Below are 230,686 nucleotides of genomic sequence, written 5' to 3'. Positions count from 1 at the left end.
GCACAAAAAAAACCGACTCAAGGTCGGCATCGTCGTCATTGTTCTATCTTCAAAGAAGTAGTGAACTCTGTTAGCGTCGGTGCTTGGCCTCTTTACTGAGTTGGATCATTTGTGGCTGATTCATCATTAGTCTCTCGGTGCTGCTTTGACCGTCAGTGATGGTTAGCCAATATATAGACAGCACAATACCGATCATCTGGCACTGTATGGGTGCGGGACGTGTTCGGCATGTTTGTCTGATTTGGTCATTCTACGCAGCTTGGCACTTTCTGTCAAGGATTAGTTGACGCTGAATGATAACTCTGAAACGCACTTTGGCATCTAAGCACTCCCATCCCCACACACCTCCAATAACTTCAATAAGCACAAAACCGGTTTCCGGCGAGGGAGAGCGTCTCCTGCTTAGTCCAAGCATCCATGTAAGCCCGTAAACACTGGGTGGAACGACAGTTTGTGCTCAGAGCATGAAGAATCCAATGCAAGTTATGCTCGGGTTTATCGATAGTTTCTAACGAGTTTTCGGGGCCGCCAATAGCCACCAACAACACAGTCACTGACCACCGCCAACGAACAATTCCCCAAGCATCCTCGCGATGGTCTCAACGGGCACTCCTGAGCCGTAGACATCAAAAGTAATTGTGCCCGATGCATGCCCCATCACAGCCTGTGCGTAAGCCGTAGGAACGCCCTTGGCTTGCATCAAGGACGCCAATGAGTGCCGCAATGAATGGAATACCAAGCCGGGACCGAATGAGTCACCAAGGGCCACAGGGATTGCCTGTTGGTTCGCCCACTCCCCCGCTGTCTTGTAGCCAATCTGGGCTAATGAATCCGATCCACTGAGCTTGCACGCTTCGACGTACCTCAAGAACGCTGCGAGGTCGAACCCATAGGCACCGTCAGTCAACGGCACCATTCGTTCACTACGCTTGTTCTTGATTGACTTGCCTTCGCCTGCTTCGTTTATATGAATGGCTGTGATATCTGACGCAAGGGTCTGTACATCACTTACCGTCAACTGTGAGATTTCATTCAGACGCCCGCCTGTGATGGCCCCTAGGCTCAATAGCCAACGCTTCCATGAGGTCTCTGGCAGCGTATTAGAGTAAGCCACCAGCTTGCCTACCTGATCCTGAGTGAACGCCTTACGGCTCGATTCAGTGCCCTTCGTGAGCTTCAGTTTCTTGTCGTAAGACTTGGATATGTGACCGTTTTCAACTGACCATGCAAGGACAGCCGAGAGCTTCACGATCAGCTTATTGACCGTTGAGGGCATGCGACCATCTGCAAGACGATCACGCAAAGCCACGAGGTCAGCCCGCGAGTGCGTCCGCATGTCCAACTCTCCAAGAGCAGCAGAGATAGTCCCGTGGCAAATCTTGGTTTCCTTAAGGGTCGATGCCTTCTGGTCCTGCCCACGGTCAGCCAAGTAGAGACCCGAGAGAGTCTCAAAGGCCATCGCTGGGGCCAATACAGATAGAGACACCGGGACGTCCGCTACAGACTTCATGAGTCGTGTAGAGCCGCCCACAAAGCCAGAGCGGCTATCATGCAATCCGCCCCACACCTGAGTAATTTCGCCATCACGTCCAGACTCAAACAGCTCAGACGAGACAACACGGAAATGCTCCTTCAGCGTGCTCCAAGGGGCGTCTGGGTTCTCCAAATGAAAGGCCCTAACGAACCCCGTAAGCTGATCTGCGGCATCCATCGCCTCCCTTCTGTTGTTGGTCTTCAGGGAAACCGAAGCGAGCTCAGTGGTGCTACCTGTAGCCCTGAGACGCATGTAGTAAATACCGTTGCGTCGGTAGTGATATGGCTTAGCGAGTCTTGTCGTCGGCCTCACGGGAAACGTAAAACTTGTAACGCTGCTTGATACAGCAGATCGAGCTTCAAGAGTGTTCATGACGGTTAGCCCCTGTATTCATTGGGTTAACCTGATTTCCTTGAAACTCTGGATGTACTGCCGCGAAGACCTGCGCAAGCTCAAGCGGATTACCCTGTTGTGGGATTACATCCGCGAGGTGACCGAGCGCAATCAGGGTCTGCTGATGGGCGAAAGCCGGGAGATGCTGTTTGGCGACTGACGGGCTCGCTGCAAGCGCTGTCAGTCGCGGCCCTCCTTGAGCTCCAGCATCAGCCCGCTCAAGCGTTTGACCCGGCGTTTCACCGCCTCTTCAAACACGCCCGCACGCGATTCGATCAAGGTGAACCAGTCCTTGGCCCGGGTAATTCCGGTGTAGATCAGTTCCTTGGTGAGTACCGGATTCAAGGCGTCAGGCAGAATCAACGCGGTATGCGCGAACTCCGAGCCCTGGGATTTATGCACGGTCATGGCGTATACGGTTTCGACATCATTCAGGCGGCTGGGCAGGACAAAACGCACACCACCCTGGCCATCATTTCGCGGGAACGCCACTCGCAGAACCTGCCTCCCGGTTTCATGGCCCTCCTGCTCCGGGAGCTTGAGGGCGATGCCGATATCGCCATTCATCAAACCCAGCCCGTAATCATTGCGGGTCATCAGTACGGGGCGACCTTCGTACCACTGCTGGTCACTGTCGATCAGGCGTGCCCTGAGCAAGGCGTCCGTCACTCGCTGGTTCAAGCCCTCCACACCCCACGGTCCCTTGCGCACGGCACATAACAACTGGAACGCGTCGAAGGCCTGCAACACTTGTCGCGCCCAATCAATCCAGCGCGCCCCCTGTAGCGGGCTGTCGAGTGGCGGCCGCTGACTGCGCAGCACGCTCAGGTAATGTCGATAACCCTGCGGACCCTCACCATGGCCGTCGAGAAGCAGGCGTTCCAGGGCCCGGTCCTGCTCCCCCTTGAGGAACAGGGAATACACATCGTCATGGCTGCGCGCAGACAACAACCTGCGTGCTTCATCGGGTTGCTGCTGGTTGACCCAACGAGCCAGTTGACCAATACCGCTGCCCTCCCCGAATCGCCGGGAATGGCGCAGCATCACGACCTGTTGGGCCAATGGATGAGCGCCCTGCGTGTCTTCCTGCAATCCGCTGGCCTGCAGACTTTCGCCGCTGACGGCTTCCAGCCACTGGCGCGTCTGCGGGCTGTACCAGCCGGCCTCGGCGTCGCGACACAGATCCCCCAGTACCGCACCGGCTTCGACCGAAGCCAGCTGATCCTTGTCACCCAACAGCACGAGGCGCGCATGGGCAGGCAGTGCGTCAAGCAGATTGGCCATCATTTCCAGGTCGATCATCGAGGCCTCGTCCACCACCAACACATCCAGCGGCAGGCGATTGCCGGCGTGGTGGCGAAAGTGACGAGTCCCCGGCCGGCTGCCGAGCAGACGGTGAACGGTGGTGACGTCGGACGGAATCTTGTCTCGTATGTCTTGCGTGACCTTCAAGGTCCGCACTTGCTGACTGATGGATTCTGTCAGACGCGCCGCGGCCTTACCGGTCGGGGCGGCGAGGCGGATGCGCAGGGGCTTGCCGGCCTCGACCGCTGGCGCCTGGAGCAATGCCAGCAAACGCACGACGGTCGTGGTCTTGCCGGTTCCCGGCCCTCCCGTCACGATGCTGAAGGCGCTGCGGGTCGCCAGTGCGCAGGCAAGCTTCTGCCAGTCGATCACCTCACCGGACCGGGCAGGACCAAATAATCCGGTGAGGCGCTGGAGCAAGTCGCTCGGCGTGGATTCGCGTTCCGCCAGACGCTCGCGCAACGAGAGGTCGATCCGTCGCTCATAGGCCCAATAGCGGCGCAGGTACAAGCGTTTGCCCGATAACACCAAAGGTCGTTCGCGCACGTGGTCACGACTGTCGACAGCCAGTGCAACCAGGTTACTGGCGGCCAGTACCTTGCACCAATGGGCCCCGTCCAGCGAGCCCAGCAATTGCGACGGCAACAGCATTGCACCGCCGTGCACGTCACCTTCGGGTGGCAATGACAGGGCGAAGTCAGGTTCTTTCAGTGTCTCGAACAGGTCAAGGCAGACATGCCCGTGGCCCAATTGGTGGCTGGTCAGCGCGGCGGCCAGCAACACCAGCGGATCATCATCCGGAGCCAGTTCATGCAGAAACGCCACAAAGGCTTTGTCCAGTGCTCGCAACCAGCCACGTTCGACCCAACGCGTGAGCAACAGCAGCAGGTCGTCGGCACGACTCAACGGCGCCAGTTCGGCCAGGCTTTCGGCTGCCAGCGATGTGGGCAACAAATCGGCGAATGTGCGATTCATAACAGTACTCCCTGTTCCCAGGCGGGCTCGGCCTTGGGTTCCGGCTTGCCCTGGAACAGCCTGTCCAGACGCTCGATCAGTTCTCTTGGCGGACGGGCAAAAAACACGCCCTGGCTGGCCGCACGCGTACCGCGCAAAAACAGGTACAACGCACCGCCGACATGCCGGTCGTAGTCGTAATCGACAAGACGCACCTTGAGCTGGCGATGCAGGGCCAACAGGTACAACACGTATTGCAGGTCATAACGGTTGTCGAGAATCGACTGTTCCATGGCCTGCTGGGTGTAGGCCGCATCATCGGCGCCAAGCCAGTTGGATTTGTAGTCGGCAACGTAGTAACGGCCGTTGTGCTCGAACGTCAGGTCGATGAAACCCTTGAACATGCCGTTGAGCAACACCGGTTCGGCCGCCACCCGGGCCACGCCGTTATGGGTGTATTGGCACACCAGCGCGTCGAGCTTGAGCACGTCGACCTTATGACTGGCGAACCAGAATTCCATCTCGACCTGGTACTGCATCAACTGCCCGAATATCACCGGGGCCTGACCGGCGCCCAGTTCCAGCGGTGACTTGAGCAGATGCTGCAGCCAGTCACTGAGCGTGGTGATCCAGCCCTCCCAGCCTCGACGATTGCAGCGACGGGCAATGGCGTCGTTCACTTCTTGTGGCGCCGCAGCAAAAGACTCGCTCCCCGCCCATTCGAGCAAACCATGGAGGAAGGTGCCGGGGTTCTGGCCGCGCGGGAAGCGATGGATATCGGCACCACCGGCCACCACTTCTCTGGGGGCCTGCGGGTCGAGACGTTCGTCATCGAACAGTTTTTGCGCCTGCGGGCTCTCCGGCGCCTCGTCCGTGCCGACGCTCAGGGTGTCGCCAATGCGTAATGCACTGTAGGAAGCGATCCACCAGTTTTCGCTGGCCTTGCGTTTCGGGATCAGCGGCATCAGCAGCGCCGCGTCGTTTTGCGGTGGCTGGTATTGCTCGGCAGTCGCTTCAGGCATCCGGGCATAGGCCAGCGCCGGGCAGTCCTGTTGCAGGTCCCGCAACCAAAGTTGCAACGCCGGGGACTCGGCCAATGGCGCACCGCCACCCAACAGATAGCCCAATGCCGACAGATGCAGCACCGAGCCATTGTTGTTGCCGCGCTTGAGGTCAGCCACCCCCAGCCAGCAGGCGTGTTGCGCCCGGGTCAGGGCGACATAGAGCAAGCGCAGGTCCTCGGCCAGACGCTCATCGTCAGCCAGGGCAATCAACTCTGCCGTCGGCTTCAACGTGACCTGGGCATGGCCTGATTCATCGTGGTAGTGCAGCGGCAGGCGGCTGCCATCCACCGGTTTCGCCGAGCAAATGAACGGCAGGAACACCAACGGGTATTCAAGGCCTTTGGACTTGTGAATGGTCACGACCTTGACCAATTGCTCGTCACTTTCCAGACGCAGGATCTGCTCTTCGCCAGCCTGCCCGGACAACGCCAGATGCTCGGACAAATGCCGGATCAGTGCTTGCTCGCCATCGAGTTCCGCGGCCGCCTGTTGCAGCAGTTCGGACAGGTGCAACAGATTCGTCAACACCCGCTCGCCGTCACTGCGTGCAATCAGCGCCTGGGGCAGACGGAAGTCGTGCAGCAAACGCCGCAGCATCGGCAATACGCCCTGCTTGCGCCAGACTTCGCGATAGCCACGGAACTGCATGACCCGGGATTCCCAGGCCAACTCGTCCTGGTTCAGCCGCTCCAGCTCAGTCAACGAAAGGTTCAACGTGATGCTGGCCAACGCAGCCCGCAGCGGTCGCTCGACATCCGGCTCGGCGCAGGCCTTGAGCCAGGTCAGCACGTCATGGGCTTCTTGAGCGGCGAACACCGAGTCCTTGTCCGACAGGTAAACACTGCGCACGCCCCGGGCGGCCAATTCGGCACGAACCGCTTGGGCTTCCTTGCCATCGCGTACCAGGATGGCGATGTCCGCCGGCAGCAGGCCTCTGAAGGCTTTGCCGTCCTGGGTGAACCCCGTCTGCTCCTGTTGTCCGCCATTGAGTAACGCGGTGATCTCACTGGCGCAGGCAGCCGCCAGATGTTGCCGGTACACCGCACCGGACAACGGTTGTTCGGCCGCCAGGTGCCAGATGTTCAAGGCAGGGACTGCCTGATCGTTTATGCGCAGGACTTCTTTGCGGCCCTGGGAGGCAACCGGCGTGAACGGAACCGGGTTGTCGCCATTCTTCTCCCGGAAGAGGAAAGCCCCGCGCCCTGACTCCCGGGCTTCGGCACGCTCGAACACATGGTTCACCGCGTTGACCATGCCATGGCTGGAGCGAAAATTGGTGCCCAGGGTGTGCAGGCGGCCGGTGGTGGCCTGCCGGGCGCGCAGGTAGGTATGGATGTCGGCGCCGCGAAAAGCGTAGATCGCCTGTTTCGGGTCGCCGATCAGAAACAGACCGCACTCTGGGCTGTTCTCTTCAATCCGGTAGATGCTTTCGAAGATCCGGTATTGCACCGGGTCGGTATCCTGGAACTCATCGATCAGTGCGACCGGAAACTGTTCGCGAATCAGGGTTGCCAGTCGCTCACCGCCATCGGACTGCAAGGCCGCATCGAGGCGCAGCAACATGTCGTCGAAGCCCATTTCCGCACGGCGGCGTTTCTCTTCCTCGAATCGTGCCCCGACCCAGCGGGCGGCGTGCTGCAGTACGGCGGCATCGGGAGTTGGCAGCCCATCGAGCCTGGCCTTGAGGCCGGCCATCGCATCGAGCCCCGGATGTCGAGGGGTTTCGCCCTTCCAGGCTTCGGCCATGCCATCAGGGGTCAGGCGCGTGAAACCGGTGCCGATATCCAGTTGTTCAAGGGATTCGTCTTCGGCCCAGGCCTTGATCTTTTCGAACCAGGGCTCGAAATAGCGGGCCTGCATCTTGCGACCGTCGACAGCCTTGCTGGCAACGCCCTGGTGACAGATGGCAAGCAACTCGTCCGCCCACTGCAGCCAGGGCTGCTTGAGTTCGATCAGGGCAACCCGTCGCTCTTGCAGGCATTGCGAAATCACCTCGGCGGGCTCTTTCCCTTGCAGCGTATCCCGCTCGCTGGCGAACAGCGCACGAATCCGCGGCAGCAACGCCGCCGGCCCGCCCCAATTGCTGCGTACCCAATTCAGCGCGTCACCTTGCATCGGATAACAGAACAGCCGCCAGTAATCACGCAGGACTTCCCCCAGCAAGTCGCTGTGGTCGGTTTCCAGGGTCTGGGTAAACAGACTGCCGCTGTCGAATGCGTGCTCGCGCAACATGCGCTGGCACCAACTGTGGATAGTCGACACCGCCGCCTCGTCCATCCACTGGGCGGCGATATCCAGGCGGTTTGCGCACCCGGGCCATAGTTCGGGCAAGTACTGATCACGCAACTCGGCAATCAGGCTGTCGGGGGCAGGTGTTTCATCGCGGAAAAATCGTGCGGCCTCGGCGAGCCGCGTACGAATGCGTTCGCGCAACTCTTTGGTCGCGGCATCGGTGAAGGTCACGACAAGGATTTGCGGCGGCAGCAACTCTCGCCCGAACCCCGAGCCCTCGTCACCATGGCCAAGGACCAGGCGCAAGTACAGCGCGGAAATGGTGAACGTCTTGCCGGTACCGGCGCTGGCTTCGATCAGTTGGCTGCCACGCAGCGGGAATGCCAGGGCCAGAGGTGTTTTCGTGCTCATCAGCGCGACTCCTCGCTGGACAGTGAACGCCAAGGGGCTTCAAGAAGCGGGCGATAAAGCGCATCACACCATTGGGGGAACGTCTCATCGGCGGTCAAGGCAGCGTAATCGGCGAATTGGCGTGCCAGTGCCGGGCTTTCGCGTCGCTCTCCGTCCGTCGTCTGCCCGTCGCCTTCATAGGCTTTGCGCGCAGCGGCCTCGGCCTTGACCGGGTCGGTTTGCCCCAGCCAGGCGAAGGCGGTCTTGACCGCGATCGGCAGAGGCTGGCGCATACCCGACCGCCAGGCCAACAACAGGTCGCCGAGAGTTTCCTGCGCGGTGGCCCTGTCCAGCGGAGCGAGCAACAGGCTGTCGTCGCTGGCCACCAGTGCAGTGGTCAGCGCCATTCCACTGGCACAAGCGATCAGATGATTGACCCATGGGCGTGTCAGGCGATGCCATTTGCGCGACTTGATCGAGCCGATACTGTTGGGGATCGTAGTGATGGACAGCAAACCACCATCAGCGCGCCGATGCAGGCCGCTGAGCCAACCCTCAATGTGCAGGCCTTGCAGTTCAAGAGTGACGGGCAACGCGCTGCCCAGCGGCGTTGGCCACAAAGCCAGGAGCTGCTGGTGGCGTTGCAGCAAGTCAGGTAATGGCTCGATCAATTCACGTTGCAGGCACTCACCGAATCCGGCCATGGGCAGCAACCCGCTGTTTTGCAGGCGCTTCGCCTGATCTTCCAGTGCCTGCCCGGCATTTCCCGGATCTGCCAGCCCTGCTTCGAGCAAAAGGTCGCTGAGGCTGTAGCGCTGCAATGCGTCCAGGACAAAAGGCTCTTCATCAGCCAACGGCACTTCTGCTGCCTCGAAGAAGACCTTCAGTCGCTGGCTGAAAAAGTGCCGTACCGGATTGCGCAGGAAATCCTGCAGTTGACCGAGACTCAGTGGTTCGTCCTGAACGTGAGCCTCGAGCATTTCGGCGCTTGTCTGTTGCTCTGTCGCCTGATGAAGGACCTGCCATTCGGTGGCGTAGCTGAACGAGTCATCCCCTTCGTGAAAGTAGCGAGCACTGAAGGGTTGCAACGGGTGTTCCCGGGTCATGCCTTCAATCAGGTCCTTGTCGCTTTGCGCCAATCGCCAACCGCTGGCCAAATGGTCACGCAACTGGCCGATCAGTACCGAAGCAGGCCGCTCACTGTTGTCGCGGATGCTTCGGCCCACCCAACTGATGTAGAGCTGGTCCCGTGCCGACAACAAGGCTTCCAGTAGCAGGTAGCGGTCATCTTCGCGCCGGGAGCGATCGCCTGGACGGTAATCACTGCCCATCAGATCGAAATCCAGCGGCGGTTGCGCACGCGGATAATCACCGTCATTCATGCCCAGCAGGCAAACCAGCTTGAAGGGGATAGCGCGCATCGGCATCAAGGTGCAGAAGTTGACCGCACCGGCCAGGAAGCGTTGAGACAAACGGCCCTGGTCCAGACCTGCAAGCCAGGCTTCACGGACGACAGTCAGCGGCAACGTGTCCTGCAACCCGACGGACTCGCAGGTCTCGAGCCAGGTCTCACGCAGCTCTTCGAGCTGAGCCAGCAAGTAGTCATCGTGTTCATTACTGGCCAGGAAGAACAACTGCACCAACGCCTGCAAGCGCAAGCCCCATTGCCGCGGCGGTGCAGGTTGAGAGAGTTCGTGGTGAGCCACTTCCAGCGCGTCCAGCAGCGCAACCAGCGGGCCGATTAGCGCGGCGTCCAGACCACCGATTTCGTCGTAGGGCTCGATACCCTCATAAGCATCGGCGCTGCCAACGGCATAACCGAGCAACATCCGGCGCAAGCCGAAACGCCAGCTGTTTTGCTCCAGCTCACTCGGCAGCCCGAGCCCGGCACGTTGCTCGGCATTCATGCCCCAGCGAATGCCGGCACCTTCGATCCAGCGGTGCAGCGTTGGCAGGTCACGTTCCTCGACACCAAAGCGAGCGCGCAGCGCGGGGACGTCCAGCAGATCGAGAATCTCACTGACGGGGAATCGGCTGTCAGGCAGCTTGAGCAGGTGCTCGACGGCAATCAGCAGCGGGTCGCGACCACGCTGGCCCTGGTCCGCCAGGGTAAACGGAATGAAACGCGGATCCTGGCGGTCAAGCTGACCGAACACGGCACGAATGTGCGGGGCGTAGCTGTCGATGTCCGGGACCATCACGATGATGTCCCGGGGCCGCAATTGCGGGTCGGCGCTGAAGCGCGCGAGCAACTGATCGTGAAGGATCTCGACTTCTCGCTGGGCACTATGGGCTATGTGAAAACGGATCGATTCGTCCTTCTGCAGATCGATCGCCGACCAACGCTCGCGGGTCTCGTTGAGGGGACGCAACTCGAGGATGTCATCCTGCAACTGGTTGAGCACATTCAGCGGCTGACCGTCACTGAACAGGTCGATGCGCCCGTCGCGAAATGCCGAGCGATAGCTGTTGGGATCGTCGTGACTGTCGAGCAGGTTGATATAGTCCCGCCCCTGCTTGCCCCAGGCAGCCAGCAGCGGGTGCGCATGCTGGTGCAGGGTTTGCGGATCGATCACTACCGGCATCCCGCTTTTGCGGGCTTGACGCTTGTATTGATGCCGTAACAGGTCTTTATCGGCGACGATGTCCGCCCAATGGTGACGACAGGGGTTGTGTACGCACAGCAGGACCTGGCTGAAACGTGCCAATCCTGCCAATGCTTCCAGGGCTTGGGCAGGCAGGGAAGAAATCCCGAAAACGATCACTCGCGAGGGTAAACCCTTGGGGGCTGTTTCGAGGTTATTGATGCGCTCGACAAATCGCTGATGGACACCGGCACGGCTTTGCGCCATGCCTTCTTCCCCCACATCCAGCAAGAGTGCGCGCCATAACTCTGCCTGCCAGCAATTGGCCGGAGTCAGGGGTTTGGCTTCGCCCCTGGCGCTTCTTGTTTGGTGGCGGCCTTCTGCCCAGTCTTCGAGCCAGTCAGCCCGATAGACCTGGTACTGGTCGAACAGATCCGCCAGACGCTCGGCCAATTGATAACGTTTGCGCAGATCGTTGTCATGGATCAGGAAACGCTGCAGTGGCTCGAAGTGCGGTTGGTTGATCAGCTGCGGCAGCAGGCGCATCAATCGCCAGGTCAGCGGGGCTTTATCCAGCAGGGACTTAGCCGGAATCTCATCGCGGCCAAGGACCATGCGATAGAGCTGCCACATGAAACTACCGGGCAACTGCACGTCGATGGCGGCGGCGATTCCGCAACCACCCATGTCGTCATCCTCAGAATCTTCCGCCAGTGCCAGCTTCAGCCATTGGGCAATGCCATTGCTTTGCACCAAGGCAATTTCATTCTCCAGGGGAGCCAGCGGGTAGCGCCGCATCCAGCTGACCACCAGGCTGCGCAACTCGTCCAGGCGATTGCCATGAACCACCATAAAACCAGCACTGAGGGACGTCGCGTCCGGCATAAAGGCTTCCTTGGAAAATACAAACGCCAGGGGCGAACCTTAGCATTGTCGGGAGACTGTGACAGTGTGGACCTGTCCGGTATTGCTGTATGAGTTTTTCTGCGGACAAAAACAAAACCCCTACCTGCGTACGCAGATAGGGGTTTCGGAATTTAATCTTGACGATGACCTACTCTCACATGGGGAAACCCCACACTACCATCGGCGATGCATCGTTTCACTGCTGAGTTCGGGATGGGATCAGGTGGTTCCAACGCTCTATGGTCGTCAAGAAATTCGGGTACCGAATCGTCTTTCGACGCTTCAGCAAATTGGGTATGCGATAGATTTGTGTGTTGTGCGAACTTTCGGTTCATTGCGTCTTCACACACCGCAATCTGGCCTCTTTCGTTTCTTCAACTAGGAGCAGCAAATTGCTTGGGTGTTATATGGTCAAGCCTCACGGGCAATTAGTATTGGTTAGCTCAACGCCTCACAGCGCTTACACACCCAACCTATCAACGTCGTAGTCTTCGACGGCCCTTCAGGGGACTCAAGGTCCCAGTGAGATCTCATCTTGAGGCAAGTTTCCCGCTTAGATGCTTTCAGCGGTTATCTTTTCCGAACATAGCTACCCGGCAATGCCACTGGCGTGACAACCGGAACACCAGAGGTTCGTCCACTCCGGTCCTCTCGTACTAGGAGCAGCCCCTCTCAAATCTCAAACGTCCACGGCAGATAGGGACCGAACTGTCTCACGACGTTCTAAACCCAGCTCGCGTACCACTTTAAATGGCGAACAGCCATACCCTTGGGACCGGCTTCAGCCCCAGGATGTGATGAGCCGACATCGAGGTGCCAAACACCGCCGTCGATATGAACTCTTGGGCGGTATCAGCCTGTTATCCCCGGAGTACCTTTTATCCGTTGAGCGATGGCCCTTCCATACAGAACCACCGGATCACTAAGACCTACTTTCGTACCTGCTCGACGTGTCTGTCTCGCAGTCAAGCGCGCTTTTGCCTTTATACTCTACGACCGATTTCCGACCGGTCTGAGCGCACCTTCGTACTCCTCCGTTACTCTTTAGGAGGAGACCGCCCCAGTCAAACTACCCACCATACACTGTCCTCGATCCGGATAACGGACCTGAGTTAGAACCTCAAAGTTGCCAGGGTGGTATTTCAAGGATGGCTCCACGCGAACTGGCGTCCACGCTTCAAAGCCTCCCACCTATCCTACACAAGCAAATTCAAAGTCCAGTGCAAAGCTATAGTAAAGGTTCACGGGGTCTTTCCGTCTAGCCGCGGATACACTGCATCTTCACAGCGATTTCAATTTCACTGAGTCTCGGGTGGAGACAGCGCCGCCATCGTTACGCCATTCGTGCAGGTCGGAACTTACCCGACAAGGAATTTCGCTACCTTAGGACCGTTATAGTTACGGCCGCCGTTTACCGGGGCTTCGATCAAGAGCTTCGCGTTAGCTAACCCCATCAATTAACCTTCCGGCACCGGGCAGGCGTCACACCCTATACGTCCACTTTCGTGTTTGCAGAGTGCTGTGTTTTTAATAAACAGTCGCAGCGGCCTGGTATCTTCGACCGGCGTGGGCTTACGCAGTAAATGCTTCACCCTCACCGGCGCACCTTCTCCCGAAGTTACGGTGCCATTTTGCCTAGTTCCTTCACCCGAGTTCTCTCAAGCGCCTTGGTATTCTCTACCCAACCACCTGTGTCGGTTTGGGGTACGGTTCCTGGTTATCTGAAGCTTAGAAGCTTTTCTTGGAAGCATGGCATCAACCACTTCGTCACCCAAAGGGTAACTCGTCATCAGCTCTCGGCCTTAAGATCCCGGATTTACCTAAGATCTCAGCCTACCACCTTAAACTTGGACAACCAACGCCAAGCTGGCCTAGCCTTCTCCGTCCCTCCATCGCAATAACCAGAAGTACAGGAATATTAACCTGTTTTCCATCGACTACGCTTTTCAGCCTCGCCTTAGGGACCGACTAACCCTGCGTCGATTAACGTTGCGCAGGAAACCTTGGTCTTTCGGCGTGGGTGTTTTTCACACCCATTGTCGTTACTCATGTCAGCATTCGCACTTCTGATACCTCCAGCAAGCTTCTCAACTCACCTTCACAGGCTTACAGAACGCTCCTCTACCGCATCACTTACGTGATACCCGTAGCTTCGGTGTATGGTTTGAGCCCCGTTACATCTTCCGCGCAGGCCGACTCGACTAGTGAGCTATTACGCTTTCTTTAAAGGGTGGCTGCTTCTAAGCCAACCTCCTAGCTGTCTAAGCCTTCCCACATCGTTTCCCACTTAACCATAACTTTGGGACCTTAGCTGACGGTCTGGGTTGTTTCCCTTTTCACGACGGACGTTAGCACCCGCCGTGTGTCTCCCATGCTCGGCACTTGTAGGTATTCGGAGTTTGCATCGGTTTGGTAAGTCGGGATGACCCCCTAGCCGAAACAGTGCTCTACCCCCTACAGTGATACATGAGGCGCTACCTAAATAGCTTTCGAGGAGAACCAGCTATCTCCGAGCTTGATTAGCCTTTCACTCCGATCCACAGGTCATCCGCTAACTTTTCAACGGTAGTCGGTTCGGTCCTCCAGTCAGTGTTACCTAACCTTCAACCTGCCCATGGATAGATCGCCCGGTTTCGGGTCTATTCCCAGCGACTAGACGCCCTATTAAGACTCGCTTTCGCTACGCCTCCCCTATTCGGTTAAGCTCGCCACTGAAAATAAGTCGCTGACCCATTATACAAAAGGTACGCAGTCACCCAACAAAGTGGGCTCCCACTGCTTGTACGCATACGGTTTCAGGATCTATTTCACTCCCCTCTCCGGGGTTCTTTTCGCCTTTCCCTCACGGTACTAGTTCACTATCGGTCAGTCAGTAGTATTTAGCCTTGGAGGATGGTCCCCCCATATTCAGACAAAGTTTCTCGTGCTCCGTCCTACTCGATTTCATGACCAAGAGATTTTCGCGTACAGGGCTATCACCCACTATGGCCGCACTTTCCAGAGCGTTCCGCTAATCTCAAAGCCACTTAAGGGCTAGTCCCCGTTCGCTCGCCACTACTAAGGGAATCTCGGTTGATTTCTTTTCCTCAGGGTACTTAGATGTTTCAGTTCCCCTGGTTCGCCTCTTGCACCTATGTATTCAGTACAAGATAACCATCTTATGATGGCTGGGTTCCCCCATTCAGACATCTCCGGATCAAAGTCTGTTTGCCGACTCCCCGAAGCTTTTCGCAGGCTACCACGTCTTTCATCGCCTCTGACTGCCAAGGCATCCACCGTATGCGCTTCTTCACTTGACCATATAACCCCAAGCAATCTGGTTATACTGTGAAGACGACATTCGCCGAAAATTCGCACTTGCTCTAAGAGCAACTCACAAATTTTACCTTAGCCTGATCCGTTACCAGTGAAAGTAACGTTCAGTCTATCTTTCTATCACATACCCAAATTTTTAAAGAACGAACTAGTCAAAGACTAGAAATCAACATTCACCATCATCGATGGAATGCTCATTTCTAAGCTTTACACAATCAGAAGCAGTAGTGGTGGAGCCAAACGGGATCGAACCGTTGACCTCCTGCGTGCAAGGCAGGCGCTCTCCCAGCTGAGCTATGGCCCCGTATTTCTACAGGCGTTTCCCACACAAAATTGGTGGGTCTGGGCAGATTCGAACTGCCGACCTCACCCTTATCAGGGGTGCGCTCTAACCAACTGAGCTACAGACCCAATTTCGGGCTGCTTCTTATCGTCTTCTTCAATGAATCAAGCAATTCGTGTGGGAACTTATGGAGCAGCTGAGTCGTCGATTAAGGAGGTGATCCAGCCGCAGGTTCCCCTACGGCTACCTTGTTACGACTTCACCCCAGTCATGAATCACACCGTGGTAACCGTCCTCCCGAAGGTTAGACTAGCTACTTCTGGTGCAACCCACTCCCATGGTGTGACGGGCGGTGTGTACAAGGCCCGGGAACGTATTCACCGCGACATTCTGATTCGCGATTACTAGCGATTCCGACTTCACGCAGTCGAGTTGCAGACTGCGATCCGGACTACGATCGGTTTTGTGGGATTAGCTCCACCTCGCGGCTTGGCAACCCTCTGTACCGACCATTGTAGCACGTGTGTAGCCCAGGCCGTAAGGGCCATGATGACTTGACGTCATCCCCACCTTCCTCCGGTTTGTCACCGGCAGTCTCCTTAGAGTGCCCACCATAACGTGCTGGTAACTAAGGACAAGGGTTGCGCTCGTTACGGGACTTAACCCAACATCTCACGACACGAGCTGACGACAGCCATGCAGCACCTGTCTCAATGTTCCCGAAGGCACCAATCCATCTCTGGAAAGTTCATTGGATGTCAAGGCCTGGTAAGGTTCTTCGCGTTGCTTCGAATTAAACCACATGCTCCACCGCTTGTGCGGGCCCCCGTCAATTCATTTGAGTTTTAACCTTGCGGCCGTACTCCCCAGGCGGTCAACTTAATGCGTTAGCTGCGCCACTAAGAGCTCAAGGCTCCCAACGGCTAGTTGACATCGTTTACGGCGTGGACTACCAGGGTATCTAATCCTGTTTGCTCCCCACGCTTTCGCACCTCAGTGTCAGTATCAGTCCAGGTGGTCGCCTTCGCCACTGGTGTTCCTTCCTATATCTACGCATTTCACCGCTACACAGGAAATTCCACCACCCTCTACCATACTCTAGCTTGTCAGTTTTGAATGCAGTTCCCAGGTTGAGCCCGGGGCTTTCACATCCAACTTAACAAACCACCTACGCGCGCTTTACGCCCAGTAATTCCGATTAACGCTTGCACCCTCTGTATTACCGCGGCTGCTGGCACAGAGTTAGCCGGTGCTTATTCTGTCGGTAACGTCAAAATTGCAGAGTATTAATCTACAACCCTTCCTCCCAACTTAAAGTGCTTTACAATCCGAAGACCTTCTTCACACACGCGGCATGGCTGGATCAGGCTTTCGCCCATTGTCCAATATTCCCCACTGCTGCCTCCCGTAGGAGTCTGGACCGTGTCTCAGTTCCAGTGTGACTGATCATCCTCTCAGACCAGTTACGGATCGTCGCCTTGGTGAGCCATTACCTCACCAACTAGCTAATCCGACCTAGGCTCATCTGATAGCGCAAGGCCCGAAGGTCCCCTGCTTTCTCCCGTAGGACGTATGCGGTATTAGCGTCCCTTTCGAGACGTTGTCCCCCACTACCAGGCAGATTCCTAGGCATTACTCACCCGTCCGCCGCTGAATCAGAGAGCAAGCTCTCTTCATCCGCTCGACTTGCATGTGTTAGGCCTGCCGCCAGCGTTCAATCTGAGCCATGATCAAACTCTTCAGTTCAAACATCTTTGGGTTTTGAGAAAACCCTAAACTTGGCTCAGCAATCGTTGGTTACATCTTTGATTTCTCGCGGAGTAACTTGTGATGCTGATAATCTGTTGACTAGCAGTCTGACTCCACAAGCACCCACACGAATTGCTTGATTCAGTTGTTAAAGAGCGGTTGGTTAAGAGCTTTCGTCTCAACCGAGGCGCGCATTCTACAGCAGCCTCATTTGCTGTCAAGTGATTATTTTCAGAAGTTTTCAAGGAATCCTTAACAACTTCAACCACTTGCGCTTTCGATCTCTCGTCAGCGGGAGGCGAATTCTACAGCGTTACACGCTGCTGTCAACACCTCTTTTTCAACTTCCTTTCGACTTCGATGACCTGAAGCAACCTGCTGCCGAAACCTGCGTAACTCTTTGTTTATCAAGGAGTTTTCCGTTTCGACTGCGCCGGAAGTGGGGCGAATTATAGGCCTCCAGAATCTGCCGTCAACATCTATTTTCACAAAACTGTCATATAGGTCAAAAAAGCCCCGAAAACAAAAAGGCCGACCCAATGGGTCGGCCTTCTACGCCCTTCTACTTACAAGCTAGGGAAGGCGAACTGCGAAGCTTCATGGCTCGCACGCTGCGGCCAGCGCTGGGTGATGGCTTTGCGGCGGGTATAGAAACGCACGCCATCCGGGCCATAGGCGTGCAGGTCGCCGAACAGCGAACGCTTCCAGCCACCGAAGCTGTGATAGGCGACCGGCACCGGCAACGGTACGTTGACACCAACCATGCCGACTTCGATCTCGTCGCAGAACAACCGCGCCGCTTCCCCGTCGCGGGTGAAGATGCAGGTGCCGTTGCCATATTCGTGATCGTTGATCAGTTGCATGGCTTCTTCCAGGCTGTTGACCCGAACAACGCAAAGCACCGGCCCGAAGATTTCTTCTTTATAGATACGCATCTCTGGCGTGACGTTGTCGAACAGGCAACCACCCAGGAAGAAACCTTCCTCGTGACCAGCCACGGTCAGGCCACGGCCGTCCACGACCAGCGTCGCGCCGGCGGCCACGCCGTCTTCTACATAGCCGCTGACCTTGTCGCGGGCCTGGCCGGTGACCAGAGGCCCCATGTCCAGACCGCAAGAAGTACCGGCGCCGATTTTCAGCGCCTGGATTTGCGGTACCAGCTTGGCCACCAGCGCGTCCGCCACCTGATCGCCAACGCACACGGCCACCGAGATCGCCATGCAACGCTCACCGCAAGAACCGTAAGCGGCGCCCATCAGTGCGCTGACGGCGTTGTCCAGGTCTGCATCCGGCATCAGCACCGCGTGGTTCTTCGCACCACCCAGAGCCTGAACGCGTTTGCCGCGCTTGGTGCCTTCGGAGTAGATGTACTCGGCAATAGGCGTCGAACCGACAAAGCTCAACGCTTTGACTTCCGGCGCCTCGATCAGCGCATCCACCGCGGTCTTGTCACCGTGCACCACGCTCAGTACGCCTTTAGGCAGGCCAGCCTCCAGCAGCAATTGGGCGATCAGCAGCGTCGAGCTCGGGTCACGCTCGGACGGCTTGAGGATGAAGCAGTTGCCGCAGACGATCGCCAGCGGGTACATCCACAGTGGCACCATGGCCGGGAAGTTGAACGGAGTGATACCGGCCACCACGCCCAGCGGCTGGAAGTCAGACCAGGCATCAATGTTCGGACCGACGTTACGGCTGTATTCACCCTTGAGGATTTCCGGGGCTGCACAAGCGAACTCGACGTTCTCGATGCCGCGCTTCAGTTCACCGGCCGCATCTTCCAGGGTCTTGCCATGCTCTTCGCTGATCAGTTGGGCGATACGCGCTTCGTTCTGCTCCAGCAGTTGCTTGAAGCGGAACATCACCTGGGCACGCTTGGCCGGTGGCGTGTTGCGCCAAGCCGGGAACGCAGCCTTGGCAGCGTCGATGGCGCTCTGGATGGTTTCGCGGGTCGCCAGCGGCAACTTGTGAATGGCCTGGCCGGTGGACGGGTTGAACACATCAACCGCGCGACCGTTCTCGGTCACCAGTTCACCATTGATCAAATGCGGAATAACGCTCATGGAAGCTCCTGAAAAGTTGTCCACAGGCGCCCGTTTCCGGGCGCCCGTTATTTATAGGTATATAGAGGGAAAAATCAGTCGATCTTGCCCAGCACTTCGCCGACCGCGTCGAACAGGCGATCCAGGTCCTGCGGCTTGCTGTTGAAGGTTGGGCCGAACTGCAGGGTGTCGCCGCCGAAGCGCACGTAGAACCCGGCTTTCCACAGCGCCATGCCGGCTTCGAACGGACGCACGATGGCGTCGCCGTCACGTGGCGCGATCTGGATCGCGCCGGCCAGGCCGAAGTTGCGGATGTCGATGATGTTCTTGGTGCCTTTCAGGCCGTGCAGCGCATTTTCGAAATGCGGCGCGACTTCGGCCACGCTCTGCACCAGGTTTTCCTTTTGCAGCAGGTCGAGTGCTGCCAGGCCCGCGGCGCAAGCCACCGGGTGCGCGGAATAGGTGTAGCCATGGGGGAATTCAACCGCGTATTCAGGCGTCGGCTGATTCATGAAGGTCTGGTAGATCTCGGAGCTGGCAATCACCGCGCCCATCGGTATCGCGCCGTTGGTGACTTGCTTGGCGATGCACATCAGGTCCGGGGTCACGCCGAAAGTGGTGGCACCGAACATGGTGCCGGTACGACCGAAACCGGTGATCACTTCGTCGAACACCAGCAGGATGTTGTGCTGATCGCAGATTTCACGCAGACGCTTGAGATAACCCTGTGGTGGAACCAGCACGCCAGCGGAACCGGCCAATGGCTCGACGAATACTGCCGCGATGTTCGACGCATCGTGCAGTTCGATCAGCTTCAGCAGTTCGTCAGCCAGGGCGATACCACCCTGCTCCGGCATGCCACGGGAGTAAGCGTTGCTTGCCAGCAAAGTGTGCGGCAGGTGGTCGACGTCCATCATCGCCTGGCCGAACAGCTTGCGGTTGCCATTCACGCCACCGAGGCTGGTGCCGGCGATGTTCACGCCATGGTAACCACGGGCACGGCCGATCATTTTGGTCTTGGTCGACTGGCCTTTCAGGCGCCAGTAAGCGCGGACCATCTTCACCGCAGTGTCAGCGCACTCGGAGCCCGAGTCGGTGAAGAACACGTGGTTCAGGTTGCCCGGGGTCAGGTCGGTGATTTTCTCGGCCAGCTGGAAAGACAACGGATGGCCATACTGGAAGCCTGGCGAATAATCGAGGGTGCCCAGTTGCTTGGCCACGGCCTCCTGGATTTCCTTGCGGGTGTGCCCGGCGCCACAGGTCCACAGACCCGACAGCGAGTCATACACCTTGCGCCCCTTGTCGTCGATCAGCCAGCTGCCTTCAGCGCCAACGATCAGGCGCGGGTCGCGCTGGAAGTTACGGTTGGCGGTGTAAGGCATCCAGTGAGCATCGAGCTTGAGCTGGCTGGCCAGGGAAGACGGGGCGTTTTCAGGCAAGTTCATGGGCGAAACCTCGCAAGGCAATAAGCGGCGTAAGGATTGAAAACCGTTGTTGCAGCTAAATTGCCACGGGGATAAAGTCGGTGAAATGCAACTTTTCTAATGTTCAGTCAGCCCACTACTAAACTTTCGAGTAACAAGCATGAGCACTCGCCGTCCCGATCCGCTGGCCCAGGTCAGCGACTTTGACATTCGCCTGCTGAGGATCTTTCGCAGCGTGGTGGAATGCGGCGGCTTCTCCGCGGCGGAAACCGTGCTGGGCATCGGTCGCTCGGCGATCAGCCAGCAGATGAGCGATCTGGAGCAACGCCTCGGTCTGCGCCTGTGCCAACGGGGGCGTGCCGGGTTTTCCCTGACCGAAGAAGGCCGCGAGGTCTATCAATCGGCGTTGCAGCTGTTAAGTGCACTGGAAAGCTTCCGCACCGAGGTCAATGGCCTGCACCAGCACTTGCGCGGCGAATTGATCATTGGCCTGACGGACAACCTGGTCACCCTGCCCCACATGCGCATCACCCATGCCCTCGCGCAATTGAAAGAACGCGGCCCGGATGTCCAGATCCAGATCCGCATGATCGCGCCCAATGAAGTCGAGCAAGGCGTACTCGACGGTCGTCTGCACGTCGGCGTGGTGCCGCAGGCGAGCGCATTGTCGGGGCTGGAGTATCAACCGCTGTATAGCGAACGATCGCTGTTGTACTGCGCGGTCGGCCATCCACTGTTTTATGTCGACGACAAACAACTGGACGACGAACGCCTGAACAGCCAGGACGCCATCGCCCCTACCTTCCGTTTGCCAGCGGAGATCCAGGCTCATTACCAGGCGCTCAATTGCACCGCCAGCGCCTCGGACCGCGAAGGCATGGCGTTCCTGATCCTGACCGGACGCTATATCGGTTACCTGCCGGATCACTATGCGAGTCTTTGGGTGCAACAAGGCCGGTTGCGAGCATTGAAAGCAAAAACGCGCTTCTATGACCTCAGCCTGGCGTCGGTCACACGCAAGGGGCGTCGACCTCATCTGGTGCTGGAGAGTTTTCTCGAGAGCCTGGCCGCGACGCGTTAAAAATTGTGGGAGCGGGCTTGCTCGCGAAGGCGGTGTGTCAGCTATGCAGATATCGCCTGACACGCCCTCTTCGCGAGCAAGCCCGCCCACAGTAGATTGCGGAGCAGGGTTTTATCGTGTCAGGACTTGTCTGAAGCCGGTGGGTACGATATCAACGCACTGGCCGTCCCACCCACCCGTTCGGAAGTGCTTATGACCTTTGAAGTCCCAGCCCATGGCGCAAAATCCGTCAGCCGCATTCGTCAGAAAAACGAAGAGACCATCATCAAAGCCGCCGAAGACGAGTTCGCCCGTCACGGGTACAAAGGCACGAGCATGAACACCATTGCCCAGAACGCCGGGCTGCCCAAGGCAAACCTGCATTACTACTTCACCAACAAGCTCGGTTTGTACGTGGCGGTGCTGAGCAACATCCTCGAGCTGTGGGACAGCACCTTCAACACGCTCACCGCCGAGGACGATCCGGCCGAAGCCTTGACCCGCTACATCCGCGCAAAAATGGAGTTCTCCCGACGCCAGCCGCAAGCCTCGCGGATCTTTGCCATGGAAGTTATCAGCGGCGGCGAATGCCTGACCGAGTATTTCAACCAGGATTATCGCGCCTGGTTCCAGGGCCGTGCGGGCGTGTTCCAGGCCTGGATCGACGCCGGTAAAATGGACCCGGTCGATCCGGTGCACCTGATCTTCCTGTTGTGGGGCAGCACCCAGCATTACGCCGACTTCGCCACGCAGATCTGCCGCGTCACCGGGCGCACCCGGTTGACCAGGCAAGACATGGAAGACGCCGGGGACAACCTGATCCGCATCATTCTCAAGGGCTGCGGCCTGAAACCTGCCATTTAAGTAGCCATTCAGGTACGTATGCCCTTTACCCTCAGCGGTTTTTGCGAATACCGCGAAGAGATTCGCAAAAGCCGCTTCATCACCTTCGCCGCGCCAATCTCCAGCCCGGCCGAAGCCCAGGCGTTCATTGAACAGCACAGTGACTTGAATGCCTCGCACAACTGCTGGGCGTGGAAGCTCGGCGATCAATATCGCAGCACCGATGATGGTGAACCCGGCGGTACCGCCGGCCGGCCGATTCTGGCGGCGATAGAGGCACAGGATTGCGATCAGGTCGCGGTGCTGGTGATTCGCTGGTATGGCGGCATCCAACTGGGTACCGGGGGGCTCGCCCGGGCCTATGGCGGTGGTGCGAACAAATGCCTGCAAGCGGCGCCAAAGATTGAGCTGATCTGCCGGGTGCCACTGCGTTGCGCTTGCGGATTTGCCGAGTTGGCCCTGGTCAAGCTGCGGGTGGCGGAGGCAGGTGGATTGGTTGTGGAGGAAACCTTCACCGCCAATGGTGTCGAGCTGCAGTTGGCCGTGGGTGATGCGCAAATCGACACCTTGCAGTCACAACTGGCCGATTTGAGTCGCGGGCGTATTTTGCTGCAGCGCTAAAAGGCTCCGACACAGGCTGCGATCTTTTGGGGCACACCGCTTTTTCACTTATTCCATACTTGCCCACATCTGCTGTGCACCCGGCTGTGGATAACCTGAGCACATACGGCTGTAACCCTTCTGTCACGCGGCTTTGCGGACTTTGCTCAATTTTCGTCCAATCTGCCATCAAGCACAGCAAATTCAAATGAAAACAAACAGTTACATCGGTTTATCGCCTTTAGAAGAAAGCCACTCAGTGCTTATGCCCATGCTTTGAGCTTGCACACAAATACTGTGGAGCAATCTGTGGATAACCCGTTCATGGCCGTCGCCGCGCCGTGTACAACACGGCTTGTGGTGGTTTGCTCATTTTTTGATCAAAGCCGCACGGGCAAAATCAGGGCTTGATTCTCGGCACCGCCCCCATGTGGTGCCCGGCTCCGTGCGACACATTTGATAGCGGCGCACTCAATGCCTCGGCTCACAGGACTTCGAAGTTTTCCGGACCGGGTGGCCAGAAATACGCCGGTGTCGTTGGGGCAGCCGTGGCAGGCGGGGAGTTAGTGGTTGTTTGGGCGGGCCTCTTCGCGAGCAAGCCCGCTCCCACACTGGACGGGTGTAAACCCGGTCAAATGTGGGGGCGAGCCTGCTCGCGATGGCTGCCGAACAGGCAACACCTGAGCCACGCCCCACGCCAATTCAAACACCAGAAAAACCACCAGCAGCGAACTCGCGCCATGGATCAGGGCATAAGCCTGCCATGCCGCAAACAGAAATCTCGCGACCGAGTCATACCGCCCATATGCCTGCTGCGGATCACTAATCCGCAACACCGCCCATACGCAGACAATCGAACCCAGCAGATTCGCCATCAGCATGTGCACCGGTTCGAACGGCGGCAGCTCACCGGGTAAATTCAACGCTTGGCTCATGCCATTCAAAAACCCATGCAACGCCGCAAAACTCCACGGCGTGACAAACGCGACCGTCACGATCAGGTCGTACCAGGCACTGCCTTGCACCAGGCGGCGATATTGCGTTGCAGTCCACATCGACATTGCTCCATCAATTCAGGGAGCAACAAGGCTAAAGCCTGGAGTATGCTCCAGGGTCAAGCCCCTTCGAGACGTCATGATGCGCATCGGTGAATTAGCCCAGGCCAGCGCCGTCAGCCGCGACACGCTGCGTTTCTACGAGCAGCGCGGGTTGATCGCGGCGCAACGCAGCGCCAACGGGTATCGCGACTATCCGCCAGACATGGTGCAACTGGTGCAGTACATCAAGACCGCTCAACGGCTGGGCTTTACCCTCGGCGAGATCGGCAACAGCGTCGCTGCAATCTGGCAGTCGCCCGATCCCGACAGTGCTGTCACGCAACTGCTGCAAGACAAACTCAAACTGATCGAAGCCCGCATGACCGAACTCGGCGCCCTGCGCGATGAGTTGCAACAACGGCTCGGGCAACAGTGTCCATTGAATCCACGACCCTGAACTTTCAAGGAAGCCACTCATGTCCAAGGCAAAAACCGCGCTCATCATCGGCGCCTCCCGGGGGCTTGGCCTCGGGCTGGTGAAAACCCTGTTGGCCGACGGCTGGCAAGTCACCGCCACCGTGCGCGATCCGCAAAAAGCCGAAGCCTTGCAGGCCTTGGGCAAGGTGCGGATCGAAACGCTCGACATGGACGATCAGCAAGCGGTGTCCGCCCTGAGCCAACAACTCAAGGGCGATGTGTTTGACCTGTTGTTCGTCAATGCCGGGGTCAAGGGGCCGGATGTCCAGATACCGAACGGTGGCGCGACGATGGCCGACGTCGGCCAGCTGTTTTTCACCAATGCCGTGGCGCCGATCAACCTGGCCCAGCGTTTTGTCGAGCACATCCGCCCGGACACCGGCGTGCTGGCGTTCATGAGCTCGGTGCTGGGCAGCGTGACCATGCCCGATGCGCCGGAACTGGCACTGTACAAGGCCAGCAAGGCGGCGCTGAACTCAATGACCAACAGCTTCGTCACTCAGTTGGGCGAAACCAGCCTCACCGTGCTGTTGCTGCACCCGGGCTGGGTGAAAACCGACATGGGTGGCGAAGGCGCGGACATCGACGTCGAAACCAGCACCCGTGGCCTGGTTGATCAGGTGAATGCGTATGTCGGCAAGGGTGGGCATCACTTCATCAATTACCGGGGCGAGACCATTCCCTGGTAACACCTCGGATCAACCTGTGGGAGCGGGCTTGCTCGCGAAGGCGTCGTATCAGTCGATAGGTATGTGACTGACACACTGCTTTCGCGAGCAAGCCCGCTCCCACAGGGTTATGGGTTGTCCTGTCGGGCCGGGCTTGCCCCCGACAACGTTTTGTTTGACACTTCGCACCTCGCCTCCCCGGCGACCCTGGATCAGCAGACAGGGCAACACTGAGCTGGCAACCCTGAACCCAACTTTCAGAGGAGCCGGCCAACATGCCTGCGACCCGTACCTGGTTAAAAAATCCCCTCGCCATCTTCACGGCCAACGGTCTCGATGCCCGTGGCGGTCTGGTGCTGCAAGACGGCTTGATCGTCGAAGTACTCGGCACCGGTCAACAACCGTCCACACCGTGCAATGAAGTGTTCGATGCCCGCGAGCATGTGATCCTGCCCGGGCTGATCAACACCCATCACCACTTCTATCAAACCCTGACCCGCGCCTGGGCGCCGGTGGTCAATCAGCCGCTGTTCCCGTGGCTGAAAACCCTGTACCCGGTCTGGGCACGCCTGACCCCGGAAAAACTCGCCCTCGCCACCAAAGTCGCATTGGCTGAATTGCTGCTGTCCGGCTGCACCACCGCGGCCGACCATCACTACCTGTTCCCGGAAGGTCTGGAAAACGCCATCGACGTGCAGGTCGAGAGCGTGCGCGAACTGGGCATGCGCGCCATGCTCACCCGCGGCTCAATGAGCCTTGGCGAAAAGGACGGTGGCCTGCCGCCGCAACAGACCGTGCAGGAAGGCGAAGTGATCCTCGCCGATAGCGAGCGACTGATCGCCGAGTACCACGAACGCGGTGATGGCGCGCAAATCCAGATCGCCCTGGCACCGTGCTCGCCGTTTTCGGTGACGCCGCAAATCATGTCGGCCAGCGCCGAACTGGCGAACAAACTCGACGTGCGCCTGCACACCCACCTGGCGGAAACCCTCGACGAAGAAGACTTCTGCCTGCAACGCTTCGGCCTGCGCACCGTGGACTATCTGGACAGTGTTGGCTGGCTCGGCCCGCGTACCTGGCTGGCCCATGGCATCCATTTCAACCCCGATGAAATCGCCCGTCTCGGTGCCGCCGGCACCGGTATTTGCCATTGCCCGAGCTCGAACATGCGCCTGGCCTCGGGCATCTGCCCGAGCATCGAATTGACCGATGCCGGTGCCTTGCTTGGCTTGGGCGTGGACGGTTCGGCGTCCAACGATGCCTCGAACATGATGCTCGAAGCGCGTCAGGCGTTGTACATCCAGCGTCTGCGTTACGGCGCCGAGAAGATCACCCCGGAACGGGTACTCGGCTGGGCGACCAAAGGTTCGGCCAGTCTGTTGGGACGTACCGATATCGGTGAACTGGCCGTGGGCAAGCAGGCCGACCTGGCCCTGTTCAAGCTGGATGAACTGCGTTTCTCCGGCAGTCATGATCCGGTCTCGGCACTGCTGCTGTGTGGCGCCGATCGCGCAGACCGGGTGATGGTCGGCGGCAAGTGGCGAGTGATTGACGGGCAGGTCGAGGGGCTGGACTTGAAGGGGTTGATCGCTGATCACAGCCAGGCGGCACGGCAGCTGATCGCCGGGACCTGATACAACACCGATTAAAACTGTGGGAGCGAGCCTGCTCGCGATGCCGGTATTTCAGTCACTGACGATGTCGACTGACACTCCGCTTTCGCGAGCAGGCTCGCTCCCACATTGGTTTTGTGGAGGGTCAAGGCCATCTGGATTGGCGCACCAGTGGGTGGCAGCTGTGCAAGGACATGCACTGTTATCGGACTTCAAGTACCTGTCGCGAGCCTGCTCGCGATGGCATCACCGCGACTTCAAGATTTTGTAGTCCTGTTGGTCGGCAGTTTGCATTCCCCTGTGCAAGCCAAAGAGCCCAGCCAACCTCACGACAAAATGGAGTCCGAATTCATGCACAACTGTCCGTTGAAGAAGTTGCTGTGCACCGTTGCGGCGGCCATCGGTCTGAGCACCAGCCTGACTGCCAGTGTCAATGACCCGCTGAAAGTCAGCTTCGTCGCCTCGTTCCCGATCCCGGAAGTGATCCGCGACATCAACGCCATCCAGCTGGCCTTGAACAAACTCAACCCCGCGCCGATCCAGGACTCCGAACGTCGCGGCGTGTATGCCGTGGGCTACGCTTCGGACATGGCGTACTTCGGACCGAAAATGGTCCTGACCTCCATCGTCAACGATTGGGCCACGCGACGGGAATTGGAAGCAGTGTGGTGAACCTCCTGGTCAGGTTTTACCAATTGTTGCGGCAACCCTCTGTAGAATGGCGACCATTGCACCTGATGAGAAAAGAATCATGTATGACTGGCTGAACGCCCTGCCCAAGGCAGAACTGCACCTGCACCTGGAAGGCTCGCTGGAACCCGAGTTGTTGTTCGCCCTGGCTGAGCGCAACAAGATTGCCTTGCCATGGAACGACGTCGAAACCTTGCGCAAGGCGTATGCCTTCAACAACCTGCAAGAGTTCCTCGACCTGTATTACCGGGGTGCCGATGTGCTGCGCACGTCCCAGGATTTCTATGACCTGACCTGGGCGTATCTGCTGCGCTGCAAAGAGCAGAACGTGATTCACACCGAACCGTTCTTCGACCCGCAGACCCACACCGACCGAGGCATCCCGTTCGAAGTCGTACTCAACGGCATCGCCGCCGCACTGAAGGATGGCGAGCAGCAACTGGGTATCACCAGTGGTTTGATCCTGAGCTTCCTGCGCCATCTGAGCGAAGACGAGGCCCAGAAAACCCTCGACCAGGCGCTGCCGTTCCGCGATGCGTTCGTCGCCGTGGGCCTGGACAGCTCCGAAATGGGCCACCCGCCGAGCAAGTTCCAGCGCGTGTTCGACCGTGCCCGTCACGAAGGCTTCCTGACCGTCGCCCACGCCGGTGAAGAAGGCCCGCCCGAGTACATCTGGGAAGCCATCGACCTGCTGAAAATCCAGCGCATCGACCATGGCGTGCGCGCCATCGAAGACGAGCGTCTGATGCAGCGAATCATCGATGAGCAGATCCCGCTGACCGTGTGCCCGTTGTCGAACACCAAGCTGTGCGTATTCGATCACATGTCGCAGCACAACATTCTCGACATGCTGGAACGCGGCGTGAAAGTGACCGTGAATTCCGATGACCCGGCGTACTTCGGTGGTTATGTCACCGAGAACTTCCATGCACTGCACACCCACCTGGGCATGACCCAGGACCAGGCCAAACGCCTGGCGCAGAACAGCCTCGATGCGCGGTTGGTAAAGCCCTGAGGGCAAACGCAAACCTTGTAGGAGCTGACTTGCCAGCGATAAAGCCACCACCTCCAATATTGATGCTGGATGGGAGGTCGCCATCGCCGGCAAGCCGGCTCCTACAACGCCATTTCCAGCTCGGTTTCACCGGCGAAACGATGAATTTCCCGTTGCCCGGAGGCTGTCACCTGCAAGGCTCGGGAATCGTTGGGCAGGCTCAGCCACCCCGACTGCATGAACAGCTGCAACAATGCCGCGCCCAGCGAGCCGCCCATGTGCGGGCGTCTTTCGCTCCAGTCAGGGCACGCGCAAGCAACCCTGCCGTTGTGATGGACCAGCGCCTGGATGAACACTCCCCGTGCCGCCAACTCCGTCGCGCCCTTGAGCGTGACCGTGACCCGCTGATCAAAATGTTCGATCCAGCCTGCCTCCAGAAGTCGCTGATACAGATCGGCAGACAGGGTGCCCCCCAAATGATCGTCGCACAGTCGGGCATTCAACAATGACGAACGCTCCGCCCGGGGTTTGACGAGAGGCACATTGCGCTTGAATACGTCGGGAACATCCTGGGGTGCGCTGGCGAAGGTCGCGCTGGCCAGTGCTTCGATTGCCGCCCCGACCTCGGGAGCGGCCAGGCGGAAAAAGCGTTTGCGGCCGCGGTTTTCAACCCTCAACAGACCGCCAGCGGACAAACGTCCCAGGTGTGCACTGGCCGAAGACGATGTCAGGCCGGCCAGCAATGCCAACTCTTCGGTTGCTCGCGCCGAACCATCCATCAACGCCCACATCATTGCGCTGCGCTTTGGGTCAGCCAGCAATGTGGCGATCTGGCTGATGCAAGGTGCATGTTCCATGTATTCACTCCCTGTTGAATCGTTTCGTCTACTGCCCAGAAACATCTTGACCAGTAATGTGTCGTCGGCCAACTCGTGGAAACTGCCATAAACCCGGCAACGCCTTGCTCACTCATTAGCGTTGCCTGGCGGATGCTGCGAAGGCCAGAAGAATGACCGTGCAGCCGGGCCGACCCGAACGTGGACCCGCCATTGGTGGATCGACGCTACTTATAGGATGAGGGCGCTAGTATATGCGGGTTGATCGTTGGATCCTGTCCTCCGCCCGGCATAGGTGGTGATTGTTCCTGAGAGAAATTTCTCTTTTTTTTGTGCGACTTATGATCGATGTCCTAAAAGCCCGGAAATTGACTACTCAAAAGGGCGCATCGGCTGGCAAGCATTTCCCGCAAAAGGTTCACTGGCTTACTCAGTTGCGCGCGATGGGCGCACAACAGATTCAGCGGTGCACGCTCACAGAGCAACTCCGGCATCAGCACCTTCAAGCGGCCGGCCAGTACATCGGCGGCGACATCGAGCCAGGATTTGTAAGCGATCCCGGCACCTGCCACGGCCCAAAGGCGCACGACATCGGCATCATCACTGAAGCGATCACCGCTGACGGTCAGGCTGACTTCGCGCTTGCCGTCGTGAAAACTCCAGTGATCGTGGACCCGACTGCCGAGCATGTACAACAGGCAATTGTGCTGTGCCAGTTGCTCCAGTTGCCGCGGCTCGCCATGGCGAGCCAGATAGCCGGGAGCGGCACACAACACCCGGCGGTTCTGCGGAGCGATGGGTAACGCCACCAGGCTGGAGTCCTCCGGTTCACCGTAGCGCAGGGCAACGTCTACCGGTTGGCGAAACAGGTCGGCGATACGGTCCCCCAGCAGCAGGCGCACGGTCAGTTTCGGATGCTCGCGTTGAAACTCATCGAGCCAGGGCAATAGCAGATTGCGGCCAAAGTCCGAGGGTGCCGACAGTTGCAGAACTCCGCTGACCTGGTCCTGACCACGGGCCAGCAATCGCCGTCCCTCGTCGAGATTGCTCAGGGCCGCGCGGGCGTATTCGACAAAGCCCTCGCCTTCGGCGGTCAGGCGCAGGCTGCGTGTCGAACGGGCCAATAAACGGGCGCCGAGTTGCTGTTCGATGCGCTTGAGCGCCGCACTGGCTACTGCCGCCGACATGTCCATGCCTCGCGCGGCAGCGGACAGGCTGCCCAGGTCCGCCGCCCGGACAAACAACTGCAAGTCATCGAAACGCAGCATCAAGAGCACCGATTATCAAAAAAATATTGAAAGAGACTGCTCTTTTAGCCGGTTTTATCTTCAGGAGAAATAGCCAATCATCTCCCCTATCGAATCTCTTCTTTATCAGTGTTCAGGAGTCGCCCATGAAAGCCATTGCCTACTACGCCTCGTTGCCGATCGGTGACAACAAGGTTTTACAAGACATCGAACTGCCAGAACCGGTTGCCGGCCCCCGTGACTTGCTGGTGGAAGTCAAAGCCATCTCGGTCAACCCCGTGGACACCAAGGTGCGCCAGAGCGTGCAGCCCGAAGGCGGCGCGGCCAAGGTGCTGGGTTGGGACGTGGCTGGCGTGGTCAAGGCGGTGGGCAGTGAAGTGACGTTGTTCAAGGCCGGCGACAAGGTGTATTACGCCGGCTCCATCGCGCGCGCGGGCGGCAACAGCGAATTGCATGTGGTGGACGAGCGCATCGTCGGCCACATGCCGAATACCCTCGGTTTTGCCGAGGCCGCTGCCCTGCCGCTCACCGCGATCACGGCGTGGGAATTGTTGTTCGAACGCCTGCAAGTGCGCGAAGGCAAGACCGATGAAGGCCAGAGCCTGTTGATCGTCGGCGCGGCGGGTGGCGTGGGCTCGATTCTTACGCAACTGGCGAACCAGTTGACTGCCCTTAAAGTCATCGGCACCGCTTCGCGTCCGCAGACCCAAGGCTGGGTGAAGGAACTGGGCGCCGATCTGGTGATCGACCATAGCCAGCCACTGAGCGAAGCACTCAAGCAGGCCGGCGTGGATCAGGTCACCCACGTCGCCAGTCTGACCCAGACCGACCAGCACCTGGATCAACTGGTCGAGGCATTGGTACCCCAAGGCAAACTGGCGCTGATCGATGACCCCAAGTCGCTGGACGTGACCAAGCTCAAACGCAAGAGTCTGTCACTGCACTGGGAGTTCATGTACACCCGTTCGCTGTTTGAAACCCCGGATATGATCGAGCAGCACAACCTGCTCAATCGCGTCGCCAGGCTGATCGACGCCGGAACCCTGAAAACCACCATGGGCGAACACTTCGGCACGATCAATGCGAGCAATTTGCGCCGTGCCCATGCCCTGCTGGAGAGCGGCAAAGCCAAGGGCAAGATTGTGCTGGAAGGGTTCTGAAGCGCTGAAAAAAAACCATCGCTGATTTCATCAGCCTTCCGCGTTTTTTGTCTGCGACCGGAGCGTCCGGGTCGCAGACAGCCCCTGCGGACGCCACCGAAAAATCGTGTTTTTTTAGTTACAAACCGTCAGTCCGACAGTTGCCCCTTGTCACAATGCTGCTCGTATTCGGGACTACAATCGAATCTCCTGTGAGGCAGTCTTTTGCGTAACGTCTTTTACGAGACATCTTTTACGAGAGGAATTCGGCTATGAAGATCCTGATAAAAGAACTGGCAAAATCCCAGTGGCAAGTCCGCCTTGATCAACATGCCGTGACGTTTCGCAGTGAAGCAGAAGCTCGCGCTTTCACACGTACCCTCGAAGCCCGCATCCAGGCCCCTCACCAGATTCCCGTCCTCCACCCGCAGCGTGCAGCCGGCTGACTCCGGCCTCAGACCTGGGCTTGCGCCAACGTCCGGGCTTTTGCAAACGCCGGGTGAGCATCGCCGCACTCACCACCAGAATTCCACACAGGCTGATGACCATGGCCATCGGCACGGCGCTGCCGTCGTGCAGAACACCCACCAGCGCAGAGGCACCGGCAGCCACGCTGAATTGCAGGCAACCGAGCAGCGCCGACGCACTGCCGGCCCGTCCGCCCTGCCCGCTCATCGCGCAGGCCGCGGCGTTGGGGCTGATGCAACCAAGGCTGGCGATACAGATGAACAATGGAATCAGCAGCGGCCACAGTTGTGCAGGGTGCAGGGAGCTGACCGCGAGCAGCGCCACGCCCGCTGCCAGGTAAACCCACACTGCGCGCGCCAGCAAGTAGGCCGGACCACGCTTGGCCAGCAACCGCGCATTAACCTGTGCCACCAGAATGAAGCCCGCGGCATTGGTGCCGAACAGCCAGCCGAAGTGCTCGGCCGGAACGCCGTAGAGCTTGATAATGATGAAGGGAGAACCGGCAATGTAGGCAAACATTCCGGCGATGGCGATGCCCCCGGTCAAGGCATGGCCAAGAAATATCGGGTCGGCCAGCAGCCGACCGTACTGACGCAACGCACCCGACAGCGGTTGACGCAGTATGTGAGCCGGCAAGCTTTCCGGCAATCCCGTCGCAACCGCCAGCCCCGCCAGTGCACTGAATCCGGTCAAGGCCAGGAAGATCGACTGCCAGCCTGTCGTGTTGACCAACAAGCCACCCAGCAATGGCGCGAGGATGGGGGCAAGCCCCATCACCAGCATCAACTGCGAAAAGACTTTCGCCGAACCCACCGCATCACACTTGTCGCTGACCACCGCCCGGGAAATCACCATCCCGGCGCAGCCGCCCAAGGCCTGGACGAAGCGCGCACCGATCAGCCACTCCAGGTTAGGCGCATAGGCACATGCCAGAGAGGCGGCGGTAAACAGGCCGACACCGGTGAGCAGCGGAATGCGCCGCCCGAAGCGATCCGCCACCGGGCCATAGGCCAGTTGACCGATGGACAGGCCGAGGAAGTATGCCGCCAACGTCATCTGAACGTGATTTTCGTCCGTCCCGAAGGCCAGTGCCATAGCCGGAAAGGCCGGCAGATAGAAATCGATCGCCAGCGGACCGAAAGCGCTCAAGGCGCCGAGAATCAGAATGGTACGGAAGTTCATCAGGCATCCAGTGGGCAGAGTCGGCAGCCCGACAGTCTAGCCGCGCATGGATGCCCTGAACAATCAGATAGCTCGCTAACTATTAAAATCAGGCCAATTTGACGCCGTAACCTTCTTCGCTGATCGCCTCGATCACTTGCTGGGCGGTCAGCGCACTTTCGACACCGACCTCCCTGGCCGCCAGATCGACCCGCACACTGGCCGCCGGGTCTTTGGCCTGGACCGCCTGAGTGATGGCCTTGACGCAGTGACCACAAGACATGCCTTCAACGTTGAACACTTGCATGGGATAACTCCTTTTCCGGGATTGAACCCAGTTTCGGGCTTGCCACCATGGCAAGGTCAAGTTCTGACGTTAGCTGCCGGGCTGGCAATCGGCGTCGGGCTCGGCCAAGCTGCGTCCATCAATGACTCGAACTCAGGAGATTCAGCCATGCGCTGGTCGGTTTTCAGCCTGTTTGGCTTTCTCAGCCTTTTCGCCGCCGTGCCTTCAGTCAATGCTGCCGGTCAGGATTATGGCGTGCTGATCATTTCCCGCGAGCGGCTGGAAGTCGCGACCAGTTGCGAAATCGGTGTGTACATCCAGGACCAACTGGCGGCGCGGCTGTTTCAGGAGCAGAGCACCTCATTCAACTTGCCGCCCGGCAACGTCTCGCTGCGCCTCAAGTTACTCCCGGGTCAGGTGCCGGGTTGCAATCCGGGCATGCTCGCGCCGGGTTCGCAGGATATCCAGCTCAAGGCCGGGGATGTGCTCAAGTACCGGATCGCGATGATGCAGGAAGGGATGTACCTGAAACGCGCCGGCCTCGGCTACTGACACAAATCCCTGTGGGAGCGGGCTTGCTCGCGAAGACGGCGGCACATTCAACATGGGTGTGACTGAAAGACCGCTTTCGCGAGCAAGCCCGCTCCCACAGGGGATCAGCAGCAGCTTCAGATTGGTGCTTGACCTTGCCAGCATGGCAAGGTTGATCCTGTGGTCATCTACTACAGGGAGTGCGACCGATGTCCGAATCCACCACGTTCGACCTGCCGATTGCCGGCATGACCTGCGCCAGTTGCGCCGGGCGTGTCGAACGCGCCTTGAGCAAAGTCATTGGCGCCAGTGCCGTCAGCGTCAACCTCGCCACTGAACAGGCCCGGGTCCAGGCACCCAGCGACAGTTTGCCTGCCTTGATGGATGCCGTAGCCAGGGCCGGCTACAGCGTGCCACAGCAGAGTCTGGAACTGAGCATTGATGGCATGACCTGCGCGTCCTGCGTCGGTCGGGTCGAGCGCGCGCTGGGCAAGGTGGCGGGAGTAAAAAGCGTCGGCGTCAACCTGGCCAACGAACGTGCCCACCTGGAACTGCTCGGCCAGGTCGATCCGCAAACCTTGATTGCAGCGGTGGCCAAGGCTGGCTATGCCGCCAGCGTATGGGAAGTCGAACATCCGCCAACCGACAATCAGCAACAACGCCTGCATCGCGAACGCCGGGCCTTGATCATCGCCCTTACCCTCGCCTTGCCGCTGATATTGCCGATGCTGCTACAGCCGTTCGGCGTGCACTGGATGCTCCCGGCCTGGGCGCAATTCGCCCTGGCCACGCCCGTGCAGTTCATCTTCGGCGCACGGTTTTACGTCGCCGCGTGGAAAGCCGTGCGCGCCGGAGCCGGCAACATGGACCTGCTGGTCGCCCTGGGCACCAGCGCCGGATACGGCTTGAGCCTGTATGAATGGGCCACCGCCGCCGGGCGCATGCCGCATCTGTATTTCGAAGCCTCGGCCGTGGTGATCGCCTTGGTGCTGCAGGGCAAGTACCTGGAAAGTCGCGCCAAGCGCCAGACCGCCAGCGCCATCCGCGCCCTCGAAGCCTTGCGTCCGGAACGGGCGATCCGGGTGATCGATGGCCACGAGCAAGAGGTCGCCATCAGTGCCCTGCACCTAAATGACCTGGTGATGGTCAAACCCGGCGAACGCTTTCCAGTGGACGGCGAAGTGGTGGAAGGCCAGAGCCACGCCGACGAAGCGCTGATCAGCGGCGAGAGCCTGCCGGTGCCCAAGCAGCCTGGCGACAAAGTCACCGGCGGCGCGATCAACGGCGAAGGCCGCTTGCTGGTGCGAACCCAGGCCCTCGGTTCGGAAACCGTGCTGGCGCGGATCATTCGCCTGGTGGAAGACGCCCAGGCCGCAAAAGCGCCGATCCAGAAACTGGTGGATAAAGTCAGCCAGGTGTTCGTACCCACGGTGCTGCTGATTGCCCTGGCCACCCTGATCGGCTGGTGGTTGTATGGCGCGCCGATGGAAACCGCGCTGATCAACGCCGTGGCGGTGCTGGTGATCGCCTGCCCCTGCGCCCTGGGCCTGGCCACACCGACGGCGATCATGGCCGGCACTGGCGTGGCGGCACGCTACGGGATTCTGATCAAGGACGCCGAAGCACTGGAGCGCGCCCATGAAGTCAGCGCGGTAGTGTTCGACAAGACTGGCACCCTCACCTCCGGTGCCCCGCGCATTGCTCATCTGAGTGCCATCGACGGTAATGAGGCGAGTCTTTTGCAATTGGCCGGTGCTCTGCAACGCGGCAGTGAGCACCCGCTGGCCAAGGCTGTTCTGGATGCCTGTGTCGAACGCCACTTGAAGGTGGCCGATGTCAGCGACAGCCAGTCCCTGACCGGCCGCGGCATCGCCGGCAGTTTCGAAGGGCGTCGCCTGGCGCTGGGCAATCGTCGCCTGCTGGAGGACAGTGGCTTGAACGCCGGGCCGTTGGCCGACTCGGCGATCACGTGGGAAAAACAAGGCCGGACCTTGTCCTGGTTGATCGAACAATCCCCTGAGCCACAAGTGCTGGGCCTGTTCGCCTTCGGTGACACCCTCAAGCCCGGGGCGCTGCAAGCGGTGCAACAACTGAGCGCACGGAACATCAGCAGCCACCTGCTGACCGGCGACAATCGCGGCAGCGCCAACGTGGTGGCCGAGGCGCTGGGCATCCAGGATGTGCATGCCGAAGTGCTGCCAGCGGATAAAGCCGCCACGGTCGCCGCCTTGAAAGAAACCGGCGTGGTGGCGATGGTCGGCGACGGTATCAACGACGCCCCGGCACTGGCCGCCGCCGACATCGGCATTGCCATGGGTGGCGGTACTGATGTCGCCATGCACGCGGCCGGCATCACCCTGATGCGCGGCGATCCGCGACTGGTGCCGGCCGCGCTGGAAATCAGTCGCAAGACCTACGCAAAAATCCGCCAGAATCTGTTCTGGGCCTTCGTCTATAACCTGATTGGCATTCCGCTGGCAGTGGCTGGCGTACTCAACCCGGTGCTGGCCGGCGCGGCCATGGCGTTGTCGAGCGTCAGCGTGGTGAGCAATGCGCTACTGTTGAAAACCTGGAAACCCAAGGACCTGGAGGACAACCGATGAACATCGGCCAAGCGGCCCGCCACAGCGGCCTGAGCGCAAAGATGATCCGTTATTACGAATCCATCGGCCTGCTCAAGGCAGCCCATCGCACTGATAGCGGTTATCGGGTGTACGGCGATGACGACCTGCACACGCTGGCGTTCATCAAGCGCTCGCGGGACCTGGGGTTTTCCCTGGAAGAAGTCGCCAAGTTGCTGACCCTCTGGCAAGACCGCCAGCGCGCCAGCGCCGATGTGAAGGCGTTGGCCCGCCAGCACATCGATGAGTTGAACCGGAAGATCCGTGAGCTTGGGCAGTTGCGCGATACCTTGCAAGACCTGGTTGAGCACTGTCACGGCGATCATCGGCCGGATTGCCCGATCTTGAAAAACCTTGAGTCGGGGTGTTGTGCTGAACCGGTTCGCACCTGAAACATTGATGCTGGATGTACTGACGCCTTCGCGGGCAAGCCCGCTCCCACGGGGATTTGTGGATGCGTGCAGAATTTGCGATCGGCCGCAAACACTGTGGGAGCGGGCTTGCTCGCGAAGGCGTCGTATCAGTCGACATCAATGTTGCATGACACACCGCTTTCGCGAGCAAGCCCGCTCCCACATTAGTTCTCCAGTGTTTGGAAGTAGATACCCACAAAAAACCCGGCCGAAGCCGGGTTTTTCTTTAGCCGATCACTGCATCCACGGTGGTGGCGGTTCTTCGGTCTTGCCCGGTGGCGCATCGTCCGCCGCTCGGGCCGCCTGCTTACGCTCTTCATCCAGGCGCGCGGCCTCGATTTCGCGCATGATGCCGCCCACGTCCGCCAGCTCTTCCGTATCGGCGAACTCGCCGGTCAGGACACTGGCCGGGTGCAAGGTGCCGGCCTCGTACAAGGCCCACATTTCCTTGGCGTATCGGGTCTTCTTCAACTCCGGCGCGAACCGTCCGAAGTAGGACGCCATGTTGCCCACGTCACGCTCCAGCATGCTGAATGCGTGGTTGTTGCCCGCGGCATCCACCGCTTGTGGCAGGTCGATGATCACCGGACCGGTCGGCGTCAGCAGCACGTTGAACTCGGACAGGTCGCCGTGCACCAGACCGGTACACAGCATCAGCACGATCTGGAAATCAGATACGCGTGATACTCGCGGGCCTGGTCCGGCTCCAGTACCACATCGTTCAGACGCGGCGCGGCATCGCCGTACTCGTCGGCCACCAGCTCCATGAGCAGTACGCCTTCGAGGAAGTCGAACGGCTTGGGCACCCGCACACCGGCATTGGCCAGACGGAACAGCGCCGCCACTTCGGCGTTCTGCCAGGCGTCTTCGGTTTCCTTGCGGCCAAACTTGGAGCCCTTGGCCATCGCACGGGCCTGACGGCTGTTGCGCACCTTGCGGCCTTCCTGATACTCGGCCGCCTGACGGAAACTGCGTTTATTCGCCTCCTTGTAGACCTTCGCGCAACGCAACTCGTTGCCGCAGCGCACCACATAAACAGCTGCTTCTTTACCACTCATGAGTGGGCGCAGCACCTCGTCGACCAGACCGTCCTCGATCAGGGGTTCAATGCGTTTTGGAGTCTTCATCAGCTTTTATTGTGGGTCCTTTATTACCAAACACGCGAAAGTCATTCGTTATACGGCAATCCACTCACCGGGGGGAGGGGTTGCCGACTGATGAGCATTGCAGAAGCACACAATGTGCCGATTTCATCGGGTAAAACCGACGACCACCATGGGTCGCTCCAGATCATAGCCGAGCCTGCGTCACTTGCTGTGCAAGGGCATTGAGGGCGATAGCGACAGAAGCCGACACCACAGTTCGTGCCTTCCGTAGGATTTTTCCCAACAGGCCTCAATTTCCTCCGACAACAGCCGAAGTCCTTAGTGACAAAGTGATTTGTCCGACAATCGCTGCCGCAACAAATGCGATGCCGCACTCAAGGACCCGGGTTGACCAAGAACGTTTACGGCTGCCAATAAACCGCGAGTCATCTGCACTGCGTGGGCCTACAAGAAAATCTGGAGCGCGGATGAACATCAAACAGAAGTTGACCTGGGCGTTTGCAATCATCGCCTGCCTGCCCGTGGTGCTGGTCGCCACCCTCGTTGTGCTGAACCTGCGCAGTGATGCCAGGGACGAATTCGTCGACGGCAGTGCCCGCGAGATTCGTCAGGTCAGCAACGCCATGCAATTGTTCTTTGACGGCATCAGCCAGAACGTCGATTACCTGGCCAGGCAACCGTTGATCCGAAACTCTGACGACAGCCTCAAGACCTACATGGCAGCCAATGCCGAGAGCATTCCCCAGGGCGAGATGGACAAGAAAGTCTTCACTCTGCTCCAGGACCTGGGCAACAGCCACCCGGCCTACGCCTATGCCATCCTCGGCACGGCGGCGGGCGGCTACGTGTCGTGGCCGGATGATCCGAAGCTGAGCAACTACGATCCGCGCCAGCGCCCCTGGTACAAAGCAGCCCAGGCCAAACCGGGCAAGCCGTTCCGCACCGAGGCCTATTACTGGGCCCAGGACGACGCGACCTACGTCAGCACCGTGCGCACTATCGACAACAAGTTGGGCACCAACGGCGGCGTAGTCAGCATCGACGTGACGCTCAAGCAGCTCACCGAAATCGTCAAACAGATCAAGCTCGGTGAAACCGGTTACCTGATGCTGCTGGAAAACACCGGCACGGTCCTGGTGGACCCGAAACAACCGGAACACAACTTCAAACCGCTGAACAGCCTTGGCGACGGCTACGCGCAACTGGCCAAGGCCGGCAAGGGCCTGGTGGAAGTGGAGTTGAACGGCGAGCGCTACATGGCCAACGTCTGGCCATCGGAACAACTGGGCTGGACCTTCATCGGCCTGATCAAACAGAACGACGTGATGAGCTCCGCCACCCAGTTGACCTGGTTGATCGCCATCATTGCTGCCGTACTGGCCGTTGTCTTCGCCATCGTCGGCGCCAGTTTTGCCAGCCTCATCGTGCGCCCGATCCGCAGCGTGGCCAGTGGCCTGGAAGGCATCGCCCAGGGTGAAGGCGACCTGACCCAGAACCTGCAAATCCGTGGCAACGACGAAACCGCGCAATTGGCCAACTGGTTCAACCAGTTCCTGACGGCGATTCGCAATCTGATCCAGAACATCGGCGGTGCGGCGGGCAAGATCCTCGACACCTCCAAGAGCTCGACCCAGGTCTCCAGCGACATGGCCGAAGCCGCCGGACGCCAGCGTGAAGCAGTGGACATGGTGTCCACGGCGTTCCACGAAATGGTCGCCACCGCCAACGAAGTCGCACGCTCTTGCAGTCAGGCGGCGGAATCCGCCGACAGTGGCCAGCGCCAGGCTCGCGAAGGTCAGCAGCAGATTGATGCGGCGGTGAACAGCGTTGATCGCCTGAGCCAGGAAATCGAACAGTCGGCCCAGTCGATGCAACAACTGGAGCGCGACAGCAACGACATTCAGTCGATCCTGGGGACCATCCGTTCGATCGCCGAGCAGACCAACCTGTTGGCGCTGAACGCCGCGATCGAAGCGGCCCGTGCCGGTGAGCAAGGTCGCGGCTTTGCCGTGGTGGCCGACGAAGTGCGGGCCCTGGCCAAGCGCACGGCCGACTCCACGGCGGAAATTGACGGGCTGCTGGGCAACCTGGCCAAACGCACCAGCCAGGTGACTCAGCAGATGCACGCCAGCCTGGAAGTGTCTCAGCAATCGGTGACGCGCATCGGCGAAGCGCGTAACAGTTTCGGGCAGATTCGCGAGTCGGTGGACGTGATCCGCGACATGAACACCCAGATCGCCACGGCGGCGGAACAACAGCATCAAGTGGCTGAAGACATCAACCGGCACATCAGCCAGATCCATGGCGATGCGCAACTGGTGGCGGAACTGGCCAACTCGGCACGCCTGGACTCCCAGAGCCTGGCCGGGTTGTCGAATGAGCTGGACGGGTTGGTGCGCAGGTTCCGTACCTGATCGCAACCTCACCATTAACCCTGTGGGAGCGAGCTTGCTCCCACAGTTTTTTGTGTTCAGCGCTCGATAATGGCGGTCACGCCCTGCCCGCCCGCCGCGCAAATCGAAATCAGTCCCCGCCCCTTGCCCGCCGCATCCAGCAACTTCGCCAGGTTGGCGACGATGCGCCCGCCCGTGGCGGCAAACGGGTGTCCCGCCGCCAGTGAACTGCCCTTGACGTTGAGCTTGCTGCGGTCGATCGAGCCCAGCGCCGTATCGAGCCCGAGACGGGCTTTGCAATAGGCCGGATCTTCCCAGGCTTTCAATGTGCACAGCACTTGCGCGGCGAAGGCTTCGTGGATTTCGTAGTAGTCGAAGTCCTGCAAGGTCAGGCCATTGCGCGCGAGCAAGCGCGGCACGGCATAAACCGGTGCCATCAACAACCCTTCCGCACCATTGACGAAATCCACCGCCGCCGCCTCGCCGTCACGCCAGTAGGCAAGAATCGGCAACCCACGTGCCTTGGCCCATTCCTCACTGCCCAGCAGCACCAGTGACGCGCCATCGGTCAGCGGTGTGGAGTTGCCTGCGGTCAGGGTGCCCTTGGCACTTTTCTCATACGCCGGTTTGAGGGCGGCGAGCTTTTCCAGCGTAGAGTCCGGGCGCAGGTTGTTGTCGCGGGTGAGCCCCAGGAACGGTGTCATCAAGTCGTTGTGCCAGCCTTCGGCGTAAGACGCGGCCAGTTTCTGGTGGCTCTCGAGCGCCAGTTGATCCTGTGCCTGGCGAGGGATGCTCCAGGTCTGGGCCATCAGCTCGCAATGCTGGCCCATGGACAACCCGGTGCGCGGCTCGCCGTTGCGCGGGAATTCGGGGATCAGGTGTTTGGGGCGCAATTGCAGGAAGGTTTTCAGTTTGTCGCCGGTGGTATTCGCGCGATTGGCTTGCAGGAGGATTTTGCGCAACCCCTCGCTGACACTGATCGGTGCATCCGAGGTGGTGTCCACGCCACCGGCAATGCCGCAGTCGATCTGGCCCAGGGCAATCTTGTTCGCCACCAGCAACGCCGCCTCCAGCCCGGTCCCGCACGCCTGCTGGATGTCATAGGCCGGGGTGGCAGGCGACAGTCGCGAACCCAGTACGCATTCGCGTGTGAGGTTCATGTCCCGCGACAACTTGAGCACGGCCCCGGCAACCACTTCGCCGATGCGCTGGCCGTGCAGATTGTAACGTTCGATCAGGCCTTCGAGGGCAGCGGTGAGCATCACCTGGTTACTGGCCGTGGCGTAGGGGCCGTTGGAGCGGGCAAAGGGAATCCGGTTACCGCCGATGATCGCGACGCGGCGCAGCTGGGTCATGAAAAGCTCCTGCAATAAATTGAAATTAACGCAGTCCCTGTGGGAGCGGGCTTGCCCGCGAAGAGGTCGGCACATCCGACATTGTTGTTGCCTGACACACCGCTATCGCGGGCAAGCCCGCTCCCACAGGGACTGCGTTGCACCCTAAATCCCGCGACAAACTACTCTGCTGTAACCAAGCGTAGGCCTTATCTCGTGGATCGAACGACTGATCGCCATTCATGGTCCACACTTTCAACCCCAGCTGCCGGAGCGCGTTCCATGTCTGACCGCTATATCGACTTTGCCAACTCGTCCATCGGCCATCGCCTGGTGGGCGCCCTGGGGCTGCCGGCGCCGACCAGACTGGAGCGCTGGCAAGCAGGCCGACTGCGACCTGTAGAAGGTGCGCTGCTGATCGGCGGCGGGCCGTTGGCGAAACACGTCAGCGCCTTCGCCAATCGCCTGACCGACGCGATCTACAGCTATGGCACCGAGCCTTCAATGGCCACCGCCTGGATTCCCGGCCATGGACCGAAACTCAAGGCCGTGGTGTTCGACGCCAGTGATCTGCTGCACACCGATCAGCTCAAGCAACTGCGCGAGTTTTTCCAGCCGCTGATGAAAAACCTTGATCACTGCGCGCACCTGGTGATTCTCGGGCGCGATCCGCAATCCCTGAGCGACCCGTTTGCCGCCAGTGCACAGCGTGCCCTGGAAGGTTTCAGCCGTTCGCTGGCCAAGGAATTGCGCAGCGGTGGCACCCTGCAATTGATCCATGTCGGCGAAGGTGCCGAGACACAACTGGAAGGCCCGCTGCGGTTTTTCCTCTCGCCGAAAAGCGCCTTCGTATCCGGGCAGGTCATTCGCTTGAATCCGTGCTCGACACCCGTCAGCGACTGGACACGCCCACTCGCCGGGCGCAAGGCACTGGTCACCGGCGCGGCGCGAGGAATTGGTGCCGCCATCGCGGAAACCCTGGCCCGTGATGGTGCCGACGTCATCCTGCTCGACGTGCCACCGGCCAGGATCGATCTCGACGCCCTCGCCGCGCGCCTCGGCGGGCGCAGCATCACCCTCGACATCTGCGCCGAAGACGCTGCCGCGCAGTTGATCGAACAGTTGCCCGACGGCCTCGACATCGTGGTGCACAACGCCGGCATCACCCGGGATAAAACCCTGGCCAACATGACCCCGGAATACTGGGACGCCGTGCTGGCGGTCAACCTCAATGCGCCGCAAGTACTGACCAAGGCCCTGCTCGACAGCGGCACCCTGCACGACAACGGCCGGGTGGTTCTGCTGGCGTCCATCAGCGGCATCGCCGGCAATCGCGGACAAACCAATTACGCCGCGAGCAAGGCCGGGCTCATCGGCCTGGCGCAGGCCTGGGCGCCGCTGCTCCAGAAGCGCGGCATCAGCATCAACGCCGTGGCGCCGGGCTTCATCGAAACGCAGATGACCGCGCACATCCCCTTCGGTCTGCGCGAAGCCGGACGCCGCATGAGCTCCCTCGGCCAGGGCGGCCTGCCGCAAGACGTCGCCGAGGCCGTGGCCTGGCTCGCGCAACCGGGCACCGGCGCATTCACCGGGCAAGCGTTGCGCGTATGCGGGCAAAACGTTCTGGGGGCTTAAGGATGATCACCGACTGGCACATACTCGACCGCGAACCCAGCCTGCCGGGGTTGTACGCCCGCGCGGCGACACGGCGAAAAATCACCGGCACTACCTTGCCCCCTTCGGGTTTGCTTTGCTGGGTCGATGTCGATCCCAAGCGCCTGGCGGCCTATCGCAAGGTCTGTGGTTTCGCCGACAACGGCCTGCTGCCGCCGACCTACCCGCATATCCTTGGCTTTGCCTTGCAGATGCAATTACTCACCGCCAGGGACTTCCCGTTCCCGCTGCTGGGCCTGATTCACCTGAGCAACCACATTCGTGTGCTGCGCCCCATGGGCGGGGTGAATCGGGGGCGCGTCAGCGTACAGGTGCAGAACCTGCAACCCCACGCCAAAGGCGCGACGTTCGATTTGCTGACCACCCTCGACGATCAGTTGGGGCCGTTGTGGGAAGCGCAAAGCCGAATGCTCTGTCGCAGCGCCAAACTCGAGGGCGAACCGCTCGAAGAGCAACTGGCAAGCCGCCTGGCGCTGACCGAAGTCGAGCACTGGCAAGCACCCTCCGACATCGGCCGGCAATACGCCAAAGTCTCCGGCGACTACAACCCGATCCACCTGAGCGCAGCCAGCGCCCGACTCTTCGGTTTCCCGACCGCCATTGCCCATGGCCTGTGGAACAAGGCGCGCACGCTGGCTGCGCTGGCCGCGCATCTGCCTGCGGCGAATGTCGAGATCGCGGTGCAATTCAAGAAGCCGGTACGGCTGCCCAGTGAGGTGACATTGCTGGCCAGTGCGCCGGGGGCTAGCGGGGACTTTCAACTGACGGGCGTCGGGGACCTGGAGCACATGGTCGGGTATTGGCGGCCGGTGGCCTGACAGGGCTGGTGTCTGTGGCGAGGGAGTTTGTGCACGCAGGTGATGAGTTCGGCCGGATAATCAGGTCGAACGGCAGGCCGCCTTCGCGAGCAAGCCTGCTCCCACAGTTGAGCCGGGGACAGCTGAAAGAAAATGGTCGGCTGCCAGGCCGCCTCGCGAGCAAGCTCGCTCCTACAGGGCCGAGCGTTAGCTCGCCTGCCGCTCTTGATCTTGATCCATCCGCCCCCTCGGGAGGCTGAGCGGAGGTGTTCATCCGGGGAATGTCGCGCAGCGCCGTTCGACGCAGTCGAACTCATTGCATGTAGGTCGAGCGCAGCCGACCGGAGGGCAATGCCCCCGGATGAATGCCGGAGCGAAGGAACCCCGAGCCTTGGCGAGGGGCCGGACGTTCGGGGCGAGCGTTTTTTTGCTTACTTTTTTAGGCGCTTGTAAAAAAAGTGAGTCGCCGTAAGGGCGAAACCATAAGCAGCCGTTACCGCAGAAACGGATATGCACACAAAATCAGGGCGCCGGCACCCAGGGTCAGGCCATGGGCGATGTGCCGTTGCCGCGCATCCTGTGGCGCACAGCTCCAGCAAGATCAGTAGGACAAAGCTCTGCATTCGGTAAAAAACGTCAGCTTTGGCTGAATGATTCTATGCTGACATTACTCAGTGTTGGTCAGGGTAGACACACTCATGAAAGCCAGCCTCCCCCACAAACAAAAAGGCGCCGCCATCCCGCTCCTGAACCTGCCGGGTATCGGTCGGGTGCCGAATCTGCCGGCGACCCTCACGGCCAGTGCGAGCCTGCAATTTTGAGTGCCGGCGACAAACTCTTCGGGCGCCTGCTCAACCGCCATCCGCCCCCACCGCCGGAGCCGCAAGAGACACCGCAGGTGCACAGTTTCGGCTTGCAGATACAGCTTGATGCCGAGGGGCGTGTCGTTCAACTGAACGGTCCATTGCGGCACTTGCTGGCCCAGCAAGGCCCCGGTACGCAGGCACCGCACCTGCTCGACTTCCTGTTGCCCCACAGTAGCCTCATCATCGAAGGTGTACCGGCGGACTGGCAGGTGCAGACCCTGGACCTGGACTTCTACAGCCTCAACGGTCCGCCACTGCATTTGCGCGGCTGGGTGCAACCCTTGGCCGATGCCTGGTTGTTGCAGATGCTCGACATCGGCGACTTGCTGCTTGAGCGCCGGCAATCGCGCAACCGCGAACAGTGCCAGGTGCTGGCGATGCAAATCACCGAGCAGTTGCGCCTGTGCAGCCTGACGCGCCTGCCCGAAATGCTCGGCGAACAACTGCAAAGCCTGGCCCAGCGCTTTCAGATTCCCTGTATTGCCCTGGCCTTGCTCGATGAGCAGGCACAGGGTTGGCAGATTCACCAACACTACGCAGCCCTCGATGCACCGCAACTGTGGCAAAACGGCCAACGCCTGGGCACGGGGCTGGACAGTTTGAGCGGTTCGACGCCGCAGCACCTGACCCTGCGCGAACACCCGCGCCTGCAAGAGACCTTCGGCAATACCGATGGCTTCGCCGTGCCCTATCACGATGCGCAAGGGGTGGTTGCCTGGTTGCTGTGCGGTTTCTATACGGCGCACCAACGCGCCCCCGATGTCACTGAGCGCGACTGGCTGCAAATCACCGCTGCGCTCGCCAGCCCCTTGCTCGAACGCCTGCGCGAGCACCGGCATCACCTGCAACTGGAACGCCTGGAATCGCTGCAAGCGTTGCTGGGCACAGGCTGGTGGGAAGTTTTCAGCGACAGCGACGAGCTGCAATTGGCACCTTCGCTGGCAAAGCCCCTGAACCTGGGAGCGATACGTTTATCCGTGCAGGACTTGCTCGACAAGGTGTATCCCGCCGACCGCGAAGAGCTGCGCATCCGCCTGCAAGACTTGCAGGCGTCGGGCATGCCGCTGCAGTTGTGCGTGCGCCTGTATCGCCCCGACGGCGCGCCCGAACCGATCTGGTATCGCCTGCAAGGCCAGGCCCTGGGCGTGGGGAAAAAACGTCGGCTGATGGGTTTCATGCTCGACATCAGCGACATCAAGGCCCAGGAACAGAGCGTCGCCGCTGCCCATGCACGCCTGGACAATCTGATCGCCAACTCTCCCGCGGTGATTTACGTACAGCGCTATGTCGAAGGTGCGTTGCAACCGGTGTTCTTCAGCGACAGCCTGTTGCCGTTGCTTGGCTGGACCCTCGCCGACTGCGCGCCCGGGACACTGGTGGAGCGGGTGCATCCCGACGACCGCTTGCCGTATTTCGAGCGCACGCGGCATTTACTGCGTGAAGGCTCGGTGCGCGCCCGCTATCGGATGCGCGACAGTCATGGCGACTATCACTGGCTGCTGGATGAAGCGAAGTTGTTGCGCGACGACCTCGGTTTGCCGGTAGAAGCCGTGGGCCTGTGGCTGGACGTCACCGAAGCGACCCTGGCCACCGAACAGGTCAGGCAGAGTGAGGAACGCTACCGGATTCTGGTGGAGGACTCGCCGGCGATGATCTGCCGCTACCAGCCGGACCTGACCCTGACCTTCGGCAACCGTCCGTTGGCCACTTATCTGGAACTGGCGCCCGAGCAACTGGCGGGGGTGAACCTGGGCAGCTGGATGTCCGAGGAACAACGCGATGCGTTCACCCAACGGCTGAACCAACTGAGCCCCGAGTTTCCGGTCAGCACCGCCGAGATCAACCTGCAGCTGCCCGGCCGCGAACATGCCTGGTGGGTCTGGTCCGATCGCGGGGTATTCGATGAGCAGGGCCGGTTGCTCGAAGTTCAGGCCGTGGGACGCGACAACACCGAGGTGCGGCGCTCGCAGCAGCAGCTCACGCAAAGCGCGAAAATGGCCACCCTCGGTGAAATGGCCACCGGCCTGGCCCATGAGATCAACCAGCCGTTGAACGTGATGCGCATGGCCATCGCCAATGTGCTCAAGCGCCTCGCCAACGGCGACGCACAGATCGATTACCTGATCGACAAACTCACCCGCATCGACACCCAGGTGCAGCGCGCCGCGCGGGTGGTGGATCACATGCGGGTGTTTGGCCGTCGCTCGGAAATCGAGCAGCAACCGTTCAACCCGGCCCAGGCCATCGAAGGCACGCTGTCGCTGTTGTCCGAGGGCATGCGCGGCAAAGGCATCGACCTGCACATCAGCGAGCCCGGTTTTGAAGTGCAGGTGCGCGGCTATGTCGATCAGCTTGAACAGGTGCTGATCAACCTGATGGTCAACGCCCGGGATGCCTTGCTCGACAAGCGCGAAAAACATCCCGGGTTCAAGCCGTGGATTTCGCTGTACGCCGAACGGGATACGCACTGGGTACGCCTGTGGGTCGAGGACAACGGCGGCGGTATCGACCCGCCTTTGCTGGAGCGGATTTTCGAGCCGTTCTTCACCACCAAACCGGTGGGCGTCGGTACCGGTCTGGGGCTCTCGGTGAGCTACGGCATCGTCGAAAGCATGGGCGGTAAACTGCGTGCCAGTAACGCCACCGAGGGTGCGCGTTTCTGCATCGAACTGCCGATTGTACTGCCGGATCAGATCACCAGTGACGGGCGTCCCGAGTGACAACTGAGGTTGGCACCCACCTCGACTTTGTTCAGGTCGGTCCCCAGGCTCGCCAGTGTCGAGCATAAAAAACCCCTGTGGGTGCACAGGGGTCGAGGGGGCTGGCTGATTTCAGGAGGCGTGCGGTGGATAGTTGGCCAATATCCGCGTGACCGTTTCCCAGATGGCATCGCGACGATCCGTCGGGTTCGGCGTGCGGCTGAGTATCTGTTCGTCACTGCCGCGCCACACCAGTTTGCCGTCCTTGCCATCGAGCATGTCGATCTGGATGGTTGCTACCTTGTAGCTGACATTGCGGGTTTCGTTATACATGGGGGCGCCGTAATAGCCATACCACGGGTTGCCCCAGCCGCCGCCGTAATTGGTGGTCACCTGTTGCTGCCGCTCTTCGACAATCAGGTAGGTCTGCACATTCAAATCGCCCTTGGCGCCTGCGGCGGCCGGACGCAAACCGCGCTGATCCAGTTGATCGGCAACCGCCTGACGGATGCGCTGCTCGGTCAGGTCGCTCTTGATTCGTGGATCATCGGGACGGTATTGCAGGGCGGGTTCTTTCCAGGTCCAGCTGCGATAGGCAGCAAAATCGCGGCTGGCGTCGAAGTCATGATTGACCTGGTTGGCAGCGCAGGCACTGAGCAGCGCGGCCACTGCCAGTAAAACAAAACGGCGGAACATGGTGATTCTCCGGTTGAAGGCATGATCCTGTTGAATGCTTCTTATCTACAAGAAGCTAACTAGGAGGATACGCCGACATTGCCTTATCCACAGCCTCCCGTATCGCGTCGACCCGCTCGCTTTCGCTGCCCCGGGTGCCGGTTTCAGCACTCGAGCTCCATACCGGCTGGCCGCTCCTGGCGTCAAACATATCCACCTGAACGACCACGACCTGTTCCGAATAGGTGCGCACAATCGGCACGCTACCGTACATGCCGTATCCCGGCCCATAGCCGCCGTAACCGCCGTAGTAACCATAATCGTCCTGAACCTGGCGCAAGCGGGTTTCCAGGCGCAGGTCGGCGCTGACAAACAGGTCGGCCGGGCGATTGTCGTGCAACGGGCGCAAACCGCGTTGATCCAGCGCATTGCTGACCGCTTCGGCGACCTGCGCCGAGTCGGCCCAGGCGGTGCCCGGCGGCAGGTGCCCGTCGAGCCAGGCCCAACTGCGGTAGCGTCCATAGTCACGCGGTGCCGCCGGGTAAGCGCTGCGGTCAAAGGTGTTGGCCGCCTCGGGCGGTGCCGGTGGCAAAGGGTTGGACGTGGCGACATAGGGGTTGCTGCCCTGACAGGCGGCCAGTCCCAGGCAGAACATCAGCACACCTGAATGACTTTTCATTTCGTGCTCCGATCAGACAGGCCGACAGATCCAGTGCAAGTAACGCCCAAGCCCGGCAAAGCTTGGATGACGGCGGTGGGCCAGTTCCATTTCCAGCAAGTCCACCAGCTCGGCGCGGGCCTGGAACTCCACCGGCATGTAATCGTGAAAAACCCGCACTCCACTCTGGGATTCGACCCGCCACAGACCGTCAAGTTGCGCCGCCAGCTCGCGTGGATCAAGGGGTTGCTGCGGAGTCAGGCTCTGCTTTTCGCCGGCCATGTCGTTCTTGCGCATCTTGCGGAAATGGCCCTTGAGCAAGTTGCGATAAATCAGTGCATCGCGGTTGTAAAACGCCAGGGACAGCCAGCCGTCCGCCTTGGTCAGCTGATGCAGCACCGGCAGGATGGCGTGGGGTTCGGCCAGCCATTCCAGCACGGCGTGACACAGCACCAGGTCGTAGGGTTCGGTGAGCTGCCCGAGCAGCTCCTGCCAGGGTGCCTGAATGAACGTCGCGCTCTGCCCGGCTTCGGCAAAACGCTGGCGGGCCCCTTCGAGCATCGGTTCGGCAGGCTCGGCGAGGGTCACCTGATGGCCACGCTGGGCCAGCCACAACGACATGTGGCCAAGGCCGGCGCCGATGTCCAGAACGCGCAGCGGTCGGTCGGGCAGGATTTCGGCCAGATCGGCCTGCAACACCGCCAGACGGATCGCGCCTTTGGCACCGCCGTAGATTTTTTCGGCGAAACGGGTCGCCAGTTGATCGAAATGACGGTCGCTCATCAGCTGAACCTCCGTTCGCTGTCCGCCAGTTTGCTGCGCACCACGGCCTCCATGTCCAGGCCCAGCTCGCTGCACAACAGCAACAGATAAAGCACAATGTCACCGACTTCCTGCCCGGCGTGGGCGAGTTTGTCCGCCGACAACTGGCGTGACTGGTCTTCGGTCAGCCACTGGAAAATTTCCACCAGCTCGGACATTTCCACACTCGCAGCCATGGCGAGGTTTTTCGGGCTGTGAAATTGCCGCCAGTCATTGCGGTCACGGATGGCGTGCAGGCGTTCGGTCAGTTCAACAAGGTTCATCGGGCTCTCCTGAAGACGTATAGCTTCGGGGGGATGACCGAGGATGGCAAGTGACAACGTTTTTCGGGTGGAAGCGAGCCTGCTCCCACAGGTCCTGTGCAACGCTCTATGCTTGTGGGAACTCGGCAGCATGATCGACAGCCCAAGACTCAATTCTCTTTAATCAGGACTCCCATTCCATGCAGGTAGAAGGTTTTTTCGAATGGCTGGGCCAGGTACTCGGCTCGATCATCCGCTTCATCGTTGATGGCCTCAGTGGGCTGTTCAATCTGTTGAGCAACGCCAGCAGCAATTTTGTCGAAGGCTTGTCCCAGGCGCTGGGCATGGATACCTCGATCGTCAGCATCGTGACCTTGATCCTCGGGCTGATACTGCTGTGGTCGGCGATCCGCGCATTTCTCAATGCGTCGTTCATCATGGGGATCATCTGGTTGGTGCTGGGGCTCTGGTTACTCAGCTGGATCATTCACTGACCCCACCGAACACTGTGGGAGCGAGCTTGCTCGCGAAGGCGGCATCCCATCCGTTATTGATGTGTCAGACAGAATGCTTTCGCGCGCAGGCTCGCTCCCCCCAATGGATCACGGAAGATTTCAAATGTACCGCTACAATGCCCACTCCTCCAAGGAGCCTGCATGTCCAACCTGACCGCCGACTGGCGCGACCGCCCTACCCATCGCCGGGTCTGGGCGCTCGCCGCGCCGATGATTCTTTCGAACATTTCCGTACCGCTGGTGGCACTGGTCGACAGCACCGTCATCGGTCACCTGCCCCACGCCCATCAACTCGGCGCCGTCGCGGTCGGGGCCAGCCTGTATACCTTCCTTGCCTGGGCCATGGGGTTTCTGCGCATGGGCTCCACCGGGTTCGCCGCCCAGGCGGCCGGGCGCGGGGATGGTGCGGCCTTGCGGCAGATTCTGTTGCAAGGCCTGTTGCTCGCCATCGGCCTGGCCGTGGTGTTGGGTACAGTGGGCGTGCCGTTGAGCGGGGTCGCGTTGCACTTCATGCAACCCTCGGCGGAACTCGATCAACTGACCCGCGAATTCTTTCACACCCGCCTGTTTGGCCTGCCGGCAGCGCTCGCCAGTTATGCATTGGTCGGCTGGTTTCTCGGCACCCAGAATGCCCGCGCGCCGCTGGCGATTTTGCTGAGCACCAACCTGGTCAACATTGCCCTGAACCTGTGGTTCGTCCTCGGCCTGGAATGGGGCGTGGTGGGTGCTGCCCGGGCCTCGGTGATTGCCGAATGGACCGGTGCACTGATCGGTTTGCTGATGACCCGCAAAGCCCTGCGCGCCTACCCCGGGCATATCGCCTGGGCGGCATTGGCGCTGTGGCAGAGTTGGCGGCCATTGCTGGCGGTCAACCGCGACATCTTCATCCGCAGCCTGGCGCTGCAATCGGTGTTTTTCCTGATCACGGTGCAAGGCACCCGGCTGGGCGACGCCACGGTCGCGGCCAACGCCTTGCTGCTCAACGGCTTGCTGCTCACCGCCCACGCCCTCGATGGCCTGGCCCACGCCGTCGAAGCCCTTTGCGGACATGCTCTAGGTGCCCGCGACCGCGATGCCCTGCGCCGTTCATTGGTGGTGGCTGGCGGCTGGTCTTTGCTGGCGAGCCTGGGCTTTGCGGCGCTATTCCTGTTCGCCGGGCATTTGTTCATCGAGATGCAGACGGACATACAGAGTGTGCGCGACACCGCGTTCATCTACCTGCCCTACCTTGCCGTATTGCCGCTGATTGCCGTCTGGAGTTACCTGCTCGACGGCCTGTTCATCGGCGCCACCCGCGCCAGGGAAATGCGCAACGGCATGCTGCTGACCGTGGCGCTGGTGCTGCCTTTCGGCTGGGCGCTGCAAGGCGGGGGCAATCATGGCCTGTGGATAACCTTTCTATTGTTCATGCTGCTGCGCAGTCTGACCCTCGGCGTGATCGCCTGGCGCCTGCGCCGTCACGATGGCTGGTTCGCCGGCAGCACTCAATGAACGGGCGTGGCCCCGACAAACGCCGTGACTTCATCCAGCACTGGCGCCAGTCCGCGCAACGGACGGGATAACGTGGCCACCAGCGTGGTGTGACTGGTGCGGGAAAAATACAGGTCCTGCACCGGCACCCCCACCTCCCGCAACTTGTTCGCCAACCCACCGGTATTACGTGTCGGGTTGACCACGTCGTCGTCACTCGAAGCCATCAGCAATGCCGGGGGCGCACCTCGGCTGACATGGTTGATCGGTTGTGAGCGAGGCGGTGAGTCCGGCCAGAAAAAAACCGGACGTACCTGCGGATTCTGGATCGGCAAAAAGTCATAAGGTCCGGCCAGGCCGATCCAGCCGCGCAAATCATGGGGCGACATGCCCACTGCCGCCAGCAGGCCGGGGTCCAGTGCCAGCATTGCGGCGTTATAGGCTCCGGAACTGTGGCCCATCAGGTACAGCTGTTGCGGGTCACCGGAATACTGGCGAATGTGTTCATGAGTCCAGGCCACCGCTTTGGCGCAGTCTTCGAGAAACAACGGATAGCGTACTTGTGGATACAAGCGATAGTCCGCCAGCACCGCGACGATGCCCCGCGAAGCCAGTGCCTCGCCGACAAAGCTGTAGTCGCGGCGTGAACCGCTGTTCCAGCTGCCGCCGTAGAAAAACACCACCACCGGGGTCTTCGACCCGGGGTTGCGTGGCACATACACATCCAGCTTTTGCCGTGGATCGTTGCCATAGGCAATGCCCTCGGTCTCGTCAAAGGAGCCGTCGGGGGTCAAGGAGTTGAGTATTTCCAGAGGAGAACAAGCGTTTATCGTGGCCAACATCAGGCCAGCGAATGCCAGGCATAACAGCCGCCGAACAGACCGCATCATCAATTTCGACCTCATGACCGGGGTGGGTCGTTCTGCCACAGGTGACGCAGGCCATCGAGGCGTTCCTGTTGAGTCCTGCCCGGCAATGGCTGCACGGGCACGGCGTCGGGATACTGCAAGCGTAGCCATATCCAGCCATCAAGCACCGGGCGCTCGCTGAAACCCAGCGCCACCCCCTCCTGCACATGGGCCGACAGACGGGAGAAATCGACACCGGTGGATTGGCTCCAGCGCCAGGCATGTTGCTCGAGCAGGCAGGTTTGCAGTGTTCCCTGTTGCCCGGCGCTGAGGCTCTCCTCGACTGCCAACGGGCTGACCGCCAGCCCCGGGTTGGACAAGCGCTGCCAGCCCTCACACCCCATCGCGCGGTCCGCCCAAGTGCCGCCGAACCAGCGCAACTGGTTGATGGGCCCTAGCCAGCGACTCAGTTCAGCCGCATCGCAGGCATCAAAAAAATAGCTGGCCGTGATCGGGTTGTAGTAGCTCAAAGAGCCCGATACTGGCCAAGCGTGACCGTGAGCATGCGCCGCAAATGCGCCAGCAACGACGAAGCGCTGGCCTCGCTGACCATCAGCAACCCGGGCCAGCGCCGCCCGTCGACGATGCATAAATCGGCCAGTGCCGGGCAGGTGCGCAGATCGACCAGGACCGGTCCCTGTTCATGCAGCGCATGCCACTGCGTACCTTCGAACAGCCCGGACCACCAGGCGTGCGCAAACATCTGCCGAAGTGTGACACCCGCCTGCGGCATGCCCGGCACATCCAGCAACAGCCACTGCGGTGGTGCCTCGGGCGTTCGTGTCACGATCATGCTCCAGAGCTCTGGCCAAGCTGTGTCGCCAGACGACAGGTGCACAACGCCTGTGCACAGTGATTGAAGCTGCCACCGCCGGGCAGCAGGCACAACACCAGCAATGGCTCTCCCGACCGCAACCATTGCTCCAGGCCTTCGTCATGGGTGCAGATGGCCTGGGGGGCGTCGGTGTCCGTCACCTCGGTCGTTGCCGGCACATGCAGTAACCCGCTTATCTGCGGTTGATCGGGATCGCCCTCGACAAAACTCACGACCAGCTCAGTCCCTTCCTGCAATGGCGAGAACGTTTCGGCCTGCAACGACCTGGCCAGGGGTAACCAGCAATGACTGGGCGCTGCCCCTTCGCCCTGATAAAGCCAGTCGAATTGAACCGGTACCGCTCTTGCCGGGTCGGGGCTTGGTTCATCGACCTCGACGACCCACGCCCGTTGCAAACTATGCATCTGTGGTTTGACTGCCGCACAGGGCGGCTCGAAGGGTGCAGGCCAGTGCAGGGCACGGACCTGATTGTGGTAGGGCGTCGCCGTATCCTGGCTGCCCCAATGTTCAACGTGGGTCAGCAGCCAGAGTCGATTGCAATCGGCAACCGGATGACCGGACAGCGGTATCAGCCAACCGCTGCGCAAGGTCGCCAGGTCTGTCCGGCATTCGGCACATTGGGCTGCCGTTCCATCGCAGCGCTGACGTTCGAACTGCCGCACCGCCGGCCAATCGCCCTCGCTCCGGAACACCGCCGGTTCGCCGGTTGGAAAACGCCGCTGATCATCCCCAAACACCACACAGTGTCCGCAGGCCCGGTGTTCGAAGTAGTAGTGAAGCCGTTCCTGGGCGCACAGTCGCTGGACAAACTGCAGGTCTGATTCTCGATATTGCGTGCAAAAATCCCTGGGCAGGTATTCGCCGCTCAGCTCCAGGCGTCGATCTTTGCCAGTAATGCCATGCTCCTTGAGCACCTGGTCGAGGATTTGCGGCACTGAACGGCCGCTGAAGATTCGTTGGCTGAAGCGCTGGGCCAGGCAAGCCAGTTTTGGCCCCAGACGCACCTGGCAGAGTCGGGGCCCGAGGCATGATCGCGCTGGACGAGCTCATGCAATTGTCCATGCACATGACTTCCGGCTGGCCCGAAATGCAAGGAGGCCGGGCGGTACAGCAAACTGGCAAGGTCAAGCACCGGGTCATCGATCAGCAGCTTCAGGTCGAACACGAACGGCTCGCTGATGGCTTCTCTGCCGGTAAAGGCCAGGACCTCGAAGGAGTCGGGTAGACCTGCTACATCCAGACGAAATGACGGTTCGCTGGCTGGCTTGAACATCGGCGTTTCTCTACAGGAGGGGCGGCCGGGGATTCTCGCTGAGAGACATGGCCGAGTAGAGTGCCGAAGTACAACTTAGGAAATGACCTACGCGAAAAGAAGACCAAATGTGTTGGGTTGTCGAAGATGCTGGAAATTTCGCCTGGAACAGAAGAGTTGCCGCATCAGGTCATCTGAAATTTCCGCAGCAAACGGAAAAATTTCAGACAACCTGATCAGCGTGGCGCTTACCTCAGGAAGACAGGTAAGACGAACGGGTCAGCCCCAGACGCAAGGCATCGAGGAACTGCGTGCGCTCGGTTGCGCTGATGCGGGCACTGGCGCACTTGTCGCGGTAGTGAGTCATCAGTTCCTCCGGCGACAAGTGCACGTAACGCAGCATGTCTTCGATGGTGTCGTGGGTTTCGATACCGGCGTGGTACACGCTGCCGTCGGCGTTCTGGTAGATGTTCACCGAGTCGGTGTCACCGAACAGGTTGTGCATGTCGCCAAGGATTTCCTGATAGGCGCCGACCAGGAACACACCCAACAAATAGTCTTCACCTTCGTTCAGCGCGTGCACCGGCAGGCTGGTTTCGATGCTCTGCTCGTCGACGTACTGGTTGATCTTGCCGTCGGAGTCGCAAGTCAGGTCCTGCAGCACCGCACGGCGCAGCGGCTCTTCGTCGAGGCGATGCAACGGGATGATCGGCAGGACCTGGTCGATGGCCCAGGTGTCCGGCAGGCTCTGGAACACCGAGAAGTTGCAGATGTATTTGTCCGCCAGCTTGTCGTTGAGCTCGTCCAGCACCTGACGGTGGGAACGCTGGCGCGCCTTCAGCGAGTTGTGCAGGCGACGACACACCGCGAAGTAGCATTGCTCGGCCAGGGCTTTCTCGGCCAGGGTCAGCTTGCCGTCGGCATACTGGGCAGCGACATCGCTCATGTAGTGCGTGGCGCGCCAGTAGGTTTCGGTGACCATCTCGATGTCGGTCGGACCCAGCAGGTCCACCAGCCACTGCACGGTTTCCGGCAATGCTTCCTTGTTCTCGATCTGTGGAACGTCGTCGTTGTGTTTCTCGACGTCGGTCACTTGCACCACCAGCATGGCGTGGTGGGCAGTCAGGGAGCGGCCGCTTTCGGAGAAGATGTTCGGGTGCGGCAGGCTCTGCGCATCGCAGAATTCCTTGAGCATCCCGACCACGACGCCAGCGTAATCGTCCATGTCGTAGTTGATCGAACTGGCGTTACGCGAGTGCGTACCGTCGTAATCCACGCCCAGGCCACCGCCGACATCGATGTGGTCCACCGGCAGGCCGAGGTTGCGCAACTCGCCGTAGTAACGGATCGCTTCCTTGAAGCCGTGCTGGTAGTCGGCGAGGTTGGCGATCTGCGAGCCCATGTGGAAGTGCAGCAGGCGAATGCCCTGGTCCAGGCTGGCCGCACGGAAACGCTCGACCACCGACAGCAGTTGCGCCGCCGACAGACCGAACTTGGATTTCTCGCCGCCGGTATCCGCCCACTTGCTCGACGCCAGGGACGACAGGCGCACGCGCAGGCCGACCTGAGGCTTGACCTTGAGCGAGGCCGCTTCTTCGATCACCAGACCGACTTCGGATTCTTTCTCGATCACGATGAACACGTTGTGGCCGAGCTTCTGGCCCATCAGCGCCAGACGGATGAATTCGCGGTCCTTGTAGCCATTGCAGACGATGGTGCCGCCCTTCGGCGCCAGTGCCAGCACTGCCAGCAGTTCGGGTTTGGACCCGGCTTCCAGGCCGATGGAAACGTTCTGGGTGGCGATGATGTTCTCGATCACCGCTTCCTGCTGGTTCACCTTGATCGGGTACAACGCGGTGTACTTGCTCTGATATTCCAGACGCTCGATGTTGGCGTCGAACGCGCCGGTCAGCTGACGCACGCGGTCCTGCAGAATGTCCGGGAAGCGGACCAGCAACGGCAAGGACAGGCCGCTTTTGCGCAGCTGGTCGACTTGCTCGAACAGGTCGATAGGCGAGCTGCTCGGACCGTTCGGACGAACTTCGACGCGACCGGCGTCATTGATCGCGAAATACCCGGCCCCCCAATGGCGAATCCCGTAAACACTGCGGCTGTCCGCAACTGTCCATTGGCTGCCATCGTCTTTGCGTGTGCGTCGTACGGACATCGAAGTCCCCTATAAAGAAGTCATAGTGCGTCGCCTGGGTTCAGGCCGGCGCAGTCTAAAGAATGAAAATGACGGTTCGTCAACGAGGCAATAGACCCCGCCGACCGCAGTGAGTTTAGAAACCGGTCATGAACAGGCTCTGTGAAAACCATGTGGCTGGTGCCAGGCCTGAATGCCATCAGGACCGGATCAAGCCGAGGGTGGTTTTCACAGAGGCTGCTAGCCGCCGGATTTCTTCGCTTTGAAACCGAGCTTGATCAGTTCTGCCAAGAGTAGCTCGACATGATCGCCCTGGATTTCGATGACACCGTCTTTCAACGCCCCACCGGTACCGCAACGTTTCTTCAACGTCGTGCCCAGTTCCTTGAGCGCATCTTCAGCCAATGGCACGCCGGTGATAGTGGTCACCGTCTTGCCGCCACGGCCCTTGCTTTCGCGACGCACGCGCGCAATGCCGTCGCCGGCCGGGATAACGGTCTGTTTGCAGATGCAGGCGTCCACCGGTTTACTGCATTCCGGGCAATGACGACCTGCGTCGGTGGAAAATACCAGGCCACCAAGGGCGGCGAAGGATGCGGCTTTTTTGGCCACCGGCAATCCTCTTTGGAGGACAAAGACTGGTCGCAGCACCTGGGAAGTGCCATCGACCGCGAAGCCCCACTCAGGCAGGGGCAGCGCTACAGAAACGGTACGACATTCATTTCATTGTAGGAGCGAGCTTGCTCGCGATGGTCGTTAACGACAACGCGTGCATTCAGAATACACGCGTCGTCCATGCGTTCATCGCGAGCAGGCTCGCTCCTAAAAGAAAAGCCATACCGGTTCAGTTTAAAAAGGTCGCGCAGTGTAACGGCAAAAACGCCGATTGCTAAGAGCCAATCGGCGCCAATTTATAGCCTTTTTGCGACGTCTTGCCCGCGAGATCTCAAATAGCGCCTCAATGCTGCCAAAGAGTCCGGGCAGTAAGGCTTTTCCTCGATTTCCCGCAGCACGTCCTCAATCGGCAAAAAGCGTGCTTCGAGCACCTCTTCCGGTTGCAGGGTCAACGGGCCGTCCCACACCGCCGAGAACGCCGAACACCACAGGCGATTGCCGGTGTCCTCGAAGAAAAAATGATCATGGGCAGTCAGCTCCACGCCACTCACTCCCAGTTCTTCCTCCAGTTCCCGGGCCGCCGACTCGGCGTAGGTTTCACTGGCGAGCACCATGCCACCCGCCGCCACGTCCCAGTAACCGGGATAGATCGCCTTGCTCAGCGTGCGGCGATGCACGCACAGCTCGCCAGCGGAGTTGAACAACATGATGTAGGTGCCGCGCCCGATCAGCCCGCGCTCGCGCAGGTCGGAACGGACTAGCGCGCCGAGCAGGTTGTCCTGCTCGTCGACCCAGGCGATCTGTTCGGCATCGGATGCCGCGCGGTGCGCGGCTTCCCTGGCGTTATCGACCATGACTCAGCCCTGATTGAGCAATTGACGCAAATCGATCACCGCGGCGTTGGCCCGGGAAATGTAGTTGGCCATGACCAGCGAGTGGTTGGCCAGTACGCCAAAGCCACTGCCGTTGAGGATCATCGGGCTCCACACCGGCTCCTGCGACGCCTCCAGCTCACGAATGATCTGGCGCACGCTGACCGTGGCGTTCTTCTTGGCCAGCACATCGGCGAAGTCGACTTCGATGGCCCGCAACAGGTGCGACAGAGCCCAGGCCTGGCCGCGGGCTTCGTAGAACACATTGTCGATCTGCAACCACGGAGTCTCGACGATTTCCTCATCGACCTGCGGCGCCACACCGGGTGCAACGACTTCGGTTTTCAACGCTGTGTTGAGCTTGACCCGGCCAACGCTGGCCGATAGTCGTTGCGACAGCGACCCCAGACGCGTCCCGACATCACCCAGCCAGTTGTTCAGGTTGTCGGCGCGGGCATAGAACAATGCGCTCTTCTGGTTCGGATCGGACAGGCGCGCCTGATAGCGGCTCAGGGAATTGATGCCTTCCTGGTACTCGGACTCACTGGACGGCAGCACCCAGCTCTTGTTGTCGAAGTTGAAACGCGGCTCGGCCTTGGCCAGGTCGGCGTCTTCAGCGGACTGCGACTGCGAGCGGGCAAAGTCTTTACGCAATGCACGGCTCAGGTCGCGGACCTGCACCAACACGCCGTATTCCCAGCTCGGCATGTTGTCCATCCACAGGCCTGGCGGGAATCGGTCGTTGGAAATATAGCCGCCCGGCTTGGTCAGCAAGGTGCCGGCGACGGTCTTGAGGGTTTCCACCGTGGTGTAGCCAACCACCATCTGCTTGCCTTCTTTCTCGGCCGCCAGTTGAGCGGTTTGCTGGACCGGGAACAACGCCGGCTCCTGGCTCCAGTACCAGCCCAGGACACTCGCCACCAACAGGTAGATGCCCAGCAGAGTGGCCAGCGCCCGGCTGAACAACAGACCACCCAGATAACTGCGGGCCTCCGACTTCGGTTCAGCGGCACGTTCAGGCGCACTGCCTGTGCGGTTCTTCCAGTCCAGCATGGCGATATCCTTTCAATCTCTTGAGTTCGACGGTTCGACCACAACCATACAACAACGTGCCTTGGCCCGGCACCCGCCATTGCATCGAAGGGGAAAATTACCGGGTTTGGGATGAAAAGTGTTCCTGCCCACCCGACGACGCTATGGCCCTCGAAATCCACCTAATGGTTCGGATTGCACTCGTAAGGGAATCCCTTACCCCCTGAAACCCAAAAAAACGAGCCGATCAACACTCGCAAAAAAATCATCAATGGTCGAATGCCAGTCACTCACCAATGGCCCCCCACACCCGTCAAGTGCCCTGATTTATGCACTTCGCCCTCCGCACGCCACGACTTCCAAGGCCAGAATCAGACCGACCGGTCACAAACTGAATGGGGTCACATTGCAGATTATTGACGTACAGCACTCATGTAATGGAAAAGTGGTGCTAGCATAGAGCCACCAGTTGACCTCAGTGTGCACCCTAACTAGTAGTCAGGATATGACCGAGCCAGAAGACCCCAGCCGCGAGCGCCTCAAGCATCACTTTGCCCAGCGGGTAATTCATCAGGCTCGTCAGATTCTTGAGATATGGCAGCGCCTGCAACGCAGTGAGTGGTCCACCGCCGACCTTTCGGAACTGAGCGAGGCCAATCTGCGTCTGCTGCGTTTCGCCGAGCGTTTCGAGCAACCGGAACACACGCAACTGGCACACCATATCGGTCAGTCCCTGGAGGCGGTCGATGCCAACCGCGGACGCCTGAGCAGCGGCCTGATCACCGACCTCAATCGCTTGATGCAGCGCCTGTCACGCACCGGCCTGCGCCATGGCGACCAACTCGATCAAACCTTCCTGCCACCACTGCGCAAGCCCATCTATGTGATGTTGCAGGATCACGACCGTGCCGAGCGCCTGGCCAAGCAACTTGAATTCTTCGGGCTTAGCGCCCAGTCCCTGGACAGCGTAGACGCATTTCGCTCGTCGATGGTTGAGCGCTCGCCGGCGGCAATTGTCATGGACGTGGATTTCAGTGGCCCCGGCGTGGGCCTGAAACTGGCCACCGAAGCCCAGGAAGGCCTCGACCAGCGTTTGCCGCTGTTGTTCTTCAGCCTGCACGAAACCGACACCCCGACCCGCCTGGCCGCCGTGCGTGCCGGTGGCCAGGAGTTCCTCACCGGTACCCTCGAAGCGTCGAGCCTGCTGGAAAAAATCGAAGTCCTGACCTGCGTTGCCCAGTACGAACCTTATAAAGTGCTGATCATCGACGACTCCCGCGCCCAGGCCCTGCACACCGAGCGCCTGCTCAACAGCGCCGGGATCGTTACCCGGACGTTGATCGAGCCGATCCAGGCCATGGCCGAACTGGCGGATTTCCAGCCGGACCTGATCATCCTCGACATGTACATGCCGGCCTGCACCGGTACGGAACTGGCCAAGGTGATCCGCCATAACGACCGTTACGTCAGCGTGCCGATCATTTACCTGTCGGCCGAAGACGACCTGGACAAACAACTCGACGCCATGAGCGAGGGCGGCGATGACTTCCTGACCAAACCGATCAAGCCCCGACACCTGATCACCACCGTGCGCAACCGCGCGGCGCGAGCCCGCAACCTCAAGGCACGAATGGTCCGTGACAGCCTCACCGGCCTGTACAACCACACGCACATCCTGCAATTGCTCGAAGACTGCTCGTTCCGCGCCCGTCGCGAGAACAAGCCGCTGAGCTTTGCCATGCTCGACATCGACCACTTCAAACGGGTCAACGACGGCCACGGCCACCCCATGGGCGATCGGGTGATCAAGAGCCTGGCGCTGTTTCTCAAACAACGCCTGCGCAAAACCGACTTCATCGGCCGCTACGGTGGCGAAGAGTTCGCCATCGTCATGCCGGACACCGATATCGAAGCGGCCTACAACGTGCTCGATGAAATCCGTCAGCGTTTTGCCGAGATTCACTACCCCGCTCAACCCCAGGATCTGTGGTGCACCTTCAGTGCCGGGGTGGTGGAGTTATGCGAAAGCTCCGACAGCCTGATGATGGCCAGCCAGGCCGACGAGGCGCTGTATCGCGCCAAAGACGGTGGACGCAATCGCGTACAGGCCGCACGCACATCAAAGCAAAGTGCCACTTTTTTATCGGAATCGACCGATACGGTCATAACCCTGTAACAGAAACGCAATAACTTCAGGCACTTACCATTTCTGTCGTTGGTAGTCCGTAATGCGCCTGAAGCTGCTGACCAATCTCAATACCCTCCTTCTGGTGGCCGTGTGCGTGGCCCTCGGCGCTACGCTGTGGTGGACGCAGAAAGCCCTTGAGCGTCCGTATCTATTAATGGAGCGCTACCTGGGCCTGTCGCAGCAGTTTCAGAATGAAGTCGCCCGCAGCGTCGACGATTACCTTGGCAGCGGCGATGCACTGCGCCTGAGCAGTGCCGCCCAGGGCATCGACAGCCTGCAAAAACAACTCGGCGAATTGCCACAGGCCCTGGCCGAGACCTTGCGCCCCAGTCTGTCGACCCTGGAAGAGTTCAGCAAAACCGACCTGTTGGCCGCCGGCAAACTGGCCGGCGATCCGCAGGCGCTGCTGCTGCAGGCCGAGCGGGAACTGGGCGCCAGTCTCGATCAGCTCAGCCAGTACGCCAGCGGCAACGCGGCGTACCTGACACCACTGCTCGCCGCATCGCAGCACCTGGGTAAGTTGTCCCTGGCGCGGGACAAACTGGTCAGCAGCGGCCGCAGTGAGCTGGCCGCCGATGTCGAACGCGAAGTGGCCAACATCCGCACCCAGGCGGAGAAGCTCGACGCCCTGCCGCTGCTGGGCGTGACCACCAGCAGCGAGTCGAACACCGATGATTTCGCCTCGATGATGGGCCTTGAAAACAAGGAAAAAACCGTCGCCGAAGATGCCGGCGTTGGCCTCAAGCGCGAGCTCAACAGCCTGCTCACCCGCTACCCGGCCGAGCTCTCGCGCACTCGCGATCAAATCAGCAAGCGCGCCGACCTCAGCACCGCGACTCACTTGAAAATCGCCGACGTGCAACAGGCCATTGCCGGGCTGGAACCGGTGGTACGCGCCCAGCACGGGCAGATCCAGGGTGAAGTGCGGTTGATGCAAGGCGTAATGATCGGTTTGATTCTGTTGATCGCGCTGCTGATCGACACCCTGCAGCGCAAACTGGCCCGGACCCTGACCAACCTCGCCCCGGCCCTGTCGACCTGGGCCGAAGGCGACTTCAGCCGCGACATTCAACTGGGCAACACCAACCGGGAATTGCATGACATTGAAGCGTCGCTCAACCGCTTGCGTGCATATCTGGTGGACCTGGTGGGGACCATTCGCCGCAACGCCGAACAGGTGGCTGGCAGCAGCCGCACCCTGGCCGAGCTGAGCAACGACTTGCACAGCGGTGCCGAGCACCAGGCCGGCGACACAGCGCTGATCCGCGACTCCCTCAGCGAACTGGAAGCGACCATTCAACAAGTCGCCGGCGATGCCAGCCAGGCCGCCGACGCCAGCCGCCACGCTGGCCTGGCCGTGGAGCATGGACAGAAAGTCATCGGCCTGAGCCTGACCGGCCTGCATGCACTGGTGGATGAAGTGCAAGGCAATGCGCAAATGATCGAACACTTGGCCGAAGAGTCGGCCACCATCGGTGGTGTGTTGACGGTGATCCGCTCGATTGCCGACCAGACCAACCTGCTGGCCTTGAACGCGGCCATCGAGGCAGCCCGGGCCGGGGAAATGGGCCGAGGTTTTGCCGTGGTGGCCGAAGAGGTGCGTTCACTGGCGCAACGTACCGCCGGAGCCACGGCAGAAATCCAGACGCTGATCGCAGGGCTGCAAACCGCCGCACGGCAATCGGTGGAAGGCATGCGCGCCCAGGTCGAACACGCCGAAGCCACGGCCAACCAGGCCCAGGCCGCCGATGGCGCACTGGATAAGATCGTCGGGGCAATCCAGACCATTTCCGACACGGCGGTACGCATTGCCGATGTCACTGCTCAGCAAAGCGGTGCGGTCAGCGAGATCCGCGACCACAGTGAGCGGATTCACCAGTTGGGAGGGGATAACCTGCTGCGTATCGGCGAAGGGCGTGAGCAAGGGGAGAACCTGCTGGTGCTGGGTGGAAGACTACATACAGCCGTTCAGGCTTTCCGCGTCTGACAGATTGCCATCGCGAGCAGGCTCGCTCCCACAAGGGTGGGCGCTGTCCCTGTGGGAGCGAGCCTGCTCGCGAAGGCATCAGAACAATCACCACAACACTCGCACCCTGCACACCCAACGACTGTCCGCTATCATCCCCCCAATTCCGATACGCGAGATCGTCATGCGTCGTTTGCTCTACCTGCTGTTTTTAGTGTTTGCCCTGCCGGCCAGCGCCACTGGCTTGCTGGAGAATCGCCCCAGCTCGACCCTGGGCTCGATCAACAACAGCGCCGACTTTCTGCCGGTGCGTGAAGCCTTCCATCTGAGCCTGGTAGAAAGCACGCCGCAATCGATCAAGCTGCGCTTCGTCGCCACCGAAGGTTATTACCTCTACCGCCACCGTTTTCAGTTTCGCGCCGATCCCGCCGATGTCGTTCTCGGCACCGCGAAACTGCCAGATGGCCAGAAAAAGCACGATGAATACTTCGGCGATGTCGAGGTCTACCACGGCATTCTCGACGTCGAGGTGCCCCGCACCGACCAACGCGCCTTCACCCTGGCCGTGACCTATCAGGGGTGCGCCGACAAAGGCCTGTGCTATCCGCCGGAAACCGAGCGTTTGAGCATCGACGGCAGCGGCGCTCCGGCGACGGCCTATCAATGGAACTGGCGCGAACTGGCATTGTTCTTCCTCGCGGGCCTTGGCCTGACGTTCACGCCCTGCGTGCTGCCCATGCTGCCGATCCTGTCCGGCGTGGTGCTACGCGGCCAGGTCGGCGGCTGGCGCGGTTTCAACCTGTCGCTGGCCTATGTACTGCCGATGGCCGCCTGCTTTGCCCTGCTCGGTGCGCTGATGGGCCTGTTCGGTGCCCAGCTCAATCTGCAGGCGCGGCTACAATCGGCCTGGGTGCTGGTGCCTTTCGCGATGTTTTTTGCGCTGTTTGCGCTGGCTATGTTCGGCGTCTTCGAACTGAAACTGCCGCACGCCATCAGCAGTCGCCTGGACCGCATCGCCGGCCGCACCAAAGGCGGGTCACTGTGGGGCGCTGCAGTGTTGGGCGTGGTTTCCAGCCTGCTGGTTTCACCCTGTGTTTCGGCGCCGTTGGCCGGCGCGCTGCTGTACATCAGCGCCAGTGGCGACGCACTGGGCGGCGGCTTGAAACTGTTCATGCTCGGCCTCGGCATGGGCGCACCGCTGTTGCTGGTGGCCACCGGTGGCGCAGCCTGGTTGCCGAAAAGCGGCCCGTGGCTGGTCTACGTGAAAAACGCAATTGGAGTGTTGTTGCTCGGGCTGGCCATCGGCCTGCTCAGCCGCGTCCTGCCGGGCCAGGTCACCTTGCTGCTGATCGGTTTGCTGGCGGGCGGCGTCGGCCTGTTCATGGGGGCACTGGAGTTCGTCTATAAACCACCGCGCAAACGCCTGGGCCAATTGCTCGGCATGTTCCTGCTGTTTTACGCATTGGCCTGCTGGTATGGCGCCTTCAGCGGCCAGACCGACCCGCTCAACCCGATTGGCCAGCCCCGTATCGCTGACAACAGCGAACCTGTGCAAAACACCAGCAGCTGGCAAATCGTCAGCACACCGGCCGATCTGGATCGCGCACTCACCGACGCACGGTCATCCGGCACACCGCTGCTGCTCGACTGGTACGCCGACTGGTGCATCAGCTGCAAAGTCATCGAACATGAGGTGCTGAACGACCCGATTGTCGTCGAACGCCTCAAGGGTTACCGGCTGATCCGCTTCGACATCACCGCCAGCAACGCCGAACAACGCGCCCTGCTCGACCGTTACCGGTTGTTCGGCCCACCGGCCCTGATGTTTTTCGGCAAGGACGGCGTCGAACGCGCCGATGTGCGGGTGATCGGCGAGATCAACGCCAAAGACTTCGCCGAGCGTGTTACCAGGGCCAATGACCAAATTTAATCAAGCAGTCATATATTTCGCGCAAACATCGGTCATCGTGCTGGCTATTGCAGAGAACTGGACAGTCACAAAGGCTTTGCGGCATAGTCGCCGGGTTCTGACAATTGCTCACGGATAACAAAGGAACCGCCGATGGCGACACTACTCGTATTGCACGGACCCAACCTGAACCTGCTCGGCACTCGCGAACCGGGTACCTACGGCGCCACGACGCTGGCGCAGATCAACCAGGACCTGGAACGCCGTGCCCGCGAAGCCGGTCACCATTTGCTGCACCTGCAAAGCAATGCCGAGTACGAACTGATCGACCGTATTCACGCTGCCCGCAGCGAAGGCGTGGACTTCATTTTGATCAATCCGGCAGCTTTTACACATACAAGTGTCGCATTACGTGACGCGCTGCTGGCAGTGAGCATCCCATTCATCGAAGTGCATTTGTCTAACGTGCACAAACGCGAACCTTTCCGCCATCACTCTTACTTCTCCGACGTAGCGGTGGGAGTGATCTGCGGCCTTGGCGCCAGCGGTTATCGACTGGCCCTGGAGGCTGCCCTGGAACAGCTTGAACAACAAGCTATACGCCCCTGACCGACCCTTGGGAGTTGATGATTCATGGATATCCGTAAAGTTAAGAAACTGATCGAACTGCTGGAAGAGTCCGGCATCGACGAGCTCGAGATCAAGGAAGGCGAAGAGTCCGTACGCATCAGCCGTCATAGCAAGACCCCGGCTCAGCAGTACTACGCGCCGGCTCCAATGCCTGCTCCGGTTGCCGCGCCTGCCGCTGCCGCCGCTCCGGCTGCCGCTGCTGCACCTGCTGCCGCCGCTCCGGCACTGAACGGTGCCGTTGCCCGTTCGCCGATGGTCGGTACTTTCTATCGCAAGTCTTCGCCAACCTCGCCGTCCTTCGTGGAAGTCGGCCAGACCGTGAAGAAAGGCGATACCCTGTGCATCGTTGAAGCCATGAAGATGATGAACCACATCGAAGCTGAAACCAGCGGTGTGATCGAATCCATCCTCGTCGAAGACGGCCAGCCGGTTGAGTACGACCAACCGCTGTTCACCATCGTTTGAACCGCGGAGAGCCTTTGATGACTGCGAAGTTGGAAAAAGTTCTGATCGCCAACCGCGGTGAGATCGCCCTGCGGATCCTGCGCGCCTGCAAAGAGATGGGCATCAAGACCGTCGCCGTTTACTCCAAGGCTGACAAGGAACTGATGCACCTGGGCCTGGCAGACGAATCGGTCTGCATCGGTCCGGCATCGGCCGCCCACTCCTACCTGCACATTCCGGCAATCATTGCCGCAGCCGAAGTGACTGGCGCCACCGCCATTCACCCGGGCTACGGCTTCCTTGCGGAAAACGCCGACTTCGCCGAGCAGGTCGAGAAATCCGGCTTCGCGTTCATTGGCCCGAAAGCCGAAACCATTCGCCTGATGGGCGACAAGGTATCGGCCAAGCACGCCATGATCGCCGCTGGCGTACCGACCGTTCCGGGCTCTGACGGCCCACTGCCGGAAGACGAAGAAACCGCTCTGCGCATCGGTCGCGAAGTCGGTTACCCGGTGATCATCAAGGCCGCTGGCGGCGGCGGTGGTCGCGGCATGCGCGTTGTGCATAAAGAAGAAGACCTGATTGCCTCGGCCAAACTGACCCGCTCCGAAGCAGGCGCGGCGTTCGGCAACCCGATGGTCTATCTGGAAAAATTCCTGACCAACCCACGTCACGTGGAAGTCCAGGTCCTTTCCGATGGCCAGGGTCATGCCATCCACCTGGGCGACCGCGACTGCTCGTTGCAACGTCGTCACCAGAAAGTTCTCGAAGAAGCGCCGGCACCGGGTATTGACGAGAACGCGCGCGAGGAAGTCCTCGCCCGCTGCGTCAGGGCGTGCATCGACATCGGTTACCGTGGCGCAGGTACTTTCGAGTTCCTGTACGAGAACGGTCGCTTCTACTTCATCGAGATGAACACTCGTGTCCAGGTAGAGCACCCGGTATCGGAAATGGTCACCGGCATCGACATCGTCAAGGAGATGCTCAGCATCGCCGCCGGCAACAAGCTGTCGTTCACCCAGGATGACGTCGTCATCCGCGGTCACGCACTGGAATGCCGGATCAACGCCGAAGACCCGAAAACCTTCATGCCGAGCCCGGGCACGGTCAAGCATTTCCACGCTCCAGGCGGCAACGGCGTTCGCGTCGACTCGCACCTGTACAGTGGCTATGCCGTTCCGCCGAACTACGATTCGTTGATCGGCAAGCTGATCACCTACGGCGCAACCCGTGACGAAGCCATGGCGCGCATGCGCAATGCGCTGGACGAAATCGTGGTCGATGGGATCAAGACAAACATCCCGCTGCACCGCGACCTGACCCGCGATGAAGGCTTCTGCAAAGGGGGCGTGAACATTCACTACCTCGAGCACAAGCTGGCTGGCGAGAAGCACTAAGCTTCCAGCCGATCAACAAAGCCGCCTTTGGGCGGCTTTGTTGTATCTGGACGCTCCATCAGATAGGCGACTTTGCACATTCCCTGTGGGAGCGGCGGTGCGACGATTCGACTTGCCCGCAAAGGCGTCTGCACACCCAACATCAATGTGGCAGGCAGTCCGATTTCGCGAGCAAGCCCGCTCCCACAGGTACAGTGGACTCCCACAAACCCTCCGCGCTCGCGTAAACTTGCGCGCTTCTCGCAGCCCGCTAGGCTGCAATCAACATTTTTCAAAGGTGCCCGCCATGCCTTGGCTGCAAGTACGTCTCGCCATCAGCCCAGAACAAGCCGAAACCTATGAAGACGCTTTCCTTGAAGTGGGCGCCGTGTCGGTGACTTTCATGGACGCCGAAGATCAGCCGATCTTCGAGCCGGAACTCAACACCACGCCGCTGTGGTCGCACACGCACCTGCTGGCCCTGTTCGAAGGCGGTACCGAGCCCGGCCCGGTACTGGCCCATCTGGAGCTGTTGACTGGCAGCCCGCTGCCTGAACACCACAGCGAAGTGATCGAAGACCAGGACTGGGAACGCAGCTGGATGGACAACTTCCAGCCAATGCGCTTCGGCCAGCGCCTGTGGATCGTGCCGAGCTGGCACGCCGCGCCGGAACCTGATGCAGTGAATTTGCTGCTGGACCCGGGCCTGGCATTCGGCACCGGCACCCACCCGACCACCGCACTGTGCCTGGAATGGCTCGACGGTCAGGACCTGAAGGACTGCAACGTGCTGGACTTCGGTTGCGGCTCGGGGATCCTGGCGATTGCCGCCCTGTTGCTGGGCGCCAAACAGGCCGTCGGCACCGATATCGACGTGCAGGCACTGGAAGCCTCTCGCGACAATGCCGGACGCAACAACATTGCCGAAGATCTGTTCCCGCTGTACCTGCCGCAAGACCTGCCGCAGGTTCAAGCCGACGTGCTGGTCGCCAACATTCTCGCCGGCCCGCTGGTTTCCCTGGCGCCGCAGCTGTCCGGCCTGGTCAAGTCGGGTGGTCGCCTGGCGCTGTCGGGCATCCTCGCCGAACAGGGCGACGAAGTCGCGGCCGCCTATGCCAAGGACTTCGATCTGGACCCGATCGCCAATCGCGATGGCTGGGTGCGCATTACTGGCCGTCGGCGCTAGAATGACCGCCTGCATAATCCGGATCGCCGCATGACCGATAGCTTCGTCACCCAGTGCCCGCATTGCCAAACCAGCTTCCGCGTCAGCCATGCCCAGTTGAGCGTGGCGCGTGGCGTGGTTCGTTGCGGCTCCTGCCTGCAGGTGTTCAATGCCGCCAGGCAGTTGCTTGAACAGGCCGGCAAGGAACCACCGGTAGCGACGCCGATCCCGCCTGTGCAGCCTGCCGAGCCCCTCGAACCATCGCCGCCGCGCGCCATCAGCCAAAAGCAATGGAGCGCGACCGAACTGGACCTGGACAGTCTCGACCTCGACGAAGAACTTGCCCGGCTCGAACAGCGGGAGATCCAGCCGGCCACCGAACTCGGTCGCCACCGCGACGATTCGCTGAGCGCCCGGCGCGACAACACCGGGCAGGATGACGAAGAGCCGTGGTCCGACAGCCTGTTCAGTGAATCGGCCGCCGATCGCGCGCAAGCCGACAAACCGCTCGACAGCCTTGAAACGCCAGAGCCCACGGTCGAACCGGGCAAGGCCTCACGTACCGAACCTTCGCTATCTCTGGAACCGGTTGATCTGGACGACGAGCTGCAGCCACCCCAGTTGCGATTGCACGACCCTCTCGATGCGCCGCTGAACCACGAACGCCTGTCGGCCACCGACGAAAAAGAAATCGACGACAACCTGCCCTCGATCGAACCGCTGCGCAAACGACGAGAACGCAGTGAGCCGGGCGTGCGTGCCGAAGTGCTGCAAGACCTGACCGACGATCCACTGCAACTGGATTGGCAAAAACGCCGCTCGCCCTGGGGCCGACGGCTGCTGTGGGCGCTGCTGGTGTTGATTGCCGCTGGCGCCCTCGCCGGCCAGTACATCGCCTACCATTTCGAGGAACTGGCGCGACAGGATCAATATCGTCCGTGGTTCCAGCAACTTTGCCCGCAAATCGGCTGCACCGTGCCCTCCAAAGTCGACATCGCGAAAATCAAAAGCAGCAACCTGGTGGTGCGCAGCCATCCCGAGTTCAATGGCGCTCTGGTGGTCGATGCGATCATCTATAACCGCGCGCCCTTCTCCCAGCCCTTCCCGCTGCTGGAACTGCGCTTCGCCGACCTTAATGGCCATCTGATCGCCAGCCGCCGCTTCAAACCCGGTGAGTACCTCAATGGCGATCTCGAAGGCATGGCGGAAATGCCACCGCAAACGCCGATCCACATCGCCCTGGACATTCTCGACCCCGGCGCCAAAGCCGTGAACTACAGTTTGAGCTTTCACTCTCCGGAGTGAAACGCCTCGTCGAGCCCGGATTGATCTCGGCTTTCTGACTCCACCCGGCAAACCAAACCACGGGTAATAACAGAATAACTGTTCAGATTTTGTTCAATTCAGCCTTTATCCAGTCATCGAGAGCGGGTATCATGCCAACCCTTTTTCGAACTCTCATGATCCGGCCCCACAACAGGGAAGTCCTATGTCGGCGGTACGCATCGGCCCATACACATTACATAACAGCTTGATTCTCGCCCCCATGGCGGGCGTCACCGACCAGCCCTTTCGTCAGCTGTGCAAGCGCTTGGGCGCGGGACTGGTTGTCTCGGAAATGGTCACCAGCGACATGAGCTTGTGGAACACCCGCAAGTCGCGCATGCGCATGATCCACGAAGGTGATCCCGAGCCACGCTCGGTACAGATCGCCGGTGGGGACGCGCAGATGCTGGCGGATGCGGCTCGGGCCAACGTCGAACTGGGCGCACAGATTATTGACATCAACATGGGCTGTCCGGCGAAGAAGGTCTGCAACAAGGCTGCCGGTTCCGCGCTGTTGAAGGATGAACCCCTGGTAACCGAGATCCTGCAGGCTGTCGTGGCCGCGGTCGATGTGCCGGTTACCCTGAAGATCCGGACCGGTTGGGACCGGGACAACAAGAACGGCCTGACGGTGGCGAAAATCGCCGAACAGGCAGGCATTACGGCGCTGGCAGTGCATGGCCGCACCCGTGCCGATCTGTACACCGGTGAAGCCGAGTACGACACCATTGCCGCGATCAAGCAGGCGGTGTCGATCCCGGTCTTCGCCAACGGCGATATCGACTCGCCGGAAAAAGCCCGGTACGTGCTCGACGCGACCGGTGCCGATGGCCTGCTGATTGGCCGGGCCGCCCAGGGGCGGCCGTGGATTTTTCGCGAGATCGACCATTTCCTGCGTACCGGCGAGAAGCTCCCGGCGCTGGAACTGATCGAGGTGGAACGCATTCTGCTAGAGCATCTGGCCGCCCTGCACGCCTTCTATGGCGATGTCATGGGTGTGCGCATTGCTCGAAAGCATGTGGGCTGGTATCTCGCAACCCTGCCGGGCGCCAGGGAGTTTCGCGCCCACTTCAATCGTTTGGATGGTACGGATGCACAATGCGCCAACGTTCAGGCGTTTTTCGCCGAACGTTACAAGAGCCTGACAGGGGACGGAGAGTGGGTGGCCGCATGACGATGATGACCGAGACTTTAGTGAGTGGAACAACACCCGTGAGCGACAACGTGAATTTGAAACAGCACCTCAATACACCGAGCGAAGAGGGCCAGACCCTTCGCGGGAGTGTCGAGAAGGCGCTGCACAATTATTTCGCCCACCTTGAGGGCGCCGCCGTCACGGATGTGTACAACCTGGTGCTCTCCGAAGTCGAGGCTCCCCTGCTCGAGTGCGTGATGAACTACGTCAAGGGCAACCAGACCAAGGCCAGCGAGCTGCTCGGGCTGAACCGGGGCACGCTGCGCAAGAAACTCAAGCAGTACGATTTGCTGTAAGCATTCAATCAAACCAGAAAGGCGCCCGCGTAAAACCGGTCGCCTTTTTGCTGACTTCCTTTGCTTTTGATGGAAATTGAGATGACCGACCAGACCACCCGCCTGCCGATCCGCCGCGCCCTGATCAGCGTTTCCGACAAGACCGGGATCCTCGAATTCGCCAAGGAGCTTGAAGCCCTGGGCGTCGAGATCCTCTCCACCGGCGGAACGTTCAAGCTGCTGCAGGACAACGGCGTTGCCGCAGTGGAAGTCGCGGATTACACAGGTTTCGCGGAAATGATGGACGGCCGGGTGAAGACCCTGCACCCGAAAATCCACGGCGGGATCCTCGGTCGTCGCGGTATCGACGACGCCATCATGAACGAGCACGGCATCAAGCCGATCGATCTGGTAGCGGTCAACCTGTACCCGTTCGAAGCCACCATCAGCAAACCAGGCTGCGACCTGCCGACCGCCATCGAGAACATCGACATCGGTGGCCCGACCATGGTCCGTTCCGCCGCCAAGAACCACAAGGACGTGGCCATCGTGGTCAACGCCAGCGATTACGCCAGCGTCCTGGAAAACCTCAAGGCCGGTGGCCTGACCTACGCCCAGCGTTTCGACCTGATGCTCAAGGCCTTCGAGCACACCGCCGCCTACGACGGCATGATCGCCAACTACATGGGCACCGTGAACCAGGCTGCCGATACCCTGAGCACCGAAGGTCGCAGCGAGTTCCCGCGCACCTTCAACAGCCAGTTCATCAAGGCCCAGGAAATGCGCTACGGCGAGAACCCGCACCAGAGCGCGGCGTTCTATGTTGAAGCCAAGCCTGCCGAAGTCGGCATCGCTACCGCGACCCAACTGCAAGGCAAGGAACTGTCCTACAACAACGTGGCCGACACCGACGCTGCGCTGGAATGCGTGAAGAGCTTCGTCAAGCCGGCTTGCGTGATCGTCAAGCACGCCAACCCGTGCGGCGTGGCTGTGAGCCCTGATGCCGAAGGCGGCATCCGCAAGGCCTACGACCTGGCCTACGCCACCGACACCGAATCCGCCTTCGGTGGCATCATCGCCTTCAACCGCGAACTGGACGCCGAGACCGCCAAGGCCATCGTCGAACGTCAGTTCGTCGAAGTGATCATCGCTCCGTCGGTCAGCGAAGAGGCCCGCGCCATCGTCGCGGCCAAAGCCAACGTACGCCTGCTGGCCTGCGGCGAGTGGTCGGCTGACCGCGCTGCTGCCTGGGACTACAAGCGCGTCAACGGCGGCCTGCTGGTACAGAGCCGCGACATCGGCATGATCGGCGCCGATGACCTCAAAGTCGTGACCAAACGCGCACCGACCGAACAGGAAATCCACGACCTGATCTTCGCCTGGAAAGTCGCCAAGTACGTGAAATCCAACGCCATCGTCTACGCCAAGAATCGCCAGACCATCGGTGTCGGCGCCGGCCAGATGAGCCGCGTGAACTCCGCGCGTATTGCTGCGATCAAGGCAGAACACGCCGGTCTGCAAGTGCAGGGCGCGGTCATGGCCTCTGATGCGTTCTTCCCATTCCGCGATGGTATCGACAACGCGGCCAAGGTCGGTATCACTGCAGTGATCCAGCCGGGCGGCTCGATGCGTGATGCTGAAGTGATTGCTGCTGCCGACGAAGCCGGTATTGCAATGGTATTTACCGGCATGCGCCACTTCCGTCACTAAGTACGACGATCAACTGTGGGAGCGGGCTTGCTCGCGAATGCTATCTGTCAGCGACATTGATGTTGACTGACACACCGTTTTCGCGAGCAAGCCCGCTCCCACAGAAAAGCGGCTCCAGTGCCGCCTCCAGAATTAGCGTCATCCGAGGTTTTTGAAATGAATGTTTTGATCATTGGCAGCGGTGGCCGTGAACACGCCCTGGCCTGGAAAGTGGCTCAGGATCCGCGCGTGCAGAAGGTGTTCGTGGCGCCGGGCAACGCCGGTACCGCCATCGAAGCCAAATGCGAGAACGTCGCCATCGACGTATTGGCGCTTGAGCAACTGGCAGACTTTGCCGAGAAAAACGTTTCCCTGACCATCGTCGGCCCTGAAGTGCCGCTGGTTGCCGGTGTTGTGGATCTGTTCCGCAGCCGCGGACTCGACTGCTTCGGCCCGACCGCTGGCGCTGCACAACTGGAAGGCTCGAAAGCCTTCACCAAGGATTTCCTGGCTCGCCACAAGATCCCGACTGCCGACTACCAGAACTTCACCGAAATCGAGCCGGCCCTCGCTTACCTGCGTGAAAAAGGCGCTCCGATCGTGATCAAGGCCGACGGCCTGGCGGCCGGTAAAGGCGTGATCGTCGCCATGACCCTGGCTGAAGCCGAAGACGCCGTGCGCGATATGCTGGCGGGCAATGCCTTTGGCGATGCGGGTTCGCGCGTGGTCATCGAAGAGTTCCTCGACGGCGAAGAAGCCAGCTTCATCGTCATGGTCGACGGCAAGAACGTGCTGCCGATGGCCACCAGCCAGGACCACAAACGCGTCGGCGACGGCGACACCGGTCCAAACACCGGCGGCATGGGTGCTTACTCCCCGGCGCCAGTGGTCACCGCCGACGTGCACAAGCGCGTCATGGATCTGGTGATCTGGCCGACCGTGCGCGGCATGGCCGAGGAAGGCAACGTCTACACTGGCTTCCTGTACGCCGGCCTGATGATCGACAAGGCTGGTAACCCAAAAGTCATCGAATTCAACTGCCGTTTCGGCGACCCTGAGACCCAACCGGTGATGCTGCGTCTGCAGTCGAGCCTGGTACTGCTGGTCGAAGCCGCCCTGGCCCAGGCACTGGATAAAGTTGAAGCGCAATGGGATCCACGCCCGAGCGTCGGCATCGTCCTGGCCGCTGGCGGCTATCCTGCTGACTACGCCAAAGGCGCAGCCATCAAGGGGCTGGATGCAGCCTCTGCACTGGAAGGCAAGGTTTTCCACGCCGGCACTGCGCTCAAGGATGGCCAGGTAGTGACGGCCGGTGGTCGTGTATTGTGCGCCACAGCCATGGGTGCCAGCGTCGACGCCGCACAGCAGCAGGCCTACAAGCTGGCGGCCGCGATTGACTGGGAAGGCTGTTTCTATCGCAAGGACATTGGCTACCGCGCCATTGCCCGCGAGCGTGGCGAGAGCCAGGAATAAGGTAAACACCGCGCCAGGCAATGAACACGGTTTATTGCCTGGCTATTCCGGCGCCGCGCATCGTTATATTCTGGCATCAACCTAACGAAGGGATTTCGCCGTGCGCTGGCTCAGGATTGCCATAAGCTTGACCGTCACTTTGCTGACCTTGCTCTGCATGCTACCGGCCCAGGCCACGCAAGGCAGTGGCTGGGCGGTATTGCTCGACGAACAGGGCGACCTGCAACTGAGCGACATCCGTTCCGCACGCTACACCAATCAATTCAGCCCTATCGAACCCGACCGCATTACCGCGGCCGAACCCGATGGCGCGTTATGGTTGCGATTCAGGCTGGCACCGGGCAAGCACGAACAGTTGCTGCGGGTGTTCGCGCCTGACCTGCACCAGTTCAACATGTACGTACTGGACGGCGACAAGCTGATCGATCAATCCAGCACGGGCAACGAACAGCCCCGATCCGAGCGGCCATTGCCCAGCAGCGACTTCATGCTGTCCCTGCCGCAAAGCGACAACCCCCTCGATGTATACGTGCGACTGGCCTCTGACCACCAGTTACGGCCCTATATCACCCTGCAATCGGCGATCACCGCGGCTGCCAACCAGAACCAGACGCTGATCTATGGCCTGCTGTTCGGTTGCATCGCCATGTTGATCCTGCACAATCTCATCCGCTACGCCTACACCCGCTCGCGCAGTGCCCTCTGGCTGGCGGCGTGCGAAGGACTGTTGATGCTCAGCCTTCTGCTGTTGCTGAACCTCGCCGGCCCCTGGCTACCGGACTGGCACGCACTGCAAACGCCGGGGGCTTACCTGGCACTGCTACTGACTGCGCCCTGCGGCCTGATGCTTGCCCATCGCTTTTTCTCCCCGCTCGGGCCGCACCCGCTGAATCGGTTGCTGCTCGGCGAGGTCCTGCTCATCACCGCCTGCGGCCTGATGCTGCTGTTCGTCAATACCTTGCCGCTGAACTTCATTACCTACGGCCTGGTCGCCCTGGCAGGCCTGAGCATGCTGTTCATCAGCGCCTATCACTGGCAAAAAGGCTATCGCCCGGCTCGCCTCTTCGTAGCGGCCATGGTGGTGTTCAACCTCGGGACACTGGTCATCCTGCCCGCCCTGTTGGGGCTGACCCTGATCGAACCCCACGGCCTGATCACCACATTGCTGGTATTCATCTGTATCAGCGGCCTGCTGATGAGCATCGCGTTGAGCGAGCGCCAGCGCCGCATCACCGAAGACCGCTTCAGCATCAGTCGCGACCTGGCGGCCAGCAACGCCGAGATCAACGCCAAGGCCGAGTTCCTGGCGAAGATCAGCCATGAGATCCGCACCCCGATGAACGGCGTCCTCGGCATGACCGAGCTGCTGCTGGGCACACCGCTTTCGGTCAAGCAGCGCGACTATGTGCAGACCATCCACAGCGCCGGCAACGAACTGCTGACACTGATCAACGAAATTCTCGACATATCCAAACTCGAGTCCGGGCAGATCGAGCTGGACGATGTGCAGTTCGACCTCAACGCACTGATCGAAGACTGCCTGAGCATCTTCCGCGCCAAGGCCGAGCAGCAAAACGTCGAGTTGATCAGCTTCATCCAGCCGCAAGTGCCACGGGTGATCAGCGGTGACCCGACACGTCTGCGCCAGACCCTGTTGAGCCTGCTGGAAAACGCCCTGAAAAAAACCGACGAAGGCGAAATCCTGATCGTCGTGGCGCTCGACGAGCGCAACGCCAAACCGCGCCTGCGTATTGCCGTGCAGGACAGCGGCGAGCCCATGGACGCCGAAGAGCGCGACGCCCTGATGCACGCCGAACTGCACAGCCGGCATTTCCTTTCGGCCACCCACCTGGGTGGCAACCTGGGCCTGGTGATTGCCCGGCAGCTGATTCGCTTGATGCAAGGCGAATTCGGAATCAAGAGTGGCAGCAACCAGGGCAGTACCCTGTGGCTGACCTTGCCGCTGGACCCCGATCGCCTCGAACACCCGACCTCAGACCTCGACGGCCCGCTGCAGGGTGCACGGGTATTGGTGGTGGACGACAACGACACCTGTCGCAAGGTGCTGGTACAACAATGCAGCGCCTGGGGCCTGAACGTCAGCGCCGCACCTTCCGGCAAGGAAGCGCTGGCACTGCTGCGCACCAAGGCTCATTTGCGCGATTACTTCGATGTGGTCCTGCTGGACCAGAACATGCCTGGCATGACCGGCATGCAACTGGCGGCCAAGATCAAGGAAGACCCGAGCCTGAACCATGACATCCTGCTGATCATGCTCACCGGCATCAGCAATGCGCCGAGCAAGATCATTGCGCGCAACTCCGGGATCAAGCGCATCCTCGCCAAACCGGTGGCCGGCTACACCCTCAAGACCACCCTGGCCGACGAACTGTCCCAACGCAACAAAGGCCTGGCTGTCACGCAGCCACTGCCAAACGGCCCTGCCCTGCCGGTCAAGGTCCCCTGCGACTTCCGCATTCTGGTGGCCGAAGACAACAGCATCTCGACCAAGGTGATCCGCGGCATGCTGAACAAGCTCAATCTGCAACCGGACACCGCCTGCAACGGTGAAGAAGCCTTGCAGGCGATGAAAGCCCAGCGTTACGACCTGGTCCTGATGGACTGCGAAATGCCGATCCTCGACGGCTTCTCGGCCACCCAGCAATTGCGTGCCTGGGAAGTCGGCAACCAGCGTGTCCGTACCCCCGTGGTGGCATTGACCGCCCATATCCTGGCCGAACACAAAGAGCGTGCGCGACAGGCTGGCATGGACGGGCACATGGCCAAACCGGTCGAACTGTCGCAGCTGCGCGAATTGATCGAGCACTGGGTCGCCCAGCGTGACCAGCAGAATCGCGCAACGACCCAAACGTCCTGAGCCGACAGACTGCGCAACCCCTGATAGACTCCCCTCGACTTCCCTCGCCAGTGAGCCCGGCACCATGCTCCATGTGTTGTTCAGCGTTTACCTGAAGATGCTGGTGCTCTACAGCCCATTCTTCGTATTGTCCTGCTTCATCAGCCTGACCCGTGGTTATTCGCGCAAGGAACAGCGTCGACTGGCCTGGAAAGTAGCGGTCGCCACACTGGTCTCCAGTGTCCTGCTGTACTTGTTCGGCCGAGTGATTTTCAGTGTCTTCGGCATTACAGTGGACGCCTTCCGCATCGGCGCAGGCAGCGTCCTGTTCATTTCGGCACTCGGAATGGCACAAGGCAAATCGGCGGTACAGACCGACAACGTGCAGCAGGATGTGACCATCGTCCCACTGACCATTCCGCTGACCGTCGGCCCCGGCACCATCGGTGCCTTGCTGGTGATGGGTGTGAGCCAGCCGCACTGGGATGACAAGCTCACCGCCATTGTCAGTATTGCCCTGGCCAGCTTCACCGTGGGGGTGGTGCTTTATCTGTCGAGCCGCATCGAACGCATTCTCGGCGACCAGGGATTGCAGATTGTGAGTCGTTTGATGGGGCTGTTCGTCTGCGCGCTTGCGGCACAGATCATCTTTACCGGCGTGAAAGGTTATCTGGCGCCTTGACACCTGATCGCGGTGGAGCGCGGCTGAAAAGCCCATACTCCACCTGAAAAATCAGGTCAATGGCTTCTCGCCGTACCAGCGTGGTGTGTAGACCCACTCCCCTCCTCCAGCACGTGGAAAAACGCAGGTCATGGATGAACCGATCAACACCATGGTGCGCATGTCGACCTGATCCGGGGTCAATTGGCCAAGGGTGGTGATCCGCAGTGTTTGCCCCGGACGCCCGATGTCCCGGCCCAACACCACTGGAGTGTCAGGCACACGGTGCCGGGCGACGATGTCCAGCGCCTGGCCCAGTTGCCATGGCCGCGAACGGGAAATCGGGTTGTAGAACGCCAGGGCCAGATCGGCTTGAGCGGCCAGGTCCAGCCGTTTCTCGATGATTGCCCATGGCTTGAGGTTATCCGACAGCGACAGCACACAGAAGTCATGGCCCAGTGGTGCACCGGCCTGGGCGGCTGTCGCCAGTGAGGCGGAAACCCCCGGCAGAATCTCGAGATCAACGTTATGCCAATGGGCGTCGGTGGATTCATGCAACGCTTCCAGCACCGCCGCAGCCATGGCAAAAACCCCCGGATCCCCAGAAGAAACCACCACTACCGAGCGCCCTTGGGCGGCCAGTTCGAAAGCATGGCGGGCGCGTTGCATCTCTTCGCGGTTGTCGGTGCAATGCAGCACCTGATCGGCGCGAAACGGCCCGGCCATGCGCACGTAGGTTTCGTAACCCAGCACGTCGGTTGCGCGGGCCAGTTCCGCTTTCACGGCCGGCACCATCAGTTCCGCGGCACCCGGCCCCAAACCGATCACGGCCAGGCGTCCACGAGGTCGGCCAACCTGCAACGGATCCAGCGGTTGACCGGCAACCGCGATGGTCAGCGTATCGTCGCCATGGAGGCTGACGGGCTCGCCGATCGCCAAGCGCAGGCACTCGCCGAGATTCCCCCTGGCGCAGGCGAAACGCAGCGGCACGCCCAATTCAAGCGCCGCTTCGTGCAACCCGGGACTGGCCATTTCGGTGTCGGAGGCCAACAGGCAAGCCAACGACTGCACGGCGATTCTGGCCCGATGCAATGCCTCGCGCACAGCCCCCGCGACGTTCGCCAGGCCAGCATCCACCGCGACCACCACATTGCGCGGATAGATCAACAGTTCATTGGCCGCGGGTGTCCGTTGGGCATGACTGACATGCACCGCCAATCGGGCCTGGGCATCTTCGGGCAACTGCGCCTGCGCCAGCCACGGGGCCTCACCCTCAATGCGCACCGTTTCGCCGGCTAACAAATCGGAAACGAAACGCTTGCCCAGCTCCAGATCGCCAAGGGCATAACCGCTGGGCGGGTTGAGCAGGCACGTGCCGAAACGCAACTCGCCGCTGGTGGTGATCGCCGCAGCGACTTCAAGCCTGGCGGCAATCTCACGTGCCATCACATTCACCCCACCGAGACCACCCAGCAGTGGAACCACGGCGCTGCCGTCTTCGGCCACCGCCAATACCGGTGGCTCGGCGCCCTTTTCCAGCAACAGGGGCGCCAGCGTGCGGATCACGATCCCGGCCGCGCACAGGGCAATGACCGGTGTGCCCTGTCGGTAGAGCTCGCGCAGGGTCGCGCCAAATTCGTGATAGACCCGATCCGCGCCGTCGACCCGTTCGGCCAGGCCGTGGATCAAGGCTTCGGGGTACACCTGCTGAATGCTGCGCGCGGTAGCGAGGCTGCCATTGCCAAGTATGACAATCGCCGGAACTGGACGGGTCATCAGCCTTGCCACCTTTCACCGGGAACGATGATCAACGAGAAATACGGCGAGGACATCGGCTCGACCTGATCCAGCGGCACGATCTTCTGGTTGGCCATGGTCGCGCGTTCGACGTACAGCGCACGCTCGGCCAGGCCGAGCTCTTCCAGTACCTGGCGGACTTTGGGAAAGTTGCGTCCCAGTTTCATGATCACCGCCGCATCGGCATCGGCCAGGCGACGCTTGAGTTCGTCGTGCGGCAACACACCGGACAACACCGACAGACTCTGATTGCGATACACCAGTGGTGCACCGAGCACCGAGGCACCGCCGAGCATCGAGCACACACCGGGCACGACTTCAGCCTGATAACGCTGGGCGAGCCGGTCGTGCAAGTACATGTAGGAGCCGTAGAAGAACGGATCACCCTCGCAGATCACCGCCACGTCACGGCCCGCGTCGAGATGCGTGGCCAGTTCTGCGGCAGCGTCATCGTAGAAGTCACTGATCACTTGCTCGTAGGACAACGGAGCCGGCAAGGCTTCGGTGGTCACCGGGTACACCAGTGGCAACAGGTTCTGTGCATCTTGCAGGTGCGCTTCGATGATGCCGAAGGCATTGCCCTTCTTGCCCTTGGCGACGAAGTACGCCACTACAGGCGACTCGCGCAGCAAACGCAGAGCCTTGACGGTAATCAGTTCCGGATCACCGGGACCGACGCCGAGGCCGATCAAACGTCCAGGTTGCTGCATCATTCGATCTCCGTGGCGAGGGCATTGACGGCGGCGGCGGCCATGGCGCTACCGCCCAGGCGACCCTGCATGATGACAAAAGGCACGCCACGGCTGTCGGCCGCCAGCGCTGCCTTGGATTCGGCCGCGCCGACAAAGCCCACTGGAAAACCGAGGATCAGCGCCGGTTTCGGCGCACCGGCGTCGAGCATTTCCAGCAAGTAAAACAGTGCCGTCGGAGCGTTGCCGATGACCACCACGCTGCCTTCGAGGTGCGGACGCCACAGTTCCAGCGCAGCGGCTGAACGGGTATTGCCCAATTCACGGGCCAGTTCCGGAACGCTCTCATCGCGCAGGGTGCAGATCACCGGATTGTTCGCCGGCAACCGCGCGCGGGTCACGCCCTCGGAGACCATCCGCGCATCGCACAAGATCGGCGCGCCGGCTGCCAGCGCATCACGCCCAGCCTTGCCCGCCCCTTCGGAAAACTGCAAACCGTCGATGGCCTCGACCATGCCGCAGGCGTGAATCACACGGACCGCGAGTTTCTCCAGATCGGTCGGGATTCGGTCGAGGTTGGCCTCGGCGCGAATGATCGCGAAGGAGTTGCGATAGATCTCCTGACCGTCGCGGATGTAATCAAGCATCAAGGGGGCTCCGTGAGCGGGCGTCGAGCAGGGCCGCGACCGCTTCAATAGTAAGGTTGCGTGCGTGCAGAGCGCCGAAACCCGGCTGCGCTGCATCGCGAAAATAGAGATCGTAGTGGCCGGGGGCGACGGCCAGCAAGGTGACGGGCGCCGTATGCGCGGCGGCGCAGGAACGCGCGCACCCGCTCAAATGCACGCTCGGTGTTTGCCCGTGACGCTGCAGCAAACTGGCCAATTGCAGGGCATCGCCCTTGGTCTCGGCCAGGCCTTTACCACAGCCGTTTGAACCGGTGCAGGCGATCAACCGGGACAAGGGCTGATCGGCTTCGCACTGCAAGCCCAGACATTGCAATTGCCGAATGACCTCGGCTGCGTTTTGCGCGCGGACATTGGGCAGCAGCAGGCTTTGCCAGGGTGTGAAGCGCAGACTGGAATCACCGAATTCCCGTGCCAGTCGTGCCACGCCCCGCAGCATCGCCGGATCGAGCCGCCCCAGTGGCGGGACAGCCCCTACATAGACAACACCGGGCTCGGCCTGGGGATGGGCGCCCATGTTCAAATCACTGGCGCCCGAAACCCGCTGCCAGTCGTCAACGGCTTGCATCGGTACTCGCTCAGCCAGCCGAAGCAGCAAGGCCTCGACCGAACACTCGGCCAGCAAATGGCGCATCCGCGTCTGCTCGGGGCGTGCCAGTTCAAGGAACAACTCAAGGACCGCGACCACCAGTGCATGCCCGTCGTCGAGTGCAACGGAACCGGCGGGGCTGTCCGTCGGGCATCCCGCCAGACCGAACGCCAGCCGTTGCTCACCGTCTCGCGCAAACGCCGAGAGCCACAGGTCATGGGGATGTTCGAGCATCGCCAGGTCTTCACCGCCATCAAGCTGCACGGCGAACTTGGCACTGAGGTCGTGAAAAACCTCGTGGCTTTGCAGTGTGGCGAGGATCTGCCCGGCCAGCGGGCGAGTGTCGAACAGCCTATGCCGGTCGATCCCGGCGCCGGGGCTGAGCATCAGGTTGCGCACATCGTCGCCAGCCGCCGTGCGCGGTCCCAGATCGGCGGCCAGCAAGCTGTCAATCAACGCCTTTGGCTCGTTGCCAATTCCGCGTATCTGCAGGTTGGCCCGGTTGGTCGCCTCGATCGCTCCGCTGGCGAAACGCTCGGCCGCAGCCGCCACGGCCTCGGCCTGGAAGCTGCTGATCGAACCGCCGTTCAACTTGATCCGGCAGATGCCGCCATCCAGCGCGGGCACGATACGCAGCAACCCCGGGCAAGCCGAGGGGCGTAAGGCAGCGGACAGCGGACGTTCGTTCAAGGTGGACCCGTTCAGATGGCGAAGCGATTCACGGCAAAAGTGCGCGGTATTATGCCTGCTTTACTTCGCTGCATGAAAAGACTCCGGTCGGGAAGAGAAGGCAGTCAGCTCAAGGAACCCGCGCTATCATGCCGCCCAACAACGTTGAACGCGTGATTGAGGAACAGCATGACCCCCTGGCTGACGGTAGTAGGCATCGGCGAAGACGGTTTCAAGGGCCTGGGCAAGAACGCCCGGCATGCGCTGCTGCGCGCCTCGAAAATCTTCGGCGGCCAGCGGCACCTGGATTTGCTCCCGCCGTGCATACGCGGCGAGCGCCAGCCGTGGCCGAGTCCCTTCTCCCTTGAGTCGTTGCTGGCGCACCGTGGCGAACCCGTTTGCGTCCTGGCCAGTGGCGATCCGATGTTCTTCGGCGTCGGCGCCAGCCTTGCCCGGCAACTCCCCGCAGCCGAGATGCTGACACTTCCCGCGCCCTCCTCCTGCTCACTGGCCGCCGCGCGAATGGGTTGGCCGTTGCAGGAGGTGGTGACACTTTCAGTGGTGGCCCGGCCTGTCGCCGCACTCAACGTCCACCTGTCCAGCGGCGTGCGCTTGCTGGTATTGAGCAACGACGGCCGCAGCCCCGCCGCCATCGCTGCACTGTTGCGCGAACGTGGTTTCGGCCCTAGCCGTCTCACCGTGCTGGAACACCTGGGAGGCGACGCCGAACGACGCATCGACGGTATCGCCAGCGACTGGAACGATTCGCCGATCGCCGACCTGAACCTGATCGCCATCGAGTGCATCGCCGAGCCGAACACGTTGCGGCTGTCGCGACTGGCTGGCCTGCCGGACTCGGCGTTCCAGCACGACGGCCAACTGACCAAACGCGATGTGCGCGCCATCACCCTCGCCCGCCTGGCTCCAACTCCCGGTGAACTGTTGTGGGACGTCGGCGCCGGCAGCGGCTCGATCGGCATCGAATGGATGCGCGCTCACCCCAGCTGCCGCGCGCTGGCCATCGAGGCCGATGCGGGCCGACAAACGTTGATCGAACACAACCGCGATGCCCTTGGCGTTCCCGGCCTGCAGCTGGTTCGCGGCAGCGCGCCCCAGGCCTTGGCCGGGCTGGAGCGGCCGGATGCGATTTTCATCGGCGGCGGTGTCACCCGCGAAGGCGTGCTTGATGCCTGCTGGGCCGAACTCAAACCCGGTGGCCGGCTGATCGCCAACGCCGTCACCCTGCAAAGTGAAATGACCCTGATGGCCTGGCGCGAGCAACGCGGCGGGGAGTTGACCCGCATTCATATCGCACAAGCACAACCGCTGGGCGACTTCGACACCTGGCGCCAGGCCTTGCCGATTACCCTGCTGGACGTGACGAAACCCTTCGATGCGTGATGAAACCGCCGAACAACCCGCCCCCTTGCGCAGCGGCTGACCACCGGCAGCTGCGCCACGGCTACCAGCCTCGCCGCCGCGCGCCTGCTGCTGGATGGCACATCGACCGATGCGGTGGAAATCGTGCTGCCCAAGGGCAAACAGGTGCAGATGCGCTTGGAGTTCTGTCGCCTGATCGAGGACGGCGCCGAAGCGGGAACCCTCAAGGATGCCGGTGACGATCCCGACGTGACCCACGGCGCCCTGCTCTACACCCAGGTGCGCCTGAGCGCCGAACCTGGGACTCGTTTCAAGGCCGGCCGCGGCGTCGGCACCGTGACCCGGCCCGGGCTGGTGCTGGGTGTCGGCGAGCCGGCGATCAATCCGGTGCCACGCAAAATGATCAGTGAGCACTTGGCCCGACTGGCCGACGAACTCGGCTACAGCGGTGGTTTCGACGTTACAGTCAATGTCGAGAACGGCGAGGCACTGGCACTGAAAACCATGAACCCGCGCCTGGGCATTCTTGGCGGCCTGTCGATACTCGGTACCAGCGGCATCGTCCGGCCGTTTTCCTGTGCAGCCTACATTGCCTCGATCCACCAGGGCATCGACGTGGCGAAAACCAACGGTTACCTGCACATCGCCGCCTGCACCGGCAACGCCAGCGAAGACACCATGCGCCGGGTCTACAACCTGCCGGAAATCGCCCTGATCGAAATGGGCGACTTCGTGGGCGCCGTGCTCAAGCACTTGCGCAAAGTGCCTGTGGATAAACTCAGCCTGTGCGGTGGTTTCGGCAAGATCAGCAAACTGGCGGCCGGGCATATGGATCTGCACAGCCGCCATTCGAGCATTGACCTGCCGCAACTGGCGTCATGGGCGGCGCAGGTCGGCGCCGATGCGGCCTTGCAGCAGAGCATCCGCGAGGCCAACACCAGCCAGCAGGCACTGGCCATGGCCGCCGCAGCCGGGGTCGCGCTGGGTGATGCAGTCTGTCAGCACGCCCTGGATTTTGCCCGCAGCGTGGTGCCGGCGCAGGTTCAGGTGGAAGTCTTTGCCATCGATCGCCAGGGCGGGATTGTTGGCCATGCGGGAGCCTTTGAATGAAGCGCATCCTGTTGCTCGGCGGCGTGACCGAAGCCATGACCATTGCCCGCACGCTCGGACCGCAGCATATCTACAGCCTGGCTGGTGTCGGTCGGATACCGACGGATCTGCAATGCCAGGTTCGCGTCGGCGGCTACGGCGGCGCAGAGGGGTTGGCACAATTCATTCGCGATGAGGGTATCGATCTGCTGCTCGATGCCACTCACCCCTACGCCGCCCAAATCAGCCAGAACGCCACGACCGCCGCGCGCTCGAGCGGCATTCCCTGCTGGGCGTTACGGCGTCCGGCCTGGCAAGCCCAGGCCGGTGATGACTGGCGGGAAGTCCGCGATTGGGCCGAACTGATCGAAGCCATCAAGCCCTTCCGTCGACCGCTGTTCACCCTCGGTCGCGAGCCCCTGCAACACCTCGATGAAATTCCTGCGCAACAATTCTGGACCCTGCGCGCCCTGGACCTGTATCCGGGCAACGAGCGCTGTGAAGTGATCGGCGCCCGTGGGCCATTCCTGATCGACGATGAACGTGCGTTGTTCGAACGTCGGCAGATCGACGTGCTGATCAGCAAGAACAGCGGCAGCACGGCGACCGAGCCGAAACTGGAAGTCGCCCGTGAGCGGGGAGTGCCGGTGATCGTCTTGAAGCGGCCGGTGTTGCCGGGGGTTGATCGGGAGTTCCTGACGCCTGAGGAAACACTTGCCGCGTTGTCGGTCTTCGTTCATTAGGTCAGGATCATTGGCTTGCATGATAAGTAACCTATTTGTTACCGTCAGGGCCGCCTGTGATCACACTCGAAGAATACGTACAGGACAACGAAACCAGCCCCTTTGGTCGCTGGTTTTCCAACTTGAATACGCAGGCAGCACTTAAGGTATCCACCGCGCTGCTGCGCCTCGAGTTAGGAAACACATCAAACATCAAGTGGTTCGATGGGCTCGGCGCGTACCGGATAAATTGGGGCCCGGGCTATAGAATCTATCTCGTTCAAGAAGGGAAACACCTGATCATCCTTTTTGGTGGCGGTGACAAGTCCACACAAAAAACTGACATCAAACAAGCGAAAGTACTGATAGCCGAGTTTCGATCCCGAAAAAAGACTGAACGACACCGGAGATAACGTCATGGCGCTCACCCGAAGCTACAAACACACCATTGCCGAGCGTGCCCAACGTGATCCCGAGTTCGCCCAGGCACTGTTGGATGAGGCTGCTACTCTGTTTCTTAACGGCGAACCCGAAATGGCCCGGATCATCCTGCGCGACCTCATCAACGCCACCGTTGGTTTTGAAGAACTGGCAAAGGAAACGGCAAAGCCCAGCAAAAGCCTCCATCGAATGTTGTCCGCCAAAGGCAACCCAAGCATGGACAACCTGGCTGCAATATTCGCCGTAATTCGCGCTACGCTTGGAGTAGAAATTCAAGTACATGCGGTACGTGCGCACTGAGCTAATGTCTTTTTGCTGCGACACCAAACCGCACGCCGCCTTTTTACTTATCGGCCCTGATCAGGCTAAATAGCCCGCGCCTGATCGCCCACCCAAACGGATTTGTCCCATGTCCCGACAACGGCTCGCAATTGCCTGGATAGCCTGCTTCGCAGTGCTGTTCAACCTGCTCGCCATGCCGATGTCCGGAGCGATGGCACAGACGGCGAAAGCACCTGCCGAACAGTTGTTGTGGGGCAGTTTCTGCAGCTCCAGCGGCACCAGGATGATGGCGATTGCCATCGGGGACCTGGAACAGAAAGCCCCGCAAGGCGACGATCATTCCAACATGCAGCATTGCTGGTGCTGCTCGGGTTCTGCGCCGTTGGTGGCGTTGCCGGGGCATACGCCACAGCTGTATTTCGCGCACTTCGAGTCCAACCGAAGCCTGCCTGCGACCTCTCTCGAAAGCCCGTCACCGCGCCAGCAATGGCCGAGTCTCAACCCCCGCGCATCCCCTCTGGTGTGATTTTTTTCGCAATTGACCTGCGTCTCAAATCGTTCCGGAGAACTGCCATGTTGAACAAACTCATCGTTCTGGCCGCGTTGCTGCTGCCTGCCTGCTTTGCCAATGCCCACGAATACAAGGTCGGCGAACTGGAAATCGCTCATCCGTGGTCCCAGGAGTTACCGCCCAATGCGCCCACCGTCGCGGCGTATTTCGTGATCAACAATGAAGGCAAGACCGCCGACCGCCTGCTCAGCGTCGACACGCCCATTGCGGGCGAAGCGCAATTGCATGAGCACCTGATGCAAGGCGACGTGATGAAAATGCAGCACGTGCCGAGCGTGGAAGTGCCCGCCGGCGGCGAGGTCACATTCGCACCGATGGCCTATCACGTGATGTTGCTGGGCCTCAAGGACCGCAGCCTGCTGGTTGACGGCAAGCGCTTCCCCATGACGCTGCACTTCGAGAAGTCCGGTGACGTGACGGTCGAAGTCGCAGTGCAGAAGCAGGCGCCGGACAGCCTGCAAGCGCACGTGCACACGCCGTAATCGCCTGAGCTGAAACGCCCATGCGCTCGCTTAGCGCCAGGTCATCCAGGTCGCGAAATCAGGCATTGAGCCTGACACGCGGCAGCTGGATCAGCCTGTTCGCCATGCTGATGATCTTCATCGGTCCACTGATTTCTCAGTCGATGCCGATGGATTCGCGCGCCATGTCGATGAGCATGCCTGCGGGTATGAGCATGGACATGTCGGCGATGGAGCATGCCGACCATGGCGCGCAAGCCACCGCCGAGCACTGCCCGCCTGCCCCGGGGCACCATGTGCTGTGGGAAAAGTGCGGCTATTGCAGCCTGCTGTTCAATTGCCCGGCGCTGACCGGTGGCGTGTCCTTCGCCAACTTCGTCATCTCACCCGTCAACACCTTCACCACACCCTCTGCGCGCCAGGGCCATGCCCGGCAAACCTACTTTCCCGGCGCCCGCACCCGCGCCCCGCCCGCCATCGTCGCGTAAACACTCACTTCTGATTTCACACGGTCCGCAAGACAGCCAAAGCAACCTGTGGGAGCGAGCCTGCTCGCGAAGAGGGAGTGTCAGTCAACGTGATGTCGTCTGGCACACCGCTTTCGCGAGCAAGCTCGCTCCCACAGGGACTGCCTCAGGCTGCCGGCCGTGTCGTTTACGACTGTTCGATGGAAATTGTCATGTCCAGTTTTGCCGCTGTCCCGTGCTTGAGCCCTGCCCAAGCCTCTTTTGCCCTGAACGAATCCGCCGTTCGTTTCAGGCACGCCACCGCCATCCTGTGCGGTGCCTTGCTGGCGCCTTCTGCGCTGGCCGATGAGCATGCCGGTCACAGTGAAGAACTGAGCCCGACGGTGATTACCGCCGTTGCGCCCAGCTCGCCATTGACCATCGTCACCAACCCCAAGGACCCGCGCCAACCGGTGCCGGCCAGCGACGGCGCCGATTACCTGAAAACCATCCCGGGCTTCGCCCTGGTGCGCAATGGCGGCACCAATGGCGACCCGGTGCTGCGTGGCATGTTCGGTTCGCGGCTGAACATTCTCACCAACGGCAGCATGATGCTCGGTGCCTGCCCGGGCCGGATGGACGCCCCGACCTCCTACATCTCGCCGGAAACCTACGACAAGCTCACCGTAATCAAAGGCCCGCAAACCGTGCTGTGGGGGCCGGGCTCTTCGGCCGGTACCATCCTGTTCGACCGCGAACCGGAGCACTTCGGCGAGCTCGGCACACGGGTCAATGCCAGCGTGCTGGCCGGCTCCTGGGGCCGCTTCGACAAACTGGTGGACGCCGCAGCCGGTGGCCAGTCGGGTTACGTGCGGATCATCGGCAACACCGCGCACTCCGACGACTACCAGGACGGCAACAACGACACCGTGCCGTCGCGCTATGAAAAATGGAACGGTGATGTGGCGCTGGGCTGGACGCCGAACGCCGACACCCTGCTGGAACTGACCGCCGGCCGTGGCGATGGTGAAGCCCGGTACGCCGGGCGCGGCATGGACGGTTCGCAGTTCCTGCGCGAAAGCCTCGGCCTGCGTTTCGAGCAGTCCAACATCGGCGACGTACTGGATAAGGTCGAAGCACAGGTCTACTACAACTACGCCGACCACGTGATGGACAACTACACCCTGCGCACGCCATCCGGCACCGGGATGATGGCCGGCCCCATGGCCTCCAACGTCGACCGTCGCACCCTCGGCGCACGGATCAAGGCCACCTGGCGCTGGGCCGATGTTCAGCTGATCAGCGGCATCGACGCGCAGACCAACGAGCATCGCCAGCGCAGCGCCATGGGTGTCGACACCTACAAGGACCTGCCGTACACCAAGGATGCCGACTTCCACAACTATGGCGTGTTCGGCGAACTGACCTGGTACACCGCCGACCGTGATCGCCTGATCAGCGGCGCACGCCTGGACCGCGCTTCGGCCAAGGACTTTCGGCAGACCACCGGCTCGGGAACGATGACCCGCCCGAATCCGACCGCCGACGACACCCGCGCCGATACCCTGCCGAGCGGTTTCATCCGCTACGAGCACGACCTGGCCGACAGCCCGACCACCCTGTATGCCGGCCTCGGTCACTCCCAGCGGTTCCCGGATTACTGGGAGCTGTTTTCACCCAAGTCCGGCCCCGCCGGTTCGGTGAATGCCTTCGACTCGATCAAACCGGAAAAAACCACCCAGCTCGATTTCGGCCTGCAGTACAAGACCGAAGCACTCGAAGCCTGGGCCTCGGCTTACGTCGGGCAGGTACGCGATTACATCCTGTTCAACTACACCCCGACAATGATGGGTACAACCTCGCAAGCCGAAAACATCGACGCGCGAATCATGGGCGGCGAACTGGGCGCCGCTTACAACTTCACCGACAACTGGAAAGCCGACGCGACCCTGGCCTACGCCTGGGGCAAGAACAGCAGCGATGGCACTGCATTGCCGCAAATGCCGCCGCTGGATGCCCGTTTCGGCCTGACCTACAGCGCAGACAACTGGAGCGCCGGCGCACTGTGGAGAGTGGTTGCCGCGCAGAACCGTATCGACCAGAACAAGGGCAACGTGGTCGGCAAGGACTTCGACAAGACGCCAGGGTTCGGCGTGTTTTCCCTCAACGGTGCCTATCGGATCAACAGCAACTGGAAGGTCAGCAGCGGCGTCGACAACCTGTTCGGCAAGGCTTACGCCGAGCACTTGAACCTGGCCGGCAACGCCGGTTTCGGCTTCCCCGCCAATGACCCGCAAGCCATCAAGGAACCGGGGCGCACGCTCTGGACCAAGGTGGACATGAGCTTTTAAGAGCATCGCGAGCAGGCTCGCTCCTGCAGGGGAGCGAGCCTGCTCGCGACCGGTTGCGCAGCAACCGCCAGACAAACAACTAAAAGATCCAGCCAAGCGGAGCACACGTGATGAAACAGCCCAAAGTGAATTTCTACAACCTGGCCTGGCGCTGGCATTTCTATGCCGGATTGTTCGTGGCGCCCTTCATGGTGATGCTGGCCCTGACCGGCACCCTCTACCTGTTCAAACCGCAACTCGACTCAATGATGTACAGCAGCCTGCTCAACGTCCCTGCCGGCCATCACACCCTGGCGGCCGACGACCTGCTCAACCGGGTGAAAGGCGCTTATCCACAAGGCACGATCAAGCAATACCTGCCACCGATGAACGCCGAACGCAGCGCTCAGTTTGTCGTGCTCGACAGCGGCAAGGAGCTGAATGTATTCGTCGACCCGTACCACGGCGACATCCTTGGTGAGCAAGACGCCAAAAAGAACCTGCAAGCCATCGCGCGGGCGATTCACGGCGAATTGATGATCGGTACTGTTGGCGATCGACTGATCGAACTGGCCGCTGGTTGGGGCGTGGTGCTGGTGGTGTCCGGCATTTTCCTGTGGTGGCCGCGCGGTCAGGCAGCGGGCATTTTGTGGCCGCGTCTGAACAGCCGTGGTCGCGTATTGTGGCGTGACCTGCACGCGGTCACCGGGTTCTGGGGCGCATTCCTGTTGCTGGTGATGCTGCTCAGCGGCATGACCTGGACCGGCTTCTGGGGTAAGCAATACGCCGAAGTGTGGAACGTGTTCCCGGCAGCCATGTGGAACGACGTGCCGAAGTCCGACATCGAGGCACGCAGCCTCAACAGCGCCACACGCCAGACCGTGCCATGGGCCATGGAAAATACGCCGATGCCAATGTCCGGTGACCACGCCGAGCACATGGCCCACGACGGTGCGCATGCTGGTCCGGCGGCGCCGACCATCAGCCTGCAAGACGTACAAGACATCGCCACGCAGAGCAAGGTCGAGCCGGGTTACAGCATCACCCTGCCAACCACCGCGACCGGCGTGTTCACCATCGCCGTGTTCGCCGATGACCCACGCAACGATGCCACCCTGCATATTGATCAGTACAGCGGCAAGGTCCTGGCCGACGTGCGCTACGAGCACTACGGTACCGTCGCCCGCGCCACGGAAATCGGCGTGATGCTGCACGAAGGCAAAATGTTCGGCCTGCTAAATCAGATCATCGTGTTGCTGATCTGCCTGATGATTTTGCTCAGTGCCGTCAGCGGTGTGGTGATCTGGTGGAAGCGCCGCCCGCAAGGAAAACTCGGCGTGCCGCCGCTGCGCCACGACCTGCCGAAATGGAAAACCGCGATGGTGATCATGTTCGCCCTGGCGGTGGCCTTTCCGTTGGTGGGTGCTTCGCTGGTGGCGGTGTGGGTGCTGGATCGCCTGCTGCTGTCGCGTTTTACCCGGCAGACTGAATCGGCCTCATCTTCATCATGAAACAGGCGAGATGCGCGGGGCTCAATGGGCTGTAAACTCCCCCGCGCGTCTCCCTCTCGCATTCAGGGTGTCCTTTCGGGCCCCTTCGCGGGCAAGCCCGCTCCCACAGGATTTGCGCAATTCCTGTGGGAGCGGGCTTGCCCGCGAAGGGGCCATCAGCATCACCTCAAGAGTTACTGCATGACCTCGTTGAACCTCGCAAACATTTCCTGGACACCCCTGGGCCATGGCCATTGCCATCACCAGTTCCAGCTGCGTGATGCTTCTGTGCACGTGGCCGCCGGTGAGCTCGTCGGGCTGATCGGCCCTAACGGCAGCGGCAAGACCAGCCTCTTGCGTTGTGCCTGGCGCTTCAGCAAACCGGAGCACGGCGAGGTCAGGCTCGATCACCAGAACGTCTGGAAGCAATCTTCGCGTTGGTGCGCACAACGCATCGCCGTGGTGTTGCAGGAGTTCCCTGATGCCTTCGGCCTGACCGTCTTTGAGGTGGTCGCCATGGGCCGTACACCGCACAAAGGCTTGTTCGATGGCGACACGTTTGAAGACTCGAACCTCATCAACCAGGCCCTGGCGTCAGTCGGTCTCAAGGGCTTCGAAGACCACGGGTTTGCCACCCTCTCCGGTGGCGAAAAACAGCGAGTCATCCTCGCCCGCGCCCTGGCCCAGCAGCCACAGTTGCTGATCCTCGACGAGCCGACCAACCACCTCGACCCGCGATATCAGCTTGAGCTTTTGAAGTTGGTCAAGCGCTTGAACATCGGCACCCTGGCGAGCATCCACGACCTCAACCTGGCTGCGGCTTTTTGTGATCGGCTGTATGTGATCAACCATGGCCGTATCGTCGCCAGCGGCACACCGAAAGAAGTCCTGACAGCTGCGCTGCTGCGCAATGTGTTTGGCGTCGAAGCGCTGATCGATGAACATCCGCTGCACGGCTACCCACGAATCACCTGGATAACCCAACCATGACTTTGCGTTCCCTGCTGCGCTCCTGTCTCTCTCTCGCGATGCTGCTGGGCAGCGTCCAGGCATTGGCCGAAGCCACCCATTACCCGCTGACGATCAAAAGCTGCAACCGCGAAGTGACCTTCAAGCAGGCGCCGCAACACGCCCTCAGCCACGACATCAACATGACCCAGATGATGCTCGCCCTCGACCTCAAGCCACGGATGGCCGGTTACAGCGGCATCAGTGGCTGGAAGGCCGTGACGCCCCAGATGCAGACCATACTCGAAGGCCTGCCGGAGCTGGCGGCCAAGTACCCGTCGGTGGAAACCCTGCTCAATGCCAACGTCGATTTCCTCTTCGCCGGTTGGGACTATGGCATGCGCGTCGGTGGCGATCTCACGCCGCAAACCCTGCAACCGCTGGGCATCAATGTGTACGAGCTGACCGAGTCCTGCGCCTTCGTGATGAAGCGCCCTGCTGCGACCCTGGAAGACACTTACAACGACCTGCGCAACCTCGGCAAAATCTTCGACGTGCAGGATCGCGCCAACGCGCTCATCGCCGCCATGCAGAATCAGATCGCAGAGATTGGCAAGGACCTGCCAACGGAAAAACCCCGGGTTTTCCTCTACGACAGCGGCGAAGACCGCGCCATGACATCCGGTCGCCTCGGCATGCCGCAAGCACTGATCGACGCCGCTGGCGGGCGCAACATCCTCGATGACGTCGATGCGAGCTGGACCCGGGTCAATTGGGAAACCGTGGTCGAGCGCAATCCACAGATAATCGTGATCGTCGACTACAGCGAAATCACCGCCGAACAGAAGATCCGGTTCCTGCTGAAAAACAAGGCGCTGCAATCGGTGGACGCGATCAGGAACCAGCGCTTCATCGTCATCCCTTACGTGCAGGCCACGCCGGGTATCGACAATGTGCTGGCCGTGGAAACCCTCGCCAAAGGTTTCCACGGCGAATGATCAATCGTCGTTTTGCGCTGCTGCTGATCGCCCTGGGGGCCATGCTGCTGGTGTCGTGCGTGGTATCCCTGGGTTTTGGCCCGGCACGGGTGCCGCTGGACGTGGTGTGGCGGATCCTGCTGCACAAACTGTTCGGCATCGGCGTGCAGGACTGGAGCGCCGGCCAGGAACACATTGTCTGGCTGATCCGCGTGCCGCGCATGTTGCTCGGCGCGCTGGTGGGCGCCGGGCTGGCACTGATCGGCACGGTGCTGCAAGCGGTGACACGCAACCCGTTGGCGGATCCGCACCTGCTCGGCGTTACCTCCGGCGCCACCCTCGGTGCGGTGATTGTGGTGTTGCATGTCGGCGAAATCGTCGGCCTGCTGACGTTGCCGATTGCTGCGTTCATCGGTGCATTGCTGAGCATGCTGGTGGTGCTGATGATCGCCAGTCGCCACGGGCGCCTGGACAGTGACCGGTTGTTGCTGTGCGGCGTGGCGGTCTCGTTCGTGATGATGGCGATCGCCAATCTGCTGCTGTTCATGGGCGACCATCGCGCCAGTTCCGCGGTGATGTTCTGGATGCTCGGCGGGCTCGGGCTGGCGCGCTGGGAGCTGCTCGCGGTGCCGGCACTGAGTGTGTTGCTCGGACTGGTTCTGTTGCTCGGCATGGCACGACCGCTGAACGCATTGATGGCCGGTGAACAGACCGCCGTCACCCTGGGCCTGAATGCCCGTGCGGTGCGACTGCGCGTATTCGTGATTGCATCGCTGATGACCGGCGTGCTGGTGTCGATCAGCGGCTCCATCGGGTTTGTCGGGCTGATGGTGCCGCACATTGCCCGGCGTCTGGTCGGGGCCGAACACCGGCGTCTGCTGCCAGTGTGCGTCCTGCTCGGCAGCGTGTTTCTGGTCTGGGTCGATGTCGCGGCGCGGACGCTGATCGCGCCTGAAGACTTGCCCATCGGCGTGGCCACAGCCGCACTTGGCGGATTGTTCTTCATCGGTCTGATGCGCCGCCACTGATCCCACAGGAACACCACTGCCCCCTGTGGGAGCGGGCTTGCTCGCGAATAGGCAGGCACATCCAGCATCAATGTGCCTGACATACCGCTTTCGCGAGCAAGCCCGCTCCCACATTTGATCTGCGGTGCCGCCCTAATGTGGCGCACCTCCTCGCACCAACGCGCCAGACGCGGTCCTTCATGGTGCGTCACCCCAACCGCGCAACCGCTCTAATACGACATTTCCCTGCCTTGTTCCGACTGGGCACAGCCCTTGCTAAAGACCCTTCAGTCGTCCGCATCTGCCAACCACAAAAACTCAATGTTCATGGAGATCGCACAATGAAGCGTCGCAGTTTGATCAAGGCTTTCACACTCACGGCAAGCATTGCCGCGATGGGCATGACCTGGACTGTCCAGGCCGCCGAGACCATCAAGGTCGGTATTCTGCATTCGTTGTCCGGGACCATGGCGATTTCCGAAACGTCGTTGAAGGACATGGCGTTGATGACCATCGACGAGATCAACGCCAAGGGCGGCGTGAACGGCAAGATGCTCGAGCCGGTGGTGGTCGACCCGGCGTCGAACTGGCCACTGTTCGCCGAGAAGGGGCGTCAGTTGCTGACCCAGGACAAGGTCGCCGTGGTGTTCGGTTGCTGGACCTCGGTGTCGCGCAAATCGGTGCTGCCGGTGTTCGAAGAACTCAACGGCCTGTTGTTCTACCCGGTGCAATACGAAGGCGAAGAGATGTCGCCAAACGTCTTTTACACCGGCGCCGCGCCGAACCAGCAAGCGATCCCCGCCGTTGAATACCTGATGAGCGAAGAAGGCGGCAGCGCCAAGCGCTACTTCCTGCTCGGCACCGACTACGTCTACCCGCGCACCACCAACAAGATCCTGCGTTCGTTCCTGCACGCCAAAGGCGTGGCCGACAAAGACATCGAAGAGGTCTACACCCCGTTCGGTCACAGCGACTACCAGACCATCGTTGCCAACATCAAAAAATTCTCGGCGGGCGGCAAGACGGCCGTTATCTCCACCGTCAACGGCGACTCCAACGTGCCGTTCTACAAAGAACTGGCCAACCAGGGCCTGAAAGCCACCGACGTTCCGGTCGTGGCGTTCTCGGTCGGCGAAGAAGAACTGCGCGGCATCGACACCAAACCGCTGGTGGGCAACCTCGCGGCGTGGAACTACTTCGAATCGGTGGAGAACCCGGTGAACAAGAAGTTCGTCGAAGACTGGAAAGACTACGCGAAGAAACACAACCTGCCGGGCGCCGACAAGGCCGTGACCAACGACCCGATGGAAGCCACTTATGTCGGCATCCACATGTGGGCGCAAGCGGCGGAAAAAGCCAAGTCCACCGACGTCGACAAAGTCCGTGAAGCACTGGCCGGCCAGACCTTTGCCGCGCCGTCCGGGTACACGCTCACCATGGACAAGACCAATCACCACCTGCACAAGCCGGTGATGATCGGCGAGATCCAGTCTGACGGTCAGTTCAACGTGGTGTGGCAGACCGAAGGGCCGATCCGCGCCCAGCCGTGGAGCCCGTTCATCCCGGGCAATGACAAGAAGCCGGAGTATGCGGTGAAGAGCAACTGAGCCACTGGGTGTCGGCTCCAGGCACAGTGCCTGAGGCCGACACAATTCCCTGTGGGAGCGAGCTTGCTCGCGATGAGGGCGGCCCATTCAACATCACTGTGACTGAACCACCGCTATCGCGAGCAAGCTCGCTCCCACATTGATCGCGTAAGGCCAATGACATGCCCACTGCCCTCTACCGCTACATCCTTGCCCTCGCGCTGTTGCTGCCGATGGCCGCTCACGCCGGTGACGCCGAAGACTTCGTCGCCGCCAATCCCGTGCAGCAAGCCAGGCTGCTGGAAACCTGGGCCGCGCAACCCGATCCGGCCCGTATCGAGTTGATCAACGCCTTGCAACAAGGCGAGTTGACCATCGACGGGCAGCCGAAAACCCTGCGCCTGAACAACCGCCTGCGGGGTCTCATCGACACGGCCCTGGCCAGTCATCAGTTGCTCGCCGCCGACACCAGAATCCGTCTGGCCGCCGCACAGCAATTGCAGAAAAGCGCCAAACCCGCGCAGCTTGCATTCCTCGACCGGCAACTGACGGGCGAGAAGGACGAGAGCGTTCATGCCGCCCTCAGCCTGGCCCTGGCCAATCTGCAACTGGTCGACGCCGATCCGGCCGTGCGCCTCGCCGCCGTGCGATTGCTCGGCGAAACCGGCGATCCGCTGGCCCGCACCCGCCTCGAAAGCCTGCTGGAACCGAGCATTGAAACCGACGCGAATGTGCGTACCGCCGCTGAAACCAGTCTCGCCCAGGTCAAACGCAAACTGCTGGTCGGCGAGATGCTCGGCCAGGCATTCAGCGGTATGTCGCTGGGCTCGATACTGCTGCTTGCCGCCCTCGGTCTGGCAATCACCTTCGGCCTGCTCGGCGTGATCAACATGGCCCACGGCGAGATGCTGATGCTCGGCGCCTACTCGACCTACGTGGTGCAACTGATGTTCCAGCGTTTCGCCCCGCAGGCCATCGAGTTCTATCCGCTGATCGCGCTGCCCGTGGCGTTTTTCGTCACCGCGGCCATCGGTATGGCGCTGGAGCGCACGGTGATTCGCCACCTCTACGGCCGTCCTCTGGAAACCCTGCTCGCCACCTGGGGCATCAGCCTCATGCTGATCCAGCTGGTGCGCCTGGTGTTCGGCGCGCAGAACGTCGAAGTCGCCAACCCCGCGTGGCTGTCGGGCGGGATTCAGGTGCTGCCCAATCTCGTGCTGCCGTACAACCGCATCGTCATCATTGCCTTTGCGCTGTTCGTGGTGGTGCTCACGTGGCTGCTGCTGAACAAGACACGCCTGGGCCTCAACGTGCGTGCGGTTACCCAGAACCGCAACATGGCCGCCTGTTGCGGCGTGCCCACCGGGCGCGTGGACATGCTCGCCTTCGGCCTCGGCTCGGGCATCGCCGGCCTCGGCGGTGTAGCCCTGAGCCAGATCGGCAACGTCGGCCCGGACCTCGGCCAGAGCTACATCATCGACTCATTCCTGGTGGTGGTGCTCGGCGGTGTCGGCCAGTTGGCCGGTAGCGTGCTGGCCGCATTCGGCTTAGGGGTTGCCAACAAGATTCTCGAACCACAGATCGGTGCCGTGCTCGGCAAGATCCTCATCCTCGCGCTGATCATTCTGTTCATCCAGAAACGTCCGCAAGGCCTCTTCGCACTCAAAGGACGGGTGATCGACTGATGAACCAGCCCCTGATGCTCAAGGCCACACAAAAGGCCGGCCCGAAAATCACGATTGCCGTCGGCGCGGTGATCCTCGTTCTGCTGTTGGCGTTACCGCTGCTGTCGCTGTTATCGCCGGACAGCACGCTGCACGTTTCCGCTTACACGCTGACGCTGGTGGGCAAGATTCTTTGCTATGCCATCGTCGCGCTGGCGCTCGATCTGGTGTGGGGTTACGCCGGCCTGTTGTCCCTCGGCCACGGCCTGTTCTTCGCTCTCGGCGGCTATGCCATGGGCATGTACCTGATGCGCCAGGCCTCGGGCGACGGTTTGCCGGCGTTCATGACGTTCCTGTCGTGGACCGAAATGCCGTGGTTCTGGACCGGCACCAGCAGCTTCCTCTGGACCTTGTGCCTGGTGGTGCTGGCACCGGGGTTGCTGGCGTTGGTGTTCGGTTACTTTGCCTTCCGTTCGCGGATCAAGGGCGTGTATTTCTCGATCATGACCCAGGCCCTGACCTTCGCCGGCATGTTGTTGTTCTTTCGCAATGAAACCGGTTTTGGCGGCAACAACGGCTTCACCAACTTCCGCACGATTCTTGGCTTTGGCATCACTGAACCGGGCACCCGCGCGGTGCTGTTTTTCGCCACCGTACTGTTGCTGGTGGCGAGCCTGTACATCGGCTGGCGCCTGGCGCAGAGCAAGTTCGGCCGGGTGCTGACTGCGCTGCGCGATGCGGAGAACCGCCTGATGTTCTGCGGCTACGATCCACGCGGGTTCAAGCTGTTCGTCTGGGTGTTGAGCGCGGTGTTGTGTGGCCTGGCCGGGGCGCTGTACGTGCCGCAAGTGGGGATCATCAACCCGAGTGAAATGTCGCCGACCAACTCCATCGAAGCTGCGGTGTGGGTGGCTTTGGGCGGACGCGGCACGTTGATCGGTCCATTGCTTGGTGCTGGTGTGGTCAATGGCATGAAGAGCTGGTTCACCGTGGCATTCCCCGAGTACTGGTTGTTCTTCCTTGGCGCGCTGTTCATCGTCGTGACCCTTTACCTGCCCAAGGGTGTGATCGGTCTGTTGAAGAAAAGAGGTGAATCATGAGAGTCACTGCGACGGCTGAATTCATGCTTGAGCCAGCCTTTTTCCCCGTGGAGCCCAACAAGGATGCCGGCACCAGCCGCGATACGATCGGTCTCGGCCAGCGCGCCGTCAAAGGCCTGAATACGCGCCACGGCACCCTCCTGACCCTGGAAGACATCAGCGTCAGCTTCGATGGCTTCAAGGCGCTGAACAATCTGAACCTGTACATCGGCGTTGGTGAACTGCGCTGCATCATCGGCCCCAACGGCGCGGGCAAGACCACGCTGATGGACGTGATCACCGGCAAGACCCGCCCCAGTCACGGCAAGGCCTGGTTCGGCGAAACCCTGGACCTGACGCAGATGAGCGAAGTGCAGATCGCCCAGGCCGGTATCGGCCGCAAGTTCCAGAAGCCGACGGTGTTCGAAGCCCTGAGCGTGTTTGAAAACCTTGAGCTGGCGCAGAACACCGACAAGTCGGTGTGGGCCAGCCTGCGGGCGCGTTTGAGCGGCGAGCAGAAAGACCGCATCGCCGACGTGCTGGAGACCATTCGCCTGACCAGCTCGGTCAATCGCCCGGCCGGCTTGCTGTCCCACGGCCAGAAGCAGTTCCTGGAGATCGGCATGTTGCTGATGCAGGACCCGCAATTGCTGCTGCTCGACGAACCGGTCGCGGGCATGACCGACGCCGAAACCGAATTCACCGCCGAACTGTTCAAGCGTCTGGCCGGCAAGCACTCGCTGATGGTGGTGGAACACGACATGGGCTTCGTCGGCTCGATTGCCGACCACGTCACGGTGTTGCACCAGGGCAGCGTGCTCGCCGAGGGGTCGCTGGAGCAGGTGCAGGACAACGAGCGGGTGATCGAGGTGTATCTCGGTCGCTGAAGCTGCGAACACCGCCACTGTAGGAGCTGGCTTGCCAGCGATGGCGGTGGGTCAACCAACATCAATACTGGATGTGCCGGCCCTATCGCCGGCAAGCCAGCTCCCACAGGGATTTGTGTGGAACAGAAGGAATTTGAACATGCTGCAAGTCGACAAACTGCACCAGTACTACGGCGGGAGCCACATCCTGCGCGGCCTGACGTTTGACGTAAAAGTCGGCGAGGTCACCTGCCTGCTGGGCCGTAACGGCGTGGGCAAGACCACCCTGCTCAAATGCCTGATAGGCCTGCTGCCGGCCAAAGAAGGCGCAGTGAACTGGGAAGGCAAGCCCATCACCACGTTCAAGCCACACCAGCGGGTGCATGCCGGCATCGCCTACGTGCCGCAGGGCCGGGAGATCTTCGGCCGCCTCACCGTGGAAGAAAACCTGCTGATGGGGCTGTCGCGGTTTCCCGGCAGCGAAGCCAGGGAAGTCCCGGCGTTTATCTACGAGCTATTCCCGGTGTTGCTGCAAATGAAGCAACGGCGCGGCGGCGACCTGTCCGGTGGTCAGCAACAGCAATTGGCCATTGGCCGTGCGCTGGCCAGCCGCCCTCGCCTGCTGATCCTCGACGAGCCCACCGAAGGCATCCAGCCGTCGGTGATCAAGGAGATCGGTGCCGTGATCAAAAAGCTCGCCGCCCGGGGTGACATGGCGATTTTGCTGGTGGAACAGTTCTACGATTTCGCCGCTGAACTGGCCGATCAATACCTGGTGATGTCCCGGGGCGAAATCGTGCAACAGGGGCGCGGTGAAAATATGGAAGCAGAAGGTGTACGCGGGCTCGTTACCATCTGAGCCATCACAGTCCGCACTCACCGAGCCGGAACCTCCCGAAGCAGACCGCTTCGGGAGGCAAGGCACCAATTTGTCGCACCAAACCTACGGCCGCGCACACCATTGGTGCGCCACGACATTCAACAGCCGCCTCCTGCCTGCAATACCTTGCGGCACAGCCTTTGCAAGATCCTGATGACCTCACGATAAGCACTGACCATGACTCTTCCCGCTTCCGGTGCCTTGTTCACCCCCAGTTGGCACGCCGAACTGGAACTGGGCTACGCCCGGTTCGACAACACCACTCGCCCGGTCCAGCGCCGACACAAAGGCCCGTTGCGGGTGCAAAAACACCTGTATGCCGAAGGGCCGGAAGTCTGTCAGCACATCATCGTCCACCCCCCCGGCGGGATTGCCGGCGGTGATCGGCTGGACATCTCGGCCAGTGTCGAGGGCGACGCCTGGGCACAAATCACCAGCCCCGGCGCGGCCAAGTGGTATCGCGCCGCCGGCCCCGCCTATCAGCAGCTGAAATTGCAGGTGGCGGCTGGTGCGACACTGGAATGGTTGCCCCAGGAAACGATCATTTTCAGCGCTGCCCAGGCTGAACTCAGCACCTCCATCGACCTTCAAGGCAATGCACGGCTGTTCTACTGGGACGTCGTGGCCCTGGGCCGCCCGGCCAGTGGCGAACGCTTCGACCTCGGGCACTTCCAGGCACATCTGGACATCCGCCGCGACGGCCAGTTGCTCTGGCATGAACGCCAGCGCATTGTCGGGGCGGACGGTTTGCTGGATTCGCCCATCGGGCTGGATGGGCAGCCGGTGTTTGCGACGTTGCTGGTGACGGGTGAGATCGATAGCGAGCTGCTGGAGCGCTGCCGCTCGCTGGCCAGCGAGGTGCGCGGTGATTTGACCCAATTGCCGGGATTGCTGGTGGCGCGGTGTCTGGCCAGTGAGGCGCTGTTGGCGCGAGGCTGGCTTATCGACTTATGGCGATTGTTGAGACCGGCGTTATTGGGGCGCGAGGCCGTGCCACCACGAATTTGGAACACTTGAAATGCGATTCAATGTGGGAGCGGGCTTGCTCGCGAAAGCGGCGTGTCAGGCGACATACGTGTTGAATGAAAGTCCGCGTTCGCGAGCAAGCCCGCTCCCACAGGGATTGTGCTCTCGGATTGAATGACCTTTTAACTGCCGAATACGGATTGCAACAATGGACCTGACCCCACGCGAAAAAGACAAGCTGCTGATCTTCACCGCCGGTCTGGTGGCCGAGCGGCGTTTGGCTCGCGGTGTAAAGCTCAATTACCCGGAGGCCATGGCCTACATTTCCGCGGCGCTGCTTGAAGGCGCCCGCGACGGCCAGACCGTGGCCGAGCTGATGCACTTGGGCACCACCCTGTTGACCCGCGAACAAGTGATGGAAGGCATCCCGGAAATGATCCCGGAAATCCAGGTCGAGGCCACTTTCCCCGACGGCACCAAACTGGTCACCGTCCACCAACCCATCGCCTGAGGCCGCGTCATGACTTACCACATCCGCGATGCCGTGCATGCCGATCTGCCGGCGATCCGCGACATCTACAACGACGCGGTGCTCAACACCACGGCGATCTGGAACGAGCAGGCAGTCGACCTCGGCAACCGCCAGGCCTGGTTCAGCGCCCGGCAATCCCAGGCTTATCCGGTTCTGGTGATCGTCGATGCCGACAACACGGTGCTCGGGTATGCCTCGTTCGGTGACTGGCGGCCATTCGACGGTTTCCGCCATACCGTCGAACACTCGGTCTACGTGCGCAGCGACCAGCGCGGCAACGGCCTCGGCCCGCAATTGATGGAAGCGCTGATCGAACGCGCCAAAGGCTGCGGCAAGCATGTGATGGTCGCGGCCATCGAAAGCGGTAACGCGGCCTCCATTCGCTTGCATGAGCGCATCGGCTTTGTCACCACCGGGCAAATGCCGCAGGTCGGCACCAAGTTCGGTCGCTGGCTGGACCTGACCTTCATGCAACTGACCCTCGACCCCGGCGCGCAACCGCCGAGCGTCAACCAGGAGTAATGCCCTATGAATGCCGCCCAACTGCGACGCGTCAACGTTGAAAGCTTTGCGCATTATCGCCAGGGCCTGATCGACCTGCTGCTCGATGCCGTCGGCTATGGCGCCAGTGTCGGCTTCATGGCTGACCTCGATGCGACCCAGGCCCATGCGTATTTCGATGAGGTCCAGGACAACCTGAACAAGGGCAGTGTGCTGCTGTGGGTGGTGGTCAAGGACGAGCAGGTGCAGGCCAGCGTACAACTGAGTCTGTGCCAGAAAGCCAACGGTCGGAACCGTGCCGAAGTGCAGAAGTTGCTGGTACGCGAACACGCGCGGCGCCGCGGACTGGGCCAGCAACTGATGAGCGCTCTGGAGGCGGCCGCCCTGCAGCACAAGCGCGGCATGCTTTACCTCGACACCGAGGCCGGTTCGCCCGCCGAAGCCTTCTACCAATCGCTGGGCTATACCCGCGCCGGTGAGATTCCCGATTACGCCTGCGACCCGAGTGGCCGCTACAAGCCGACCGCCCTCTACTACAAGGTTCTCCAAGGAGCCCATTGATGATTCCCGGTGAATACCAGATCCAGCCCGGCGAGATCGAGCTCAACGCCGGCCGGCGCACCCTCAGCCTGAAGGTGGCCAACAGCGGCGACCGGCCGATCCAGGTCGGCTCGCATTACCATTTTTTCGAAACCAACGACGCCCTGACTTTCGACCGCGCCGCCAGTCGCGGCATGCGCCTGAACATCCCGGCCGGCACGGCGGTACGTTTCGAACCGGGGCAGAGTCGCGAGGTGGAGTTGGTGGATCTGGCCGGGCATCGCCGGGTGTTCGGGTTTGCCGGGCGCATCATGGGTGACCTCTAAGTAATCCGATGTCCCCACTGACGCCTTCGCGAGCAAGCCCGCTCCCACAGGGGAACGCGATCGAATGTGGGAGCGGGCTTGCTCGCGAATCTGTGAGCGAAGCGAACAGTCTCAAACTCAATTGAATTCCAAGGCGAACGAATGAAGATTTCCCGTCAAGCCTACGCCGACATGTTCGGTCCCACCGTCGGTGACAAGGTGCGCCTGGCCGATACCGAGTTGTGGATCGAAGTGGAACAGGACTTCACCACCTACGGCGAAGAAGTGAAGTTCGGTGGCGGTAAAGTCATCCGTGACGGCCAGGGTCAGAGCCAGTTGCTGGCCGCCGAGGTGGTCGACACCCTGATCACCAACGCACTGATCATCGATCACTGGGGCATCGTCAAGGCAGACGTCGGTCTCAAGGACGGGCGCATCGCGGCGATCGGCAAGGCCGGCAACCCGGACATCCAGCCCAACGTCAACATCGCCATTGGCGCCAGCACCGAAGTCATCGCCGGCGAAGGCATGATCCTCACCGCCGGCGGCATCGACACCCACATCCACTTCATCTGCCCGCAACAGATCGAAGAGGCATTGATGAGCGGCGTCACCACCATGATCGGTGGCGGCACCGGGCCGGCCACCGGCACCAATGCGACCACCTGCACTTCCGGGCCGTGGCACCTGGCGCGCATGCTCCAGGCCGCCGATGCGTTCCCGATGAACATCGGCCTGACCGGCAAGGGCAATGCCAGCCTGCCGGAACCATTGATCGAACAGGTCAAGGCCGGCGCCATCGGCCTCAAGTTGCATGAGGACTGGGGCACCACGCCAGCGAGTATCGACAACTGCCTGAGCGTGGCCGACCGGTTCGACGTGCAGGTGGCGATCCACACCGACACCCTCAACGAATCCGGTTTCGTCGAGACCACCATTGCCGCCTTCAAGGGCCGCACCATTCACACCTATCACACCGAAGGTGCCGGGGGCGGTCACGCGCCGGACATCATCAAGGCCTGCGGTCTTGCCAATGTGCTGCCGAGCTCCACCAACCCCACCCGGCCGTTCACCCGCAACACCATTGATGAGCATCTCGACATGCTGATGGTCTGCCATCACCTTGACCCGAGCATTGCCGAGGACGTGGCCTTCGCCGAAAGCCGCATTCGCCGCGAGACGATTGCCGCCGAAGATATCCTGCACGACCTCGGCGCCTTCTCGATGATCAGTTCCGACAGCCAGGCCATGGGCCGCGTCGGCGAAGTCATCACCCGCACCTGGCAGACCGCCGACAAGATGAAAAAACAGCGCGGGCCACTACCCGGCGATGGTGAAGGCAACGACAACTTCCGCGCCAAACGCTACATCGCCAAGTACACCATCAACCCGGCGATCACCCACGGCATCAGCCATGAAGTGGGTTCGGTGGAAGTGGGTAAATGGGCGGATCTGGTGCTCTGGCGCCCGGCGTTTTTCGGCGTGAAACCGACGCTGATTCTCAAGGGGGGTGCCATTGCGGCCAGCCTGATGGGCGACGCCAATGCCTCGATCCCGACGCCGCAACCGGTACACTACCGCCCGATGTTCGCCAGCTTCGGCGGTTCGCTGCACGCCACCAGCCTGACCTTCATCAGCCAGGCGGCGCTGGATGCAGGCTTGCCTGAGGCACTGGGTTTGAAGAAGAAAATCGCTGTGGCCAAAGGTTGCCGCGACGTGCAGAAAACCGACCTGATCCACAACGACTACCTGCCGAACATCGACGTTGATCCGCAGACTTATCAGGTCAAGGCCGATGGTGTGTTGCTGTGGTGCGAACCGGCGCAAACCCTGCCGATGGCCCAGCGATATTTCCTGTTCTGAGCCTTCGCCCCACCATGAAACAGGCCTCGATGCCTTGCAGGACGCGAGGGATTTTGGCCTGTTTCCTTACCGCTTACGGACAATGAAACCAGATCATGAGCGGTCGTGTATTTTCCGCCAAAGGGGCTACTATTCGATTCGCTGCCCTCGACTCATGCTCAGGTAATTGCCATGCGCCTTTCCGATTTCATCGTGCAGAACGTCAATCGCATCGTCGATGAGTGGGAACAGTTCGCCAAAACCATCACTCCGGCCGCCGAATCCATGGACTGCATCGCGCTGCGCGATCATGCGAAATCGATTCTGCTGGCCGCTGCCCGGGACATGACCAAACCCCAGAGCCCGCTTGAGCAGGCCGCCAAGGCCCGAGGCGAAGGCCCGGAAAAGACCCCAAGCCTGGATCAGGCCGGCGCCAGCCATGGCGAACTGCGCCATACCGTGGGCTTCGACCTGGTGCAGATGACTAGCGAATTCCGCCACTTGCGCGCCTGTGTCATTCGCCTGTGGGTCGACAGTCTCGAATCCCCCGACATGTCCTACTTCCAGGACATGATCCGTTTCAATGAAGCCATCGACGAAGCCCTGGCCGAATCCACCGCCGCCTATGCCGAACAGGTCAATCGCTCGCGGGACATCTTTCTGGCTATCCTCGGTCATGACCTGCGCGCACCTCTGCAAGCGGTGAGCATGTCCATCGAAATGCTCCTGCGCAAAACCACACTCGAGGGCGATGCCCTGGCCTGTGCGACCCACATCCAGCGTGGCACCCAGCATATGGCGGTGATGGTCAGCGACTTGCTGGAGCTGGTGCGCAGTCGCCTGGGCAAACGCCTGCCGATCGATCCGGCGCCCGTGGACCTGGCCGATGCGGCACACGCAGCCATCGCCGAGGCCTGCGCCGGCAATCCCGCCTGTGATCCGTCCCTGGAAACCGTGGGCGATACCCGCGGCGTCTGGGATGCCGGGCGACTCCAGCAACTACTGCAAAACCTGATCGGTAACGCGCTGCAACATGGGTCGAACAAACACGACGTGACCGTGGCCCTGACAGGCGAGCCGGAAACAGTTCGCCTGACCGTTCACAACTACGGCCCCCCTATTCCCGAAGATGCCATCGGCTCGATTTTCGATCCGCTGGTGCGCAGCGCCGACGAAGAACTGGGCCAGCCTTCTACCAGCCTTGGGCTCGGTCTGTTTATCGTCAAGGAAGTGGTCGATGCCCATTGCGGCACCATTGAAGTCAGCTCCAATGAGACCGACGGGACGACGTTTACCGTGGTGTTGCCCAGGAAGGTGTGAGATTGGGAGACCGCGTTATCGTTCTTCGTCGGAACGCCGCCCGGAGCAAGCCCGCTCCCACATGGACGGTGAACAACCTGTGGGAGCGGGCTTGCTCGCGAAAGCGGCCTGACAGGCCAGGCAAAAACAACAGAACACCTACTCGACCAACAACCGCCCCAACCGCTGCTTGAGCATGCGGTTCTCTGCCCGCAGTTGCCGGACTTCTTCGAGCAGGTCCAACGCCAGAGCGACGCCTTCCCATTCCAGGTCAAGGTCGCGCCGCAGCTTGGCGGCGCGCTTGGCCAGGGTCAGCTCGTAGTCATTGAAACGCCAGTCCTTGGGCTGAGCGCCCTGAGGTTCGAGGATGCCGTGTTCGACGATTTCGATCACGTAGACGTCCGACAGCTCGGTCGCCTCACAGAATTCTGCCATGTCCAGTTGAACGTTCAGGGGACTGCTCATTGTCAGTGACTCCTTGGTTCCAAGGGATCAAAAATGCTCTCGCGGGTCGAACGCGGCTTTTTTCGCCAGCTCCTGCCACAAGGCCTTGATGTCATCATCAGACTTCTTCGGCATCACGGCCTTCAGTTGCACGAACAGGTAACCCCGCTCACCGGCCTTGTTCATCAGGCCATGGCCCTTGGCGCGCATGCGCTGGCCGTTCTGGCTGCCGGCTGGCACCTTGAGGTTGATCTTGCCGGTCAGGGTCGGCACGGCGACTTCGGCGCCCAGCGCCAGCTCCCACGGTGCCAGTGGCAAGGTGATGATCAGGTTCTCGCCTTCGACGTCGAATTTCGGGTGCGGCGCAAAACGGATCGTCAGGTACAGGTCGCCATTGGCCCCGCCACCCACACCCGGCGCGCCCTGCCCCTTGAGGCGAATACGCTCGCCGTCGCTCACGCCGGCAGGGATCTTCACGTTCAGGCTTTTGCTGGTGTTGCTCACATGCTGGCCGGCCGCGTTGTACTGCGGCACCTGGAAGGTGACCTTCTTCGACTCGGTCGACAGCGTTTCTTCGAGAAAAACCCCAAGCTCCATTTCCACATCCTGCCCTCGACGTCCGGTGCTGCGACGCGACTGTCCACCACCACCAAAGCCTGGCCCACGGTTGCCGAATATCGAACTGAAAAAGTCCGAGAAATCGCCCGTGTCCTGGCCGCCACCACCGAAACCGCCACGGCTCTGCCAGCCCGGTGGCCCCTGGAACGGCTGGCCATGCTGGCCATAGCGGCGCAGATCATCGTATTCGGCACGTTTGTCGGCGCTTTTAAGTGCTTCATAGGCTTCCGAGGCGTCCTTGAATTTGGCCTCGGCATCCTTTTCCTTGCTGACGTCGGGGTGGTATTTGCGCGCCAGCTTGCGATAGGCGGCCTTGATCGCCTTATCGTCTGCGGTCGGCTCCACACCGAGAATCTTGTAATAGTCTTTGAAGTCCATCGCGGGAATCACCATCCGTTATCAAATCGCGCCACGGGCCACAGCATGCGCTTGTTTGCAGCCATTGGTCTGACCGATCTCAAGTTTGTGACCGGGCGGCGCAGAAGAAGTTTATCGGCAACAGGCGGGGCTTCTTGCGAGCACTCCCGCGGCTGTCCGGTTGATGCAGGGTAGTTTGGGGGGAATGCCCCATCTTTCAAGGCATTGTTCGCGAAGAATTAGCAGATAACCGGCCTTCGAATCTGGCGCGCTCTGACATACACTGCGCGGCCGTTTTTTAACCGGAACCTGAAAGACATGAACAACGCATCTCCAGCCCGTGCCGTGGGTATCGACTTTGGCACGTCCAACTCCACCGTCGGCTGGCTGCGCCCCGGCATGGAAACGCTGATCGCGCTGGAGGACGACAAGATCACCCTGCCGTCAGTGGTCTTCTTCAATATCGAAGAACGCCGCCCGGTGTACGGCCGGCTGGCGCTGCACGAGTACCTGGAAGGCTACGAAGGCCGCCTGATGCGCTCGCTCAAGAGCCTGCTGGGTTCCAAGCTCATCAAGCACGACACCAGCGTCCTGGGCACGGCGATGCCATTCAAGGACCTGCTTGGGCTGTTCATCGGCCAGCTCAAGAGCCGTGCCGAAGCGGCCGCCGGTCGGGAGTTCGAAGAAGTGGTGCTGGGTCGGCCGGTGTTCTTTGTCGATGACGACCCGATGGCCGACAAGGAAGCCGAAGACACCCTGGTCGATGTGGCGCGCAAGATCGGCTTCAAGGAAGTCTCGTTCCAGTTCGAACCGATTGCCGCGGCATTCGACTACGAGTCGACCATCGAGAAAGAAGAGCTGGTGCTGATCGTCGACATCGGCGGTGGTACGTCCGACTTCTCCCTGGTACGTCTGTCGCCGGAGCGTCGCGCTGTGGATAACCGCCAGGACGACATCCTCGCCACCGGCGGTGTGCACATCGGCGGAACCGACTTCGACAAGCAACTGTCGCTGGCCGGCCTGATGCCCCTGTTCGGCTACGGCAGCCGGATGAAGAGCGGCGCCTACATGCCCACCAGCCACCACATGAACCTGGCGACCTGGCACACGATCAACTCGGTGTACTCGCAGAAATCCCAGCTGGCTCTGGGCAGCATGCGCTATGACATCGAGGACACCGGCGGCATCGATCGCCTGTTCAAGCTGATCGAACAGCGCGCCGGGCACTGGCTGGCGATGGAAGTGGAAGAAACCAAGATCCAGCTGACCCACGCCGACAGCCGCCACGTGCCGCTGGACCGCATTGAAGCGGGCCTGAGCGTGGACTTGAGCCGTGCACTGTTCGAGTCGGCCATCGACAGCCTGCTGGAGCGGGTGCGCAACAGCGTCACCCAACTGCTGGCAAACGCCGACGTACGGGTCGACCAGGTCGATACGGTGTTCTTCACCGGCGGTTCGAGCGGTATCCCGGCGCTGCGCAACAGCGTCTCGGCGATGCTGCCGAAGGCGCGGCATGTGGAAGGGAATATCTTTGGCAGTATCGGTAGCGGTCTGGCGATCGAGGCTGCAAAGCGTTACGGCTCGATGGACTGATCTGAAATCTTTGGTGCGCCCTTCGCGAGCAAGCCCGCTCCCACATTCAACCAGGTTCCTCCAGATGGAATACAGTCAAATGTGGGAGCGGGCTTGCTCGCGAAGGCGCCAGATCAGGCAATAAAGATCCAGCAGATCAAACCATCCCCACCTGCTTCAACTCACTCTTCAGATACGCGTAGTAAATCGGCCCCGCCACCACCCCCGGCAGGCCGAACGCGGCCTCGAACACCAGCATCGCCAGCAGCAACTCCCAGGACTTGGCACTGATCTGCCCGCCGACGATGCGCGCGTTGAGGAAGTATTCGAGCTTGTGGATAAAAATCAGGTAACCCAGCGCCGCCAAGGCAACCCAGATCGACAGCGATAGACCGACGATGGTGATCAGGGTGTTCGACATCAGGTTGCCGATCACCGGCAGCAGGCCGAGCAGGAACGTCAGCACGATCAGGGTTTTGGTCAGCGGCAGCTTGATGCCGAACAGCGGCAGGATCACCGCCAGGAAAATCCCGGTGAAGAAGGTGTTGAGCAGGGAAATCTTGATCTGGGCGAACACGATGTTGCGAAACGCCTGGACCAGCAGGTGCAGGCGATCGAACAGCGCCGCAGCCAGCGGCTTGCGTTTGGTCAGGTCCGGCACACGCTGCAAGGCAATGATCGCACCCAGCACCATGCCGATCAGCAGGGTCACGAACATGTGCGCTGCGTCCTTGCCCACCAGTTGCAAATCGCTGAGGTGCTTGCTGACCCATTCGCCAATCGCCACGCGAAACTCGGCGGCACTGGCCGGCAGATAGGCGTCGATGAACGGCGGCAGTTGCCCGCGCGCGCGGTCGACCACCCCCATGAACTTGTCGAGGGAAGCACCGGGGTTTTCCGCTTCGTGCAGCAGAAAACTGATGGCGCCGGCAAAGATCAACGACAGTACGCTGACAATCAGAGTCCCCAGCAACGCCACTGCCAGCCAACGTGCACGTCGGCCTTCAATCAGTCGTTGCAGTTGCGGGGTGAGCATGTTGACCAGTTCGAACACCAGCAACCCGGCGAGCAGGCTGGGCAGCAACCGCAGCGGCAGGACCAGCAGCAGCCCGCCAAAAATGATGACCCAGCTGATGACCAGCAAAACTTGACGCTGAGAAAACGTTGGCATACAGCCTCAAAAACGAACGGCATAAAAAGGATTGGCAGTCTGCCAGCGATCCGGTGCGAGCACTAGGGATTGTGTGGGGCGACCTTGGTGGGGTGGCAGCTTGAGTTACCGCTGCCCTTGCCGACCTCATCGCGGGCAAGCCCGCTCCCACAGGGATCTTGGATGCCTGCGTAATTTTTGTTCAGCACAGAAACCGTGTGGGAGCGGGCTTGCTCCGGGCGGCGTTCCGACGATGAGGGCGGCACATTCACCACTGGCTTCCAGGTTTATTTTTTCTTCAGGCAATCACTCATGAACGCCTTGCGCTCATCACCCTTGAGGGCCTTGGTGGCGGCGTCGGCATTGCAGGTCTTCATCTTTTCCTGCTGAGGGGTCAAGGCTTTACCGGCATCGTTTGCCGCCGGCGCGGCCTTCAGGCAGGTGCTCATGAAGGCTTTGCGCTCGTCGCCCTTGAGGCTTTTGGCCGTGGCGTCGGCATTGCAGGTGGTCATCTTTTCCTGTTGTGCTGTGGCGGCGAAGCCTTGGGAACAGAGCAGCAAACCGATCATCAACAAAGGGACACGCAACATCTTCATGGAGTTTTCTCCTGGCTGCCACACCGAGGGGCGCGGCCTTGTACTGGAGTGTAGACAACCCCTGTTACACCTTCCTGTTCTCCAGATGGCTGCGTCGATACTGCTCCGGCGTACACCCGGCCTGTCGCTGGAACATCGCGATAAACGCCGAGCCGGTGCTGTAGCCCATGTCGAAGGCGATTTCCTGAATGCTTCGCGGGCTTTCCAGCGTTTCGATCGCCGCCAGAAAGCGCAGGCGCTGGCGCCACTCACCGAAACTCATACCCAGTTCCCGCATGAACTGCCGTGCCAGGGTGCGCTCGCTGACATGGATGCGTGCGGCCCATTCCGACAAAGGCCGGTTATCCCCAGGCTCGGCCTGCAACGCTTCCAGGATCCCCAGCAGTCCAGGGCTGCTGGCGTAGGGCAGATAGCACTCGTGCACCGGGGCCTGTTGTAGCTGGTCCACCAATACCTGGGCCAGACGCTGATCGGCAGCCAGTTCGGGAATTTTCACGTCCCGGGCAGCGAAGTCCTTGAGGATCGCCTTGAGAATGTCGCTGATGGCCAGGGTGCAGGCTCGCGACGGCAGATCGGCGCACACCTTGGGTGCCAGGCACACGGCGCGGTAGTTGACCGGCTGGTGGCTATAGAAGCTGTGCTCGATCTGCGGCGGTACCCACACCGCGTATTGCGGTGGCGACATGAAGCGGCTGCCCTCGACGTCCATGTGCAGCACGCCATGGGCTGCATATTCCAGCGTCCCCCAGGGATGTCGATGGGGTGCAGCGTATTCGTGGGCGTCGAAATCGGCGTAGCGGAAGTACACCGCCGACGGCAGTTCGCTGAAATCCAGCAGGTCGATGTGTTTACTGCTCATGCTGTCCGTCATCAGGGGCGGGTTGTCTGGTTCGAAGTATAGGCTTGCATCCAGACAAGGGGATAATTGCCCCTCATTAACGTTCTGGTTTTTCCCGATGCAATACGCTTATCCCCTGCTGGCCATTTTTATCTGGGCCGGCAACACCGTAATCACCAAAATGTCGGCCGGGGCGATCTTCCCCGCCGAGATCGGTTTCTACCGCTGGCTGCTGGCCGGGTTGCTGTTCACGCCTTTCATGCTTAAACCGGTGCTCGACCATTGGCCGTTGATCCGCCCGAACCTGGGCAAGATCCTTGTCCTCGGTGTTCTCGGCATGGCGGTCTATCAAAGCCTGGCGTACTTCGCCGCGAGCCTGACCTCGGCGACCAACATGGGCATCATCCTGTCGCTGATGCCGCTGATGTCACTCGCCATGGCAATCATCAGCCTCGGCCAGCGCCTGACCATGGGGGCCCTGGCCGGTGCGGCGCTGTCATTCACCGGTGTCCTGGTGGTGGTGTCATCCGGCAGCCTTGGCGCATTGCTGGAGCACGGGGTCAACCTGGGCGACGCGATGATGCTGATCGCCACCCTGGCCTACGCGATCTACAGCACCCTGTTGAAAAATGGCAGCTGAAACTGCCGCCGCTGGTGCTCCTGTATTTGCAGGTGCTGGTGGCGGTGGTGGTGCTGTTTCCGCTGTTCCTCGCCTCACCGAAAATCGGCCCGACCCTGCAGAATATTCCGCTGGTGTTGTACGCCTGTCTGCTGGCTTCGATGGTCGCGCCGCTGGCGTGGATGCAGGCCGTGGTGCGTTTGGGTCCGAGCCGGACCACGCAGTTTTTCAACTTGCTGCCGTTGATTACCGCATTGATCGCGGCGGTGGTGCTGCATGAACAACTGGCGATGTATCACCTGGTGGGCGGGGTGTTGACCTTGGGCGGGGTGATTGTTTCCGAACGCTGGACGACGGTGTTGGGTCGCAAGATCAGTATTGCCTGATCCGCCGCCTTCGCGAGCAAGCCCGCTCCCACATTTGGAATGCATTCCCCTGTGGGAGCGGGCTTGCTCGCGAAGAACGATAACGCGGTCTAGACGCCTGCCGCCGCCAGCCGCGCCGCATGCTCGACAAACAACCGGATCGGCTCGGCCCCCTTGCCCACCAGCCCCAGCGACTGGTTGACGATATCGAAGTGATCCAGCGGATATTCATCGCCAATCACCGTCCCCAGGTGCGAGCTGTAGCGTCCGACCATGCCGTCGCAATGTCCGGCTTCGCGGACGAAGGTTTTGGCGAATAACCGGCAACTGCGGTTGGTGCAGTCCAGCAGATTGCGCCCGCGATCGGTAATACCCGGTTGCAAGGTGCCGGACCAGGAGTAATAACGCACGCCGTTGACCTCTCCCGGCCCGTGACCGCCCCAGATGTCAGGCAGCCCTTGTGGATAATGCTGATTGAACCGCGCGACGCCAGCGGTGGTGAGGGAGTGGTGGGACGCATGGATATCCACCGGCAGCTTCGGCCCGCGGTAACCGGTATCCAGCCACCCCATCAGCGCGCCGATCATCCGCAGCAAAAAGCACAGCAGTCGGCCACGTACACTGTCATGGGGATAATGCTCATGCAGGTAATCGGCGAGTTCCGAACCGTGATTCGGCCCCGCCACCGAGGTCACCGAAGCGATCAGGTCCGGACGTTTGGCCGCCGCATAACGGGCAGTCAGCGAGCCCTGACTATGGCCGATCAGGTTGACCTTGCCAGCACCGGTTTCCCGCAGGATTTCTTCGATACGCGCCAGCAATTGCTCGCCGCGCACCTCGTTCGAATTAAGCGGCGAGACCTGCACCGCGAACACCACCGCACCGCCGCGGCGTAGCGCCTCGACGATCCCGTACCAGTACGGATAAAACACCAACCGGATGAACCCGAGCATTCCGGGTACCAACACCAGCGGGTAGCGCGGGGCAGAACCTTGCGACATGGGTGGACATCCTTGTGGTCGGGGGGGTGACGCGAGGCGGGGTGCAGGACATCCACCAAGCATCACCAGCGAAGATGACAACTCGACGACAAGTCTATGTCATCCACCCTACTTCAACCCCGCCACACCCGCCACGATCAGCCCGACCGAGACCAGTTTGATCACGGTCAGGCTTTCACCCAGCAGCGCGAAACCGAGAAACACCGTGCCCAGCGAACCGATGGCGGTCCAGATCGGGTAGGCAATGCTCACCGGCAATTCGCGCATGGCCAGGGTCAGGAAGTAGATCCCGCCCACAGCGGCCACCACGGTGATCAACGAAGGCCCGAGCCGGGTGAAGCCCTCGGCGTACTTCATGCCCATGGCGAAGGTGACTTCGAACCCGGCGGCGACCAGCAGAAACAGCCAGGCCATCTAGAACTCCCCGGCCAGCGCCAACAAGCGCCGCTCAGCCTCGGCGGCAGAGATTTCAAAGGTGCGCTCGGCGGACTCTTCGCCCTCGGCGGCCACCACGGTGACGTCCGTGATGCCGACGAATCCGAGCACCGTGCGCAGTAGCTTGTCGGCATGGTTCATGGATTCCAGCTCGCCTCCCGGGCCAAAGCCGAAGCCACCACGGCTGGTGATGATCAGGGCTTTTTTGCCCTGCACCAACGGTTGGTACTGGGCCACGCCATTGTCCTGGGTGTGATCGAAGGTCACCCCGACGCGCACGATCTGATCGATCCAGGCCTTGAGGCCGCTGGGCACACTGAAGTTGTGCATCGGCGTGGAAATCAGCAATACATCGTGGCCCAGCAGTTCGCCGACCAGCTCGTCGCTGAACGCCAGGTCGGCCTGCATCGACAGTGGCCGGGTGTCGGGCTCGGGGTAAAACGCAGCGGCCACGAATGCCTCGTTGACCGGCGGTATCAGCGCCCGACCGACTTCGCGCCGGGTCAACTGTGACTGTGGATGACGGGCCTGCCAGGCCGTCAGAAACACTTCGGCCAAACGGCGGGAGTGAGAGCGATCACCACGGGGACTGGCATGAACGGCAAGAATTTTACTCATCTGAATCTCCTCAGGGACTAAACTCAAACGGCTTGTGGCTTGCAGCTTGAGGCTCGTAGCTGCGCCTCTTCAAATGAGCAAAAATCAGTCAGGGTGAATCCATTTCATCCGTGGAGCTTTCAATGTTCGCCTCGTTGCCCTTGACCGCCCTGCGCGCCTTCGAATCCGCCTCACGCTTGTTGAGCTTCAAGGCCGCCGCCGAAGAACTGTCGGTCACCCCGACGGCGGTGTCCCATCAGATCCGCTCACTGGAGAGTTGGCTCGGCGTGCCGTTGTTCGAGCGCCTGCCACGCCAGGTGCGCCTGACCGAGTGCGGCGAACGGCTGTTCCAGAGCCTGCACGGGGCTTTCCTCGAAGTGGCGCAAAGTGTCGACACCCTGCGCCCGCAACGCAGCGGCGCCAACCTGACGGTCTCCACCACCGCGGCCTTCGCCGCGCTGTGGCTGGTGCCACGGCTGGGACGTTTCTACGCCCGGCACCCGAACATCAACGTGCGCCTCGATACCCACTGCGAGGTCATCGATCTGCATCAGGACGCCAGTGTCGATCTGGTGCTGCGCTACAGCCTCGACGATTACCCCAACCTGTACGGCCAGTGCCTGTTCGATGAGTCCTTCGGTGTCTACGGCTCCCCCGAACAAGTGGCCCTGGCGTTGAGTCGTGCCCCGACGCTGATCAGCGTGCGCTGGCACAATTCGAAGCTCTATGCCCACGGCTGGGAGGCCTGGTGCGCTCGCTCCGGCGAAACCTGGTTGAGCGGCCGGCCCGCGGTGCGCGAATACGACGAAGAGCATTACGCCCTGCAAGCGGCGATTGCCGGGCAAGGCCTGGTGTTGGCAAGCAATATCCTGGTGTCGGAAAGCGTGGCCAGTGGTCTGTTGTTGCCGTACCGAGGCGAAATCCAGGTCGACGGTGCTGGCTATAGCGCTCTGTGCGTGCCGGGACGCGAACGTCATCCACCGGTTCGGGCGTTTTTTGCGTGGCTGCGTGAAGAGGCATTGTTGTCCGGTCATGCAGTGCGCGGATCAGCGATCAGTTTTTGACGGTCTTGGGCGCCTTGCCCGCCTTCATCTGCTCCAGTAACGGCGCGCATTGATTCGGCTCGCCCCCACTCGGCGCCACCAGCGCCAGCAATCCCGCCGCCGGTGCGGCGATCACGCCCAGCGCCACCATCCCGGCTCCGCGAAGCATCAACGGCACGGCCTTGACCCCGGCATCGGGCTTGATGAACTTGCCACGCACATACAGCGGCGAACGCAATGAAAGCAGGCGCCAGCCCTTGGATTCCGGGGTGATGGTCAGGTCCAGTTGCTCGGTCGCCATGTTAGCCGTGCCGTCGATGTAGATGATGGCGTTCTCGGTGTCGAACACAAACAAGTGGGTACTCGCCAGGCCGGACTGGATACCGAAGTCGGCGGCCGCGCAGTTGATCTTCACTTCCTTGTCGCCAAAGATCTTGCCAACCACATAGTTGCCGACGTTCAGGCCCGCCAGTTCCATCAATTCGCGACTGATGGCGCCATCATTGATCAGCATTTTCAGATTGCCATTGGCGCTGCCCAGCAGTTTGGCCACCGAATTGCCGCGCCCGCTGATATCGGCATCGCCGTTGAGTTCGCCAAAACTGGTTTTCATCGGCTCAAAGCCGGGGAACAACTGCTTGAGCTTGAAGCCCCGCGCCGTAAGTCTGGCCTGGCCTTCCAGGGGATCGGTGTGGCCGTTCAGGCGAATCTGCGCATCCAGCTTGCCGCCGGCCACGCCGAAGCGTAGCGGTTCAAGGCTGAGCACGCCGTCGGTGAGCACCAGATGGGTATAGAGGTCGTTGAACGGCAGCTTTTCGCTGTGCACGATGCGCTTGCCGGTGAACTCGATATCGGCATCCATATCGCGCCAGCGATCGGTCTTGAACTCTTCTACCGGCAGCACCTTGTCCGCCGGTTGTTTGCTGTCACCGCCACGGGCCTTCTGTTTGGCGTTGGAGTCGGCACCAATAAGCGGCGCCAGATCGGCGAACAGCAATTGATTGGACAACAGCGAGCCGCTGAGTCTTGGCCGTGGCTGGCTGGCCACGTAAGTCAGGTTGCCGTGGATGTCGCTCTCGCCGATCTTGCCGTTGAATTCTTCATAGCGGAACACCGCGCCACCGGCCTCGTGCAACCTGGCAATCAGGTGGCCGTCGGTGGCATAGGGTGGCGTGTCCGGCAGGATTATGCCGGTCAGCGGGTAGAGGTTGCCCAGGCTGGTGCCGGCCAGTTTCAGGCGCAGGTCCAGGGCGCCGAGATTCATCGGATCGGTCAGGGTACCGGCCAGTTCAACGCTGGAATCGGCGATCTTCACCTGTGCCTGAAGCGGAAACGGTCGCGCCACGTCCTGCAGCGCCAACAACCCGCCAATCTGGCCCTGGCCCGCGAGTTTCTGGCCGTGGTACTGGCCGTTGGCCTTGAGGGCGAACGCATAATCCTGAGGGGACGAGCCCTTTTCCTGCGCGGCTTTCGCCGCTTTGTCGCCGACGATATCGCTGAATGGAACCGGTTTGCCCAATGGATCGATCAGCACGTCGAGTTGAGTCTTCAGGCTCTGGTCGTCGAGGATGACGTGGCCCTTGTCGAAGCCGATCGCACCGATATCCACCCCCCAGCTGGAAGGCTCGGCGTTCGGGTCTTTCGGGTCGAATTTAAAGGTCCAGTTGGCGCGCCCGTCAGCCAGGCGTTGCAGGTGGGCATACGGCTCGGTGAGATCGATACGCGGGATCACCACCCGCTGCGCCAGCAATGCCAGGGGTGAAATACGCAGCTCGACGCGCTTGAGGGTGACCATCTGCGGTTGCTTTGACCAGTCCGGATTGCCCAGGCTGAGGTCCTCGGCCACCACGTGGGGCCACGGCACCCAGGCGCGCCATCCGCTTTCATCGGGTTCGGGCCGCCAGACCACCGACAGATTGCCGTTGATGGCAAAAGCGCGGTGCAGTTCTTCGGAAACTTTGGTGTTGAGCGGCGGTTTGATCCGGTTCCAGTCGAAGAACACGATGATCAGCACCAGCACCGCCATCAAGGTAAGGAAAGTGGAAAGGGTCCAGACAAACGTCTTTTGGGTGCGCGTCATTGCACAGGGCTCCTGATACGACCGGGCGCCCCGACTGCGACGCACATGTGAAACGGTGAGCCGCAAGCGGCTCCCCATGAAGCTACGACTGATAAAAATCCGCCAGGTTTAATCGATAGACAGATTTCACCAAGTCAATCTGTGACCAGCCGGTCAATCAGCGTTACCGACTCCGCACTTCTGCATGTCACAGGTGAGTCGTAAATACCCACATTGGCGCAAAATAATTCGCCGGAGACGCTCGGCCTAGAGCCTCCGCAGCAAACAATCAATTCCGTTGATTATTACCATTGCGTTTATGAACTTTTATATCGACTTATCGAGAGTAGCATTGCTCTCGTACCCACTTTTTCGCCCCCCCAAGGAGCACAACAATCATGAAACGCCAACTCCTGCTTAGCCTTTCCCTCTCGATGCTGGCCAGCACCGCCTTTGCCCTGCCAGCCGCTGACCAGGCCACGCCACAAGTGAAACAGAACCACTCGGTGTTCAGCCAAACCGTCGCCGCTGATGGCTCCGAACGCACTCCACAAGGCCAGACTCTTGCCGAAGGCGGTAATGATCGCCTGAAAGAAAAAGGCCTGATCACTCAGGATGGCTCGGACCGTACTCCACAAGGCCAAACCCTGGCTGCCGATGGTTCCGATCGCACCCCACAAGGCCAGACCCTTGCCGCAGACGGTTCGGATCGTACGCCACAAGGCCAAACCCTCGCCGCTGACGGTTCGGATCGCACTCCACAAGGCCAAACCCTGGCTGCCGACGGTTCCGACCGTACGCCACAAGGCCAAACCCTGGCTGCTGATGGTTCCGACCGTACGCCACAAGGTCAAACCCTGGCTGCCGACGGTTCAGATCGCACTCCACAAGGTCAAACCCTCGCTGAAGGCGGTGGTGATCGTGTGATCGAACGCAACAGCGCCCAGGCCTAAGCCCCATGGCCGCCCTGAAAAGAAGCCCAATCCCCGGATTGGGCTTTTGACTTTTCAGCGGTCCGCTTGATAGATGCCGCACGTCCCCCGCTTGATCCCTCACAGTCGTTCGACGCCGGCAAAGCCGATTTGCTAGAGTGCGCCGCGTCCCTGTCCAGAAAACGCCCTTGCGATGCTGCCCCGCGCCGAACAGAAGCAACAGACCCGTAACGCCCTGATGGACGCTGCCCGGCGCTTGATGGACGGCGGCCGAGGATTCGGCAGCCTGAGCCTGCGCGAAGTCGCGAAAACCGCCGGCATCGTACCGACCGGTTTCTACCGCCATTTTGCCGATATGGATGAACTGGGCCTGGTGCTGGTCAGCGAAGTCGGCCAGACATTCCGCGAAACCATTCGCCTGGTACGACACAACGAATTCGTGATGGGCGGCATCATCGATGCCTCGGTGCGGATCTTTCTCGACGTGGTCAGCGCCAACCGTTCGCAGTTCCTGTTTCTCGCCCGCGAGCAATACGGCGGTTCGCTGCCGGTGCGCAAGGCCATCGGCCGTTTGCGTGAAGACATCAGTTCGGACCTGGCGGCAGATTTGTCACTGATGCCGAAACTGCAGCATCTGGACATCGCCGACCTGAGCGTCATGGCGGATCTGATCGTCAAAAGCGTGTTCGCCACCCTGCCGGACATCATCGATCCGCCAACCGAAGCCTTGCCCGAGCACCTGACGCCTCAGGCGAAAATCACCCAGCAACTGCGTTTTATCTTTATTGGCCTCAAGCATTGGCAAGGGCTGGGAAGTACTGAGTAACCCTGTGGGAGCGGGCTTGCTCGCGAAGAACGATAACGCGGTGTGCCTGAAAGACCGTGGCGCCCCATTCGCGAGCAAGCCCGCTCCCACAATGACGTGCATCGCCTCAACTTGGTGCGCACATCAAAAACAACGCACCAACTTCAACCAAAAAACTCACGTCTTCGATACCAGTCCCACGTCTCCTTCAGCCATTTCCTACGCCTCACCTCGATTGGCAAGCCCCTTGCTCTAGCCTGAGCATTGTTCATTGCTGGAAGCCTTCCGATGCTGGTGATTCATCGCAGAATCGACCCTCAACCCGTTTGGGCCGCCGAACTGCACCTGACGTTCGAAGCCCGCAGCAAAAGCCGTTTGCGCTGTTTCAGTGCCGAGGGCGAAGACGTCGGGTTGTTTTTGGAACGCGGCCAGCCGCCATTGCATGACGGCGAATGCCTGCAAGCCGAAGACGGGCGTATCGTGCGTGTCTGCGCCCGCCCCGAACAATTGCTGCACGTCACCTGCGCCAATGCCTTCGAACTGACCCGCGCGGCCTATCACCTGGGCAACCGCCATGTCGCCCTGCAGGTCGGCGACGGCTGGCTGCGCCTGCTCGACGATTACGTGCTCAAGGCCATGCTCGAACAACTCGGCGCCGTTGCCTCGAACATCGAAGCGCCATTCCAGCCGGAACACGGTGCCTATGGCGGTGGCCACCATCATTCGCGCCACGGTGACGAAGACTTCAACTACGCGCCGAAACTGCACCAGTTCGGCGTACGCCCATGAACCCGGCCTGGGCACTGCTGCGCCTGGCCAGTCCGCAATTGCCGATTGGCGGCTATAGCTATTCACAGGGGCTGGAAATGGCGGTGGATAACGGCCGCGTAAACGATTCCGACAGCGCCCGACGCTGGATCAGCGATCAGATGTTATTGAACCTGGCCCGCTTCGAAGCACCGTTGCTGCTCGCCCATTGCATGGCCGCCAGTGAGGACAACTGGGGCCAATTGCTGCAATGCTGCGAGGAACACCGCGCCAGTCGCGAAACCCGCGAGCTGCATCAGGAGAGCCGGCAGATGGGCTACTCGTTGCAGCAATTGCTCAACGGCTTGCCGGAGCTCGACACACCCGCCCGCACCTTCCTCGAACAACGCACCGAGCCACATCTGGCCCTGGGTTGGGCGTTGGCCGCACGCGCCTGGCAGATCAACCCGCAGGACGCCCTGGCCGCGTGGCTGTGGAGCTGGCTGGAAAACCAGTTGGCGGTGCTGATGAAGACCTTGCCATTGGGTCAGCAAGCCGCCCAACGCCTGACCAGCGAACTGTTACCGCTGCTTCAACAGGCTCAACAGAACGCCACTCGAATCGATCCCGATCATTACGGCAGCGCCGCTTTCGGCCTGTCCCTGGCGTGTATGGCCCATGAGCGCCAATACAGCCGCCTGTTCCGTTCCTAGGGCCCCTTATTTTGGAGAACCACATGAACACACAACCCCTGCGTGTCGGCATCGGCGGTCCGGTCGGCTCCGGCAAAACCGCCCTGACCCTGGCCCTGTGCCTGGCCCTGCGCGAGCGCTACAACCTGGCCGTCGTGACCAACGACATCTACACCCGCGAAGACGCCGACTTTCTGGTGCGCAACGAAGCCCTGGCGCCGGAACGCATCATTGGCGTGGAAACCGGTGGCTGCCCGCATACGGCCATCCGCGAAGACGCCTCGATCAACCTCGAAGCCGTGGATCAACTCAATCGCCGTTTTCCGGGGCTGGACCTGATTCTCGTGGAGTCCGGTGGCGACAACCTCTCCGCGACCTTCAGCCCGGAACTGTCCGACCTGACCATCTACGTGATTGACGTATCCGCCGGCGACAAGTTGCCGCGCAAGGGTGGGCCGGGGATCTGCAAATCCGACCTGCTGGTGATCAACAAGATCGACCTGGCGCCGTTGGTCGGTGCCTCGCTGGAGATGATGAACAGCGACACCCAGCGCATGCGCAACGGCAAGCCATTCGTGTTCAGCAATCAGAAAACCGGCCAGGGTCTGGAAGAGATCATCGCCTTCATCGAACGCCAGGGTTTGCTGACCGCGGCCTGAGTACGACTTATCAACAAGGAAGCTTACCCATGACACTGAAACGCATTCTGGCTGCCCTGGCCCTGCTGCTGACCCCGGCCCTCGCCTTCGCCCATCCGGGGCACGGCGGCAACGGCCTGATCGCCGGTATCGGCCATCCGCTTGGCGGTCTCGATCACCTGCTGGCGATGCTTGCGGTGGGGTTGTGGGCAGCGCAGCAGAAAGGCGCTGCGCGCTGGGCGCTGCCGTGCACTTTTGTCGGCACCCTGCTGATCGGCGGACTGTTGGGCTTTGCAGGATTGAACCTGCCGGCACTGGAGAGCGGGATTGCCGCGTCGGTGTTCGCGTTGGGCCTGGCCGTGGCATTGGCGGTGCGTCCACCACTGGGCATGGCGGTGGCTGCGACGGCGTTGTTTGCGCTGTTCCATGGCGTGGCCCATGGCCTGGAGCTGCCGGAGATGTCGAGTCCCTGGACCTACGCCACAGGCTTCGTCGCGGCGACGGCAGTGTTGCACGCGGCAGGTTATGCGCTGGTGCGGGTGTTGCCGCAGGCGGCGGCACCCTTGGTGCGACTGGCGGGTGCGGCTTCGGCGGCGACCGGGGTCTGGTTGTTGGCGGGTTGATTCCTCAGCGTCTGACCTGACATCTTCGCGGGCAAGCCCGCTCCCACAGGTTTTTGTGGTGTGATTACAATCGCATGTACATCGCGAGTCCCTGTGGGAGCGGGCTTGCTCCGGGCGGCGCTCCGACGAAGGCGGCCTGATAGACACAGCCTCTCTCAGGTCAGCCTCTCTGCTAACATGTCGCGCAATCGCCCCTGCCGTGACGACGCCAGCCAATGCCGCCTGTTTCCCGCTCCGCCTCTCAGCCTGAATTGACCGCCCTGTTCGCCTCGGTGCAACAGCACTTCCTGAACGTCATCGTGCCGCTCTGGCAAGGTCCGGGCTGGAATGCCGACATGGCGTTACCCTATGAGGCGCTGGATGCCGAACACCAGCCGCTGCCCCCGCAACGCTACCGGGCCATGGCCTGTGCGCGGCAGTTGTATCTGTTTGCCAGCCTGATCGGTCAGACGCCCGGCGCCGAAGAGCGCGCCGCCGCGTTGTTCCGCTCGTTGCAGCGCCACTTCCACGATGCCGAGCACGGTGGCTGGTTCTACAGCGTCGATGCACAAGGGGCGCCGCTGGACCCACGCAAAGACCTCTACACCCACGCCTTCATCCTGTTCGCCTGCGCCCATTACTGGGACAAGGTCCGCGAGCCATTGGTCGAGTCGGTACTCAACGCCTCGCTGGAAGTGATCGCGCAGTGTTTCGCCACGGACGACGGTCTGTACGAAGCCACGCTCGACCGCGACTGGGCACCGCTGGACAGCGGCCCGTTGCAAAACCCGCTGATGCACCTGGCCGAAGCATTCCTTGCCACCCTCTCGGTGCGTGAAGATCCCGACGTGCAACACGCACTCGTCGAGTTATGCACAGCCATGCACACGCGTTTCATTGATCCGCAACAGGGCGTGTTGATGGAAAAGCCGCTGGGGTCTGTGGATAACTGGTTTGAACCGGGGCATCAGTTCGAATGGTATTTCCTGCTGGAATCCTCGGCGCTGTTACGCCATTCGACGCTGCATGCCGATCTGGAGCGGGCCTTCACCTTTACCGAGCACGTAGGCGTCGATCAGCAGACTGGCGCTGTGCGGGCGATGCTCGACTTCAGAGCGGATGGCGGCGTCCGGGACGCCACGCAGCGTATCTGGGCCCAGGCCGAATACCTGCGCGCGTTGACGCTGCGACCGGACAGCGAAGCGGATGTACTGCGCCAGTTGCAGGCGTTGCAGCAGCGCTCGCTGCATGCCGGCGGCTGGTACGAATGCCGCGATGAACAGGGCGAGGTCAGCCGCCGTGACATGCCGTCGACCACGCCTTATCACCTGGCGACCTGTTATCGCGGGTTGGCAGAGTATCTCGGCTGACTGTGTGGTGAGGGGGCAAGCCTCCCTCGCCACACAGTCGCGTCCAATCACTCAATCCACTTGCGATCCCCGGTAAAGCTGATCGTCAGCCATCGAGCAGCGTCCGGCTCGCCAAGCTTTGTGGAAATTTCCTCGCGCAAGCTGTCCAGTTGCCCCACACCATCGAGCCAGTAATCCTTCGGCAATACGATGTGAATCTCGATGAAACAGGCCCTGCCGTGTTTCTGCACGTAGGAAATGTAGTCGTCGAAACCATGCTCGACCTTCGCCACCTCCATCACCTGACGCACCTTGTCGTCCAGTTGATCCGGGACGATCCCCAGCACATCGCGCAAGGCCGGCCCGAGGATTTTGAACGCCGGAGGAAGCATGCCCAGGGCCAGCAGAATCAGGATCATCGGGTCGACATACACCGCCCATTTATCGTACCCCTGAGTCTTGAGCAGCAGCGCGATAAGAAAACTCACCAACAGGCCCGCCGACAGCATCGCGTCCACCAGCCAACTGATGTTGTCGAACTGAATCAGCGATGAGTTGAGTGTGCGATTGCGATGGCGGACGTAGAAAAAATAAATCAGTTCAACGACGGTAAACACCGCCGCATAGAGGATTACCAGACCGAGTTCGACCTCGCGGCCTCCATTGATGATGCCGAACACACCGTTGAGAAACGCATAAACGGCCACCAGGAATATGAAACAACCTTCGATCACCAGCACCATGGGCTCCAGGTGCCAGGAACCGAATTGGAAGCGCTGATTGCTTTCCTTGGCGATCAGCCGGGCGGTGATCAGCATCAGGACCTTGATGAAGGCCGCGATCAACGAAAAGAAGCCATCGAACAGGATGGATTGGGCGCCTGAAACAAAACCGGTGATGATCCCGGCGAATGTCACGGCGAGCATCAGGAAGGTCGATTGTTTGAGCAGCGACTGCTCGCCTCGATTACTCACTTGATATCCTCAAAGGCCTCTAGACCGCCGGGTGCGGTGGCTTGCTTGAGGAAGGAGTCTAGCTGATGTCCTGTTTAGTCTGTTCCGGCCCCTTCGCGGGCAAGCCCGCTCCCACAGTGGATCGTGGTGAACACAAGTTGTGTGGACGACACAAAAACCTGTGGGAGCGGGCTTGCCCGCGATTGGCCGTTATTCGGTCTTAAGACTTGCGATCAATCGCAAACCCGGCCCAGGTCTGGCTCACCGGCATCAGCTCCAGGCTGTTGATGTTGATGTGCGCCGGGGCGTTGAGCACCCAGAAGATGGTTTCGGCGATGTCTTGCGGCTGAATCGCCTCGGCGCCGGCGTAAGTGGCGTTGTAGCGCTCCTGGTCACCGGCAAAACGCACCAGCGAGAACTCGCTTTCGCACAGGCCTGGCTCGATGTTGCTGACCCGTACGCCCGTGCCTTGCAGGTCGCAGCGCAGGTTCAGGGAGAATTGCTTTACGAACGCCTTGGTCGCGCCATACACGTGGCTGCCCGGGTACGGATAGTTGCCGGCGATGGAACCCAGGTTGACGATGCCGGCACCACGACCGTGGGCAATCAGGCGTGGCAACAGCAAACGGGTGCTGTACATCAGGCCTTTGACGTTGGTATCGACCATGGTGTCCCAATCGTCCAGGTCGCACTTGGGCGCCGGGTCAACCCCCAGGGCCAGCCCGGCGTTGTTGATCAACCCGCGCAGTTTGGCAAAGGATGGCGGCAGATTGGCAATCGCCTCCTCCATGGCCTTGCGATCACGCACATCGAGCACCAGGCCATGGACTTCGGTTTGCTTCGACAGCTCGGCGCACAGTGCATTGAGGCGCTCTTCACGACGACCCGTCAGCACCAGTTTCCAGCCGGCCTCGGCAAAACGACGGGCACAGGCTTCACCAAAACCGGAGGTCGCGCCGGTAATAAACAGGGTGTTGGACATCGTGTTCTCCTTGCTTCGGCTGATCGCCAGCCATTGGAATAGAAAATCAGCAGGCAGCATGCCCGGCCTTGTTCGCAGCGGCAACCACCACTCAAACTGTTCAAAAAACGCTCAACCCCGGCAAGCCCTTGACCAGCGTGGCCTGCAGCCATGTGCACGCACGTTATCCACAGGCCGGTCCACAGTCTTTGGGGGCAAGTGGAAAAGCTGCAAGCCGCTGTCCACAAGGCTTTGCGCGGGGTTTTAAAACTTTTTTGCTTGACCCTCAAGCGCCTGCTGTGTAGCCCTTGGCCATTTTCATGACTGACGAGTCAAACCGGCGATGGCGCCAAGCCAGTAACCACGGCCTTCAGCGGAGTCTTTCCAGAGTTTAATCACAGACTTATCCACAGGCTTGTCCACGCTGATTCCGCACACTTTCATCACGAACAAAAAGGTTGACAAAGCGGCCTTGAAGTTACGCAAAACCACCTGATCAAAAAACAACCACACATCTACAGACCACGGATTAAAAGGCCTCCAGCCAGATACTCCCATGTTATTCACAGCCGGCTCCACAGCAAACGGGGACAAGTCAAAACCGTGACAAAACAGGTATTTGCAGCGGCTTTATGTCGCGTTTCGGGAGCTTGGGAATATTGTTTTCCACAATTTCCTGCAGGCACACCAAAAACCCTGTGGGAGATGTAAAAAAGCCCCGGCGATTGCGCGCCGGGGCTTGTGTATAACCACTGAGACTCAGTGCCCGCCGAGATAGGCGTTACGCACATCCTCGTTGACCAGCAGCTCCTTGCCGGTGCCGGTCATGCGGATTTCACCGTTGACCATCACGTACGCCCGGTCCGACAGACGCAGGGCGTGGTTGGCGTTCTGCTCCACCAGGAAGATGGTCATGCCGGTCTTGGCCAGTTCCCGCAGGGTCGCGAAGATCTGTTTGACCACGATCGGCGCCAGGCCCAGGCTCGGCTCATCCAGCAGCAGCAACTTGGGCCGGCTCATCAGGGCCCGGGCGATGGCGAGCATCTGCTGCTCGCCGCCGGACATGGTCATCGCCCGCTGGGTACGCCGCTCTTCGAGCCGCGGGAACAGCTCGAACATGCGTTGCATGTCTTCCTTGGCGTACTTGTCACCGATAGGGATAGTGCCCATCAGCAGGTTCTCCTCGACTGTCATGTCGGGGAACACCCGCCGCCCTTCCGGCGACTGCGCGATGCCGTTGGAGGCGATGTAGTGGGACGACTTGTGGGTAATGTCCACGCCCTGATAAAGGATCTGCCCGTCAGCTGCCCGCGGCTGGCCGAAGATCGACATCAGCAGGGTCGACTTGCCGGCACCGTTGGAGCCGATCAGGCTGACGGTTTCTCCTTCCTTGATGTGCAGCGAGACTTTCTTCAGGGCCTGGATCGGCCCATAAAACACATCCAGTTCCTTGAGTTCGAGGATGGGTTGGCTCATAGCACCACTTCCTCTTCATCGGCGCCCAGGTAGGCCGCAATCACTTTCGGATCGTTACGAATCGCATCGGGTCCGCCCTCGGCGATGACGATGCCGTGGTCCAGCACCACGATGTGATCGGAAATGCTCATTACCATGCCCATGTCGTGTTCGATCAGCACCACGGTCAGATCGTGCTCGTCGCGCAGCAGTCGGATCATCGCGCTCAGCGCTTCGGTTTCCTGAGGGTTGAGGCCGGCGGCCGGCTCGTCGAGGCAGATGATCTGCGGACGGGTGCACATGGCGCGGGCGATTTCCAGGCGGCGTTGCTGACCGTAGGACAGTTCACCGGCCAGACGGTTGGCGCAGTCCACCAGGTCCACCACTTCCAGCCAGTAGAACGCGTGGTCCAGCGCATCGCTTTCGGCCTTGCGATAGCCCTTGGTGTTGAGGATGCCGGCCAGCATGTTGCGGTTGACCCACATGTGCTGGGCCACCAAGAGGTTTTCCAGCACCGACATTTCCTTGAACAGGCGAATGTTCTGGAAGGTCCGGGCCAGCCCGGCACGGTTCACCAGGTGAGTGCCGCCGAACGCCTTGTAGAACAGCCGGCTGGCGAAGGATTTCGGCGAGACGAAATCGGTCGGCTTGAACGATTCGCCCAGCAATTTGATGACGTTCGTCTGCTGACCACGCACATTGAGTTCGATTTTGCCGCCGGTGGCCTTGTAGAACCCGGTCAGGCAGTTGAACACCGTGGTTTTGCCGGCACCGTTGGGCCCGATCAGGGCGAAGATCGAATTGCGGTGGACCTTCAGGCTGACATCGTTCAACGCCTTGATGCCGCCGAAGTGCATCATCAGTTTTTCGACACTGAGTACGACTTCGCTCATGGCGCTACTCCTTTACGCGGGGTCACACCGGTACGGCTGATCCGAATCAGGCCGCGCGGTCGCCAGATCATCATCAACACCATCAGGATGCCGAACAGCAGCACGCGGTATTCGGCGAAGCCACGCAGCAGTTCCGGGGCGACGGTCAGCACGAAGGCTGCAATCACCACGCCGATGGTCGAACCCATGCCACCCAGTACCACGATGGCGAGGATCAGCGCCGACTCAAAGAAAGTGAACGAGGTCGGGTTGACGAAGCCCTGGTAAGTGGCGAAGAACACCCCGGCCAGCCCGGCAGTCGAAGCACCGATGGTGAACGCCGAGAGCTTGACCAGTACGTGGTTCAGGCCCATGGAGCGGCAGGCGATTTCGTCTTCCCGCAGGGCTTCCCAGGCGCGGCCGACCGGCATGCGGGTCAGGCGATGCTTGATGTGCAGCACGGCCAGGACCACCAAGAACAACACGGCGTAAATGAGGTAGTACTTCACGTCAGGGTTGTAGGCGATGCCGAAGAACTCATGGAACGGCACCCCGCCCTCTTTCGCCCTTTTTCCGAACTCGATGCCGAAGAAGGTTGGCAACGGCGCTGCCATGCCATTCGGACCGCCGGTCAGGGACAACCAGTTATTGAGGATCAAGCGAATGATTTCACCGAAGCCCAGGGTCACGATCGCCAGGTAGTCACCGTGCAGGCGCAACACCGGGAAACCGAGGATGCAACCGGCCAAGCCGGCCGTGATCGCCGCCAGCGGCAACACCGTCCAGAAACCCAGCCCCAGGTACTGATAACCGAGCGCCAGGCCGTAGGCGCCGATGGCATAGAACGCCACGTAACCCAGGTCGAGCAGACCGGCCAGGCCGACCACAATGTTCAGCCCCAGCCCCAGCAGTACGTAGATCAGCCCGAGGATGACCACGCCCAGCAGATAGGAGTTGGAGAAAAACGGGAACACCACGGCGATGACAATCATCAGCGGGATGATCCAGCGCAACCGGGATTTGTAATCAGGCGCCAGTACATGAACCCCGGAGCCAGTACTTTCAAAGCCTTCGAGAATTCTCAGGCCCTTTGGGGTTTGCAGGAACAGGCTCAAGGCAAAACGACCGACCATGACGATAGCGACAATCCAGGCCACCCGGGTCGCTTCCAGGTTGAAGCCATAGCCATCGAGGACGATGCCGACAATCGGACCGAACACAATCAGGGCCACGAGGCCGGCAAGAATCGCGTCAACCAGGCTTTTTTTGAGATCAATGGTTGTTTTAGTGGTTGAAGACATCGCTTACACCTTCGACACAAGAGGACGGCCGAGCAGGCCCTGGGGCCGAAAGACCAGAACGAGAACCAGCAGCGAGAAGCTGAAGACGTCTTTGTAGTCCGAGTTGACCAGACCGGAGAACAGCGACTCGGAGATGCCGAGGATGATCCCGCCGAGCATGGCACCAGGCAGCGAGCCAATCCCGCCGAGCACCGCGGCGGTGAACGCCTTGATGCCGATGACGAAGCCTGCGTAGAAGTCGAACGTGCCGTAGTTCATGGTGATCAGCACGCCGGCCAGGGCCGCCATTGCTGCACCAATGATGAACACGTAGGAAATGATGCGGTCGGTGTTGATCCCCAGGATCGAGGCCATCTTGCGGTCTTGCTGGGTCGCGCGGCACATGCGGCCGAGCTTGGTGTACTTGATGACATAGGTCAGCAAGCCCATCCCGACAAACGCGGCGACCAGAATGAAGATCTTGGTGTAAGTGAGCTGGACGAAGCCGGTCCCGACTTCTACTCGCCATGCACCCGTCAGCAGTGTCGGAACGCCTTGTTGGCGGGCACCCTGGGCGATCTGTGCATAGTTTTGCAGGATCAGCGAGATCCCGATGGCGCTGATCAGCGGTGCCAGTCGGGTGGAGTTACGCAGGGGTTTGTAGGCAACACGCTCGATGACCCAGCCATACACCGCCGTGACGACGATGGTGAAGATCAGTGTGCCGAGCATCAACAGGGGGAAGGATTCAATACCGAAGTACGCCAGCAGAGCCAGACTGATTGCCGCGAGGTAAGCGGAAATCATGTAAACCTCGCCGTGGGCGAAGTTGATCATGCCGATGATGCCATAGACCATTGTGTAGCCGATGGCGATCAGGCCATAGACCGACCCGAGGGTCAGGCCGTTGACCATTTGCTGCAGGAAAATACCATCCATAACGCAATCTCACGCAATGAGAACCTGCACAGGTGGCTGTGCGGTTCTTCTAAGGAAAATACAGATATACGTCGGAGCAATGTCAGCCACGATCAGGCAGGCCACCACCGGTTCCCGTGGGAGCGAGTCTGCTCGCGATAGCGGTTGAACATTCAAACGAGGGTGTCGCCTGTCTGTCCGTCATCGCGAGCAGGCTCGCTCCCACAGGGAGACCTGTGGGGCTCAGCCGATCAAGTCAGCCCTTACTTCTGTTTTTCCAGTTGGTGGTATTTGCCGTCCTTGTCCCACTGGTAAACCACGTAGTCGGAGACTTTCAGGTCGCCCTTGCTGTCCCAGGTCTTCTCGCCCATGACGGTCTTGACCGGGTTGGCTTTCAGCCATTTGGCAGCGTCTTCGCCCTTGTTGGACTTGGCGCCGTTGAAGGCTGCGGCCAGGGTCTGGACCGAAGCGTAGGCGTACAGGGTGTAGCCTTCAGGTTCGGTGCCGGCCTTGCGGAAAGCGTCTACCACGGTCTTGCTGTCTGGCAGCAGGCGTGGGTCGGCACCGAAAGTCATCAGTACGCCATCAACGTTCTGTGGGCCACCGGCGGTGGTCACCAGTTCGTCAGTCACGATACCGTCATCGGACATGAACTTGACGTCTTTGAGGCCCTGTTCACGCAGTTGCCGAACCAGTGGACCGGCTTCCGGGTGCAAGCCGCCGAAGTAGACCACGTCGGCACCGGCCGCACGGATCTTGGTGACGACGGCGCTGAAGTCTTTCTCGCCGCGGGTCAGACCTTCGTACAGCACCGGCTTCACGCCGCGCTTTTCCAGCTGAGCCTTGGTGGCGTCCGCCAGGCCCTGACCGTAGGTGTCCTTGTCGTGCAGTACGGCGACTTTCTTGCCCTTGAGCACGTCGACGACATAGTCGCCAGCCACGATACCTTGCTGGTCGTCACGCCCGCACATGCGGAACATGGCACTCAGGCCGCGCTCGGTCACCTTGGGGTTGGTGGAACCCGGGGTGATCGTGATGATGCCGGCTTCGTCGTAGATCTCGGAGGCAGGGATGGTCGACGAGGAGCAGAAGTGACCTACCACACCAGCGACTTTCTTTTCGGTCAGGTCCTTGGCGACCGTCACAGCCTGTTTCGGTTCGCAGGCGTCATCGCCTTTGACCAGTACGATTTTTTCCCCATTCACGCCGCCCGCTGCGTTCACCGCATCGGCTGCTGCCTGTGCACCCTTCATGTACTGCTCACCAAATGCCGCGTTGGCGCCTGTCATCGGGCCCGCCACACCGATTTTCACGTCAGCTTGTGCAAATGCAGAAACACCCAGCGCAGTTGCCACTGCGAGAGCCAGAAAGCCTTTCTTGTAAAACGTATGGGACATGAGGTGGTGCTCCATGGTTTTTTTTAATTGGCACTGCGACTTCACTGAATGCTCAGAGCAAGGGCCGTGCCATCGGTTTTTTATTCTGAAAAAAGTCGCTGCTTTCTTGTTATTTCGACTGTTTCGAGCCCATTTTCATTGGGCGTGCAACCGTCTAAACCGCGGAAGGTAAAACCATTATTTTTTTGAGGCGCAACCCGCCTGCGCCATCATTGCAACCGCGGCATCAAACGACGTGCAACCAGCCTGTAACAACGTGCGTCACCGAAGTGCACACTGCTGGTGCGGGGACTGCTACAACCCGCACCATTGACAGGCTAGCTGCAGATCGAAAAAGCGCCGCTTCCCGCTGCAAAAATCAACATTCAGATCACGATCCGCAGGCACTGGCCTGCGTGATACAGCGAGAATCCCGCCTCATACAGACAGCTGCGCAACCCCACCCCGGCCAGTGGCTGCATGGGGGCAAAGGGGATCGGTAGCGCTTGAGGATTTCCGTTACACAAGTAGTCGGCAAAGGCCTTGCCGACCACCGTCCCTGTGGTCACGCCCCGCCCGTTGTAACCGGTGACGGCCACCAGACCGGGCGCAGGCTCGAACAGGCGCATCAAATGATCGGGGGTGAAGGCGATGCGACCGGTCCAGGTGCACTCCCACTCCACCGGTTTGAGGTACGGGAAATAGTGTTGCTGTACCCGATCGGCCCAGGCCTTGAGAAACCAGGCCGGTTTCTGATTGCCATTACCGAGGCTACCCAGCAGCAGCCTTCCGTCTTTATCACGACGGATGCTGCTCAGGACCTGGCGGGTGTCCCAGGAACCCTGGCCGCCGGGAAGAATTTGCCGGGCGGCCTCTTCGGTCAGCGGGACCGAGGCCACCTGATAGTAATAACCGGGGAAGAAATTGCGCCGCAGCTCCGTCCAGTCGCCTTCGGTGTAGGCATTGGAGGCAATCACCACTTTCTCGGCCATGACCGAACCCTGGGCGGTTTGCACTGACCAGCGCTGGCCCTGGCGTTCGAGCCGGGTGACCGGGGAATGATCGAATAATTGACCGCCGAGGCCGATGGCTGCCTTGGCCAGCCCCGTGGTATAGGCCATCGGGTTGAGCGTGCCAGCACGGCGATCGAGCAGCGCCGCGGCGATCTTTTTGGTGCCCGTGGCTTGCTCGCAAGCCTGACCGGTCAACAATTCCACCGGCGCCCCCCGGCGTTTCCATTGCTCTTCACGACTGCGCAAGTCGGCCTCGCCACGGGCGTTGTGCGCCATGTGCAGCGTGCCTTCGCGGCGCAGCTGGCAATCGATGTTGTACTTGTCCACAAGGCTGAACACCAGGGATGGCGCCGCGCCCAGCATGCGGTTCAGTTGGCTGCCGACTTCCGTGCCGAACCCGGCTTCGATCTCGTCCGGGGGAATCCACATCCCGGCATTGACCAGCCCGACGTTGCGTCCCGAACCACCATGGCCGGCGCGATGGGCCTCCAGCACACAAACGGTCTTGCCTTGCTCCAGCAGATGCACCGCCGCCGACAAACCGGTAAAACCGGCGCCGATGACACAGACATCCACCGTGACCTCACCCTTGAGGGCCGAATTGTCCGGCCTTTGCGGCGTCAGTTTTTCCCACAGACACTCTTCGCGTAACGGCATTGCCAGACTCCAACAGAAACCTAACAAACACATACTTCAAATGTGGGAGCGAGCCTGCTCGCGAAAAACGTCAGGGCAACACGGTTATGCAGAAAACACGCGTTATCGTTGAAGTCCATCGCGAGCAAGCTCGCTCCTACAGGAAGGCACCTATCAGTCGAAGGTGATGCCCTGCGCCAACGGCAACTCCAGCGAATAGTTCACGGTGTTGGTCTGGCGGCGCATGTAGCCGCGCCATGCATCGGAGCCGGACTCACGACCACCACCCGTTTCTTTCTCACCGCCGAAAGCACCGCCGATTTCCGCGCCGCTTGGACCGATATTGACGTTGGCGATGCCGCAGTCGCTGCCCACCGCCGACATGAACTGCTCGGCCTCACGCACGTCGGTGGTGAAGATGCACGAGGACAGGCCTTGTGGCACCGCGTTGTTCAGGCGCAGGGCCTCCTGGAAATCGCTGTAACCGACCACGTACAGGATCGGGGCGAAGGTTTCGTGGCAGACCACGTCGCTCTGCTCCGGCATTTCGACGATGGCCGGCGACACGTAGTAGGCATTCGGGAATTGGTCTTGCAGTTGGCGCTCACCGCCAAACACCCGACCGCCTTCGCTCAAGGCCTGCTCCAGCGCGTCCTGCATGTTGTCGAAGCTTTGCTTGTCGATCAGCGGGCCGACCAGATTGCCTTCCAGCGGATGGCCGATGCGTACTTTCGAGTACGCGGCTTTCAGGCGGGTGACGATTTCTTCTTTCACCGACTCATGCGCGATCAGGCGACGCAGGGTGGTGCAGCGCTGACCGGCGGTGCCGACGGCGCTGAACAGGATCGCGCGAACGGCCATGTCCAGGTCGGCGCTCGGGCCGAGGATCATCGCGTTGTTACCGCCCAATTCGAGAATGCTGCGGGCAAAACGCGCGGCCACTTTCGGTGCCACTTCGCGGCCCATGCGGGTGCTGCCGGTGGCGCTGATCAGGGCCACGCGCGGGTCATCGACCAGCGCTTCGCCGGCATCGCGACCGCCGATGATGACCTGGCTCAGGTGGGCAGGTGCATCGCTGAAGTTCTTCAGCACGCGGTCGAACAGCGCCTGACAGGCCAGGGCGGTCAGCGGGGTTTTTTCCGACGGTTTCCAAATCACCGGGTTACCGCAGACCAGCGCCAACGTGGCGTTCCAGGCCCAGACCGCGACCGGGAAGTTGAAAGCGCTGATCACCCCGACGACGCCCAACGGATGCCAGGTTTCACGCATGTGATGGCCAGGACGCTCGGAAGCGATGGTCAAACCGTACAACTGGCGGGACAGGCCGACGGCGAAGTCGCAGATGTCGATCATTTCCTGAACTTCACCCAGGCCTTCCTGAGTGATCTTGCCGGCTTCCCAGGACACCAGCTCACCGAGATCGGCCTTGTATTCACGCAGGATGTCGCCCAGTTGACGCACCAATTCGCCACGGCGCGGTGCCGGGACCTTGCGCCACAGTTCGAACGCATGATCTGCGCGACTGATGTGCTGCTCGACTTCAGCCGCGCCTTCCCAGTTCACGGCGGCGATCCTGCTGCCATCGATCGGCGAATGCACCGGCACTTTGCCGTTCTGGTACAGGGCCGGGTTCACACCTAGACGATCAAGCAATGCGGCAACCATGGGTCACTCCTCAAGCAAAAGACAGAACATGTGCAGCCGGAAAATCGCGACTGATCAGACCTGTAGTTTTAGCTGCCCGGAGGTTACTCAACAAACGACCTTTAAGAGAGATATCATTCCGTTTATTCATGCTGTGCATTGCTGGCAATAAGAAACAAGAACCAAGGACCGCCCATGCTGAATAAACGCTACTTGCCATCGATCGCTGCGTTGCAGTGCTTCGAAGCCGTCACCCGGCACTTGAGCTTCACCCGGGCCGCCGAAGAGTTGAACCTGACCCAAAGCGCCGTGAGCAAACAGGTCGCGCAACTCGAAGAGCTGTTGCAACACTTGCTGTTTCGCCGGGTGCGCCGCCGCCTGCAGATGACGCCGGCCGGTGATCTGTATCTGGTTGAGGTGCGAAAAATCCTCACGCAGGTCGAGATGTCGACCCATTATCTGCGTTCCTACGGTGGCGAAACAGAAGTCCTGCGGGTTTCGACGCCCCCCACCTTCGGCGCGCGCTGGCTGGTGCCGCGCCTGAAAGGTTGGCGCCTGCGGCACCCGTCGATCCACCTCGACCTGTGCAGCGAGCAGGAAGCCGACGACCTGCTGCAAGGTCGCAGCGACCTGGCGTTCTACTTCGGCCAGGGCTCGCGGCCCGGCACCGAATGCCTGAAGCTGTTCGGCGAAGAGCTTGTTCCTGTATGTGCCCCCGGCAGCCTGCCGGACATGCCATTTACCGATCCGACGCAACTGACCGACCTGGTCCTGCTGCAAAACGCTTCCCGCCCCCAGGCCTGGCATGACTGGTTCGACCACCAGGGTTACCACACCGAGCACAGCTACCACGGCCCGCGTTTCGAAACCTTTTATATGTGCATCCGCGCCGCCCAGGTTGGCTGCGGCGTGGCGCTGTTACCACGGTTTCTGGTGGAAGAGGAACTGGCCGACGGCAAGCTGGTCATTCCCTGGCAGCATGCAATGCCCAGCAGCGATGCCTATTACCTTGCGTACCCGGAGCACTCGGCGGAAGTGCCCAAGGTGCGGGACTTTGTGAAGTGGATGCTGGAGCAGATCGATAGCCCGGAGATCTCGCAAATCTAGGGTTAACGCTGTACCTGTGGGAGCGGGCTTGCTCGCGAAGACTGAGTGTCAGGCAACATCATTGTTGGATGTGAAACCGCTTTCGCGAGCAAGCCCGCTCCCACAGGGATCTGTTGTGATCCAAGAAATCGCTGGCAATCCTGCCCATTGATATGCGCCACTAGCGCCATTGATCAATACCGCTGCAACGCTGGAGATTCCCGTTATGAGCGAGAGTGTGTTTGCCGATCGCATCGTGCAGAACCTGCTCGACACCGACTTCTACAAACTGACGATGATGCAGGCGGTGCTGCACAACTACCCGAACGTCGAAGTCGAATGGGAGTTTCGTTGCCGTAACAGCGAGGACTTGCGCCCCTACCTGGCGGAAATCCGTTTCCAGATCGAGCGTCTGGCCGAACTGAGCCTGAGCGCCGATCAATTGAGCTTTCTGGAGCGCATCAGCTTCCTGAAGCCGGATTTCCTGCGTTTTCTCGGGTTGTTCCGCTTCAACCTGCGCTACATCCACACCGGTATCGAAAACGGTCAGCTGTTTATCCGCCTGCGGGGCCCCTGGCTGCATGTGATCCTGTTCGAAGTGCCGCTGCTGGCGCTGGTCAGCGAGGTGCGCAACCGCTATCGCTACCGCGAAGTCGTGCTGGAGCGGGCCCGCGAGCAGCTCTACCGCAAGTTCGACTGGCTGAGCGCCAACGCCAGCAGTGATGAATTGTCCGAATTGCAGGTGGCCGATTTCGGCACCCGTCGTCGCTTCTCGTATCGCGTGCAGGAAGAAGTGGTGAATGTGCTCAAGCACGATTTCCCCGGACGCTTCGTCGGCACCAGCAACGTGCATCTGTCCCGTGAGCTGGACATGAAACCGCTGGGCACCATGGCCCACGAATGGATCATGGCGCACCAGCAACTCGGCCCACGGCTGATTGACAGCCAGATCGCCGCACTCGATTGCTGGGTTCGCGAATACCGTGGGCTGCTGGGGATCGCACTGACCGACTGCATCACCATGGATGCCTTCCTCGGCGATTTCGATCTGTTTTTCGCCAAGCTTTTCGACGGATTGCGCCACGACTCGGGCGATCCGGTGGTCTGGGCGGAAAAAGCCATTGCCCACTATCACAAGCTCGGCATCGACCCGATGAGCAAGACGCTGACCTTCTCCGACAGCCTGACCCTGCCCAAGGCCCTGGAGATATTCCGGGTGCTGCGCGGTCGGATCAATGTCAGCTTCGGCATCGGCACCAACCTGACCTGTGATATTCCGGGTGTCGAACCGATGAGCATCGTGCTTAAAATGACCGCCTGCAACGACCAGCCGGTGGCGAAGGTCTCCGACGAGCCTGGCAAGACGCACTGCAAAGACCCGAATTTCGTCGCTTACTTGCGACACGTTTTCCAGGTTCCTGCCGCCCTTTCAAGTACATCAAGCAAGGAGTGAATTCATGCAAGCCGTACAGCGTGAGATTGCTGAACAGCTCAAGGTCCAGCCGCCATTCGCCGACGAGGCCGCCCTCGAGGCTGAAGTCGCCCGGCGGGTGACTTTCATTCAGGACTGCCTGGTCAATTCCGGGCTCAAGACCCTGGTATTGGGCATCAGTGGCGGTGTCGACTCCCTGACCGCTGGCCTGCTGGCCCAACGTGCCGTCCGTGAACTGCGCCAGCGCAGCGGTGATGCCGCCTACAAATTCATCGCCGTGCGCCTGCCCTACGAAACCCAGTTCGATGAGCACGACGCCCAGGCTTCGGTGGACTTCATCAAGCCGGACGAGCGCCACACCGTGAACATCGGCCCGGCGGTCAAATCCCTGGCCAATGAAGTGGCGGCCTTTGAAGGCAAACATGCGGTGTCGGTGGATTTCGTGCTCGGCAACACCAAGGCGCGCATGCGCATGGTCGCCCAGTACACCATCGCCGGCGCGACCCATGGCCTGGTGATCGGCACCGATCACGCGGCGGAAGCGGTGATGGGTTTCTTCACCAAGTTCGGTGACGGCGCCTGCGACCTGGCGCCACTGAGTGGCCTGGTGAAAAACCAGGTCCGCGCCATCGCCCGCAGCTTTGGCGCGCCGGAGTCGCTGGTGGAGAAAGTCCCGACCGCCGACCTTGAAGACCTGTCGCCCGGCAAACCGGACGAAGCCTCCCACGGTGTGACCTACGCGGAGATCGATGCGTTCCTGCACGGCAACCCGGTGCGCGAGGAAGCATTCAGGATCATTTGCGACACCTACAACAAGACCCATCACAAGCGTGTGATGCCGTTTGCGCCTTGAGGCGTGAGTGAATGAAAAAGCCCGCTGAAGTGTTGAGCTTCAGCGGGCTTTTTCTTTGGCCAAAACATGCGTTGATGCTTCTGGCCCCTTCGCGGGCAAGCCCGCTCCCACTGGGACAACTCCGTACCTGTGGGAGCGGGCTTGCCCGCGAAGAACGATAACGCGGTACGTCGGCTTACTTCAGGGTCACGGTACCTTTCATCATCGAGATGTGGCCCGGGAACGAGCAGAAGAAACCGTATTTTTCAGCGGCGTCGAGCTTCGACACGTCGAAGGTCACCGAGTCGGTTTCATTGGCGCCGATGATCTTGGTGTGGGCGATCACGCGGGCGTCGCCTTCCTTCAGGTAGTTCTTGTCGATGCCGGCGCTCAGGCCGTCGGTGGCGATCGGCTGCATGTCGGCTTCTTTACTCAGCACCCAGTTATGGCCCATGACGTTCTTCGGCAAGCTGCCGGAGTGCTTGAGCTCCACGGTAAACGTCTTGCAGCTCTTGTCGATTTCAATGGCCTTTGTGTCGAAAGACATCTGGTCGGTGGAGTCGACGGTGACTTTGCACTCTGCAGCCATCAATTGGCTGCTGGCCAGTGTCAACAGGGATACCGCAACAAGTTTGGCAAACATGGTGAATCTCCAAGGCAGGGTTAGCAGAAATGCGAATGGACAGAAGACTGCCTGAAAACTTCGCAAGTTCATATGACTTGAATCAAAAATTGTATACAACTTTCGGGCTATAGGCACGATGCAAACAATCTACCGGCCAAGCGTCTGGCCCGGCCTTATCATCAGGCCGTCCCCTCCTCTCTCCCCAAAAAAAGCCGGAGCACTGATCATGTCCATCAACAGCCTGTTGTGCAGTTTGCTCGCCGCCTACGCCTGCGGCGCCAGCGGTACGTACGAAACGCCGAAACACGAAGTCTAGTCCTTGGAGTGCCGTGCGCCTGCCTTTACTCTGTGGCCCTGATCGACCAAGGAGCAAGGCATGTCTTTAACATCCGTTTGTGTTTTTTGTGGTGCCAGCACCGGCACCAACCCGGCTTACCGTGAAGCCGCCGTGGCTCTTGGCCGGGCTTTGGCCGAACGCAAGCTGACCCTGGTGTACGGCGGTGGCGCCGTGGGCCTGATGGGAGTTGTCGCCGATGCGGCCCTGGCGGCCGGCGGTGAAGTGATCGGCATCATCCCGCAAAGCCTCAAGGACAAGGAAATCGGCCACAGCGGCCTGACTCGCCTGGAAGTCGTCGATGGCATGCACGCGCGCAAGGCCCGGATGGCCGAGCTCAGCGATGCCTTTATCGCGCTGCCCGGAGGCCTTGGCACCCTCGAGGAACTGTTCGAAGTCTGGACCTGGGGCCAGCTCGGCTACCACGGCAAACCGTTGGGTTTGCTGGAAGTGAACGGTTTCTACAGCAAATTGACGTCTTTTCTCGATCACATCGTCGGCGAAGGCTTCGTTCGCGGGCAGCACCGTGACATGCTGCAAGTGAGCGAATCGCCGCAAACCCTGCTCGATGCCCTGGATGCCTGGCAACCGTCCATAGCGCCAAAATGGGCCGAGCAAAAACCCAGCTAACGGCCCGGCACCGATACAGGGCAGAATATGCGCCGCTCAACCTCACCTTCGACCCCAGAGGATCGCCCATGGCCAAACCTAATTATTCCTTCGCCAAACGTCAGAGAGACTTGGCCAAGGAGCAGAAGAAAGAGGAAAAGCTTCAGCGCAAGAAAGCTTCAGCTGAAGACGCTGCCCTGAACCCTGAGGGTGAAGTGGCTGCAGAAGATGATGTTGATGCACCGAAAGACTCGGCGCCCGACGCCTGAGAACCTCCGGGCCGGTTGATCTGATCCGGTCCACCGGATCTGTGTCCCGTGTAGGAGCGAGCTTGCTCGCGAAGATATCGAAGACAGCGCGTTTTTCCAGACAGGACGCGTCATCGTTGACGTCCATCGCGAGCAAGCTCGCTCCTGCAGGGTGGATCGTTGTTATTCCAGTGGCATCACCGTTACCCGAACTTCCGGGTCGTGGTTTCCTCCTCCCAGTATTACCCCCCGCAACGGCGACACATCGGAAAAATCCCGGCCCCAGGCCAGGGTGATGTGCTCCAGTGCCGGTTGCACATTGTTGGTCGGGTCGAAATCCACCCAACCCAGCACCGGGCAAAACACCGATACCCAGGCGTGGGACGCATCGGCACCGATCAGCCGTGGCTGCCCCGGCGGTGGCTGGGTCAGCAAGTAACCGCTGATGTACCGCGCCGCCAATCCACGGGAGCGCACGCAAGCGAGCATCAGGTGAGCGAAGTCCTGACAGACCCCGCGTCGGCGCTCCAGCACTTCCACCAGCGGCGTGGCCACCTGGGTCGCTTCGGCATCGAAGGTGAACTCGCTGAAGATTTTCTCCATCAGCGCACGCACGCCAAGCAGCAGCGGTCGACCCGGCGGGAAGCAACTTTCGGAAAACTCCACGAAGTTTTTCTTCAAATGCACATACGGTGATTCATAGCGGTATCGGCAGGCCTCCAGCAATTGAGGCGACAGCGGTTGGCTGCTGTAGGTCAGCGCGCTTCGTGTGCTTTCCCATGCCGGAGACCGACTGAAGTCCAGCGCAGGTCGGGGCAACACTTCGATCGTGAGGCTGGCGTTGACCAGCAGTTCATCGTGGGGACGCTCGAATGCCAGCCGGGTCAGCGGGTTGCCGAATACATCCAGTTCATCGCGACGCGAGGTCGGCTGCGGACTGATCTGCAATTGCCGGTCGGTGCAGCGCTGCCAGTCACAAGGCCGCGGCCACAAATGCGCCAGTTGCTGGGCCAGGGACACCGGGCTGTCGTAGTGATAATGGGTGTCGTGGAAAATCTGGTAGTGAGCGCTCATCAGACGGACACCGTGCGCTGGCTGACATCGTCGACATGGGCGAAATGCCGCAGCGCCAGGCGATCGGAAACCTGCCCGCTGGCGTCGGCGATCTCTTGCAGCAGCGCGGCCAGTCCCTCGATGGCGGCGCGAACACTCGCGTCGCCGAACAGCGGGTTTTCCAGGCAGCCCAGATCGAATCGCGCCAGACGCTCGACCAATTGCGGCAGTGCGGCTTCGCGCGGCACCCCAAAGTCATCATTGAGGCGCTTGAGGGTGCGGGTCACCAGTTTCAACTGGAACAACACGGCGTGAGGGTTCTGCTCGTCGAGCAACAACAGGTCGAGCACCGGGATCAATTGCGCTACCGCCAGGTAGCGAGAACGGTAGGTGATACTGCTGTTGCCCAGTTCCAGCAACCACTCCAGCCCGGCCTGATCGAAAGCCCCGGCGCCCCGCAGGAACGCCGCCAGGCTGCCGCTGAGAAATTGCAGTCGCTCGATCCGCCGGCCAATCATCAGGAAGCGCCAGCCTTCGTCCCGGGTCATGTCGTCCAGGGCAAAACCGGACAGCGCCGCCAGGGACATCACCAGACGGTTGAGGAAATCCAGCAACTCGCCGAAATCCGGCTCTTCGGTTTCCAGCTCCATGGCTTCACGCTGCAATTCCACCAGCGCCTGCCAGTTTTCCCGCGAGAGCTTGCCGCGCACCTGCGAAGCCGCCCACTGCAAGCGTTGCAGGTTGGAACGCAGGCTGAACGGCCAGTCATCGCCGAGCAGCGCCGCCAACAGGCGCTCCGGCAATTCGCCCTCATCAGGCAGCAGCATCAGCCGCTCGCCGAGATCCACTGCCGCCTGCAGGGCTTGCGGGTCGTCGCCATCGACGTAGCGCGCCAGCATGATGCGCAGCAAACGGGCACTGTCGTCGCAACGTTCGCAGTAACGACCAAACCAGAACAGGTTTTCCACCACCCGCGATGGCAGGTACGGATCGCGCCGCACCAGGTCATGCACACCGATATTGCGCTGGGCCTTCCATTGTTCGCCGCTGGGCGCACGATCGCCCAGCACCCAGGTGTCTTTACTGGCGCCACCGCGCTGCATCGACACCACTTCGGCATCGGCTTGCGCGGCGACCCGGGTCAAGCCACCGGGCAGCACCCGATATCCCTCGCGGCTGGCGACTGCATACACACGCATGCCGATGGCACGGGGTTGCAACTGACCGTCTTCGGCTTGCCAGACCGGCGCCTGGGACAATTGCGCAAGTTCTTGCGCCACATAAGCGTATGGCCGTGCCTGCATGCGCTCGGCGAGCTCCTGACGCTGTTTTTCACTCAAGTCACGGCCAAATACCGGTACAAAGCTCTGGGACGGAAACGCCGGCTTGATCAGCAGCTCCGGCAGTTTTTCCAGGGCCTGGGCCAATACCGGCGCTTCGCCGCACCACCAGGTGGCGATGGACGGCAGGATCAGTTCTTCGCCGAACAGGAATTGATTGATCTTCGGCAGGAAACCCAACAGACCTGGCGACTCCAGCACTCCGCTGCCCAGAGCGTTGGCCACCAATACCCGCCCCTGCCGCACAGCCTCAAGCAGCCCCGGCACACCCAGGGCCGAGTCGGTACGCAGCTCCAGCGGGTCGCAGAAATCATCGTCAAGTCGGCGCATGATCGCGTGGACCCGACGCAGGCCGCTCAGGGTCTTCAGGTAGACCGTGGCGTCGCGCACCGTCAGGTCGCCGCCCTCCACCAGTGGGTAGCCGAGCTGACGAGCGAGGTACAGATGTTCAAAATAGCTTTCGTTGAAACGCCCCGGCGTCAGCAGCACGACCAACGGCGCGTCACCGTCACTCGGGGCCTGACGAGCCAACGTTTCCTGCAAGGTGCGGAAGAACCCGGCCAGGTGCTGCACTTTCAGATCGCGGTACAACTCGGGAAAGGCCCGGGACACAATCGTGCGGTTTTCCAGCGCATACCCGGCACCCGAAGGCGCCTGGGTACGATCCGCCGTGACCCACCAGCGGCCATCGGGCGTGCGCGCCAGATCCACGGCATACAGATGCAGAAAGGCTCCGTCAGGGGGGCGGATGCCCTGACAGGGCCAAAGGAAATTGTTGTGACCGAACACCAGTTCCGCCGGCAGCAACCCCTCGGCAATCAGGCGCTGCGGGCCGTACAGGTCAGCCAGCACGGCATTGAGCAAACTGGCCCGTTGCGCGATGCCGGCCGCCAGGCGCTCCCACTCATCATTAGCGATGATATGCGGCAGCAGGTCCAGCTCCCATGGCCGGTCAGCGCCCTTGGGATCGGCATAAACGTTATAGGTCACGCCGTTTTCCTGAATCTGCCGGGTCAGCAGGGCCTGACGCTGCACCAATTGCGCCGGCGTGCTGCGTTGCAACTGCTCGAACAGCCGGCGCCAGTGCGGGCGCACGGCACCACTGTCGTCGAGCAGTTCATGATAGGTGCCCGCTGTCAGCGGGTAGCGGTCTAGCAGGTCAGGCATGGAAAACTCGGCAGACAGCAGTGAACGGTCAGACTAACGCAGGCTCGTGACGCCCGGATATACGAAAAATCCGAGCGTCGCGCACGGTTCAGAAACGTCGCAAATCGAGCGTCATCGGTAGCTCGTCGTTAATTTCAAGATTGGGTACAGGCAGTTTTCCCGGCGTGTGTCCGATGCGAAAGAAACGCGCCATGCGCCGGCTCTCGGCCTCGTTGGCATTGACCGGCAAGCTGTCGTAATTGCGCCCGCCCGGATGAGCGACGTGGTACTGGCAGCCGCCCAGCGATCGCTGCATCCAGGTATCGAGCAGGTCAAACACCAGCGGCGCATGGACCGGGATGGTCGGTTGCAGGCAGTTGGCCGGTTGCCAGGCTCGAAAACGCACACCGGCCACGAACTCGCCGACCCGCCCCGTGGGCTGCAATGGCACCGGGATGCCATTACAGGTCAGCAGATAACGCTGGGGCGGCAAGCCGCTGAGCTTGACCTGCAAACGCTCCAGCGACGAATCCACGTAACGCACCGTACCGCCCATGGCGCCCTCCTCCCCCAGTACGTGCCAAGGCTCGAGCGCCTGGCGCAGTTCCAGCGCAATACCACTGACGGCGTAATCGCCAACCTTGGGAAAACGGAACTCCAGATGCGCGGCGAACCATTCGGCCCGCACCGGATAACCGGCGGCGTTGAGGTCGACGATGACATCGGCGAAGTCTTGCTCGATAAAGTGCGGCAACAGGAAGCGATCGTGCAGCTCCGTGCCCCAGCGCGCCAGCTTCTGCGGTGCATAGGGCTCGCGCCAGAACCGCGCCACCAGCGCCCGCAGCAACAATTGTTGCGCCAGGCTCATGCGGGCATGGGGTGGCATCTCGAACGCACGCAGCTCCAGCAATCCGAGGCGTCCGGTGGCACCGTCCGGCGAATAGAGCTTGTCGATGCAGAACTCGGCGCGGTGGGTGTTGCCCGTTACATCGATCAGCAGGTTGCGCAGCAGTCGATCCACCCGCCATGGCGGGCACTCCTCGCCCGCTTCAGGCATTTGTGCGAAGGCAATTTCCAGTTCGTACAAGGCATCGTTGCGTGCTTCATCGACCCGCGGCGCCTGGGACGTCGGCCCGATGAACAATCCGGAAAACAGGTAGGACAGCGACGGATGGTTGTGCCAGTAGCTGATCAGGCTGCGCAGCAGATCCGGGCGACGCAGAAACGGCGAGTCCCCCGGGGTCGCGCCACCCAGCACGAAATGGTTACCACCACCCGTGCCAGTGTGCCGGCCGTCGATCATGAATTTTTCGGTGGTCAGCCGAGTCTGGCGCGCTTCTTCGTAGAGGAATTCGGTGCGTTCGACCAATTCATCCCAGGTCGCGGAGGGCTGCACGTTGACCTCGATCACCCCCGGATCCGGCGTGATACGGAAGTTGCTCAGGCGTGGATCGTTCGGCGGCTCATAGCCCTCCAGCAATACCGGGCACATCAGCTCTTCAGCGGTGGCTTCGATGGCCGCCACCAGTTCGAGGTAATCCTCGACCCGCTCCAGCGGTGGCATGAACAGGTACAAACGGCCTTCCCGCGCCTCGGCGCAGAACGCCGTGCGGGTCAGCCAGTCGGCGGATTCGTCGAGCTTCGGTGCGCGCTCCTGCACCTCGGCAGTCTCGTCCTGGCTTTGCAGTTGCGCGGTGTCGGGCAGCGGCGGGAAATCCTGATTCGGGTCTTGCGGATGAATAAACGGGTACTCCGCCGCTTTTACCCAGGGCTGTGAGCCCAGCGGCAAGCGATACCCCAGCGGCGAATCCCCCGGCACTAGTCGGCAGTGCTCGTCGCGCAGATACCAGCGCCCGCTCTGCCACTGATCGCCCTTGGCGGTGCGTGCCAGCGGCAGGACCTGGCCGATGACCTTGTCCAGGCCTTGACTGAAGACCTTGCGCAGACGCGCACGCTCCAGTGGTTCTTCCAGACGCGAGTCCTCAGCGCTCACGTTCTGCGGCAGCATCCCTTCGCGCCAGAGGTAATAGAAATTGTCTTCGTAGGCCGCAAACACAAAGCGGGTCGGAATCTTCAGGCGTTCGGCGACGCTCGCCAGAAAACGCCCGGCCAGTGCGCCATCGGCACCGTAGTCTTCCTGCTCATCGGCGATCAGCGCGCTGTTGTGCCAGATTGGCACGCCGTCACGGCGCCAATAGCAATTGAGCGACCAGCGCGGCAGTTGCTCGCCGGGGTACCACTTGCCCTGCCCAAAATGCACCAGCCCCTTGGGCGCGTAGTGTTTGCGCAGGCGCTGGAACAGTTCGGCGGACAGCCGCCGTTTATCCGGCCCCAGTGCCGCGGTGTTCCACTCGGCGCCATCCGGGTCATCAATAGACACAAAGGTCGGCTCGCCGCCCATGGTCAGGCGCACATCGCCTTCCAGCAAATCGGCATCGATCTGTCGACCCAGGGCTTGAATCGCCAGCCATTGGTCATCGGTGTAGGGCTTGGTGACCCGTGGTGCTTCCCAAATCCGCTCCACGGACATTTCGTGGCTGAATTCGCACTCGCACGGTTCCACCAGGCCACTGATCGGCGCCGCAGAGGACGGATCGGGACTACAGGCCAACGGAATATGGCCTTCACCGGCAAACAGCCCGGAGGTCGCATCCAGGCCGATCCAGCCGGCACCGGGCAAGTACACCTCGCACCAGGCGTGCAGATCGGTGAAATCCACTTCGGTGCCGGACGGACCGTCGAGACTTTTAACGTCGGCGGTCAGTTGAATCAGATAACCCGACACGAAACGCGCCGCCAGCCCCAGGTTGCGCAACAGTTGCACCAGCAACCAGGCGGAATCGCGGCAGGAACCGGAGGCCTGTTCGAGGGTGTGTTCCGGTGTTTGTACGCCGGGTTCCATGCGGATCAGGTAGTCGATGTCTTCGCTCAGGCGCTGGTTGAGCGCGACGAGAAAATCCACGGCAGGCAACGGCGTGCGCTCGATGCCGTCCAGATAGGCCTTGAACTTCGGCGTCAGAGGCAGGGTTTCCAGGTACGGCGCCAGCTCCTTGCGTTCGTCAGCGGCATAGGTGAAAGGGATTTTCTCCGCGTAGGGCTCAAGGAAGAAATCGAACGGATTGAAGATCGCCATCTCAGCCAGCAGGTCGACTTCGATCCGCAACTCTTCAGTCTTCTCCGGGAACACCAGCCGCGCCAGGTAGTTGCCTTGAGGGTCCTGTTGCCAGTTGATGAAGTGCTGCTCGGGCGAGACTTTCAGCGCATAGGACAGAATCCGCGTGCGGCTGTGAGCGGCGGGACGCAGGCGAACGATCTGCGGGCCGAGCTCGACAGCGCGGTCATAGCGGTAATGCGTGACATGGTGCAATGCGACATGAATCGACACGGCGTGCCTCCTGCGAGCCTTGAGCGTATGGGAAAGCGCGCAAGACTTATGCCATCCAGCAACGCTGGCGCTTTCTTCGGTTGCCTGAGGCAGTACAGCACCAAAATCGGGCGATGCGGGAAAATGGTTTGGCGCAGGTGCACGTAAATGTGGCAACCAGCCAGAAAATGGTTGGCTGTTCCGGCCTCTTCGCGGGCAAGCCCGCTCCCACAGTGATCTCTGTCATTCACAGATTCTGCATTCACAGAAAAACCTGTGGGAGCGGGCTTGGTCCGGGCGGCGATCCGACGAAGAGGCCAGTTGACCCAGCACGACTTCCGAGCGGACACCCTGGTTTTCCGAGGCTCAGAAACGCAAAACGCCAACCCGAAGGTTGGCGTTCTATTCAGCTCAAGCGCGACTTAGCGCGGTACGACCGGCTTGCGAGCCGGCTTCGGCCCCTTGCCCTTGGCCGCTTCCTTGCGCTCCTTGGCCGCCTGCTGGTTGCGGGCGAACGCCGCCGCCTTGGCCTGTTCGCGCTTGTCCCACGGATTGCCGCCATCGCTGGCACGCGGTGGCAGGCCCGTGTGCTGGGTGAGGATCTTGGTGGTCTTTTCCTTGGCCACTTTATGGCTGCCGGCCGGCGTCGAATTCTTGCGACGGGCGCTCTGGTAGCTGTCGGTCGACGGCTGGTGCAAAGGAATCAACTGGTTCTTGCCCGGCCCGATCAGGTCGGCGCGGCCCATGCGGGTCAGTGCCTCACGCAGCATCGGCCAGCCTTTTGGGTCGTGATAACGCAAGAACGCCTTGTGCAGTCGACGCTGCTCTTCGCTCTTGACGATAGTCACCGCGTCACTCTTGTAGGTGACCTTGCGCAGCGGGTTCTTGCCCGAGTGGTACATCGCGGTGGCGGTGGCCATCGGCGACGGGTAGAACGCCTGCACCTGGTCGGCACGGAAGCCGTTGCCCTTGAGCCACAGCGCCAGGTTCATCATGTCTTCGTCGGTGGTGCCCGGGTGGGCGGCGATGAAGTACGGAATCAGATACTGCTCTTTCCCGGCTTCCTTCGAATACTTCTCGAACATGCGCTTGAACTTGTCATAGCTGCCGATGCCCGGTTTCATCATCTGGTTGAGCGGACCTTCCTCGGTGTGTTCCGGGGCGATCTTCAGGTAGCCACCGACGTGGTGGGTCACCAGCTCCTTGACGTACTCCGGCGACTCGACCGCCAGGTCATAACGCAGGCCGGAAGCGATCAGGATCTTCTTCACCCCCGGCAACTCACGGGCACTGCGGTATAGCTGGATCAGCGCCGAGTGGTCGGTGTTCAGGTTCGGGCAGATGCCAGGGAACACGCACGATGGCTTGCGGCACGCGGATTCGATTTCCGGGCTCTTGCACGCGATGCGGTACATGTTCGCGGTCGGGCCGCCGAGGTCGGAGATAACACCGGTAAAACCCGGGACCTTGTCGCGAATCTCTTCGATTTCGCGAATGATCGACTCGTGGGAACGGTTCTGGATGATCCGGCCTTCGTGCTCGGTGATCGAGCAGAAGGTGCAACCACCGAAGCAGCCACGCATGATGTTCACCGAGAAACGGATCATTTCGTAGGCCGGGATCTTTTCCTTGCCGTACGCCGGGTGCGGAATGCGCTGATAAGGCATGCCGAACACGTAGTCCATTTCTTCGGTGGTCATCGGAATCGGTGGAGGGTTGAACCAGACGTCCACTTCGCCGTGCTTCTGGACCAAGGCGCGGGCGTTGCCCGGGTTGGTCTCCAGGTGCAACACGCGGTTGGCGTGGGCGTAGAGCACCGCATCGTTGCGGACCTTTTCCACCGACGGCAAACGGATAACGGTCTTGTCGCGGGTCATGCGCGGGCTGGCCAGGATCTGCACGACCTTGGCTTCCTGCGGATCTTCGACCGGTCCCTTCTCCTGCTCGATGGCGCAGGCAGCGGTGTCCTGGGTGTTGACGTACGGGTTGATGATCTTGTCGATCTTGCCCGGACGGTCGATGCGCGTGGAATCGACTTCGTACCAGCCTTGCGGCGTGTCACGACGGATGAACGCTGTGCCGCGCACGTCGGTGATGTCTTCGATCTTGTGACCGTAGGACAGACGCTGGGCGACCTCGACGATGGCCCGCTCGGCGTTGCCGTACAGCAGGATGTCGGCGCTGGCGTCGATCAGGATCGAGTTGCGCACACGGTCCTGCCAGTAATCGTAATGCGCGATGCGGCGCAGGGACGCTTCGATGCCGCCGAGCACGATCGGCACGTGCTTGTAGGCTTCCTTGCAGCGCTGGCTGTAAACCAGGCTGGCGCGGTCCGGACGCTTGCCGGCCAGGCCACCCGGCGTGTAGGCATCGTCGGAACGGATTTTCTTGTCGGCGGTGTAGCGGTTGATCATCGAGTCCATGTTGCCGGCCGCGACACCGAAGAACAGGTTCGGCTCGCCGAGCTTCATGAAGTCGTCTTTGGACTGCCAGTTCGGCTGGGCAATGATCCCGACGCGGAAGCCCTGGGACTCCAGCAGCCGGCCGATGATCGCCATGCCGAACGACGGGTGGTCGACATAGGCATCACCGGTGACGATGATGATGTCGCAGGAATCCCAGCCGAGCTGATCCATCTCCTCCCTGCTCATGGGCAGGAACGGCGCTGGCCCGAAACATTCGGCCCAGTACTTGGGATAGTCAAATAACGGCTTGGCTGCTTGCATGTCGATAACCGGTGTTGGCTTTCATTGAATTTCGCGGGCGCGGAATATAGCACAAATTTTGACCAATTCCGACGGCCATGGTCGGAAATTGGTGGAAGCTCTGGCACACACAACCTATGTGGCGAGGGAGCTTGCTCCCGTTCGACTGCGAAGCAGTCGCAAAACCAGCAAATGCGGTATGCCGGAATCAATACCGTCGCAGGTATTGGGGCTGCTGCGCAGCCCAGCGGGAGCAAGCTCCCTCGCCACAGGGGCCCTGCATCAACCGTTATTCGTCATCGTCAAAGTTGTAGCTGCCCGGCGCCAGGTTCTCGAATCGAGTGTACTTACCAATGAAGGCCAGGCGGATAAAGCCGATCGGGCCGTTCCGCTGCTTGCCGATGATGATCTCGGCAATGCCCTTGTGCTCGGTTTCCGGGTGATACACCTCGTCGCGATAAACGAACATGATCACGTCGGCGTCCTGCTCGATCGCTCCGGATTCCCGCAAGTCGGAGTTCACCGGGCGCTTGTTCGGCCGCTGCTCCAGGGAACGGTTGAGCTGCGAGAGCGCCACCACAGGGCAGTTGAATTCCTTGGCCAGGGCTTTCAGGGATCGGGAGATCTCGGAAATCTCGTTGGTCCGGTTGTCACCGCTGGAGCCCGGGATCTGCATCAATTGCAGGTAGTCGATCATGATCAGGCCGACATCGCCGTGTTCACGCACCAGGCGGCGGGTCCGGGCGCGCATTTCCGACGGGCTGATGCCGGCGGTATCGTCGATGAACAACTTGCGGTCGTTGAGCAGGTTGACCGCCGAGGTCAGGCGCGGCCAGTCGTCATCTTCCAGCTGGCCGGAACGGACCTTGGTCTGGTCGATGCGCCCCAGGGACGACAACATACGCATGATCAGCGATTCGCCAGGCATCTCGAGGGAGTAAACCAGAACAGCCTTCTCGCTGCGCAACACGGCGTTTTCCACCAGGTTCATCGCAAAGGTGGTTTTACCCATGGACGGACGGCCGGCGACGATGATCAGGTCGGCCGGTTGCAGGCCGCTGGTCTTCTCGTCGAGATCGGTGTAGCCGGTGGACAGGCCGGTGATCGCGTTATCGGTGTTGAACAGGGTGTCGATGCGGTCGATGGCCTTGGTCAGCAGTTCGTTCACACCCACCGGGCCGCCGGTTTTTGGCCGGGCCTCGGCGATCTGGAAGATCTGTCGTTCCGCTTCATCGAGGATTTCTTCAGCCGTGCGACCTTCAGGGTTGAAGGCGCTGTCGGCGATTTCGGTGCTGATGCCGATCAACTGGCGCAAAGTCGCACGCTGGCGGACGATCTGCGCATAAGCCTTGATGTTGGCGACGGACGGCGTGTTTTTCGCCAACTCACCGAGGTAACCGAGACCGCCGACTTGCGAGGTCTGACCTTCCTTGTCCAGTTGTTCGGACAGGGTCACGACGTCGATCGGCATGTTCTGATCGGCCAGCTTGGCAATCGCGCGGAAGATCAGGCGATGGTCATGTCGATAGAAATCGCCGTCGGAGACTTGATCAAGCACGCGTTCCCAGGCGTTGTTGTCCAGCATCAGACCACCGAGCACGGCCTGTTCGGCCTCGATGGAGTGCGGCGGCACCTTCAGGGCGGCGGTTTGCAGATCGTATTGCTCGGGAGCGGAGATATCGTTCATGGCCACTTGTGTTTTGGGTGATGAAAAGCAGGGGGTTCAGAAAGACAAAGGGCACGACCTGTAAACAGGATCGTGCCCGATGTTACCGGCAAGCACACGAGGGTGCCAGCCGACAAGTGCTGCTTAAGCTGCTACCACGACAACGCGTACGGTGGCTTCAACTTCGGCGTGCAGGTGCACGGCTACGTCGAATTCGCCTACGTTGCGGATGGTGCCGTTCGGCAGACGAACTTCGCTCTTCTGCACTTCAACGCCGGAGGCGGTCAGTGCGTCAGCGATGTCGTGAGTACCGATCGAACCGAACAGCTTGCCTTCGTCGCCAGCGGTGGCAGTGATGGTCACTTCCAGCTCGGCCAGTTGGGCAGCGCGGCTTTCAGCCGATGCTTTGCGATCTGCTGCAGCTTTTTCCAGCTCGGCACGACGCTCTTCGAACGCAGCCAGGTTGGCTGGGGTCGCAGCGGTAGCTTTGCCGTAAGGCAGCAGGTAGTTACGACCGTAACCAGCCTTAACGTTCACTTTGTCACCCAGGTTGCCCAGGTTGGTGACTTTTTCCAGAAGGATCAGTTGCATGTGAAAATCCTCTTAACTTTTAACCTTCACCGTTCGCGTTATCGGCATCTTTCGGTGCCGAACGACCGCGAAAATCAATCAGGCTGTCGACGATGGCCAGGACCACCAGCAACGGATAGATCAGCTGCATGAACAGCAACAGCGTCACGTACAACCCCACCAGCCAGAATCTGGCCAGTCGCTTCTGCGCCACCAACCCGTGAATCAGGGCCAGCCCGGCGAACACCAGCGGTACGCTGCACAACGGCGTCAACATGGCCATCTGCGAGCCGATATTCGGCCCCAGAAGCATGCACGCCAGCAGCAACATCGCCGGCAACAGCGGGAAGCGGATGGCGCGAAACTCGCGACCAAAACCGCCCGGGTTGTACAACAACGCCTGCCAGTAGCGCCCGACAAGCAGGCTCAGCAAGCTGACGATTTGCAACAACGCCGCAATCAGGCCGGTCAGGACCGGTGCAATCAGGGACGCGAAACGCGCTTGTTCGTCTACCGACATCTTCTGGTAGACATCACCGAGTAGCGACGGCATGACTTTGATCAAAGCCTGCGCCAGCATCTCGATCTGGGGAGCAAAAGCTGTCCCCAACACCACTGAAAACACCACTCCCATCGCTATGCTGACCAGCAGCACGCGGTTCCAGGACTCGCTTGCGCGCAAAACCAACGCAAGGCTCGCAGACCCCAGCAGCACCAGAAGTGCCCGTGGGTCGTCGGAGTACAGCCACCAGACCAATGCCGGCAGCAGTCCCAGAGCAAGAACGCCGAGGGCGTCCCTCAATCCGCGCCGCAGGAGCACAAGGCATCCGGCGGCAGCACCCAACCAATACAACAACGGCATCGCCGCGCATCCAGCCACTACTAGAGTGGCCTGCATACGGCCGCGCATGATGAACTCAGCTATGGCCCGCATGCATTCAATCCTTTGCTACGAGTCGACTGCCCGGTCTCAGCGGCCGTGGCTGTCGGTGTAGGCCAGCAGGGCCAGGAAGCGGGCGCGCTTGATAGCGGTGGCCAGCTGACGCTGATAACGAGCTTTGGTACCGGTGATGCGGCTTGGAACGATTTTGCCGGTCTCGGATACGTAGGCTTTCAGAGTGTTGAGATCTTTGTAATCGATCTCTTTCACGTCTTCAGCGGTGAAGCGGCAGAATTTACGACGACGGAAGAAACGTGCCATTTGATAGGCTCCTTAAAAGGTCCGTGGATTACTCGTCAGCGTTATCGCTGTTGTCGCTGTCATCACTGTCAACGCTTTCAGCGCCTTCGTGCTCAGGACGGTCGCGACGCTCACGGCGCTCACTGCGGTTTTCTTCAGCCTTGAGCATCTCGGACTGGCCGGTAACGGCTTCGTCGCGACGGATGACCAGGTTACGGATCACTGCATCGTTGTAGCGGAAGTTGTCTTCCAGCTCGGCCAGGGCCTTGCCAGTGCACTCAACGTTCAGCATCACGTAGTGAGCCTTGTGAACATTGTTGATTGCGTAGGCCAGTTGACGACGGCCCCAATCTTCCAGACGGTGGATTTTGCCGCCGTCTTCTTCGATCAGCTTGGTGTAACGCTCAACCATGCCGCCGACTTGCTCGCTTTGATCCGGGTGGACCAAAAAGATGATTTCGTAATGACGCATGAATGCTCCTTACGGGTTGTAGCCTGCCGCTCAAAAGCGGTCAGACAAGGAGTGAATGACACTTATGGACTTGCGTGGGTAAGGCACATGAATGCCTGCCGTCACAGCAAGGGGCGCAATTGTAGAGAAGGGGCGAGGGAGGTGCAAGGTAATTGGTGATTATTTGAACAGCCCTCGACACCAAAAAGCACTGTAGGAGCGAGCTTGCTCGCGAAGGTCGTCAACGATAACGCGGGGAAGCTGATGCCCCGCGGTGATCTTGAGTCCTTCGCGAGCAGGCTCGCTCCTACAGAGGATCGTGCGCTAATCAGGTTTTCTTGGCGGCCGCCGCAGCTTTCGCACCACGCTGACGCTGCGCTTCGAACAGGCACACGCCAGTCGCTACCGACACGTTGAGACTGCTGACGCTGCCGGCCATCGGCAGATGCACCAGGTAGTCACAATGCTCGCGGGTCAGGCGACGCATGCCCTTGCCTTCGGCACCCATGATCAGGATGGTCGGGCCGGTGAGATCCTGGTCATAAAGACTGACCTCGGCCTCCCCTGCCGTACCGACAACCCACAAGCCGCGCTGCTGGAGTTTTTCCAGGGTGCGCGCCAGGTTGGTCACGGCAACCAGCGGAATCACTTCCGCCGCACCGCAGGCAACCTTTCGCACTACCGGTGTCAGGGTCGCTGACTTGTCCTTCGGCACGATCACCGCCAGTGCACCCGCCGCATCGGCAGAACGCAGGCAGGCGCCGAGGTTGTGCGGATCGGTCACGCCATCGAGCACCAGCAACAACGGCGCGCCTTCGGTGCGATCGAGCAGCTCGTCGAGCATCGCCTCGCCCCAGACCTGGCTAGGACTTACGTCCGCCACCACGCCCTGGTGTACGCCTTCAACCCAGGCATCCATTTCACGACGCTCGGCCTGACCGACCTGGACACGGTTTTCGTTGGCCAGTTCGATCAACGCCTGCACCCGCGGATCACCGCGGCCTTCGGCCAGCCAGATCTGCTTTACGCGTTTCGGGTGGTGACGCAACAACGCTTCTACAGCGTGTACGCCGTAGATCTTTTCCAACTGACTCATGGCTTGGCCTTAGGTTTACGCGCCCCGCCAGTCTTGGCTGGAGCCGAGCCCGCTTTTGGCGGACCTTTACGATGTTTGCTCGGTTTGGCTGGTTTGCCGCCGACTGCCTTGTCAGGCGCCGACCGGCTGGTCTTTCCCCCAGACGCCGCTTTACCGCCGCTTTTCGCACCGGCCAGCAACGCCTGCTTCATTTCACGACTCTTGCGCACTTCGGCGTTTTTCGCCGCTGCATCGCTTGGGCGATAGGCCTCGACAGCCTTTTCCTTGGCAGGACGACGACCGGTTTTCGCCGGGGCCGGTTCTGCGACTGTTTTTGTAGAGAGGGCCGCAGGGGCTGCCGCTTCGGTACCACGCTTTTTGCGGCCGATCGGCGCACTGATGGTTTTTTCGGCCATCTCGAAGTCGATCTTGCGTTCGTCGAGGTCGACGCGCATGACCCGCACTTCCACAGTGTCACCCAGGCGGAAACTGCGACCGGTACGCTCACCGGCCAGGCGGTGGTGCACAGGATCGAAGTGGTAGTAATCGCCCGGCAGCGCGGTGACGTGCACCAGGCCTTCGACATAAATGTCTGTAAGCTCGACGAACAGACCAAAACCGGTCACCGCGGTGATCACGCCCGGGAACGATTCGCCCACGCGATCCTTCATGAACTCGCACTTGAGCCAGTTCACCACGTCGCGGGTCGCTTCGTCGGCACGGCGCTCGCTCATCGAGCACTGCTCGCCGAGCTGCTCCAGGGCCGCCTCGTCGTACGGATAGATGCGCGCCTTCGGAATGGTCATCGCACCGGCACGACGAACGTGCGGGGTGTCCTGCTTCGAATGGATCACGCTGCGAATCGCCCGGTGCGTGAGCAAGTCCGGGTAGCGGCGGATCGGCGAAGTGAAGTGCGTGTACGCCTCGTAATTCAGGCCGAAGTGGCCCTGGTTATCGGCGCTGTACACCGCCTGGCTCAACGAACGCAGCATGACGGTCTGGATCAGGTGGAAATCCGGACGATCCTTGATACCGGCCAGCAGTGCCTGGTAATCCTTCGGCGATGGACCATCCTTGCCTTTGTGCAGGGACAAGCCGAGTTCGCCGAGGAAGGCGCGCAGCTTTTCCAGACGCTCCGGTGGCGGACCATCGTGAACGCGATACAGCGCCGGGATTTCGTGCTTTTTCAGGAACTCGGCGGTAGCCACGTTGGCCGCCAGCATGCATTCCTCGATCAGCTTGTGCGCATCGTTGCGCACGGTCGGACGGATTTCGGCGATTTTGCGCTCGGAGCCGAAGATGATCCGGGTTTCCTGGGTTTCGAAATCGATCGCGCCACGCACATGACGAGCGGCCAGCAATACCTTGTACAGCGAGTAGAGCTGCTTGAGGTGCGGCACCACGTCGGTGTATTCACCGCGAAGCTTGCGCGCCTCGGTGGCTTTCGGCGTTTCCAGCATCGCGCTGACCTTGTTGTAGGTCAGGCGGGCATGGGAGTGGATCACCGCTTCGTAGAAGCAGTAGTCGGTCATCTCGCCGGATTTGGAGATGGTCATCTCGCAAACCATGGCCAGGCGATCGACTTGCGGGTTCAGCGAGCACAAACCGTTGGACAGCTGCTCAGGCAGCATCGGAATCACGCGCTCGGGGAAGTACACCGAGTTGCCGCGAACCTGCGCCTCGGCATCCAGCGCCGAACCGAGCTTCACGTAACTGGATACGTCGGCAATCGCCACGTACAGCTTCCAGCCGCCGGAGAACAGGCGCAGCTTGCCCGGACGGGCTTCGCAGTAGACCGCGTCATCGAAGTCGCGGGCATCTTCGCCGTCGATGGTGACGAACGGCAGATGACGCAGGTCGATGCGCTTCTCTTTGTCTTTCTCTTCGACTTCCGGCTTGAGCTTGCCGGCTTCCTTGAGCACGGCCTCAGGCCAGACGTGAGGAATGTCATAGGTACGCAGGGCAACGTCGATCTCCATGCCCGGCGCCATGTAGTTGCCCACGACCTCAACCACGTCGCCTTGCGGCTGGAAGCGTGGCGTCGGCCAGTGAGTGATCTTCACTTCGACGAACTGACCGATCTGCGCGTTGGCGTTACGACCCGGCGTGACCAGCACTTCCTGCTGGATCTTCGGGTTGTCGGCAACGACGAAACCGATACCGCCTTCTTCGAAGTAGCGGCCAACGATGGTTTCGTGAGCGCGGGACACCACTTCGACGATCATGCCTTCGCGGCGACCACGACGATCCAGACCGGATACACGGGCCAGGGCACGGTCACCGTCGAACACCAGACGCATCTGCGCCGGGCTCATGAACAGGTCGTCACTGCCGTCGTCCGGCACCAGGAAGCCGAAGCCGTCGCGGTGACCGCTGATGCGGCCCAGGATCAGGTCGAGCTTGTCCACCGGCGCATAAGTGCCGCGACGGGTATAGATGAGTTGAGCATCGCGCTCCATGGCGCGCAGGCGGCGGCGCAGGGCTTCGATCTGGTCTTCCGTGGTCAGACCAAACTCTTCGACCAGTTGCTCGCGGTTAGCAGGCGAACCTCGATCAGCAAGGTGCTGAAGGATCAGTTCGCGGCTAGGAATGGGGTTTTCATATTTTTCCGCTTCACGAGCGGCCTCGGGATCGAGGGACTGCCAATCGGCCATTAGAGAGTTTTCACCTTGTCTATATGCGGGTTAGTTTGGCATAGGCGTAATGAAACGGGAAATTTCAAGCTAAGACGACCCATCTAAAGCCCTGTATCGACACCTCAAAGCTGAATTGCAGACCGCTGGTGAATTTTTTCAGGTTTTTTTGAGGCCGGGGGTTTACAGTTAAAAAGACGCTCCGTATAGTGCGCGCCATCGACGACGCAGACGTTGCCGATAATGCCCAGATGGTGAAATTGGTAGACACGCCAGCTTCAGGTGCTGGTGACCTTACGGTCGTGGAAGTTCGAGTCTTCTTCTGGGCACCAATTTCGAGCTTGAGATTAGATCAATTTCAAGGCTCACACAAAAACCCGCGAGAGCGGGTTTTTGCATCTTGGACCCCTGGTTTATTAATTTTAAAAGCAGGGGTTTACAGATCAAAACGCTCTCCGTATAGGGCGCCACATCAACAGCGGCAACGCTGAAGATGAATGCCCAGATGGTGAAATTGGTAGACACGCCAGCTTCAGGTGCTGGTGGCCTTACGGCCGTGGAAGTTCGAGTCTTCTTCTGGGCACCAATTCAAATTCAAGGTTACGACCTTGAATTTCACAGAAACCCGCGAAAGCGGGTTTTTGCGTTTCTGACTTCTGAAAAATAACACACCCCCCTCTGTAGGAGCGAGCTTGCTCGCGATGCACTCGAAGGTGGCACCGGTTAGCAGACAGAACGCGTCATCGTTCACGCCCATCGCGAGCAAGCTCGCTCCTACAGGATTTATCGGCGCATTTGAGAAACAATATCGTTTATCATTGTTGCAAGTTTTTGCAATGCGACCGTGAGGAACCCTGCGAATGATGTTTCGAAATACCCTGCGCCGCGGCCTGACCATTTCCCTGCTCGGCCTGGCACTCGCCACTCCCCTCACCCAAGCCGCCGACCCGGTTGCCCTGACGCTCTACAACGGCCAACACAAAGAAGTCGGCGACGCAGTCGCCAAAGCCTTCGAAACCAAGACCGGCATTCACGTCAATGTGCGCAAAGGCAGCAGCAATCAGCTCGCCAGTCAGATCGTCGAAGAGGGCGATCGCTCCCCCGCCGACGTCATCTACACCGAAGAATCGCCGCCCCTGAACAAACTCGGCGAACAAGGCCTGCTGGCCAGGGCGGATGACGCCACGCTGGCCGTCCTGCCCAAGGAATACGTGGCCGGCAGCGGCACCTGGATTGGCGTGACTGCCCGGGTGCGTGTTGTGGCCTACAACCCCAAACTGGTTGATGAAAAAGACCTGCCAAAGTCGGTGATGGAATTCTCCAACCCCAAATGGCAAGGCAAAGTCGGCTTCGTGCCCAGCAGTGGTGCCTTCCAGGAACAGGCCGTTGCGATCATCAAGGTGCACGGCATGGACGCCGCCGAAGAATGGCTGACCGGCCTGCGCGCATTCGGTAAAACCTACAGCAACAACATGGTCGCGCTCAAAGCCGTGGAAAATGGCGAAGTGGCCACCGTACTGGCCAACAACTACTACTGGTTTGCCTTGCAGCGCGAAAAAGGCCAGCTCGATTCAAAACTGCATTATTTCACCGGCGGCGACGTCGGCGGACTGATCACCGTTTCCAGTGCAGCGGTGCTGAAATCCAGCAAACACCCGAAAGAAGCACAGCAATTGCTCGCCTACATGGCCAGCGAGGAAGGCCAGCGCGTGATCACCCAGACCACCGCCGAATACCCGCTACACAAAGGTATGGAATCTGATCGCGGGCTCAAGCCATTCAGCGAGCTGGAAGCACCGAAAGTCACGCCAGCCGACCTGGGCAATGCCGAAGAAGCCCTGGACCTGGAACGTGACGTTGGCCTGAACTGATGAGCGCATCGCTTTCCGCACATGACGGGTACGTGCCACGGCGCAAGCGGCCGTCGATCTGGCTGGTCCTGCCGGTTTTGCTACTGGTGGTGCTCAGCCTGCTGCCGTTGGCCTATGTCGGGCTCAAGGCCTGGCAAGCAGGCTGGGCCGAGGCGCTGCATTTGCTGTGGCGCCCCTATGTGTTCGGGTTGCTGCGCAACACCCTGGCGCTGATGGTCGGCGTGACGCTGGCCTGCGGCGTGATCGGCCTGTCGCTGGCGTGGTTGCTGGAGCGCAGCAATCTGCCAGGCCGGCGCCTGTGGGGCGTGATTCTGTGCCTGCCGTTCGCGGTACCGGCGTTTGTCAGCAGCTTCACCTGGGTTTCATTGAGCGCGCATTTCGAAGGGCTCGGTGGGGCAATTCTGGTGATGACACTCTCCAAATACCCGCTGATTTTCCTGCCGGTGGCGGCGACCCTGCGTAATCTCGACCCATCACTGGAAGAGTCTGCGCGCACACTGGGACAGAACCGCTGGGGCGTATTCTTCAAGGTCACCCTACCCCTGCTCTGGCCGTCGCTGCTCGCCGGTTCTTTGCTGATTGCCCTGCACATGCTGGTGGAATTCGGCGCGCTGTCGATCATCGGCCTGCAAACCTTCACCACGGCGATCTATCAACAGTTCGAGCTGGAGTTCAGCAATGCCAACGCGGCGATGCTCTCCGCCGTACTGCTGATGCTGTGCCTGGCGCTACTGTGGCTGGAACTGCGCGTGCGCGGCAAGGGTCGACACGTGCGTACCGGCCAGGGTGCGGCTCGACACGCGGAACAGGTTCAACTGGGGCCGTTGGCGATGGCGGGACAGCTTTATTGCCTGCTGCTGGCAATCATTGGCAGCGGGATTCCGCTGGGCATGCTGGCCTACTGGTTGGCGGTGGGATCATCGGCAGCCTTTCCCGTGGCGGCAATCGTCGAAGCATTGCTGTCATCCCTTGCCCTGTCTCTGGGCGGCGCAGCGTTATGCCTGGTGTTGGCAGTGCCCGTCGGATTGTTGGTAGTGCGCTACAAAGGCCAACTGGCGATATGGGCCGAGCGCTTGCCGTATTTGCTGCACGCCCTGCCAGGGCTGGTCATTGCCCTGACCCTGGTGCATTTCGCCCTGCACTACGTGCCGATGCTTTACCAGACTTCGGCATTGCTGCTGATCGCCTACGCCCTGCTATTTCTGCCGCTGGCCCAGGCACCGATCCGCACCGCCCTGAACAAGGCGGCGCCGCAACTTGAGGAGGCAGCTCGCACACTCGGAGCCTCGTCATTCAGTGCTTTCTGCCGAGTGACGCTGCCGATTATCTTTCCGGCACTGGGCGCGGCTTTTGCGCTGGTGTTCCTGGACGCGATGAAGGAACTGACGGCGACACTGCTGCTGAGCCCGACCGGACTCAATACCCTGGCGACGGAGGTGTGGGCGCATACCGCGAATGTGGAGTTTGCGGCGGCGGCGCCTTATGCGGCGTTGTTGATATTGGTGTCGGGGTTGCCGGTCTATCTGCTGACGACGCGGATGTATCTGAGTCGCTGAAACTGCTATCGCGAGCAGGCTCGCTCCCACAGGAGAACGCATTCAAATGTGGGAGCGAGCCTGCTCGCGATGAGGCCGGATGGACAACACCTTACGCTCTGAACTGCCCCAGGCTCGCCTTCAACTGCGCCGCCAGACCATCGAGCACCTTGCCGCTGGCCGTGGTCTCCACGACAGCTTGCGCCGCCTTCTCGGCCTGGGCGTGAATGGTCTGGACCCGCCCTCGCACGGCCTGCGCGCCCTGCGCCTGATGCGCTGCAGCCTGGGTAGCCAAACCGATCGCCGCATGAACCTGCTCGACGGATGCCTGCACCGACTGCTGCAACCGGGCACTGTCGCGCAGCACCAGCAAACCTTCGCTGGCCTGGCGCCCGGCCTGACCAATCGCCGCCACCGCCTCACGCGCACCTTGCTGCAACGCAACGATGTGCGCCTGAATATCGCCGGTGGAGCTCTGCGTCTTGCTCGCCAGCGCCCGCACCTCATCTGCCACCACCGCAAAACCGCGTCCGGTCTCACCGGCACGCGCCGCCTCGATGGCCGCGTTCAATGCCAGTAAGTTGGTTTGTTCGGCGATCCCGTGAATCACCGTCAGCACCACTTCAATCTGTTCACTCTGCTGCGCCAGTCGCTCGATCACCTGCGCACCGGTGTCCACCTGCCCGGCCAATGCCTCGATCAGGCTGCCGACTTTCGCTGAAGTCCGGGTGTTTTCGTCGGTGGCCTGACGAATATCCACCACCTGCTTCAAAGCGGCCTGCATCGCCTGACTCTCGGACTGAGCCTCATCCGCCATTTGCGACAACGCCCGCAAGCTCTCGGCCACTTCATCGCGCTGCATGCCGGCTGCCGCGTCAGCGCCAGCATTGCGCAGGGTCATGGCGCCAATTTCCACACCGGTACGCTGGGCCACATCGCCCGCCTCGCGCACGATCGGCTGCAACTTATCCACAAAGCGATTGACCGCCGAGGCCATGTCGCCGATCTCATCCTTGCTGTTGATCTGCACCCGCTTGGTCAGATCGCCCTCGCCCGCCGCCAGGTCATCCATGGCAACGATCAGCATTTTCAAGCGATTGACCACTCGGCGACCGAGCACCACCGCCAACAACAGCAGGACACCGAAACCCACCACCGCCAGACACACGCCAATACGCCAGCGCAATGTCGCGGCTGCTTCCTGTACGGTGCCGGTGGTATTGGCTTTCATTTCAGCCGCTGTGGACTGTGCCGACTGCAGACGCGAGCGCATGGCCGCTGCGCTATCGGCGGCCGCGCCTTTGAGGCTGTCGCCCACCAGTTGATCGCTGCTGGCGATCAAGGCCGAGAAGCGCTTGTCGAGGGCCGCGAGATCAGTCTCCACCGAAGCAGTCGAGACCCCCATCAGGACCTTGCCGATTTCCACGCCGTTGGGGTTGATCGAAGCCTCGACGTAGAAGACCGAAGGATCGTTTTTCGCCGCATCCAGCACCTTGTCGAGCGCCCGCTCGCCCTGGCCTTTTTCCAGCAGTGCCTTGTTGATCGGGTTTTCCCGGTTGAGGTAGCGCGTCAGGTGCTGGCCGGTGGCGTCGTCATAGACTACGAACAGTACATTGGGATTGCGCTGGGCCCGGCGAGCGAACTCGGACAGCGTCGGAACGTCGTTGTCCCACATGGCGCGGGGCGCGACTGAAGCCAGAAGCTGCGCCATGTCGCTGGCGGAGTCCTTCAGGTCCTTTTCCAGGGTCGAACGCAATTGCGCCTGCTCTTGCTCAAGACGCGAGGACAAACCGGCCGTGAGACGTTGACGCGTACTGGTAGAAAGACTGTCCAGACTGGACGTAACTTCGCGCCCTGCCTGCTCGAGCTCAGCGGAGAGCTTTTGACTGTCCGCACCCAGGCGCATGCCGAGATCGGCCTCCAGCGCGGTCACCGTGCTCCGGGTCAGAGCAACAGCCACCAGCACCTGCACCAAAAGGGCGATACCAAGGGTAACGAACACGGGCCGCAACAAACGGCTTTGTAACAATGAGAGAACGGCCGACATCTGAAATCCCTCTGCTTTGGCGCCATTAAATTGATAGCACGCCGGAAGCAATGCTTTTTTAATGTTCACAGCAAAGGTCATGCCGTTCGACAGGCATAAACGACAAAGGCCCCGATTAAGGGGCCTTTGTGTTTTACATCAACGACTTATCAAGCAAACGGGTGACGCAGAACGATGGTTTCGTTGCGGTCCGGGCCCGTCGAAATAATGTCGATCGGCGCACCGACCAACTCTTCGACGCGCTTGATGTAGTTGCGCGCAGCCTGTGGCAGCTCTTCCAGGGTCTTGGCACCCAGGGTGGACTCTTTCCAGCCCGGCATCTCTTCGTACACTGGCTCCAGGCCGATGTAGCTGTCGGCATCGGTCGGTGCGTCGATCACTGCACCGTCAGCGTTCTTGTAGCCAACGCAGATGTTGATGGCTTCCAGGCCGTCCAGTACGTCGAGCTTGGTCAGGCACAGGCCGGAGATGCTGTTGACGTCGATGGCGCGGCGCAGGATGACGGCATCGAACCAGCCGCAACGACGGGCACGGCCGGTGGTCGCACCGAACTCGTGGCCACGCTTGGCCAAGAATGCACCCACGTCGTCGAACAGCTCAGTCGGGAACGGACCCGAGCCAACACGGGTGGTGTAGGCCTTGGTGATGCCGAGGATGTAATCCAGGAACATCGGGCCAACACCCGAACCGGTAGCGATACCGCCAGCGGTGGTGTTGGAGCTGGTGACGTACGGGTAGGTACCGTGGTCGATGTCCAGCAGGGAGCCCTGGGCGCCTTCGAACATGATGTCTTTGCCGGCGCGACGCAGGTTGTGCAGCTCGGCAGTGACGTCCAGCATCATCGGCTTGAGCAGCTCGGCGTATTCCATGCACTCGTCCAGAGTCTTCTGGAAATCGATGGCTGGCTCTTTGTAGTAATTGACCAGTACGAAGTTGTGGTAATCCAGCAACTCGCCCAGTTTGGCGGCGAAACGCTCGCGGTGGAACAGGTCGCCGATGCGCAGGCCGCGACGTGCAACCTTGTCTTCGTACGCCGGGCCGATGCCGCGACCGGTGGTGCCGATCTTCAGCTCGCCACGGGCCTTTTCACGAGCCTGGTCCAGCGCTACGTGATAGGACAGGATCAGCGGGCAGGAAGGGCTGATACGCAGGCGCTCGCGCACCGGTACGCCTTTCTCTTCCAGCTTGACGATTTCACGCATCAGGGCGTCAGGTGCAACCACCACGCCGTTGCCGATCAGGCACTGCACGCCTTCGCGCAGCACGCCCGACGGAATCAGGTGCAAGACAGTCTTTTCACCGTCGATCACCAAGGTGTGGCCAGCGTTGTGGCCACCTTGGTAGCGCACTACGGCGGCAGCATGTTCGGTCAGCAGATCAACGATCTTGCCTTTGCCCTCATCACCCCATTGGGTGCCCAGGACTACGACATTCTTACCCATAACACTTGTCCTCATTCGCGCAAACTTGGTGCCGGCGGCAGCCGGCGGGAAAACTCAAGAAGCCAGTGGCGATACTTGCCAAAGCCCGTTCTGCTGAATCAATTGCCGGTCGCAGTCCGCTTCACGGGCGGCGGCCAATGGTTGTCCAGGCAAGGCCTGAACGACACGCTGACCCTCACTGCGCAACTGGCAAACCTGCTGCCAGAGTGCTGCATCCGTACTGTCAGGCATCCAGATACCGCCAGACGGTAGCTCGATCTCAGCACGCCCCAGGGTCACCAGGGTTTTCAAATCGGTGGAAAAGCCGGTTGCCGGACGGGCGCGACCGAAGTCGGCGCCGATGTCGTCGTAACGACCGCCCTGGGCAATGGACTGGCCAACACCCGGTACGAACACGGCGAACACCACACCGGTGTGGTAGTGGTAACCGCGCAGCTCACCCAGGTCGAAATACAGTGGCAGCTCAGGGAACCGCACGGACAGCCGCTCGGCGATCGCCAGCAAGTCGTCCAGCGCCGCCATCACCTGAGCCGGTGCCTTGGCCAGACGCTCACGGGCCGCAGCCAGCACTTCACGGCCGCCACACAGGTCGACCAACGCGCGCAACATGCCAGCCAGATCCGCCGGCAAGCCTTCGGTCAAGGTAATGACCTCGTCGATGGCTTTACGTTGCAATGCATCAAACAACTGCTGTTCAACTTCACCGGACAAACCGGCGGCGCGGGCCAGGCCGCGATAGATGCCGACATGGCCGAGGTCCATATGCACATCCGGCACATCGGCCAGCTGCAGCATGGCCAGCATCAGGCTGATGACTTCGACGTCGCTGCTCGGGCTGGCATCGCCGTACAACTCGGCGCCCAACTGAATCGGGCTGCGCGAAGTCGACAAGGCGCGTGGCTGGGCATGCAGCACACTGCCGGCATAGCACAGGCGGTTCGGACCTTCACGGCGCAGGGTGTGCGCATCGATGCGCGCCACTTGCGGCGTGATGTCGGCACGGAAGCCCATTTGCCGGCCCGATTGCGGGTCGATGACCTTGAAGGTCCGCAGATCCAGGTCCTGGCCCGCGCCGGTCAGCAGGGATTCCAGGTACTCGATATGGGGTGTCACGACAAACTCGTAACCCCAGCTCTGGAACAGATCCAACACCTGACGACGCGCGACTTCAATACGCGCCGCTTCCGGTGGCAGTACTTCTTCGATGCCATCTGGCAGAAGCCAGCGGTCTACCGTTGCCATTACGCCTTCCCCTATATCCGGGCGACCAGCCTGTCGGCGAGCCTTGAGTGAAGCAGAAAATGATCAGCTTATGCACAATCCACGCGCATGAGCGACGGAGCGAAAAGCCCTTCTACCGGCTTCGCCAACCACTTTCCTCGAAAAACTGTCGAGCCAGTCGGCCCGGCGTCCGCTTAAAAACAGCAATCAAACATGCAGACGCAAAAAAGCCGGGAATTTCCCGGCTGCCGCATCATACACACGTTTTCCCAAAGGATCACCCCGCCAGAGGTTTTAGCCGCTCGGCGGGAGGATTCAGGTCAACGCCGTATCAAGGCTTGGCTTTTTCCAGGTAGTGGAAGAAGTCACTGCTTGGGTCGAGGACCATGACGTCGGATTTGTTCGCGAAGCTTTCACGGTAGGCGCGCAGGCTACGGTAGAACGCGTAGAACTCCTGATCCTGACCGTAGGCCTTGGAGTAGATCGCAGCAGCCTGGGCATCGCCGTCACCGCGAACCTCTTCGGATTCACGATAGGCTTCGGCCAGCAGCACGCGGCGTTGGCGATCGGCGTCGGCACGGATGCCTTCGGCCAGCTCGTTACCCTTGGCGCGGTGCTCGCGAGCTTCACGCTCACGCTCGGTGCTCATACGCTCGAACACGCTGCGGTTCACTTCTTTCGGCAGGTCGATGGTCTTGACCCGAACATCGACAACTTCGATGCCCAGTTCTTTTTCAGCCATCTTGTTCAGCGAAGCAGTAATGTCCGCCATCAGCGCATCACGCTCACCGGAGACCACTTCGTGCAACGTGCGCTTACCGAACTGGTCACGCAGGCCCGACTCCAGACGACGGGACAGACGCTCGTCGGCGATCTGCTTGAGGCCGGAAGTCGCGGTGTAGTAACGCTCCGCGTCCTTCACGCGCCACTTGGCGTAGGCATCGACCATCACGGCTTTCTTTTCCAGCGTCAGGAAACGTTGTGTCGGTGCATCCAGCGTCATCAGACGTGCGTCGAATTTACGCACCTGGTTAACGTAAGGCACTTTCACATGCAGGCCTGGCTGAACATCGGTCTGGACCACGCGACCGAACTGCAGCAACACCGCACGCTCGGTCTGAGCCACGATGTAGAAGCAGTTCCAGGCAGCGATCGCCACGACGACGCCGACAATAAGGGCGATCAGCGATTTATTGCTCATCAGCGACTCTCCCTGGTACGTGCTTGCTGCTGCGGATCTGCTGCCGCACGCGTATTCGCTTCATTGCTGATGGCTGCCGCACTGCTCATCGGAGTGCTGGTGCTGCGACCACTTTCGACCATCTTGTCCAGCGGCAGATACAACAGGTTGTTCTGGCCATTCTTGTTGCCGGTCACGAGAACCTTGCTGGTGTTGCTGAAGACTTCCTGCATGGTGTCCAGGTACAGACGCTGGCGGGTGACTTCAGGAGCCTTGCGGTACTCGGCGACCAGTTTGGTGAAGCGATCGGCCTCACCCTTGGCGCGCGAGACGGTTTCGTCACGGTAACCGTTGGCATCCTCAAGGATGCGCTGGGCCTGACCACGAGCTTCCGGCACGACGCCGTTGGCATAGGTTTCGGCCTGGTTGCGCGAACGCTGCTCGTCTTCCCGGGCACGGATCACGTCATCGAAGGCTTCCTGGACTTCACGCGGTGCCGCTGCGCTCTGAACGTTGACCTGGGTAACGGTGATACCGGTGCGGTAGGTGTCCATGAAGCGTTGCAGACGCTCCTTGATTTCGCTGGCCATCAATTCACGACCTTCAGTCAGCACCTGGTCCATTGCGGTGGAACCCACCACATGGCGCAAGGCGCTGTCGGTCGCGTGCTGCAGGCTGATTTCCGGCTGATCGACGCTCAGCACGAAGTCCTGCAGGTTGCTGATCCTGTACTGCACGGTCAGTGGCACTTCGACGATGTTCTCGTCTTCGGTCAGCATCTGGCCCTGCTTGGTGTAGGCACGCTCACGCGTGACGTTTTCCATGTACTTCCTGTCGATCGGCGGGAAGTAGATATTCAGGCCCGGCCCCACGGTTTCGTAGTACTTGCCGAAGCGCAGCACCACGGCTTGCTCCTGCTCGTCGACGACATAAACCGCGCTGTACAGCCAAACGGCGGCCAGCACGACCAGACCGATGCCGAGCAGGCCGCCAAAGCCGCCACTCTTGCCCGGACCACCGCCGTCGTCGCCACCACGTTTCTTACCACCACCGAACAAACCGTTCAGGCTTTCCTGCAGCTTTCGGAAGGCCTCGTCGAGATCCGGTGGTCCCTTGCGGTCGCCGTTGTTACGACGCTTGCCACCCCAAGGATCCTGATTATTCGAGTTGCCACCCGGCTCATTCCAAGCCATAGCGCTCTCCATCTGATAAAGCAAAGACGCACCCACGGCGCGCCGACCAATGCTACAGAATGCCTGTCACCACGACACAACCGCTTTCTCAGGCTTTTATTGCAAAGTGTGTTGCTCGATGAATTCCATCGGTTGCAAACCTTCGCGGCTCACCAGCCGATTCAATTCGGCCCGTGGCAAACGAACGGCCAGTAAACTGATGCCTTCGTCATCGTGTTCTTCTTTCTGTACCGCACCGAGTTCGAAAAACTGCGCACGCAGTCGAGCAAACCGGTTCGGCAATCGCAAGGTGCCAACAAACAATTCATCGCCAAGCAACTCGGCCACGGCCTGCTTGAGCAAGTCCAGCCCCGTACCGTCTTTCGCCGAAAGCCAGACCCGCTGCGGCTTGCCATCGGCATCGCGCTGGATCTGCGGCTCCACGCCCTCGAGCAAATCGAGTTTGTTATAGACCTCCAGGATCGGCAAGTCTTGAGCCCCGATCTCTCCGAGCACCACCATGACCTGTTCAATCTGGGCCATGCGCTCGGGTTCATGGGAGTCGATCACATGCAGCAACAGGTCGGAGTTGCTCGACTCTTCGAGCGTAGCCCGAAATGCTTCAACCAGTTTGTGCGGCAAGTGACGAATAAAGCCCACGGTGTCTGCCAGCACGATCGGCCCGAGATCCTCGAGCTCGAGTCGGCGTAGCGTCGGGTCGAGGGTAGCGAAGAGCTGGTCAGCGGCGAAAACGTCGGAATCGGTCACCGAGTTGAACAGCGTCGATTTGCCGGCGTTGGTATAACCCACCAGCGAAACCGTCGGAATGTCAGCCCGTTTGCGGCCGCGGCGCGATTGCTCGCGTTGGCTGCGGACCTTTTCCAGGCGCCCCTTGATCTGCCGCAGGCGAATTCGCAACAGGCGCCGGTCGGTTTCCAGCTGGGTTTCACCGGGACCGCGCAGGCCGATACCGCCTTTCTGCCGTTCAAGGTGAGTCCAGCCGCGAACCAGCCGCGTACTCATGTGCTCAAGCTGGGCCAGCTCGACCTGGAGCTTGCCTTCATGGGTGCGGGCGCGTTGGGCGAAAATATCGAGAATCAGCCCCGTGCGGTCGATCACGCGACACTCGAAAACACGTTCGAGGTTACGTTCCTGACTGGGCGTGAGGATGTGATTGAAAATCACCAGATCTACCTGTTCGGCTTTGACCAGGTCGCGCAACTCCTCGACCTTGCCGCTGCCAATCAGGTATTTGGCGGTTGGCCGATTACGCGGCACGTTGAAAAACGCGACGGTCTCGGCGCCAGCCGAAATTGCCAACTCCTGAAACTCCTGCGGATCTTCGCGCGCCTCAGGGTCCTGACCATCCAAGTGAACGAGAATGGCTCGTTCACCACCACCGTGGCGCTCAAAGAACAAAGGAGACTCCTATCAGGCGTTACCTGGCTCAGTGTCACCTGCATCGGATTCGGTTGCGCTAGGCAGACGAATTGGACGAACCGGCACCACTGTAGAGATCGCGTGTTTGTAGACCATCTGGCTGACGGTGTTTTTCAGCAGGATTACGAACTGGTCGAAGGACTCGATCGTGCCTTGCAGTTTGATACCGTTGACCAGGTAGATGGACACCCCAACTTTCTCTTTACGTAAAGTATTCAAGTAAGGGTCTTGTAGCGAATGCCCTTTTGACATGTGCCGCACTCCTTTAAGGATTCTATATAAAAAAATAGGTAAACAGATGGCTTCGGCCGCCACACCCCCAAGGATAGACGGCAATTGCAAGGACTCAGCTCAATATGGAGATGGTCCCGAGGTATTTCAAGGCGCGCGGCAGATTGTCGCAATCCAGACTGTCCAGCCAATGCAGATCAGTCCAACTGCGCAGCCAGGTGAACTGGCGTTTCGCCAATTGGCGCGTGGCAATGATTCCACGCTCCTGCATCTCGGCTGACGTCAGCTTGCCATCCAGGTAGTCCCAGACTTGGCGGTAGCCTACTGCACGTATAGACGGCAACCCGGCATGCAGGTCACTTCTATTACGCAGGGCTACGACCTCGTCAATGAATCCCTGTTCCAACATTAAAGTGAATCTTTGTTTAATTCGCTCGTGCAGTACCTGGCGATTTGCCGGGGCAATGGCCAAGTTCGCAACAGTATAGGGCAATTGTTGCTGTCCCGAAGCGGCTGCTTCGGTACTTTGCACAGATTGTCGCAAACGCAGGGCGGTCATGCTTTGACCACTGACACGATAAACTTCCAGTGCTCGACTCAACCGCTGGGGATCGTTCGGATGTATTCGCGCCGCAGACTCCGGATCAATCACCGCCAATTGTTCGTGCAAGGCTTGCCAGCCAAGGCGTGCAGCCTCTTCTTCGATTTGCGCACGGACGTCGGGATCGGCGGCCGGCATATCCGCCAGACCTTCAACCAAAGCCTTGTAATAGAGCATTGTGCCGCCCACCAGCAGCGGAATTTTCCCGCGCGCGGTGATATCGGCCATGGCTTGCAGGGCGTCTCGGCGGAAATCCGCAGCCGAATAGCTCTCGGCCGGGTCGAGAATATCGATCAGACGATGCGGATATTGCGCCAGCAGCTCTTTGGAAGGCTTGGCGGTGCCGATGTCCATGCCACGGTAGACCAGCGCCGAATCGACGCTGATCAACTCGCAAGGCAGGACTTTGGTGAGCTCGATGGCCAGGTCGGTCTTGCCGGCAGCGGTCGGCCCCATCAGGAAAATCGCAGGTGGGAACTGGTTCATCAACGACCGCGCAAGAACAGTTTGTCCAGATCGTCCAGGCCCAGTTGGGTCCAGGTCGGTCGGCCATGGTTGCATTGACCGCTGCGCTCGGTGTTTTCCATATCACGCAGCAGACCGTTCATTTCCGGCAGGGCCAAACGCCGATTCGCACGAACCGCACCGTGGCAGGCCATGGTCCCGAGCAATTCATTCAGGTGCGCCTGAATGCGGTCGCTGGTGCCGAACTCCATCAAGTCGGCCAGGACGTCGGCGACCAGCCGGTTGGCTTCGGCCTGCTTGAGCAGTGCCGGAATCTGCCGGATCGCCAGGGTTTCCGGGCCCAGGCGCTGCAATTCAAAGCCCAGCCGCTGGAACCAGGCGACGTGTTCCTCGGCGCAATCGGCTTCACGCTGGCTGACGGCCAGGGACTCCGGCACCAGCAATGGCTGGCCGCTCAGGCCTTCGCTGGCCATCGCCACCTTCAAACGCTCATACATGATCCGCTCGTGGGCGGCGTGCATATCCACCAGCACCAGGCCTTGAGCGTTTTCCGAAAGAATGTAGATACCCTTGAGTTGTGCCAGCGCATAACCCAACGGCGGGATGTCGTCCTGCCCGGCCGGTAGCGCGACGGCATTGGCCTCGGGCAGCGGCGCAAAAAACTCGCGATAGGCGGCCTGCGCCTCGGCGACAGGCACACCGGACTGCGGACGCGACGTGTATTGATACTGATAACCCGCGCCAGAACCCGAACCCGCTGGCGTATTGAATGACGGCTGAGCCTGAGGCTGCTCCAGCAGCGCATTGGCGGCCAGGCGCATTTCGCCCTGGGGCCCGAATTCACCGGCTTCGAGGCCGGTAGGCCGGACGATGGCCGTGGCAACCGGCGCCGCCAGATGATCGTCGGGCCGTACATCGCCCAAGGCGCGGTGCAAGGTGCCATAGAGGAAATCGTGGACCATGCGTCCTTCACGGAAGCGCACTTCGTGCTTGGTCGGGTGCACGTTGACGTCGACACCAGTCGGGTCAACTTCGAAAAACAGTACAAAGGTCGGGTGCCGACCGTTGAACAGCACGTCGCGATAGGCCTGGCGCACGGCGTGGGCCACCAGTTTGTCGCGTACAGCACGGCCATTGACGAAGAAATACTGCAAATCGGCCTGGCTGCGGTTGAAGGTCGGCAAGCCGACCCAGCCCCATAGGTGCAGGCCGTTGCGCTCGATTTCGATCGGCAATGCCTGCTCCAGGAATCCCGGCCCACAGATCGCCGCCACGCGCCGGGCACGGGCCGCATCATCATGGGCCTCGTGCAGGCTGAGGATGGTCTTGCCGTTGTGGCGCAGATGGAAGGCCACATCGAAGCGCGCCAGGGCCAGGCGCCGGATCACTTCCTGCAGGTGATCGAATTCGGTTTTTTCGCTTTTGAGAAACTTGCGCCGCGCTGGCGTATTGAAGAACAGGTCGCGCACTTCAACCGACGTGCCCACCGGGTGGGCCGCGGGTTGTACGCGGGGCGCCATGTCCCGGCCTTCGGTTTCGACCTGCCAGGCCTGGTCGGCATCGCGGGTGCGCGACGTCAGGGTTAATCGCGCAACGGAACTGATCGACGCCAGCGCCTCACCGCGAAAGCCCAGGCTCATGACCTGCTCGAGGTCTTCCAGGTTGCGGATCTTGCTGGTGGCGTGACGGGCCAGCGCCAGCGGCAGGTCATCGGCGGAAATGCCGCTGCCATCGTCGCGCACCCGCAGCAGCTTGACGCCGCCCTGCTCCACATCGACATCGATACGCCTGGCGCCGGAGTCGAGGCTGTTTTCCAACAGCTCCTTGATCACCGAAGCCGGGCGTTCGACCACCTCACCCGCTGCAATCTGGTTCGCCAGTCGCGGGCTGAGCAGCTCGATTCGAGCTCCACCGTTCACGACCTGATTCATTCTTTGGCCGCCAATTCAGTGCCCGGAATAGTCAGGTGCTGACCGATCTTGAGCTCATCGCTCGACAGGTTGTTGGCGCTGCGCAGGGTCGCGGGCGACACCTGATAGCGCACAGCGATCATCGCCAGGGTCTCGCCCGGGTTGACGCGGTGGTCACGTGGACCTTGCACAATCTTGCCGGAGTCGCGCAGCCAGGCAATGTAAGTGCCCGGTGGCGGGTTCTGCTGGAAGAACTGGCGCACGCCGCTGCTGATCGATCGCGCCAGCGCCTGCTGGTGGTTCGATGCGGCAAGCTTCGAGGCTTCGTTGGCGTTGGAGATAAACCCGGTTTCCACCAGGATCGACGGAATATCCGGCGACTTCAGCACCATGAACCCGGCCTGTTCGACCCGTTGCTTGTGCAGAGGCGTCACCCGGCCAATGTTGCTCAGCACCTTCTGGCCAACGTTCAGGCTGGACGTCAGGGATGCCGTCATCGACAGGTCAAGCAGCACGCCGGCGAGCATGCGGTCCTTGTCATCGAGGCTGACGTTGCCGGCACCACCAATCAGGTCGGAACGGTTTTCGCTGTCGGCCAGCCAGCGGGCCGTCTCCGAAGTGGCACCGCGATCAGACAGGGCAAATACCGAGGCGCCGAAAGCGGCGGCAGAAGGCGCGGCGTCGGCGTGGATCGAGACGAACAGGTCCGCGCCTTTCTTGCGGGCAATTTCGGTACGGCCGCGCAACGGGATGAAGTAGTCGCCGGTACGGGTCAGTTCGGCGCGGAAACCTTTCATGCCGTTGATCTGGCGCTGCAATTCGCGGGCGATCTGCAACACCACGTCTTTCTCGCGTTGACCGCGAGAACCCGAAGCACCCGGGTCTTCACCCCCGTGTCCGGCGTCGATCACCACAACGATGTCGCGCTTGCCGGCCGGGGCCGGCGGTAGCTTGATTGCAGGTTCCGCAGGCGTGACCGGCACGGCAGGCACCGTGGCGACCGATGGTGTTGGTGTTGGAGGAGGCGCGGCATCTGCGGCGTTATCGAACAGATCGACCACCAACCGGTTGCCGTACTGGGCGTTCGGCGCCAGGGAGAAGCTTTTCGGTGTCACGGCCTTTTTCAGGTCGATGACCACCCGCAGGTCGGTCGGCGTGCGTTGAGCCGAGCGCATGGCGGTAATCGGGGTGTTCGAGGTGTTGACGTTGAGTGGCGCACCGAGGGTCGCGCCATTGATGTCGATGACCAGGCGATCCGGAGCCGTCAGGGTAAAGACGCTGTGTTGCACCGGGCCGGTCAGGTCAAACACCAGTCGTGTGTTGTCCGGTGCCCGCCACAGACGGACACTGTTGACCTTCGAATCGGCCACAGCGTCGACGGTTACCGCCAAAAACAACACCCCTACGGCAGCCACCAACGCGCGAAAGCGCATACCTAACCCCATCATCTATTTGGATTCCAATGCCAAAGCGGCACACCAGGCCTCGCCACGCGAGCCCTGGGATAAAATTTTCAGCGAACGCCCGCTGTCTTGCGGGCTAATGGTAATGGTCAGGTCAGGCTTTGGCAAAAAGCCTGCACCTTTGTCGGGCCACTCGATCAGACACAGGGCATCGTCTTCGAAGTAGTCGCGGATACCGAGGAACTCCAGTTCTTCCGGATCGACCAGCCGGTACAAATCGAAATGGAAGGCGCGAATGTCGTCGATTTCGTAGGGTTCGACCAGGGTGAAGGTCGGGCTTTTCACAGCCCCGGCATGCCCCAGACCGCGAATGATGCCTCGGGACAACGTGGTTTTGCCCATCCCCAGGTTACCCTCGAGGAAGATCAGGCCATGGCCTTGGGTGATTCGGGCAATGCGTGCGCCAAAGTCGCTCATGGCCTGCTCATCGGCCAGGTACAGGGTTACTTCAGACACGGTGCTTGCTCCTCCAACAACTGACGAATGGCTGGAATCAGATCACTGGCCGCCAGCCCACGGCCGAATTTTCCTTGTTGCTCACCGGCATTGGCGTGCAGCCAGACCGCCAGGCAGGCCGCGTCGTATGGGCCCATGCCCTGGGCCAGCAATGCACCGAGCAAACCGGCCAGTACATCGCCCAAACCGGCAGTGGCCATCGCCGGATGCCCCTGATGACACAGCGCCAGACGTCCGTCGGGATGGGCGATCAGGCTACCGGCACCTTTCAGCACCACCACTGCCGAGTATTTCTTGCTCAACGCCATCGCTGCGGCCAGGCGATCGGCCTGCACTTCGGCAGTGCTGACCCCCAGCAAGCGCGCCGCTTCGCCCGGATGCGGAGTGATCACGCAATCCTTGGGTAAGCGGACGAAACCGCCTGCCAGCAGGTTCAATGCGTCGGCATCCCACACTTGCGGCAATGGCGCATTGGCGGCGGCCGACAACAATGAACGCCCCCAACCGGCCTGCCCTAGGCCTGGACCGACCACCAGCACCGAGACTTTCTCCAACAGCCCCATCAACTGATTGGCCGACGAAGTGCCGAGCGCCATGGCTTCCGGCACTCGGCTCAACGCCGCTGGCACATGCTCGGGGCGGGTTGCCAGCGAAACCATTCCAGCGCCGCTGCGCAATGCGCTTTCGGTGCTGAGCAGGATCGCTCCGCCAAGGCCATGATCGCCACCGATCAACAGCACATGCCCGAAACGCCCCTTGTGGGACGTCGGTGGGCGAGCCGCCGGGCGCGGAAGATTAGCTGCGTTGAGACGTTGGGCGCGAACAGGAATATCACTGTATGTTTCAGCCGTGGCCTGCAGATCGTTGAACACCAGCTCGCCGACGTGATCCGCTGCGTCGCCCGTGAACAGACCCGCTTTCAGCCCGATGAAAGTCACCGTGAGATCGGCACGCACCGCGACACCCAATTCTCGCCCGGTGTCGGCACACAGTCCGGAAGGAATATCGACCGCCGTCACCGGCAGGCCGCTGGCATTGATCGCTTTAATGGCAGCAGAGTAAGGCTCGCGCACTTCGCCGCTCAGGCCGGTGCCGAGCAAGGCATCGAGGACAACACCACGCAACTCGCTCTGGCCGCTCCAGCCCTGCACCGCGACACCTTCAGCCAGCGCCTCGGTATGAGCCAGCGCGGCATCGCCCTGCAAGCGCTGCGGATCACCGACCGCCAACACGCGCACCTGCCACCCGGCACGCCGTGCCAGCACGGCCACCAGATAACCGTCGCCAGCGTTGTTGCCATGCCCGGTGAGCACGGTCAGTTCATTCGCCGACGGCCATTGCCGTACCAGCGCCCGCCACGCTGCGCGGGCTGCGCGCTGCATCAATTCGAAGCCCGGCGTGCCCGCGGCAATCAGCCGCGCATCGAGCGCACGCACCTGTGCGGCACCGTACAGCGCGTCGGGTAATTCATCTTTCGTCTGTGGCATGCGTCTTCGGGCTCCGATGTCTGGCAGAATTATACGCACCTCAGCTCCGGTTTCTCTCGCCTCATGTCCGCCATCACCACAGACCTGCCTGCCCTCGCCCAATCCATCAAGGACTGGGGCCGCGAACTGGGCTTTCAGCAAGTCGGCATCAGCGGCCTCGACCTGGGCGAGCATGAGCAACACCTGGAGCGCTGGCTCGCCGCCGGCTACCACGGCGAAATGGACTACATGGGCGCCCATGGCAGCAAACGCTCGCACCCGGAAGAACTGGTGCCCGGCACTTTGCGTGTGGTTTCGCTGCGCATGGACTATCTGGCGGGCGACACCCACATGGCGAAAATGCTCGCCCAGCCGGAAAAAGCCTACGTCTCGCGCTATGCCCTGGGTCGCGATTACCACAAGTTGATCCGTAAACGCGTGCAACAACTGGCGGAAAAGATTCAGGCGGTCATCGGGCCTTTCGGCTATCGCGCTTTCGTCGACAGTGCCCCGGTGCTGGAAAAAGCCATCGCGGAACAGGCCGGCCTTGGCTGGATCGGCAAAAACACTCTGGTGTTGAATCGCAAGGCAGGCAGCTATTTCTTCCTCGCCGAACTGTTCGTTGACTTGCCGCTGCCGGTAGACCCGCCCCACGCCACCGAACACTGCGGACGGTGCAGCGCCTGCCTCGACATTTGTCCCACCAATGCCTTCGTCGGCCCCTATGTGCTGGACGCCCGACGCTGCATTTCCTACCTGACCATCGAACTCAAAGGCGCGATCCCTGAAGACCTGCGACCGCTGATCGGCAATCGGGTGTTCGGTTGCGACGATTGCCAGATTGTCTGCCCGTGGAACCGCTTTGCCCGTCCGTCCGGTGAAAGCGACTTCAAGCCGCGGCACAACCTGGACAACGCCGACCTGGCCGCGCTGTTCATGTGGGATGAGGCCAGGTTTCTAAGTAGCACCGAAGGTTCGCCGCTAAGGCGGGCAGGTTATGAAAGCTGGTTGCGCAATCTGGCGGTAGGCCTGGGGAATGCGCCTTCGACGATTCCGGTGCTGGAAGCGTTGAAGGCGCGACGGGAACATCCTTCGCAACTGGTACGTGAACATGTCGAGTGGGCTCTGAAACAACACGGCCTTATGTAGGAGCGCGCTTGCTCGCGATGAACCGGAGAACTCCGCGGGCCACCAGGCTTGCCGCGTTATCGTTGACGTCCATCGCGAGCTAGCTCGCTCCCACAGGGGACCGCGTCAGGCTTCGTCGTTATAGACGAACTTGGGCATTTCCCAGTGAAAGCGGATTGCCAGCAAGCGCAGCAGAAAACCGCCGAACAGGGTGATCAGAATCGATTGTTCATCGGGTAATTGCAGATAGATGCAGAGCATGTAGCACCACGCCGCCGCAAACGAGACGCTGGCATAGAGCTCACGCCGGAAGATCAGCGGAATATCGTTGCAGAAAATGTCCCGCAGGATGCCGCCGAAGACGCCGGTGATCACGCCGCTGACCGAAGCCACCAGCATGCCGTGGCCCATTTCCAGCGCGGTCATGCAGCCGATCAGGGTGAACGCCACCAGACCGACGGCGTCGAGCACCAGAAACAGTGAACGCAAATGCCGCATCCAGCGCGCCGTGAACACGGTGATCATCGCGGCGGCCGTGGTCAGCACCAGGTATTCCGGGTGTTTGACCCACGTCAGCGGGTAATGCCCGAGCAGTACATCGCGCACCGACCCGCCACCCAGCGCCGTGACGCAAGCGATCAGCACAACACCGAACCAGTCCATGCCACGACGCCCGGCAGACAGGGCACCGGTCATGGCTTCGGCGGTGATGGCGATCAGGTAGAGCATCAACAGCATAGTGGCGGTCCTTGCAGAAAGGCGCGCAGTCTACTCAGTTCACCCAGGCACCAAAAGAGGGCACCACAGAATCAGCCCAACCATCAATAGTGACGGTACGGACGCCATCGCAAGCAGGCTCGCTCCCACGAGGCCAACCCAGCCCAATGTGGGAGCGAGCCTGCTCGCGATGGGGCCGGAACAGCCCTTCTGTATCAGGCCTTGATGAAGTGCTTGCGGTAGTGCTGCAACTCGGCGATGGATTCGCGGATGTCATCCAGCGCCAGGTGGGTGCTGCCCTTCTTGAAGCTGTCACGCACATCCGGTGCCCAGCGTGCAGCCAGCTCTTTGAGGGTGGACACGTCGAGGTTGCGGTAGTGGAAATAGCTTTCCAGGGATTTCATGTGGGTATAAAGGAAGCGACGATCCTGGCAGATGCTGTTGCCGCAGATCGGCGATTTGCCCTTTGGCACCCACTTCTCCAGGAAGGCGATGGTTTCGGCCTCGGCTTCGGCCATGCTGATGCGGCTGTCGCGAACTCGCTGGGTCAGCCCGGAACCGCCGTGCTGACGGGTGTTCCACTCATCCATGCCGGCGAGGATTTCGTCGCTGTGGTGAATGGCGATCACCGGGCCTTCGGCCAGAGTGTTCAGGTCGCTGTCGGTGACGATGGTGGCCATTTCGATAATGACGTCGGAATCAGGGTTCAGACCGGTCATTTCCAGGTCGATCCAGATCAGGTTCTGCGGGTTTTGCATGTGTCGGCTCCTAGGCAATGCTGCGCAGTTTAGCCTAGGCCGGTGGCCGGGCGTGCTAAACTCGCGGCCGTTTTACCTAATCGCTGCATTCTTGATACGGAACACCCATGGCCAAACGCCAACTCAATCGCCGCCAAAACTGGCGCATCGAAAAGATTCAGGGCGAACGCGCTGCCCGCGCCGCCAAACGCGAGTCCTCGGCTGTCGAGGCACTTGAGGGCGGCGATCTGGGCCCGGAACAGCACGGTCTGGTGATCGCGCACTTCGGTGTGCAGGTCGAGGTCGAGGCCCGCGACGGCGAACTGGCCGGCCAGGTGTTCCGTTGCCACCTGCGCGCCAACCTGCCGGCGCTGGTGACCGGCGATCAGGTGGTGTGGCGTGCCGGCAACCAGGGCATCGGCGTGATCGTGGCGCAACTGCCGCGCAACACCGAGCTGTGTCGCCCGGACAGCCGTGGTCAGCTCAAGCCGGTGGCAGCCAACGTCGACATGATCGTCATCGTGTTTGCACCGCTGCCCGAACCCCACGCCAACCTGATCGACCGCTATCTGGTGGCGGCCGAGCATGCGGGCATCAAGCCGCTGTTGCTGCTGAACAAGTTCGACCTGATCGACGAACACAACGCCCCGGCGCTCAATGCCTTGCTCGCGGTGTACCGCACCCTCGGCTATCCGGTGCTGGAAGTGTCGGCGCACCACGGCAATGGCATGGAGCAATTGCAGGCGCAACTGGACGGGCGCATCAGCGTGTTCGTCGGCCAGTCCGGTGTCGGCAAGTCGTCGTTGGTCAACAGCCTGCTGCCGGATGTCGAAACCCGCGTCGGCCCGCTGTCCGAGCTGTCCGGCCAGGGCACTCACACCACCACTACCGCCCGGTTGTTCCACTTCCCCGGCGGCGGTGAGCTGATCGACTCCCCGGGAATCCGCGAATTCGGCCTGGGCCACGTCAGCCGTGCCGACGTCGAAGCCGGCTTCATCGAATTCAATGACCTGCTCGGTACCTGCCGCTTCCGTGACTGCAAGCATGACCGCGAGCCCGGTTGCGCCCCTGCTCAAGGCCCTTGAAGACGGCCGCGTGCAGCAGCAACGGATGAACAGCTATCGCTCGATCATCGCCAGCCTGCCGGAAAACGGCTACTGAGCCGCTTCCCGCAGACATGAAAAAGCCGCGATCATCGCGGTTTTTTCATGGGTCACTGTTTGGGCGCGCTACCCGGTTTTGGCGCCGGATCGTCAAACAGATTCAGCCGCTCGCGAAGTTCGTGGGCCGGTAGCGGCTCCTTGTCCGCTGGCAACGCGTTTGGGTCAGCCGGCGCGGCAGGCGCTGTGCCGGGAGCGCCTTGCGAGGCATCTGGAGCCGGCTCCGCGCCTTGGGAACCTTCGATGGCGCGCTGGGCTTTTTTGGTCAGCACGATGATGTCGATACGGCGGTTGACCGGATTGAACGGGTGCTCGCGGTCGAACAAGGCCGACGAAGCATAACCGACGACCCGCGCCACCTGACTGTCCGGATAGCTGCCCGCCACCAGCGCGCGACGTGCCGCGTTGGCACGGTTGGCCGAGAGCTCCCAGTTACCGAAGTCACCGGTCCCGGTGTATGGCTTGGCATCGGTGTGACCGCTGATGCTGATCTTGTTCGGCACCGCCTTGATGGTGTCGGCCATGGCCAGCAGGATGTCTTCGAAATACGGCTTCAGACGGGCCGAGCCTGAGTCGAACATCGGCCGGTTCTCGGCATCCACGATCTGGATACGCAGGCCGTCCGGGGTGATCTCGAACATGATCTGGTCTTTGAATTTCTGCAGTTGCGGGTTCTCTTCGACCTTGTTCTGCAACTCTTGCAGCAACAGCTCGAGGCGCTCCTTCTCGACCATCTCGGCCATACCTTCGACCTGCTCGGCATCGACGGTCACCTTGTCCGGCTGTGGCTGGGACTTCACCTCGGGGTTGAGGGTGTTTTCCGGCGCCAGGGTCGGCGTGCCACCCAGATCGATGATGTACGGCGTGCCGCTTTCGGAAAAGCCGATCGGATCCTTGAAGTAACCGGCGATGGCGATCTTCTGTTCCGGTGTTGCGGTGGACAACAGCCACAACACCAGAAAGAACGCCATCATCGCCGTGGCGAAGTCGGCGAAGGCGATTTTCCAGGCGCCCCCGTGATGCCCGCCGGCGTAGCGCTTGACGCGCTTGATGATTATCGGTTGGTTATTTTCCATGGCTTAACGACCGCGAACCGCTTGTTCCAGCTCAGCGAAGCTAGGACGGTGCGCCGGGTACAGAACCTTGCGCCCGAACTCCACGGCCAGCGATGGCGGCATACCGGAAGCCGAAGCCACCAGCGAGGCCTTGATGGCTTCGTAGACGTTCAGCTCTTCCTTGGCATCGTGGGCCAGGGAGTGAGCCAGCGGGCCGAAGAAACCGTAGGCGGCGAGAATACCGAAGAAGGTACCGACCAGTGCCGCACCCACGTGCAGGCCGATGGACTTCTGGTCACCTTCACCCAGCGAAGCCATGGTCACCACGATACCCAGTACCGCCGCGACGATACCGAAACCGGGCATGGCGTCGGCGATGCCGTTGACCGCGTGGGATGGATGCTCCAGGTCTTCCTTGAGGCTGAACAGCTCCATGTCGAACAGGCCTTCCAGCTCGTGCGGAGCCATGTTGCCGGAGGACATGATCCGCAGGTAATCGCAGATGAACGCAGTCATGCGCTCGTCCTTGAGCACCGCCGGGTACTTGGCGAAGATCGGGCTCGCGACGGCATCTTCAATGTCACCTTCGATGGCCATCATGCCTTCACGGCGGCTCTTGTTGAGGATCTCGTAGATCAGGCCCAGCACTTCAAGGTAGAAGCCGTGGTTGAAACGTGAACTGAACATGCCCAAGGACTTCTTGAGCACGTGCATCGTCATATGACCAGGGTTGGCCTGCAGGAATGCGCCGAGGGCCGCACCGCCAATAATCATGACCTCGAAAGGCTGGATCAGGGCGGCAATCTTGCCGTGGGAAAGCACGTATCCGCCGAGCACGCTCGCGAATACGACGATGATGCCGATAATTTTAGCCATAGGTAGGAGAGCACTTACTGAGTCGGGTTCAAGGTCATATTCGGAAGTTAAAAAATCTCTTCTTCTACTTATCGGCAAAACTGCGCCAGACTAAAGCCCGTTCAGGCGAAAAGCCAATTTGACCCACTCCGGGCCCGGGTAATGCTGATGATGATCGCCTCCAACCATGGTTAACGAAACGAACGTTCCAACGCCAAAACCGACGACGATCGAGGGCTGGGTCAAGCTGCTCGATGGCGTACGCCTTCCCGTCCCGCAAGCCAGCCACGACCTTGTCTGCAAGGCCATCCGCGACAATCGCAGCTCGCTGCGTGACATCGCCGACCTCATGCAAGGCAGCCCGGCCCTGGCCTTGAGCGTGATTCGCGAAGCCAACCGGCACTCCCACGGCAGCATGACGGAGCCGGCGGAAAACCTCGAGATCGCGATCAATCGCCTTGGCCTCAAGCGCACCGAAGAGCTGCTCGCACGCTTGCCCGCCGTACCCCAGTCCGACATTCCCAAAGCCTTGCGTCAGCTGCAGATGATCAGCCAGCACGCGACCCAACAGGCCAACGGTTTTTTTGCCAGTCGCCTGGCACGCCTGTGGCAGGACATCCACTGGGGTAGCCTGCTGTTCCTTTCGCCCCTGTGGCCGTTGGCGCTAACCCATCCAGAACTGCTCGAAGACTGGGAACTGCGGGTCATCCATAAAGGCGAATCGGCACGCAAAGTCGAGCGGCAACTGTTTGGTGTACGTCTGCTGGGCATCGGCCAGGCATTGGTGGAGATCTGGCGCTTGCCGATCTGGGTACAACAAGGCTATCGACTGTTGCTCACTGAACAGCGGGAACTGGTGAAAGTCCTGCGCATTGCCCGTGACAGCGAGCACCCATTGCGCCAGCAGAACCGCCTCGATGACAACCCGACCCTGCGCCGCTGGCTCAATCAACCGGCCAATACCGTGTTGCTGGCCAACGGCTTGGCGCTGTCGGCGCAGCACGCCTGGGACAGCCCGCACAGTGAGCGCTGGCAGTACCTGACCAGCCTTTACCTGCAAATGCCGATGGACGAGGTGCAGCAGCAACTGCATCAGCAAGCCGCCAACAGTGCGCGCCAGCATGCCATGCCCGATCTCTGGCACCCCGCCGAATCGCTGATCTGGCCGTGGGGCATGAACCGTATCCACGCCGGACTGCTGCCGGCCGCGGCACCCACCGCCGAAGATCTGGCGAAATGGCGCAAGCAATGCGCCGAACTGCTGGTCGAGCCGAGCCGTTTCACCAACGCCATGCACCTGACCATCGCCGCCCGGGACGCCCTTGCAGCCTGCGGCATGCGTCGGGTGATGATCCTGATGGCCGACCGCACCCACGCCAACCTGCGCGTGCACCAGACGGCCGGCCTGCCGAAAGAGGCGGCCGGGCTGAACTTCGTGGTCAGCCAGAGCAACGTGTTGCAACGCTTGCTCGCGCAACAGGCCCAGGTCCGCCTGACGCCAGCCAACAACGCGCAATTCTCGGCCCTGCTGCCCAACAACCTGCGCTCGCAGTTCAGCGGCGAACACCTGCTGCTGCGTTCGCTGGTCAACAATGGCCGGGTGATCATGATCGTCGTGGCGGATCAGGGCGGTGGGCCGTTTTCGGAAATTTCCGTACAAGCCTTCGGCAAAACCGCACAATGCATCGAAAAAGCCCTGCACAGCTTTAGCAACCGAGGCCAATAAGCTGCGCTACAATCCTCCCTTTTTGTGCTCTGGAGACCTCACATGTCTGACTTCTCTGGCTTGCCGCTGGTGATCGAGCCGAGCGACTTGCTCCCTCGTCTCGACGCCCGCGAACTGATTCTGGTGGACTTGACCAGTGCCGCCCGCTACGCCGAAGGGCACATTCCCGGCGCGCGCTTTGTCGATCCCAAACGCACGCAACTGGGTCAGGCGCCCGCCCCGGGCCTGATGCCCCCGCAGGCAGCACTCGAAACGTTGTTTGGTGAGCTGGGACACAACCCCGACGCGGTCTACGTGGTGTATGACGACGAAGGCGGCGGTTGGGCCGGACGCTTTATCTGGCTGCTGGATGTCATCGGCCACAGCAAGTACCACTATATCAACGGCGGCCTGCCGGCCTGGCTGGCAGAAGGTTCGCCCATGTCGATCCAGATCCCGCCACCGGTGGGTGGCCCGGTTGCATTGACCTTGCACGACGAACCCACTGCCACCCGCGAATACCTGCAAAGCCGTCTCGGCGCCGCCGACCTGGCCATCTGGGATGCACGCGGGCCGCTGGAGTATTCCGGCGAGAAAGTCCTGGCAGCCAAGGGCGGCCACATTCCCGGCGCGGTCAATTTCGAATGGACCGCCGGCATGGATCAGGCGCGCCAGCTGCGCATCCGCACCGACATGCCGCAGATCCTCGAACAACTCGGGATCAGCAAAGACAAAGAAGTGATTACCCACTGCCAGACCCATCATCGGTCCGGCTTCACCTATCTGGTGGCCAAGGCTCTCGGTTATCCGCGGGTCAAAGGCTACGCCGGCTCCTGGGGCGAATGGGGCAACCATCCCGATACGCCCGTAGAGATTTGAGTTTTTCAAGGACAGTTAATGAACAATCGTCTGTTTATCCTCAGCCAGTACCTGCTGCCCCACAACTTGCTCTCGCGACTGGCCGGCTGCATCGCCGAATGCCGCGTGCGCTGGTTCAAGAACGCCTTTACCGCCTGGTTCGCCAAGCGTTACCAGGTGGACATGTCCCAGGCGCTGGTCGAAGACCTGACCGCCTACGAGCACTTCAATGCATTCTTCACCCGCGCACTGAAAGCCGGTGCCCGCCCGCTGGACGAGACCCCGGGCGCGATCCTCAGCCCGGCCGACGGCGCCATCAGCCAGCTCGGCCCGATCGAGCACGGTCGTGTGTTCCAGGCCAAGGGTCACAGCTTCAGCGTGCTCGAACTGCTCGGTGGCGATGCGGCGAATGCGGCACCGTTCATGGGCGGCGACTTCGCGACCATCTACCTGTCGCCGAAGGACTATCACCGCGTGCACATGCCACTGGCCGGCACCCTGCGCGAGATGATCTACATCCCGGGCCGCCTGTTCTCGGTCAACCAGACCACCGCTGAAAACGTTCCGGAACTGTTTGCACGTAACGAACGCGTGGCGTGCATTTTCGACACCGAGCGCGGCCCGATGGCCGTGGTACTGGTGGGCGCGATGATCGTGGCCTCGATCGAAACCGTCTGGGCGGGCCTGGTGACGCCGCCGAAGCGCGAACTGAAAACCTTCCGCTACGACGAAGCCGCGCGCGCGCCGATCCATCTGGAAAAAGGTGCGGAACTGGGTCGCTTCAAACTGGGTTCGACCGCCGTCGTGCTGTTCGGGCCGGAACAGGTGAAGTGGGCTGAAGAAATGACCGCCGGTACAGCGGTGCAGATGGGTCAGGGCATGGGCTCACCAAAAGCCTGATCAACGCACATAACTGTAGGAGCGAGCCTGCTCGCGATGGGCGTTAACGATGACGCGGGCAATCTGAATGCCCGCGTCGCCTCGCCGTTCATCGCGAGCAATCGAGCGTCGACCGGCTGCTCCTATAGTTGTTTTGCGGTGTCAGAGTTGGCCGTCGCGATCGCGGAAGCCCAGCAGATACAGCACACCATCCAGCCCCAGCGTCGAAATCGCCTGCTTGGCCGATTGTTTGACCAGCGGCTTGGCGCGGAAGGCCACGCCCAACCCGGCAATCGCCAGCATCGGCAGATCGTTGGCACCATCGCCGACCGCAATGGTCTGCTCCAGGCGCAAGCCTTCCTTGTGTGCCAATTCCTTCAACAAATCCGCCTTGCGCTGTGCATCGACAATCGGCTCGATCGCCACGCCGGTGACTTTGCCGTCGACCACTTCCAGCTCGTTGGCGAACACGTAGTCGATGCCCAGTTTGGCCTGCAATTGCTTGGCAAAGTAGGTGAAGCCGCCCGACAGAATCGCGGTCTTGTAGCCCAGGCGCTTGAGTTCGGCGAACAGGGTTTCAGCACCTTCGGTCAGGCGCAGCGAGGCGCCGATGGAATCCAGCACATTGACATCCAGCCCTTTGAGCAAGGCCAGACGCTCTTTGAAACTGGCGCGGAAATCCAGCTCACCGGCCATTGCCCGCTCGGTGATTTCCGACACCTTGTCACCCACGCCGGCCGCCTTGGCCAGTTCATCGATCACTTCGGCTTCGATCAGCGTCGAGTCCATGTCGAACACCGCCAGGCGACGGTTGCGACGGAACAGCGAATCTTCCTGGAAGGCGATGTCGACGTTCAGTTCCTGGGCAACGCTGAGGAATTCCGCACGCAGCGCCTGCGGATCAGCCGCCTCGCCACGCACGGAAAACTCGATGCAGCCCTTGCCCTTGTCGGCAGGGGTGTCCAGCGGCATGCGCCCGGAAAGACGGTCGATGTGGTCGATGTTCAAGCCATATTTGGCGGTAATCGAGCTTACGGCCTGCAACTGCCCGGCTGTCACCTTGCGGGTCAACAGGGTCACGATGTGGCGCTTTTTGCCCTGGTTGCCGACCCACTGCTGGTAATCCTGTTCGGATACCGGCGTGAAACGCACCTGTTGATCGAGCTCATAGCCCTTGAACAGGATGTCCTTGAGCACGGACTTGCCTTGCTCGGTGTCAGGAATTTCAACCAGGATGCCGAACGACAAGGTGTCGTGGATCACCGCCTGACCGATGTCGAGAATGTTCACACCACCCTGGACCAGAACGCCGGTAATGGCCGCAGTCAGACCCGGACGGTCGACTCCCGTGATGTTTATCAGGACGATTTCGCGCAAGGCGCACCCCCGCAGGTGGAAAAAAACCGCATTCTACCCACTTTCAGTGACCATCGGGCACCGTGAGCGCTTTGACGGTCTAGGGCCTGTCGCTATACTGCGCGTCAACTTCACGGACAAAAGAGCCGAGCTCAAGTGAACCGGCCCACGCCAGTAAAAACCGACAACTTCTTCCTGCTGATCTTCCGGGCACTGCGCCACCGCCGTGTACCGATTGCATTGCGCATCGCCAGCCATAACGTGATCCTGGTCGCCCTGGCCCTGGTCATCTATGCCGGTGTGATGGGCTTGCAGTTCAAGCAGGCCATGCACGAGCAGGCGGATGCGCTGGGCGAAAGCCTGACCACGCAGACGGCCACCTCGGCCACCGAGCTGTTGGTGTCCAACGACATCCTCAGCCTCAACGTGCTGCTCAACAACCTGACCAAGAACAAGCTGGTGGCCCACGCCGCCATCTACAGTCCGGACAACCGCATCCTTGCCGAGTCCGGCCAGCGCCCCAAGCATGGCCTGCTGGGCGAAGCCGAGGGCATGTACCAGAGCAAGATCACCTTCCAGGACGTGACCGCCGGGCAATTGCGCATCAGCCTGGACATGGACCAGTTCCAGCAGCCGATGACCATCAGCCTGCAAAGCATGGGCATCCTCAGCGCCATCCTGCTGGCGCTGTCTTTGGCCTTGAGTCTGCGCATGGGGCGTTATCTCTCCACGCCGCTGCTGCAATTGCGGGTATGGCTGCGCAATATCGATGAATACACCCCGGCCACCGACCGCCAGGACGAGATCGGTGACCTGGCGCGTCAGCTGCACGCCAACTTCGCCCCGGAGCCCGCCCCTGTGCCGGAACCGGAGCCGGAATTCGACGACGTCGATGACGAAGCCGACCCGGCCTTCGAAGTGCGTAACCTGCGCGATCCGAGTTTCGACGAGAGCCGCCCGGTAGCGGCGCTCAAGCCAGCGCCACGGCAGATCGTCAGCACCGTCGAAGACGACGATGATGAAGACCCGTTCGCCGATCTGCGCGACGAGTCACTGGGCAGCAACCCACAACCGGTCATTCGCCGGGCCACTCCGAGCGTGCCGCAACACAGCGCGGTGCTGGCAGTGCAACTGGGCTCCCAGGAACAACTGCGACGCCTGCCGCGAGCACGTCTGGAAGAACTGCTCGAACGCTATCGCGACTGCCTCGATCAGGCCGCTTCGCTGTATCAGGGCGAAGTGGAGACCTTGAACGATGGCAGCACCCTGATGCTGTTCCACACCGAAGACAGCGGCGACGATTACCTGACCAACGCCATTTGCTGTGGCGAACTGCTGCGGGCCCTGGGCCACCAGTTGCAGATCGAAGTCGCGGACAGCGGCATCACCCTGCAATTGCAGCTGGGCCTGACCCTCGGCGAAGAACTGTTCGGCCTGAGCCAGATCGACCTGCTGCTGACCGACTCCGCACAGGACGCCCTGGCCCTGTCGCAACACAGCCGCAACCTGCTGCTGGTGGAACGCAAGATCAGTGATGACGCGTTGATCCGCCAGCGCGCGCGGATCCGCCCGATTGCCAGCCCTGAAGGTGCGTGCTGCGTGGAACGGTTGATGGAACCGTATCCGTCGATGCTTGAACGGCAACTGGCGCGGATGCACGAACGCCGCGCGTAGGAGCTGCCAAAGGCTGCGATCTTTTAGCCTTTGAACCCGGAAGCCCGCAAACGAGTGATCGTCTGCGGGCTTAATGAGATGGTCAGCCTGACCGAGAAGCCCTGCAGGTTTACGCTTGCAGGGCTTTTCTCGTTTTCGGCGGAGGATCTCTCATGAACACGATGACGCTTCTCGGTATCGACATTGGAAAACACAGTTTCCACCTGCACGGCCAGGACGCCAAAGGTCATCAGGTTTTACGCAAGAAAACCAGCCGCGCTCAGTTGCTCAGCACATTGGCCCAGCTGCCGGCCTGTACGGTGGTGATGGAATCGTGCGGTGGCGCCCATTGGCTGGCTCGACAGATCGGTGCAATGGGCCATGAGGTGAAGCTGATCGCCCCGCAGTACGTAAAACCATTCGTCAAAGGCAACAAAAACGACTTCATTGATGCCGAAGCGATTTGCGAGGCGGCGAGCCGCCCCGCGATGCGCTTCTGCTCGATCAAAACCCAAGAGCAGCAAACGCTTTCAGCGCTGCACCGTGTCCGCGAATCATTGATTGGCCATCGCACTGTCGCGACCAATCAGATTCATGGCTTTCTGCTGGAGTTCGGGATCAGCCTGCCTATTGGCGTTATTGCGTTGCACCGCGTGCCGGCGCTGCTGGACGATCCACAACACCCCGTTCCTGTGCGCTTGAAGGGCGTGGTGATGCGTCTTTATCGTCAAATTCAACAGCTCAATGATGAAATCAAGGACATCGAGTCCGACCTGAAGCAGCAGCTGAAAGAAGACGATGCCGGGCGTCGTTTGCAGAGTATTCCAGGCATCGGCCCGATCACTGCCAGCGCAGTACTGGCGGATGTGGGCGATGCGTCGAACTATCGAAGTGGACGCGACTTTGCCGCTTCATTAGGACTGGTGCCGAGGCAGTATTCAACGGGAGGGAAAACAGTGCTATTGGGGATCAGCAAGCGTGGCGACAAGCACATACGCCAACTGCTGGTGCAGGGCGCGCGAGCCATCATGCGTTATATCGACAAGCGGGAAGATGCCCTGGGGCCTTGGGTTCGAGAACTGCTGACGCGCCGACATTCCAATGTCGTAGCGTGCGCGTTGGCCAACAAACTGGCGCGAATCGTGTGGGCGGTACTGGCCAAAGGCGGCCAGTACGACCCACATCCGAACGCTTGAACGTACAGCTTTATCACCGGCTTTTGCGACGTCACTGACTGATGACAGTAAACGGCAAACGGCCCGACTGAGGACCTGGCACAAAATTCAGCTTTAGAGGCTGAGGGCTTTTTCAGGACAGTCGGGAGCGGCTACTCATCGAGGGCCGAGCGTTGTTACAGCAACGCTCACCATGAGCCCGAATACATTAGCGCAAGCCAGCTTTACCGAAAACAACCAATGAGGTTGCAGGAGATGGGCTGACCATACATTTTTGTTGCCTGTCTTGCCCGCGAAGAGGCCGGAACTGACGCTAAAGATCTCCAACCTGTAGAAACAACAAAGCCCGCATCAATGCGGGCTTTGTTTCAAATCCATCCAGACTCAGAAGCGGAACACTTCCATATCCGTACGAATAGGCGCGGCCATCGGGATCTTCGGCTGCTTTTCCTGTTCTACCGCAGGTGCTGTCGCCTTGGCTGCCGCCGGCTTGCGCGGGACTTCGGCGATCGGCGGCTGATTGGCCAGAGGCTTGATTGCCACCGACAGTTGCTCGGCCAGGCGTTGCAACAACACGCCCTGCGCCTGGACCTGAGCCGCCGTACTACCGGCATGCTGTTCCTGCAAATGGATGATGCGGTTGTCGCGGACCTGCCCGCGACGGTCGATCAGGCGCCATTGCGCGTCGAGGATCGCCGGTTGTTTTTCACCCGAATCCAGGCGCGTGATGGTCAACAGCACCTGAACGTCCGGGGTGAAACCCACTGTCGCCGGGGCCAGCACTACGCGCTGGCTGTCCAGGCGACCCGAGACCTGACGCAGCAGCAACTGATCGATATCCGACGAAAGGCTGCCGGCCCAACGACCGTCGGTCGAGGCTTGCAGGCTGCCATCCGGCTGACGCTGCAACAGGGTTTCGCGTTGCAGGTAGTCGGCCACGGTGACCGGGCCCAACAATACCGCCATGCCTGCGTTCTGTGCAGGCTGAGCCGGATTTCCAGCATCCAGCTGGTACAACGACACCGGTTGGTGAACGCTGCAACCCGCCAGGCCAAGTACGCCGGCGAGCATGAGAATAAAAGGAAGGCGCAGAGCAGTCATCGTCCCATCCAGGTGATCGCCAAAAGGCTGACCACAGTGAAAATACTCAACAAATATTAAAAATGCGCGGCTACGCCGACGCTTGAAAGGCCATATCATCCGTGAATATGCGTTCCGACTCCAGCGCAAAGCGCCGAACTACGGGTTAAATCGTAGTTCGGCGCTTCCAGGGGGCGTTCTCGCCTAGTTTCACCACCGCGTTGTCGCCTTAAAGCGGGCTAGGCAAGGCGGAGGCCGCAGGTAATGGTTGTTCCCTTTCCAAGGCCTCCAACGCAGCCTGGCCCGCTTTAAGGCACAACCCGAAGGGCCGGGCCTGCTGTTGTGCAGGGCTGTGTTGCTCGAAGCTTATTTGGAATGACCAAACCTCGCTTCTCGCGCCTTGCCCTGCTCAACAGCAGACCCGGCGCGGTGGTGAAACTAGTCGAGAACGCCCCCAGGTCGCCTAATTGAGGTTTTCGACAAGCAGCGCATCTACCCGCTGGAAACCACGCGGCAACTTGTTGCCCCGACGACCGCGTTCACCCTTGTAGTGTTCGAGGTCGTCCGCTTTCAGCGACAAGGTACGTTTCCCGGCCTGCAACACCAGTGTTGCACCGTCCGGCAATACGGCGATGTCCGTCACATACTCTTCGCGACTGGCCACTCGTTCACCAGGAATCCCGATGATCTTGTTGCCTTTGCCCTTACCTAATTGTGGCAGGTCGCTGATCTTGAAGATCAGCAGGCGACCTTCGGTCGTCACCGACGCCAGCCAGTTCTGCTCACGATCGGCCACGGGACGCGGCAGCATGACCTTGGCATTGTTCGGCAGGCTCAACAAGGCCTTGCCCGCCTTGTTCTTGGCCTGCAGGTCTTCACCCTTGACCACGAAACCGTAACCGGCGTCGGAGGCGATCACGTACAGCGCATCGTCTTCCGGCATCAGCACACATTCGAAACTCGCCCCTGGCGGCGGCGTCAGGCGACCGGTCAGCGGTTCGCCCTGGCCACGGGCCGACGGCAAGGTGTGGGCGGCCACCGAATAACTGCGGCCGGTGGAGTCGATAAACACGGCAAACTGGTTGGAGCGCCCGGCTGCCAACGCCTTGAAACCGTCCCCGGCCTTGTAGGAAAGCCCGGTGGCATCTATCTCGTGGCCTTTGGCGGAGCGAATCCAGCCTTTTTCCGACAGCACGACCGTCACTTTCTCGTTCGGCAGCAGATCGTGCTCGGTCAGGGCTTTGGCCTCGGCGCGCTCGACAATTGGCGACCGGCGGTCATCACCATAGGTTTCAGCGTCCTTGATCAGCTCGCTGCGCACCAGTTTTTTCAGCTTGGCTTCGCTGCTCAGCAGAGCTTGCAGCTTGGCTTGTTCCTTGAGCAGTTCATCCTGCTCGGCACGCAGCTTCATCTCTTCCAGCCGCGCCAACTGACGCAGACGGGTGTCGAGGATGTAGTCGGCCTGGATTTCGCTCAGGGCGAAGCGTTCGATCAGCCTGGCCCGTGGAAACTCCTCGGTGCGGATGATGTGGATCACTTCATCCAGGTTGAGGTAGGCAATCAACAAGCCGTCCAACAGGTGCAGGCGACGCTCGACCTTGTCGAGGCGGAATTGCAGGCGACGACGCACGGTCTGCACCCGGAACTCCAGCCACTCGACCAGCAACGCGCGCAGGTTTTTCAGCTGCGGCTTGCCATCCAGGCCGATGATGTTGATGTTGACCCGGTAGCTCGACTCCAGCTCGGTGCTGGCGAACAGGTGCTGCATCAGCGCATCGTGGTCGAAGTTTTTCCGGGCACCCGGGATGATCACGATCCGGCACGGGTTTTCGTGGTCGGACTCGTCACGCAGGTCGGCAATTTGCGGCGCCTTGGACGGCTTGGCCTGCATCATCGCGGCGATCTGTTCCAGCACCTTGGCGCCCGAAACCTGATGCGGCAGCGCGGTGACGATGATGTCGCCGTCCTCGATGTGATACACGGCGCGCATGCGCACGGAACCGCGGCCGGTTTCGTAGATTTTCAGCAGGTCGGCGCGCGGAGTGATGATTTCCGCTTCGGTCGGGTAGTCCGGGCCCTGGATGTGTTCACAGAGCTGTTCGACCGTGGCCTTGGACTCGTCGAGCAAGCGCACGCAGGCGGTGGCGACTTCGCGCAGGTTGTGTGGCGGAACGTCGGTGGCCATGCCCACGGCGATACCGGTGGTGCCGTTGAGCAGAATGTTCGGCAGACGGGCAGGCAAGACCAGCGGCTCGTCCAGCGTGCCGTCGAAGTTTGGCCCCCAGTCCGCCGTGCCTTGGCCCAGTTCACTGAGCAGTACTTCGGAATAACGCGACAGCCGCGCTTCGGTGTAACGCATGGCGGCGAAGGACTTGGGATCATCCGGCGCACCCCAGTTGCCCTGACCGTCGACCAGCGTGTAGCGATAGCTGAACGGCTGGGCCATCAGCACCATGGCTTCGTAGCAGGCCGAGTCACCGTGGGGGTGGAACTTACCGAGCACGTCACCGACGGTACGCGCCGACTTCTTGTGCTTGGAATCGGCGTCCAGCCCCAGCTCGCTCATGGCGTAGACGATACGTCGCTGTACCGGTTTCAGGCCGTCGCCGATATGCGGCAAGGCACGGTCCATGATCACGTACATGGAGTAGTTGAGGTAGGCATTTTCGGTGAAGTCAGCCAGTGACCGGCGTTCTACACCGTCCAGGCTGAGATCAAGGGAGTCGCTCATGCGGGCCTCATCGGTTCGTTGTCTGGCGCAGCAGCATGGTGCCACCGCGCTGGGTAAATTCAAGTTTGTTCAGTGCGCTCATGCCGAGCAGCACCTGATCGCCATGCAGCCCCGGGGCCACCAGTGCGCGTACATCCCGCAGCACGATGTCGACCAGTTGCAGGCGTTCGATACGAGTGCGATAGCCCTGGCTCAGGCCATTGGCCGTGCTCAGGGTCACGCCGAATCCTTCTTCGAGCTTCAAGCGCCTGGCCAGGTCCGCCGGGATCGACACGTCGGTCGCCCCGGTGTCGAGCATGAAGTCCACCGGCTGGCCGTTGATCTGGCCGCTGGCGACGAAATGCCCTTGTACATTGCTGACCAGTTTCACCTCAATGAAACCTTCGCCCTGCTCCGAACTGACCACCACGTTCGGATTTTGCTGGCGCGCTTCCCACTGGCCGAAAAACCGCGTGGCCAGAAACAGCGCCGCACACCAGGCCAGCACCATAAACACCCGGCCGATGCGCTGCCCCGGCGATTGTTGCTTCACAACCTGGCACTCCAGCCACCTTCCGGTGCAGCGAAACGCCAGACCACCGGACGCGCTTCACCATCGGCGCGCGGACCGAAGTTATTATCGACACCGATCCAGGCGCCATCGGCATCCACGATCAACGCTTCTTCCAGTCCGTAGTTCTGTGGATAACGACGGTTGTCCTGCAACAACTCGGCGGCGTACGACCAGCAGCGCTCGACCTTGGCCGTCTGCGAATCCCGGCGACAGATCTGGTAGGCATTGCGCTCAAGGGTGAACAGCTTGCCGTCGAACAGCGACAGGTCAGAGAAGTCCCGCGGCACAGCTTTGGCGTGGGGAAACTGCTCGGGCTGCATTTCCATGCCCGCCTCGCTCAGCAGTACGCAGCCACCGTCGCAATCCCACACCGTCTGTTTGCGCTTGATCATCAGCAGTCCACGACCTTGACGTTCGGCGGCGAGCCACATCTGATCGCCCGCCGGATTGATCGCCAGCCCTTCGAACAGTGCGTTGAATTGCAACAACAGACCACTGGCCCGCGCCTCGCGAACCAGCATCGGCGAAATCTTCAGCCAGGAGGCCGGCCCCGTTGGCGGCACTTGCAGGACAGCGGCATGGCCCTCACTGACCACGTAACGATTACCGACGCCGTCGCAGGTGATGCCCTCGAAGTCCAGATCGCCGCCACGCACGAACGAAGCCCCCCAGACACGAGACTTCAGCCCCCAGGGCAAGCCGCTGTCAGGCACCGGGGGTACATCAATGTGCACCGCTTCGGCCTGCCAGGCAGATTCGCGGGTATCCAGGCGATAGATCTGATCATCATCGCGGTCGGAAACCGCCCACAGATCATTGCCGCACTGCGCCAGCCCGGACAGGTTGCCGCCGCGCATGCCGTCCACGACATGCCCGGACAACAGGCGCAACTGTGGCGCCGGCCCGGCGGTGACCGTGAACGATGTCAGCAGCAACCCGCAGGCCAGGGCAAAGCCCAGACGCATCAGCCCAGAACCTCGGCCAGGTTGCCCTTGGACTCCAGCCAGGTCTTGCGGTCACCGGCGCGTTTCTTCGCCAGCAGCATGTCCATGATTTCCGCAGTCGCCTCGAAATCATCCAGAGTAAGCTGCACCAGGCGCCGGGTGTTCGGGTCCATGGTGGTTTCACGCAGCTGCGGCGGGTTCATTTCACCAAGCCCCTTGAATCGCGTGACCTGCGGCTTGCCGCGCTTCTTCTCGGCCACCAGGCGATCAAGAATGCCATCGCGTTCGGCTTCATCCAGGGCGTAGTAGATTTCCTTGCCCAGGTCGATGCGGTACAGCGGCGGCATGGCCACGTAAACGTGACCGGCATCCACCAGCGCGCGGAAATGCTGGACGAACAAGGCGCACAGCAACGTCGCGATGTGCAGACCGTCGGAGTCGGCGTCGGCGAGGATACAGATCTTGCCGTAGCGCAACTGGCTCATGTCGGCCGCGCCCGGATCGACACCGATGGCCACCGCGATGTTGTGCACTTCCTGGCTGGCCAGCACTTCGCTGCCGTCGACTTCCCAGGTGTTCAGGATCTTGCCGCGCAGCGGCAGGATCGCCTGGAACTCTTTGTCCCGCGCCTGCTTGGCCGAGCCGCCGGCGGAGTCACCTTCCACCAGGAACAGTTCGGAACGCATCGGGTCCTGCCCGGCACAGTCGGCCAGTTTGCCCGGCAGCGCCGGGCCTTGGGTAATGCGTTTACGCTCGACCTTCTTGCTCGCCTTGAGGCGACGGCCGGCGTTGTTGATCGCCAGTTCCGCCAGCAACATACCGGTTTCCGGATTGGCGTTGAGCCACAGGCTGAACGCATCCTTGACCACACCGGAGACAAACGCCGCCGCCTCACGGGACGACAGGCGCTCCTTGGTCTGGCCGGAGAATTGCGGTTCCTGCATCTTCATCGACAACACGAAGGCAATGCGCTCCCAGACGTCCTCCGGCGCCAGCTTCACGCCGCGTGGCAACAGGCTACGGAATTCGCAGAACTCGCGCATGGCGTCGAGCAGGCCCTGACGCAAACCGTTGACGTGGGTACCGCCCTGAGCCGTAGGGATCAGGTTGACATAGCTTTCCTGGACCGCGTCGCCACCTTCCGGCAGCCACAGCAGCGCCCAATCCACCGCTTCCTTGTTACCGGCCAGACTGCCGCAGAACGGCTCGTCCGGCAGGCGCTCGAATTCGCTGACCGCATCCACCAGGTAAGAACGCAGGCCGTCTTCGTAATGCCACTCGACTTTCTCGCCGGTGGCCTTGTCTTCAAAGCTGACCAGCAGCCCCGGGCACAACACGGCCTTGGCCTTGAGCACGTGCTTGAGGCGGCTGATGGAGAATTTAGGGGAGTCGAAGTATTTCGGATCCGGCGCGAAGAACACGCTGGTACCGGTGTTGCGCTTGCCGACAGTGCCGACGATTTCCAGCTCGGTGGCCTTGTAGCCATCCTTGAAGGTCATCTGGTATTCGTTGCCGTCACGCTTGACCCGTACCCGCACTTCGGTGGACAAGGCGTTGACCACGGAAATGCCCACCCCGTGCAAACCGCCGGAGAACTGGTAGTTCTTGTTGGAAAACTTGCCACCCGCGTGGAGTTTGGTAAGGATCAACTCGACGCCCGACACGCCCTCTTCCGGGTGGATGTCGACCGGCATGCCACGTCCGTCGTCGCTGACTTCCAGCGAGTGGTCGGCGTGCAGGATGACCTGTACCGATTTGGCGTGGCCGGCCAGGGCTTCGTCGACACTGTTGTCGATGACTTCCTGGGCGAGGTGGTTCGGCCGACTGGTGTCGGTGTACATGCCGGGGCGCTTGCGCACCGGGTCGAGGCCCGAGAGGACTTCGATGGCGTCTGCGTTATAAGAGCTAGCGCTGGGAGTGGCCATGGGGTCTCGTCGTCAGTGTTGCGTGAAAAAAGAAATCCATGAAAACAGGCATCGCATCAAAGCGATGTGAAATCAATTGCCTGATACAAATCAGCGCCAATGCCGGCAAAACTCAGCATGGCCGGCAATCGCGAGGCAAAACCCTGGAAACTGTGGTCACCGCCGGCCTGGATACGCAAGGCACATGCCCGGTAATACTGCTGGGCGAGGCGATAGTCCAGCGTTTCGTCTGCCGTCTGCAACCACACCTGATAGCGCTGCGGATCCCGGGGCGCCGGCACTTCCAGTTCGGCCAGGGCCGCCACGTGGTCGTGGGTCAATTCCCAGGCCTCTTCGGTATACAGGTTTTTCTGTGTCCCCAGATAGCCGTCGAACATCCGGTGCGGGCTGACGGCAGGGTTGATCAACAGGGCTTTCAAGCCAAGGCGCTCGGCCAGGTGAGTGGCATAGTAGCCGCCGAGCGAGCTGCCGACCAGCAGTGGCCGCCCCAGTTCGGCAATCGCCCGCTCCAGTTGCGCAATAGCCTGGCGCGGGTGATGGTGCAGTGCCGGAACGCGCAAATGTTCGCTCAGGCCCAGACGCTCCATCACGTCGATCAACTGGCAGGCCTTCTTCGACAACGGCGAGCTGTTGAAGCCGTGGATATAAAGGATCGAACCGGACATTTGAGCTCCCTGTGCGTCGGCTAAAGAGGCGGAGTTTACAGGGACTCGGGGGAATCGGGGATATCCACAAAATTCAGGCCGCCTGAACGGACGCCATCGCGGGCAAGCCCGCTCCCACAGGGACCTGAGGCGCTCAAATACCCCCGTGGGAGCGAGCTTGCTCGCGATGGTCGCGCCTCGGTTTCTGGAAATGAAAGAGCAATCAGTAACCGTTGGAACCGTAATCCACGGTGAAATCGAACCCCGTGACCCGTTCAACACCCGTTTCCAGCCGTCCATCGGGCAGCAGTCGCAACCAGCGATACCCCGGCGCTTGCTCTCCGACCTTGAAATCCTCGCTGCCCGGCTCGAACTGGATGCAGGTCGAGGGCGAGGCGAGCAGACGCACGCCGTTACGCAATTGGTCGATTTCCTGATGCACATGCCCCCACAACACCGCGCGCACCTGTGGAAAACGGTCCAGCACGGCGAACAGCGCCTCAGGATTGCGCAAGCCGATCGGTTCCATCCAGGCACAACCAATGGACACCGGATGATGGTGGAAGCACACCAGATGATGGCGTTCCGACGCTTCACTCAACGAGCGGGCGAGCAACTGCAACTGTTCGTCCTGCAAATAACCCGGCACAGAGCCTGGCACCGCCGAATCGAGCAACGTGACTCGCCAGTTGCCGATATCCACCACCGGTTCGAGCAGAGCACTCTGCACCGCCGCCTCGGCCATGATCTGCGGCTCATCGTGATTACCGGGAATCCAGCGCGCCGGCGCAGCGAGCTGGCGCGTCAGGTCGCGAAATTGCCGGTAGGACTCCAGCGTCCCGTCCTGGGACAGATCACCCGTGGCCAGGATCAAGTCAATCCGCGGCTGTTGCGCGCGCACCAGGTCGATGACCTTTTGCAGGCTGTCGCGGGTGTTCATGCCCAGCAACGTGCGGTCCGCTTCGGCAAACAGATGGCTGTCGGAGAGTTGCACCAGCAACGCCGGATCGGCGGTGGTCAATGTGGATACGCTCGGCAAGGCGTTCTCCCAGGGCGTGATCACGGAGATGGGTAGATACCGCAATTATGCTGGGGGATGACTAAAAGGGGAAACTGTTGAACCTGACGCAGTTCACAACTGCGTTGCTCAATTACCGGACAACTGCGTACTCATGCCCCAGCGCCAGGCAATGGCTCAGCCATTCACCCAGAAACATGTTCAGTTGAGCCTTTTCGTCCGGTTGGTGCATCGAGGCGTTCGGGTAAGGATAGATGCCGCGAAAGCGTCGCGCATGTTCGGCGCTGACCACTTCGGCCATGCGCGCGTCGTGATAGACCTGCACTTCCAGCTGCGGCACCGGCAGCCACGGCAGGCTGTGTTCCTGACGCACTTGCAGAGTCGTGGTGTAAGGACAGGTCAGCAACACTTCCAGCGCCAGCACACCCAGCATCTGGTCGCCATGGGTCACGGCGATGCGCCGCGCGGCAGGCTCGCTGCGCATGTCCGGCAGCAGTCGCATCAGGCGCGCGTAGTTCGCCTCGCAGGACGCTTGCAGCCCCACCAGGTCCACCCGATAGCGATCGCGCAGCTTGTTTACGACCATAACCCCCTCACTTCAACGCGGTTCAAAGCCAGCCATTGCAAGGCAATGATGCTCGCCGCATTGGCAATACGCCCGTCGCGCACGGCTTGCAGGGCATCATCGAAAGCCCAGACCGTAACGCGGATGTCTTCTGCCTCTTCTTCCAGCCCATGCAGGCCGCCCACCCCGGTAGTGTCACAGCGCCCCAGGTACAAATGCACGAATTCGTTGCTGCCACCCGGTGATGGAAAGTATTTGAGCATCGGCCAGAGCGCCCCGATTACAAGCCCAGCTTCCTCCTGCGCTTCGCGGTGAGCAACTGCTTCCGGTATTTCATCCTTGTCGATCAGACCAGCGACCAGTTCGATCAGCCAGGGATTGTCGGTCTTGCCCATGGCACCGACGCGAAACTGCTCGATCAGCACCACTTCATCGCGCTGCGGGTCGTAAGGCAGCATGCATACCGCGTCATGGCGAACGAACACTTCACGATTGATTTCGCGGCTCATGCCCCCGGCGAACAATTCGTGGCGCAAGTGCACGCGTTCGAGTTTGTAGAAGCCCTCGTAGCACTTTTCGCGCCGCACGATATCAACGGCGGTCGGAATGGCGTTGGCAAAATCCGTCATGACAATCCTCTTTTACTGCAAATCCTGTCCGAGGCTCCTTTTTTCCTGGGCCTCGACTTCGCGCCATCCTAACGCGCCCGTGACATTTGATGCAGCCCCTTTCCCGTCAGCGGGATGGACGGTGAGGGCGAAACCCACTCTAATTAGCTTAGTGGCGAACTGATTGCTTTGTTGAGAGTCGAAGCCGGTATCTTTTTGCCTTCCCCTGTTTCAGAAAGGACGCACATGTCGCTTTTCAAAATCGCCTCCGTGGCCGCTATCGCCCTGACCCTGGGCGCTTGCGCGAGTCTGTTCCAGCCCAACTACCGGACGCCGCTGGAAACCACCCGCGACGCTTCCGAGCAGCTCAAGCCAGGTTGCAGCAACCCGGATTGCCCACTGGTCAACATCGACACCCTGCACTTCCCGGCCGAGCCGCAACTGGACGGCATCATCGAAAAACGCCTGCTGCAGATGGCCCGCACCTCGCCCGACACGCCGGTCGCCCCGACCCTGGCGGCCTATCGCGAAGAGTTTTTGCGCACCGCCGGCCCGCGCAACAGCAGCTATCTGCAAGCGAAGGTACGTGAGCAGCATGACGGCTTGGTGATCGTCGAATTATCCAGCTACCTGGACACCGGCGGTGCCCATGGCACGCCAGGCCGAGGTTTTATCAACTATTCGCGCCAGCAACATAAAGTGCTGACGCTGTCGGACATGCTGGTGCCAGGGCAGGAAGAAGCGTTCTGGAAAGCGGCGCAGGTGGCGCACAACAGCTGGTTGATCAGCACCAAGCTCGATCAGGAACCAGAGTTCGTGAAGAGCTGGCCGTTCCAGAAAACCCGGAACGTGGCGCTGACCTACGGCGGGGTGATCCTCAAGTACGAAACCAGCAGCATTGCGCCTTACGCGCTGGGCCATGTCGAACTGAAGATCCCCTACCCTCGCCTGAACGGCATCATCAAACCCGAGCTGTTTCCCGGCCGTAGCTGAAGGCAGCACCCAGCATAAGCTGCAGCAACCCTGCCAGAACCAGCGCCGGCAGGGTGGCGCCGACATCCGGGTACAGGTTGGCCAGCAAATGGTAGGTGCTGATTCCGCCCAGCCAGGCGAGCAGCGCCGGCCAGCGCAGTGCAGTTGAGGCGACCTGGCCACTGCGCCTGCGCAGGATGAAGTGGTCCACCAGCACCACGCCGAACAACGGCGCAAACACCGAACCGATCAGCAGCAGGAAGTTCTGGTACTGGGCCAATGGCGCCAGCAGAGCAATCAACGTACAGATAACGCCGATAGCCAGGGCCAGATGCTCGACTTTGGCGCGCAACAGAATCCCGCTGGACACCGCCGCCGAGTGAATATCGGCAAAGGCGTTTTCCGATTCATCCAAAAGAATCAGCAACAGCGGAATCCCCAGGCCAGCCCCGGCCAGAGCCAACAGCAAGGCATTGACTTCACCGCTCGGCGCGAACGCCAGGGTGTAGGCCACGCCCAGGCTCATCAGCCAGAAATTGCCGATGAAGAAACCGATGGCGGTGCCACCGAAGACGTTTTTCGCCCGCTTGCCGAAGCGCGAGTAGTCGGCAATCAGCGGCAACCACGACAGCGGCATGGCAATGGCGATGTCGAATCCCACGGCAAACGGCATCGAACCGTCACCGGCCTGGGCCCACAACGCAGCCAGGTCAGCCTTGGCGAACAGGTTCCAGGTCAGCCAGATGCACGCGGCCAGCAGCAGCCAGATGCCCCATTTGCGCAGGATCTGCCGGACGAAAGTCAGCGGACCGCTGACAGCCAGCAAGGTCGCCAGTGCGCCGAAGAACAGGGTCCACAGCATTGGATTCGACAGCAGGCTGCCTTCGCTGAAGGCTTTGGCGCCCAACAGACTGGCGGCATCGCGCATGACGATGATTTCGAACGAACCCCAGCCAATCAGTTGCAGCAGGTTCAGCACCGCCGGCAGGCTCGCGCCCTTGGTACCCAGGCTGAGCTTGAGCGCGGCCATCGACGACAGGCCGGTATCGCTGCCGATCACACCGACCGCCGCCAGCAGCAGAACGCCGACCAGGGTGCCGAGAAAAATCGCCAGCAACGAACCGGACAGGCCCAGGCCTGGCGCGAGCAAGGCACCGGTCTGCAACACCATCAGGCCGATGCCGAGGGAGAACCACAGGGAAAACAGATCGCGACCGCCGAACACACGCTTGTCGGTCGGCACCGCGATATCGGGGGAGTAAGTGCTGGGTTGAATGCTCAAGGTGTTATCTCAGAGGGACATTTGTTGTTGTGTAGATCGCTTTCGCGAGCAGGCTCGCTCCCACATTGAATCTGTGTTGTTCACAAATCCCTGTGGGAGCGAGCCTGCTCGCGAAGAGGCCCTTTCAGGCCTCACCTTTTCAGGTCAGATCAAACTTTCTGGTACAGCTGACTACCTTCCTGCTTGAAGCGCTCGGCCTGTTCCGCCATGCCTTTGGCGACGTCCACGTCGACCGCTTCGATCCGTTGGTTGGCCGCATATTCGCGGACTTCCTGGGTGATTTTCATCGAGCAGAACTTCGGCCCGCACATCGAGCAGAAATGCGCGACCTTGGCCGAATCCTTCGGCAGGGTTTCATCGTGGTACGAGCGGGCGGTGTCCGGATCGAGGCCCAGGTTGAACTGGTCTTCCCAGCGGAACTCGAAACGCGCCTTGCTCAAGGCATTGTCGCGGATCTGCGCACCCGGATGCCCCTTCGCCAGATCGGCGGCATGCGCGGCGATCTTGTAGGTGATGATCCCGGTCTTCACGTCATCCTTGTTCGGCAGGCCCAGGTGCTCCTTCGGCGTCACGTAGCAAAGCATGGCGCAGCCGAACCAGCCGATCATCGCAGCACCGATGCCGGAGGTGATGTGGTCGTAGCCCGGCGCAATGTCGGTAGTCAGTGGGCCGAGGGTGTAGAACGGCGCCTCGTCGCAGCATTCGAGCTGCTTGTCCATGTTCTCTTTGATCAACTGCATCGGCACGTGGCCCGGGCCTTCGATCATGCACTGCACGTCATGCTTCCAGGCAATCTTGGTCAGCTCGCCGAGGGTTTCCAGCTCGCCGAACTGCGCCTCGTCGTTGGCGTCGGCAATCGAGCCCGGACGCAGGCCATCGCCCAGCGAGAAGCTGACGTCGTAGGCCTTCATGATTTCGCAGATGTCTTCGAAATGGGTGTAGAGGAAGTTCTCCTTGTGGTGTGCCAGGCACCACTTGGCCATGATCGAACCACCACGGGAGACGATGCCGGTGACGCGCTTGGCGGTCATCGGTACGTAGCGCAACAGCACGCCGGCGTGGATGGTGAAGTAGTCGACACCCTGCTCGGCCTGTTCGATCAGCGTGTCACGGAACAGCTCCCAGGTCAGGTCTTCGGCCACGCCGCCGACTTTTTCCAGGGCCTGGTAGATCGGCACGGTACCGATCGGCACCGGCGAGTTGCGGATGATCCACTCGCGGGTTTCATGGATGTGCTTGCCGGTGGACAGGTCCATGACCGTGTCCGAACCCCAGCGAATGCCCCAGGTCAGTTTCGCCACTTCTTCTTCGATGGACGAACCCAGGGCGCTGTTGCCGATGTTGCCGTTGATCTTCACCAGGAAGTTACGGCCGATGATCATCGGTTCCAGTTCGGTGTGGTTGATGTTGGCCGGAATGATCGCGCGGCCGCGGGCGATTTCGTCACGGACGAATTCAGGGGTGATGATTTTCGGCACGCTGGCGCCGAAGCTGTGGCCGGCATGTTGCTGGTCCAGCAGGCCGGCGGCGCGGGCCACTTCCAGCTTCATGTTTTCGCGGATGGCGACGTATTCCATCTCGGCGGTGATGATGCCTTTGCGCGCGTAGTGCATCTGGCTGACGTTGGCCCCCGGCTTGGCGCGGCGCGGGTTGTTGACGTGAGCAAAGCGCAGCTTGGTCAGCTCCGGATCGGCAAGGCGCTCCTGGCCGAAATTCGAGCTCAGGCCGCTCAGGCGCTCGGTGTCGCCACGGGCTTCGATCCACGGCGAACGCACATCGGCCAGACCTTTGCGCACATCGATGATGACATTGGGGTCGGTGTACGGGCCCGAGGTGTCGTACACCACCACCGGCGCGTTGACCTCGCCACCGAAGTCGGTCGGCGTCACGTCCAGGCTGATTTCGCGCATCGGCACGAGGATGTCCGGGCGAGTGCCCTGAACATAGATTTTTTGCGAGCGGGTAAAAGGCTGAACCGATTGCTGATCGACCTTGGCCGAGTCACTCAGGTTGGTTTCGATTTTTGCTTTTGTAGTCATCACGGGCTCTCCAGACAGCATCCAGGCAGTGGATTTTTGTCGGAGCGAACCTGTAAACGAATGGACGCACGGGCGCTGGGAAAACCAGCTGTGCTGTGCTCAGTGCTCGAGGGGTGTTCGATTGTCGAACAACATCCCGGACGAAGCACAAGAGGACTCGCCGGGTGACGAGAAATCTTGTTCCCTACGCAGGCGCTAACCTGATCAGGTTCAACGGGATCCGAAATTATTCGATCTCAGCCTCATAGCAAGGCACCCCGACAAGAACCCGGCCAGTCTAGACACAACTGGCAAAGAACGCCAACCCCACTGCAAACACCATGATGAATGGCGTAATAGCACGCAGTATCAGGATTGTTGCCGCCCGAATGCGCAACTACACTCGCTACGCCGAGTCGCGCATTGACGCTGCCAACGCAGCGCCTTAGCCTTGGCGCTCAAATTACCTGTGTAATATCAATTCTAGGGAACGTCTATGCTGCGCAAACTCTCACTGGCCCTTGCCGTGTCTTGTGCGACCAATGGAATGGCCTGGGCAGCAGATGCGCCCTTATCGAACAAGACGGACCTCGTCAGCGTTTATCAGGAAGCGGTCAACAACAACGCCGACCTCGCGGCTGCGATCGCCCAATACGGCGCGCAGAAGGAAATCGTCCCCCAGGCCCGTGCCGGGCTGCTGCCGAACCTCTCGGGCGGTGCGAATATTTCCGAGGTGCGTACGTCGCTCGATCAGCCGTCCGCCACGACCAACCGCGATGCTCATTCGTACCAGGCCACCCTGGCGCAACCCTTGTTCCGCGCCGATCGCTGGTTCCAGTTCCAGGCCGCCAAGGAAGTCAATGAACAGGCCGCCCTGCAACTCTCGGCGACCGAGCAGAACCTGATCCTGCAAACCGCTCAAAGCTATTTCAATGTGCTGCGCAGCCAGGACAACCTGGCCTCGACCAAGGCCGAAGAAGCGGCGTTCAAACGCCAGCTCGATCAATCCAACGAGCGTTTCGATGTCGGCCTCTCGGACAAGACCGACGTATTGAACTCACAAGCCAGCTACGACACCGCACGCGCCAACCGCATCGTTGCACAGCGCCAGGTGGACGACGCCTTTGAAGCATTGATCACCCTGACCAACCGCCAGTACAACTCGATCTGGGGTATCAGCCATAACTTGCCGATCCTGCCGCCGGCACCGAACGACGCCAAGGCCTGGGTCGAAACGGCGGGCAGGCAGAACCTCAATCTGCTGGCCAGCAACTATGCCGTCAGCGCCGCCGAGCAAACCCTCAAGCAGCGCAAGTCCGGGCACTTGCCAACGGTTGACGCGATAGCCAAGTACGAGAAAGGCGACAACGACGCACTGGGCTTCAGCAACCCGAATAACCAGCCAGTACCGTACGGTGGCAACGTCTCGCAAACGACCGTTGGCCTGCAACTGAACATCCCGATCTACAGCGGCGGCTTGATCAGCTCCCAGGTGCGCCAATCGTATTCACAACTGGACCAGACCGAGCAGCAGCGCGAGTCCCTGCGCCGGCAGATCGTGGAAAACACCCGCGACCTGCACCGCGCGGTAAACACCGATGTCGAGCAGGTACAGGCGCGCAAGCAATCGATCATCTCCAACCAGAGCGCGGTGGAAGCGACCGAAATCGGCTATCAGGTGGGTACGCGAAACATCGTCGACGTGCTGGATGCGCAGCGCCAGCTGTACAGCTCGGTACGCGACTACAACAACACCCGCTACGACTACATCCTCGACAACCTGCGCCTGAAGCAACAGGCCGGCACGTTGAATCCGGGGGATCTGCAAACCCTGGCACGCTGGCTCAACCCCAACTACAACCCGGACAAGGACTTCCTGCCACCGGATCTGGCCAAGGCTGCGGCCGAGCAATTGAAAGCGAGACCGGAGCAGTAACAGCAAAAGCTTCGCGAGCAGGCCCGCTCCCACACTCGAAACACGGTGGGAGCGAGCCTGCTCGCGAATGGATACAACGCGGTCTAGCGGTCGATCAACCGCCCCAACCCGTCCAGCAAGCGCTGCAACGCCCCCTGATTGGCACGCATCACCTTCAACCCGGCCTCTGCCATGCACTGCGCATCACGGGGCAGTTCGAACAGCCGCTGCACCGCCACCGCCAGCCCTTCGGCATCCTCCACTTCCTGCAACGCCCCGGCACTGCGCAACTGCGCGGCAATTTCGAGGAAGTTGAAAAGATGCGGCCCGCTCAGCACCGGCTTGGCGAGGGCCGCCGGCTCCAGCAGGTTATGCCCGCCATTGGGCACCAGGCTGCCGCCGACGAAGGCACTGTCCGCCAGGGCGTAGAGAAACAGCAACTCGCCCATGGTGTCGCCAAGCAACACTGAAGTATTCGCACTGACCGCATCGCCGCTGGAACGCCGGACCGTGGCAAAACCTTGTTGCTGGCACAACCCGTACACCGAATTGAAGCGCTCCGGATGACGCGGTACCAGAATCAGCAAGGCATCGGGGTGATTGGCCAACAACTGACGATGGGCTGCCAGCACGACCTCGTCTTCGCCGTCATGGGTACTGGCCGCGATCCACACTGGTCGTTCCAGCGCCTGCCATTGCCCGCGCAATTGGCTGGCGCGCACAAGCAGTTGCGGATCGATGGTCAGGTCGAACTTGATCGAACCGGTCACTTCGACGGTTTCCGCCCGCGCGCCCAGGTCGCGAAAGCGTTGGGCTTCGGCTTCGGTCTGCACCGCGAACAGGCTCATCTCGGCCAGCATCGGCCGGGTCAGCTTGCGGAACCGGCCGTAGCCCCTGGCCGAGCGCTCGGACAGCCGCGCATTGGCCAATGCCACGGGAATCCCGCGTTTGGCACATTGATGGATATGGTTGGGCCACAGTTCGGTTTCCATGATCACCGCCAGTTTCGGCTGGACCCGATCGAGCAAGCGCCGGGCGGCGCAAGGCAGGTCGTAAGGCAGATAACAGTGCTGGATACGCGGCTCATTGGCGAACAGTGCCAGGATCCGTTCCGAACCGGTCGGCGTCATGCAGGTCACAGTGATCGGCAGATTCGGATAACGCGCCAGCAAGGCGCGGATCATCGGTGCGGCAGCAATGCTTTCGCCCACTGACACGGCGTGCACCCAGATGCCACCCGGCTTCATCGCCGGCATCCCATAGGAGAAGCGCTCGCCGATGCGCCTGGCATACGCCGGCGCCTTGCGCGCGCGCAGCCAAAGCCGAATCGCTACCAATGGCAGCCCCAGATAAAACAGCACGGTGTAGAGAGTTCTATTCATGGCGGCGGAGTTTATCGGCTTTTTTCGCCAATCGCCTGCAAGTGCACGGCAAAACGTTCGGCGAGCCAGCGCGCGGCCGGACCGAGTGGTTCATCCCGGCGCCATACCAGTTCCACCACCAGGGCCGGCGGGGTCCATTCGCTGGCCAGTTCGACCATCTGATTCTGATAAGTCGGGTACTGCACCACGTGGCGTGGCAACCAAGCCCAGCCGAGGCCGCGTACCAGCCATTCGGCCATCACATAGAAACTGTCGGCGCGCCAGACTTGCGGGCTGGCGGGATCACTGCCCGGATAAATGCTCGACTCCGTGGACATCAGCAACTGCCGGTGTTGCGCCAGTTGCTGGCCGTCCACTGAGCCTTTGCCCGCCAACGGATGATCCTTGCCGCACACCGTGACCATTTCCACGCTGCCCAGTACCCGCCGCTCAAGCGCCTCGGGAATCTGATCGTGAAAGAACAGCAGCCCCAGATCGGCGCGCCGCTCCACCAGCTTACGCGCGACATCGCCCTGGGCGGCGCTGGTCAGTTGCACTTCAAGGCTGGGGAATTTTTCCGCCAGGGCCTCGAAGCTTTCGATGATTGGCTGATACGGCATCGCCTCGTCCTGCGCCACACGCAGTCGTGCTTCCTGCCCGCGCATCATCGCCAAGGCCCGGCCGTTGAGTCGTTCGCACTGGCGCAATACTTCCCGCGCTTCGTCCAGCAACGCCGTGCCGGCTTCGGTGAGTTTCGGTTGACGGCCGCTGCTGCGATCGAACAGGCCGACGCCAAGGTCCTCTTCCAGTAACGCTATCGAACTGCTGACCGCCGACTGTGCCTTGCGCTGGTCCCGCGCCACCGCAGAAAACGAACGCTGCTCCGCTACGCTGACAAACAACCGCAGCTGCTCCAGATTCCATTGCATACTCATGGCTCAACCCATCTTGAAAACAGATAGGTAATGACTTTACCGCATCTGGCGAATCACTAGAATGCCGACCTCAGAGAGCAACACTTCACACGAGGATTGACCCATGACCGCTTACTACTACCTGGCCATTGCCATCTGCGCCGAAGTGATTGCCACTGTTTCGATGAAAGCCGTCAAAGGCCTTAGCACCCCGCTGCCCTTGGTGCTGGTCATCCTCGGCTACGGGATTGCCTTCTGGATGCTGACCCTGGTGGTGCGCAGCGTTCCGGTGGGCGTGGCGTATGCCGTGTGGGCCGGCATGGGGATCGTGATGGTCAGCGTCGCGGCGCTGTTTATCTATGGGCAGAAGCTGGACGTACCGGCGATGCTGGGGATGGCGTTGATCGTGCTGGGCGTCGTGGTCATCCAGCTCTTCTCCAAAACCGCAGGGCACTAACCTTCGAAACGCAATCCCCTGTGGGAGCTTGCTCGCGATAGCGGTGGGTCAGTCAACATTGATGCTGAATGCCATGCCGCCATCGCGAGCAAGCTCGCTCCCACAGGGTTACTCGTTGGCTCGAGAGTACTGGCGTCAGCCCCTCCAATCCTCGAGTCTGTATACTGCGCCCTCGTCTTGAACACAGAGGTCGCTGCATGCCATCCGTTATTTCCACCGACGTTCTGATTGTCGGCGCTGGTGTCGCCGGCCTCTGGCTGAATGCGCGTCTGCGTCGCCAGGGTTTTTCGACCGTGCTGGTGGAAAGCGCCAGCCTCGGCGGCGGGCAGAGTGTGAAGTCCCAGGGCATCATTCACGGCGGGGCCAAATACGCGCTGCACGGCGCCCTGACCGGTGCCTCGGAAGCCATCGCCGACATGCCGCGCCGCTGGCGTGAAGCCCTGGCGGGCAATGGTGAGCTGGATCTGTCCGGCGTGCGCTTGCTGTCCGAGGCCCATTACCTCTGGTCCCCCGGCACCCTCGCCGGCAACCTCACCAGTTTCTTTGCCAGCAAAGCCGTGCGCGGTCGCGTCGATCAGGTCAAGGGCGAGCAATTGCCGCCAGCCCTGCAAGACAAGCGCTTCAAGGGCAAGGTCTATCGCCTGGCGGAACTGGTGGTCGATGTGCCGAGCCTGATCCGGCGCCTGGCCGATCTGGCGGGCGATGGCCTGCTCGCCGGGCAGAACATCGAGCCGTTGCTGGAGAACGGTGAGCTGGTCGGCTTGAAAGTCGATGAGCGTCAGATCCGCGCCCAGCGCATCGTGCTCAGCGCTGGCGCCGGCACCGCCGACCTGCTCACCGCGCTCGGCCTGAGCCAGCCGGCCATGCAGCGCCGACCGCTGCACATGATCATCGCCAAAGGCCCGGGGCTCAAGCCACTGTACGCCCACTGCCTGGGCGGCGGCACCAAACCGCGCCTGACCGTGACGACCCACCCGGCCGCCGATGGTCAATGGGTCTGGTACCTGGGCGGCGACATCGCCGAAGCCGAAGGCGTGGCCCGCGAGCCCGCCGAGCAAATCGCTACCGCCCGTAAAGAGCTTGGCCAGTTGCTGCCGTGGATCGATCTGAGCACCGCGCAATGGGCGACCCTGCGGGTCGACCGTGCCGAACCGCTGCAATCGGGTCTGACCCGCCCGGACAACGCCTTCCTCGCCGAACAGGATCGCCTGCTGGTGGGCTGGCCGACCAAACTCGCCCTGGCACCGGACTTCGCCGACCGGGTCATCGCCAGCCTGACCCGCGACGGTATCCAGCCAAGCCACCCGGCAGCGCTGCCTGAACTGCCGAAGCCACCGATGGGCGTACCTGCCTGGGAGCAATTGCTGCCATGAGCCAACCGACCCTGCACGACTTGCATCGCCCGTTGGGCAGCACCGGCCTGCTGGTTTCACCCCTGGGCCTGGGCACGGTGAAACTGGGCCGCGACCAAGGCGTGAAGTACCCCAACGGCTTCCGGATTCCCGATGACGATGAAGCGCGCATGCTGCTCAAACTCACCCGCGACCTGGGCATCAACCTGATCGACACCGCCCCGGCCTATGGTCGCAGCGAAGAGCGCCTCGGCCCGTTACTGCGCGGCCAGCGTCAGGATTGGGTGATTGTCAGCAAGGTGGGCGAAGAGTTCGCCGACGGCCAGTCCCGTCACGATTTCAGCGCCGCACACACGCGAATGTCGGTGGAACGCAGCCTGCAACGCCTGGAAACGGACTTCATCGATCTGGTGTTGGTGCACTCCGATGGCAACGACCTGGCGATCCTCAATGACGAGGAAGTCTACGACACCCTCGCCAAGCTCAAGGCCGAAGGCAAGATTCGCGGTTTCGGGTTTTCCGGCAAAACCGTCGACGGCGGCCTGAAGGCGCTGGAGCAAGGCGACTGCGCGATGGTCACCTACAATCTGAACGAGCAGAACGAGAAGGCCGTCATTGACTATGCTGCTGCACACGGCAAAGCCATTCTGGTCAAGAAAGCCCTCGCCAGTGGTCATGTATGCCTGAGTCCGGGCGTGGATCCGGTGCGCGCCAGTTTCGAGCTGTTGTTTGAACATCCGGGTGTTGCCAGTGCGATTGTCGGGACCATCAATCCGCTGCACCTCGCCCACAATGTCGCGACCGTTGCCCAGGTCCTACGTAGCCACTGATGCCGCCCACGCGGCCTTAAGCAGGAGCCGACATGCCGCGCACGCTCATAAGAAAGAACCCGAGCAACTTCAAGACCCTGCCGTTATTCGTCGAAGCGACTTCCGAAGGCCTGGCTTATCAGAGCGTCGGCAGGCCGCTGAATTTCTCCCAGACCCTGCAACGTCGTCGGCCGGTGACGGTCGGCGACAGCGAACGGTTTGCCCTGGAGCTGGCCAATCTCGGGGTTTCGGTGCGCCTGACCCTGCATTGGCAGAATCGTGACTATTGGGTGCTGGTACGCCAGCGTCGGCAGGACCGTGGCGATGTGGTGCTCAAGCTGATCTCCGGATACGTGCCGGCCCATGAACTGAACCTGCCCTTGCACACAGCCATCCAGGAGATTGCCGAGGAATGCCTGCTGGAAACCCCCGAAGGCTGGCTCAGTGGGCGGTTCAATGACACCTGGCTTCCGGCGCCCTACTCGGCCGCCCTGCATTACCGTGAAGCCCTGCCGTTTCGCCTGTCGCCACTGTCCGGCTCGGCGCGGCCGGTACGTTGCGCCAATCTGATGCTGATGGAGCGTCCGCGGGCATACGTGCATTTGCCAACAGCATCACTGCAACTGATTTACGACTTGCGCCTGGACGTTCCCAAGGAAGCCAAATCCCTGAGCCTGTTCCATGTCGATGAACGACTGGAAGGCGATCAACTCGTCGCCCGCCTCGACCGCAAACGACCCGATCTGTACTTGATGCCCTTGCAGGACGGCCACCCGATGGCTGAGCTCTACACCCTGAAAAAGGATCAGCTGTACCCGGCCAGCACACGCGGCCTGTACCTGGCCGAGAGTTTTGCCCGACAGGAAGGCTGGCTGGTGCGTGATGAACGAATTCGCTGGAAGGACTGGGTGAGGCAGCAAGGCCTGACCCCGCCGGGGAAGGATTCGGGGTTGGCGCGGTTGCGCGGGAAGGCCAAATTGCTGCTGAAGAGGATCGTGCCGCGTAAAAAAGTCAGTTCCTGAAAGCAAACTGCTGCAGCTCCGACTGGTGTACGCATAACCTTGTAGGAGCTGGCTTGCCAGCGATGGACTCAAGGACGCCGCATCTGTTCAATAGATTAGCGTCATCGTTAACGACCATCGCTGCGATGCGGCGACCCGACAAGCCAGCTCCTACAAAAGCTGCGTTATTCGGACTTGCGGATCTTCTCGACAATCGCGGTGGTCGAGCTGTTTTCCACCAGCCCCAGCACTTTCACGGTGCCGCCGTAGGCTTTCACGATGTCCGCGCCAACCACCTGGTCGATCCCGTAGTCACCGCCCTTGACCAGCACGTCCGGTTTGACCGCGCTCAGCAGGTTTTCCGGTGTGCCTTCCGGGAAGCTGATCACCCAGTCCACCGCGCCCAGACCGGCCAGCACCGCCATGCGCCGGTCGACGCTGTTGATCGGACGACCCGGCCCTTTCAGGCGGCTGACCGATGCATCGTCGTTGATCGCAACGATCAGGCGATCGCCCTGGGCCCGCGCTTGTTCCAGATAGGTCACGTGGCCGGCGTGCAGGATATCGAAGCAACCGTTGGTGAACACGATCCGCTCGTTGTGCGCGCGGGCATCATCGACCGCCAGCAACAGTTGCTCAAGACCCAGCACACCGCGCTCGGACCCCTCCTCGCGCTGAATCGCACGACGCAGTTCCGGCGCACTGATGGCCGCCGTACCGAGCTTGCCGACCACGATACCGGCCGCCAGGTTGGCCAGGGCCACCGCGTGAGGCAGTTCTTCACCCGCGGCAATCGCAGCCGCCAGGGTGGAAATCACCGTATCGCCGGCACCAGTCACGTCAAACACTTCACGGGCCCGGGCTGGCAAGTGCAGCGCCGGATGATCCGGACGCAGCAAGGTCATGCCGTGCTCGCCACGGGTCACCAGCAAGGCACCGAGGTCCAGGTCGTGCATCAACTGCGCGCCCTTGCTCACCAATTCGTGCTCATCGGCGCAACCACCAACGATGGTTTCGAATTCGTTGAGGTTTGGCGTGATCAGGCTCGCACCACGGTAGATCGAGAAATCCTTGCCCTTGGGATCGGCCAGCACCGGAATGCCCCGGGCACGGGCGGCCTGGATCAGCGCCTGATGGTTTTTCAGCGCGCCTTTGCCGTAGTCGGACAACACCAGCACCTTGATGCCTTCGAGCAACTCATCGACCTGCGCAGCCAACGCCAGCGCGTCGGTGGCGAAGGGTTCTTCGAAGTCGATACGCAGCAACTGCTGGTGACGACTCATGACCCGCAACTTGACGATGGTCGGCTGATGCGCAACGCGCTGGAAGATGGCCCGCACGCCAGCGCCCTTGAGGCTGTTGACCAGGCTGTTGGCGGCTTCATCGTCGCCCGTGACACCGACCAGCGAGGCCGGAGCCCCCAGGGCGGCAATGTTCAAGGCAACGTTGGCAGCGCCGCCCGGACGATCCTCGATGTGATCGACCTTGACCACCGGTACCGGCGCCTCAGGAGAAATCCGTGAGGTACCACCATGCCAGTAACGGTCGAGCATGACATCGCCAACCACCAAGACAGGGGCTTGATCGAATCGCGGCATGGACAACTTCATGGTGCAACCCACATACAGAATGAACAGGGGCGCGATATTAACACAGGGTTGGTGTCGGCTTGTGCGGTGGCTGCAACGGGATGATTCGCAAGCATTTATTGCTCATTTTTTGAGCAACAAACCCGCCAGACGACGGCACGCATCGCCCATTTCCAGCGCTTGCGTATCGATTTCGCACTCCGCATGCAGCGGCGCCTCGTAGGGACTGTCAATGCCTGTGAAATCCCTGATCCGGCCTTCCCGGGCAGCTCGATACAAACCCTTGGGGTCACGTTGTGCGCAAACCGCAAACGGCGTGCTCACAAATACCTCGATGAAGTCTCCGTCGGCAAACAATCGACGCGCCGCCTCACGTTCGGCCCGAAACGGCGAGATCGCCGCGACGATCACAATCAACCCCGCGTCGACCATCAGGCGAGCCACCTCGGCGGTGCGGCGGATATTTTCCCGCCGACATTCAGCCCCCATCCCCAGATCACGGCAAAGACCTGCGCGCAGGTTGTCGCCGTCAAGCACAAACGTGTGCAGCCCCTGTTGATTGAGTTGCAACTCCAGGGCATTGGCCAGGGTCGACTTGCCGGCCCCTGACAGCCCCGTCAGCCAGAGACAGCGTGGCGCCTGCGACTTGAGGGCCGCACGGTCTTCGCTCGACAGCAATAACGGGTAGGGTCTGATTGAGTGGCGGGACAATGACACGACTTCATTCATATCCAAGCATCTCGTAATCACGCTGATAGACCCGCCGCACCAGCCTGCGGGTGCGCACCGTGCAGAACTCTCGCGCAGGCATCGGGCGCCGCTGCTGCGACCTGTTCACATGGGGCAGATCCACCGGACAGCCCAATTGTTCGCAAACCAGCCTGAAATCCCGCTCCAGGTGCTCCTGGTAGCCGACGAAATCCAGCGCCAGATGGCCCATGGAGTCCATCAGGAAATCCGTTTGCGCGGCGAAGTGCAGCTGTCGCTGGATCGTCTCCAGGTGCAGCCAGCGGCCGACGAAGTCATCAAAGTCACGGTAGTGGCTGACCAGTTTCTGCGCCGCGTGATCCCGTTTCCCCAGGGCGTTGCCCCGCAGGAATGCGTAAGCCGAGTAGGCCCTTTCAAGGGGATCGCGAACGAACGCAAACTTGAAGCTGGCGGCAAACTGTTCGGGAAATTGCTGCTCATACCAGTATAACGGCAAGTGACCCGGGCTCCAGTCGTCGAACATGGCCGCACAGACACTACTACCGGCACATTTAGGGACGTGGATGAACAGGCAGGAACGCTGCTCGAAGGGCTTGGGGAAACTGACGTTGGCCGACATCGACTTGTTCACCGCTTGACGGTCCACGACCGACAGGCGCCCCAGCAGAAAAGCCCGTTGCGACTTGGGCAACAGCTTCCAGAGATAACGTTGCAACATCCAGACACCCGCGGGAAAGGGATGGCCCTCTCGATTCAAGTCAAAGTTCGTTCAGGAACCTTAACAAGCATGTTGCCGAGATTTATTCCGGTTTGGTCAAGAAGCGTAAAGGTCTGGATACAAATCACCCGACGCGTTGCACGTCGGGTGTGTGAAAGGGCGAGCCAGGCTCGCCTTTTCCGGGTCAGGCGATGTCTTCGGCCGGGGCGTCGAGGCCCATCGCGTTGAGGCGCGAGTAGTAACCGTTTTGCGCCAGCAGTTGCTCATGGGTGCCGCGCTCGACGATTTTCCCCTGATCCATGACCAGGATCAGGTCAGCCTTCTCGATGGTCGACAAGCGGTGAGCGATCACCAGCGTGGTGCGACCTTTCATGACCTGATCCAGGGCTGCCTGGATATGCCGCTCGGACTCGGTATCGAGTGCCGAAGTCGCCTCATCGAGAATCAGCAGCGGGGCATTTTTCAACAGTGCCCGGGCAATCGCCAGGCGCTGACGCTGGCCACCGGACAGCAACACGCCGTTTTCCCCGACCTGGGTGTCCAGACCTTCAGGCAATTGGGCAATGAAGTCCATCGCATAGGCATCCCTGGCCGCCTTTTCAATGTCTTCACGGGGTGCGCCGGCCAGGTCGCCATAGGCGATGTTGTTGGCCACGGTGTCGCTGAACAGGGTCACGTGCTGGGTCACCTGGGCGATATGCTGACGCAGGTTCAACAGCTTGTACTGCTCCACTTCGACGCCATCGATGAGGATTTCGCCCTTGTCGTGGTGATAGAAACGCGGAATCAGGTTGGCCAGGGTCGACTTGCCGCTACCCGAACGTCCCACCAGCGCCACCATTTGCCCGGGCTCTACCGAGAAACTGATGTCATTGAGCACCTGACGCTCGGTGTCAGGGTAGGTAAAGCTGAGGTTGCGCACTTCCAGGCGGCCACTGACGGCATCACGCTCGACAGTGCCGGTATCGACTTCTGGCTCGACATCCAGTTGCTCGAAGATACTTTCAGCACCGGCCACACCCTTCTGGATGGTCGAGCTGACTTCAGACAGCTGGCGAATCGGCTTGGGCAGCAGGCCGGCCAAGGTGATGTACGCAACCATGTCACCGGCGGACGCATCGCCCCGCAGGAACAGCACCAGGAACATCAGCACGGCCATGGCGGTGTAGATCACCAATTGCAGCAGCGGCGTATAGATGGCACCGGTGCGGGTCATGCGCAATTGTTTCTCGGTATTGCCCTGGCTGGCGTCGAAGAAGCGTTTCTCTTCGTACTTTTCACCGCCGAAGCTGCGCACCACGCGATAGCCCTGGATCGTTTCGGACGCCACATGCGTCACGTCCCCCATCGCCAGCTGGATTTTCTTGCTCTGCTTGCGGAATTTCTTGCTGGCCGTGCGCACCATGATGGCGATCAGCGGCAGGATGGCGACCATGACCAGGGTCAGCCGCCAGTTCATGAACAACAGCGAGGCAAACAGGAAGATCACTGTCATGCCTTCACGAATTACGACCTTGATCGCATCTGTTGCCGCCCCCGTGACCATGGTCACGTTGAACGTGATACGTGAAATCAGGTGCCCCGAGTTATGCTTGTCGAAATACCGGTTTGGCAACACCAGCAGGTTGTTGAACAACTGGACCCGCAAGTCATGGACCAGGCCCAGGGAAACCTTGGCCAGGAAGTAGTTGCCCAGATACGACCCCAATCCCTGCCACGCGGCGATCAGGATGATCAGCAACGGCACCGCCTGCAGCAGTTGCAGGTCCCGAAGGTAGGGCACGGTTGGGAACAGCGCCGCTTCAGGATTGGATAGACCGTCGACGAAGTACTTGAGGATGTAGCCCAGCATTGGCTGCGTCGAAGCGAAAATCAGAAAACCGACGATGCTGATCAGGAACAGGCTGATGTACGGCCGGACATAGCCGAGCAGACGGAAGTAGATTTTCAAGCTCGATGGGCTTGCGGAGAGACTGGAGTCGGTCATATCACGCGAATGTCGATGAAAAGGACGCTGACTTTAGCACAGCTTCCCCGGGGTTCTGGCAATCGCATACAGTCTGTGTATTGTGACGCGTCAAATAGCCACCAGATGTCCCTGCCTTGGTACGGTTGCTCAATTCAGGAATAAGTTACTCAGCATGCAATTAAACGCTTTGAACAGTACGTCCAACAGAATCTTCGATTTCATATGCTTGTGGATTCTTCCGCTTGGTTATTTATTGCTGCTTTGTGCGCTGTTTTTCCTGCCGGGGCGCAGCGAGCATCACAAGCTCTACTATGGCCTGTTCAGCATTCCGGCACTGATTGCACTGTGTCTGCGTCCGCGGCTCATCAAAGAACTGCTGCACGAACCGATTGTCATTGCCGTCCTGCTGTTTGTGGCGTGGGCACTGCTCAGCCTGCGCTGGGGGCCGGGTGACGATATTGACTTCGGACAGTTCAAACCGCCACTGCATACCCTGTTTCTGTTCGTTGGCTGCTACCTGCTGGTGCGCTATCGCAGCGAAATCATTCAGCCCCTGCTGTTCTGTGCCGCGACGGTGGCGCTGATCGCCTCTGTCTACAACCTGTACAGGTTCGGCCAGATCTACCAACCGGAAATGCGCCTGATCGGTGTAGGCGCGTTCGACAATCCACTGCTCAGCTCCCACGTTTTCGGCTTTTTCTGTACCTACTGGCTGAGCCTGAGCATGACCTGCAAGCGACGTCAGGTACTTTGGTTGAGCATACCGGCGATGGCGATCATGTTCGCCACAGTGCTGGCCACCGGCTCCAGGACTCCACTGGTTGCGCTGACGATCGCTGCGCTGTGGCTGTGTTTCATCTGCTGGAATCGACGCTCGGTCTTCATGCTTGGCTCCATGTTCATCGCCGGAGCGGCGACTTTCGCGCTGTTTGCGGACAAGATCCTCGAAAGAGGCAGTTCCTTCCGTATCGAACTCTGGCAATTGGCCCTGGGTAGGATCGCTGAGCGTCCATGGATCGGCCACGGCTACAACGCCGAACTGACCCTGGACCCAGGCGTCGGCTACACCCTCCAGGAGCCCCATAGCTTTGCACTGGGCGTGCTCTACTATGTCGGCATTATCGGTCTGCTGCCATGGCTGTTCTTCATCGCGTGGAGCTTCATTAGTAGCCAGCGCCATCGCGTGCAACCGCTGTTTATCATAGCCTCGGCCTGGCTGGCCTTCGGTATCGGAGCGGGCCTGACTGAGGGTGGCGGGATTATCTCTCGGCCCAAGGAGCACTGGTTCCTGCTGTGGATCCCCCTGGCGCTGATTGCCGCATTGAGCATCAATCAGCGGGCCAGACGCCTGCTGGACAGGCCGGTCAAGACCGCGTCGCCAAGCGCCCTGCAACTGCTGATTGCCGATGCCCGGATCATCGAAGAAGATGGTTTGGGCCCCAAGGTCCTGCGACTGACCGATGGCAGTTTTCTCAAGCTGTTCCGCCGCCGCCGCTGGTACACCTCTGGCAGTTTCATGCCCTATTCCGATCGGTTTGCCATCAACGCAGTGCAACTGCGCAGCATGGGCATCCCGACACCGCACATTCTCGACCTTTACCGATTCGAAGACGGCAGCACCGCTGTGCACTACTCGCCGTTGCCGGGCAATACGCTGCGCCAGATCCTGCAAGGCATCACCGCCCCGGCGGTGCGCCAGGCACTGGTGGAGCGTTTCGGCAAGTTCATGGCTCAATTGCATCAGCAAGGGGTCTACTTCCGCTCCCTGCACCTGGGCAATGTGTTGGTATTGGAGGACGGTGAGTTCGGCCTGATCGACCTGGCCGACCTGCGAATCTACCCTTCCTCCTTGAGCCCTTCCCTGCGTCGACGCAACCTGCGCCATATGCAGCGCTATACAGAAGATCGGCATTGGCTGTTTGAGGACCACTTCGAAGCGCTACTGCAGGGATACGCCGCGACGGCTTCGAAAGCCGACGTGGATAATTTGCACAGGCAAGTGCTGGCCGGCAGCCCTTCGGCCCAGGCTCACTGATGACCGAAACCAATCCGCTGATCGCGATGACGGCCTACCTGCTTGCCATCGCGACCGCTACGCTACTGTTGCGTACCGTGCCGAGATTCACCCGACAGCTGGAGCATGGCGGTGAAAGCCGCTTTGCCGGCATCGACGGCTTACGCGGGTATCTGGCTTTCGGCGTATTCCTCCACCACTCGATCATTACCTGGATCTTCCTGCAAACCGGGGTGATCGACTTTCCGCCGAGCAATTTCTACTCGCAGCTCGGCCAGGGCAGCGTTGCTCTCTTTTTCATGATCACCGGGTTTCTGTTCTGGGACCGTTTGCTCACCCACGGGCGGCAACACGACTGGCTGGCGTTTGCAGTATCGCGGCTGTTTCGCCTCTACCCGCTCTATCTGCCGCTGATGTTGATGGTGTTTGTCAGCGTGTTCTATCTGCGAGACTGGGAACTCAAGGTTTCCGCGACCCAGCTCATTGGCCAGATCCTAGCCTGGCTGACCTTCGACCGGCCGGACGTCAACCAGTACCATCAGACCGGCATGTTGATCTCCAACGTCACCTGGACGCTGGGCTACGAGGTGTTTTTCTACCTGGCCCTGCCACTGGTCGCCATGCTGTTCGTTTATCGCGGTGGCTGGATGTCGACGGTGCTGTGCCTGGTGGGTATCTATGCCCTTTACGAGGTGATCGGCTGGGAACACTCACTCAAGAAGCACTACATGGCCAGCTTCCTCGGCGGCATCGCTGCGGCATACTGGATTCGCCGCCCACACTGGGTCGCCTGGAGCCTGTCCCCCCTGGCGGGCATCATCGCCCTGCTCGCATTGGCGATCGCCTTCACGGTATTCAACCGCGCTTTCAACCTGGGAGCGCTGCTGCTGCTTTCACTGTTTTTCGTGATCGTGGCGTCCGGCAATACCTTGTTCGGCGCGCTGAGGCCGCGCAGCATTCGCTGGCTGGGGGAAATCAGCTACAGCACGTATTTGCTGCACGGTTTCGTGCTCTGGATTCTGGTGCAGCGATTGCCGCTGGTACTGCATCTTGACGCCCGACAAGCCTGGGTCTTCCTGCCGTTGCTGGCCGTGTGCAGTTGCCTGTTGATCATCATCAGCAGCCTGACTTACCAGTACATCGAAAAACCCGGTATCAATGCAGGCAAGAAAACCCTGCACTGGTTACGCCAGAACAGAAAGTTCAGGAACGAACTGGAGAAGACGGCTCAACAACGTTGAGCAATCGCCGGGGGTATGTCACCGCGGACAATGCCGCGTCCTGCGCCCCTTGAATCCAGCCCCTGGCTCAGTCTTTCTCCAACCGCGAGAAATACATCCGGCCCAACCCACGCCAGGTTTTCCTGTTCCAGGCCTTGAGCGGAATCTGTGCCAGCAACTCACGCGCCAGCTTGCGATCGCGGTTGGCGGTCTTGAGGAACATGGAATTGAGAAACTTGTAGCGCACCTCGTCATACAGCGGGTGATCGCTGAAGAGCGCGTAGGTGCGCAGGATGCTGTCGATCATGAAACGGTGGTTCTTGTAGGAGTTGGTGGCGTGCTTGCGATAGCGCGCCATCAACACATTCAGGCCATCGATGAAGTAACCGGCATGGGTCACCTTCAACTCGATCAGCAAGTCCTCCAGGCGAATGGTCGGGTCGAAACCGCCCACCTTCTCCAGCGCTTCGCGACGGATCATCAGGGTGGGGGCCGGTGGATAGGGCTTGCGCTCCAGGAACATGTCATCGAAGTCCAGGCGACGGAACGGGACGTCCCGACGCTGGCGCTTCTCCGGGTAGAGGTTGCCGTCGGCATCGATCAGCTCGATGTTGCCGGCGCAAATGCCGACCTCGGGCTTGCCGTCCATATGAGCGACCTGGGTGGCGATTCGCTCCGGCAACATGATGTCATCCGAACCGAACGGCACGATCAGGCTACCCTTTGCCCGGGCAATCGCACCATTGAGGGTATTGGTCAGCCCCTGGTTTTCCTGAACCCGAAAGTCGAAACCATGGATGGCCTGCAACGCCTTGATCCGCTCGACGCTGTCATCCTTCGAGCCATCATCGACCACCAGCAACTCGATGTTCTGATAGGTCTGGTTAAGGACGCTGAGAATGCTTTCCTCAATGTAAGGGGCGTGGTTGTACGACGCGATAATGACCGTGACGATGGGTTGCGCGTCGTTCATGGCTGTTCCTTGCGGGCCTGTTCCAGGCCGGAGTCGATCAGATTGAGGTATTCGCGACGGAATTCCTCGATGTCATGGTGTTGTTGCAGATAACGGAAGGCCTGCTCGCCCTTGGCCTTGAGCTCGTCATCCGACAACCCGAGATAAGTGTCCAGCGCCGCCTGCAGCGTCGGCACATCCTTCGGCGTAATCGCCAGGCCACCGGCCCCCTCGATGAGCGGCAACATGGCCGGCACGTTCGAGGCAATCACCGGCAAATGCCCGCTCATGCCTTCAAGCAGCGCCAGCCCGAGGCCTTCGGCCAGGGAGGGCATGGTCCAGATGTCGAAAGCGCGAATGTACTGCAGGGCAATTTCCTTGAACCCCAGCAAATGGGCACGACCGCTGAGGCCGAGGCGGTCGATTTCCGCAGCCAGGCGTGTCTCTTCGCGGCCGGCACCAATGATCGCCAGCTGGGTATTGGGGTATTTGTCCTTGAGTGCGGCAAAGGCCTGCAGCAAATAAATATGGCCTTTGACCGGCACCAGTCGCCCCAACGCACCGACCAGCCGCACCGACGGATCGATGCCCAGCATTTCACGGGCCTTTTCACGACTGTGTTGCAGGCCTTCGGCTTGCTCGATGTCGATGGCATTGGTGATGGCGTAGGTATTCTGGTCGGTGAAGCCACAGTCACAGTCCAGCAGATACTGTTTCACCGCTGGCGACACACCAACGAAGCGCCAGTGACGATCGATCAGGCGCTGGGTCTGGCGGCGCCGGTAAAAACGGTCGTACTCGCCAAAACCGTGGGAAATGCCGATGCACAGCGGCACTTTCAACCAGCGATTGAGCGCCAGCATCATGTTCACCGGCTTGAAACGGTTGCAGATCACCACATCGAACTTTTCCCGACGGCAGAACTTGTACAGCTGCCACATCGCCCGCAGGCGCATGCCCTTGAGGGACTTGTCGGAAAATTCGAAGTACACCGAACGGTCGGCTCGGCTCACCGCTTCGCCCGGCCCGGGTTTGCCGCGCAGAAACGCGGCGGTCACTTCATAGCGATCACTGGGCAGGGCCTTGACGATCTGCTCCGCGAGGTCGGCGAAATCATGGGCTTTGACGTTGTAGTCAGGCTGCAGTTGCAGGACCTTTGACCGCTGACTCATAACTCTCCCCGCTGAGTAACATTGCCTGGTGTGTGCTTGATGGACCACAAAAGCTCGTGGCGCCGGACTGCCTTGCGAAAGAATTCGTTCTCGCCATAGGTTGGCGGCAACCGACCGGCCAACAACCGTTGAATCAACCGACGCAAGCGACGCTTGAATGGCATCGCCGGTTGCAGGTCGTGCATCATGCCCAGCGCCATGGCTTTGTCTCGCTGGTGCTCCAGCGGCATCGGCAGGCAATAAGGCTGCATCGGTTGCGCCGAATCGAAGGCCGGCGGCAAGGCGATGCCATCACCGGCATCGCCCATCGGCCAGCGGTCGTTGTCGTGCAAGTGATTGGCGTAGCCCAATAGTGTGGTCGGTTGCCAGTCCAGGCCTTGCAAGGCTTCAAGGACTGCCACCTGGGCGCAGATATGATCGGGATGCGGATCCAGGGTCGGATGCGGCAGGACGATGACCTCGGGCCGGGCGCGCAGCAGCAACTCGCGCAGATCCGCCAGCAGATTGTTCCAGGTCGGCGCACCATCGACATCGCCGGGCAGCGCGAAAGGATTCAACTGACGAAACAGCCGGGTGTCGCACAGGTCCGCTTCCCGCGATCCCGCCGCCACGGCAGGCGCGGCCTGCATGCTCGCCAATTGCAGGCAGAAGTAACCCAGTTGTATGCAGTGAGCCTCGGACACACCGGCCCAACGTGGCACGGCAATGCTGTCCCAGGTGCGCAGACGGCCTTTCAAGCGAGCCGCATCGACCTTGTTCAGACCCATCTGCTGATAGTGTTCGGCTTCGATTTCACCCGCTGTCAGCGTCACGATCCAGGTTTCGTCAGCCTGACTGTACAAACCGTAGGCCGCCAGCTCGGCGTCATCGGCATGAGGCGCGATGACCATCACCCGCTGACGCCGGTAATCCGGATGCTCGAACGCCCACAGCACAGGCTCGCCAGACACGCGACAGAAACGCCCGCGCAAGCGCAGGTCACCACGCGACAGCGCTTGAGCCTGGCCACTGAGATTGAGGTAGCGCAGGCCGTTTACGCCGCGCTCGAAGGTTTGTCGGTCAGGATTTTCGCCACCCGCCAACTCGACCACCGGATCGACAAACCGTCCCAGCCAGGTGCTTTTTACCCGCAGGGCCAGCACCAGCGTCGCGTCGTCGACCAGCATCACTCCTTCGTCCAGGCGCAAGTGTTCACCACTCAGGTGCACCTTGGGCTGTGGCGTGTACGGGGGAAAGCTGTACTGGTAATCGTCTTTCGGTGAGTAGAACAGATGATCGGCAAACCAGGCTTCGTGGGCAATCCAGCCCAGAACAGCCAGCACCAGCGGCAACCACCAGGCCACCAGCACACCGATGACGATCAACGACACCAGCGCAATCAACAGGCCGATACGTTTATTGCGCCGATGACGCTTGAGCAGTTGCTGTTTGCGGCTCATGGCTTGGCTCATACGGTGAAGACCGGCACAGGGTTGCACCAGCGATCCTTGTATTCACGGTCGGCGCGACCGAAGGAAAAGCGCAGCGGTTTGTCCTGCGCCCGGGCATGCTCCCAGGCGCTTTGCGTATTGAGAAAACTCAGCACGCTGCCGGGGCTGAACTCACGGGTTTGCGGATCAACCCCACCGTTGATGTACTCGACGCTGATCCATTGCGGGGTTTCGACGCGGTACACCAATTGAATCGCAATCGGCGCATCGTTGAGGAAAATCACCGAACCGATCAGCAACTCGCGCAGCAACTCGATGACCTCGGCCATGCGTTCGGCACCCGTCGCCGGGAAGCCCCAGCGACGCTGGAACAGGTCACAATAAATAGCCGCCAGATCGAAGCTGGAAAACTCCGATACCGGCCGCACCACGCCACCGGCCTCTTCCAGCAAACGCAATTCGCGGCGCTGGTTATAGCGAAACTTTTTCGACAGCTCTTCGGGTGTGCGGGCCATGGCCAGCTGTTCGGCCTGCAACCTGATGCCAGTGAAACGGCCTTCGTTCAGCGCCGACAGATATCGCGCGCGATGGCGCAAAGGCGCCGTGGCATCGGCAGCGGCCGGCAGGATGATTTCGGCGTTGCCCAGATCGAACAGACCTTTTTTGCCGCGACGCTTGAGCACGTCCTTGGACAAGGCCAGGTCGCGCCCCCAGGTCGGGATCGCCGCCTTGATCTCACCACCCTGCAACCAGGCCAGGTAGCGCACCGGAATGTCGGCCAGTGTCGCCAGCCGCTCGACCACCATGGGATGAGTCGCGACGCTGCCGCCATATCGTTGCCAGGTTTCGGCGTAAGTCGAGGCGTCGACCACCGCCCAGCCACGCTCGCGCCAGCCTTGAAATCGGTTGAGCATCAGCCCCTCTGTGCCAGTTCGGTAACGTGCGGCAAGTGCCAGAAAGCATCGCGCACCGCACGGTCGGAAAAGCGCTCGCGCAAGCGTTCGAGCATCAACTCGGCACACTGTCGGCGTTGCTGATCATCCATGCCGGCCAGATGTTGCAGCCCCTGGGCCAGATGTCCGGCATCGCCCAACGGGAACAGGATGCCCACGCCTTCGACCACTTCCTTCGCTCCGCCGCAGGCCGTGGCCAGCAAGGGTACGCCGGCGGCCATGGCCTCCAGCAGCACCATGCCGAACGGTTCGTGATCGGAACTCAGGGCAAACACATCGAAGGCCCGGAAGTAGTTGCGCGCGTCCGGCACTTGGCCGAGGAACAACACCCGGTTACCAATGCCCAGCTCCCTGGCCTGAGCCTTGAGCTTTTCCTCCAGACGCCCTTTACCGAGAATGACCAGCTGGCTGTTGGCCGGCAACCCCGGCAACGCCTCGGCGAAACCCTGCAGCAACGTGGTCTGGTCCTTGTCCGGATGCAGCCGTCCGACGTTGCCGACGATCCAGGCATCCGCCGCCAGACCGAGGGTTTCCCGGGCCTCGCGAGCCGACACCTGAGTGGCTTGCAAGGCATCCACGTCGATTCGGTTGTACAACGTCTGAATTCGCGAAACCGGCCACTTCGGCAGGCAATTGCGCATGTCGTCGCGCACCGCGTCGGACACGCCGAGCAGACTCAAACGCTTGCGGAATATATGCGCGAACAGTTTACGACTGCCGCGCTTGTAGTCTTCAAACCCGTGGTGCACGCCAATGACCGGCAACGACGTACCGAGCAAGGCGATATAGATGGGTTTGAAGCGGTGAGCGATGCAGAAACTGAAGTTGCGCGACGCGGCGATCTTGCGCAGATCGCCGATGGCGCCCAGCTTCAGGCCACGAATGGCCTTGGAGCTGTACTCCATGAACAGCACTTCATCGGAAGCGCAGCCCGCGGCGACTTCGGCATCGGCAGCCCCGGTGAGAAACACCGTGGTCACACGATAACCGGTCCCCGCGAACAGGCTGGCGTACTGCCGTGCGCAGTCCAGAAACGGCCCGTCATAGCCGTGGCAGAACTGCAGCACATGGCGTTCAGCCGAGCGAGTCATAAGCGTTTGCACCCTCTTTGACCACCAGGATGTCTTCCATGATCAGGTACTGCAGATCGGAGCCGAAGAACATGTTCAATGCGTCGGTCGGCGAGCAGATCATCGGCTCGCCACGACGATTGAGCGAGGTGTTGAGCGACACGCCGTTGCCGGTGAGCACTTCCAGCGCTTTCATCATGTCGTAGTAGCGCGGGTTGTATTCGCGCTTGAGCACCTGGGCACGGGAGGTGCCGTCTTCGTGGACGACTTCCGGCACGCGGGTTTTCCACTCTTCAGCCACTTCGAAGGTGAAGGTCATGAACGGAGCCGGGTGATCGATCTTGATCATCTGCGGCGCCACGGTGTCGAGCATCGACGGGCAGAACGGCCTCCAGCGCTCGCGGAACTTGATCTGGTGGTTGATGCGATCGGCCACGCCGGCCACGCTCGGGCAACCGATGATCGAGCGACCACCCAGCGCACGCGGACCGAACTCCATGCGGCCCTGGAACCAGGCCACCGGGTTGCCATCGACCATGATTTTGGCGATCTGCTCCGGCATGTTGTCGAGCTTGCGCCACGTCGGCTTGTTGGCGTGACGGGCGCAGGCCGCGATCACGTCTTCGTTGCTGTACGACGGGCCGAGGTAGACATGTTCCATCTTCTCGACCGGCACGCCACGGGCGTGAGATACGTAGGCCGCTGCACCCACCGCGGTACCGGCATCGCCGGACGCAGGCTGCACGAACAGCTCTTTGACGTCGTCGCGGGCGATGATTTTCTGGTTCAGCTTGACGTTCAACGCACAGCCACCGGCGTAGGCCAGTTTGCCGGTTTCCTTGAGCACGTCGCCCAGGTAGTAATCGATCATCTGCAGCGCAATTTTTTCGAACAGCGCTTGAATGCTGGCGGCGTAGTGGATGTAAGGCTCGTCGGCGATGTCGCCTTCGCGCTTCGGCCCCAGCCACTCGATCAGCTTCGGCGAGAAGTAGTAACCCTTGCCCTTCTCTTTGTAGCGACGCAGGCCGATGACGTTGGCGTAGTCGGTGTTGATCACCAGCTCGCCATTTTCGAACGAAGCCAGGCGCGAAAAATCGTATTTGCTGGCATCGCCATACGGCGCCATGCCCATGACCTTGAACTCGCCGTCGAGCATGTCGAAACCGAGGAACTCGGTGATCGCGCCGTACAGGCCGCCGAGGGAGTCCGGATCGAAGAATTCCTTGATCTTGTGGATCTTGCCGTTTACGCCATAACCGAAGAAGGTCGTGGCGTACTCGCCCTTGCCGTCGATCCCGAGGATCGCGGTTTTCTCTTTGAAACCGGAGCAGTGATAAGCGCTGGAGGCGTGGGCCAGGTGGTGTTCGACCGGCTCGATCTTGATCTTCTTCGGATCAAAACCCAGTTGTTCCAGGCACCAGACGATCTTGTTGCGATAGCGCTTGTAGCGACGGTTGCCCATCAGGATCGCGTCGAGTGCACGGTCCGGGGCGTACCAGTAACGCTTGGCGTACTGCCAGCGAGCCTTGCCGAACAGGCTGATCGGGGCGAACGGGATCGCCACCACGTCGACATCGGACGGCTTGATGCCAGCCTGTTCCAGGCAGAATTTCGCCGATTCGTAGGGCATGCGGTTCTTTGCATGTTTATCGCGTACGAAGCGTTCCTCTTCAGCCGCCGCGACCAGCTTGCCGTCGATGTACAGGGCTGCGGAAGGATCATGGCTAAGGGCGCCGGACAGGCCAAGAATCGTCAATGCCACAGGGGTCTAGCCTCTTTAGTCTGCATGCAGGCGCAAGCGCCTCAAAAATTAATGTGCCCTCGCAATGGGCGAGAGACAGCTAAAGGGCGGGATTATAGCGTAAAAGCAGCAGCAAGCCTCTAGCCGCAAGTGGCATGCAACGGCGGCGGGGACCTCGCGGCATTTTTATCCGCGCGCAGGCCGCCAATAGATAAGGATATTGCCGTCCGCCGCCTGACGGTAGACCGTATAGGGCAAGGAAACCGTGTCGAAGACACCGGACAGGGCCAAATCCAGCAGAATGAACGGCACCAGGTAACCTGTGGGATCAGGCGGCGCATTCAATGCACAGAAGTCGTACGCCAGGCCGCTGTAAATGCGGGGAATGGACTGACAGTAGGTTTTTTGCTTGCGCAGGCTACGAGCCGCGTCTTCATCATCCTGCAACACCGTGGAAACGGTCCCGCAGCCCGTCAAAGCCAGTGATAAAGCGCCCAACGACAATGCCATTTTTATAGTCAAAACCTGCCCTCCGAGAACGTCAGGCAAGCTAGCATCGGGGCGATTTCAGCCACAGTTCATGACTTCCCAAAATCGCGTAGGACGGTTCACAAGAACTTGTCCCTAATCTTCGCTGACTGTTCGGGCCTCATCGCGGGCAAGCCCGCGATAGACCAAAGGTCCTGATTCAGCCAGCGCTGGAGATATCCTTGGGAAGACGCTGATCGATGACCTGATAAAGGGCGCTGCTTTCCGGCCAGTTGCGCATGAACCGCGCCCGATCCCGGGCATAAGCCGGAGCGAAGCTGCCCACCGAACCATGCTGACGCATCGCATCCAGATCGATCAGCGCCCAGCGATCCTGTTGCCAGAACAGGTTGTGACCCTTGAAGTCCCCGTGGCTGATCCGCTCGCGAACCAGCTCGGCAAACAGGTGATCCAGCGCCAGCAATTCAGCTTCGGGCGCATCGCCGTTTTCAACGTACGGCGCAAAACGCTCGATGATGTCCGGCCCCGGCAGATACTCGGTGATCAGGTAAGCCCGGCTGCGCAACCATAGAAAACGTTTTTCCAGCAACGCCAGCGGCTTGGGCGTGGCAATCCCGATGAACGCCAGGCGGTTGCCTTCGCGCCATGAATGCCAGGCCCGGCTCGGGCGCCAGAAGCGCTTGAGCCAATGGGCAAAACCCTTGATGTTGTAGCGCTTGATCACCAGCGCGCGGCCATCCACCTCGACCTTGCCGACGCTCGCCGCCCCGCCGGTCTTGTACAGATGCCCCTGATCGAGCAAGGCATCGGCCTGTTCCAGCACCGCCACCATCGACGACTCTTCCTCGCGGCGAATCGCCCGCAATCCGAAGGCCCCGCGCTGGACGCTGAACAGCGTGCACTCGCGGCCGACCTTGATCAGGAAGTCCTTGAGGCGCCAGCTGCGGACCTTGTCGATCTGCTTCTGCAACGCTTCCATGGGCAAGGCGTGTTCGCTGTTGCTGAGCAGGTAATACACCAGCAACTCTTCAATGAAGGGCTCGATCGATTTCGGCAGCTGGGCGAAGAACACCCCGAGGTTTTCCAGAACCTTCTGCCGTGACAGCGGCTGACCCGGCGTCTCGCAGCAGATACCCGCGCCATCGATCAGGTACAAGCGACCGCCCTGACGCAGCAAATTGTCCAAGTGCAGGTCTTCCTGCCACAGGCCCTTGCGATGCATCTGGCCGATTGCACCCAACGCCTCGGCCAGCACCGCCCCTTGCCCATCGGACAGTACGGGCTGTTGCTCAACCTGCTTCCAGGTATCGCCCAGACTTTCGGCATGCTCAAGGAAATCAAACAGCAGCCAGCCACCTTCGCCGTCCTTCAGGCCATCGGCCAACAGCTGCGGCGTGGTCAGCCCCTGGGCGGAGAGCAGGCGCACGCCGTCCAGCTCACGCTGAAAATGCCGTGCGGCTTTGCTGCCGACCAGCAATTTGGCCAACACCGGCCGGCCACGCCAGACGCCGGCACCGACATAACGCTGCCCCGGCAAGACCCGCAACAGACTCAGCAGTTGCAGCTCGGCGGGGCCGGCGGCATCGGCCAGCGAAACGCTCAGCGGCAATACGGGATGGCGGCCAGCGGTCTTCAGTTCTGACAAACGCATCAGCGTGGCCTCTTTTGACTGCGCCGCACGGTCAAACGCTGCAGCCAGCTGTCGACCAGCGAACTGTCCTGCGGTTGATCCAGATAGGCGGCCAGTAATTGCCGCAGTTGCGACTCGCCCCACTCGGGCGCGCGACGCGCCAGCGGTTCCAGGTCCTTGATCCGGTCACGCTGCCCGTACAGCAGCGGCCGGGTCTTTTCCAGATCGATCAATTGAGCCTGATAGCCGTTGCCGGTGGCGCGCATGAAAATATGCTTGGGATAGAAGCACCCATGCACCTGGCGCGCAGCGTGCAGTTGCCGGGCCAATTCGCCACTGGCCTTGAGGATTTCCGAGTGCTGCTCAGGGCTCAATTCATCCCAACGCTGCAGCAGCGATTCGAGGTCGTCCCAACCGTCCAAGGCGCGAGTCAGCAGGATCGCGCGCACTTCGCCATTGACCTTGCGCTCCCCGTAGAACACCGCTTCCAGCGCTGGAACCCCCAACTTCCGGTAGCGGGAGATGTTGCGAAACTCGCGAGCGAAACTCGGCTCGCCGAAGGGGGCGCGCAATGTACGGGTCAGGTAGTTGCTTTGACGCTTGAGGTAGAAACCATGACCTTCCAGATCCAGCCG

The 230,686-nt window shown here is 60.8% G+C and carries 183 protein-coding genes, 4 tRNA genes, 3 rRNA genes, 12 pseudogenes and 1 riboswitch (1 of these 203 only partly in view); of the genes and pseudogenes, 94 read left to right on the top strand and 108 right to left on the bottom strand.

Annotation, left to right across the window (positions count from 1 at the left end; genetic code table 11):
• Window positions 1–550 precede the first annotated feature (550 nt).
• Window positions 551–1,906 (bottom strand): tyrosine-type recombinase/integrase, encoded by a 1,356-nt coding sequence (locus tag RS887_RS13080; protein ID WP_322615698.1) that lies wholly within the window; start codon window positions 1,904–1,906, stop codon window positions 551–553.
• A gap of 34 nt (window positions 1,907–1,940) precedes the next feature.
• On the opposite strand from RS887_RS13080, the pseudogene RS887_RS13075 reads away from it, so the two are divergent.
• Window positions 1,941–2,087, top strand: a pseudogene (locus tag RS887_RS13075) (LysR family transcriptional regulator); the annotation flags it as partial.
• Window positions 2,088–2,107: 20 nt separating this feature from the next.
• On the opposite strand, the gene recD reads toward RS887_RS13075, so the two are convergent.
• The 10 genes from recD to RS887_RS13025 form a co-directional block, all read right to left on the bottom strand.
• Window positions 2,108–4,207, bottom strand: a complete 2,100-nt coding sequence (recD, locus tag RS887_RS13070; RefSeq protein WP_322615697.1) for an exodeoxyribonuclease V subunit alpha — start codon at window positions 4,205–4,207, stop codon at window positions 2,108–2,110.
• Window positions 4,204–7,893: an exodeoxyribonuclease V subunit beta gene (gene recB, locus RS887_RS13065; protein WP_322615696.1), complete on the bottom strand. Its 3,690-nt coding sequence runs from the start codon at window positions 7,891–7,893 to the stop codon at window positions 4,204–4,206. The genes recD and recB overlap by 4 nt, the downstream gene beginning before the upstream one ends.
• Window positions 7,893–11,342: an exodeoxyribonuclease V subunit gamma gene (gene recC / locus RS887_RS13060; protein WP_322615695.1), complete on the bottom strand. Its 3,450-nt coding sequence runs from the start codon at window positions 11,340–11,342 to the stop codon at window positions 7,893–7,895. The genes recB and recC overlap by 1 nt, the downstream gene beginning before the upstream one ends.
• Window positions 11,343–11,498: 156 nt before the next feature.
• Window positions 11,499–11,614 (bottom strand): 5S ribosomal RNA (gene rrf, locus RS887_RS13055).
• A gap of 156 nt (window positions 11,615–11,770) precedes the next feature.
• Window positions 11,771–14,662 (bottom strand): 23S ribosomal RNA (locus RS887_RS13050).
• 244 nt (window positions 14,663–14,906) lie between these two features.
• Window positions 14,907–14,982, bottom strand: a tRNA-Ala gene (locus tag RS887_RS13045).
• A gap of 30 nt (window positions 14,983–15,012) precedes the next feature.
• Window positions 15,013–15,089: transfer RNA gene (locus RS887_RS13040), tRNA-Ile, on the bottom strand.
• An 81-nt stretch (window positions 15,090–15,170) separates the two neighbouring features.
• Window positions 15,171–16,707 (bottom strand): 16S ribosomal RNA (locus RS887_RS13035).
• Together the 16S, 23S and 5S rRNA genes with 2 tRNA genes alongside form the textbook arrangement of a ribosomal RNA operon.
• Before the next feature lie 569 nt (window positions 16,708–17,276).
• Window positions 17,277–18,770, bottom strand: a complete 1,494-nt coding sequence (locus RS887_RS13030) for a CoA-acylating methylmalonate-semialdehyde dehydrogenase (protein ID WP_008021905.1) — start codon at window positions 18,768–18,770, stop codon at window positions 17,277–17,279.
• A 74-nt stretch (window positions 18,771–18,844) separates the two neighbouring features.
• On the bottom strand, window positions 18,845–20,194 hold the full coding sequence (locus tag RS887_RS13025; RefSeq protein ID WP_111284462.1) for an aspartate aminotransferase family protein: 1,350 nt from the start codon (window positions 20,192–20,194) through the stop codon (window positions 18,845–18,847).
• 139 nt (window positions 20,195–20,333) lie between these two features.
• On the opposite strand from RS887_RS13025, the gene RS887_RS13020 reads away from it, so the two are divergent.
• From RS887_RS13020 to RS887_RS13010, 3 genes are all read left to right on the top strand, one after another.
• On the top strand, window positions 20,334–21,254 hold the full coding sequence (locus RS887_RS13020) for a LysR family transcriptional regulator (protein ID WP_007971880.1): 921 nt from the start codon (window positions 20,334–20,336) through the stop codon (window positions 21,252–21,254).
• Between the two features lie 192 nt (window positions 21,255–21,446).
• Window positions 21,447–22,097: a TetR/AcrR family transcriptional regulator gene (locus RS887_RS13015; RefSeq protein ID WP_322615694.1), complete on the top strand. Its 651-nt coding sequence runs from the start codon at window positions 21,447–21,449 to the stop codon at window positions 22,095–22,097.
• Between the two features lie 18 nt (window positions 22,098–22,115).
• Window positions 22,116–22,697: a YigZ family protein gene (locus RS887_RS13010; RefSeq protein WP_322615693.1), complete on the top strand. Its 582-nt coding sequence runs from the start codon at window positions 22,116–22,118 to the stop codon at window positions 22,695–22,697.
• A 542-nt stretch (window positions 22,698–23,239) separates the two neighbouring features.
• On the opposite strand, the gene RS887_RS13005 is transcribed toward RS887_RS13010, so the two are convergent.
• Window positions 23,240–23,731 (bottom strand): hypothetical protein, encoded by a 492-nt coding sequence (locus RS887_RS13005; protein WP_322615692.1) that lies wholly within the window; start codon window positions 23,729–23,731, stop codon window positions 23,240–23,242.
• Window positions 23,732–23,813: 82 nt separating this feature from the next.
• Here RS887_RS13005 and RS887_RS13000 point away from each other — a divergent pair, with 82 nt between their 5' ends.
• The 5 genes and pseudogenes from RS887_RS13000 (at window position 23,814) to RS887_RS12980 (ending at window position 28,176) form a co-directional block, all read left to right on the top strand.
• On the top strand, window positions 23,814–24,170 hold the full coding sequence (locus RS887_RS13000) for a MerR family transcriptional regulator (protein ID WP_322615921.1): 357 nt from the start codon (window positions 23,814–23,816) through the stop codon (window positions 24,168–24,170).
• Window positions 24,171–24,189: 19 nt separating this feature from the next.
• A complete protein-coding gene (locus RS887_RS12995; RefSeq protein WP_322615691.1) occupies window positions 24,190–24,879 on the top strand; it encodes an SDR family oxidoreductase in 690 nt (229 codons plus the stop codon).
• 254 nt (window positions 24,880–25,133) lie between these two features.
• Window positions 25,134–26,492: an 8-oxoguanine deaminase gene (locus RS887_RS12990; RefSeq protein ID WP_322615690.1), complete on the top strand. Its 1,359-nt coding sequence runs from the start codon at window positions 25,134–25,136 to the stop codon at window positions 26,490–26,492.
• A gap of 396 nt (window positions 26,493–26,888) precedes the next feature.
• Window positions 26,889–27,113: pseudogene (locus tag RS887_RS12985) on the top strand (BMP family ABC transporter substrate-binding protein); the annotation flags it as partial.
• A 109-nt stretch (window positions 27,114–27,222) separates the two neighbouring features.
• Window positions 27,223–28,176: an adenosine deaminase gene (locus RS887_RS12980; RefSeq protein ID WP_007996475.1), complete on the top strand. Its 954-nt coding sequence runs from the start codon at window positions 27,223–27,225 to the stop codon at window positions 28,174–28,176.
• A 101-nt stretch (window positions 28,177–28,277) separates the two neighbouring features.
• On the opposite strand, the gene RS887_RS12975 is transcribed toward RS887_RS12980, so the two are convergent.
• Together RS887_RS12975 and RS887_RS12970 are read right to left on the bottom strand one after the other, a co-directional pair.
• Window positions 28,278–29,012, bottom strand: coding sequence for a helix-turn-helix transcriptional regulator (locus RS887_RS12975; RefSeq protein ID WP_322615689.1), 735 nt, complete (start codon window positions 29,010–29,012; stop codon window positions 28,278–28,280).
• A gap of 332 nt (window positions 29,013–29,344) precedes the next feature.
• On the bottom strand, window positions 29,345–30,259 hold the full coding sequence (locus RS887_RS12970) for a LysR family transcriptional regulator (protein ID WP_322615688.1): 915 nt from the start codon (window positions 30,257–30,259) through the stop codon (window positions 29,345–29,347).
• Window positions 30,260–30,384: 125 nt separating this feature from the next.
• On the opposite strand from RS887_RS12970, the gene RS887_RS12965 reads away from it, so the two are divergent.
• Entirely contained in the window at window positions 30,385–31,398 is a 1,014-nt protein-coding gene (locus tag RS887_RS12965; protein WP_322615687.1) for a zinc-binding alcohol dehydrogenase family protein, read from the top strand.
• 433 nt (window positions 31,399–31,831) lie between these two features.
• Here RS887_RS12965 and RS887_RS12960 read toward each other — a convergent pair.
• A pseudogene (locus tag RS887_RS12960) lies at window positions 31,832–33,027 on the bottom strand (multidrug effflux MFS transporter).
• Window positions 33,028–33,115: 88 nt separating this feature from the next.
• Window positions 33,116–33,313 (bottom strand): cation transporter, encoded by a 198-nt coding sequence (locus RS887_RS12955; RefSeq protein ID WP_150727782.1) that lies wholly within the window; start codon window positions 33,311–33,313, stop codon window positions 33,116–33,118.
• A gap of 147 nt (window positions 33,314–33,460) precedes the next feature.
• Between RS887_RS12955 and RS887_RS12950 the strand changes: the two genes are divergently transcribed.
• From RS887_RS12950 to cueR, 3 genes are all read left to right on the top strand, one after another.
• A complete protein-coding gene (locus RS887_RS12950; protein WP_322615686.1) occupies window positions 33,461–33,844 on the top strand; it encodes a hypothetical protein in 384 nt (127 codons plus the stop codon).
• 188 nt (window positions 33,845–34,032) lie between these two features.
• A complete protein-coding gene (locus RS887_RS12945; protein WP_322615685.1) occupies window positions 34,033–36,426 on the top strand; it encodes a heavy metal translocating P-type ATPase in 2,394 nt (797 codons plus the stop codon).
• Window positions 36,423–36,836, top strand: a complete 414-nt coding sequence (gene cueR / locus RS887_RS12940; RefSeq protein ID WP_322615684.1) for a Cu(I)-responsive transcriptional regulator — start codon at window positions 36,423–36,425, stop codon at window positions 36,834–36,836. Before RS887_RS12945 ends, cueR begins: the two co-directional genes overlap by 4 nt.
• A gap of 255 nt (window positions 36,837–37,091) precedes the next feature.
• Here the strand turns inward: cueR and RS887_RS12930 are convergent.
• A pseudogene (locus RS887_RS12930) lies at window positions 37,092–37,984 on the bottom strand (PA4780 family RIO1-like protein kinase).
• A 344-nt stretch (window positions 37,985–38,328) separates the two neighbouring features.
• Here RS887_RS12930 and RS887_RS30595 point away from each other — a divergent pair.
• Window positions 38,329–39,519: pseudogene (locus RS887_RS30595) on the top strand (cache domain-containing protein); the annotation flags it as partial.
• A gap of 90 nt (window positions 39,520–39,609) precedes the next feature.
• The gene (locus tag RS887_RS30590) at window positions 39,610–40,377 is read left to right on the top strand and encodes a methyl-accepting chemotaxis protein (RefSeq protein ID WP_371319548.1); all 768 of its coding nucleotides are present in this window, start codon (window positions 39,610–39,612) and stop codon (window positions 40,375–40,377) included.
• Window positions 40,378–40,433: 56 nt separating this feature from the next.
• Here the strand turns inward: RS887_RS30590 and RS887_RS12920 are convergent, their stop codons facing one another.
• A complete protein-coding gene (locus RS887_RS12920) occupies window positions 40,434–41,711 on the bottom strand; it encodes an acetyl-CoA C-acetyltransferase (RefSeq protein ID WP_322615682.1) in 1,278 nt (425 codons plus the stop codon).
• A 261-nt stretch (window positions 41,712–41,972) separates the two neighbouring features.
• Between RS887_RS12920 and RS887_RS12915 the strand changes: the two genes are divergently transcribed.
• Together RS887_RS12915 and RS887_RS12910 are read left to right on the top strand one after the other, a co-directional pair.
• Entirely contained in the window at window positions 41,973–43,325 is a 1,353-nt protein-coding gene (locus tag RS887_RS12915) for a 3-oxoacyl-ACP reductase (RefSeq protein ID WP_322615681.1), read from the top strand.
• A 2-nt stretch (window positions 43,326–43,327) separates the two neighbouring features.
• Window positions 43,328–44,182 carry a MaoC family dehydratase gene (locus RS887_RS12910; RefSeq protein ID WP_322615680.1) on the top strand — a complete coding sequence of 285 codons (855 nt, stop codon included), beginning with the start codon at window positions 43,328–43,330 and terminating at the stop codon, window positions 44,180–44,182.
• 496 nt (window positions 44,183–44,678) lie between these two features.
• Here RS887_RS12910 and RS887_RS12905 read toward each other — a convergent pair.
• A pseudogene (locus RS887_RS12905) lies at window positions 44,679–44,784 on the bottom strand (prepilin peptidase); the annotation flags it as partial.
• A gap of 117 nt (window positions 44,785–44,901) precedes the next feature.
• On the opposite strand from RS887_RS12905, the pseudogene RS887_RS12900 reads away from it, so the two are divergent.
• Both RS887_RS12900 and RS887_RS12895 read left to right on the top strand, forming a co-directional pair.
• Window positions 44,902–44,982 (top strand): annotated as a pseudogene (locus RS887_RS12900) (pilus assembly protein); the annotation flags it as partial.
• Complete coding sequence (locus RS887_RS12895) at window positions 44,979–47,747, top strand: ATP-binding protein (RefSeq protein WP_322615679.1); 2,769 nt, start codon at window positions 44,979–44,981, stop codon at window positions 47,745–47,747. The pseudogene RS887_RS12900 and the gene RS887_RS12895, both read left to right, overlap by 4 nt.
• Window positions 47,748–47,858: 111 nt before the next feature.
• Here RS887_RS12895 and RS887_RS12890 read toward each other — a convergent pair whose 3' ends face one another.
• From RS887_RS12890 to RS887_RS12875, 4 genes are read right to left on the bottom strand one after another with little or no spacing between them, the layout of a single operon-like run.
• Window positions 47,859–48,422, bottom strand: coding sequence for a DUF4136 domain-containing protein (locus RS887_RS12890; RefSeq protein ID WP_111284422.1), 564 nt, complete (start codon window positions 48,420–48,422; stop codon window positions 47,859–47,861).
• A gap of 55 nt (window positions 48,423–48,477) precedes the next feature.
• Window positions 48,478–49,080: a DUF4136 domain-containing protein gene (locus tag RS887_RS12885; RefSeq protein ID WP_322615678.1), complete on the bottom strand. Its 603-nt coding sequence runs from the start codon at window positions 49,078–49,080 to the stop codon at window positions 48,478–48,480.
• A 12-nt stretch (window positions 49,081–49,092) separates the two neighbouring features.
• On the bottom strand, window positions 49,093–49,842 hold the full coding sequence (locus RS887_RS12880; RefSeq protein ID WP_322615677.1) for a methyltransferase domain-containing protein: 750 nt from the start codon (window positions 49,840–49,842) through the stop codon (window positions 49,093–49,095).
• Entirely contained in the window at window positions 49,842–50,144 is a 303-nt protein-coding gene (locus RS887_RS12875) for a MazG-like family protein (RefSeq protein WP_150727795.1), read from the bottom strand. Before RS887_RS12875 ends, RS887_RS12880 begins: the two co-directional genes overlap by 1 nt.
• 179 nt (window positions 50,145–50,323) lie before the next feature.
• Between RS887_RS12875 and RS887_RS12870 the strand changes: the two genes are divergently transcribed.
• Entirely contained in the window at window positions 50,324–50,617 is a 294-nt protein-coding gene (locus tag RS887_RS12870) for a hypothetical protein (protein WP_322615676.1), read from the top strand.
• A gap of 162 nt (window positions 50,618–50,779) precedes the next feature.
• Window positions 50,780–52,129 carry an MATE family efflux transporter gene (locus RS887_RS12865; RefSeq protein WP_322615675.1) on the top strand — a complete coding sequence of 450 codons (1,350 nt, stop codon included), beginning with the start codon at window positions 50,780–50,782 and terminating at the stop codon, window positions 52,127–52,129.
• Here the strand turns inward: RS887_RS12865 and RS887_RS12860 are convergent.
• The 7 genes and pseudogenes from RS887_RS12860 to RS887_RS12830 all read right to left on the bottom strand — a co-directional run bounded on the left by RS887_RS12860 (window position 52,123) and on the right by RS887_RS12830 (window position 59,789).
• Window positions 52,123–52,998: an alpha/beta hydrolase gene (locus tag RS887_RS12860; protein WP_322615674.1), complete on the bottom strand. Its 876-nt coding sequence runs from the start codon at window positions 52,996–52,998 to the stop codon at window positions 52,123–52,125. The genes RS887_RS12865 and RS887_RS12860 overlap by 7 nt on opposite strands.
• A gap of 11 nt (window positions 52,999–53,009) precedes the next feature.
• Window positions 53,010–53,809 (bottom strand): annotated as a pseudogene (locus tag RS887_RS12855) (DUF4123 domain-containing protein).
• A pseudogene (locus RS887_RS12850) lies at window positions 53,806–55,124 on the bottom strand (contractile injection system protein, VgrG/Pvc8 family). Before RS887_RS12850 ends, RS887_RS12855 begins: the two co-directional pseudogenes overlap by 4 nt.
• Before the next feature lie 232 nt (window positions 55,125–55,356).
• Window positions 55,357–57,270, bottom strand: coding sequence for an arginine decarboxylase (gene speA, locus RS887_RS12845; protein WP_008016776.1), 1,914 nt, complete (start codon window positions 57,268–57,270; stop codon window positions 55,357–55,359).
• Between the two features lie 219 nt (window positions 57,271–57,489).
• The gene (locus RS887_RS12840; RefSeq protein WP_008016777.1) at window positions 57,490–57,861 is read right to left on the bottom strand and encodes a translation initiation factor Sui1; all 372 of its coding nucleotides are present in this window, start codon (window positions 57,859–57,861) and stop codon (window positions 57,490–57,492) included.
• 299 nt (window positions 57,862–58,160) lie between these two features.
• A complete protein-coding gene (locus tag RS887_RS12835) occupies window positions 58,161–58,718 on the bottom strand; it encodes an NUDIX hydrolase (RefSeq protein WP_322615673.1) in 558 nt (185 codons plus the stop codon).
• A 3-nt stretch (window positions 58,719–58,721) separates the two neighbouring features.
• Entirely contained in the window at window positions 58,722–59,789 is a 1,068-nt protein-coding gene (locus tag RS887_RS12830; protein ID WP_322615672.1) for a DUF2333 family protein, read from the bottom strand.
• 484 nt (window positions 59,790–60,273) lie between these two features.
• Here RS887_RS12830 and gcbA point away from each other — a divergent pair, with 484 nt between their 5' ends.
• From gcbA to RS887_RS12760, 14 genes are all read left to right on the top strand, one after another.
• Window positions 60,274–61,944: a diguanylate cyclase GcbA gene (gcbA, locus tag RS887_RS12825; protein WP_322615671.1), complete on the top strand. Its 1,671-nt coding sequence runs from the start codon at window positions 60,274–60,276 to the stop codon at window positions 61,942–61,944.
• Window positions 61,945–61,996: 52 nt separating this feature from the next.
• Window positions 61,997–63,943, top strand: a complete 1,947-nt coding sequence (locus RS887_RS12820) for a methyl-accepting chemotaxis protein (protein ID WP_322615670.1) — start codon at window positions 61,997–61,999, stop codon at window positions 63,941–63,943.
• 163 nt (window positions 63,944–64,106) lie between these two features.
• Window positions 64,107–65,852 carry a protein-disulfide reductase DsbD gene (locus RS887_RS12815; protein ID WP_322615669.1) on the top strand — a complete coding sequence of 582 codons (1,746 nt, stop codon included), beginning with the start codon at window positions 64,107–64,109 and terminating at the stop codon, window positions 65,850–65,852.
• Window positions 65,853–65,984: 132 nt separating this feature from the next.
• Entirely contained in the window at window positions 65,985–66,440 is a 456-nt protein-coding gene (aroQ, locus tag RS887_RS12810) for a type II 3-dehydroquinate dehydratase (protein ID WP_056852465.1), read from the top strand.
• Window positions 66,441–66,464: 24 nt separating this feature from the next.
• The gene (gene accB, locus RS887_RS12805; RefSeq protein WP_322615668.1) at window positions 66,465–66,926 is read left to right on the top strand and encodes an acetyl-CoA carboxylase biotin carboxyl carrier protein; all 462 of its coding nucleotides are present in this window, start codon (window positions 66,465–66,467) and stop codon (window positions 66,924–66,926) included.
• A 17-nt stretch (window positions 66,927–66,943) separates the two neighbouring features.
• Window positions 66,944–68,302, top strand: a complete 1,359-nt coding sequence (accC, locus tag RS887_RS12800; RefSeq protein ID WP_007994228.1) for an acetyl-CoA carboxylase biotin carboxylase subunit — start codon at window positions 66,944–66,946, stop codon at window positions 68,300–68,302.
• 286 nt (window positions 68,303–68,588) lie between these two features.
• Window positions 68,589–69,467, top strand: a complete 879-nt coding sequence (gene prmA / locus RS887_RS12795) for a 50S ribosomal protein L11 methyltransferase (RefSeq protein WP_322615667.1) — start codon at window positions 68,589–68,591, stop codon at window positions 69,465–69,467.
• Between the two features lie 30 nt (window positions 69,468–69,497).
• Window positions 69,498–70,751: a DUF3426 domain-containing protein gene (locus RS887_RS12790; protein WP_322615666.1), complete on the top strand. Its 1,254-nt coding sequence runs from the start codon at window positions 69,498–69,500 to the stop codon at window positions 70,749–70,751.
• 184 nt (window positions 70,752–70,935) lie between these two features.
• The gene (gene dusB / locus RS887_RS12785; RefSeq protein WP_111284392.1) at window positions 70,936–71,946 is read left to right on the top strand and encodes a tRNA dihydrouridine synthase DusB; all 1,011 of its coding nucleotides are present in this window, start codon (window positions 70,936–70,938) and stop codon (window positions 71,944–71,946) included.
• Window positions 71,943–72,263, top strand: a complete 321-nt coding sequence (gene fis / locus RS887_RS12780) for a DNA-binding transcriptional regulator Fis (RefSeq protein ID WP_007907419.1) — start codon at window positions 71,943–71,945, stop codon at window positions 72,261–72,263. Before dusB ends, fis begins: the two co-directional genes overlap by 4 nt.
• A gap of 81 nt (window positions 72,264–72,344) precedes the next feature.
• Window positions 72,345–73,952: a bifunctional phosphoribosylaminoimidazolecarboxamide formyltransferase/IMP cyclohydrolase gene (purH, locus tag RS887_RS12775; protein WP_322615665.1), complete on the top strand. Its 1,608-nt coding sequence runs from the start codon at window positions 72,345–72,347 to the stop codon at window positions 73,950–73,952.
• Between the two features lie 156 nt (window positions 73,953–74,108).
• The gene (gene purD, locus RS887_RS12770) at window positions 74,109–75,404 is read left to right on the top strand and encodes a phosphoribosylamine--glycine ligase (RefSeq protein ID WP_322615664.1); all 1,296 of its coding nucleotides are present in this window, start codon (window positions 74,109–74,111) and stop codon (window positions 75,402–75,404) included.
• Between the two features lie 100 nt (window positions 75,405–75,504).
• Window positions 75,505–78,282: a hybrid sensor histidine kinase/response regulator gene (locus RS887_RS12765; RefSeq protein WP_322615663.1), complete on the top strand. Its 2,778-nt coding sequence runs from the start codon at window positions 75,505–75,507 to the stop codon at window positions 78,280–78,282.
• A 64-nt stretch (window positions 78,283–78,346) separates the two neighbouring features.
• Window positions 78,347–78,943 carry a MarC family protein gene (locus tag RS887_RS12760; protein WP_008016797.1) on the top strand — a complete coding sequence of 199 codons (597 nt, stop codon included), beginning with the start codon at window positions 78,347–78,349 and terminating at the stop codon, window positions 78,941–78,943.
• A gap of 51 nt (window positions 78,944–78,994) precedes the next feature.
• On the opposite strand, the gene cobJ is transcribed toward RS887_RS12760, so the two are convergent.
• The 4 genes from cobJ to cobG are packed head-to-tail and all read right to left on the bottom strand — an operon-like array spanning window position 78,995 to window position 83,370.
• Window positions 78,995–80,698 (bottom strand): precorrin-3B C(17)-methyltransferase, encoded by a 1,704-nt coding sequence (cobJ, locus tag RS887_RS12755; protein WP_322615662.1) that lies wholly within the window; start codon window positions 80,696–80,698, stop codon window positions 78,995–78,997.
• Window positions 80,698–81,429 (bottom strand): precorrin-2 C(20)-methyltransferase, encoded by a 732-nt coding sequence (locus tag RS887_RS12750; protein WP_043302239.1) that lies wholly within the window; start codon window positions 81,427–81,429, stop codon window positions 80,698–80,700. The genes cobJ and RS887_RS12750 overlap by 1 nt, the downstream gene beginning before the upstream one ends.
• The gene (locus RS887_RS12745) at window positions 81,429–82,055 is read right to left on the bottom strand and encodes a precorrin-8X methylmutase (RefSeq protein ID WP_085717483.1); all 627 of its coding nucleotides are present in this window, start codon (window positions 82,053–82,055) and stop codon (window positions 81,429–81,431) included. The genes RS887_RS12750 and RS887_RS12745 overlap by 1 nt, the downstream gene beginning before the upstream one ends.
• On the bottom strand, window positions 82,048–83,370 hold the full coding sequence (gene cobG, locus RS887_RS12740; RefSeq protein WP_322615661.1) for a precorrin-3B synthase: 1,323 nt from the start codon (window positions 83,368–83,370) through the stop codon (window positions 82,048–82,050). The genes RS887_RS12745 and cobG overlap by 8 nt, the downstream gene beginning before the upstream one ends.
• A gap of 168 nt (window positions 83,371–83,538) precedes the next feature.
• Between cobG and cbiE the strand changes: the two genes are divergently transcribed.
• The 25 genes and pseudogenes from cbiE (at window position 83,539) to RS887_RS12615 (ending at window position 107,574) form a co-directional block, all read left to right on the top strand.
• Window positions 83,539–84,750, top strand: a complete 1,212-nt coding sequence (gene cbiE / locus RS887_RS12735; RefSeq protein WP_322615660.1) for a precorrin-6y C5,15-methyltransferase (decarboxylating) subunit CbiE — start codon at window positions 83,539–83,541, stop codon at window positions 84,748–84,750.
• Window positions 84,743–85,839, top strand: a pseudogene (locus RS887_RS12730) (cobalt-precorrin-5B (C(1))-methyltransferase). Before cbiE ends, RS887_RS12730 begins: the two are co-directional and overlap by 8 nt.
• A complete protein-coding gene (locus RS887_RS12725; RefSeq protein ID WP_322615659.1) occupies window positions 85,836–86,561 on the top strand; it encodes a cobalt-precorrin-6A reductase in 726 nt (241 codons plus the stop codon). The pseudogene RS887_RS12730 and the gene RS887_RS12725 overlap by 4 nt, the downstream one beginning before the upstream one ends.
• 56 nt (window positions 86,562–86,617) lie before the next feature.
• Window positions 86,618–86,953 (top strand): type II toxin-antitoxin system RelE/ParE family toxin, encoded by a 336-nt coding sequence (locus tag RS887_RS12720; RefSeq protein WP_322615658.1) that lies wholly within the window; start codon window positions 86,618–86,620, stop codon window positions 86,951–86,953.
• A gap of 4 nt (window positions 86,954–86,957) precedes the next feature.
• A complete protein-coding gene (locus RS887_RS12715) occupies window positions 86,958–87,281 on the top strand; it encodes a DNA-binding protein (RefSeq protein ID WP_008016808.1) in 324 nt (107 codons plus the stop codon).
• Between the two features lie 109 nt (window positions 87,282–87,390).
• Window positions 87,391–87,789: a DUF2946 domain-containing protein gene (locus RS887_RS12710; RefSeq protein WP_322615657.1), complete on the top strand. Its 399-nt coding sequence runs from the start codon at window positions 87,391–87,393 to the stop codon at window positions 87,787–87,789.
• A gap of 47 nt (window positions 87,790–87,836) precedes the next feature.
• Entirely contained in the window at window positions 87,837–88,316 is a 480-nt protein-coding gene (locus tag RS887_RS12705) for a copper chaperone PCu(A)C (protein WP_111284370.1), read from the top strand.
• A gap of 20 nt (window positions 88,317–88,336) precedes the next feature.
• The gene (locus RS887_RS12700; RefSeq protein ID WP_322615656.1) at window positions 88,337–88,783 is read left to right on the top strand and encodes a DUF2946 domain-containing protein; all 447 of its coding nucleotides are present in this window, start codon (window positions 88,337–88,339) and stop codon (window positions 88,781–88,783) included.
• 191 nt (window positions 88,784–88,974) lie between these two features.
• Complete coding sequence (locus RS887_RS12695; RefSeq protein WP_322615655.1) at window positions 88,975–91,092, top strand: TonB-dependent copper receptor; 2,118 nt, start codon at window positions 88,975–88,977, stop codon at window positions 91,090–91,092.
• 110 nt (window positions 91,093–91,202) lie between these two features.
• The gene (locus tag RS887_RS12690) at window positions 91,203–92,582 is read left to right on the top strand and encodes a PepSY domain-containing protein (RefSeq protein WP_322615654.1); all 1,380 of its coding nucleotides are present in this window, start codon (window positions 91,203–91,205) and stop codon (window positions 92,580–92,582) included.
• 180 nt (window positions 92,583–92,762) lie between these two features.
• Window positions 92,763–93,551: an ABC transporter ATP-binding protein gene (locus RS887_RS12685; protein ID WP_322615653.1), complete on the top strand. Its 789-nt coding sequence runs from the start codon at window positions 92,763–92,765 to the stop codon at window positions 93,549–93,551.
• Window positions 93,548–94,507 (top strand): ABC transporter substrate-binding protein, encoded by a 960-nt coding sequence (locus RS887_RS12680; RefSeq protein ID WP_322615652.1) that lies wholly within the window; start codon window positions 93,548–93,550, stop codon window positions 94,505–94,507. Before RS887_RS12685 ends, RS887_RS12680 begins: the two co-directional genes overlap by 4 nt.
• The gene (locus RS887_RS12675) at window positions 94,504–95,514 is read left to right on the top strand and encodes an iron ABC transporter permease (RefSeq protein WP_322615651.1); all 1,011 of its coding nucleotides are present in this window, start codon (window positions 94,504–94,506) and stop codon (window positions 95,512–95,514) included. Before RS887_RS12680 ends, RS887_RS12675 begins: the two co-directional genes overlap by 4 nt.
• 320 nt (window positions 95,515–95,834) lie before the next feature.
• The gene (urtA, locus tag RS887_RS12670; RefSeq protein WP_322615650.1) at window positions 95,835–97,100 is read left to right on the top strand and encodes an urea ABC transporter substrate-binding protein; all 1,266 of its coding nucleotides are present in this window, start codon (window positions 95,835–95,837) and stop codon (window positions 97,098–97,100) included.
• A gap of 161 nt (window positions 97,101–97,261) precedes the next feature.
• Window positions 97,262–98,764 carry an urea ABC transporter permease subunit UrtB gene (urtB, locus tag RS887_RS12665; protein WP_322615649.1) on the top strand — a complete coding sequence of 501 codons (1,503 nt, stop codon included), beginning with the start codon at window positions 97,262–97,264 and terminating at the stop codon, window positions 98,762–98,764.
• Window positions 98,764–99,843, top strand: coding sequence for an urea ABC transporter permease subunit UrtC (gene urtC, locus RS887_RS12660; RefSeq protein WP_322615648.1), 1,080 nt, complete (start codon window positions 98,764–98,766; stop codon window positions 99,841–99,843). The genes urtB and urtC overlap by 1 nt, the downstream gene beginning before the upstream one ends.
• The gene (urtD, locus tag RS887_RS12655) at window positions 99,840–100,709 is read left to right on the top strand and encodes an urea ABC transporter ATP-binding protein UrtD (RefSeq protein WP_322615647.1); all 870 of its coding nucleotides are present in this window, start codon (window positions 99,840–99,842) and stop codon (window positions 100,707–100,709) included. Before urtC ends, urtD begins: the two co-directional genes overlap by 4 nt.
• A 139-nt stretch (window positions 100,710–100,848) precedes the next feature.
• Window positions 100,849–101,547, top strand: coding sequence for an urea ABC transporter ATP-binding subunit UrtE (gene urtE, locus RS887_RS12650; protein ID WP_322615646.1), 699 nt, complete (start codon window positions 100,849–100,851; stop codon window positions 101,545–101,547).
• Window positions 101,548–101,745: 198 nt separating this feature from the next.
• A complete protein-coding gene (locus RS887_RS12645) occupies window positions 101,746–102,585 on the top strand; it encodes an urease accessory protein UreD (RefSeq protein WP_322615645.1) in 840 nt (279 codons plus the stop codon).
• Window positions 102,586–102,742: 157 nt separating this feature from the next.
• Window positions 102,743–103,045 carry an urease subunit gamma gene (gene ureA / locus RS887_RS12640; protein WP_085717464.1) on the top strand — a complete coding sequence of 101 codons (303 nt, stop codon included), beginning with the start codon at window positions 102,743–102,745 and terminating at the stop codon, window positions 103,043–103,045.
• Between the two features lie 9 nt (window positions 103,046–103,054).
• Window positions 103,055–103,588 (top strand): N-acetyltransferase family protein, encoded by a 534-nt coding sequence (locus RS887_RS12635; protein WP_322615644.1) that lies wholly within the window; start codon window positions 103,055–103,057, stop codon window positions 103,586–103,588.
• A gap of 6 nt (window positions 103,589–103,594) precedes the next feature.
• Complete coding sequence (locus tag RS887_RS12630) at window positions 103,595–104,128, top strand: GNAT family N-acetyltransferase (RefSeq protein WP_322615643.1); 534 nt, start codon at window positions 103,595–103,597, stop codon at window positions 104,126–104,128.
• Window positions 104,128–104,433 (top strand): urease subunit beta, encoded by a 306-nt coding sequence (locus tag RS887_RS12625; RefSeq protein WP_108218464.1) that lies wholly within the window; start codon window positions 104,128–104,130, stop codon window positions 104,431–104,433. The genes RS887_RS12630 and RS887_RS12625 overlap by 1 nt, the downstream gene beginning before the upstream one ends.
• A gap of 141 nt (window positions 104,434–104,574) precedes the next feature.
• Window positions 104,575–106,275, top strand: a complete 1,701-nt coding sequence (gene ureC / locus RS887_RS12620) for an urease subunit alpha (protein WP_322615642.1) — start codon at window positions 104,575–104,577, stop codon at window positions 106,273–106,275.
• Window positions 106,276–106,446: 171 nt separating this feature from the next.
• A complete protein-coding gene (locus RS887_RS12615; protein WP_322615641.1) occupies window positions 106,447–107,574 on the top strand; it encodes a HAMP domain-containing sensor histidine kinase in 1,128 nt (375 codons plus the stop codon).
• 138 nt (window positions 107,575–107,712) lie between these two features.
• Here the strand turns inward: RS887_RS12615 and RS887_RS12610 are convergent, their stop codons facing one another.
• Both RS887_RS12610 and RS887_RS12605 read right to left on the bottom strand, forming a co-directional pair.
• Entirely contained in the window at window positions 107,713–108,018 is a 306-nt protein-coding gene (locus RS887_RS12610) for a chaperone modulator CbpM (RefSeq protein WP_322615640.1), read from the bottom strand.
• Window positions 108,019–108,045: 27 nt separating this feature from the next.
• On the bottom strand, window positions 108,046–108,993 hold the full coding sequence (locus RS887_RS12605; RefSeq protein ID WP_111284472.1) for a DnaJ C-terminal domain-containing protein: 948 nt from the start codon (window positions 108,991–108,993) through the stop codon (window positions 108,046–108,048).
• 297 nt (window positions 108,994–109,290) lie between these two features.
• Between RS887_RS12605 and RS887_RS12600 the strand changes: the two genes are divergently transcribed.
• A complete protein-coding gene (locus RS887_RS12600; protein ID WP_322615639.1) occupies window positions 109,291–110,565 on the top strand; it encodes an Hsp70 family protein in 1,275 nt (424 codons plus the stop codon).
• A gap of 136 nt (window positions 110,566–110,701) precedes the next feature.
• Here RS887_RS12600 and RS887_RS12595 read toward each other — a convergent pair whose 3' ends face one another.
• The 3 genes from RS887_RS12595 to RS887_RS12585 form a co-directional block, all read right to left on the bottom strand.
• Window positions 110,702–111,715 (bottom strand): hypothetical protein, encoded by a 1,014-nt coding sequence (locus tag RS887_RS12595; protein WP_322615638.1) that lies wholly within the window; start codon window positions 111,713–111,715, stop codon window positions 110,702–110,704.
• A 266-nt stretch (window positions 111,716–111,981) separates the two neighbouring features.
• The gene (locus RS887_RS12590; protein WP_111284342.1) at window positions 111,982–112,290 is read right to left on the bottom strand and encodes a PsiF family protein; all 309 of its coding nucleotides are present in this window, start codon (window positions 112,288–112,290) and stop codon (window positions 111,982–111,984) included.
• A 64-nt stretch (window positions 112,291–112,354) separates the two neighbouring features.
• Entirely contained in the window at window positions 112,355–113,149 is a 795-nt protein-coding gene (locus RS887_RS12585; protein WP_322615637.1) for a helix-turn-helix transcriptional regulator, read from the bottom strand.
• A gap of 97 nt (window positions 113,150–113,246) precedes the next feature.
• On the opposite strand from RS887_RS12585, the pseudogene RS887_RS12580 reads away from it, so the two are divergent.
• A pseudogene (locus RS887_RS12580) lies at window positions 113,247–114,133 on the top strand (DMT family transporter).
• Between the two features lie 89 nt (window positions 114,134–114,222).
• Here RS887_RS12580 and RS887_RS12575 read toward each other — a convergent pair.
• The 3 genes from RS887_RS12575 to RS887_RS12565 form a co-directional block, all read right to left on the bottom strand.
• Window positions 114,223–115,113, bottom strand: a complete 891-nt coding sequence (locus RS887_RS12575; RefSeq protein ID WP_322615636.1) for a triacylglycerol lipase — start codon at window positions 115,111–115,113, stop codon at window positions 114,223–114,225.
• 108 nt (window positions 115,114–115,221) lie between these two features.
• Entirely contained in the window at window positions 115,222–115,527 is a 306-nt protein-coding gene (locus RS887_RS12570; RefSeq protein ID WP_322615635.1) for a multidrug efflux SMR transporter, read from the bottom strand.
• Window positions 115,528–116,166, bottom strand: coding sequence for an FMN-dependent NADH-azoreductase (locus tag RS887_RS12565; protein WP_322615634.1), 639 nt, complete (start codon window positions 116,164–116,166; stop codon window positions 115,528–115,530).
• Between the two features lie 110 nt (window positions 116,167–116,276).
• Between RS887_RS12565 and RS887_RS12560 the strand changes: the two genes are divergently transcribed.
• The gene (locus RS887_RS12560) at window positions 116,277–117,209 is read left to right on the top strand and encodes a LysR substrate-binding domain-containing protein (protein WP_322615633.1); all 933 of its coding nucleotides are present in this window, start codon (window positions 116,277–116,279) and stop codon (window positions 117,207–117,209) included.
• Here the strand turns inward: RS887_RS12560 and RS887_RS12555 are convergent.
• Window positions 117,199–119,268, bottom strand: coding sequence for an AsmA family protein (locus RS887_RS12555; RefSeq protein WP_322615632.1), 2,070 nt, complete (start codon window positions 119,266–119,268; stop codon window positions 117,199–117,201). The two genes, RS887_RS12560 and RS887_RS12555, sit on opposite strands and share 11 nt — an antisense overlap.
• Window positions 119,269–119,645: 377 nt before the next feature.
• Here RS887_RS12555 and RS887_RS12550 point away from each other — a divergent pair, with 377 nt between their 5' ends.
• The 7 genes from RS887_RS12550 to RS887_RS12520 all read left to right on the top strand — a co-directional run bounded on the left by RS887_RS12550 (window position 119,646) and on the right by RS887_RS12520 (window position 125,033).
• Complete coding sequence (locus tag RS887_RS12550) at window positions 119,646–120,200, top strand: hypothetical protein (RefSeq protein ID WP_111284328.1); 555 nt, start codon at window positions 119,646–119,648, stop codon at window positions 120,198–120,200.
• A 172-nt stretch (window positions 120,201–120,372) separates the two neighbouring features.
• Window positions 120,373–121,005 carry a TetR family transcriptional regulator gene (locus RS887_RS12545; protein ID WP_008016847.1) on the top strand — a complete coding sequence of 211 codons (633 nt, stop codon included), beginning with the start codon at window positions 120,373–120,375 and terminating at the stop codon, window positions 121,003–121,005.
• Between the two features lie 267 nt (window positions 121,006–121,272).
• The gene (gene ureE, locus RS887_RS12540) at window positions 121,273–121,773 is read left to right on the top strand and encodes an urease accessory protein UreE (RefSeq protein WP_322615631.1); all 501 of its coding nucleotides are present in this window, start codon (window positions 121,273–121,275) and stop codon (window positions 121,771–121,773) included.
• The gene (locus tag RS887_RS12535) at window positions 121,770–122,444 is read left to right on the top strand and encodes an urease accessory protein UreF (RefSeq protein ID WP_322615630.1); all 675 of its coding nucleotides are present in this window, start codon (window positions 121,770–121,772) and stop codon (window positions 122,442–122,444) included. The genes ureE and RS887_RS12535 overlap by 4 nt, the downstream gene beginning before the upstream one ends.
• Window positions 122,445–122,467: 23 nt before the next feature.
• Window positions 122,468–123,082 (top strand): urease accessory protein UreG, encoded by a 615-nt coding sequence (gene ureG, locus RS887_RS12530; protein WP_008001031.1) that lies wholly within the window; start codon window positions 122,468–122,470, stop codon window positions 123,080–123,082.
• A 29-nt stretch (window positions 123,083–123,111) separates the two neighbouring features.
• Window positions 123,112–123,684 (top strand): HupE/UreJ family protein, encoded by a 573-nt coding sequence (locus tag RS887_RS12525; protein WP_322615629.1) that lies wholly within the window; start codon window positions 123,112–123,114, stop codon window positions 123,682–123,684.
• A gap of 215 nt (window positions 123,685–123,899) precedes the next feature.
• Window positions 123,900–125,033 carry an AGE family epimerase/isomerase gene (locus tag RS887_RS12520; RefSeq protein ID WP_322615628.1) on the top strand — a complete coding sequence of 378 codons (1,134 nt, stop codon included), beginning with the start codon at window positions 123,900–123,902 and terminating at the stop codon, window positions 125,031–125,033.
• A gap of 47 nt (window positions 125,034–125,080) precedes the next feature.
• Here the strand turns inward: RS887_RS12520 and RS887_RS12515 are convergent, their stop codons facing one another.
• From RS887_RS12515 to RS887_RS12470, 10 genes are all read right to left on the bottom strand, one after another.
• Entirely contained in the window at window positions 125,081–125,986 is a 906-nt protein-coding gene (locus tag RS887_RS12515; RefSeq protein ID WP_322615627.1) for a cation diffusion facilitator family transporter, read from the bottom strand.
• A 199-nt stretch (window positions 125,987–126,185) separates the two neighbouring features.
• Window positions 126,186–126,947, bottom strand: coding sequence for an SDR family oxidoreductase (locus RS887_RS12510; protein ID WP_085717444.1), 762 nt, complete (start codon window positions 126,945–126,947; stop codon window positions 126,186–126,188).
• 297 nt (window positions 126,948–127,244) lie between these two features.
• Window positions 127,245–127,484 (bottom strand): hypothetical protein, encoded by a 240-nt coding sequence (locus RS887_RS12505; RefSeq protein WP_322615920.1) that lies wholly within the window; start codon window positions 127,482–127,484, stop codon window positions 127,245–127,247.
• A 201-nt stretch (window positions 127,485–127,685) separates the two neighbouring features.
• Window positions 127,686–128,402, bottom strand: coding sequence for an ABC transporter ATP-binding protein (locus RS887_RS12500; RefSeq protein WP_008016858.1), 717 nt, complete (start codon window positions 128,400–128,402; stop codon window positions 127,686–127,688).
• Window positions 128,399–129,274 (bottom strand): ATP-binding cassette domain-containing protein, encoded by an 876-nt coding sequence (locus RS887_RS12495; protein ID WP_111284314.1) that lies wholly within the window; start codon window positions 129,272–129,274, stop codon window positions 128,399–128,401. The genes RS887_RS12500 and RS887_RS12495 overlap by 4 nt, the downstream gene beginning before the upstream one ends.
• Window positions 129,271–130,554: a high-affinity branched-chain amino acid ABC transporter permease LivM gene (livM, locus tag RS887_RS12490; protein ID WP_322615626.1), complete on the bottom strand. Its 1,284-nt coding sequence runs from the start codon at window positions 130,552–130,554 to the stop codon at window positions 129,271–129,273. The genes RS887_RS12495 and livM overlap by 4 nt, the downstream gene beginning before the upstream one ends.
• A 3-nt stretch (window positions 130,555–130,557) precedes the next feature.
• Complete coding sequence (locus RS887_RS12485) at window positions 130,558–131,472, bottom strand: ABC transporter permease subunit (RefSeq protein ID WP_111284310.1); 915 nt, start codon at window positions 131,470–131,472, stop codon at window positions 130,558–130,560.
• Window positions 131,473–131,714: 242 nt separating this feature from the next.
• Complete coding sequence (locus RS887_RS12480) at window positions 131,715–132,848, bottom strand: ABC transporter substrate-binding protein (RefSeq protein ID WP_111284308.1); 1,134 nt, start codon at window positions 132,846–132,848, stop codon at window positions 131,715–131,717.
• A 365-nt stretch (window positions 132,849–133,213) separates the two neighbouring features.
• Window positions 133,214–134,497: an NAD(P)/FAD-dependent oxidoreductase gene (locus tag RS887_RS12475; RefSeq protein WP_111284306.1), complete on the bottom strand. Its 1,284-nt coding sequence runs from the start codon at window positions 134,495–134,497 to the stop codon at window positions 133,214–133,216.
• A gap of 153 nt (window positions 134,498–134,650) precedes the next feature.
• Complete coding sequence (locus RS887_RS12470) at window positions 134,651–136,141, bottom strand: aldehyde dehydrogenase family protein (RefSeq protein WP_322615625.1); 1,491 nt, start codon at window positions 136,139–136,141, stop codon at window positions 134,651–134,653.
• Between the two features lie 174 nt (window positions 136,142–136,315).
• Here RS887_RS12470 and RS887_RS12465 point away from each other — a divergent pair, with 174 nt between their 5' ends.
• The 3 genes from RS887_RS12465 (at window position 136,316) to nadE (ending at window position 139,491) form a co-directional block, all read left to right on the top strand.
• Window positions 136,316–137,227 (top strand): LysR family transcriptional regulator, encoded by a 912-nt coding sequence (locus tag RS887_RS12465; protein ID WP_322615624.1) that lies wholly within the window; start codon window positions 136,316–136,318, stop codon window positions 137,225–137,227.
• A gap of 205 nt (window positions 137,228–137,432) precedes the next feature.
• Window positions 137,433–138,659 carry a nicotinate phosphoribosyltransferase gene (pncB, locus tag RS887_RS12460; protein ID WP_322615623.1) on the top strand — a complete coding sequence of 409 codons (1,227 nt, stop codon included), beginning with the start codon at window positions 137,433–137,435 and terminating at the stop codon, window positions 138,657–138,659.
• Window positions 138,660–138,663: 4 nt separating this feature from the next.
• Window positions 138,664–139,491, top strand: a complete 828-nt coding sequence (gene nadE, locus RS887_RS12455; protein WP_057397747.1) for an ammonia-dependent NAD(+) synthetase — start codon at window positions 138,664–138,666, stop codon at window positions 139,489–139,491.
• 175 nt (window positions 139,492–139,666) lie between these two features.
• Here the strand turns inward: nadE and azu are convergent, their stop codons facing one another.
• The gene (gene azu, locus RS887_RS12450; protein WP_008016873.1) at window positions 139,667–140,113 is read right to left on the bottom strand and encodes an azurin; all 447 of its coding nucleotides are present in this window, start codon (window positions 140,111–140,113) and stop codon (window positions 139,667–139,669) included.
• A gap of 358 nt (window positions 140,114–140,471) precedes the next feature.
• On the opposite strand from azu, the gene RS887_RS12445 reads away from it, so the two are divergent.
• Both RS887_RS12445 and RS887_RS12440 read left to right on the top strand, forming a co-directional pair.
• The gene (locus RS887_RS12445) at window positions 140,472–141,059 is read left to right on the top strand and encodes a TIGR00730 family Rossman fold protein (protein ID WP_322615622.1); all 588 of its coding nucleotides are present in this window, start codon (window positions 140,472–140,474) and stop codon (window positions 141,057–141,059) included.
• A gap of 68 nt (window positions 141,060–141,127) precedes the next feature.
• Entirely contained in the window at window positions 141,128–141,307 is a 180-nt protein-coding gene (locus RS887_RS12440) for a hypothetical protein (RefSeq protein ID WP_322615621.1), read from the top strand.
• A gap of 162 nt (window positions 141,308–141,469) precedes the next feature.
• Here RS887_RS12440 and RS887_RS12435 read toward each other — a convergent pair whose 3' ends face one another.
• The 11 genes from RS887_RS12435 to rnr all read right to left on the bottom strand — a co-directional run bounded on the left by RS887_RS12435 (window position 141,470) and on the right by rnr (window position 158,490).
• Window positions 141,470–142,360: a transglutaminase family protein gene (locus RS887_RS12435; RefSeq protein ID WP_322615620.1), complete on the bottom strand. Its 891-nt coding sequence runs from the start codon at window positions 142,358–142,360 to the stop codon at window positions 141,470–141,472.
• Complete coding sequence (locus RS887_RS12430; protein WP_322615619.1) at window positions 142,360–144,846, bottom strand: circularly permuted type 2 ATP-grasp protein; 2,487 nt, start codon at window positions 144,844–144,846, stop codon at window positions 142,360–142,362. Before RS887_RS12430 ends, RS887_RS12435 begins: the two co-directional genes overlap by 1 nt.
• An 88-nt stretch (window positions 144,847–144,934) precedes the next feature.
• Window positions 144,935–148,210: a transglutaminase family protein gene (locus RS887_RS12425; RefSeq protein ID WP_322615618.1), complete on the bottom strand. Its 3,276-nt coding sequence runs from the start codon at window positions 148,208–148,210 to the stop codon at window positions 144,935–144,937.
• A 401-nt stretch (window positions 148,211–148,611) separates the two neighbouring features.
• Window positions 148,612–150,915, bottom strand: a complete 2,304-nt coding sequence (locus RS887_RS12420; RefSeq protein WP_008016881.1) for a YgiQ family radical SAM protein — start codon at window positions 150,913–150,915, stop codon at window positions 148,612–148,614.
• Between the two features lie 268 nt (window positions 150,916–151,183).
• A complete protein-coding gene (gene dnaB / locus RS887_RS12415) occupies window positions 151,184–152,581 on the bottom strand; it encodes a replicative DNA helicase (protein ID WP_008016882.1) in 1,398 nt (465 codons plus the stop codon).
• A gap of 123 nt (window positions 152,582–152,704) precedes the next feature.
• The gene (rplI, locus tag RS887_RS12410) at window positions 152,705–153,151 is read right to left on the bottom strand and encodes a 50S ribosomal protein L9 (protein ID WP_007973276.1); all 447 of its coding nucleotides are present in this window, start codon (window positions 153,149–153,151) and stop codon (window positions 152,705–152,707) included.
• Between the two features lie 19 nt (window positions 153,152–153,170).
• Window positions 153,171–154,064, bottom strand: coding sequence for a hypothetical protein (locus RS887_RS12405; RefSeq protein ID WP_322615617.1), 894 nt, complete (start codon window positions 154,062–154,064; stop codon window positions 153,171–153,173).
• A gap of 36 nt (window positions 154,065–154,100) precedes the next feature.
• The gene (gene rpsR, locus RS887_RS12400) at window positions 154,101–154,331 is read right to left on the bottom strand and encodes a 30S ribosomal protein S18 (RefSeq protein WP_002551829.1); all 231 of its coding nucleotides are present in this window, start codon (window positions 154,329–154,331) and stop codon (window positions 154,101–154,103) included.
• A 28-nt stretch (window positions 154,332–154,359) separates the two neighbouring features.
• Window positions 154,360–154,782, bottom strand: coding sequence for a 30S ribosomal protein S6 (gene rpsF, locus RS887_RS12395; RefSeq protein ID WP_007982042.1), 423 nt, complete (start codon window positions 154,780–154,782; stop codon window positions 154,360–154,362).
• Window positions 154,783–155,089: 307 nt separating this feature from the next.
• Window positions 155,090–155,857: a 23S rRNA (guanosine(2251)-2'-O)-methyltransferase RlmB gene (gene rlmB, locus RS887_RS12385; protein ID WP_322615616.1), complete on the bottom strand. Its 768-nt coding sequence runs from the start codon at window positions 155,855–155,857 to the stop codon at window positions 155,090–155,092.
• Window positions 155,854–158,490 (bottom strand): ribonuclease R, encoded by a 2,637-nt coding sequence (rnr, locus tag RS887_RS12380; RefSeq protein ID WP_322615615.1) that lies wholly within the window; start codon window positions 158,488–158,490, stop codon window positions 155,854–155,856. Before rnr ends, rlmB begins: the two co-directional genes overlap by 4 nt.
• Before the next feature lie 224 nt (window positions 158,491–158,714).
• On the opposite strand from rnr, the gene RS887_RS12375 reads away from it, so the two are divergent.
• The 4 genes from RS887_RS12375 (at window position 158,715) to RS887_RS12360 (ending at window position 161,896) form a co-directional block, all read left to right on the top strand.
• Window positions 158,715–158,801: transfer RNA gene (locus RS887_RS12375), tRNA-Leu, on the top strand.
• 167 nt (window positions 158,802–158,968) lie between these two features.
• Window positions 158,969–159,055, top strand: a tRNA-Leu gene (locus tag RS887_RS12370).
• Between the two features lie 274 nt (window positions 159,056–159,329).
• A complete protein-coding gene (locus RS887_RS12365; protein WP_322615614.1) occupies window positions 159,330–160,340 on the top strand; it encodes an extracellular solute-binding protein in 1,011 nt (336 codons plus the stop codon).
• The gene (locus RS887_RS12360) at window positions 160,340–161,896 is read left to right on the top strand and encodes an iron ABC transporter permease (RefSeq protein WP_322615613.1); all 1,557 of its coding nucleotides are present in this window, start codon (window positions 160,340–160,342) and stop codon (window positions 161,894–161,896) included. Before RS887_RS12365 ends, RS887_RS12360 begins: the two co-directional genes overlap by 1 nt.
• Before the next feature lie 91 nt (window positions 161,897–161,987).
• Here RS887_RS12360 and RS887_RS12355 read toward each other — a convergent pair whose 3' ends face one another.
• From RS887_RS12355 to RS887_RS12300, 12 genes are all read right to left on the bottom strand, one after another.
• The gene (locus tag RS887_RS12355) at window positions 161,988–163,922 is read right to left on the bottom strand and encodes a methyl-accepting chemotaxis protein (protein ID WP_322615612.1); all 1,935 of its coding nucleotides are present in this window, start codon (window positions 163,920–163,922) and stop codon (window positions 161,988–161,990) included.
• Window positions 163,923–164,071: 149 nt separating this feature from the next.
• On the bottom strand, window positions 164,072–165,364 hold the full coding sequence (locus RS887_RS12350) for an adenylosuccinate synthase (RefSeq protein WP_322615611.1): 1,293 nt from the start codon (window positions 165,362–165,364) through the stop codon (window positions 164,072–164,074).
• Window positions 165,365–165,418: 54 nt separating this feature from the next.
• A complete protein-coding gene (locus RS887_RS12345) occupies window positions 165,419–166,606 on the bottom strand; it encodes an ATP phosphoribosyltransferase regulatory subunit (protein ID WP_322615610.1) in 1,188 nt (395 codons plus the stop codon).
• A 310-nt stretch (window positions 166,607–166,916) separates the two neighbouring features.
• Window positions 166,917–167,786: a protease modulator HflC gene (hflC, locus tag RS887_RS12340; RefSeq protein ID WP_007973264.1), complete on the bottom strand. Its 870-nt coding sequence runs from the start codon at window positions 167,784–167,786 to the stop codon at window positions 166,917–166,919.
• On the bottom strand, window positions 167,786–168,958 hold the full coding sequence (gene hflK, locus RS887_RS12335) for an FtsH protease activity modulator HflK (RefSeq protein ID WP_322615609.1): 1,173 nt from the start codon (window positions 168,956–168,958) through the stop codon (window positions 167,786–167,788). Before hflK ends, hflC begins: the two co-directional genes overlap by 1 nt.
• A gap of 96 nt (window positions 168,959–169,054) precedes the next feature.
• Entirely contained in the window at window positions 169,055–170,356 is a 1,302-nt protein-coding gene (hflX, locus tag RS887_RS12330) for a ribosome rescue GTPase HflX (protein ID WP_322615608.1), read from the bottom strand.
• A gap of 12 nt (window positions 170,357–170,368) precedes the next feature.
• The gene (gene hfq, locus RS887_RS12325) at window positions 170,369–170,629 is read right to left on the bottom strand and encodes an RNA chaperone Hfq (RefSeq protein WP_008016896.1); all 261 of its coding nucleotides are present in this window, start codon (window positions 170,627–170,629) and stop codon (window positions 170,369–170,371) included.
• Between the two features lie 94 nt (window positions 170,630–170,723).
• Complete coding sequence (gene miaA, locus RS887_RS12320) at window positions 170,724–171,695, bottom strand: tRNA (adenosine(37)-N6)-dimethylallyltransferase MiaA (RefSeq protein ID WP_322615607.1); 972 nt, start codon at window positions 171,693–171,695, stop codon at window positions 170,724–170,726.
• On the bottom strand, window positions 171,695–173,605 hold the full coding sequence (mutL, locus tag RS887_RS12315; RefSeq protein ID WP_416339959.1) for a DNA mismatch repair endonuclease MutL: 1,911 nt from the start codon (window positions 173,603–173,605) through the stop codon (window positions 171,695–171,697). Before mutL ends, miaA begins: the two co-directional genes overlap by 1 nt.
• Window positions 173,602–175,032 carry an N-acetylmuramoyl-L-alanine amidase gene (locus RS887_RS12310; protein WP_416339958.1) on the bottom strand — a complete coding sequence of 477 codons (1,431 nt, stop codon included), beginning with the start codon at window positions 175,030–175,032 and terminating at the stop codon, window positions 173,602–173,604. Before RS887_RS12310 ends, mutL begins: the two co-directional genes overlap by 4 nt.
• Window positions 175,033–175,503, bottom strand: a complete 471-nt coding sequence (gene tsaE, locus RS887_RS12305) for a tRNA (adenosine(37)-N6)-threonylcarbamoyltransferase complex ATPase subunit type 1 TsaE (protein WP_322615606.1) — start codon at window positions 175,501–175,503, stop codon at window positions 175,033–175,035.
• Window positions 175,491–176,990 (bottom strand): NAD(P)H-hydrate dehydratase, encoded by a 1,500-nt coding sequence (locus RS887_RS12300; protein ID WP_322615605.1) that lies wholly within the window; start codon window positions 176,988–176,990, stop codon window positions 175,491–175,493. The genes tsaE and RS887_RS12300 overlap by 13 nt, the downstream gene beginning before the upstream one ends.
• A 63-nt stretch (window positions 176,991–177,053) precedes the next feature.
• Here RS887_RS12300 and queG point away from each other — a divergent pair, with 63 nt between their 5' ends.
• On the top strand, window positions 177,054–178,118 hold the full coding sequence (queG, locus tag RS887_RS12295; protein ID WP_322615604.1) for a tRNA epoxyqueuosine(34) reductase QueG: 1,065 nt from the start codon (window positions 177,054–177,056) through the stop codon (window positions 178,116–178,118).
• 105 nt (window positions 178,119–178,223) lie between these two features.
• Here the strand turns inward: queG and RS887_RS12290 are convergent, their stop codons facing one another.
• Together RS887_RS12290 and orn are read right to left on the bottom strand one after the other, a co-directional pair.
• Window positions 178,224–178,835, bottom strand: a complete 612-nt coding sequence (locus RS887_RS12290) for a trimeric intracellular cation channel family protein (RefSeq protein ID WP_057397725.1) — start codon at window positions 178,833–178,835, stop codon at window positions 178,224–178,226.
• 194 nt (window positions 178,836–179,029) lie between these two features.
• On the bottom strand, window positions 179,030–179,572 hold the full coding sequence (gene orn, locus RS887_RS12285) for an oligoribonuclease (protein WP_322615603.1): 543 nt from the start codon (window positions 179,570–179,572) through the stop codon (window positions 179,030–179,032).
• Window positions 179,573–179,679: 107 nt separating this feature from the next.
• Here orn and rsgA point away from each other — a divergent pair.
• Window positions 179,680–180,712, top strand: a pseudogene (gene rsgA, locus RS887_RS12280) (small ribosomal subunit biogenesis GTPase RsgA).
• 52 nt (window positions 180,713–180,764) lie between these two features.
• Here rsgA and motB read toward each other — a convergent pair.
• Together motB and motA are read right to left on the bottom strand one after the other, a co-directional pair.
• The gene (gene motB / locus RS887_RS12275; protein ID WP_322615602.1) at window positions 180,765–181,787 is read right to left on the bottom strand and encodes a flagellar motor protein MotB; all 1,023 of its coding nucleotides are present in this window, start codon (window positions 181,785–181,787) and stop codon (window positions 180,765–180,767) included.
• 3 nt (window positions 181,788–181,790) lie between these two features.
• A complete protein-coding gene (gene motA / locus RS887_RS12270) occupies window positions 181,791–182,642 on the bottom strand; it encodes a flagellar motor stator protein MotA (RefSeq protein ID WP_322615601.1) in 852 nt (283 codons plus the stop codon).
• A gap of 166 nt (window positions 182,643–182,808) precedes the next feature.
• On the opposite strand from motA, the gene RS887_RS12265 reads away from it, so the two are divergent.
• The 3 genes from RS887_RS12265 to asd are packed head-to-tail and all read left to right on the top strand — an operon-like array spanning window position 182,809 to window position 186,084.
• Complete coding sequence (locus RS887_RS12265) at window positions 182,809–184,347, top strand: HDOD domain-containing protein (RefSeq protein ID WP_322615600.1); 1,539 nt, start codon at window positions 182,809–182,811, stop codon at window positions 184,345–184,347.
• A 42-nt stretch (window positions 184,348–184,389) separates the two neighbouring features.
• Window positions 184,390–185,205 carry a thiosulfate sulfurtransferase gene (rhdA, locus tag RS887_RS12260; protein ID WP_322615599.1) on the top strand — a complete coding sequence of 272 codons (816 nt, stop codon included), beginning with the start codon at window positions 184,390–184,392 and terminating at the stop codon, window positions 185,203–185,205.
• Window positions 185,206–185,223: 18 nt separating this feature from the next.
• Window positions 185,224–186,084 carry an archaetidylserine decarboxylase gene (gene asd, locus RS887_RS12255; protein WP_322615598.1) on the top strand — a complete coding sequence of 287 codons (861 nt, stop codon included), beginning with the start codon at window positions 185,224–185,226 and terminating at the stop codon, window positions 186,082–186,084.
• A 141-nt stretch (window positions 186,085–186,225) separates the two neighbouring features.
• Here the strand turns inward: asd and serB are convergent, their stop codons facing one another.
• Window positions 186,226–187,440: a phosphoserine phosphatase SerB gene (gene serB, locus RS887_RS12250; RefSeq protein ID WP_322615597.1), complete on the bottom strand. Its 1,215-nt coding sequence runs from the start codon at window positions 187,438–187,440 to the stop codon at window positions 186,226–186,228.
• 135 nt (window positions 187,441–187,575) lie between these two features.
• Between serB and RS887_RS12245 the strand changes: the two genes are divergently transcribed.
• On the top strand, window positions 187,576–189,093 hold the full coding sequence (locus tag RS887_RS12245) for an AhpA/YtjB family protein (protein WP_322615596.1): 1,518 nt from the start codon (window positions 187,576–187,578) through the stop codon (window positions 189,091–189,093).
• Window positions 189,094–189,245: 152 nt separating this feature from the next.
• On the top strand, window positions 189,246–190,268 hold the full coding sequence (locus RS887_RS12240) for an IS110 family transposase (protein ID WP_322615595.1): 1,023 nt from the start codon (window positions 189,246–189,248) through the stop codon (window positions 190,266–190,268).
• Between the two features lie 363 nt (window positions 190,269–190,631).
• Here the strand turns inward: RS887_RS12240 and RS887_RS12235 are convergent, their stop codons facing one another.
• The 9 genes from RS887_RS12235 to RS887_RS12195 form a co-directional block, all read right to left on the bottom strand.
• On the bottom strand, window positions 190,632–191,348 hold the full coding sequence (locus tag RS887_RS12235) for a PqiC family protein (RefSeq protein WP_322615594.1): 717 nt from the start codon (window positions 191,346–191,348) through the stop codon (window positions 190,632–190,634).
• A 442-nt stretch (window positions 191,349–191,790) separates the two neighbouring features.
• Window positions 191,791–194,058 carry a DNA topoisomerase IV subunit A gene (gene parC, locus RS887_RS12230; protein ID WP_322615593.1) on the bottom strand — a complete coding sequence of 756 codons (2,268 nt, stop codon included), beginning with the start codon at window positions 194,056–194,058 and terminating at the stop codon, window positions 191,791–191,793.
• A gap of 7 nt (window positions 194,059–194,065) precedes the next feature.
• Window positions 194,066–194,590 (bottom strand): retropepsin-like aspartic protease family protein, encoded by a 525-nt coding sequence (locus tag RS887_RS12225; protein WP_322615592.1) that lies wholly within the window; start codon window positions 194,588–194,590, stop codon window positions 194,066–194,068.
• Window positions 194,587–195,576: an esterase-like activity of phytase family protein gene (locus RS887_RS12220; protein WP_322615591.1), complete on the bottom strand. Its 990-nt coding sequence runs from the start codon at window positions 195,574–195,576 to the stop codon at window positions 194,587–194,589. The genes RS887_RS12225 and RS887_RS12220 overlap by 4 nt, the downstream gene beginning before the upstream one ends.
• Window positions 195,576–197,480, bottom strand: coding sequence for a DNA topoisomerase IV subunit B (gene parE / locus RS887_RS12215; protein ID WP_111284233.1), 1,905 nt, complete (start codon window positions 197,478–197,480; stop codon window positions 195,576–195,578). Before parE ends, RS887_RS12220 begins: the two co-directional genes overlap by 1 nt.
• A gap of 56 nt (window positions 197,481–197,536) precedes the next feature.
• Window positions 197,537–198,145, bottom strand: a complete 609-nt coding sequence (locus RS887_RS12210; RefSeq protein WP_322615590.1) for a YqiA/YcfP family alpha/beta fold hydrolase — start codon at window positions 198,143–198,145, stop codon at window positions 197,537–197,539.
• A gap of 202 nt (window positions 198,146–198,347) precedes the next feature.
• On the bottom strand, window positions 198,348–199,163 hold the full coding sequence (cpdA, locus tag RS887_RS12205; RefSeq protein WP_322615589.1) for a 3',5'-cyclic-AMP phosphodiesterase: 816 nt from the start codon (window positions 199,161–199,163) through the stop codon (window positions 198,348–198,350).
• A gap of 112 nt (window positions 199,164–199,275) precedes the next feature.
• Window positions 199,276–199,728 carry a DUF1249 domain-containing protein gene (locus tag RS887_RS12200; RefSeq protein WP_111284227.1) on the bottom strand — a complete coding sequence of 151 codons (453 nt, stop codon included), beginning with the start codon at window positions 199,726–199,728 and terminating at the stop codon, window positions 199,276–199,278.
• On the bottom strand, window positions 199,719–200,336 hold the full coding sequence (locus RS887_RS12195; RefSeq protein ID WP_322615588.1) for an NUDIX domain-containing protein: 618 nt from the start codon (window positions 200,334–200,336) through the stop codon (window positions 199,719–199,721). Before RS887_RS12195 ends, RS887_RS12200 begins: the two co-directional genes overlap by 10 nt.
• A 225-nt stretch (window positions 200,337–200,561) precedes the next feature.
• Between RS887_RS12195 and RS887_RS12190 the strand changes: the two genes are divergently transcribed.
• Window positions 200,562–201,308, top strand: coding sequence for an RsiV family protein (locus RS887_RS12190; RefSeq protein WP_322615587.1), 747 nt, complete (start codon window positions 200,562–200,564; stop codon window positions 201,306–201,308).
• Here RS887_RS12190 and cytX read toward each other — a convergent pair.
• Both cytX and thiC read right to left on the bottom strand, forming a co-directional pair.
• On the bottom strand, window positions 201,277–202,569 hold the full coding sequence (gene cytX, locus RS887_RS12185) for a putative hydroxymethylpyrimidine transporter CytX (protein WP_322615586.1): 1,293 nt from the start codon (window positions 202,567–202,569) through the stop codon (window positions 201,277–201,279). The genes RS887_RS12190 and cytX overlap by 32 nt on opposite strands.
• A 149-nt stretch (window positions 202,570–202,718) precedes the next feature.
• Window positions 202,719–204,608, bottom strand: a complete 1,890-nt coding sequence (gene thiC / locus RS887_RS12180; protein ID WP_322615585.1) for a phosphomethylpyrimidine synthase ThiC — start codon at window positions 204,606–204,608, stop codon at window positions 202,719–202,721.
• A gap of 164 nt (window positions 204,609–204,772) precedes the next feature.
• A riboswitch (TPP riboswitch) is annotated at window positions 204,773–204,878 on the bottom strand.
• A gap of 205 nt (window positions 204,879–205,083) precedes the next feature.
• Here thiC and RS887_RS12175 point away from each other — a divergent pair.
• Window positions 205,084–206,523, top strand: coding sequence for a TolC family outer membrane protein (locus RS887_RS12175; protein ID WP_322615584.1), 1,440 nt, complete (start codon window positions 205,084–205,086; stop codon window positions 206,521–206,523).
• Between the two features lie 83 nt (window positions 206,524–206,606).
• On the opposite strand, the gene waaA is transcribed toward RS887_RS12175, so the two are convergent.
• On the bottom strand, window positions 206,607–207,884 hold the full coding sequence (gene waaA / locus RS887_RS12170; RefSeq protein WP_322615583.1) for a lipid IV(A) 3-deoxy-D-manno-octulosonic acid transferase: 1,278 nt from the start codon (window positions 207,882–207,884) through the stop codon (window positions 206,607–206,609).
• An 11-nt stretch (window positions 207,885–207,895) separates the two neighbouring features.
• Window positions 207,896–208,798: a LysR family transcriptional regulator gene (locus RS887_RS12165; RefSeq protein ID WP_322615582.1), complete on the bottom strand. Its 903-nt coding sequence runs from the start codon at window positions 208,796–208,798 to the stop codon at window positions 207,896–207,898.
• Window positions 208,799–208,901: 103 nt separating this feature from the next.
• Here RS887_RS12165 and RS887_RS12160 point away from each other — a divergent pair, with 103 nt between their 5' ends.
• The 4 genes from RS887_RS12160 (at window position 208,902) to RS887_RS12145 (ending at window position 212,417) form a co-directional block, all read left to right on the top strand.
• Window positions 208,902–209,234: a DMT family transporter gene (locus tag RS887_RS12160; protein ID WP_007977444.1), complete on the top strand. Its 333-nt coding sequence runs from the start codon at window positions 208,902–208,904 to the stop codon at window positions 209,232–209,234.
• 197 nt (window positions 209,235–209,431) lie between these two features.
• Window positions 209,432–210,607: an NAD(P)/FAD-dependent oxidoreductase gene (locus RS887_RS12155; RefSeq protein WP_322615581.1), complete on the top strand. Its 1,176-nt coding sequence runs from the start codon at window positions 209,432–209,434 to the stop codon at window positions 210,605–210,607.
• Window positions 210,604–211,416, top strand: coding sequence for an aldo/keto reductase (locus RS887_RS12150; protein WP_322615580.1), 813 nt, complete (start codon window positions 210,604–210,606; stop codon window positions 211,414–211,416). The genes RS887_RS12155 and RS887_RS12150 overlap by 4 nt, the downstream gene beginning before the upstream one ends.
• A 32-nt stretch (window positions 211,417–211,448) precedes the next feature.
• Window positions 211,449–212,417 (top strand): metal ABC transporter ATPase, encoded by a 969-nt coding sequence (locus RS887_RS12145; protein WP_322615579.1) that lies wholly within the window; start codon window positions 211,449–211,451, stop codon window positions 212,415–212,417.
• 164 nt (window positions 212,418–212,581) lie between these two features.
• Here the strand turns inward: RS887_RS12145 and hldE are convergent, their stop codons facing one another.
• The 4 genes from hldE to msbA form a co-directional block, all read right to left on the bottom strand.
• Entirely contained in the window at window positions 212,582–214,006 is a 1,425-nt protein-coding gene (gene hldE, locus RS887_RS12140; RefSeq protein ID WP_111284209.1) for a bifunctional D-glycero-beta-D-manno-heptose-7-phosphate kinase/D-glycero-beta-D-manno-heptose 1-phosphate adenylyltransferase HldE, read from the bottom strand.
• A 102-nt stretch (window positions 214,007–214,108) separates the two neighbouring features.
• Complete coding sequence (gene cysC, locus RS887_RS12135; RefSeq protein ID WP_322615578.1) at window positions 214,109–214,714, bottom strand: adenylyl-sulfate kinase; 606 nt, start codon at window positions 214,712–214,714, stop codon at window positions 214,109–214,111.
• Window positions 214,707–215,411 (bottom strand): sulfotransferase family 2 domain-containing protein, encoded by a 705-nt coding sequence (locus RS887_RS12130; protein ID WP_322615577.1) that lies wholly within the window; start codon window positions 215,409–215,411, stop codon window positions 214,707–214,709. The genes cysC and RS887_RS12130 overlap by 8 nt, the downstream gene beginning before the upstream one ends.
• 184 nt (window positions 215,412–215,595) lie before the next feature.
• Window positions 215,596–217,398: a lipid A export permease/ATP-binding protein MsbA gene (gene msbA / locus RS887_RS12125; RefSeq protein ID WP_322615576.1), complete on the bottom strand. Its 1,803-nt coding sequence runs from the start codon at window positions 217,396–217,398 to the stop codon at window positions 215,596–215,598.
• Between the two features lie 154 nt (window positions 217,399–217,552).
• On the opposite strand from msbA, the gene RS887_RS12120 reads away from it, so the two are divergent.
• Both RS887_RS12120 and RS887_RS12115 read left to right on the top strand, forming a co-directional pair.
• Window positions 217,553–219,415, top strand: coding sequence for an O-antigen ligase family protein (locus RS887_RS12120; protein WP_322615575.1), 1,863 nt, complete (start codon window positions 217,553–217,555; stop codon window positions 219,413–219,415).
• Window positions 219,415–220,635: an acyltransferase gene (locus tag RS887_RS12115; protein WP_322615574.1), complete on the top strand. Its 1,221-nt coding sequence runs from the start codon at window positions 219,415–219,417 to the stop codon at window positions 220,633–220,635. Before RS887_RS12120 ends, RS887_RS12115 begins: the two co-directional genes overlap by 1 nt.
• Window positions 220,636–220,702: 67 nt before the next feature.
• On the opposite strand, the gene RS887_RS12110 is transcribed toward RS887_RS12115, so the two are convergent.
• The 9 genes from RS887_RS12110 to RS887_RS12070 all read right to left on the bottom strand — a co-directional run.
• The gene (locus RS887_RS12110) at window positions 220,703–221,587 is read right to left on the bottom strand and encodes a glycosyltransferase (RefSeq protein ID WP_322615573.1); all 885 of its coding nucleotides are present in this window, start codon (window positions 221,585–221,587) and stop codon (window positions 220,703–220,705) included.
• Window positions 221,584–222,738, bottom strand: a complete 1,155-nt coding sequence (locus RS887_RS12105) for a glycosyltransferase family 4 protein (protein WP_322615572.1) — start codon at window positions 222,736–222,738, stop codon at window positions 221,584–221,586. Before RS887_RS12105 ends, RS887_RS12110 begins: the two co-directional genes overlap by 4 nt.
• Window positions 222,735–224,177: a PIG-L deacetylase family protein gene (locus tag RS887_RS12100; protein ID WP_322615571.1), complete on the bottom strand. Its 1,443-nt coding sequence runs from the start codon at window positions 224,175–224,177 to the stop codon at window positions 222,735–222,737. Before RS887_RS12100 ends, RS887_RS12105 begins: the two co-directional genes overlap by 4 nt.
• A gap of 8 nt (window positions 224,178–224,185) precedes the next feature.
• Window positions 224,186–225,082: an antimicrobial resistance protein Mig-14 gene (locus tag RS887_RS12095; protein WP_322615570.1), complete on the bottom strand. Its 897-nt coding sequence runs from the start codon at window positions 225,080–225,082 to the stop codon at window positions 224,186–224,188.
• On the bottom strand, window positions 225,082–226,212 hold the full coding sequence (locus RS887_RS12090) for a glycosyltransferase (RefSeq protein WP_322615569.1): 1,131 nt from the start codon (window positions 226,210–226,212) through the stop codon (window positions 225,082–225,084). The genes RS887_RS12095 and RS887_RS12090 overlap by 1 nt, the downstream gene beginning before the upstream one ends.
• On the bottom strand, window positions 226,196–227,953 hold the full coding sequence (locus tag RS887_RS12085) for a carbamoyltransferase (protein WP_111284198.1): 1,758 nt from the start codon (window positions 227,951–227,953) through the stop codon (window positions 226,196–226,198). The genes RS887_RS12090 and RS887_RS12085 overlap by 17 nt, the downstream gene beginning before the upstream one ends.
• A 165-nt stretch (window positions 227,954–228,118) precedes the next feature.
• Window positions 228,119–228,454, bottom strand: coding sequence for a YceK/YidQ family lipoprotein (locus RS887_RS12080; RefSeq protein WP_322615917.1), 336 nt, complete (start codon window positions 228,452–228,454; stop codon window positions 228,119–228,121).
• A 166-nt stretch (window positions 228,455–228,620) separates the two neighbouring features.
• The gene (locus RS887_RS12075; protein ID WP_322615568.1) at window positions 228,621–230,072 is read right to left on the bottom strand and encodes a lipopolysaccharide kinase InaA family protein; all 1,452 of its coding nucleotides are present in this window, start codon (window positions 230,070–230,072) and stop codon (window positions 228,621–228,623) included.
• Window positions 230,072–230,686: the 3' portion of a lipopolysaccharide kinase InaA family protein gene (locus tag RS887_RS12070; protein WP_322615567.1), read on the bottom strand. 138 nt of this gene lie beyond the right edge of the window; only the last 615 of its 753 coding nucleotides appear in the window; its start codon lies off the right edge, out of view — the gene reads right to left on this strand; its stop codon occupies window positions 230,072–230,074. Before RS887_RS12070 ends, RS887_RS12075 begins: the two co-directional genes overlap by 1 nt.

This window comes from Pseudomonas sp. BIC9C (assembly GCF_034541995.1).
GTDB lineage: Bacteria > Pseudomonadota > Gammaproteobacteria > Pseudomonadales > Pseudomonadaceae > Aquipseudomonas > Aquipseudomonas fluorescens_CC.
Note: the sequence above shows the minus strand (reverse complement) of the source record. Positions and strands in the feature narration are given on the sequence as shown.

Coding starts and splice junctions, on each gene's coding strand:
- RS887_RS12860 (WP_322615674.1), bottom strand. CDS start 52,998: ATGATGCGGTCTGTTCGGCGGCTGTTATGCCTGGCATTCGCTGGCCTG.
- RS887_RS12550 (WP_111284328.1), top strand. CDS start 119,646: ATGAAACGCCAACTCCTGCTTAGCCTTTCCCTCTCGATGCTGGCCAGC.
- RS887_RS12520 (WP_322615628.1), top strand. CDS start 123,900: ATGCCGCCTGTTTCCCGCTCCGCCTCTCAGCCTGAATTGACCGCCCTG.
- RS887_RS12815 (WP_322615669.1), top strand. CDS start 64,107: ATGCGTCGTTTGCTCTACCTGCTGTTTTTAGTGTTTGCCCTGCCGGCC.
- RS887_RS12150 (WP_322615580.1), top strand. CDS start 210,604: ATGAGCCAACCGACCCTGCACGACTTGCATCGCCCGTTGGGCAGCACC.
- RS887_RS12430 (WP_322615619.1), bottom strand. CDS start 144,846: ATGCCTGACCTGCTAGACCGCTACCCGCTGACAGCGGGCACCTATCAT.
- RS887_RS12880 (WP_322615677.1), bottom strand. CDS start 49,842: ATGAGCGACCGTCATTTCGATCAACTGGCGACCCGTTTCGCCGAAAAA.
- RS887_RS12480 (WP_111284308.1), bottom strand. CDS start 132,848: ATGTCCCATACGTTTTACAAGAAAGGCTTTCTGGCTCTCGCAGTGGCA.
- RS887_RS12195 (WP_322615588.1), bottom strand. CDS start 200,336: ATGACGGATTTTGCCAACGCCATTCCGACCGCCGTTGATATCGTGCGG.
- livM (WP_322615626.1), bottom strand. CDS start 130,554: ATGTCTTCAACCACTAAAACAACCATTGATCTCAAAAAAAGCCTGGTT.
- RS887_RS12510 (WP_085717444.1), bottom strand. CDS start 126,947: ATGTCCAACACCCTGTTTATTACCGGCGCGACCTCCGGTTTTGGTGAA.
- ureA (WP_085717464.1), top strand. CDS start 102,743: ATGGACCTGACCCCACGCGAAAAAGACAAGCTGCTGATCTTCACCGCC.
- urtA (WP_322615650.1), top strand. CDS start 95,835: ATGAAGCGTCGCAGTTTGATCAAGGCTTTCACACTCACGGCAAGCATT.
- mutL (WP_416339959.1), bottom strand. CDS start 173,605: ATGAATCAGGTCGTGAACGGTGGAGCTCGAATCGAGCTGCTCAGCCCG.
- RS887_RS12565 (WP_322615634.1), bottom strand. CDS start 116,166: ATGAGTAAAATTCTTGCCGTTCATGCCAGTCCCCGTGGTGATCGCTCT.
- recD (WP_322615697.1), bottom strand. CDS start 4,207: ATGAATCGCACATTCGCCGATTTGTTGCCCACATCGCTGGCAGCCGAA.
- RS887_RS12610 (WP_322615640.1), bottom strand. CDS start 108,018: ATGAGCAGTCCCCTGAACGTTCAACTGGACATGGCAGAATTCTGTGAG.
- RS887_RS12990 (WP_322615690.1), top strand. CDS start 25,134: ATGCCTGCGACCCGTACCTGGTTAAAAAATCCCCTCGCCATCTTCACG.
- aroQ (WP_056852465.1), top strand. CDS start 65,985: ATGGCGACACTACTCGTATTGCACGGACCCAACCTGAACCTGCTCGGC.
- RS887_RS12235 (WP_322615594.1), bottom strand. CDS start 191,348: ATGACTGCTCTGCGCCTTCCTTTTATTCTCATGCTCGCCGGCGTACTT.
- RS887_RS12835 (WP_322615673.1), bottom strand. CDS start 58,718: ATGGTCGATAACGCCAGGGAAGCCGCGCACCGCGCGGCATCCGATGCC.
- RS887_RS12910 (WP_322615680.1), top strand. CDS start 43,328: ATGATCACCGACTGGCACATACTCGACCGCGAACCCAGCCTGCCGGGG.
- RS887_RS12345 (WP_322615610.1), bottom strand. CDS start 166,606: ATGGCAACGGTAGACCGCTGGCTTCTGCCAGATGGCATCGAAGAAGTA.
- RS887_RS12750 (WP_043302239.1), bottom strand. CDS start 81,429: ATGCAGCAACCTGGACGTTTGATCGGCCTCGGCGTCGGTCCCGGTGAT.
- urtE (WP_322615646.1), top strand. CDS start 100,849: ATGCTGCAAGTCGACAAACTGCACCAGTACTACGGCGGGAGCCACATC.
- RS887_RS12265 (WP_322615600.1), top strand. CDS start 182,809: ATGGTTAACGAAACGAACGTTCCAACGCCAAAACCGACGACGATCGAG.
- RS887_RS30590 (WP_371319548.1), top strand. CDS start 39,610: ATGGCCGAAGCCGCCGGACGCCAGCGTGAAGCAGTGGACATGGTGTCC.
- RS887_RS12980 (WP_007996475.1), top strand. CDS start 27,223: ATGTATGACTGGCTGAACGCCCTGCCCAAGGCAGAACTGCACCTGCAC.
- RS887_RS12590 (WP_111284342.1), bottom strand. CDS start 112,290: ATGAAGATGTTGCGTGTCCCTTTGTTGATGATCGGTTTGCTGCTCTGT.
- RS887_RS12090 (WP_322615569.1), bottom strand. CDS start 226,212: ATGACTCGCTCGGCTGAACGCCATGTGCTGCAGTTCTGCCACGGCTAT.
- parC (WP_322615593.1), bottom strand. CDS start 194,058: ATGAGCGACTCCCTTGATCTCAGCCTGGACGGTGTAGAACGCCGGTCA.
- thiC (WP_322615585.1), bottom strand. CDS start 204,608: ATGACTACAAAAGCAAAAATCGAAACCAACCTGAGTGACTCGGCCAAG.
- ureE (WP_322615631.1), top strand. CDS start 121,273: ATGCTGGTGATTCATCGCAGAATCGACCCTCAACCCGTTTGGGCCGCC.
- RS887_RS12865 (WP_322615675.1), top strand. CDS start 50,780: ATGTCCAACCTGACCGCCGACTGGCGCGACCGCCCTACCCATCGCCGG.
- RS887_RS12570 (WP_322615635.1), bottom strand. CDS start 115,527: ATGGCCTGGCTGTTTCTGCTGGTCGCCGCCGGGTTCGAAGTCACCTTC.
- gcbA (WP_322615671.1), top strand. CDS start 60,274: ATGACCGAGCCAGAAGACCCCAGCCGCGAGCGCCTCAAGCATCACTTT.
- dnaB (WP_008016882.1), bottom strand. CDS start 152,581: ATGAACGATATCTCCGCTCCCGAGCAATACGATCTGCAAACCGCCGCC.
- RS887_RS12155 (WP_322615581.1), top strand. CDS start 209,432: ATGCCATCCGTTATTTCCACCGACGTTCTGATTGTCGGCGCTGGTGTC.
- RS887_RS12470 (WP_322615625.1), bottom strand. CDS start 136,141: ATGGTTGCCGCATTGCTTGATCGTCTAGGTGTGAACCCGGCCCTGTAC.
- RS887_RS12105 (WP_322615572.1), bottom strand. CDS start 222,738: ATGAGTCAGCGGTCAAAGGTCCTGCAACTGCAGCCTGACTACAACGTC.
- RS887_RS12675 (WP_322615651.1), top strand. CDS start 94,504: ATGATCAATCGTCGTTTTGCGCTGCTGCTGATCGCCCTGGGGGCCATG.
- motB (WP_322615602.1), bottom strand. CDS start 181,787: ATGGAAAATAACCAACCGATAATCATCAAGCGCGTCAAGCGCTACGCC.
- RS887_RS12405 (WP_322615617.1), bottom strand. CDS start 154,064: ATGCGGGCCATAGCTGAGTTCATCATGCGCGGCCGTATGCAGGCCACT.
- RS887_RS12435 (WP_322615620.1), bottom strand. CDS start 142,360: ATGAGCGCTCACTACCAGATTTTCCACGACACCCATTATCACTACGAC.
- RS887_RS12625 (WP_108218464.1), top strand. CDS start 104,128: ATGATTCCCGGTGAATACCAGATCCAGCCCGGCGAGATCGAGCTCAAC.
- rpsR (WP_002551829.1), bottom strand. CDS start 154,331: ATGGCACGTTTCTTCCGTCGTCGTAAATTCTGCCGCTTCACCGCTGAA.
- RS887_RS12165 (WP_322615582.1), bottom strand. CDS start 208,798: ATGAGTATGCAATGGAATCTGGAGCAGCTGCGGTTGTTTGTCAGCGTA.
- RS887_RS12875 (WP_150727795.1), bottom strand. CDS start 50,144: ATGAACCTTGTTGAACTGACCGAACGCCTGCACGCCATCCGTGACCGC.
- RS887_RS12115 (WP_322615574.1), top strand. CDS start 219,415: ATGACCGAAACCAATCCGCTGATCGCGATGACGGCCTACCTGCTTGCC.
- queG (WP_322615604.1), top strand. CDS start 177,054: ATGTCCGCCATCACCACAGACCTGCCTGCCCTCGCCCAATCCATCAAG.
- RS887_RS12830 (WP_322615672.1), bottom strand. CDS start 59,789: ATGCTGGACTGGAAGAACCGCACAGGCAGTGCGCCTGAACGTGCCGCT.
- RS887_RS12760 (WP_008016797.1), top strand. CDS start 78,347: ATGCTCCATGTGTTGTTCAGCGTTTACCTGAAGATGCTGGTGCTCTAC.
- RS887_RS13025 (WP_111284462.1), bottom strand. CDS start 20,194: ATGAACTTGCCTGAAAACGCCCCGTCTTCCCTGGCCAGCCAGCTCAAG.
- recC (WP_322615695.1), bottom strand. CDS start 11,342: ATGCCGGACGCGACGTCCCTCAGTGCTGGTTTTATGGTGGTTCATGGC.
- rplI (WP_007973276.1), bottom strand. CDS start 153,151: ATGCAACTGATCCTTCTGGAAAAAGTCACCAACCTGGGCAACCTGGGT.
- RS887_RS12605 (WP_111284472.1), bottom strand. CDS start 108,993: ATGGACTTCAAAGACTATTACAAGATTCTCGGTGTGGAGCCGACCGCA.
- RS887_RS12965 (WP_322615687.1), top strand. CDS start 30,385: ATGAAAGCCATTGCCTACTACGCCTCGTTGCCGATCGGTGACAACAAG.
- RS887_RS13000 (WP_322615921.1), top strand. CDS start 23,814: ATGCGCATCGGTGAATTAGCCCAGGCCAGCGCCGTCAGCCGCGACACG.
- RS887_RS13015 (WP_322615694.1), top strand. CDS start 21,447: ATGACCTTTGAAGTCCCAGCCCATGGCGCAAAATCCGTCAGCCGCATT.
- RS887_RS13005 (WP_322615692.1), bottom strand. CDS start 23,731: ATGTGGACTGCAACGCAATATCGCCGCCTGGTGCAAGGCAGTGCCTGG.
- hflK (WP_322615609.1), bottom strand. CDS start 168,958: ATGGCTTGGAATGAGCCGGGTGGCAACTCGAATAATCAGGATCCTTGG.
- RS887_RS12355 (WP_322615612.1), bottom strand. CDS start 163,922: ATGTCGGCCGTTCTCTCATTGTTACAAAGCCGTTTGTTGCGGCCCGTG.
- RS887_RS12365 (WP_322615614.1), top strand. CDS start 159,330: ATGATGTTTCGAAATACCCTGCGCCGCGGCCTGACCATTTCCCTGCTC.
- orn (WP_322615603.1), bottom strand. CDS start 179,572: ATGCAAAACCCGCAGAACCTGATCTGGATCGACCTGGAAATGACCGGT.
- RS887_RS12175 (WP_322615584.1), top strand. CDS start 205,084: ATGCTGCGCAAACTCTCACTGGCCCTTGCCGTGTCTTGTGCGACCAAT.
- RS887_RS12130 (WP_322615577.1), bottom strand. CDS start 215,411: ATGTTGCAACGTTATCTCTGGAAGCTGTTGCCCAAGTCGCAACGGGCT.
- RS887_RS12575 (WP_322615636.1), bottom strand. CDS start 115,113: ATGTCGCAAGGTTCTGCCCCGCGCTACCCGCTGGTGTTGGTACCCGGA.
- RS887_RS12290 (WP_057397725.1), bottom strand. CDS start 178,835: ATGCTGTTGATGCTCTACCTGATCGCCATCACCGCCGAAGCCATGACC.
- RS887_RS12545 (WP_008016847.1), top strand. CDS start 120,373: ATGCTGCCCCGCGCCGAACAGAAGCAACAGACCCGTAACGCCCTGATG.
- RS887_RS12680 (WP_322615652.1), top strand. CDS start 93,548: ATGACTTTGCGTTCCCTGCTGCGCTCCTGTCTCTCTCTCGCGATGCTG.
- RS887_RS12440 (WP_322615621.1), top strand. CDS start 141,128: ATGGCCAAACCTAATTATTCCTTCGCCAAACGTCAGAGAGACTTGGCC.
- rhdA (WP_322615599.1), top strand. CDS start 184,390: ATGTCTGACTTCTCTGGCTTGCCGCTGGTGATCGAGCCGAGCGACTTG.
- RS887_RS12300 (WP_322615605.1), bottom strand. CDS start 176,990: ATGCCACAGACGAAAGATGAATTACCCGACGCGCTGTACGGTGCCGCA.
- urtC (WP_322615648.1), top strand. CDS start 98,764: ATGAACCAGCCCCTGATGCTCAAGGCCACACAAAAGGCCGGCCCGAAA.
- cbiE (WP_322615660.1), top strand. CDS start 83,539: ATGACCCCCTGGCTGACGGTAGTAGGCATCGGCGAAGACGGTTTCAAG.
- accC (WP_007994228.1), top strand. CDS start 66,944: ATGACTGCGAAGTTGGAAAAAGTTCTGATCGCCAACCGCGGTGAGATC.
- parE (WP_111284233.1), bottom strand. CDS start 197,480: ATGGCCACTCCCAGCGCTAGCTCTTATAACGCAGACGCCATCGAAGTC.
- RS887_RS12465 (WP_322615624.1), top strand. CDS start 136,316: ATGCTGAATAAACGCTACTTGCCATCGATCGCTGCGTTGCAGTGCTTC.
- RS887_RS12820 (WP_322615670.1), top strand. CDS start 61,997: ATGCGCCTGAAGCTGCTGACCAATCTCAATACCCTCCTTCTGGTGGCC.
- RS887_RS12685 (WP_322615653.1), top strand. CDS start 92,763: ATGACCTCGTTGAACCTCGCAAACATTTCCTGGACACCCCTGGGCCAT.
- RS887_RS12645 (WP_322615645.1), top strand. CDS start 101,746: ATGACTCTTCCCGCTTCCGGTGCCTTGTTCACCCCCAGTTGGCACGCC.
- RS887_RS12505 (WP_322615920.1), bottom strand. CDS start 127,484: ATGGGAGTATCTGGCTGGAGGCCTTTTAATCCGTGGTCTGTAGATGTG.
- RS887_RS12445 (WP_322615622.1), top strand. CDS start 140,472: ATGTCTTTAACATCCGTTTGTGTTTTTTGTGGTGCCAGCACCGGCACC.
- RS887_RS12975 (WP_322615689.1), bottom strand. CDS start 29,012: ATGGAACATGCACCTTGCATCAGCCAGATCGCCACATTGCTGGCTGAC.
- RS887_RS12970 (WP_322615688.1), bottom strand. CDS start 30,259: ATGCTGCGTTTCGATGACTTGCAGTTGTTTGTCCGGGCGGCGGACCTG.
- speA (WP_008016776.1), bottom strand. CDS start 57,270: ATGTCCGTACGACGCACACGCAAAGACGATGGCAGCCAATGGACAGTT.
- RS887_RS12915 (WP_322615681.1), top strand. CDS start 41,973: ATGTCTGACCGCTATATCGACTTTGCCAACTCGTCCATCGGCCATCGC.
- ureC (WP_322615642.1), top strand. CDS start 104,575: ATGAAGATTTCCCGTCAAGCCTACGCCGACATGTTCGGTCCCACCGTC.
- cobJ (WP_322615662.1), bottom strand. CDS start 80,698: ATGACCCGTCCAGTTCCGGCGATTGTCATACTTGGCAATGGCAGCCTC.
- RS887_RS12210 (WP_322615590.1), bottom strand. CDS start 198,145: ATGTCCGGTTCGATCCTTTATATCCACGGCTTCAACAGCTCGCCGTTG.
- RS887_RS13020 (WP_007971880.1), top strand. CDS start 20,334: ATGAGCACTCGCCGTCCCGATCCGCTGGCCCAGGTCAGCGACTTTGAC.
- msbA (WP_322615576.1), bottom strand. CDS start 217,398: ATGACCGACTCCAGTCTCTCCGCAAGCCCATCGAGCTTGAAAATCTAC.
- nadE (WP_057397747.1), top strand. CDS start 138,664: ATGCAAGCCGTACAGCGTGAGATTGCTGAACAGCTCAAGGTCCAGCCG.
- RS887_RS12310 (WP_416339958.1), bottom strand. CDS start 175,032: ATGATGGGGTTAGGTATGCGCTTTCGCGCGTTGGTGGCTGCCGTAGGG.
- RS887_RS12095 (WP_322615570.1), bottom strand. CDS start 225,082: ATGCTCAACCGATTTCAAGGCTGGCGCGAGCGTGGCTGGGCGGTGGTC.
- rlmB (WP_322615616.1), bottom strand. CDS start 155,857: ATGAGTCAGTTGGAAAAGATCTACGGCGTACACGCTGTAGAAGCGTTG.
- RS887_RS12950 (WP_322615686.1), top strand. CDS start 33,461: ATGCGCTGGTCGGTTTTCAGCCTGTTTGGCTTTCTCAGCCTTTTCGCC.
- hfq (WP_008016896.1), bottom strand. CDS start 170,629: ATGTCAAAAGGGCATTCGCTACAAGACCCTTACTTGAATACTTTACGT.
- dusB (WP_111284392.1), top strand. CDS start 70,936: ATGTCGGCGGTACGCATCGGCCCATACACATTACATAACAGCTTGATT.
- waaA (WP_322615583.1), bottom strand. CDS start 207,884: ATGAATAGAACTCTCTACACCGTGCTGTTTTATCTGGGGCTGCCATTG.
- pncB (WP_322615623.1), top strand. CDS start 137,433: ATGAGCGAGAGTGTGTTTGCCGATCGCATCGTGCAGAACCTGCTCGAC.
- RS887_RS13010 (WP_322615693.1), top strand. CDS start 22,116: ATGCCCTTTACCCTCAGCGGTTTTTGCGAATACCGCGAAGAGATTCGC.
- RS887_RS12995 (WP_322615691.1), top strand. CDS start 24,190: ATGTCCAAGGCAAAAACCGCGCTCATCATCGGCGCCTCCCGGGGGCTT.
- RS887_RS13080 (WP_322615698.1), bottom strand. CDS start 1,906: ATGAACACTCTTGAAGCTCGATCTGCTGTATCAAGCAGCGTTACAAGT.
- purH (WP_322615665.1), top strand. CDS start 72,345: ATGACCGACCAGACCACCCGCCTGCCGATCCGCCGCGCCCTGATCAGC.
- RS887_RS12595 (WP_322615638.1), bottom strand. CDS start 111,715: ATGCCAACGTTTTCTCAGCGTCAAGTTTTGCTGGTCATCAGCTGGGTC.
- RS887_RS12790 (WP_322615666.1), top strand. CDS start 69,498: ATGACCGATAGCTTCGTCACCCAGTGCCCGCATTGCCAAACCAGCTTC.
- RS887_RS12630 (WP_322615643.1), top strand. CDS start 103,595: ATGAATGCCGCCCAACTGCGACGCGTCAACGTTGAAAGCTTTGCGCAT.
- RS887_RS12475 (WP_111284306.1), bottom strand. CDS start 134,497: ATGCCGTTACGCGAAGAGTGTCTGTGGGAAAAACTGACGCCGCAAAGG.
- RS887_RS12160 (WP_007977444.1), top strand. CDS start 208,902: ATGACCGCTTACTACTACCTGGCCATTGCCATCTGCGCCGAAGTGATT.
- RS887_RS13030 (WP_008021905.1), bottom strand. CDS start 18,770: ATGAGCGTTATTCCGCATTTGATCAATGGTGAACTGGTGACCGAGAAC.
- RS887_RS12715 (WP_008016808.1), top strand. CDS start 86,958: ATGGCGCTCACCCGAAGCTACAAACACACCATTGCCGAGCGTGCCCAA.
- RS887_RS12525 (WP_322615629.1), top strand. CDS start 123,112: ATGACACTGAAACGCATTCTGGCTGCCCTGGCCCTGCTGCTGACCCCG.
- hldE (WP_111284209.1), bottom strand. CDS start 214,006: ATGAAGTTGTCCATGCCGCGATTCGATCAAGCCCCTGTCTTGGTGGTT.
- RS887_RS12555 (WP_322615632.1), bottom strand. CDS start 119,268: ATGACGCGCACCCAAAAGACGTTTGTCTGGACCCTTTCCACTTTCCTT.
- RS887_RS12725 (WP_322615659.1), top strand. CDS start 85,836: ATGAAGCGCATCCTGTTGCTCGGCGGCGTGACCGAAGCCATGACCATT.
- RS887_RS12600 (WP_322615639.1), top strand. CDS start 109,291: ATGAACAACGCATCTCCAGCCCGTGCCGTGGGTATCGACTTTGGCACG.
- RS887_RS12120 (WP_322615575.1), top strand. CDS start 217,553: ATGCAATTAAACGCTTTGAACAGTACGTCCAACAGAATCTTCGATTTC.
- RS887_RS12145 (WP_322615579.1), top strand. CDS start 211,449: ATGCCGCGCACGCTCATAAGAAAGAACCCGAGCAACTTCAAGACCCTG.
- RS887_RS12870 (WP_322615676.1), top strand. CDS start 50,324: ATGCAGGTAGAAGGTTTTTTCGAATGGCTGGGCCAGGTACTCGGCTCG.
- RS887_RS12920 (WP_322615682.1), bottom strand. CDS start 41,711: ATGACCCAGCTGCGCCGCGTCGCGATCATCGGCGGTAACCGGATTCCC.
- urtD (WP_322615647.1), top strand. CDS start 99,840: ATGAGAGTCACTGCGACGGCTGAATTCATGCTTGAGCCAGCCTTTTTC.
- asd (WP_322615598.1), top strand. CDS start 185,224: ATGAACAATCGTCTGTTTATCCTCAGCCAGTACCTGCTGCCCCACAAC.
- miaA (WP_322615607.1), bottom strand. CDS start 171,695: ATGAACCAGTTCCCACCTGCGATTTTCCTGATGGGGCCGACCGCTGCC.
- fis (WP_007907419.1), top strand. CDS start 71,943: ATGACGATGATGACCGAGACTTTAGTGAGTGGAACAACACCCGTGAGC.
- hflC (WP_007973264.1), bottom strand. CDS start 167,786: ATGAGCAATAAATCGCTGATCGCCCTTATTGTCGGCGTCGTCGTGGCG.
- ureG (WP_008001031.1), top strand. CDS start 122,468: ATGAACACACAACCCCTGCGTGTCGGCATCGGCGGTCCGGTCGGCTCC.
- RS887_RS12240 (WP_322615595.1), top strand. CDS start 189,246: ATGAACACGATGACGCTTCTCGGTATCGACATTGGAAAACACAGTTTC.
- RS887_RS12690 (WP_322615654.1), top strand. CDS start 91,203: ATGAAACAGCCCAAAGTGAATTTCTACAACCTGGCCTGGCGCTGGCAT.
- RS887_RS12705 (WP_111284370.1), top strand. CDS start 87,837: ATGTTGAACAAACTCATCGTTCTGGCCGCGTTGCTGCTGCCTGCCTGC.
- RS887_RS12745 (WP_085717483.1), bottom strand. CDS start 82,055: ATGCTTGATTACATCCGCGACGGTCAGGAGATCTATCGCAACTCCTTC.
- motA (WP_322615601.1), bottom strand. CDS start 182,642: ATGGCTAAAATTATCGGCATCATCGTCGTATTCGCGAGCGTGCTCGGC.
- RS887_RS12200 (WP_111284227.1), bottom strand. CDS start 199,728: ATGGTCGTAAACAAGCTGCGCGATCGCTATCGGGTGGACCTGGTGGGG.
- purD (WP_322615664.1), top strand. CDS start 74,109: ATGAATGTTTTGATCATTGGCAGCGGTGGCCGTGAACACGCCCTGGCC.
- RS887_RS12710 (WP_322615657.1), top strand. CDS start 87,391: ATGTCCCGACAACGGCTCGCAATTGCCTGGATAGCCTGCTTCGCAGTG.
- accB (WP_322615668.1), top strand. CDS start 66,465: ATGGATATCCGTAAAGTTAAGAAACTGATCGAACTGCTGGAAGAGTCC.
- cueR (WP_322615684.1), top strand. CDS start 36,423: ATGAACATCGGCCAAGCGGCCCGCCACAGCGGCCTGAGCGCAAAGATG.
- RS887_RS12190 (WP_322615587.1), top strand. CDS start 200,562: ATGTCGCTTTTCAAAATCGCCTCCGTGGCCGCTATCGCCCTGACCCTG.
- RS887_RS12695 (WP_322615655.1), top strand. CDS start 88,975: ATGTCCAGTTTTGCCGCTGTCCCGTGCTTGAGCCCTGCCCAAGCCTCT.
- RS887_RS12420 (WP_008016881.1), bottom strand. CDS start 150,915: ATGCAAGCAGCCAAGCCGTTATTTGACTATCCCAAGTACTGGGCCGAA.
- RS887_RS12615 (WP_322615641.1), top strand. CDS start 106,447: ATGCGCCTTTCCGATTTCATCGTGCAGAACGTCAATCGCATCGTCGAT.
- RS887_RS12885 (WP_322615678.1), bottom strand. CDS start 49,080: ATGAAAAGTCATTCAGGTGTGCTGATGTTCTGCCTGGGACTGGCCGCC.
- RS887_RS12945 (WP_322615685.1), top strand. CDS start 34,033: ATGTCCGAATCCACCACGTTCGACCTGCCGATTGCCGGCATGACCTGC.
- RS887_RS12890 (WP_111284422.1), bottom strand. CDS start 48,422: ATGTTCCGCCGTTTTGTTTTACTGGCAGTGGCCGCGCTGCTCAGTGCC.
- rpsF (WP_007982042.1), bottom strand. CDS start 154,782: ATGCGTCATTACGAAATCATCTTTTTGGTCCACCCGGATCAAAGCGAG.
- rnr (WP_322615615.1), bottom strand. CDS start 158,490: ATGGCCGATTGGCAGTCCCTCGATCCCGAGGCCGCTCGTGAAGCGGAA.
- RS887_RS12075 (WP_322615568.1), bottom strand. CDS start 230,072: ATGCGTTTGTCAGAACTGAAGACCGCTGGCCGCCATCCCGTATTGCCG.
- RS887_RS12495 (WP_111284314.1), bottom strand. CDS start 129,274: ATGAGCGAAGTCGTACTCAGTGTCGAAAAACTGATGATGCACTTCGGC.
- RS887_RS12585 (WP_322615637.1), bottom strand. CDS start 113,149: ATGAGCAGTAAACACATCGACCTGCTGGATTTCAGCGAACTGCCGTCG.
- RS887_RS12955 (WP_150727782.1), bottom strand. CDS start 33,313: ATGCAAGTGTTCAACGTTGAAGGCATGTCTTGTGGTCACTGCGTCAAG.
- cysC (WP_322615578.1), bottom strand. CDS start 214,714: ATGAATGAAGTCGTGTCATTGTCCCGCCACTCAATCAGACCCTACCCG.
- RS887_RS12360 (WP_322615613.1), top strand. CDS start 160,340: ATGAGCGCATCGCTTTCCGCACATGACGGGTACGTGCCACGGCGCAAG.
- RS887_RS12485 (WP_111284310.1), bottom strand. CDS start 131,472: ATGGATGGTATTTTCCTGCAGCAAATGGTCAACGGCCTGACCCTCGGG.
- RS887_RS12500 (WP_008016858.1), bottom strand. CDS start 128,402: ATGAGCCAACCCATCCTCGAACTCAAGGAACTGGATGTGTTTTATGGG.
- prmA (WP_322615667.1), top strand. CDS start 68,589: ATGCCTTGGCTGCAAGTACGTCTCGCCATCAGCCCAGAACAAGCCGAA.
- recB (WP_322615696.1), bottom strand. CDS start 7,893: ATGAGCACGAAAACACCTCTGGCCCTGGCATTCCCGCTGCGTGGCAGC.
- RS887_RS12635 (WP_322615644.1), top strand. CDS start 103,055: ATGACTTACCACATCCGCGATGCCGTGCATGCCGATCTGCCGGCGATC.
- RS887_RS12220 (WP_322615591.1), bottom strand. CDS start 195,576: ATGCGTCTGGGCTTTGCCCTGGCCTGCGGGTTGCTGCTGACATCGTTC.
- urtB (WP_322615649.1), top strand. CDS start 97,262: ATGCCCACTGCCCTCTACCGCTACATCCTTGCCCTCGCGCTGTTGCTG.
- RS887_RS12100 (WP_322615571.1), bottom strand. CDS start 224,177: ATGAGCCGCAAACAGCAACTGCTCAAGCGTCATCGGCGCAATAAACGT.
- RS887_RS12110 (WP_322615573.1), bottom strand. CDS start 221,587: ATGAACGACGCGCAACCCATCGTCACGGTCATTATCGCGTCGTACAAC.
- RS887_RS12350 (WP_322615611.1), bottom strand. CDS start 165,364: ATGGGTAAGAATGTCGTAGTCCTGGGCACCCAATGGGGTGATGAGGGC.
- azu (WP_008016873.1), bottom strand. CDS start 140,113: ATGTTTGCCAAACTTGTTGCGGTATCCCTGTTGACACTGGCCAGCAGC.
- RS887_RS12535 (WP_322615630.1), top strand. CDS start 121,770: ATGAACCCGGCCTGGGCACTGCTGCGCCTGGCCAGTCCGCAATTGCCG.
- RS887_RS12700 (WP_322615656.1), top strand. CDS start 88,337: ATGCGCTCGCTTAGCGCCAGGTCATCCAGGTCGCGAAATCAGGCATTG.